Source organism: Monashia sp. NPDC004114 (assembly GCF_053603855.1).
Genome location: NZ_JBSGGK010000006.1, coordinates 57,672 through 260,160, shown reverse-complemented (window position 1 = coordinate 260,160; position 202,489 = coordinate 57,672). Strand labels below are relative to the sequence as shown.

The following is a 202,489-nucleotide window of genomic DNA, read 5'->3' as shown; positions in this document are numbered from 1 at the left end:
ACGAGGGCCACGACCTGGCCGGGCTGGTGCACCACTCCGACCGCGGCGTTCAGTACCTGTCGATCCGCTACACCGAACGCCTCGACGAGGCCGGCATCATCGCCTCGGTTGGGTCCAAGGGCGACTCCTATGACAACGCCGCCGCGGAGGCCCTCAACCGGCTGTTCAAGACCGAGCTGATCCACCGAGCCGGCCCATGGCGGTCCCTGGAGCATGTCGAGTTCGAGGTCCTCAAATGGGTCGACTGGTACAACCGCGAACGACTCCACTCCTGGTGCCACGACATCCCGCCCATCGAGCACGAGACCAACTACTACGCTGCCAACACCGCTGCCCCGGCACCCGCCGAGGAAGCACACCTGACTCTCCACTGAACCCGGGGCGATTCACTACACGTGGCTAGGCCAACCCATCGCCGACCAGACCGGCACCAGTAGCGTGGCCTTCGTGACCTGCGACCCGCACGGCACCGGCCAGCTCGCGATCACCGACGCCAACCAGGTCGTCGGGGTCCGCCGGCTCAACCCCTTCGGGGAGACCCGCGGGCCCGGCGGCCTGACGGGCACCACAGGGACCTGGCCTGATGCTCATGGCTTCATCGACAAGCCGGTCAACCCCACCACCGGGTTCAGCCACATCGGGGCGCGGGACTACGACCCCGGCCTCGGGCGGTTCCTGTCCACCGACCCGGTCATGGACCCCGACGACCCCTCCGGGTGGAACCCCTACAGCTACGCCTCAGGCAACCCTGTAGACAATTGGGACCCGTCTGGCCTGATGCGCGTCGCCGACGATCTCGGCCCCTCCTATGTCCCGCCGCCGGTCCACCACACCCAGGCCGCGTCGACGTCGCACCGGTACGTGCCCGCGGCACACCACGGGTTCCGGTACGAGTTCGAACAGGAGCGGCACGAGATGCTCGCCCTGCGTGCCAGAGGGCGCACCCTTCAGGCCGATCGCCGGGTGGAGCGTCCCGCCGAACCGCATGAGAGCACATTCGAACGCATCCATGGCGGCGGCGAAGCGTCACACGTCGCCACCGACTACGTAATCGCTCAATCCGCCAAGGGAATTGAAAAGACGGACGAAGCCGCTGCAGAGATTCTCCGCGGCTCACAGAAGAGCGATGGTCTCATCACGGGCCTGGACGTCGCCAAGAAGTGCTTACTAGGAGTTAGCGGAGTACTTGCTGCGGCTGATAGTTGGCAGCACGACTCGGAGCACGATGGGACATCCGAGCAGATCGACAACACCACCAAGCTCCGACACGCGTTGGTGATCGGCGGATTCAACACCGCCTTTACGGCCGGCGGCGCCGCTCTCGGCGAAGGCGCGGGAGGCGTCTGCGGAGGAATCGGCGATCTGATCTGCGGCCCAGTGCTCGGCGTGATTGGCGGATATTTTGGGGGTGTAGGCGGCAGCGCCGTTGGCGAGAAGGTAAACGGGTTTATCGACTCTATCGTGGTCGGGCCGACTGATCCGGAGGATTATACATGGGTCCCAGCGATCTAGGGAGTGGCGCGGCAGGCTCTCCTGTGCAGTCGTACTATTGGGCCCACGGACGTGAATCCCTCATCGGACGCATTAGCCCCTTGGGTCTCGGCGCGGGCGGAATGATGTTCATCACGGCCGGAATGGCGTTGTCTCCGAGAATTGCGGATCGCCTCCCCGAGGCGCCTCTTGTGGCGTTGAGCGCGACATTCTTGATACTCGCGATGCTCGACATTGGCCTCGCCGTGCTTGTTGGGGCGCGCCCGCCGGGCTCGATTCCATCGCGGAAGCTCGGCGGTTCAGTCACCTTCGGATGTGACCGGCAGAGGCTGGTCTCAACCGTCGTGGGTCTGATTGGGCTTTCCACATTGGGTGCCGCGCTCGTCAGCACCGGCAAAGTTTCGAGCTGGTTCGGCATCTTCGTTCCCGTGTGTGCCGCCGGCGCCGTCTGGGCCTGCTACCTGGTCGCGCGAAGCAAAACACTGACGGTCCGCATTGACGATGACGGGGTGCATGACGACTCGTTTCCCTTCCGGCGGCGTCTGGCAGCGTGGGGGGACATCACATCGGTTGGTATATCCGCGACGACACCGGCAAGCGCCCAAGTTGTTCTGCATGTGAATCTCGAGGCCGAGCATAACCGCGAATCAAGGTTTCGTCGCCGAGATGACCGCCACCTGCACGTCTCAACCTCGTTTCTGACCGTGTCAGCTTCAGAGTTACGTGATGCGATCCTGTCCGATCCGGCATTTCACGTCACTCGTGCTGACGAGCGTGGACACTAGTGGTCTGGCCGTCGAGCGCGAGTGTTTGGGCTGCAGACTGGGCAGCCGCGACGACATTCGCCGTGCCCGGCGCCGGCTGGATGGCAGGCGCGACGCCCGGGCTTGTGGCCGCCGCGCGTGAAGGTGCCGCGGTCGGCTCGGCTGTGCCGGCGGTTGGGCAGCCGTCGCCGCGGGAGGAACGCAAGGCTCGAGAGCTTGAAGTTGAGGCGCAGCGGCAGAGGCACGATGGCTAGGCGTCACGTCCATCAGCCCGGGTCCGATTGCGGATCTGTTGCCGTGATTGGGCGGGTATGTTGACGCGGGATGTCTGTGAATGGCCGGGATTCAAAGTCGGACCCGCCGATGGAGGCGGGCACCAGCTGATCTTCGTTCCGAGATTTACATGGCGAACCGGCGCTGGAACGTTCTTCCTTGCAATGCGTTGGCCTTACGCTTGTTGCGATCTCGGCTCGAGAGATTCCGAAAGTTGGAGGCTTCGTGCGCTCTTATTGGGAGTTCTCGCCGTCCTGCTTTCACTTATGGCACTGCCGTTAGCCGTCTTCAAGCTGGGACAGTTGGTCCTCTCACCTCGTGGTGTGATAACCAGGACGCGACGCGATGTGGTGACATCGGAGTGGTCAACGATCCAGTCCGCTGACTTCAAGAACTCCAGGGCCCTGCTTCACTGCCGTGATAGCAGGATCCAGCCTGTTGCAATTAGCGGGCTGCCAGACCATTCATATGTGGGCTTGATCGAGAGCTTTTTGGTTTCGAAGCCAACATTCGACAGGACGGAGCTTGAGGCCTTGGCCAGCCAGGTGAGCCGCGTTGCTCGGAACCGAACGCTGTGGCGCTATGGTGGCAGAGGGTGGTTGGGGGAGTTTCAGGCATGAGTGTCTGGGGCGCCGACGAGATCCTGATTTGATCATCTTTCGACGAAAGCGCTCCCTAGCAGGTCCTGTCGAGGACATATACACTGGAATAGACAGCGACCAACACAATCCTGGATCGTGTCGGGTGGTTCGCGGCACCATTGTTCCTTGCGGGATTGTCTGTCTCATCGGCGTCGCTTTTCTGTGGGTAGTGGTACTGTCCGCGATGGACGGTGCCGCCGCATGAGCGGGACCAGCCATCGCCGCGGCAGGAGCGCAAGGCCCGGCGTCTAGCTGAGCCAACGGAGGCCAGGAGTGAGCAGCGCCAACGAGGAAGACAGCGTCGGATTGATGATCTTTCGACGCAACCGGACGTGGCAGGACATGATTAGAAAATACACAATCGAAGTCGATGGTCACGATGTCGGTCGAATCCCCAGTGGAGGGACTTTATCCGTGGCGGTCTCCCCTGGAATTCACGCATGCAGGGCCAAGATAAGCTGGACGGGAAGCCCTGTGATATCTGTAAAGGTGTTGCAAGGGCGCCCAGCCGTCGTGTGGGTGACGCCGGGACGCACGGGCTCGCTCGAAAACGCGGCGTCGGAAGACCAATATCTGGCAATATCCGTTGAGGAGTCCGGCGGCGACTAAGGTTACGAACTGTTTCCGGTTTCGATGATGCGGTCGGAATGGTTCGGTAGAGCTTTGATCTGGAGGATATGAATCATCGATGAGTGCATCAAGAACGAACGGCGGGACGTCAGGAATTGCGAGTCGCACGAGAACCATTTTCGGGCTTTGGAGTCATTCCTGGGTGATCTACCCTGGTGCAGTGCTGCTGTTCGCCGGGTACGCCTTGGCGCACTGGGTAGATCAACGTCACTCGATCATGTGGACGATCGTCTCATTCGTCGCGGTGCTTGGTGTGATCATTGATGTTATCTGGTGTTATGTGCTGCCACATGACGGCCGGCCGCCGGATCGGTAGCCAACGAGGTGAATGTTCCAGAGGCTTCGCACCCCAGGAGTCGCCCGTAGGTGGTGTCCGGGCTGCCGCGGCGACACTGGGTCCCGCTGCAGAACCGCCTGCCAGGGGTGATGCCCCTCGCCGGGCAGCGGTCGCAATGTGGGTCGGAGCAGCGCCCGAAAGGAGCCCGACCATGTCCAACCTCCCGCGCACGTCGTTGCCGATCCCGGACCCCGAGGTGACGTCGCCGCCCGTCCTCGATGCCAAGGACCCGGCCGCGACCTATCCGCCGATCGAGCCGATGTACCCGCCCCCGGGGGCTCCCAACGTGCTGGTGGTCCTCATCGACGACTGTGGCTTCGGCGCCTCGAGCGCCTTCGGCGGGCCGATCCGCACCCCGACCTTCGACCGGCTGGCCGCGGCAGGGCTGCGGTACACGCGTTTTCACACGACGGCCTTGTGCTCGCCGACACGGGCGGCGCTGCTGTCCGGCCGGAACCACCACACGGTCGGGATGGGTGGCGTCACCGAGATCGCGACCTCGGCGCCCGGATACAACTCGCTGCGCCCCAAGAACTGCGCACCGCTTGCCGAGACGCTCAAGCTGAACGGCTACTCGACCGCCCAGTTCGGCAAGTGCCATGAGGTCCCCGTCTGGCAGACCAGCCCGATGGGCCCGTTCGACAACTGGCCCTCCGGTGGCGGCGGGTTCGAGCACTTCTACGGGTTCATCGGCGGCGAGACCAACCAGTACGCGCCGGCGATCTACCGCGACACCGTCCCGGTCGAACCAGACCGCACTCCGGAGGAGGGCTACCACTTCACGGACGACATGACCGACCACGCCATCGACTGGGTGCGCCAGCAGAAGGCGCTCATGCCGGACCGGCCGTTCTTCGTCTACTACGCACCCGGTGCGACCCATGCTCCGCACCATGTCCCGACCGAGTGGTCCGACCGGTACCGCGGTGAGTTCGACGCCGGGTGGGACGTCCTGCGCGAGCAGACGCTGAGCCGGCAGAAGGAGCTCGGAGTCGTCCCCGCGGATGCGGAGCTGACCGCCAGGCCGGACGAGATCCCGGCCTGGGACGACATGCCCGACGACCTCAAGCCGGTGCTCGCCCGCCAGATGGAGGTGTATGCCGGCTTCCTCGAGCACACGGACCACCACGTCGGGCGCCTCATCGACGCCATCGACGAGCTCGGCGTCCTCGAGGACACGCTCGTCTATGCGATCGTCGGCGACAACGGGGCCTCGGCGGAGGGCACGCCCGAAGGGTGCTTCAACGAGCTCATCGTCCTCAACGGCGCCAACGCGCTGCAGACCACCGAGTTCATGGCCTCGCGGATCGACGACTTCGGCACCCCGGCGGCATACAACCACTATGCGGTCGGCTGGGCCCACGCGATGGACACGCCGTACCAGTGGACCAAACAGGTCGCGTCGCACTGGGGCGGCACCCGCAACGGCACGATCGTCCACTGGCCGCGAGGCATCGAGGCCAAGGGTGAGCTGCGGCACCAGTTCCACCACGTCATCGACGTCGCGCCCACCATCCTGGAGGCCGCCGGTCTGCCTGAGCCGACGTTCGTGCACGGCATCCAGCAGCGCCCTTACGAAGGGGTCAGCATGGGCTACACCTTCGACGCCGCGAAGGCAGAGGACCGGCACCGCACGCAGTACTTCGAGATGTTCTGCAACCGCGGCATCTACCACGAGGGATGGACCGCGGTGACGCGGCACTCGACCCCGTGGGTCATGGAGGCGCTGCCGTCGTTCGCCGAGGACCAGTGGGAGCTCTACGGTCCGGACGACTGGACGCAGGCTCGCGACCTGGCGGCCGAGCACCCCGACCAGCTCGCGCGGCTGCAGTCGATGTTCCTGCTAGAGGCCGCCAAGTACAACGTGTTCCCGCTCGATGACCGCCGCGTCGAACGCTTCGACCCGGGCATGGCCGGCCGTCCGTCCTTGATCGCCGGCAAGAGCCAGGTGCTGTTCGGCGGGATGGGCCGCCTCACCGAGAACTCCGTCCTCAACATCAAGAACCGATCGCATGCGGTAACGGCCGACGTGACGATCCCGGGCGACGGAGCCAGGGGAGTGGTCGTCGCCCAAGGAGGATCGTTCGGTGGCTGGAGCGTGTACCTCCACGAGGGCGTACTCGCCTACTGCTACAACCTATTCGGCATTCGGCTGTTCAAGGTCTACGGCGAGGAGCCCGTCCCGGAGGGCACGCACCAGCTCCGCGTCGAGTTCGCTTACGACGGAGGCGGCCTGGGCAAGGGCGGCTCGGTCGGGCTTTTTGTCGACGGCCGGAGGACGGGCGGCGGCCGGGTCGAGGCCACGGTCCCGATGGTCTTCTCCGCGGACGAGACCATGGACGTCAGCAGCGACAGCGCCACGCCCGTCAGCGACGACTACGACCTTCGGACCGGGATCTTCACCGGACGCGTCCACCGGGTCCAGATCGACGTCGACGAGAACGCCGAGGACCCCGACCACCTCATCAGCCCCGAAGATCGGATGCGAATCGCGTTGACCCGGCAGTAGCGTGGGTCTTCGACGGGGGCTCGCCGCGGACGTGTTAGCAGATGTAGCGAATTGGGGTTGGCGACATGTCGTTGGCCATGCGTATCGAAGTGCTCCCCGCCCGACTGGGAGACTGCCTGCTCATCGAGTGCCTGCGGCCCGATGGCCGACCGTGGCGAATGCTCGTGGACGGCGGTCCGCCGGACACCTGGCCGCTTCTCGAGGCGCGCCTGAGACGGCTTCCCCAGGACGACCACACCATCGACGTCGCCCTCGTCACGCACATCGACAGCGACCACATCGGGGGCATGCTCCCCCTGCTGTCGAGCGACCTCGCCGGTGACATCAGGGACTTCTGGTTCAACGGCCGCACGCATCTTCCCGGCGCAGACGGCACAGCTCGCAGCATCGAACAAGGCGAGGGGGTGGTCGCCGACCTGCTCGGCAAACCTGGCCCGGGGGCGGGCAGGGCCAGTCGCGCCGCGCTGCCGTGGAACGTCGCCTTCGGGGGTGGGCCCATCGACCTGGGGACGGAGAAGGGCTTCCCGAGGGTCAACGTGCCGGACGGACCCACGATCTCGGTCGTGTCTCCTACGACCGAGCGGCTCCGCGCCTTGAGCGCGAAGTGGGCCCAGGCGCTCCAGGACGCGCGACGTGCAAGCCGGCCCCTTCCGACCCCCGACGTCCTCGAACCCTTGGACGACCTCGTACGCATTGCCGCCCGCAAGACAGCCCGGGACACGTCAGTCCCCAACGGCAGCAGCATCGGCCTCATCGTGGAGCATCGCGGGGTGACAGCGGTGCTCGCGGGGGACTCCTACGGCACCGTGCTCGCGACCGGCCTCGCCGCCGCTGCGAAGGCCCGGGGCAAGGAGAGGCTCGACGTCGACGTGTTCAAGCTGCCGCACCACGGGAGCGAGGCCAATGTGCTTCGCGCCCTCGTCGCTGCGGCTCCGGCCAAGAACTACATCGTCTCGAGCAACGGCGACGTCTTCCACCACCCCGACGACGCGGCCGTGGCCAGAGTCGTCACCGGCGCTCCACCTGGCGCGACGCTCTGGTTCAACTACAAGAACGACCGGACTGCGCGCTGGGGCGACCCCGACCTGATGAGCCGCTATGGCCACTCGGTCGCCTACCCAGACCCGGCGGACCCGGCTGCAGGTGTCGTCCTGGAGCTGCCCGCAGGGTCGTCAGACACCTAGCAAGCCGAGGGTGAACGGCCGGGTCGGTCGTGAGGCTTTGCCGGGCGCGCTCGTCTGCCGCCACTGTGAACCCGTGGAGCATCGCTCACAGCCCGCGGGCGCGGAAAGCGGCTTGGGTGCGGTCGCGCACCTGGAGCTTCGCGAGCACGTGCGAGACGTGGTTCTGGACCGTCTTGACGCTGATGTCGAGCTCGCGGGCGATCTCGGTGTTGCTGCGGCCCTGGGCCAGCAGCGCGAGGACCTCGGCCTCGCGCTCGGTGAGGTCGGGGTGGGCCGGGCCGCGCCGGCTCAGGAACTGTTGGGCGGCGCGGGCTCCCACGACGGCTCCGCCGGATGCGACCGTGCGGATCGCCGCCACCACTTCCTCCTGGGCGGCGCCCTTGAGGACGTACCCGCTCGCGCCCACCTGGAGCGACGCGGTCACCGCGTCCGGGTCCTCGACCATCGTGAGCACGAGCACGGCGGGGCGCCGCTGGAGGCGCACGAGCCGTCGGATCGCCTCGAGCCCAGGGAGTCCCGGCATATTGAAGTCGATCACCACCACGTCGGGGGTGAGGGCCGCTGCGAGCTGGATGGCAGTGTCCCCGTCTCCGGCGAGACCGACGACCTCGGTGTCATCGACCGTCGCGAGCAGCCCCGCCAGCCCGTCGCGGAAGAGCGGATGGTCGTCTACGACGAGGACGCGGATCACGGCACGGCCGCCATCGCTCGCACAGGCGCGGGCAGGCGCACCGAGACCGTCGTCCCGGACCCCGGCACGGCGACGATCGCGAACGTTCCACCAATCTCCTCCGCCCGTTCGCGCATGCCCGGCAGGCCGATTCCGCCTTCCCGGGGGACCAGCACGCCGGTGCCGTCGTCGCTCACCTCGAGGTCGACCGACCCGTCGGCGTGGCGGAGCCGGAGGCACACGTGCTCTGCGCGCGCGTGACGCACCGCGTTCGCCAGCGCCTCCTGCACGATCCGGTATGCCGCAACCTCGGTTGCCGCCGGAAGCCGCGGCAGCTCGTCGGTATCGATCTGCACCAGCAGGTCGGCTCCGGCGACGAGCCCGTCCGTGAGCTGCCGGACGGCCTCGACGAGCCCGAGCTCGTCCAGGGCGGGAGGGCGCAGCCCCTCGACGATCCGGCGCACGTCGACCACAGTCGCCTGGATGCCGGACCGCAACGCGACAAGGGCGGCATCCGCTTCCGGCGACCCGCCGTCCGGGGTGCCCAGCCGGTTGCGCGTCGTGTCAACGCGCAGGCTAAGGCTTGCCAGTGCCGGGCCGAGCCCGTCATGAAGGTCCCGCCGCAGCCGCCGTCGCTCCTCCTCGCGGGCGCTCACGAGCCTCTCCTGGGACGCCCTGACCGCGTCGAGGAGCCCCTGCGCATGGGCGACCGTCCCCAGCTGCCTGGCGAGGTCGACGAGGAGATGGCGGTCGCTCTGCCGCAACGGTCTTCGCGCCCAGGCGAGATTCCCGACCACCGCGCCGTAGGACGTCATCGGCAGCCGGTCGAGGTCGCTGGTGGCGGTGCCGTATGCCGCAAGGGTCCGGCCGTCGGGATCGGTGATCTCCACGTAGGGCAGCCCGAGTCCGGAGCCGACCTCCTCGACCAGGGAGGCGAGCAGGGCCGGCACGTCTGTCGCGTCCCCAAGGCGTCGTGCTGTCGCCGCGAGGACGTCACCAGGCCTCGACCACTGGCCGTAGACGACTCGGTTCGACGCTGCCTGGAGTGCGTCGCGCATGGGTGCGAAGCTCACGGCGACCACGCCGGCCGCCACCCACGGGAGCCACGCGGCGCCGCTGCTCTGCAGGATGGATCCGACGCCCGCGATGACCACCGCATACAGGCCGGCGACCGCCACCCAGAGGGTGCCGTAGGCCAGCGAGCGGTTGACCAGCAGCGGGATGTCGTAGAGGTGGTGCTGCAGCACGGCCAGGCCCAGCGCGACCGGCACGGGCAGGCTGGTGATGCCGAAGATCAGCGGTGTCGCCGCGTCGCCGAAGCTCAGGACCAGCCCGGCGACCGGGCACAGGAACGCGATCCCGAAAACGGCCGTCTGTTGGCGCCCGAGGGGGTTTCCTCCGCGGTACTGCTGCACGAGGCACGAGACCGCGAGGCCGATCGCGGCGATGCCGCACAACAGGGTGAGCGCACCGAACGCCTCCATGCCAGGCGCGACGGAGTGTGGCAGCCCCACCGGGTTGTCGATGTGGCCCACCCGGAGGTCGCTGAGCGTCGGCGAGAGGATGCCCGCGAGCGAGAACAGGGCGACCGTCGTGGCAGCCACGACTCGGGCCGTGCGCCGGAGCCGGGTCGAGTGGGCCGGCCAGCCGTCGGGGAAGACCAACGGAAGCCATGCCACCGCGACCAGCCAGGGCAACCCCCGAAGAAACGTCCCGGCGACCGACATCAGTGCGGCGAAGGTGCTTGCCGGATCGCGTTGCAGCGCCTGATAGGACGCGGCGACCAGCGCCTGCCCGACGCCCCACACCGGCACGATGAGGACCGCGAGCCAGCCGACGACGTGGCGCGGGTGGTGCCAGATGATGAGCAGGCCCACGACGGCATACGCCGCGATGGCGCAGGCTACTGCGAGCTCACCCCAGCGTGCGGGCCCCGGCTCAGCCAGCGCGACGGCGACGGCTTCGCTGACGGCCCCGAGGAGGACCGCCAGCGCCGCCAAGGATCGTGACACGGGATCAGGATGCTGCATCCGCGCTATGCGGCACCCGCGATTCGCGAGGTTCACCGGAACCCCTCAGGCACAGGACGCCGAGGCCCACCCACCAGATCAGCCACACCATCGAGGTGGCGTTCTGCGCGAACGGGGTGACCACGAGTCCGACGGCACCGAAGCCGACACCACCCCAGCCGACCCACCGCCGATGCATACGCTCGGCAAGAGCGGCCACGCCCAGGGCCAGGGCCATCGCGCACGTCGTGGCGACCTGAAGGTAGAAGGCGAAGGTGCGCACGTCCATGACCATCGATGCCGCACCCGCGTCGCCGCCGTGCTGGAGCCCGTACATCGCAGCCGCACCGGGAGCGAAACCCACCGCAAGCGTCGAGGCCACGTATGCCGTGCCGAACGCCAGGAACGACCCGGATGCGACCCGGCCCACCTCCGTCCGACGGCTGAACAGCCGGGCGAGGATCACCAGTGCCGGAACGAGCACGAGGAAGGACAGCGCCTCGACGTAGCCGCCGGCGAAGGCACGGGTGGCGTCGGCGCCGCCGATGATGCGCACGAAGTCGGCCACCGGTGTGCCTTGCTCGGTCGCGGCCTCCTGGCTGAAGCCTGCGAACATGAGCACGACATGGGCCACGGCGAGCCCTCCCGCCGTCCGCCACAGGACGCGGGGGCGGATGCCGGTGAGTGGGGTGAGAGTGGGTGTGGGCGTGATCTCGGCGCTCATGGAAACCTCCGTCGGTCGAGCGCGACTGCTGACGACCTGAGGTTCCCCGATCTCACCCCCTGGCGAATCGGGCCGCCTCCCAAGGCATCCGGGAACTTCTCCCGGCCGTCCGGATCTCCACTGCAGGCTCGCCAGGCGTCACCGCTCACCGCGGGTCGGCTCAGCGATCTCCGAGCCTTGCGGCCCGGCCCCAGCACCCCGCCGCGTCAGCGGGGGCCCTCCTCCCACGTGGAGTCGCGGTGGAAGTACGAGATCGAGTTCGTCGCCGCTGCGATCGGGGGCCAGGCTGTGGCACCGTTGGTCTCCGTGGGCCTGGCGGACGATGTCGACCTCGGTGCAGTGCCCGACGGCTCGCCCGGCCGCCACGGATCACTGGGCTGCCACGGCGGCTCGGTCGGGCGCCACGGATCACTGGGCTGCCACGGCGGCTCGGTCGGGCGCCACGGCGCTTCCGTGGCTGCGGTCGGCGCGGGCCCCGCGGGCGGCTGGCCTGCTGCGGACCCGTACGTGCCGGGCGTGGGCCGCGGGGCCTCCCGAGTGGCTGGAGGCGCCGGCGGTGCGGCCCGGGGTGCGGGCGGTGGTGCGCTCGGCGCGGCGGCCGCCGAGGTGCCCTCGGCCATCGCCGCGAGCTGGTCGAGCTCGTCGTTGAGAGCCGCAAGCACCGACTTGAGCTGGGTGTGGGCCACGCGAGCGTAGGTCCGCACGTAGGCAAGCTGCTGGGCGTCCACTGCGCCACCACCGCCCCCGGCCTGCTCGGCGCGCGCACCCTCGGCGGTCGCCACCTGCTGAGCGGCCGTCTGGGCGCGCTGGAGGATCTGCCGGTACTGCTCGCGGGCCGACTTCTCGAGGTCGCGGGCGTAGGACTGGGCCTCGGCGACGGCCTCGTCCGCCGCTCGCTGTGCCTTGGCGAGCAGCTCGACTGCGCGGAGGCTCACCTCCGCGTACTTGTCTTCCTGGGACGTCGTGACGTTGTTCGCACCGTCGTTCACGGCAACCCTCCTATCTTGTGGGCCGACCGACGGCCGTCGCCTCGACCGGCGGTTCCGAGGTGATGGCGAACTCCTCGAAGGAGATGGACTCGGGAGCCTTCGGGCTCGCCATGAGGGCCGCCGTCGTGTGCGACACCATGAGCGGCGACCCGCAGACGAGCGCGTCATACGCTCCGGGCATCGTCACCGAGGCTGCCACGTCTCCGACGAGACCGCGAGCGCCGGGGTAGGTCGGATCGTCCGACACCGCCTCGGTCGCCGAGAACCAGGGGTACTGGGCAAAGTGCCGCAGGCGGTCGCTGGCATACAGGCTCCACGCGAAGCGGGCGCCATGGACGAGGTGCACCCGACGGGTCGTCTGCCCCGCGAGCCACGCCCGCTCGATGTCCTCGAGGAGGGCAAGGAACGGCGCGATCCCGGTGCCTCCGCCGACCATGAGCAGGTCCTGCTCGGCCGCGGCGTCGATCGTGAGAGCCGTGCCGACCGGGGCGCCGAGGCGGATCCGGTCGCCCGCGCGTGCGGATGCCACGAACGGCCGGCTGACCAGGCCGCCGGGCACGAGGCCGACGTGGAACTCCATCCAGCCGTCGCCTCGCGGGGCGTTCGCCGGGGTGAAGTAGCGCCATACCCGCGGCGCCTGCGGGATGGTGACGGCCAGCGACTGCCCGGACTCGTACGGGACGGGGGTGTCCGGCCGGACCCGCACGATGGCGATCTCCCGGCTCACCCGGGTCGCCTCGATGATCTCTGCGTCCCACCACGCGGGCTGCGTGTCCTCGACCGCCTCGGCCGCCCCGACCATCGTCGTGGCGACGACGCCGTAGGCGTCGGCCCAGTCGCGGGCCACGTCCGCCGACCACGCGTCGCCGAGGAAGTGCTTCAGGGTCCACAGGAGCGAGGCACCGACGGCGTCGTAGTGCTCGGCGATGACGCTGAACCGGCGATGGTCGCGACCGAGCTGCTCGACGTACGGCACGACCTCGCCCAGCTGGTCGACGTTGCTGACGATGCGGCCGAGCGCGCCGACGAGGCGGTCGCGCTGGGCGTCCATCGTCAGCGGGAACATGTCCCGCAGCTCCGGGTGCGTGACGAACAGGTGCGAGTAGAAGTACAGCGCTACGTCGTCACCGTGCAGGGTGACCTCGTGCCAGGTCGACTTGAGTCGATCTGTGTCCATGTGGTCAGGGTGCGGTCACGATGGAGTCGCGCACCTGTCCGAGCGCAGCCCCCACGCGGCCCTGGATGTCGTCCGGCACGCCGGCGTCGTCGAGGGTGGACATGAGGTGGGAGCCGACGCGGTCGTAGTCGCCATGAGTGATGCCGAGCGGCGCGTGTGCCTCGTCGAGCGCACGGCCGTCGTACCCGTTCGGGCCACCGAGGATGGTCGTGATCATGAGCACCTGGTGGCGCTTGAGGGTCGGGAGCGACACATCGTCGAAGTAGTGGCTGACCTGGTCGTCCGCGGTGAGCCGGCGGTAGAACTCGTCAACCACCGCGCTGACGGCGGGGCCGCCGCCGATCCGCTCATAGTCACTGGCCATGTCGTTGCCTCCAATGCGTTCGATGTAGCCGGGCACTGGGCGCCACTAAACCACAATCCGCCCGAACAACGCAGGTCGGAGAATCTGGACCAAAGGTTGCGGATTCGCCAACACTGTGATCGGTGCGTGCGCGCGTATGCTGTCCCGCCGGCCGGGCGGCATACGGTGCCCGCGCAGCGCTACCGCCTCAGACCACAGCGCGGCACTCACGGGGCGAGTGTCGGCAGTGGTCAGGCATCGAGCAGGGGGAACCCCGCGAGGATCTGCTGCAGGTGCATCACCTGGCGCGGCAGGAACTTCTGCCCAGCAGGTGCGAGAAGGGAGCCAGGCTCACGAGCATTCGCCGCCCAGGGTCGTGATCCGAGCCGGCGCCTTGCCACTGAGGCCACACCAGGCGCAGATGTGTGCCACCCGAGAGGTCGTCCACGAAGACAACCTAGGAGGGCGCGCGGCTCGTGCACCAGACGTCGGAGCCGCTTGTCGGCTGCTGTCGCCGGCGGCCCCAGGGCAGACTTTCGTCATGTCACCCGCACCGCTCGACATCTCTGAAGAAGACTTCACGGCGCTGATGGATCGTGTGGGCGAGGAGGCGGTTCGCTACCTCCGCCATCTCGACGCCGTACCGATCCGACCGGAGACCAACGGGCCGGACAGCCTCGCGCTCTTCGGCGGACCCGCCCCCGAGCAGGGCATCGGGCCGGCCGCGCTCGACGCGCTGGGCGACGTGGTCCGGCACAGCCGGGCCGGGAACGCGCGCTTCTTCGGCTACGTGATGGGCTCAGGGGAGCCGGTGGCCGCGCTGGGAGACTTCTTCGCCTCGGTCATCAACCAGAACGTGACGGGCTGGCGCTCCGGGCCCGCGACGGCCGTGGTCGAACGGAGTGTGGTCGGGTGGCTGGCCGACGCGCTCGGCTGCTCGGGCTTCTCGGGAACGCTGACCAGTGGTGGCTCCTTGGCCAACCTGATGGGCCTGGCCATGGCCCGTGAGGCCAAGTCCCCGGCCAACGCGAGCGGAGCGACTGGCGGCGTCGTCTACGCCTCGAGCGAGGTGCACATGTCGATCGGCAAGGCGGTCGGCCTGCTCGGCCTGGGCCGCGACAACCTGCGGCTCCTGCCCTGTGACGCGAACCTGCGCCTGGACCCGGCCACGCTGGGCCGCGCCATCTCGACGGACCGGGCTGCCGGGCGGACGCCGATCGCCGTGGTCGCCAACGCCGGCACAGTCGTCACGGGTGCGGTCGACCCGCTGGCAGACATCGTCGCGGTCGCGCACGCCGAGGACGTGTGGGTGCATGCGGACGGTGCGTACGGCGCCCCGGCGGCGATGGTCGAGCCGGAGCTGTTCGAGGGACTCGGTGACGTCGACTCGTTCTCTCTGGACGCCCACAAGTGGCTCTACCAGCCGCTCGACTGCAGCGTGCTGTTCTTCCGGGACCCGTCAGCGGCGCAGCGCGCATTCGCGCTCACCGACGACTACGCCGCCTCGCTCAGCGTCGACCCGGTCGAGGGACAGGTCTTCTTCGAGGAGACGCTGGAGCTCTCTCGACGGGCGCGGGCCCTGAAGCTGTGGCTGTCGCTGCGCTACCACGGCCTGGCGGCCTTCCGAGAGTCCATCGCCGGCAACATCAGGCAGGCCCGCCGGCTGGCAGCCCTGGTCGATGCAGAGCCGGCGCTCGAGCGCGCCGCCGAGGTGCCCCTGTCGGCGGTCTGCTTCCGGTGGACGGGCGGGGACCCATCGAAGCTGGACGCGGCGAACGCGGCGATCCTTGACCGCGTCAACCGACGGGGCCGGGTGTACCTGTCCAACGCCACCGTCCGCGGACACTTCGTGCTTCGCGCCTGCGTCACCAACCACCGCACCACGGACGAGGACATCGACGCCGTCGTGCACGAGGTGCTCGCGGCCGCCTCTCCGGCATCCGTCTGATGCTCATCCTCAGGTCGAAGGAGTTGGACTGGACATCTGGCCGCTTGTTGCCATTCCGCCGTGGGCGGGCGGCAGGAGCGGGACCATGGACGCATGCCCCGTCCCTGGACGGTGGTGCGTCGCCTACCTCTGACGAGCGCCCTCGTCGTCGCCATTCTGGCGCTCTCGGTCGTGACCCGGACTCTCTGGAACCCGCTCCTCGACCAGCCTTTCCATGCCTCGGTGGCCTACGGCCTGCCAGCCTTCGAGGAGGGCAGGTGGTGGACCGTCATCACAGGGGCGTTCTTCGCGACGCAACCGCTCAGGTACATACCGATTCTATTGGGGCTCATGGCTTTCGGCGGTTTCGCCGAGTGGCGCCTCGGGACGGGCCGGTATGCCGTGGCGTTGGTGACCTGTCACGTCGTGGCCGTCGTGGGCGCCACCGGTCTGCTGTGGCTGACGCGGGACCACGGCTATCTCTGGACGACCACGCTCGGGCGAGCCGTGGACGCCGGGCCCTCTGCCGGCTTTCTCGGGGCGGCCGCCGCGGCCTCGGTCACCCTGCTGCCGCCATGGCGGGGCCGGCTGCGAATGCTGCTCGTGGCGTACGTGGTGCTGTTCGTCATCTACATGGGCTCGCTCGCGGATGTCGGGCACGTCATCGGCGTCGCCTGGGGCCTGGCCTTGGGGCCGCTGCTCTATGGCAGGGCACCGTCTCTGACGTTCCGCCAGCTGACCCGCCGCGACTACCGGCTGCTCGCGTCGGGACTGTTCGTCCTCGCCGCGATCGAGGGCCTCATCCAGCCCTTCACCACGGCGAACGGCCCGTTCGACACGACCCTGTCGGCGGCCGCACGGGCGGAGGAGCTGGCGCACCGCGACCTGCTCGCCGGCACGATCATGGCGGTGATCTGGCTCTGGCTGGCCCGGTCGCTGTACAAGGGACGGCGGCGGGCCTGGCGCTGGGCGATCGCGGTGCTCGTCGTCGTCATGGGGATCCAGGTGGCGAACCTCGCCTACATGTTCGTCGTCGGTGAGCCGGGGAAGGTCCCGATTGCCTGGGACCTGTTCGGCAACGCGATCGGCCTCGCGGTGCTCCTTGTCGGCCGTCGCGCCTTCCGCAACCCGTCACCCCGCCGGGCTCGCCGCACGACCGGGAACCTCGTCGCACCAGCGGACGACGACCAGCGCGCTCGAGCCGCGGACCAGCTGCGCAAGTACGGCACGGTCAACCGGCTCGCGTGGATGACGACGTGGCCGGAGAACCGGTGGTTCGAGTCGCGCACGGTGCCTGGTTTCGTCGCCTACCGGGTCCACGCCGGGGTGGCGATCGGGCTGTGCGACCCGGTCGCGGCGACGGCCACAGACCGGTCGGCGCTGCTCGGCGACTACGCCGACACCGTCCATGCCCAGGGGCTCGTGCCATGCCTGTTCACGGTGACGTCCGAGGCGTCGGCCCAGGCGAAGGCGCGCAGCTGGCACTGCCTCCAGGTGGCCGAGGAGGCGTGGATCGACCTGCCGACGCTCGACTTCGTGGGCAAGGCGTGGCAGGACGTCCGGACCGCGCTGAACCAGGCCGGCAAGCTCGGCGTGCGGTTCCGGCTCGGACCTCTTGCCGACATGCCCCGCGGGATCCAGATGCAGGTCAAGGCGATCTCGTCCGAGTGGGTCGAGGACAAGGGCCTGCCGGAGATGGGCTTCACCCTCGGCGGTGTCGACGAGGCGCTGGACCCGGATGTCCTCGCGGGCCTGGCCATCGACGAGGACGGGACCGTCCACGGCGTCACGTCCTGGATGCCCGTCCACCCGGGCGGGGGCGCCGACCCGGTGGGCTGGACGCTCGATGTCATGCGCCGGCTGCCCGGAGGCTTCCGCTACACCATGGAGTACCTCATCGCCTCCGCGTGCATGGACTTCAAGCAGCAAGGATGCGCCGTCGTCTCCCTGTCTGGAGCACCACTCGCCCGGACCGCGCCAACGGTGGGCGACGAGGGCCTCGACCGGGGGACGCTCGACACCTTCCTGGACCGGCTCGGCGCGTCGCTGGAGCCGTACTACGGCTTCCGGTCGCTGCACGCGTTCAAGGCGAAGTTCCAGCCCCGTCCCGAGCCCTTGTTCCTCGTCTTCCCGGACGAGGCCGCGCTTCCGCGCATCGGGCTGGCGCTGAGCCGGGCGTACCTGCCCGAGGCGAGCGTCCGTGACCTGGTCGCCCTCGCCCGGTCGGGGCACGGCTGAGGCGCAGGTCTGCTCCGGGCAGCCTCAGGCCGGAACGCCGTTGCGGGGGGCATGCGGCCGCGTGAAGGCACGCACGATCTCCGAGCACGCGAGCGCGCCGACCACGGTGCAGCCCATGACGAAGGCCATCGCGATGTTGCGGGCGCGAGGCGCCAGTGTCTGCAGGGTCATCTCGACCTCCTCTCGCGTTCCCCGATCTCCGGTGGCCGGCCGCTGGCCATGGCCACACTTCCTGCTTGACAGAGTCGCGAAGCCCACCGGCGATACTCACCCCCAGCAGGTTGGTCACGGTTCAGGCCGTGACCTCCGAGATCGCCGCGAGGACGAGCTTGCGGACGTCGTTGGCGCTGGGCATGGTCAACGCGCGCTGCGCCAGCTTGGCGCATCGGTCGACATTGAGCTCTCGGACCGCCGCTTTGACTCTCGGAACGGCCGGAGGCGCCACGCTGAGCTCCCGAACGCCGAGGCCGGCCAGCACCGGGATCGCCAGATCGTCCGATGCGGCCTCGCCGCACACGGCGACGTCGATGCGCCCGGCCGCCGCGCGACACACGTGGTCGACCAGGTGCAGCACCCCTGGGTCGAGCGCGTCCGAGAGAGCTGCGACGCCGCTGTTTCCCCGCTCGGCCGCGAGCGTGTACTGGGTCAGGTCGTTGGTGCCGATGCTGACGAAGTCCACATGGGGCAGGAACGTCTCGATCTTCAGGGCGGCCGAGGGGACCTCGATCATCGTGCCCAGTCGCAGGCCGGCCGGGAGGCCGGACGGTCCCGCAGCGTCGGCGAGCACCTGACGTGCCTCGACGACCTCGTCGAGCGTCGACACCATGGGGATCATGATGCTCGTGGGGTAGCGACGCGCCGTATGACACATCGCCACCAGCTGGTCGCGAAGAAGGTCCCGGTGCTCGAGGCTGAGGCGTATGCCGCGCCGGCCGAGGAACGGGTTGGCCTCGTCGGCCATCGGCAGGTAGGGCAGCGGCTTGTCACCTCCGACGTCGAGCGTTCGCAGCGTGACCCGCCGCCCGCCCATCGCCTCAGCGATCCGGTCGTACTCATCCTGTTGCTCCTCGACGCTCGGTGCGGCAAGTCGGTCGAGGAAGAGGAACTCGGTGCGGACCAGTCCGGCCTCGTCGGCGCCGGCGTCGTGCGCCGCCTGAGCGTCGCCCACCGATCCCAGGTTGGCGGCAACGACGAACCGCACGTCGTCTCGGGAGACCGCCGGCTGGTCCGCGAGGGCCACCTGCTCAGCACGCAAGCGTGCGGCATTCAAGGCACGTCGCTCGAACTCCTCGACCACGCTCGAGGGTGGATCGACGTGCAGCTCACCCGTGCCCCCGTCGAGCACGACGACGGTTTCCTCCGGGACGTCCAGGACCTCGGGCCCGGCAGCAACGACGACCGGAATGTTGCGGGCCCGGGCCAGAATGGCGGCGTGGGAGGTCGGACTCCCCTGAGCGAGAACGACTCCCGTCACGAGCGTCAGATCCAGAGCCGCGGTCTCGGCGGGCGTCAGGTCGTCGGCCACGAGGACACCGGATGCGGTCATGGCGCGGGCGAGACGACCCGTCATCACCCGGAGCACCTGGTCGCTCACGGCGCGGACATCCGCGGCCCGCTCCCGCAGATAAGGGTCGGGAAGGCCCGCCCATTCGCGCTCGACGGCAGCAAGGCTGTCTGCCCATGCCGCAACGGCGCCCATGCCGGCGCTGATGCGAGCCTTGACATCGGCGAGCAGCTCGGCGTCGGACAGGAGCGACAGGTGTGCGTCGAAGATGCCGGCCTGCTCGGCCCCGGCTTCGCGCGCGGTGAGGACCCGGACGTGCTCGATCTCCCGACGAACGGCCGCAACGGACTCGACGATGCGGCGCCACTCTGCCGCCGGCTCGCCGACGGGGTGCGCCTCGACGTCGACCGGGGCGGCGACCAACCGCCGGACAGGTCCGATGGCGATCCCCGGCGACGCGGGGACCGGCCCGGTGCTGCTCGTCACAGCCGAGCCCGGGCGGGACGACTCGATGACCCTCTGGGCCGGCTCGACCACGGCCGCCGACCCGACGGGTTCGTCGAACCGGCGCTTGGCCAGAGCGAGCACGTGCTCGACGGCCTCTTGGGCCTGTGGCCCCGACGCACGGACCTCGACGTCGTGGCCCGACAGGGCCGAGAGCGTCGCCACGCGGCTCAGGCTGCCGGCCGGGACCGGGCCCACGCCGGTAGTGAGGTTGCGGAGCTCGACGGTCGCGTCGAGCGCGCGCACCTCGCTGACCAGGCGGGCTGCAGGTCGTGCGTGCAGCCCGTGGGGGTTGTCGACGCGGAAGACCGCTACGACCTCGTCGAGACCCACGTCGACGACCTCGGGCTCCCCGCCCTCGAATGGTGTCGACAGGTGAGCGGCTTTGCCCATCAAGGCTCCCCGCGCCTCGGCTGCGACCTCTGAACGGCTGGCCCCACCCGCAGCCGCGACGGCTGCGACGATGAGGCCCTCGACGAGAGGAGCGGGGGACAGCGTCACCCGGTCGCGGACGGATGGATCCGGGAGCAGGTCGAGCGCCAGCTCGGCACTCAGCAGGGCACTGCCGAGATCCATGAGGACGACGACGCCGGCGGGCCCGTCGGCGCGCTCGATCGCCTCCATGATGCCGACCGCATCGGTCCCGAACGTCGTGTCGTCCAGTCCCGCGGCGACCTCGACGGTCACCGGGCGGCCGTGGAGCATCTCCGCAGCCAGCGCGACGGCGGCGCGCGCCAGCGCACGGCTGTGCGAGACGACGACGAGTCCGACCCTCCTCTGGTCGTCCGGCGGCGGCGCGTCGGCCGTAGAGCTCTGAGTCATGTCCACTGCGCTCCTCGTTGGTCAGGCATGGGTATGCCGTCGGCGACGTCACCCATCAGGTGGCGGTGTCGGCCGCACCGTCCACGCCGGCCGTCTCGTCCGCCGTGGAGGCGCTGGGTGCGCCCGCCGCGGCCGCGGCGGCCTCGAGCAGCAGAGCCACGCTCGCAGCGCCGGGGTCCTGGTGTCCGACGCTGCGTTCACCGAGATAGCTCGCCCGGCCCTTGCGGGCCAGCATCGGGGTGGTGGCGTCGCGACCGGCCGCTGCGGCATACCGGGCTGCTTCGAGCCCCTGCGCCAGCATGCCGTCGACGGCAAGGGAGCGCTCGAGGGCCTCGACGGCGGGGGCCAGGGCGTCATACATCGTCTTGTCACCGGGTGCGGCCTTGCCGCGGTCGACCACCCCACCGAGCCCGGCTCGAAGTGCGGCCGCGAACGCGTCGCCGGAGACCGTGTCGCCCGACATGGTCTCGCCGGCGGGCCCGAGCGAGGCCCCCATGCGCATGAACATCGTCCCGAACAACGGCCCGCTCGCTCCACCGACCGTGGAGACCAACGTCATCCCGACCTTGGACAGCAGCGCGGAGGCGTTCGGCGGCGGGTTGTCGTCCAGCGCGGCCACGGCGGCCTTCATACCTCGGTCCATGTTCGACCCGTGGTCGGCATCGCCGATCGCCGCGTCGAGCTCGGTGAGGTGGTCCCGGTTCTCCGCGATCAGCTGGGCGAACCTGCGCACCCAGTCCTCGAAGACCGCCGTGGTCACGTCGTCGCTCATGCTCAGATGCCCCATCTCAACGCCGGAGTGTTCACAGGAGCGTCCCAGAGGGAGAGCAGCTCGTCATCGACCCGAAGCAGGGTCACGGAGACGCCCGCCATGTCGAGTGAGGTGATGTAGGAGCCCACGAGCGACCTCGCGACGGGCAGGCCGTGCTGGTCGAGGAGCTGCTGGATCTCGTTGTACATCACATAGAGCTCGATGAGCGGAGTGCCGCCCAGGCCGTTGACGAAGGCGATGACCGGCTCGCCCTTGGCGAACGGCAGGTCCGCGACGATGGGCTCGACCAGCATCGAGGCGATCTCACGCGCGGGCGCGAGCGGGACCCGCTCCCGACCGGGCTCGCCGTGGATCCCGACACCGAGCTCCATCTCGTCCTCGCCGAGGTCGAATGTCGGGTGTCCCACTGCGGGCACGGTGCACGACGTCAGGGCCAGGCCCATGCTGCGACCGTTCGCGTTGACGGAACGGGCGATCCGGGCCACCTCCTCGAGGTCTCGCCCCTGCTCGGCGGCGGCCCCGGCGATCTTCTCGACCAGAACCGTCACGCCGACCCCGCGGCGTCCCGCCGTCCAGGTGCTGTCCTGGACCGCGACGTCGTCGTCGGTCACCACCGACACGACGCGGGCACCGGTCTCCGCGGCCGCCATCTCGGCAGCCATCTCGAAGTTCATCACGTCGCCCGTGTAGTTCTTGACCACGTGCAGGATGCCGGCGCCGCCGTCGACCAGCTTCGTGGCGGCCAGGATCTGCCCGGGCACCGGCGAGGTGAACACGTCGCCGGCACAGGCCGCGTCGAGCATCCCGAGACCGACGAACCCACCGTGGAGCGGTTCGTGCCCCGAGCCGCCGCCCGAGATGAGTCCGACCTTGCCCGGCTTCGGGGCTCCGCCCCGGTAGATGACCTTGTTCTCATGGTCGACCCGCAGCTCCGGATGAGCCGCCTCGACCCCGCGCAGGGCCTCCAGTACGACGTCGCTGGGGTCGTTGATCAGCTTCTTCATGGTCAGTCCCTTTCGGTGTGCAGTGGTGAGGGACCGTCAGACACTGCTCGGTTGGCGAGCGTCAGACAGCTGGGGCTCTGGGTCTGCCAGGTCCGGTCCCGCAGCGGGAGCAGACCGGTCGGCGGGCGTGCGGGCCAGCAGGCCGTACACCAGCGCGGCGGCGACCCCGGCGAGGATCTCTGCCGCGAGGTAGACAGGCAGCTGCGACCACTTCACCGTGCCGCCCGCGAGCTGCTGGACGAACATGGGACCAACGGTACGAGCCGGGTTGATGGATGCGCCCGTCGTGGGAGCAACGGGAATGATGGCCGCGAAGACAACCAGGCCGATCGCCACCCCGGCGAACCCGGCGGCGGCCTTGCGGTGGATGACGCCGAAGATCGTGAACACCAGGATGAAGGTGCCGACGAACTCCGCGGTGAAGGCCTGGACCCAGCTGATGTCGCCGTAGGAGGCGACCCCGAGGCCCACCTCGCTGGCCTTGTGGCCGAGGACGCCGATGATCGCCCCAGCGCCGATCACGGCGCCGACGACCTGTGCGCCGATGTAGGCCGGCACCTGCGACCAGGGGAACTTGCCGGAGACGGCAAGACCGATGGTCACGGCCGGGTTGATGTGGTTGCCGCCGACGTGCCCCAAGGCGTACACCGTGGCGATCACCACGGTGCCGAACGCCAGGGAGATCACGCCGAGGTCGGCCATGGTGAACGGCGCATTGCCGTTGACGATCAAGGTGGCGGGGACGGACCCCACCCCGATGAACACCAGGAACGCGGTCCCGATGACTTCAGCGCCCAGGCGCTGGAGGAAGTTGGTCTCGTCAAGCATCGCCCTTGCCCCTTTGCAAGTTGTACGAATGATGTTCGACATTGTCGAACGTGATTTGGAGGCTACACCTGTGATTCACTGGGAGGCAAGGGTCTTCGTGAACGGACCGCAGCAGAGGGACAAAAGTGATCCAATCGGTCGACCGCGCCATTCGCGTCCTCAGCGCGCTTCAGGGCGCGCGCCGCCTGAGCCTGTCCGAGCTGGCAGCGCGGCTCGAGCTTGCGCCCTCGACGACGCACGGCATCGTCCGAAGCCTCGTCGAGCACGGCATGGTCGTGCAGGAGCGGGGTTCCAGCCGCTACCAGCTTGGGCCTGCGGTCCTGCGGCTGGGCAACGTCTACCTCGACACCCTCGAGCTGCGATCCCGGGCGATTCCCTGGGCCGAGGACCTCGCCCGCCGGACGGGTCTCGCGGTGCGCACCGGTGTGCTCCTCGTCGACGACGTCGTGATCATCCACCATGAGCCGCGCCCTGACGGGAGCAGGCAGATGCCCGAGGTCGGCATCGTCATCCCCGCCCACGCCAGCGCCCTCGGCAAGGCCATGCTCGCGTTCCTGCCCGACGATGAGAAGCGGGTGCTCGCCTCCGCTGAGCTACGCAGCATGACCGGGGAGACCATCACCTCACCCGTTGGGCTCCGGGCTCAGCTCGACGAGATCCGGGTGAGCGGGTTCGCCGTGGAGCAGGACGAGGCGGTGATCGGCGAGAGCTCGATCGGGAGCCCGATCTTCGACTCCTACGGGGAGGCTGTCGGGGCCATCGGTGTCGTGATCCCGTCCGACGGAGACGTTGCTGGCCACAGCGCACGTGACCTCGTCCGGGAGGCCGCGAGGTCGGTCTCGCGGGAGCTCGGTGCAGACGTCTGGCCTCCGCGGGCGCCTTCCGGCGCGTAGTCACACGTCGTCGAGGGGCGCTCTGGTCAGCTCGAACCAGGCGGCGCTGTTCGGTGGCAGCTTCTCTCCCGTCTCGGGGTCGCTCGCGAGCAGGAGCTGACCGTCGACAGGAGTGCGCACGAGGCGCGACGAGCAGTTGACGACGCACGCGAAACCATCGCCGCGAGCGAACGCCAGCACACCTGGTTCCGCTGGCAGCCAACGGAACTCGCTGAAGGACGGCGCTGCCAGTCGGCGTCGCAAGGCGATTGCCTCGCGGTAGAGCTGAAGCATCGACTCATCCGACCCGAGCTGATTGTCGACGGAGTAGTACTCGAACCACGCCGGCTGCGGCAGCCATGGTGCGCGGCCGCCCGCAGTGGGATCGGCCGGCGAGAAGCCGAAGGAGTCGGCAGGAGACGAGGTCCAGGGCAGCGGCACCCGGCACCCGTCTCGGCCACGTCGGGCTCCACCCGTGCGATGGAACATCGGGTCGGTGAGCACGTCGTCGGGCAGGTCGGTGACCTCGGGCAGCCCGAGCTCCTCGCCCTGGTAGAGGAACGTCGATCCCGGCATAGCCAGCATGAGCAGGGCTGCGGCGCGGGCCCGCGCGGTGCCGAGGTCGACGTCGCCGGCGTCACCGCCCGGCGCACCACCGGCATACCGGGTCACCACCCGGGGCATGTCGTGGTTGTTGAGCACCCAGGCGACCGGAGACCCGTGCGCAGACACGGCTCGCAGGCCGCGCTCGATCGAGTCGCGCAGGTCCCCGACGTCCCACGGGGTGCGGAGGAAGTCGAAGAAGAAGCTCTGGTGCAGCTCATCAGGCCGCTGGTAGTCCGCGAGCTGCGCGGCATCGAGCACCCCGACCTCGCCGATGAGCACCCGCTCGCGCCCCGTCGTGTCGGTGTACTCCTCCGCGATCTGGCGCCACCGCCGCCAGACGTCGTGGACCTCGGGCTGGTTCCACGCGTACGGGTTGACCGGGTCACCCGTGAGCTCGTCCATCGGGGCCAGGTCGTGGTCAGGCAGGCCTTTGCCCTTGTGCAGACCGTGGGCCACATCGATCCGGAGCCCGTCGACACCGCGGTCGAACCAGAAGCGGATCACCTCGTCGAAGTAGTCGTTGACGTCCGGGTGGATCCAGTTGAAGTCGGCCTGCTCGGGCGCGAAGGTGTGCAGGTACCACTGTCCTTCGGTGCCATCCGGCTCGGTGGCGCGCTGCCATGCCGGCCCGCCGAAGATGGAGCACCAGTTGTTCGGCGGGAGCTCCCCGTGCCCACCTCGGCCGTCGGCGAAGTGGAACCGTTGCCGCTCGCGGCTGCCGGGGCCGGCTGCGACCGCGGCGGTGAACCACGGGTGATCGACCGAGCAGTGGTTGGGGACCATGTCGGTGATGACCTTGAGGTCCAGGCGGTGGGCGTCGCGAAGGAGGGCGTCGAAGCCCTCGAGGGTGCCGAGCTCGGGGTTCACGTTCATGTAGTCGGCCACGTCGTACCCGTGGTCGTGCTGCGGCGAGGGGTAGAAGGGACTGATCCAGATCGCGTCGACTCCCAGCTCACGCAGGTAGGGCAGCCTGCTGCGAACGCCGTCCAGGTCTCCGACGCCGTCACCGTCGGAGTCCTGGAAGCTGCGCACATACACCTGGTAGGTGACCGCCTGGCGCCACCAGCCGCGGTCCGGGCCCGGAGCCTGCGCACGCACCGGCGCACCGACGACGCCCGACGGGCTAAGCGTGATGCGTGAGGTGGAGTACATGGCAGGCCCTAGGAGGACTCGAGGTGTTCGCTTGCATGCCAGAGTCCTCAGCCACGCGTCCACGTACATCCGGGAAAGTACGCATCCCGGTACCTATTCCCCCCTGGTTGCTCTCAGGGAGATGTCGTCGCGGCGATCAGGGTGCCGGTGCGGCGTGAGACCCCTGGCCGCCATCGTCGGGCCACGCGCCGCAACATTGCTCTACTCGGCCGACGAGATACGCGTCGACACCGGCGCGCTGGGGCCGATCTGGGCACGTCAGGGACCACATGTGGACGTCATAAGACAACATCCGTACCCTTGACATCAGACGGCTCCTAGGGAGTCGGATAGCCAGGCCGGAACTTCCCGATGCAATGCGGGCGTCCGGCCTGACGCATGTGCGGGGTCAGAGGGCCCCAAGGTCGACGTGTTCCACCGCCAGGGTCAGGTAGATCTCGTTGAGCCCGACCCGATGATCGCCCGCCGCGCCAGCGACTGCGTCCGGCCCAGTGGTCGCCCGCGGGGCCGTATGCCGCTGCGATGGTGGTGCATCGTGAGGAACCTTTCGGGAGAGGGCAGCTCGGTACCACCGCTCGCCATCCAGTCGAGAGCGCTCCGACGGCCGCGGGCGACGAGCTCGGCAGCGTGGGTGAAGTCGGTGGCAGGAACCGCGAGCGGGCACAGCGGCGGCAGGACCCTCAGCTTCGCCCGGTCCGCCAGGGCCGCGACCTCGGCGACCAGCCGTTGCTCGAGCAACAGGCTCAGGGCGTGGGTGGCCAGGCCGATCGCCGATGTCGGCGGGTGCGCCAGCGCGCATGGTGAGCCGGAGGGCAGGAGGTAGATCTCCGTGGCGCCGAGGTCGACGGCGTGGTTGACACCGGAGCGGTCGGCGAGAGCACCGTCCATGAGGAGGCGTCCGCCTATTGCCACCGGCGGGAAGACGCCCGGGATGGCCGTGCTCGCCAGGAGCCCGGTCGTGACCTGCCCGTCGCTGACGAGCACGGAGCGCCCGCTGAGCACGTCGGCTGCCACGAAGTGGACCGGGATCTTCGCCTCGGCCAGGTCGGCGAAGCCGGTGTGTCTCGTGACGAGGTCGCGGAGGCGGTCCTCGGAGGCGACCGCGGCCTGACGTCCGAGCAGGCCGCCGACGACCCGGCGGAGCCCGACGTGGAACACGTCGGACCGGTGCAGTCCGACCCAGACCTCCGCAAGCTCGTCGAGGGACTCCGCCGACATGCCGTGACCGCCGACCCAGGCAGCGTTCATCGCCCCCGCCGATGTGCCCACGAGCAGGTCCGGCCGGATGTGGTGGTGGGCCAGCGCGTGGAGCATCCCGACCTGGACCGCGCCGAGGCTGCCCCCTCCGGAGAGAACGAATGCGGTGGTCGCTGTGCTCATGCCCAGTTTGCCGCGGCTCGACAGCGTTTCTTACCGCGGAGTCGACCAGCGAAGTTCCCCCGTCTCGCTCGGCTCACGCGACGTGGGGTGTTCACCGGGTCGAGTGAGCGCTCCGTCGCACTGGTTCCTCCCGCCCCTCTGGACTCGTATCCGACCTCGCCGGGGACGGGCAAGCGCCACTCAGGCGCCGACCGCCTCGCGCACCTGGTCGAGCATGGCCTGTTCGCCTTCGCTGACCTGTTTCGCGCCGAAGCCCATGAAGCCGCCGTCCTTGGCGGCGTCGGCCGCGGCCTGGGCTGTAGCGAGCAGCCAGCGCGCGAAGGCGGCCGCCTCGTCGGGGGTGGCCTTCGCCACGACGACTGTCATGACGCCTCGGAGCTCGTCGAGCACCTGGGAGCCGGGTGCGGCCCCGCCGGTTGGTTTCCAGCTTTTCAGCGGGTTCTGCCTGTCCTGGGTCATCGCCTGGATCTCCAAGGCGACCTCGGCAAGCAGCTGCTCGCGGGTGGGCGGGTTGGTGGCCGACTTGATCGTGGCCATCGTCTCCTTGCCCATCTCGAACGGCCCTCCGGGGTCGGCCAGCGAGATGGCCATACCGGCCACGAACGGTGCCCGCACTACGCGTGTCCAGTCTTCCGCGGGGAAGTCGCTCTTGGTCGTCACGGTATGCCGTCCTTCCAGTTCGAGGGTGCCGTCACCGTCCGAGGTTGCCCGGCCTGTCCTGCCAGTCTCTCCGGGGGCCGGACGCGTGTCACCCGCCTGCGGTGGCTCGCGCATGAACTTCTCACCCGTGCTGAAGGACGCGCCACAGGGTCTCGAGGTGGTCGGCCATGTCGATGGACGGGTCGAGCATCCACTGGGTCTGAAGGCCATCGGCCGCAGCGAGCAGAATCGTGGCCGCGCTCGTCGCGTCCAGCGCATCGGACAGCTCGCCACGAGCCTGAGCCGCCTGGATCTCGGTCGCGAGGGCGGCTCGAAGCGACGCGTACCGCTCCACGAAGAAGCCGTGCGCCGCGTGCTCCGGATGCGTCGCCTCGGTGGAGAGCTGGGCGTACAGCTGGACCAGGCCAGGCACCGTCGCGTTGTGGCGCACCACCTCGATGAGCCCGCTGACCATGGCCCCGCGGCCATCCGGCATACGTTCGCGGTCGACCTCGTCGCGCTTGCGCAGGATCTCGGCGAACAGCTCCTCCTTGGAGGAGAAGTAGTGCAGCAGGCCCGCCTGGCTCAGCCCGACCGCGTCGGCGAGGTCCCGCACCGATGTCCGCTGGTAGCCGTTGCGGGCGATGACGTCGAGGGCAGCGGTGAGGATCTCTTCGCGCTTCGCGATGCCCTTGGCGTACGAGCCCCGTGGGGTCCTGCCGCTCATGGCAGTGAATCGTACGGATCCTCTTGTCAGATGAAAACCGAGCGCCGTATGGTTTTGGGAGCCCGTCGCGCGACTGCGACCCGAAAGGACGACGATGACCGACCTCGTGCCCTCGATCCACACCTCCGCGCCCGAGGAGGTGGTCGCTGCACTGACGCTCGAGGAGAAGGCGTCGCTGACCAGTGGCGCGAGCTTCTGGTTCACGAAATCGCTTGAACGCGTGGGGATTCCGGAGGTAATGCTGACCGACGGGCCACACGGTGTGCGCAAGCAGCGAGTGGGCGGGGACCAGGTCTCGCTGGCCGACAGTGTCCCGGCCACGTGCTTCCCGCCGGCCGTGGGGCTCGGCTCGACGTTCGACCCGGAGCTGCTCGAGCGGGTCGGTGCGGCGCTGGGTGACGAAGCAGTGGCCGAGGAGGTCGGCGTGCTGCTCGGCCCGGGGATCAACATCAAGCGGTCTCCGCTCTGTGGTCGCAACTTCGAGTACTTCTCGGAGGACCCCTTCGTCTCCGGCGTGCTCGGCGCCGCCCTCGTGCGCGGTCTGCAGAGCCGCGGCGTCGGCGCTTCGGTCAAGCATTTCGCAGCGAACAACCAGGAGACCGACCGGATGCGCGTGTCGGCCGACGTCGACGAGCGACCGCTGCGGGAGATCTACCTTCGTGGCTTCCAGCGCGTCGTGACCGAGGCTCGCCCCTGGACGGTGATGTGCTCGTACAACCGCATCAACGGCACGTACGCATCCGAGAACCCGTGGCTGCTCACGGAGGTGCTGCGCGACGAGTGGGGCTACGAGGGCCTGGTGATGTCCGACTGGGGAGCAGTGAACGACCGGGTCGCCGGCCTCGCGGCAGGCCTGGACCTGGAGATGCCGTCCAGCGGTGGACGTACCGATGCCGAGATCGTGGGCGCGGTACGTGCCGGCGAGCTCGACGAGTCGGTCCTCGACCGGGCTGCGGTCCGCGTCGTCGACCTCGTGCAGAAGGCGCTGACCCGCGATGGCCGCCTCGCGACAGCCGAATCGTCCACGCGGTCAACGAGTTCCGGCTCCGGCGACGACTGGGACATGGACCGGCATCACGCGCTCGCCCGTGAGGCGGCCGGTCGAAGCGTCGTCCTTCTCAAGAACGACGGCGACCTGCTGCCCCTGTCGCCGTCGCAGAGCGTGGCGGTGATCGGCGCCTTCGCGACCGAGCCGCGTTACCAGGGCGCCGGCAGCTCGCTGATCAACCCGACGCGGCTCGACCGAGCCCTCGACGGGCTGACCGGGTATGCCGGCGAGGCCCAGGTCGGGTACGCCGCCGGCTTCGTGCTGGGTGGCCTGTCGGAGTCGCGGTCGTCCGAGGCGTTGGTCGAGGAGGCCGTCGCACTGGCTGCTTCCAAGGACGTGGCCGTGGTGTTCCTGGGACTGCCGGCGGAGCTGGAGTCCGAGGGCTACGACCGCGACGACATCGACCTGCCCGCAGACCAGATCACCCTGCTGTCTGCGGTGGTCGAGGCGAACCCACGCACCGTCGTCGTGCTGTCCAACGGCGGTGTCCTACGGCTCGGCGAGGTCGCCGACCGGGCTGCGGCCGTGCTCGAGGGATGGCTGCTCGGCCAGGCCGGCGGCAGTGCCGTGGCCGACGTCCTCTACGGCACGGTCAACCCGTCGGCGCGCCTCACCGAGACGGTGCCGCATCGCCTCCAGGACTCACCGGCATACCTCGCCTTCCCCGGCGAACACGGTCACGTCCGCTACGGCGAGGGCATCTTCGTCGGCTACCGCTGGTACGACGCCCGGGACGTCGACGTGCAGTATCCCTTCGGCCACGGCCTGTCGTACACGACGTTCGACTACTCGTCGCTGTCGGTCCGCCAGACCGACGCGGAGCTCACCGTTCGCCTCACCCTCACCAACTCGGGCACCCGCGACGGGCGCGAGGTGGTGCAGGTTTACGTCGGGCTGCCCGATTCCACCGTGACGCGAGCGCCCAAGGAGCTCAAGGGATTTGCCTCCGTAGACGTCCCTGCGGGTGAGAGCCGCGAGGTGCAGGTGCACGTGCCGCGCGCAGACCTCGCGTACTGGAACACCCAGGTGGGCGCGTGGGTCGTCGAGGGCGGCGCGTATGCCGTGCACGTCGGTGCGTCGAGCCGTGACCTTCGCCTGCACGGCAGCGTCGAGGTGGTCGGCGACCGCATCGCGGTCCCACTGACCGTGGACTCGTCGGTCGCGGAGATCCTTGCCGACCCGCAGGCGGCCGAGGTCGTGCGGGCAGCGCTCACGGGCGGTGGCACGACGGGGGAGACCGGGCAGCCTGGTCCTGCATTCCTGCTGGACGACCCCGAGATGCGCCCGCTGCTGGACAACGCCCCCATCGGACGGATCGCGGGGTTCCCCGGCAGCCCATCGACTCCCGCCGAGGTGGGCGCGGTGCTGCGCGACCTCAACTCCGCTCGCGGCATCGGCTGACACTGGGCCTCGGAGTCGCCGGAGAGGGTCCAGCGCCCAGCGGCGTCCGTCGAGTCTGCTCTCAGCACCCTGTGCCATGCTCGATGAGTATGAGTAGCGACGAGCAGCACCACGACAAGGACACGCGCGACGAGAGCTCCGAGGCCCTGCTGCACTGGGCCAGCGAGGACCTGGAACGACCCGCCGGCGAAGAGGACGAGCGCGCAGAGCGGCAGGCCGAGGCCGACGAGAAGCGCAAGGTAGGCCCGGAGGCGGACGACCCCTGGGTCGAGTGAGCGACGCGGGGACTACAGCGGCGCGCTCGACTCACGCCGCACCAGGTTCGGACGGATCACGTGCCGCGCGATGCGCTCGCCTGTCGTGATGCGCTCGGCCAGCATCCGAAAGCCGACCCTGCCCAGCTCCACGAAGTCCATCCAGACCGAGGTCAGTGGCGGCGCGAAATGCCGCGCGTCGGGCATGTCGTCCACCCCGACGATCGAGTAGTCGGCGGGGGCGACGAGGCCGCGACGCCGGAGCGCGCCCATGAAGCCCAGGGCCATCTGGTCGTTGCCGCTGAACACGGCCGTGAAGTCCCGGGGATCCACGCCGGCGCCGACATCGGCACCGGACTGTGCGGACCAGTCCCCCCGGAGCACCGGGAGCGGGGCGGCTCCGCCCTCTTCGAGGGCCTGCCGGTAGCCGCGCTCGCGCTCGTGCGCCTCGTTGACGTGCTCGGGTCCGGCGATGTGCAGGATGCGCGTGTGGCCCAGCTCGAGCAGGTGGCGCGTGGCAAGAAGCCCCGCCTCGTAGGAGTCGACGGTCGCCGAGTCCGCCTTCGGCCACGCACGTCCGGAGAGGATGACCACGGGAACGGTCTCCCAGACGCGTTCGAGCATGTCCTCGATGCCGAGGTACGGCGAGGAGATGAGCAGGCCGTCTACCCGTGCCGACAGGAAGCGGTCCAGCGCCTGGTGGATCTCGGCAGGAGCGTCAGGATCTGAGGGGTCGAACTCGACCTGGCTGGTGAACAACGCGTAGCCCGCGTCGTGCGCGGCTTCGTTGAGGCCCTGGACGATCGACCACGTGCCGTACACCGAGGGGCCGGTCGTGAGGACCCCGATGGTCTGCGTCGAGTTGACCCGCAGGTTCCGTGCCGAGCCGTTGAACTGGTAGTTGAGCTCGTTGATCGCGGCCTCGATGCGCTCGCGGGTCTCCGCACCGACGTAGCCCTTCCCGGTGAAGTACCGCGACACGGTCTGGGCCGAGACCCCGGCCACGCGCCCGACGTCCACCATCTTTGGGCGCGGCTGTGGCTGTCGCGCCGCTGACTTGGACATGTAGCTCCTCTTCCGTGCTCCGACCGTACGGACCACACCCAGTCTCACCCATGGGGCGGGGTGAATATCTAGTCGTTATCGATCCGTTACTCAGGACATCTGTGATGCGCGATAGGTGATCGATAACCTATCAAGTCAGAAGGCACACCGAACATCAAGGGAGATGGACATGCAGGACCTGCTGGCCCACGCCGGCGTCGCCACCAGGGCCAAGCTCTGGCACGAGGTCGAGCTCACCTTCCAGGCTGCGGAAGACCTCGAGAACCCGTACCTCGAGGGCGAGCTCGCCGCGACGTTCGTGCACGAGGACGGACTGGCCCTGCGCCGGCCGGCCTTCTGGGACGGTGGCCGCACCTGGCGCGTCAGGTTCGCGCCTCCACAAGAGGGTGCGTGGAGCTGGACACTCGAGTCGTCCGGGTCGATGCAGGCGCTCGCATCACAGTCGGGAGTCGTGGAGTGCGCGGGCCAGGCCGGCCCTGAAGGCACGGCATTCCTGCGCCATGGGTTCTGGCGGATGTCCAGCGGCGGCCGTTCACTGACTCACGCTGACGGCACCGCCGCTCTGCTCGTGGCCGACACTGCCTGGGCGCTGCCGTGGCGAGCGACCCGGCCGCAGGTCGAGCTCTACGCCGACGACCGCGCTGCCAAGGGTTTCAACGCTGCGCTGCTGATGACCGTGCAACCGGACATGAGAGCCGTGGGTCCGCGTGACCGCACCGCCGACGAGGGCTTCGACGTCGGCTTCGAGGACCTGGCCGACGGACGGCTGACCCGGTTGAACCCGGACTACTTCCAGACCCTGGACGGGTTGGTGGGCACGCTGGCCGCACGGGGAATCGCCGCGGTCCTCCAGCCGGTGTTCCACGGGTTCGGCTGGAAGGGCCTGGGCGTCGCCGGGACCGTCGTCCCGTCGCAGGACTACGCCCGCTACTGCCGTTACCTCGTCGCCCGTTACGGCGCCCGCCCGGTCATCTACCTGGTCGGCGCCGACGGAACGGGTCTGGCGCCCCAGCCCGAAGCCGGCGGCAGGGAGGTCGAGGCGTGGGACTGCTACGAGCAGCCCACCGGACTGCACTACGCACCGCACGCCGTGGCCGATGCCCATCAGGATGCCGCGTGGCTGGACTTCCAGTGGTGCCAGACCGGCCACGGCGGCGAGCACATCCCCGAGCGAGTGGCCGACATGGCCCGCAACCGTCCCGTCCGCGCCGTGGCCAACGGCGAACCGACCTACGAGCGAACCGGAGGAGCCGGCCACGCCGAAGGGTGGTGGCAGGGCCATGAGGCGTGGGCCAACCTGTTCGCCGGCGGCACCATGGGCGTCGTCTACGGCGCGGCGAGCCTGTGGCAGTGGAGGTTGCACCAGGACGAACCGGGCCATGCCCCGTACTTCCTCGACCCCGACTCCGGCTGGCGCGAGGCCCTGGACTTCCGCGGCTCGGTCTACGTCGGCCTCGTCGGACGAGTCCTCGACGGGCTGCCCGTCACGGACATGGTCCCGGACTGGACCCTCGCCATCTGCCCCCGCGTCCTGCGAGCCCCCAGCGGACACGTCCTTGCCTACCAGGAGCACGGCGGAGCCCTCCGCATCACCGATCCCGACGTTCCGCTCGAGTACCGCGTCGTGGATCCCTTGACGGGCGACACGGTCCGTTCCGGACACCGCGCGTCGGCGACCGATCCGATCCCGGATCCCGGCGGAGCGCCGCGGATCTACATCAGCCTCCCGGCAGCCGCCGGCGCGGCCCAACCCGCGTGACAGCCGAGCCCGGCGGCACGTAACACCAACCAGCGACGCTCGACGTCGAGCGCGTGAAGGGAGACTCAAGTGCGAATCAAGGCAATCACCGTGGTGGCCGTCGCAGGGGCACTGGCCTTGGCTGCGTGCAGCGGACGTTCCTCGGGCGGAAGCGAATCCGGCGGCGGGGCCACCACCATCAACTGGTGGATGGTCACGCAGAACGACACCGCCACGGCCAAGCTCAAGCAGACCATCAGCGACTTCGAGAAGAAGAACCCGGACATCAAGGTCAACGTCACCTACAAGGCCGTCGACCCACTCAAGGACGCCCTACGGACCTCGGCCGGCACCAGCGCCGGTCCGGACCTCTACTACATGTGGGCCGGCCCGGGCCTCGGTGGCGAGTTCGTCAAGAACAACGTCAGCCTTGACCTGACCACGTACTACCAGCAGTACGGCTGGAAGGACCGGTTCACCCCGGCCACCCTGACCAACTACAGCCAGTACGGCGGGTACCACGGAGTGCCGTGGACACAGCGCGGGGAGGTCGTCTACTACAACAAGGCGCTCTTCCAGAAGGCGGGCATCACCGACCCACCGACCACCTTCGACGAGATGCTCGCCGACGCCCAGAAGCTGAAGGCCGCAGGCATCACGCCGATCACCTTCGGCGGCAAGGACAACTGGCACGTCATGCGCCTTCTCGACAGCCTGATCGAGGCCAACTGCGGCGCCGACAAGGGCGACCAGCTCAACCATCGCGAGACCTCGTGGGCCAACGAGCCGTGCGTCACCAAGTCCTTCACCGACCTCAAGAACTGGGCCCAGTACTTCCAGACCGGCTGGGTCAGTGCGGCTCAGGGCGATGCGGCGAACCTCTTCTTCGCCGGCAAGTCGGCCATGCAGATCGAGGGCGACTGGTTCACCCAGAACATCGTCGACAACGGCGGCAAGATCGCCGACGTCAGCACGTTCATGATCCCGACCGGCACCGGCCGGCTGTACGGGTTCTCCGAAGGCATGTACGTCACCAAGGCGAGCAAGCACCCAGACCAGGCAGCCAAGTTCGCCGACTACCTGACCTCCAGCGATGTCCAGTCCTCGTTCGGGTCCGCGTTCGCCGCGTTGTCGGTCAACAAGGAGGTCAAGCCCAACTCTGACCAGCCGATCGACAAGGACTTCCAGAACTACTTCGGCCAGGCCAAGGGCTACTTCCTCAACAACGACCAGAACTTCCCGACCAACGTCACCACGGAGTACTGGCGCATCCAGAACGGCGTCGCCCAGGGAACCATCGACCCCGCGTCCGCAGGTGCTGAGTTCCAGAAGTTCATCGACGCCAACAAGTAAGCCAGCACCGCCGCATGCCTCCGCCCGGCCCGGTTTCTCGCCATGGCCGGGCCGGGCGGGGGAGTGCGCGATCGTGAAAGCGAGACAACGATGTCCACGCAAGCCTCACTGACGGCTGTGGCCCAGCCCACGGCCAAGCCACGAAGGTCCGGTCGGCCAGTGACCTCCACCTCCGTGCTGAAGTCGTCGCCCTTTCTCATCCCCGCACTCCTGCTGTACGGCGTCTTCCTGCTCTTTCCGATCGTCTCGGCGATCTACCTCAGCTTCTTCAAGTGGGACGGTTTCCCCACGACCGACAAGGTCTTCGTCGGGGTGCAGAACTACGTCGCGCTGTTCACCTCAGACCCGGTGTTCTTCACCGCGCTGAAGAACTCCGCGCTGTGGGTCGTCGCCTCTCTCATCCTGCCGACCGGACTGGCGCTGTTGCTCGCGGTGACCCTGAACCGCAAGCTCTTGGGGCGGAACCTCTTCCGCTCCGTCTTCTACGTGCCGGCGGTCCTTGCCTCGATCGCGGTGGCCACCATGTGGCGCTGGATCTACAACCCGCTCTACGGACCCATCAACAGCGTGCTGACCTCCATCGGGCTCGGCGACTGGGCCCAGGACTGGCTCGGACAGCCGTCCACCGCCCTGTACTCGGTCTTCATCGCGTACCTGTGGCAGTCAACCGGGTTCGCCATGGTGCTGTTCCTCGCCGGTCTACAGACCGTGCCGCAAGACCTGCTCGAGGCCGCCTCCCTCGACGGCGCCACGGCATGGCAGAAGTTCCGCCACGTGACGCTGCCGGCGCTGCGCCCGACCACCGCGGTGGTCATCGTGCTGACGATCATCAACTCGCTCAAGGTCTTCGACCTCATCGTCGGCATGACCGGAGGCGGCCCGGTGCAGTCCACGCAGGTGCTCGCACTGTGGTCGTACCAACAGTCCTTCCAGAACCACGACTTCGGACGCGGCAACGCCCTCGCGGTCATCCTGCTACTCATCAGCCTGATCCTCGTCGTCCCCTACCTGATCCGCGCGATCGGAGATGACCGCTCATGACCGCCAACGCAACACTTACCGCCGCCACGCGGCCGGCCACCGTCCGAGTCACCCCGGCACACCGTCGCAGCGTCGACTTCCCGATGATCGGACTCTGGATCGCCCTTGTCATCTCGTGCGTCATCTGGGCTCTGCCGTTCTTCTTCATGATCCTGACGTCGCTGAAGAGCCAGGCAGAGATCAGCAGCTCCTCCATCTGGTCACTGCCGACCGAGTGGAAGTGGTCCAACTATCCCGATGCTGCCGACAAGGGCAACCTCTGGGTCGTGGGCAAGAACAGCCTCTACATCGCCCTCATCAAGGTCCCCGTCGGCCTGTTCGTCTCTGCCATGGCCGCGTTCGCCATCTCGAGGCTGCGGTTCCGTGGCGCGACCGCGGTCCTTCTGGTCGTCGCGCTCGGCTCGATGGTGCCCATCCAGATCGCCCTGGCTCCGATGTTCACCACCATGGACTATCTCGGCCTGCTCAACTCGCCGACCGGGATCATCCTGCCGTACCTCGCCTTCGGGATCCCCTTCCAGACGTTCTTCCTCTACGGGTTCTTCAAGGGCATCCCGCGCGAGCTCGACGAGTCTGCCCGGATCGACGGCGCCGGCAACTTCCGCCTCTTCTTCCGCGTGATCCTGCCGCTGGCCCGACCCGCGCTCGCCGCCCTGTTCATCCTCGACTTCGTCGCCACCTGGAACGAGTTCGCCATGGCCCTGACCCTGTTGCAGGACGCCGACTCGCAGACGGTCCCGCTGTCGCTGCAGAACTTCTCGACACAGTTCACCAACTCTTACGGACAGCTCAACGCATACATCGTCATGGCCATCCTGCCGGTGCTGATCGTGTACCTGATGTTCCAGCGCTTCTTCACCAGCGGCGCGCTGTCCGGCGCCGTCAAGGGCTGACGCCCTCACAGCCGGCCTTCGCCGAGCCGCCCAGACCTGCGGGCCGTATGCCGCTGACCCGCGCCCGGCTGGAAGGTGAGCTCGGGCGCGGGGGGCGAGCCAACGGCATACGGTGAGTTGACGAGAAGGATTGGGAGTCAGAGGCCTTCGGCGAAGCCGACTCGCCACGTCGGGTACCTGAGCGTCCAGTCGAGCTCGCGCTTGGCCTTGGCGTTGGACGACCCACGCGCGTTGGTCATCGTGTTGACGCCGTGCTCGCCGATGAGCATCCTGGCGAGCCAGGCCGGGACGTGGCGTGGCGGTTCGGCGCCGAGCTCGCGGGCGAGTGCAGGGAGCCAGTCGGACACCGGGGCGGGCTCGTCGTCGACGATGTTGTAGAGGCCGCGGTCGCCATGGTCGACGGCGGCGACGGTCGCGGATGCAGCGTCGACGACGTGGATGAAGGACCAGAGCCCTGCGCCGCTGCCGACGATCGGGAGCCGTCGCCGAGTGACGAGCTCGAGCATCTCGGAGTCCTCGCCTCGGGCGATACCGGTCCCGGGGCCGTAGAAGCCGCCGTAGCGCAGCACGATCCCGTCGAGGTCCGGCGTGGCGGGGACCGTGTCCTCCAGCCAGCGGATGGCCTGGAGTGTCTCGCGCGCCTCACGGCCTGGGTGCGGGTCGAGCGGGGTCGACTCGTCGGCGAGGCCGCCGCTTCCGGACGGACCGGTCCGCTCGTTGGTCCAGCCGGTGAAGCTCTGGGCGATGAACCGGCTGACACCGTTGCGGCGCGCGGCCTCGAGCAGGTGCCGCGTGGCCTCGGTGCGGAGGCGGTTGGTCATCGCGAAGTCGCGGTCGAAGTGCTTGGGGTTCAGGCCGCCTTTGAGCGCGGTCAGCTGGTGGATGATGACGTCCGGTTTGGCCTCCTCGACTGCGCGCAGGACGGAGTCGCGGTCCAGTCCGTCCATGACGACGGGGGTCGCGCCGGCCCGCTCGATCGCGGCGGCGTGGGTGTCGCTGCGCGTGGTGCCGTGGACGGCATGGCCGGCGGCGACGAGCGCGGGGGTCAGGGTGTGGCCGATGGCGCCGCTGGCGCCGGCGAGCAGGACTCGCATGATGGGCTCCTTCGTGGGGCGGGCTTTCCTTGTGGAAGGCCTCATTGCCCCTCCGACGAGATGGGCGTTCGATCTGTGACAGCAGCCGTGCCAGGGTGGTCACGTGACGCTCATCGCCACCTCCCACGACGACCTCCGGCCGCTGATGTTCTCGGTCGCCTACCGCATGCTCGGGAGTGTGGCGGAGGCCGAGGACGTGGTGCAGGAGGCGTTCGTCCGGATGACGCAGGCTGAGAGCGGCGGCGCCAGCCCTGACAACCTCGACGCCTGGGCGACGACCATCACGACCCGGCTCGCGATCGACACCCTCCGTTCCGCCCGGGTGCGGCGCGAGTCGTACGTCGGGCCATGGCTGCCGGAGCCGTTGGTGGCCGGGGGCGGGCCCGACCCCGCAGAGATGGTCGAGCTGGATGACACCGTCTCGACGGCGATGCTCGTCCTGCTGGAGACGCTCACTCCGCACGAGCGCGCGGTGTTCATCCTTCGCGAGGCGCTCGGGTACGACTACGCAGCGGTCGCCGAGATCGTCGAGCAGTCCGAGGCGGCGTGCCGCCAGCACTTCTCGCGGGCGCGGCGACACGTGGAGGCTGGGCGGCCGCGGTTCGAGGCCTCACCGCAGCGGCGGGACGAGCTGGCGGCCGCGTTCCTCGAGGCGGTGCGCGGCGGCGGACTCGACGAGCTCGAGGCTCTGCTGGCCGAGGACGTGACCTTCTGGGGAGACGGCGGTGGCAAGGCGCCGGCGATCCAGAAGCCGATGGTCGGTGCGGTCGCGGTGGCGCGGTTCCTGCTCGGCCTGGCTCGACGCGGCGACCCGCTCGGCGTGCGCCTGGAGCCCACACACGCCAACGGCCAGCCGGCGCTGATCACCCGTGGCCCGGACGGAGAGCTCTTCGGCGTCATGACGATCGATGTAGGCGCTGACGGCCGGATCACCGGGCTGCGCAACCAGATCAACCCCGACAAGCTCCGGCATCTTGGTGCGGTCGGCGACCTCAACGCCCTGATGCGCGCCGACTGATCGGCGGGACCCGCGCACTCCTCGCGTACCGCCCCCGCAGGCATCACCTGCCAGGAGCCCTATGTCGTGAGGCCGTCGTGGCTCCACCGTGGCGTGGGACCGGGATCGCCGAGGTCGGTACCGGACGGTGACTGAGACACGTCCTGCGCGATCTGCGTGCCCCAGCGGAAGTAGTCCATCAGCGTCGTCGCCAGCTCGGGTCTACCCGGCAGCACCGAGTCGATCGCTTCGGACATGAGCTGCAGCCAGCGCTCACGATGCTCGTCGCGGATGGCCAGCCCGAGGTGGCTGCGCAACAGCGCCTGATGGCCTCCGAGCCTCGCCGTGTAATCCTCCGGGCCGCCGAACACCTCCGCCAGCCACACCGCGACGTGGTCGACGTGGGTGCGCGTGAAGTGGACGAATACCGGCGCAAGGAGCTCGTCTGCCAGCACGCGGTCGTAGAAGTCCGCGCTCAGCGTGCGCAGCCCGTCCACCCCGCCGACATCGTCGTAGAGAGAGCCCATGGAGACATCGTCGGATGCGAACCTCCGGAGGTGCAACGGATTCTGCCAGCAGTGAACGACGGGCAGCTCGACCACCCGCGAGCAGGAAGCCCGCCGGCGCACGGGCAGGTGTCGATCGGCGGGGTCGGCGTTCGTATAGGAGGTGAAGGGGCCGGCTGGCCGGCCGGCGCCCCGGCGAAGTGAGGAGAGGTCGATGTCCGAGCCGAAGGTCCTGCTGACCGGTCTGGGATTTCCCGAGTCACCGCGGTGGCACGAGGGTCGTCTGTGGTTCTGCAACTGGATCGACCGCCAGGTGGTGGCCGCCGGCCTGGACGGCCGGGCCGAGGTCATCGCGACGCTGGATCCCGACAGCCGCTCGATGGGCTACTCGATCGACTGGCTGCCCGACGGGAGGCTGCTGGTCACTGGCGACAAGCTCCGGCGCCGGGAGCCCGACGGGTCGATCGTGGTCCTCGCCGACCAGCCCGCGAACGAGATCGTGGTGGACGGACGCGGCAACGTCTACCTCAACGGCGCGGACTTCGACTTCGTCGGCGGAGCGCCGCCCGTGCCCGGCTACATCAAGCTCGCGACCCCGGACGGCCGGATCCGCCAGGTCGCAGACGACATCCAGTTCCCCAACGGCATGGTGGTCACCCCGGATGACCGGACGCTGATCATCGCCGAGTCGTTCGCCGGTCGGCTGACCGCGTTCGACATCGACGCCGACGGAGGGCTGTCCAACCGTCGCGTCTTCGCCGACGGACTCGGCCCTGACGGCATCTGCCTGGACACCGAAGGAGCGGTCTGGGTCGGCACCGCCGACTACGCAGTGGTCCGCGTCGCGCCTGGCGGCGAGGTCCTGCAGCGCGTCGAGCTGCCGGAGAACCGGGCCTCGTTCGCGCTGATGCTCGGAGGTCCGGACCGGCGCACCCTTTTCATCCTGACGGCCGAATGGCGGCCGGCCGACGGCCCCGTCGCGAACCTCGATCGGCTGGCCAACGGGCCTCGCACCGGGCAGGTCCTCACCGTCCCGGTCGACGTGCCCGGCGCCGGACGCCCCTGACGCAGGCGTTGGTTGCACGACGCGACGGGGCTACGTTCGTGCTGTGACCACGGACATGGAGACCGTCGAGGTCAGCGGCGCAGACATCGATGCCGCTGTCGAGCAGGTGTACCAGCCGCCCCCCGGACCATCCCGCTGAGGCCGCTCGCGCCATGGACTCTCAGCACGGATCCGGCAACGCAAGGTAAGAGGATGACCATCCAGGACGCGCGCTATCTCGACCCGTCGGCGACGATCGGCCAGAGGGTCGCCGATCTGCTGGACCGGATGACGGTCGAGGAGAAGGTCGGCCAGATGATGCAGCTGGACGCCCGCGGCGATCTCGACGAACTGGTCCTGCGGATGCACGCCGGGTCGATCCTGCACACCTCACCCGAGCGGGTGATCCGAGCGCACGACCTCACTGAGCAGACTCGGCTGAGGATCCCGTTGCTGGTCGGCGAGGACTGCATCCACGGGCACTCCTTCTGGGAAGGGGCGACCATCTTCCCGACCCAGCTCGGGATGGCGGCGTCGTGGGACGCCGGACTGCTGGAACAAGTGGCGCGCGCCACCGCGGCCGAGGCCGCGGCCACGGGCGTGCACTGGACGTTCTCGCCGGTGCTCTGCATCGCGCGCGACCTGCGCTGGGGCAGAGTGGGCGAGACCTTCGGCGAGGACCCGTTCCTCATCGGCGAGCTCGCCTCCGCCATGGTGCGCGGCTATCAAGGCGCGGGGCTGTCCGACCCCACGGCCATCCTCGCGACGGCAAAGCACTTCGCCGGCTACTCCGAGACCCAGGGCGGCCGGGACGCGAGCGAGGCAGACATCTCTCGGCGGAAGCTCCTTTCCTGGTTCCTTCCGCCCTTCGAACGCGTGGCCCGCGAGGGCTGCCGCACCTTCATGCTCGGCTACCAGACCATCGACGGCACTCCGATCACGGTCAACGACTGGCTGCTGAACGATGTGCTCCGCGGCGAGTGGGGATACTCGGGAACCCTCGTCACCGACTGGGACAACGTCGGGCGGATGGTGTGGGAGCAACGGGTCCAGCCCGACTACGCTCACGCGTCCGCGGCCGCGGTGAGAGCCGGGAACGACATGGTGATGACGACTCCGGGCTTCTTCGACGGCGCGCAGGAGGCCATTCGGACGGGGCTGCTCGCCGAGGACGACCTCGACGCCGCCGTGTCGCGGATCCTCACCGTGAAGTTCGAGCTGGGGCTGTTCGAGGACCCGCGCCGACCCGACCTGGAGCGCATCCAGCTCGCTGTCGGCACCGACGAGCACCGGGCGCTCAACCTCGAGATCGCGAGACGGTCGCTCGTACTGCTTCGCAACGACGGCGTGCTGCCGCTCGAGGGTGGGCTCGCCTCGGATGGCACGGGACGCGCCGACGCGGCCGGCCGCGCCTCGAAGCGGGTGGCGCTCGTCGGACCGCTGGCCGACGACGCTCAGACCCAGCTTGGCGACTGGGCGGGCGGCTCGGGCCAGGCGGGATGGCTCGACGGGCAGCCGAGGGGGATGATCACGACGGTGCTCGACGGGCTGCGCGAACACCTCCCGCGCGGGTGGACGCTGACCCATGCGCCGGGTGCCCGAGTCCTCGACCTGGTGCCGGACCCTGAGGGCGAGTTCTTCCCCGACGGCCAGCCCCGGCCACCGATCGTCGAGCCGGCCGAGCCCGACCCGGCGATGCTCGCCGATGCCGTCGCCCAGGCCCGTCGGGCGGACTATGTCGTGGTTGTGGTGGGGGACCGGATCGAGCTGGTGGGTGAGGGCCGCTCGACGGCGACGCTCGAGCTCGTCGGAGGCCAGCGTGACCTCCTCGAGGCGCTGGCGGCGACCGGCACGCCGATCATCGTGGTCCTGCTCGCGTCCAAGCCCCTCGTCTTGCCGCCCGCGGCACTGCACGCGTCGGCGTTGCTCTGGGTTGCCAACCCCGGGATGGAGGGCGGTCGGGCGATCGCCGAGCTGTTGCTCGGCCTCATCCAGCCGAGCGGGCGCCTGCCCATCTCGTTCGCACGACACGTCGGCCAGCAGCCCACCTACTACAACCAGATACGCGGCCAGCACGGCGACCGGTACGCCGATCTCACCCAACAGCCGGCCTTCGCGTTCGGCGAGGGGCTCTCCTACACCCACGTCGAGTACGAGGACCTGCAGGTCGGCGAGAACGTGGTGGCCCCCGACGACACCGTTCGCGCCGCGGTGACGGTGCGGAACACAGGCACGCGTCCCGTCCGGGAGACCGTCCAGGTCTACGTCAGCGACCAGGTCACGTCGGCGAGCTGGGCAGACCAGGAGCTCAAGGCGTTCCGACAGGTCGAGCTCGAGCCGGGGGAGTCCCGAAGAGTCGAGATCGACGTCGCGCTCCGCGACCTGACGATCGTCGACGCTTCGGCCCGTCGGGTCGTGGAGCCCGGCGAGTTCGAGCTTCGCGTCGGTGGTTCCAGCCGACGGGAGCGCCAGCAGTGCGCCCGCTTCGTGGTCGAGGGCACGTGAGCCGACCCAATCGGTCGGCTCAGAGCCGTGACCGTCATGGGGTCTGGCGCGGTTGAGCTGTGGCGTCCGCCATAGCGCCGTATGCCGCGTCGCCAGCCAGGCGGCCACCGCGACGAACGCGAGCAGCGCCGTGCCGACGACGAGCGGGATCTCCGGGACCTGGTGAAGCACGAGCAGCGCGCCGACCACTGCACCACCGAACATCGAGACAACCGCCAGGAGGCGACGTGCGATCGGCGCCCTGCGGGCGCCTGTGCGGAGGTCTGCGGCCAGCCCGGTGAGCGTCATGGTCAGGACGGTGGTCGTGAGGTCCGGGACGGCCACGCTTCGCCGACGAGGAATCCGGCGAGGCCGAGCGAAGAGGCACGGAGGGAGAATCCGGGTGCGCCCACGACGGCGAACCCCACGAACACGACGTTGCCGGTCATGTTTGCGACGAACACGCGCCCCAGGGCGAGGATGCTGACCGCGTCGACGATGCCGGTGAACACGGTCAGGGCGACCAGCAGGAGCGGGAGCGGCCCGTGTGCCCGGTCCGCGACGAGCGAGTTGTGTACGAGCCTGCGGGTCACGGGATTTCATCGGGCGTTCACTCTGATGGGCCGGCGGGGAGCAGGCGCGTCCGCAGAGCGCGGCTGATCTCGCCTGCCGCGACGAGCTGGTCGGGGGTGAGGACATCGATGAAGAGCTCCCGCACCGCACGCAGGTGCGGCGCGGAGGCGCGTCGGAATGCCGCCGCCCCCGCGTCCTCGAGCACCACCTCGGCACCGCGGCTGTCGGTCGCGCAGTCCTCGCGACGGACGAGGCCGCGCCGCTCCATGCGGCCCAGGTGGTGGGAGAGGCGGCTGCGCTCCCAGCCGACCGCTGTGGCCAGGTCGGATGATCGCAGCCGGCGGCCAGACGCCTCGCTCAGTGCGAGCAGCACGGCGTAGTCACCTGGGGACAGCTCTGACTCGCTCTGCAGGCGTCGCACGAGCTCGGCTCGCACGGCCTCTGTCGACTCGATGAAGTCACGCCAGATCTGCAGCTCGTCCGCGGTGAGCCCCCGACGCGTGGACCGGCCGGCCATCGCCACCTCCTTGATTGACACGTCAATCATATCCGAGCATACTGACGAAGAACTATTGACACGTCAATCACTCCGGCCGACCGCCGTCGGGACGACCCGAGGAGGAACCCATGACCGACATCGAGTTCGGACTCGACACCTTCGGTGACGTGCCGGAGGACGACACCGGCGCACTCGCCACGTATGCGGCAGCGATCCGGCAGACCGTCGACGAGGCGGTGCTGGCCGACGAGCTGGGTGTCGACGTGTTCCTGGTGGGAGAGCACCATCGGCCGGAGTTCGCGATCTCGAGCCCGGAGACCGTGCTGGCCGGGATCGCAACGCGGACGTCTCGGATCCGGCTGGGCTCGGGCGTGACGGTGCTGAGCTCGGACGACCCCGTGCGGGTGTTCCAGCGCTTCGCCACGGTCGACGCCCTGTCCAACGGGCGGGCCGAGGTCATCCTCGGCCGGGGGTCGTTCACCGAGTCGTTCCCGTTGTTCGGCTTCGACCTGACCGACTACGACGTCCTGTTCGAGGAGAAGATCGAGCTGTTCGCCGAGCTTCTCAAGGAGAAGCCGGTGACCTGGTCGGGGACCAAGCGCTCCGCGCTCGTCGAGGCCGACGTCTTCCCCAAGACCGAGTCCGGGCACCTGAGCACCTGGGTGGGTGTCGGAGGCTCGCCCCAGTCCGTCGTGCGCACGGCGCAGTACGGGTTCCCCCTCATGCTCGCGATCATCGGTGGCGCTCCCGAGCGTTTCGCCCCCTACCTCGAGCTGTACCGGCGGGCCGCAGAGCAGTTCGGCACCAGCGCCCATCCAGTCGGCATGCACTCGCCGGGGTTCATCGCCGACACGGACGAGGAGGCCAGAGAGCTGGTCTGGCCCCGTTACCAGGTGATCCGCGACCGCATCGGAGCGCTGCGCGGCTGGCCGCCCATCCGGCGCGCCGAGTACGACGCGGAGATCGCACACGGGTCGATGTACATCGGCTCCCCGGAGACCGTCGCGAGGAAGATGGCGCGCGCCATCGCGGCCCTCGGGGTCGGCCGCTTCGACCTCATCTATTCGACGGGGACGATCCCGGCCCGCGCGAGAATGCGCGCAGTCGAGCTCTACGGCACCCAGGTCATCCCGAGGGTCCGCGAGCTGCTCGCCGAGCAGTCCCCGGTTGTCCCGGCAGCGGGGCCTCGGCGATGAGGAGTCCCTCGCCGACCCTCGGGATCCTGGGCGCTGGAAAGGTCGGAACCGTGCTGGCCCGCCTCGCACTCGCTGCCGGCTACCGGGTCCTGATCGCCGGCTCCGGGGACCCTGCGCGAATCGCGCTCACCGTCGAGGTCCTCGCTCCCGGTGCCGCCGCGACCACCGCTGAGGCCGCGGCCGGCGACGCAGACGTCGTGATCCTGGCCCTGCCACTCGGCAAGTACCACACGGTCCCCGCCGACGCGTTGAGCGGCAAGGTCGTGATCGATGCCATGAACTACTGGTGGGAGGTCGACGGCACCCGCGACGATCTCAACGACCCGACGACGTCGAGCAGCGAGACCGTGCAGGACTTCCTGCCTGCAGCCCACATCGTCAAGGCCTTCAACCACATGGGCTACCACGACCTCGAGGACGAGGCCCGGCCGCCGGGAGCACCACACCGCAAGGCGATCGCCATCACGGGAGACGACCCCGACGACCTCGCCGTCGTCGAGGGCATCGTCGACGACCTCGGCTTCGACCCCGTCGTCGCGGGCCCCCTGGCGGACGGCATCCGGCTGGAACCCGGCGCTGAGGCCTTCGGTGCCAACCTGGGCGCCGAGCAGCTGCGCGCCGTCCTCGGGCGGTTTGCCGACTCTGAGCGCGGCCGGCATGTCGCCCAGGCGCGTGCCGCCTGACTCGGGCAGAGGTGCCAGGTCGCTGCATGGGACGTGCTGCATCGAGGGACCGGTCACCTCGACCCGGAGACGCGCAGGGCGTCCCGGGCAGTGCGGACCGCTCCGGTGAGGGTCTCCAGGTCGAACGCGCCGTGGTGGCGCTGTCCGTTGATGAAGAACGTGGGTGTGCCGGCGACACCGGACAGGTCGGCCGACTCGACGTCGCGGGCGACCCGAGTCTCGTGACGGCGACGACGGAGGTCGGTCTCGAAACGAGCGGTGTCCAGCCCGAGCTCGTCGGCGTAGCGGAGCAGGTCGGCAAACCTGAGGTGCTCCTGGCGGGCGAGCAGGAGGTCGTGCATCGGCCAGAACGCGCCCTGAGCTGCTGCCGCCTCGGAGGCCTCGGCGGCGAGCTGGGCCTGCGGGTGGACATCGGTCAGGGGCAGGTGTCGCCACACGTACCGGATGTCGGTGTCGTCCGCGAGCAGCTCACGGACCGCCGGTTCGGCCTGGCCGCAGTGAGGGCATTGGAAGTCGCCGAACTCGATGACGGTGATAGGTGCCTTGACGGGTCCGCGGACGTGGTCGTGCTCGACGTCGACCTCGGGGACGAGGTCCTGGATGAGGGTCAGGTCACCGACGAGTGCCCGGGCCCGCGCCTCGTCGGGTAGCCTCCCGATCAGCCGGTAGACGACCCAGGTGATGGCCGCGGCGAGGGCGGCGGCAGTGAGCGCACCGAGCTTGGCCTCGGCCAGATGGGTGTCGTGGAAGGCGCGGCTGGCCACCAGCAGGGCGACCGTGAACCCGATGCCCGCGATCGTGCCGCTGCCGAGGACGACACCCCAGCCGACCGGTGGACGGATACGGCCACGGCTGAGGACCGTGACGGCCTTGCTCGCCGCGACGATGGCGACGGGCTTGCCCACGACGTAGCCGACGATGACGCCGATGGTGACCGGTGCGGCATACGCCTGGCCGAGAAAGCCGGGGTCGAGGGTGATGCCGGCGTTGGCCAACGCGAACAAGGGCACGATGAGGTAGCTGGTCCACGGGTGGTAGAAGGCCTGCAGCCGCGCGTTGGGTGAGAGGGTGGCCAGCAGCCCGGTCCGGGCGGACCGGGCGAGCTCGATCGTCGGTTCCTCACGGAAGCGACGCACGAGCCCGGTGGCGTCCTCGAGGTCTCCGCGACTGGGGGTGTATGCCGGGCAGGCCAGCCCGATGACCAGACCCGCCACGATCGGGTCGATGCCAGAGGTACGCAGCGAGAGCCACAACGCGACCCAGATCAACACGTAGACCCAGATCTGCTGGACGCGGAGCCGGACGGCATACAGCAGCAGTGCGAACACGGCCGCGGCGACCAGCAGTGGCGGCCAGTGAATGCTGCCGCTGTAGGCGATCGCGATGACCACCAGTGCGGCCAGATCGTCGACGACGAGGATGGTCACCAGGAACACGCGGGCCCGCTCCGGGGCGTGGGTGCCGAGCAGGGCGAGCATGCCCAGGGCCAGTGCGGTGTCGGTGGACATGGCGACACCCCAGCCGTTCGTGGTGCCGTGACCGGCGTTGATGGCGAGGTAGATGCCGATGGGGACCGCCATGCCGGTCAAGCCCGCGACGAGCGGGAGGACGAACCGGCGACGCTCGCGCAGATCGCCGAGGTCGAACTCTCGGCGAGCCTCAAGACCGACGACGAGGAAGAAGAACGTCATCAGGCCGTTGTTGAGCCAGCCGCGCAGGTCCTCGTCGATGGCGTGGTCCCCGAGGGTGATCGAGAGCCGCGTCGTCCAGAACGACTCGTAGGTCTCCTGGCTGAGGTTGGCCCACACCAAGGCGAGGGCGATGGCGGCGGCGAGCACGCCGGCACTGCCTGACTCGGTGAGCAGGAAGTCGCGCAGCGGCGCGCCGCGGCCGCTGCGGGGCCGGAGCGTCATGGCCCTCCACAGCGTGGACTTGGACGGTTCGGACACGGTTGTACACCTCGCCGAGGTGCCGGGACCTGCCGAGACCTCTCGCTCACTCTCGCAGATCAGCCGGGCCTCCCGGCCGCTAGGGGGCCATCACCGTGGACCTCGCCGGGTTCGATCACTGTTCGCGAGCGGGCCGCTACCACGCGACCCCGCGGGGTGAACTTGCTTTCCATGTCGACTGCGTCGGCCTCAGGTGCACCCAAGATTCAGTCGGCGAAAGGAATAGAAAATGTCTCAGGCGGAGTAAGTCGCAACATTTCCGCACGTTGGACGGGAATGCGTCACGTTTCCAACAATTGGCGGCCAAAGGGACGACTGTGAAGAAGAGAAGGAGCGCGGCGCCCACGTTTGTATGGCGCTCCCGACAATGATGCGAGTACATTTCGAGCGTCGTGAAAGGAGACGGTCATGGGCTTTGTCGGTCGAGCACTGAGCGTCGGAGCTGCACTCGTCGCGGTGGTCGCCACCGCCGGGACGGCCCACGCGACGCCGGGCAAGAGCCCGCAGTGGACGCTCCAGCTGGTGGGCACCTGCAATGGTGTCCCGGCAGTCGTCATCGATCCGCCCGGGCCGGGGCCGACCGGCTTCAGCCTCAACGACGGCCGGATGGGCGTTGGGAGGTTGTTCGAGGGCGTCAACACGGCGACGGGCGAGATCGCTTTCGCGGATGAGTACGGAGTGGCGCTCGAACACGCCAACCAGCCGATCACGACGTGTGAGTTCCCGATCCCACCCGCGCTGTCGCCCGACGGCACGGCCAACTGGGTCTTCCGGGTGACCGGCTTCTTCCGCTGAGCGGGAGAGACTCCCCTGGCAAGAGCGGCTCGTCAGCGGGGAAGGCTTCGACTGATGCCTTGCGTGGCGACCTGAAGCGCGAGGAGCCCGAGGTCCCACAGGCGGCGGCCAACGACACGCCCGTGAGGTCCCCATTTCACTGAGTGAAGGCGTAGCGTCGCGGTGGGTGAGGCGGCGCGTCACTCTGGAGGTGCACTGCACCCGTGGTCGGCACCCGCATCACGCCGACCGACCAGTGACCCATCGTCGCAAGGAAGCCGATGACAGCGCGCGTCACCTCGACCCAGGTGGGGATCGTCGGAGGCGGACCGGCGGGCCTGATGCTCTCGCATCTGCTCGCCCTGGAGGGCATCGAGTCGGTCGTCGTCGACAACAGGTCCCGGCTCGAGATCGAGAACACCGTGCGCGCTGGGATCCTGGAGCGCGACAGCGTTCGGCTGCTTGTCGAGTCCGGTGCATCGGAGAACGTGCTGGCCGAGGGACAGGAGCATCGGGGCATCGAGCTCGGGTTCGGCGGGACCTTGCATCGGATCGACTTCCAGTCCTTGGTCGGCGCCTCCGTCTGGCTCTACCCGCAGACATCGGTCTTCATGGACCTCGCGGCCGCTCGCGAGGCCGCCGGTGCTGACGTGCGTTTCGGTGTGAGCGACACGGCGGTCGATGAGCTCACCACCGAGCGGCCGGTCATCCGCTTCACGGACCATGACGGGATGCCGAGCGAGATCCACTGCCGCTACCTCGTGGGCGCCGACGGCTCGCACAGCACCTGTCGGCAACAGATCCCCGAGGCGCAGGCGCGCCAGTACTTCCAGGAGTATCCGTTCGCCTGGTTCGGCATCCTCTGCGAGGCGCCCAAGAGCGCGCCCGAGCTGATCTACAACCACGCCGAGCGGGGTTTTGCCCTAATCAGCCAGCGGACCGAGTCGATGCAGCGCATGTACTTCCAGTGCGATCCCGACGAGGACGTCACGTCGTGGTCCGACGACCGGATCTGGTCCGAGCTCCAGGCCAGGGTCGGCGCCAACGGCCACGCGCTGGTGGAAGGCCCGATCACGGACCGCGCCGTGCTGCGGTTCCGAAGCTTCGTGCACGAGCCGATGAGGTACGGCAGCCTGCTGCTCGCGGGCGACGCGGCGCATACCGTGCCGCCTACGGGAGCCAAAGGACTCAACCTCGCGCTCGCGGACGTGCGTGTCCTCGCGGACTGCCTCGAGCGTGCCTTGCGCAAGGACGACGTGGACGCGCTCGACGACTACACCGACAGGGCGCTGGCCCGCGTGTGGAAAGCGCAGCACTTCTCGTTCTGGATGACCCGGATGCTGCATCGACTGCCGGAGTCCACGGACTTCGACGGCCGGCGTCAGCTCGCCGAGCTGCAGTCGCTGGTCGACTCCGCGGCGGGTCGCACCTTCCTCGCCGAGGGCTACACCGGCTGGCCCCTCACATGAGCGGCCGGGGCCGGACCAGGCGGCGCAAGCAGGCCAGGGCGAGGAGATCGACATGAGTGAGACGGTGACTGAGGGTCGTGAGGCACTGGCTGACCGCGACAGCCAGGCGGGGGTCAACGCCGAGATGGCGGCGGCGCGCGCGCAGGACGACTCCGTGGGCATCGCCCGCGTCCAGCCGCGACTGGACTTCCCGGCATACCGCGGCTCCTTGCTTCGGCACCCGACCAAGGACCTGCGCCACGCCGACCCGGAAGCGATCGAGCTGGCCGCGCCCTGCTTCGGGCACCGGGACGTCGACCCGCTGGAGGCAGACCTGACCGTCCAGCACGGCGGACAGCCGATCGGCGAGCGGATCCGGATCACCGGTCGGGTCCTCGATGGCGACGGCCGACCGATCCGGGGCCAGCTCGTCGAGATCTGGCAGGCCAACGCCGCCGGCCGCTATGTCCACAAGCGCGACCAGCACCCCGCGCCGATCGACCCGAACTTCACGGGCGCCGGCCGCACGATCACGGGCGACGACGGCTCCTACTCCTTCGTCACGATCAAGCCTGGCCCCTATCCCTGGCGCAACCACCGCAACGCCTGGCGCCCTGCCCACGTCCACTTCTCCCTGTTCGGCACCGAGTTCACGCAGCGCCTCGTCACGCAGATGTACTTCCCGGGCGACCCGCTCTTCCCGCTCGACCCGATCTACCAGTCGATCACCAACCAAGCGGCCCGCGACCGGCTCGTCGCGGCATACGCCCACGACGTGTCCGAGCACGAGTGGCTGCTGGGCTACCGCTGGGACATCGTGCTCACCGGGTCCCACGCGACCCCCTTGGAGGGCGAGCATGCCTGAGGCACAAGAGAACCCGACGTATGCCGTTGCCCACCATCTCGCGCCGACGCCCGGTCAGACGGTGGGCCCGTTCTACCACTTCGCGCTGCCGTACGACGGGGGCGAGCATCTCGTCCCGCCAGGGTCACGCGGCTCGGTCCGGCTGCACGGCACGGTCTTCGACGGCGAGGGCGCACCTGTGCCCGACGCACTGCTCGAGATCTGGCAGGCCGATGCGGATGGGCGGATCGTGCGGGAACCCGGCTCACTGCGGCGTGACCCAGGCGTCTTCACCGGGTTCGGGCGCACCGCGACCTGGCGTGACGGTGGCTACTCGTTCACGACCGTCGAGCCGGGCCCCACGTCCGAGGGCGCGGCGCCGTTCATCGCGATGACGGTCTTCGCCCGCGGGCTGCTGAACCGGCTCTTCACCCGTGTCTACCTGCCCGAGCCGTCGCCCGCCCTCGACGCGGACCCGCTGCTCGCCGCCCTCGACGACGAGGAGCGGGCCACGCTCGTCGCGAGACGTGAGCCGGACGGGTCGCTGCGGTTCGACGTGCACCTGCAGGGTGCGGGGGAAACGGTGTTCGTCCGCTATCCGAGGCACGATCCATGACTGGGCTGCTCGAGCCGGGCGCGGCCCGGTCAACGGGCCTCACGGACGACCGGGCGGCACTCCAGGCCATGCTCGACGTCGAGGCGGCCTGGGTGCGCGTCCAGCGTCGCCTCGGGCTGGTGTCCGAGGACATCGTGTCCGTCGTGACCGCCGCCGCGGTCGCCGACCACCACGACCTCGCGTCGATCGCGCTGCAGGCCGAGGCGGGCGGCAACCCGGTCATCCCGCTGGTCGACTCGCTGCGCGAGCAGGTCCGGCACGGTGCGGGCTCGCCCGACGTCGCAGGTCGGATCCACCAGGGCCTGACGAGCCAGGATGTCGTCGACTCGGCCCTCATGCTCGTCGCGTCCCGCGTGGTCGGGCAGCTCGACGGTCACCTGTCCGGCGCCGCCGAAGCGACCGCCCGACTGGCGGTCGAGCACCGTGACACTCTCATGATGGCCCGCACTCTCGGCCAGCCGGCCCTGCCAACGACGTTCGGGCTCAAGGCCGCTGGCTGGCTCGGGGCGTTCGACGACGTGCTCGACGAGCTCTCCTCGGCCCGTCGCTCGCTGCCGGTCCAGTGCGGGGGAGCGGCGGGCACGCTCGCAGCGGTCGAGGCGCTCGCGCCGGGCCGTTCGGTCGAGGCCGCGGCGCTGCTCGCGGAGGAGCTCGGTCTCGCGGACCTGGGCCGACCATGGCACACCGACCGCGCGCCGGTCACCCGACTCGGAGACACCCTCGTGCGGGCGGCCGACGCGATGGGCAAGGTCGCGAGCGACGTGGTCACCCTGTCGAGGGCCGAGATCGCCGAGCTGCACGAGCCCTCCATGGAAGGCCGGGGTGGGTCGTCCACCCTGCCGCAGAAGCGCAACCCGGTCCTGTCGGTGCTCGTCCGCGCCGTGGCCATCGAAGCACCGCACCTCGGTGCGACCCTCCACAGCGCCGCCGCGCTCGCGGTCGACGAACGGCCCGACGGCGCCTGGCACGCCGAGTGGGGTCCCTTGCTCCGCCTCATGCGCCGCGTCGTGGTCGCGGCCGCACAGACCGAGGAACTGCTGGGCGGACTCGCCGTCGACTCCGAGGCCATGCGGCGCAACGTCGACGCGGTCGGGCCGAGCCTCGTCAGCGAGCGGCTCCTGCACGAGGTCTCCTTGCTCCCGCAGGGCGCATCGGCCATCAACGCGCTGCGGCCCGCACTGGCCGGCAGCGCCAAGGCGCGACACCTCACGCCGATCCTGCGTGCATACCTGCCCCCGGACGTCCTGTCCGACGAGACCATCGTCGAGCTGCTCGACCCCGCCCGCTACCTCGGGGCCGCGGGCACCCTCGTGGACCGTGCCGTGGCCCGGCACCAAGCGGCATACCCAGCGCGGAGCAACGACGGGAGGAGCGCGTGACGATTCCGATCACCCTCACCAGCCTGCGGGCCCCCGAGCGACAGCGCGGTGTGCTCGTCGTCGGCCCCTCCCTCGGCACAGCAGTGACGCCACTGTGGTCCGCCTGCGCGCGCTTGCTCCCAGCGGACCTCGCGGTCGTCGGCTGGGACCTCCCCGGACACGGTGCCAGCGCTCCCTACGACGAGCCGTTCTCGGTGCAGGACCTGGCCGACGCCGTCATCGCCGCGGCCACGGCGCTGCGCGCCGCCGTTGCCGGGCCGACCGTGTATGCCGGCGTGTCCCTCGGAGGGGCCGTTGGGCTCACGCTCGCGATCGACCACGGACAGGACCTCGCCGGGGTGGCCGTCATCGCCTCCGGGGCCAAGATCGGCGAGCCCGAGGGCTGGCACGAGCGCGCCGACCTGGTCCGTCGCGCCGGGACGCCAGTCATGGTCGAGGGGTCGGCGAAGCGATGGCTCGCTCCCGGCTCGATCGAGCGGGACCCCGCCACCGCGACGGCCCTGCTCGCGTCGTTGCAGGACGCCGACCGGCTCAGCTACGCCCGCTGCTGCGAGGCACTTGCCGCCTTCGACGTGCGCGCCGAGCTGGGCCGCATCGAGATCCCCGTCCTCGCCATCGCGGGTGCGCAGGACCAGGCCGCACCGGTCGCGCTGTCCGAAGCCGTCGCGGCCGGCACCGGCGGCGCCCTGCGGGTCATCCCCGACGCTGCCCACTTGCCGCCCGCGGAGCAACCGGCAGCCACGGCGCGCGAGCTCGCCGCGTTCCTCTCCGGCACGATCCGGGGGGTGCGGGCATCATGAGCGACGACGGCCCGTCTCACAGCTCGTCCCACAGCTCGTCCCACAGCTCGTCGCGCAGCGCGGCCGACGCGCACGCTGAGGGCATGGTCGTGCGGCGCGAGGTGCTCTCCGATGCCCACGTCGACCGGGCGGAAGCACGCACGTCGTCCTTCACCGAGCCCTTCCAGGACCTCATCACCCGCTACGCATGGGGTGAGATCTGGACCCGCCCCGGCCTCGACCGCCGCATGCGCAGCGCCATCACCCTGACTGCGCTCATCGCCCGCGACCACTGGGACGAGTTCGCCCTGCACGTCCGCGCCGCCCGTCGCAATGGCCTCACCGTCGAGGAGATCCAGGAGGTCCTGCTCCAGGCGGCCATCTACCTCGGAGTCCCAGCCGCCAACCATGCCTTTGCGATCGCCGAGCAGGAGATCGCCCACTTCGACGAAGAAGAGGGGTCCGCGCGGAATGAGCAGTCCGCGGACAGCCAGCAGAGGGAGCCAGATGATCGACATCACTGACAGCGCGGTCGACGCCGTGGCGGACATCCCCGACGGGGCGACCGTGCTGGTCGGCGGGTTCGGCACGGCTGGACAGCCGGTCGAGCTCATCGAGGCGCTGGTGCACAGCGGCGCTCGTGACCTGACGGTCGTGAGCAACAACGCCGGCAACGGCGACGTCGGCCTCGCCGCACTGATCCAGGCCGGGCGGGTGCGCAAGATCATCTGCTCGTTTCCGCGCCAGAGCGACAGTCACCACTTCGACGCGAAGTACCGCGCCGGGCAGATCGAGCTCGAGCTGGTCCCGCAGGGCAACCTCGCCGAGCGGATCCGCGCGGCGGGCGCGGGGATCGGCGCTTTCTTCACCCCGACCGGCTACGGCACCCCGCTGGCCGAGGGCAAGGAGGTCCGCGAGATCGACGGGCGGCACTATGTGCTCGAGCTGCCGATCCGCGGCGACATCGCGCTCATCAAGGCGCACCGGGCCGACCGGGCCGGCAACCTGACCTACCGCAAGACCGCCCGCAACTTCGGCCCGATCATGGCCGCCGCGGCGGCCACGACGATCGTGCAGGTCCACGAGGTCGTCCCCCTCGGCGGGATCGACCCGGAGGTCGTGGTGACCCCCGGCATCTATGTCGACCGGGTCGTGGTCGTGCCGGCCGCTGCCAGGCCTGGGCTGGAGGCGGGACAGTGAGCGGCCAGCCGGGACACTCGACGTTCATGGAAGGCCCCGAGAGGCTCGGCGCGGACGCTCTGGCCGCGCTCGTGGCCGCCGACATCCCGCACGGTGCCTATGTGAACCTCGGCATCGGGCAGCCGGCCCTGGTGGCGAACCATCTCGCGCCCGAGCGTGGCGTCACGCTCCACACCGAGAACGGCATGCTCGGCATGGGGCCCGAGGCGCACGGCGCCCAGGTCGACCTCGACCTCATCAACGCCGGCAAGATCCCGGTCACCGAGCTTCCGGGCGCGTCGTACTTCCACCACGCCGACTCGTTCGCGATCATGCGCGGCGGTCACCTCGACATCTGCGTGCTGGGCGCCTACCAGGTGTCGGCGCGAGGCGACCTGGCCAACTGGCACACCGGCGAGCCGGACGCCATCCCAGCGGTCGGCGGGGCGATGGACCTGGCCATCGGAGCGAAGGACACGTTCGTCATGATGAACCTGCTCACCCGCGACGGGCGCAGCAAGCTCGTGACCGACTGCACCTACCCGCTCACCGGCGTCGGGTGCGTCAGCCGCGTCTACACCGACCTGGCGGTCTTTCTCATCGACCACCGGGGCTCCGGTGGGACGGTGCTCGTGCGCGAGACCCACGGGATCACGTTCGGCGAGCTCCAGAAGCTGGTGCCGATCCCGCTGCGCACCTGATCCCGTTCGTCGGACTGGACGGGCCACTCAGGGTCCTGCTCGGGCGTCCAGGGACAGAATTGATCCAGCTATGAGCAAGGAGTGAGCACGATGACCATCATCGGGACCGACTGGCACGACAAGATCTTCCTGGGCGGATGGGTTCACGGCTCCGGCGAGCCGATCACCGTCACGTCGCCGGGATCGGGGGAGGCGCTCGGCGTCGTCGGATCCGCGACGGCCGACGATGTCGCCCGTGCTGCCACGGAGGCGGCCGCTGCCCAGCGGGACTGGGCCGCCCGGCCGCCGTCGGAGCGGGCCGCGGTCCTTCGTCGCGCTGGTGACCTCTGGGGGCAGCACGCGGAAGAGGTCCAGTCGTGGATCATCAGGGAAAGCGGTTCGATCCCGCCCAAGGCGGGGCTGGAGACCCAGATCGCGTCGGACGAGTGCTACGAGGCGGCGGCTCTGCCAACTCATCCGGCCGGTGAGGTGCTGGCGACGAACCAGCCGCGCTGGAGCCTGGCCCGCCGCCGTCCGGTCGGCGTCGTCACGGTCATCGCCCCCTTCAACTTCCCGCTGATCCTGTCGATCCGCTCCGTCGCGCCGGCTCTCGCACTGGGCAACGCGGTGCTGCTCAAGCCGGACCCGCGCACGACCGTCTGCGGGGGCGTGTCCCTGGTGCAGATCTTCCGCGAGGCCGGCCTTCCCGATGGACTGCTGGCCCTGGTGCCGGGTGGACGCGAGACCGGCGAGGCAGCGATCGCCGCGCACGAGGTGCGCGTGGTGTCGTTCACCGGCTCGACGGCTGCAGGGCGGGCCGTCGGTGCCCTCGGCGCGCAGCATCTCAAGCGCACGCACCTCGAGCTGGGCGGCAACAACGCTCTGATCGTGCTGCCTGGAGCGGATCTGACCAAGGCCGTCTCCGCGGGTGCCTTCGGCTCCTTCATGCACCAGGGGCAGATCTGCATGACCAGTGGCCGGCACCTCGTCCACGAGAGCCTGCACGACGACTACGTCGATGCTCTCGCCACGACCGCCGAGCATCTCCCGGTCGGCGATCCGGCGGTGGAGCAGGTCGCGCTCGGCCCGGTCATCGACCACGGACAGCTGAAGAAGATCGACACGCTGGTTCAGGACTCAGTCGGTCAGGGGGCCAAGCTCGCCGCGGGTGGCACCTACGAGGGCCTGTTCTACCGCCCGACGGTGCTCGCTCAGATGACCGAGGCAATGCCGGCCTGGCGAGAGGAGATCTTCGGCCCGGTCGCGCCTGTGCGCCCGTTCTCGTCCGTCGACGAGGTCGTCGCCCTCGCGTCCGACAGCCAGTACGGCCTGTCGCTTGGCATCCTCGGGGACGTCGGTGAGGCGATGAAGCTCGCGGATGCGATCCCGAGCGGCATCGTTCACATCAACGAGCAGACGGTGGACGACGAGGCAAACGCACCCTTCGGCGGCGTTGCGGCGTCCGGCACCGGGTCCCGCTTCGGCGGTGCTCGGGCGAACCTCGACGCGTTCACCGATACTCAGTGGCTCACGGTCCGGCCCGACATCGCTCCGTATCCGTTCTGACCGAGCTCGCAGGGCAAGCGACGCCGATGCAGGGACGAGCCGTCCACCTCCCTGACATCGGTCCGGCATCGGGCCGCTGACACCCGCGGGCTCCGCGCCCGTATGCCGTCCGAGGTGTTCGGGGCCTGGCTCGGCTCGGGCTGCGGTGGGCAGCCGAGGTGGGGTGCGGCATACACCTGCCGGATCGCGGATGGTGCGGGGCGGCGGAGTCACCGTGTGCGGTGTCGGCAGCCGGGCATTGAAACGTATCTACCAATGTGCGCGAGCGACGTTAGGAGCGTCGCGCAGCGATGTCAACGGTGCGTGGGGCGCAGGCCGACCACGGCCAAACCGCAATGCCTCTGGATCTGCTGGGTCGATCGCGTTGTCAACCAACCATTGATGAAGACTCCATGAAACGTGTCAGCCGCCGCCGCTTCGAGGCTTCTGGGCAACCTCTTGACGATCGTCCGCCGGCCACGTTAGCGTCGCCATGCTTGAAACCTTTCAACGAGGCAAGGTGCTCATGAACGGACCACAGGGACCCGTCACTCTGGAACGACGTCAGGCATCCAGGTCCTTCGGCCCTGCCGCCCGGAGCGCCGGCGCGATGGTCGTCGACCCGCTGCGGCTCCGGGGCCTTTCCTCAGAGCACCGCCTCCAGACGGCGCGACCCACGTCGTCGATCTCCACGTGCGCCAACGGGTTCAGCCGGGCGCGCGTTCTCGGCGTCGACCGGACACACCTCCCGGCGCGGCCGCCTGCCGCCCTGCGCGCCAGCACGATCCGTCGCCGTGAACCGCACGACCTCGACTGTCGCGCGGCCAGAGCTCGCACCGTCATCCCCTGACCCAGCCCCAACCATCCGGAAGGAACCCCGTGTCCCGACCCCTGCCTTCGTCCGGGCCCAGTCGCCGGTCCCTGCTCGCCGCTACCGCCGCATCGTTCGGCGCCGCCGCTGTCGTCGCCCCCGCGGCCGCATCCGCGGCGGCATCCACATCGACATCCGGATCCGCCGACGCCGGCCCGGCGGGCTTCCCCGACGCGCTGCGCCAGTCGTTCAAGCACCCCGGAACCGGCACCGCCGCCGGATTCCGCTGGTGGTGGCCGCACGGCCTCGTCGACCCAGCCGAGATCGAGCGCGAGGTGGACGAGGTAGCACAAGCGGGCTTCGGCGTGCTCGAGGTCGCCGACGTCACCCACAGCCTGCGGGCGCGCAACATCGAGGTCGACGTCGCGACGCACGGCTGGGGCACCGCCCCGTGGGTCGCCGGCGTCAAGGCCGCGCTCGCCCGTGCTGCCCAGCGCGGCGTCCGCGTCGATCTCACCGTCGGCCCGTCCTGGCCGGCAGCCGTCCCGACCATCACGCCCGACGACGACGCCGCCTGCACCGAGCTGGTGCACGGTCAAGCGACAGTCGCCGCCGGCGCGTCGTACGACGCCGCGCTGCCTTCGCCCGTCGTCGCTGCGGCGTCGTCGGTGACCAGGTCCGAGCTGGTCACCGTGCAGGCGTACCGGATCACCGGCTACGTCAAGGACCGCAACGGCGTCGTCACCAGCACGATCCTCGACCCGGCGTCGTACACGGACCTCGCGGACGCCGTGACCGGCGAGCATCTCACGTGGACCGCCCCGCCCGAGCCCGCCGACGGCACCTGGCAGCTGCTGGCCACGTGGCGGCGCGGATCCGGCCAGGAGCCCGAGGCCGGGCCGCACACCTCGCCTCGTGCGTACGTCGTCGACCACTTCAGCCGGCGCGGTGCCCAGGCCGTGATCGACCTCTGGCAGACCCGGGTGCTCGACGGCGAGCTGAGGGGGCTGCTCCGTGCCGCCGGCGGCTACTTCTTCGAGGACTCTCTCGAGATCGAGACCAAGGCGACCATCTGGACCGCCGACCTCCTCGACGACTTCCAGGCGAAGCACGGCTATGACCTGCGACCCTGGCTGCCGTTCGTCCTGGAGAAGAGCGAGAAGTACCAGTTCTCGCTGCCCGCGGCGGACCCGACCACGGCCGACAACCTGCGCACCAACGAGATCCGGGACGACTACAACCAGGTCCTGTCCGACCTCTACCGCGACCAGCACCTGCGCCCGATGCAGGACTTCGCGCGAACCCTGGGCATGGGGATCCGGATCCAGCCCTACGGCCTGGAGACCGACACCATGCAGCATTCGGCAGTGGTCGACGTCCCGGAGACCGAGTCGCTCGGCTTCAAGAACCTCGACGACTACAGGGTGATGGCCGCCGGCCGCGACCTGGCCGGCCACACCGTCCTCTCGTGCGAGGCGATCTGCTACAACGGAGCGGCCTACAACACCACCTGGGGCGCCAACAGCGTCAGCCCCACCGCGCAGAACCAGGCGCTGTTCACGATCAACAGCATCTTCGTCGCCGGAGTGAACCACCTGCAGGTGCACGGCTTTCCCTACTCGCAGGCGCCTCAGGTCACCTGGCCGGGCTTCGCCGCCTTCTCGCCCTACTACAACAACGCCATCGGGTTCGGCGAGGCGTGGGGCCCCCGCACCCCGCAGTGGCAGCACGTCCCCGGCATCGCGGCATACCTCGCCCGGACCCAGCTGGTGCTGCAGACCGGCGCCCCGAAGTACGACGTGGCCTTCTGGCGGCACAAGGGCTGGGCCTCCACCGGCATCGGCCCGCAGTGGATCACGAACAACGGCACCAAGCTCGGCTGGTCGCACTCGTTCGTCAGCGCGTCGCTCCTCGCGCTCGACGGCGTGGATGTTGCAGGCGGACGGCTGGCGCCGGACGGCCCGTCCTACAAGGCGGTCGTCGTCGGTCCCGACTCGCTGCGCAGCAACGCCGTGACGATGGACATCGATGGTGCCCAGCGGCTCCTCGCGCTCGGACGCAAAGGCCTACCCATCGTGCTCATCGGCGACTGGTCCCAGGTGACGCCGATCGGACACGAGGATGCTGCCGCGACCGCAACGGTGCGCTCTCTGATGGCGGCGATCGCCGCACTGTCCACGACTCGCACCGTCCCCGAGGCCGAGGTCGGTACGGCGCTCGCCGCGCTCGGCGTGGTCCGTGACGTCGAGCACACCGACTCGACCATCATGCACGTGCGGCGAGTCACCGGCGGCATCGACCTCTACTACCTCGCCAACGCACGGCACGCTGAGAACCGGCGGCTCAACCCGGTGGCGCAGGACGTGTGGCTGACCGCCACCGACGGCGCCTCCGTGCCGTGGCTGCTGGACGCCTGGACGGGCGAGGTGACTCGGATCGCCGCGTTCGAGCGGTCCGGCGACCGGGTCCGCGTGCGGGTCGACCTCGTGCCCGGGCAGTCGACGATCGTTGCGCTGGCCCAGCCTGGCGCCGGCGTCGCCCGGTCGGTGCTGCCGGTCGCGACCGCCGGGCAGACCGTCGTGCCGCGGGGCGCCAACGCTGCCCTGCGGACGACGGCCGCCGGCACCTTCGACCTGACGAGACCCGACGGTCGCACGACCAGGGTCGTCGTTGACCGGGTGCGCGAGCCCGTCATCCCGGCCTCGTGGGGCCTGGAGCTGGAGGACTGGAAGCCGGCGAACCCGACCGACCCGGAGGACCTCAGCACCAGCAAGGACGTCGTGACCCGCGACCTCGCCACGCTGCAGTCGTGGTCGAAGGTCACCGGCTTGGAGGACGTCTCGGGCATCGGGCGCTACCGCACGACGGTCGACCTCGGCGCCGACTGGACCGACAACGACGGCGCCTATCTGGAGCTCGGCGAGGTCAACGACACCTTCCGGGTGCGGGTCAACGGTCTTCTGCTGCCGCCACTCGACCCGATGGACTCGGTGGTCGACCTCGGCCGAAACCTGGTCGCCGGCATCAACGTCATCGAGGTCGAGGTCGCCTCGACCCTGCTCAACCGGCTGCGCGTGGTCACGCCGGCGGTCTACGGCGCGGCCGCGCGCCAGAGCTACGGCCTGGTTGGACCGGTCCGTCTCGTCCCGTATGTCGAGCAGGTGGTACCCGCCTGATCGTTCGGCGCGACAGGTCGGCACCCCGTCCGGCAAGCGGGTGATCAGGCAGGAGACAAGGCGTCGCTCGCGCGCGGTCACCCGCGGGCAGCTCGGTATCGCAAAACATGCAAATCATGACGAATAGAGCAGCAGTCGCTTCAGAGTGAAGGAGTTGCCATCGTGCAATCAGGACGAGCATCACGACCGGCCGACGGGAGGAGGACGGTGCTGCATCGATGGTCTGTTCCGGTCGCCGTTGCCTCCGTGGTCGCGGCCGGCACCATCGCCAGCAGCGCTCCCGCGCTCGCGGCGAGCACCCCGACCGCCGCGACCGCCGCTACCGCCGCGACCGCCTCGACCGTCACCGTGGGCGGCCTGCGAGTCGACAACCGCACCGACCAGCCGCTGGGCGTCGACGACCCGAACCCGATCTTCAGCTGGCAGCTGTCCGGCAGCGGCGCCGCGGCGCGGCAGACCGCCCACGAGGTGCGCGCGACCGACGCGTCGGGCCGGGAGCTGTGGGACTCGGGACGGGTCGTGGGCTCGGCGCAGCAGCTGACCTACGCGGGCCCGGCGCTCGCCCCGCGCGCCGCCGTCTCCTGGCAGGTCCGCGTGTGGGACGGCAACGGTGACATCTCACGATGGAGCGCGCCGTCCAGGTTCGAGATGGGCCTGTTGCAGCCCTCCGACTGGGGCGCGGCCAAATGGATCCAGCTCCCGCCCCCGCCTCTGAACCGCGGAGTGGTGATCGACGTCGGCGAGCAGGACGCCCGCTACGTGCGGCTCGACGTGACCAAGCTCGGCCTGCCGCTCTACGAGTCGTCCTACGGGACGGTGTCGCGGATCCAGCTCGCGGAGATGGAGGTGCTCGCCGACGACGGCACGAACGTGGCGCTGGGAGCGAGCGTCTCGGCATACGACCAGTTCTCGTCGCAGGGCTGGGGGACCAAGCTGCTGACCGACGGCAAGATCATCAGCCCCGGCTACATGAGCCGCCAGTCGGCAACCCAGGACGTCAACCCGTCCAAGTGGGTGCAGGTGGACCTCAAGACGGTCCAGCACTTCAACAAGATCGTGCTCTATCCGCGCAGCGACTCGCGCACGCCGGACGGGCAGATCCCGAACTTCCCGGTCGACTTCACGATCCGCGCCTCCGCGACCTCGTCCACGCCGACGACGGTGATCAAGACGGTTACCGATGAGCCGAACCCGCAAGGCCCCGACCTCAACAACCCGCTGCCGATCTTCGCGCGCTCCTTCACCGCGGCCAGGACGGTCAGCAAGGCACGCCTCTACGTCGCCGGCCTCGGCGCCTACGAGGCGACCGTCAACGGAAAGCCGGTCACCGACACGGTCCTCAACCCGGGTGTCACCAACCCGCTGCGCTCGGCCGAGTACGGCACCTATGACGTGACGAGCCTCGTGCGCGACGGCGACAACACGGTCGGTGTGGCGCTGGGCAACGGCCAGACGAACGTCAACCCGCAGGCCAACGCAGCCGCCGGCCGCAGCGACGTGTACACGAAGTTCAACTCGACGCCGGTCCCGACGGGCACGCTTGCCGGTTCGGTCGCCGCGGGCGACACGACCGTGCAGCTCTCGAACGTGCTCGGGTATGCCGTCGGCGACACCGTCAACGTCGACACCGGTGACGGTGGGAGCCGGCTCGAGTCACGCAAGGTGACGGCCGTGGGCGCCAACACCCTCACCGTCTCGGTCGCGTTCGACCAGAGCCACGCGTCCGGTGCCTCGGTGCTCGGTTCCGGCGCGTCCACAAAGGGTGAGATGGCCGTCTCACCGCGCCTGATCGCGCGCCTGGAGCTGACCTACGACGATGGCTCCGTCGACACGATCGTCACCAACCCGCAATGGCGGACCAAGGCCGGCCCGACGATCACCGACAACTGGTACGCGGGCACCGACTTCGACGCGCGCGCGGTCCAGGCAGGCTGGGACGAGCCGGGCGCGGACCTCTCGGACAGCAAGGGCTGGGAGGACTCGTCGATCACCTCGCCGCCATCGCTCGACACGAAGCTCGTGTGGCGCGAGGCCCCGCCGGTCCGCGTGCAGGACACCTTCAACGCGGTCGCCACCAAGCACCCGGGCACCGACTCGTGGTCGTTCGACCTCGGCCAGAACTTCGCCGGTATGCCGCGCCTCCACATCCCCGGGGGCACCGTCCCGGCGGGCACGGTCATCAAGATCACGCCGGGGGAGGGCTGGAGCGGCAACGGCACCGTCAGCACCGCCTCCGCCGGGTCGCCGACCGGCATCTTCGACACCTACACGACCTCGGGTGACCCCGCCGGTGAGACGTTCACGCCACAGTTCATGTACCACGGCTTCCAGTACGTCCAGGTCAGCGGGCTGCCCGCGGACTTCACGCCGGACGTGGACACGATCGTCGGTCTGCAGACCAACGCTGATGTCCCGACAGGTGGTTCGATCTCCACGGACAACGACCTGATCAACACCATCCACCGGATGTCGGAGTACTCGATCCGCTCCAACATGCAGTCGATCTTCACCGACTGCCCGCACCGCGAGAAGCTCGGGTGGCTGGCGGACATGATCCAGTCGATGGGGGCGATCCACTCCAACTTCGACGTCTCCGCGTTCCTGCGTGGGATGGAGCGCCAGATGCTCGAGTCCCAGCAGCCGGGCGGCCTCGTCCCAGGCACTGCACCGGAGTTCCCGAACTTCGGCGGCGGCTACCGCGACGACGTGAACTGGGGCGGAGCGTTCATCATCACGCCCTACTTCCTGTGGCAGAACTACGGCGACACCCGCACGATGAGCCAGTACTACGGCGCGATGCAGAACTACCTCGCCTACGTGCGTGCGCAGATCACGCCCGACGGGCTGCTGACGAGTGGGCTCGGCGACTGGATCGCGGGTGACACGACGACGCCGAAGAACGCGACCGGGACCTACGGCCTGTACGTGATCGCTCAGGACCTGGCGGACATCGCGGACGAGCTCGGCAAACCCGGTGACGCGGCCGACTACCGCGCGCTGGCGCAGAGCCTGGCCAACGCCTTCAACGCCGCCTTCTTCAACCCGCAGACGAAGACCTACACGTCGTCTGGCCCTGCCGGGACGACCGGTTCGCAAGCGCTCGACGCCCTGCCGCTGGCGATGGGCATCGTGCCCGACGGCGCGAAGCAGTCGGTGCTCGACGACCTTGTCGCGCGCATCTACGCCTACCACCCGAACGGCGGCGGCCCGCACATCAGCGGCGGCGAGGTCTCGCTGCAGCCGATCTACGAGGTGCTGATGAACGAAGGCCGTGGCGAGGCCCTGTGGGACGTGCTCCAGGAGACCACTGCGCCGAGCTACGCGTACTTCGTGAACCAGGGCCTGACGACGATCCCGGAGTCGTGGAACCTCGCCGGATCGCAGAACCACATGATCCTGCTCCAGATCGACGAGTGGTTCAGCGCGGGGCTGGCCGGGATCCGGCAGGCGCCGGGCTCGGTGGGCTTCGACCGGCTGATCATCAAGCCGCAGGTGGTGGGGACCCTGACGCACGTGTCGGGCAGCCGTGAGACCCCGCACGGCACGGTGTCGAGCACGTGGACCAGGGGCGCGAAGGGTCTCTCGACGATGCGTGTGTCGATCCCCGCGGGCACGACCGCCACGGTGTACGTGCCATCGGCGGCCGATGAGTCGTTCGTCCCCGTGGGCGGCGAGGTCACGTCGGCGGGACGCGTGGCCGGGTACCAGGTGTTCTCGGTCGGGCCGGGCGACGTGACGTTCCGCATGGGTGCGTGAGCGGGGCCTCGACCGACAACGCTGGTCACGCCGACGTCACCCGGCTCGCTCGTCCTGCGGGACGAGCGAGCCGGGTGACGAAAGGGGTGCAGAGTGCGGATCCACGTCCCTCCGACGTATCACCGGGGCCGCATCTCGCATCCTCTCCATTGAGTGGTATGCCGCCGCTCGAGAGGGGAGTTCGCCATGCCCGACGACGGAGCTCGCACACGCACCAGCCCTGAGCCCAGCATCGACAACGGTGAGGTGGTGTTGCGCGGGACCCCCATCACGGTGTCGGCGCGATCCAAGCTGGCAGAGGGCGAGCATCGCTCCGTCAGCGTGCTCGGCCACCGCGCCAGGGCGTCGCTCGCCGAAGACTCGAAGTCCGTTGTCATCGACACCAGCACGCTGCCCGCCGGCCGCCACGTGCTGCACACTGACGGACTCGTCCTCGGCAGGGGCGCGCGACTATCAAGCCTGGACGTGGAGTTCGTCATCGTCGACTCCAACGCGCCTATCCCCGAGGGCTATTCGCTCCTTCACGCCACACGCCTCCGCATCGGCGAGCTGGACGTCGAGCCCCTCTCGATGGACAGCGTCCCTGACGGGCCGTACATCGACGTGTTCAAGGCGGAGGACCGCCGACGTCGCCGACGCACCCCCGTCGACCTCGCCTTCGACGATCGCGGCAGTGAGGTCGATGTGAACGAAGCCCTCCTCCAGCTCGCTCGGCGGCGGCGCGAGGCCTTCGGGCGCGTGCACCCAGCACTGCACGAGCTGCTGACTCAGCAGGACCTCGTCCCCGTCGCGGTGTGGCTTGCCACCGACGACGATCCTGAGCGGGTCGAGAAGTCCACGAAACGGGCGACCCTCCGGCGACCCCGACCCGAGCTGGCGACGGAGCGTCGCTGGCGAGCCGCGGTCGAGCGGGTGCGCCCCACCCTCGAGGACCTTGGACTCGAGGTCCAGCGCGTAGACGAGCGCGCTCCGGTCATCTTCGGCGTGATGCGGTCTCACGCCGTCCGCGAGCTCGCCGACAACGAAGCCGTTGCTGCGGTGTTCCTCCACAGCGAAGAGGGCATCCTCGACCTGACCGACTCCATCGCGATCGCCAACTCCGACGACGCCCACAGCGCCGGCTTCGACGGCACCGGGGTCAACGTCGCTGTGTACGAGGACGGTCCGGACGACACCACCAACCTCGCGATCACCGCGAGGTACACGACGACCCCGGCGACCACACAGCACTCCCGGCACACGCACGCCATCGTCAAGAACATCGAACCGAACCGTCCGCACGGCCATGCGCCGGACTGCAACCTCCACTCCGCGAACAGCACCGACCTGGCCGCAGTCCGCTGGGCCGCCCAGGACCGCGGCTGCACGGTGATCAGCCAGAGCTTCCACCGAGACGCCGAACAGACCTCCTCCGGGCTGTCCTTCGACGACGTCTACAAGGACTGGCTTGCCCTGCAGTGGCCGTACCCGACCATCTGCGAGGCCGCGGGTAACGGCCCCGACAGCGAGTTCGTCAATCACAAGGGCTACAACCGCGTCACCGTCGCGAACCACAATGACACCGCCTCGGGGATGGCCTCCGACACCTGCTTCCGCAACCCGTCGTCCTCGCACGGGGACCGCGAGCTCCCGGAGATCGCCGCCAACGGCACGAACGTGACGACTGTGGGGCTGACCTTCTCCGGCACGAGCATGGCTGCCCCCGCGGTGGCCGGCGCGGTCGCGTGCATGCAGGAGGCGAACGGAACGCTGAAGTCATGGCCGGAGGGATGCCGGGCGATTCTGCTCGCGTCCGCCTGGCGCAACCCCGCCGGTGGCACCTGGCGATCCGACCTCATCGCCGGCGTGGACGGGTTGGACGGCTCCGGAGCGCTCGACACCAAGGCGGCAACGGACATCGCCCGGAGCCGGTCCTCGCGCAACGGCCCGGCAAGGCGCCGTGGTTGGGATGTGGGGACATCGCGGTCGTCGGACTACGGCACGGACCGGTTCTCCACGTACTCGTACCGGGTTGCCGTGCCGAGAACGACTCTGTGGCCTCACGTCAAGGTCGCGCTGGCTTGGGACTCTCACGTCACGTCGTTCGACTTCTTGGGCATTCACCTGCCGCTGTCGTCGACGTTGACCGTCGACCTCGACCTACACGTTCGCGACTCTCGCGGGAACCAGGTGGCCGTCAGCAACTCGTTCGACAACAGCTACGAGATCGCCGAGTTCGTCGCCACGCCGGGGGAGACCTATGACGTGAAGATCCGACGGTGGTCAGGCACCGACGACGTCTGGTACGGCGTCGCGTGGACGGTCACGGGTCTCGACATCCTGGTCGGACGCGTCCTCAACGGTGGCACAGTCCTGCGCCGAGCCTGAGCGCCCTGCTATCGCTCCCACTCGATACGGGTGGCCCCATCGTGGCCGTGGATGGCGAGCACATCCTCGATCTCGTCCCACACAGCGACCGAGGTGGGCCGGCCCGGCACACACCAGCGAAGCGCGACCCTGCCGTCGCCGAACTCGACCCCCTCGGCCACGAGGCCGGTTCCGGAAATGCCGGAGGGGTCGGCATCACGGACCATCTGGAAGGTGCGCATGCGCTCCTTCCTACTCCTGAGGCGGCTCGGCTGGAGGTGGAATCGGCTCACCCGACCGTGAGGTGGCGGGGCCGACACCCGGGGTGCTGTCTTCTGGATCGTCGCTCGCACGGTCGCTCGGGGGTGTCGCGGCCTGACCACCGGACTGTCCGAACGGACAGGAGTCCCATTCCCTGTTGCGCGGTTGAACGGATTCAAGCAGCATGAGGTCACGCCGCGACGAAGGGGCGGGTGAACAGGTGTGAGCAGCGTGAGCAGCCCGATGCCGGGCGGGCATCCCCATGCGCGGATCAGCGACGTCGCGCGCCGTGCCGGCGTGTCCGTCGGCACTGTCTCCAACGTCCTCAACCGCCCGCAGATCGTGGCGGAGGCGACCCGGCAGCTCGTCCATGCCGCCATCGAGCAGCTCGGCTTCGTGCCGAACGCCTCAGCCCGGCAGCTGCGAGCCGGCGCCTCCCGCACGGCCGGAGTGCTCGTCCTCGACATCGCCAACCCGTTCTTCACGGAGGTGGCGCGGGGCATCGAGGACCGGCTCATCGAGGACGGTCTGACGATGCTGCTCAGCAGCTCGGACGGTGACTCGGCTCGTGAGCGGCTGATCCTCGACACCTTTGCCCAACAACGGCTGCGCGGTGTCCTGCTGACCCCGTCGCAGCGGACGGTGGACAACCTCGAGCGACTGACTGACCAGGGCACCGAGGTCGTCTTTCTCGACCACCGTCCTCGGGTCAAGGACTTCGCCTCCGTGGTGACCGACGACGCCGCCGGCGGCCGCACCGCCGTCGCGCACCTGCTCTCGCTGGGCCATCGCCGGATCGGGTTCGTCAACGGACCCCTCTCGCTGCAGCAGTGCCGCGCCCGGCGGGTCGGCGCGCGTCGCGCCATCCGGGCCGCGGACGGCGCAGCCGAGCTCGTCGAGCTGCAGGTCGACACGCTCGATGCCTCCGGAGGCGAGCTGGGCATGGCGCGGCTGCTCGCCGAACGCCCCGACGTCACCGGGGTCTTCTGCGTCAACGACCTCGTCGCGCTCGGCGCGATGCGGCACGCGCGCAACCGCGGGCTGGACGTCCCCGACGAGCTCTCCGTGATCGGCTACGACGACGTCTCCTTCGCCAGCGAGCTCGCTGTCCCGCTGAGCTCGGTGCGCCAGCCGACCTACCAGCTTGGCTGGTCCGCCGCCGACCTCCTGCTCAGCTCGACCGCGCCGCGCCACGTCGTGTTCCAGCCCGAGCTCGTGGTGCGCCGGTCGACCGGGCCGGCCTCGGACTCGGCCAAGCGGCCGGAACGACGACCCGGAACGGTGGGAGGCGGCGCCCCCGAGTAGGGCGCCGGACATGTCCGCCGTGTGCCCTGGACCGCCCTCCGTGGCTCCCTCCGTGACTCCTTCCCCACCCCGGCCCGGTGGGGGACCGGGTCCTGCCCACGAGGTGCGACCCGTCCACCCGGGCAGCGGTGCCCAGGGAGCCCAGGTGACCTCGAAACCGCTGCTCAGCCGCCAGGACCTGACCCTGCTGGCTCTCACCGCCGGCGGGCTGCGGCTCGACCTCGTTGCCCGAAAGCTCGGGGTGTCGGAGCGGACCCTTCGGCGCCGGATGAGGCGGGTCTGCGACCGCATCGGCGTCATCTCACCCATCGAGGCAGTGGTCTGGGCCGTGCGGCGAGGCCTCATCTGACCGGTGTGACCGGTTCCGGACACTTTCGTTCCCAGGCCGGGTCGGCGCCCCTTACATTTCGCTGAATGAATCGATTCATTCAAGGAGGAATGACGTGAGATCCCGACCAGTACCGCGTCTCGTGGCCGTCGTGGCCGCGATCGGCTGCGCGGTGATGACGCCTTCTGTGGCCCGGGCGGACACGCTCGCGCCCACCGCGACCGTCACCGCCGCAACAGCTGCCACGAGCGTCACCGCCCTTCGGACCAACGCGCTCGTCGACCCGCTCGGCATCCCCGGCACCGCCCCGTCCCTCAGCTGGCAGCTCGGTTCCTCGCGACGCGGAGTGAGCCAGACGGCATACGAGATCCGGGTCGGCCGGACGGCAGGTGGCTCCGACGTCTGGTCCAGCGGCCGCGTCACCTCGAGCGACTCGGTCAACGTGGCCTACGCGGGCCCGGCCTTGGAGTCGCACACGCGCTACTACTGGTCGGTCCGCGTGTGGGACGACACCGGGGCTGCCTCCGACTGGAGCAGCACGGCGACGTTCGAGACCGGCCTGAACACCGCCGAGTGGACCGCCGACTGGGTCAGTGCCGTCGGCGCGAACCGCTACGGCCCGGAATGGACCAACTACACCATCGACTTCACAGCCTCGAAGATCTCCGGCGCCCTGGGCGTCTACTTCCGCGGTCGTGACACCGAGCACGCGTACATGTGGCAGATCAGCGAGGCGTCCAAGGCCCTTCGCCCACACGTCAAGAACGGCGGCTACAGCGTCCTGTCCGCCACCCCGTTCCCGGCCGGTTTCAGCTTCGCCGACTCCCACCGCTACACCATCGCCGTCTCGGGCAGCACGATCACCACGAGCGTCGACGGCGTGGTGCTCGACCGGCGCGACGACCGGACGTTCGCCGGCCCCGGCATCATGGGCTTCCGCACGAGTGGCGCCGAGACCGGGCTGGTCCGGAACGTCACCGTGACCGGCGCCGACGGGAAGGTGCTCGCCCAGACGTCCTTCCTCAGCGGTGACCGGACGTTCACCGCGGGGACGGTCACGCCCGGTGGCCTCCAGGTCCAGGGCGACGCGGGGGAGGCCTGGCTCGCGATCGGCAACGAGGTCCCGCTGCTGCGGAAGTCGTTCGACGTGGCCGACAAGCCGATCAGGAGCGCGCGGATCTACGCCTCCGCGCGTGGCCTGTACTCCTTGCAGCTCAACGGTGCCCGGGTCGGGGACCGTGAGATGGCTCCAGGTATGACGGACTACTCGAAGCGAATCGCCTACCAGACGTACGACGTCACCTCCCAGCTGAAGGCCGGCACGAACGCCGTGGGCGCCGAGCTGGCCAACGGCTGGTATGCCGGGAAGGTCGCGATGTTCGGCACCGGGGTCTGGGGCGACCGCACGTCCCTGCTTGCTCAGCTGCGCATCGAGTACGCCGACGGCACCACGCAGACGATCGGCACCGACAGCACGTGGCGCACGACGCCCGGTCCGCGGACGTCTGCCGACCTGCTCGACGGCGAGTCCTACGACGCGCGCCGGGCCGCCTCGGTCGGCGACTGGAGCAACCCGACCTATGACGCGTCGGCATGGAGCGGCGTGACCGTGGTCCCCTCGGCCACGAGCCTCCTGGAGCCCCAGACCGACCAGCCGGTCCGGGTGACCCAGCAGCTCGCCGCGCACCGGATCGCCTCGCCCTCGGCCGACACCTACATCTACGACCTCGGTCAGAACATGGTCGGTCGTGCCAAGGTCACCCTCGACGGAGCTCCGGGCACCACCGCGCGGCTACGGTTCGCAGAGGTCCTCAACAAGGACGGGTCGATCTACACCGCCAACCTGCGCAGTGCCAAGGCGACCGACTACTACACGTTCGGCGCCGACGGCTCGGGAACGTACGAGTCGCGGTTCACCTTCCACGGCTTCCGGTACATCGAGGTCACCGGCGTCAGCGAGGCACCGGCCGACTCCGACATCGTCGGTGTCGTGCTCGGCACGGACGGTCCGCTGGTCAACGACTTCGAGACATCCTCGGCCCTCGTCAACCAGCTGAACAGCAACATCGAGTGGGGCATGCGCGGCAACTTCCTGTCGATCCCCACCGACACCCCGGCCCGTGACGAGCGTATGGGCTGGACCGGCGACATCGACGTGTTCGCGCGGACCGCCGTCTACAACATGGACTCCCAGGCCTTCCTGTCCAAGTGGCTCAAGGACCTTCGGGACACCCAGAACGCCGCGGGCGCGTTCCCCGGCGTCGCTCCGGTCATCCCCGGCCGGTTCGACGGCGGCTACGGTGCGGCCGGGTGGGCTGACGCCGGAGTCCACGTCCCATGGACGCTCTGGCAGGCCTACGGCGACACGAAGGTCATCGGTGACAACTACGACGCGATGAAGCGCTACGTCGACTATCTGGACCGCGACTCCACCAACCACATCCGGTCCACCGGTGGGTACCTCGACTGGCTCAACCTCGACGACAACACCCCGGCAGACGTCCTCGACACGGCCTTCGTCGCACGCAGCACCCGCGAGTTCGCCGAGATGGCCGAGGCCGTCGGCAAGAAGGACGACGCCGCCGCGTACCGCGCCCGCCTCGCCGACATCACCCAGGCCTACCAGGCCGCCTTCATCGGCGCCGACGGCACGGTCAAGGGGAACAGCCAGACGGCATACATCCTCACGATCAACAACGGGCTCGTCCCCGCAGACCGCAAGGCCCTGGTGGCCGCGAAGTTCGTCGCCTCCATCGAGCGCCGTGACTGGCACCTGTCGACCGGGTTCCTCGGGGTGGACGGGCTCCTGCCCGCGCTCACCGCGATCGGTCGTACCGACGTCGCCTACCAGCTCCTGCAGAACACCGACTACCCGTCGTGGGGCTACGAGATCGGCAAGGGCGCCACGACCGTCTGGGAGCGGTGGAACTCGATCATGCCGGACGGCAGCTTCGGTCCGGTCGAGATGAACTCGTTCAACCACTACGCCTACGGCGCGGTCGGCGAGTGGATGTACCGCACGCTCGCGGGAGTCTCTGCGCTCGATCCCGGGTATCAGCGATCCGTCGTCGCTCCCCAGCCGGGTGGCGGCATCGACTGGGCCCGGATGAGCCATGAGACGCCCTACGGCACGATCGCCTCGTCGTGGCGCACGGGGTCCGACGGCCTGACGATGGACGTCACCGTGCCCGCGAACACGACCTCCGAGGTGCATGTCCCGGCGCCGAGCCGCTGGGCCGTGCTCGAGGGAGGGACGCCCGGGGCCGACGCCGAGGGCCTGACCTTCCTCCGGATGGACAACGGGGCCGCCGTCTTCAAGGCCGGCTCCGGCACGTACCACTTCTCCGTGGACGACGTGCTGGGATCGATCGGAGACGCTCGCGCAGCCGTGACGGGCTTCTCGGCACCGGCATCGATCGCGGCCGGAACGGCCAACCACCTCGCCGCACAGTGGAGCAAGCTCGACCGTGAGGTCGGGGCGACGTGGACCGCCCGTCTCGCCGCCGACCCCGACACGGCATCCGTGCTGCACCGGGCGCTCTCGACGGCGGCGGACCTTCGTCGCTGGGTCGAGACGAAGCGGAAGACCGGCGACCTGACGGACGCGGAGGCCAAGGCCGTCCTCGACGTCCTGGCCACCGTCACCTCCCGGCTGTCGTCTGCCTCGGGTCGCCTCGTCGGGGCTGTCGTCAGCCTCCTGCCACCGGACGGGACCCTGGTCCAGGGTGGCACCGGCATCGTCAAGGTCGTGGTCGACAACCGCGGCACCGACACGATCCGCGGCATCGACGCGAACCTCACGTCACCGGCGGGCTGGACCGTCCAGCCTCAGGCCGGCCCCACGGAGGTCGCGCCAGGCCAGAAGCTCACGCTCGGGTTCACCGTCGCGGTCGCGCCGGACAGCACGCCGGGTCCTGTCGAGCTCGCCGCCACGGTGAGCTACCGGTTCCACGAGTCCGTCGCGACACTGCCCGTCAGCGCCACGGTGACCGTTGCCCCAGCCGTCGTCGTCGACTCCGTCAGCGGACCGGCGACCGCGACCGGACCGGGACAGCCGGCGGTCATCACCGCCGTCGTGCGCAACCAGGGAGCGACCACGCGGAGCGGCCAGCTCGCGCTGACACTGCCGGACGGCTGGACGGCGCCTGCAGCACAGGCGTTCACGGTTGCGGCCGGGAGCACGGCCACGGTCATGGCGACCGTAGCGGTACCCCTCGACTTGACAACGGGGGCGGTTCCGGTGACGGCGTCCGTCGGCGCCACCGACCTCGAGCGCGCCACCGGCTCGCTCAGGGTCGTCGTGCCGACGCCACCCGCGAGCTTCACCGACCACGTCGACCTCGGCGTCGCCGCCAGCGAGACCGCTCACCGGCTCACGGCGTCGGAGCACTCCGGCACCAACGTCGAGGCGGGTCTCACCCGGCGGTACACGCACTCGTCGTACCCCGGCGGGTGGTTCGAGATGGACGTGACCGTTCCGACCGACGGGCCGTTCGCGCTCCGCATGATCGAGACGTACGACCAGTCGCAGACGAAGACCTACGACGTCCTCGTCAACGGCCAGGTGGTGCACCAGCGCCGCTACTCGTTCTCGACGAACGGACAGGCCAGCCTGGCGTACCAGTTCGTCGTCGACCGTCCTGACCTGGTGAAGGGCTCCGTCGTGCGAGTCCGCTTCCAGGACGTGGACGGCGACTACGACCCGTCCATCGCCGACCTCTGGGCGGTCCCGAGCAGCTGAGCCTTCAACCCCCACCTGGGCCCGGCGGCATACGAGCACCGTATGCCGCCGGGCCTGCTCACGTCCGGTGGCGGGGTAGAGGGGCGGCGGGCGTGCGGAGGCTCAACGCAGCTCTTGGGCGAGCCCGATGAGAATGCCTTCAGGTCCGCGGACATAGCAGAGCCGGTAGACGTCTTCGTACTGGACGACCTCACTGCTGATGAGCTGTGCACCGTGCTCCCGGAGCCGAAGGAGCGTCTCGTCGATGTCGTCCACCGCGAACATGACGCGAAGGTAGCCCAGAGCGTTCACCGGGGCGTTCCGGTGGTCGGCGACCACCTGCGGCGCGAGAAAGCGCGAGAGCTCGAGCCGGCCATGTCCGTCCGGTGTGCGCATCATCGCGATCTCGACGCGTTGGTCGCCGAGGCCCGTGACGCGCCCCGCCCACTCGCCCTCCACCATGCCTTGCCCTTCGAGCTCGAGGCCGAGCTCACGAAAGAACTCGACTGCCACTGCGAGGTCTTCGACGACGATGCCGATGTTGTCCAGCCTGAGAGCCATCTGGCCAGCCTAGAGAAACCATCGGAGCCCGCGACGTTTGCACGTCACGGCGAGCCAGGCTCGACAGCGCCCCGCGACCGAGTCGCCGACGGGGAAGGCTTGATGCCTCTCCGCTCGCGTGCATCGGTGCCGTAGGTCAGCGCACTCCGAGCATCTTGGTCGTTCCGGCGATGCCGGCGCCCACGAACGACACCCTGACGTCACTGCCGGTCACCGTGGCCGGCGCGACCGTGAGGCCGGCGCGAGGCGCCATGTCCATGGTGCAGGCCGCTGCCGCGGGCGCGGCGAACATGAGAGTCAGCGTCCCGGCGCTCTTGGTGGTGACTGACTCCAAGGTGGGCACGCAGGTCGACGATCCCCAGGTCAGGAACGCGAAGCTGCCCTGAGGGACGTCCGAGGCTGCTGGCGAGGTCTCGACCCATCCGGCGCTCGGGGTGTTCTGGCCAGCCGAGGCCGGCGACGCAGAGAGCGCGCTGAGCGTGACGGAGCCCGCGAGCGCGCCGGTCCCGACGATCTGGACAGCCTTGGTCACATCCACGCCGGAGGGCAACGCGACGTAGGACGCCCGCGGCGCGAAGTCCGAGGTGCACGGCGTCGTGGCCGCCGGCTCCGTGAACGCGACGGTGACGGTCTGACCACTCGCCGTGATGTCACCGGCCTGGGGGACGCAGGTGGAGCTGCCCATGCTCACGACAGCGGCGCCATGACCGGCATCGAGCCAGGCTGCACCCGCGGGCGCGGGCCCCGCTGCCGATGTCGAGGTGGAGGTGGATGGTGCGACGGATTCGGACTGTGTGACCGATGCCGATCCCGGCGACGACGACCCGCAGCCCGCCAGCACGAGGAGCGCCACAGGAATGACGGCCAGTGCGCCGCCCGAGGCGCGTCGAGATCGTGGCATTCGAGTCTCCTTTCCCCGCTCGCCACCATATAGTCCGAAGATTTCGACAGTTTGAGGATTCGTGAAAGCGGCACCCGGATCGCCGCACGTCAGCAGGGTGTCAGCCGGAGCCGACGGAGTCGACGACCTCGTCCGTGCGGAGCCGGCGGACGCGAGTCGTGCCCGGGTGACCGTCGACAAAGCCGATCCGCACCTCGAAGCTTGGGCCCGACGGCCCGACGAGGCGAACCTCCCACTCGCTGCCGAGGTGCTGCTCGGCACTGACCGACAAGGTGGGACCCAGAGCGTCAGGGAAGATGTCGGCCAGTCGTCGCCTGGCCGTCGCCATGGCCTCGTCGTGGCCGAGGACATGCGTGGGGGCGTCCGCGGTCTCGGTCATCACGGTCCGGAAGGCGGCCGCGACCGCCGCCTCGAGTGCCTGCTGCTCGTGGCTGCGCTCGGTGGGGTCGGTCTCGTCAGCGTGGGGGAGCGGCCTCGGGAGGGACAGGGAGACGGCCACGGTGCTGGTCCTGTGGTCCCCGAGCTGGTGCTCGCGGCCGATCCGTACGGTGCCTCCTCGTGCGGGATCCGTCAGCGCGACGACGGGGGACAGCGCGGACAGGTACGTCGCGTCATCGGCGGCCTCGGTCGGGGCGGCGAGGTGGAGGTCGAGGACGAAGACCTCTTCCGGTCCGCCCTTCCCGCCGAAGACGACTGCGACGTGGACGTTGTCGACGAGCGTGAGGTCGGTGAGGGGCGGCGGCGGCATGGGACAAGCGTCTTCCCTGCTGCGGGGGCGGTCAACGCCGGTGTGCACCCTCAAGTTCGCGACGTCCGTAAAGGCACTCGTCGCGGGCCTCACCTCAGTCGTGATCCGGTGCGACCCGTTCAACATCGTTTTCGGCGCCGCGGCGCACATCTTCGTGGCGGGACACTTGCGGGAGCCGGATCTCGAACCGGCACCCTGGACCTGAGTTCCGGACGCTGACCGTCCCGCCATGACCCTCGACGATCGCCTCGACGATGGCGAGCCCGAGGCCGGCGCCGGCGGCATCGCCGGGTGTCCGTGCCGACGAAGCCCGATAGCCCGGCTCGAAGACCCGCGGCAGGACGTCCTCGGGTATGCCGCCGCACGCATCCGCCACGTTGATGCACACGCAGTCGTCGGCCGAAACCCCCACCACGACAGCGGATCCCGGCGGTGTGTAACGCACCGCGTTGGACACCAGGTTGTCGACGGCGCGGGTCAGCTCGCGCGGGTCGACGAGGGCTGTCGTGGCCCCGTTGGCGGGTGCGGCCTCGGCGATGGATGCGCTCACGTCCACCAAGGCGGCGGCGGCCACCGGTCGAGCAGCCGCCACGACGTCGGACACCAGGTCCGACACGTCGACGATCTCGCGGTGCCGCGCGACGTCACCCGCGGTGATCCGCGACAGGTCGAGAAGGTCGCCGACCATGCCGTCGAGGCGTTCGACCTCGCGGCGCAGCTGCGCATATGCGGCCGCAGGATCAGCCGTGACGCCGTCCTCGAGTGCCTCGGTCACGGCGCGCATCGCCGCAAGGGGACTTCGGAGGTCGTGCGACACCCAGGCCACCAGCTCGCGCCGACGCTCCTCGACGAGCTGGTCGCGCAGCCGCATCTCCTCGGCGCGCGCGATGGCCCGGCCGAGGGCCTGCACGTGCCTGGCCATGACCCATCCGGCGGCCACCGCGACGGGGATCGTCGCGAGGAGCCCGAGCAGGACAAGCTCGGAGTCGTGCTCGGAAAGGAGCATCGCCCGGGCGCTGGCCCAGATGCCGGCCGCCACCGCGAGGACGACCACGAGCGGCGCGGCGAAGGCCGCCGCCAGCGCCGCGTGGATGGTGGGACGTCGTGTCGCGAACTGGACGAGCCATGCCCCGAGCGCCCCGACGACGGTTGCCACCCCGGCCGACAGCAGGACCGCCTGGACTCCCTGGCCGTCCATCAGGAGGGCGCCTCGTGCGTGGCCGGGTCCCACCGGTAGCCCACCCCGAAGACCGTGACGAGACGGCGCGGCTGCGCGGGGTCGGCCTCGACCTTCTCCCGGACCCGCCGAACGTGCACGGTCACGGTCGACTCGTCGCCGTAGTCCCACCCCCACACGTTCCTCATCAGGTCGGATCGCGTGAACACCCGTCCCGGGTGAGCGACGAACCACGCCAGCAGGTCGAATTCCCTTGTCGTCAGGGTTAGCTCGCGAGCGCCCAGGAAGACTCGGTGCCCACGCACGTCGATCCGTAGGTCGCCGTCGACGAGGTCGAGCGCCGGAATCTCCGGCCCGGCCGCGTCGCCTGTCGACGTAACCGGGCCTCCGGTGCCGGCGGTTTCGGCTTCGGCCGTGGCGCTCACACGCCGGAGGATCGACCGGGCACGCAACACGAGCTCGCGCGGGCTGAAGGGCTTCGTGACGTAGTCGTCGGCGCCAAGCTCCAGGCCGAGTATCCGGTCGTGCTCTTGTCCCCGGGCCGTGAGCATGATGACCGGCAGGCCGGGGTGGATGGCCCGTAGCCGCCGGCACACCTCCAACCCGTCGAGGCCGGGCAGCATGAGGTCGAGGAGGACAAGATCGGGTCGGCGCGCGGTTGCCACCGCGACCGCGACCAGACCGTCGGCGACGACCTCGACGCCGAGTCCGGCCCGTTCGAGATATGCCGCCACGACGCCCGACACGGTCACGTCGTCGTCGACGACGAGCACCTGTTGCACGTGCTCAGGATAGGTCTCATCGGTCGCCAGGCCGGGGGAGAGTGCCATCCCCAGCAGCGACGTCACGAGCCCGTAAGAACCCGGTAGGTGGCCCGTCATGGAGCGAGGCGCTCGGGCGACCTCATCGACACGGGCGTCGTCAAGCGGTTCGTGTGCACTGTGAACCCAGTGCCTCAGGGCGGGCGGAACGTTTGACGCTCCGGGACGCGGGTGGTTGAGCGTCAGCAAGGCGATGATGAGCTCCGCGGCAGTCGGCGTGGGCGACCAGACAGAGATCGAGATTCATGCCGTGGGGCTCGGCTAGATCGGACAGGCAACGGCGACGGGTGACGATGCTTTGACGACGCGGTGACGACATATCGCCACACTTGCACCGCAGTCGATGTCATGCGCCACACCGACACATGCTCCAAACGGTTGCACAGCCGAACGAGGAGGCAGCTCATGGCCGTCGCACGACGTCCCTCGAGGACGTCGTGTGCTTCTGATTCGTATCTGGCGTCGGCCCCGGCGGGTCCTTCACGGGATGCGCACGATGCACCTGCCCGGACTGCCGCAGACATCGCCGCGGCTGGAGCGGTGAGAAGCCTGCCTCAAGACGTCTTTCGAAGAATTGTTCGATCAAGCCCTGCGCACGACATCTCCCGGCTCCGGGTCTACGCAGGGCAGCGCAAGGCAGTCTCCACCGGGTCCGAGGTTCCGTCCATCGTGCACGATGTGCTGTCTTCTGCTGGTCAGCCACTCGACGCGGCCACCCGCGTCCTCATGGAACCGAAGCTTGGGCAGCACCACATCGGCATTCACCCCTCGGGGCACCATATTGCCCGGTACGGCATGAGGGCCAGTCGTTCGACGGACCCCGACGAGCGGGAAGCCGATCACATTTCAGAACAGATCTCACCGGCGCATGGGGCGGGGGCGCCAGCAGATTCGGGCCCTGACCTTGGGCAGGGACCGGAACCTCGGGCGACCCACGACTTCAGCAAGGTCCGGGTCCATGCGGACACAACAGCGGCGTATGCCGCCCGGGCACTGGACGCGGCAGCGTTCACGGTGGGGGAGCACATCGTGTTCGGCGCGAACCAATATGATCCGTCGACGATTGCCGGCCGCTCGCTCCTTGCTCATGAGCTGGCTCATACGGTTCAGCAACGGGGGGTCGAGCGCCCGATCGCTCAACGGCGGCTGATCGCCACAGGAAGTCAGGCAGATGTCGACAGCTTCATTGATCTGGTCGCCCCTGCGATCGGGCAGGACCTGAAGCGGGATCCTCTGACGAACGAAATTCAGGCTATCGCGTCGAGAGTGGTCCCAGCGACCTCACCCGCCCTGGAGGGAATACTGACAACCATCATGAACGACAGGGTGCAAGATGCCGAGGTCAATTTCGGCACACACCAGGTCGGTGTGTCTGTCGGCGCCTTTCCAACCCCTTCTGACCTGACGGGGAGCAGGGTGCAGCGCATAGACATGGATGACGTCCTTGCCATCGAGGGTGGAGCGCCGGGAAACGGCATCGCCAAGCTGGCACATGAGATCTCCGAGAACTATCACGCGCATGCCGCCGTTCCGGCCCCTGGAGTAGATCTGTTCACGGATGCCCATGAGGCGGGCCTGCAGGCGGAGAGCTCGGTCGCGGAGTCGCTCGTGGGTCCGGGGCGCCGTGTGGCGGCGGCCGGCCTGACGGTGGGGGACGTGGAGACACGAATCCACGACTTCGAGAACTACTACCTGATGTTCGACCGCACTCGTCATGCCGGAGGTGACTTCACGATCTCGAACGTGAGACGCGTCGCGAAGAATGTTGCGTCGGTAGATGTGATAGACCACTTCGTGATCGACTCCGACGCGCTTCCCGCGGCCGGGGGCGCCGCGATTGCAGGCGTCGCTGCTGCTCTCGCGATTGACACGCTCTCGACCGTCCTTGTCGAGGGTTTTACGGACTCGACAGGCACCGCCGCTCACAATCTCGACCTATCTCGTCGTCGCGCAGAACACGCACGCGACGGGCTCGTGGCCGCCGGAGTGGACAGTGGACGTATCCACATCGAAGGACGAGGCGCGACAAGATTTGTCGCATCGAACACTGCAGAGGTGGATCGAGTGCGGAATCGTCGCGTGGTGATCACCGTGACGCGTCCGGCACCGTAAGGGAAAGCTGATGGAAGGCGACTTGCTTGTTGACGCCACCGTTGAGACGCGTGGCCCGCAAGCGCCCGACGCCGGGGACGAGTACATGGTGTCTGTGACGCGATATCGTGTCGTCAAGACCCTGGAAGGCACCTACTCAAGTCCGATGATCTTGGTCGGGCATGCGCGGGCCGACATGAGTTCGCCTGCGTTCATCGTCGGCGCGCGCCATCGCCTCAGTCTGACGCGACAGTTCCCAAGACACTCGAGCCTCCTCAACCAGTTTGCCGATGAGGCATCGGCCCTTGGGGTCTTCTTCTGCACGTCCTTTGAGGTTCTCGGATAGACGTGACGCCGTACCACCGGACTTGTGCTCGGCCGTCCCTCAGAAAGGCCGGGCTCGCAGGCGGCGCGGGCGCACGATGAGGTATGCGGTGAGCCCTACCGTCACCGATGCCACGAGGGCTCCGGCGAGGATCCACGCCCCAGCGGTCGGGCCGCTGGGCGGCTGAGGGGGAGCCGTGGAGGCCGGGGCCCGGACGACTTCAGCCGCAGCGGCATACCCGCCAGAGCTGGGCGGCTGGGCCGCGGGCGCTGGCGCGGCTCTCGCCCCTGGGGGGAGCATCGGCTCCGCCTGGTCGGCGCGTTCTCCCGCCGCCGGCGGGGCGGCACCGACCGTGAGGGCGACCTGGCCCACCGGGTCGCCACCCACGACGGCGACGATCGACCACGCCCCGGCCCGCGTCGACGCCGGCACGGTGACGGGGACCTCGAAGTGTCCGCTGGGTGGGTCGTCGACACGACCGACCTGGGTCATCCGTCCCGCCGAGTCGACAAGCAGCAGGTGGACGTCGCTCGTCACTGGCAGGTCCCCCCGCACCATGACCGTGCCACCGGGCCAGGTGGCGTGCGGCTCGACGAGCAGCGCCTCCTCTCCGGCGTGGGCCGAGGCGGTGGGCGCCGTGAGCACGGGCAGGGCGAGGGCCGCCGCCGCGATTGCGGCGACGACCGCCCCCCACGCGCGAAAGCGCATCAGTACCAGCACCTTCCGCCCTTCAGGGCACCACGACTGGACAGGCCGTCGCACCGGACGTCATGCAGTGGCTCCGTCCGACGATCTCCGGGCTCACCGGTGAGCTGGCCGTGATGTGGTCGGCGACGACCTGGTCCATGATGTTCTGGGTGGTCGCGCGGCTCGCGAAGTTCGGGTAGCCGTCCCCACCAGACGCCATGAAGTCGTTCTCGGCGATCTTGTACGTGCTCGCCGCGGTGAGGTCGACAGGAGCCCCGGAGCACGAGCCGTCGGCGGCCTGCCGCACTGCACCCGTGACGCGTGATCCGATCGCCGCCGAGATGTCGTACGTGAAGCACAGACCAGAGACCTGCGGGTAGCGACCGTCGATCGCCGGCATCCGGGAGATGCCGTTCTCGAGCATCGACTTCAGCTCGGCGCCGTTGACGGAGAGGGTCACGACGACGTTGCCGAACGGCAGGACCGTGAGCACCTGCCCGCGACTGATCGGGAACGGAGGTGGCGAGTACGCCGGGCAGAAGTCCGACGGGTTGTCGACCGTCGGGCACGTGAGCGCGTCCCGCAGGCCGCCCGAGTTCGTGATGGCGAACTCGACTCCGATCGACGAGTACGTCTTGCGCATGGCGTCGCTTACGACGTTGCCGACGAGCGACTCACACGTCCGGCCGGCGGACTGACCGCAGGCGTCCGCGCGCGGTATGAAGCGCGTCGACGACCCGATCACACCGGCGAGGATCGGCTGGAGCTGCGCATTGAGGCTGTCGATGCGGGCCTGGATGGTCGGGTCCGGCGTGACACCGATGTCCCAGGGCTTGTGGAAGTCGGCCGTCTCGTAGACCGGTGCCTTCGTCGCCGGGTCGACGACGATCCGCACGCGGGTGAAGCGGATACCCTTGCTCCTGTTCTCCGTGACGAGCACGCCGTTGGCCCGGGTGCTGACCACCTGGAAGTCCGTGTGGTCGCCGATGACGACGTCGACGCCGGACACGTTGTCGGCGAGGTCCAGGAGCGGACCGGTCGGGTTGACCAGCGTGCCGGCCGTCGCGCCGAGGTGGCCCATCGCGACGATGGTCCGCAGGCCGGTCGACCTGAGGCGCGCGGCCTCGGCGTTGACCGCCGCGAGCGAGTCTGCGACGTGGAACGGGTCGAAGGCGGTCGGCGACACCAGGGTTGGGGCGTCGTCGTTGGTGAACCCGACGATGCCGACCTTGGCTCCGGCGAAGCTGAAGACCTGCGACGGCTTCCACTCGGCGGGTGTCCTGCCGTTGGCGTCGACCACGTTGGCCGACAGGAACGGGTACTTCGCCAGGGGGATCAGCGTGTTGCGCAGGTAGGCCGAGCCCTTGTCGAAGTTGTGGTTGCCGAGGCCGTCCGCCGAGACGCCCATGTCGTTCATCGTCTCGATCGTCGGGGTGTCGCCGAAGAAGGCGCTGATCGGCGGCGTCGCCCCGACCGAGTCTCCGGCTGCGACGAGCAGCGACCCGTCGGCGGCCTCGCCGGTGCTCCGGTACCAGTCGAACCACGTCTTGAGGAATGCCGAGCCGCCGATGGTGAACGCGGGCGTCGCGGGCGTGCCGACCGGTGTGGTTGTGTTGTCGGGCACCTCGGCAAGTGGGATGAGCTGGCCGTGGAAGTCGCTGATGTCAAGGATCGTGGCCGTCTTGAGGTTCGGCGTCGTCGTGAGGTCGAGGCGGATCTTGCCCCGCGCCTGCTGCGGCCCGGGGATCCGCATGAGGAACGCAAGCGTCGGCGCGATGTCGACGGCTCGCATCCCCGCGACCGGTGCCTGCTTACGGATGCCGGGACCCGCGGCCACGAAGGTCGCGTGCATGTTGATGTTGTGGGGCAGGTCGACCAGGTCGGGCAGGTAGCCGTGCTGGCCGAAGAAGTTCGACAGCGCGATGGTCTGGCCCGGGGTCGCCGCGTCGAACTGGTAGGGCGGGGCGGCCACGACGACGACGTCACCGCTGCGGCTGGGGTGCAGCGAGTCGCTGCCGTCGACATTGCGCAGCTCCTCCTTCTTGAAGATCTTGAGGATCACCGGATCGCCGGGGTTGTCCTTGTCGGTGAGGTGCTGGAACGCGTCGATCACCTGGGTCCGCACCTGCTCGTACGTCGTCCCCTGGGGGAGCGTCTGGTTGATGTAGATCTGCGCGGTGCCACCGGCCCAGCAGGCCTTCGCCAGGTTCGTCGTGGCGGCCGCGCGGCAGTTGGTCGGCTGCTCAGGAGACTGCAGGCCGGCGTCGGAGAGCACCTTGCCGGCGTTCACGGCATACCACTGGGGTCCGAACCCGTGGTCCGACGCGGCGATCGTCGTCGGCGACCCACCCATGAGCGAGCGCGCGAGCCCGAGCTTGGCGTCGGCCTCGTGGTAGGCGCTGCGGATGTACCCCTCCCGCTGCGCCACCCGGCCGTCTGGTATGCCGTTGTAGTCGGTGTCGTCGAAGACCGGGTTGGGCCCGCCATCGGGAGCCGTCGGCGTGACGAGCGCCATGAACTGGTGGCTGAACTCGTCCGTGACGGGGTAGCCGACGAGCGCGAGGTCGGTGTTGGGCTGGAGGGTGCCGAGGATGAACCGCAGCACGGCGTCGCCGTAGGCCTTCTCGAGGTCGCGCCCCTGCTGCACGTAGGTGTCCTCGTCGATGACCCGAGCCTCGAGCGGGGCGAAGTCGGCTGCGATGGCTGTCGGCAGGTTGTCGGCGATGTACTTCTCGAGGGGGTCCTCGCCGCTGCCACCGGCCGGCAGAGCCGCACACGCGGCGGTGGAGCAGGTCGCGATGACGCGCTCGACCGACGTGAAGTAGAGCTTGAAGCTCGACAGGTCAGGCGAGAGCGAGATGAGCTTGGTGTAGAAGCCAGCCGTCTGGCCGTTGCGGACCCCGATGAGCCCGTTCGCGCCGGTGAGCTTGACCTCCTTGAAGTCACCGACGCCGAGGTTGGTGGCTGCCTGCGAGCCGTCCTTGAGGGCCGAGGCACGCACGAGCAGGGCCCGGTCGTACGCCGAGATGCCGTCCGCCACAGAGTCGTAGACGTAGATGTCGTAGAGACGGGTCGGGTTCTGCGCGGCGAACGTCGTCGCCACCGTCAGCTGGGTCTCCTGCGGCGGCGCGACCGGGTCGCCGGCCGGGACGTTCGACCACCCGCTCGCTCCGGCGAACCCTGCCACCTGGTAGCTGATCCCGAAGGCCGCGGCACCCGACTGCTCCCCTGGGACAAGCGGCGAGGCAAGCACGCCTCGCGTCGAGAAGAAGTTGGTGAAGTCGACGGTGGGGCCGGCGATCCCAGCCTGCGCACCACCGACCCACTCGATCTGCGCGACCTTCTTGCCGGCCCGCTCGGCCGCCGCGGCGATGTGGTCGGCCTGAAGGGTTCCTGGCGCGGAGAAGGCGGTGCGGTTGTTGAACACCTCGCCCGGCCGGTAGTAGGTGTTGTTGGTCGAACCGTGCTCGGACGGGTAGGTGCCCGTCGCGATGGTGTGCCAGCCGACTCCGGTGTTGGGCGGGAAGGCCTGGACCATGCCGTTCTCGCCCCGCACGCCACTGGCCATCATCGCGGCATATGTCGGCATGGCCCCCTGCGCGGCATACCTCTCCATGAGGTCGGGTCGCATGCCGTCCGACGCATAGAGCACGGCCTTGGTGGTCTGAGCCGGAGGACTGGCTGCCGCGGGTGCTGCCGCTTTGGCGACGTCAGGCGCGGTCTGCGCGAGAGCGCCCTGCGCTCCGGCGACCAGAACGGCCGAGATCGTCACGAACGTCAAGATTCGAGCGCGCGCACGGAACACCAGTGCCTCCAAGTGCAACGGGCCCGCGTCCGGGCCCCCGGAAACGTGACCTGTCGACGCTATTCCCGCGCGGGCCGGTAAGTGAGCGTTTCCCGAAAGTCCGCTGGGAGAAGCATCCGAGGTATGCCGTCGCGACCCGCCGCGCGCCCGGTCGGCTGGGTGTCGAAGACCGCCACTCGACGCTGTCGATCCTGCTCGACGCCGTTGGTGTTCCTCGTCACCCGGATCGGCATCGACTCCACAGCAAGGGGGCAGCGCTTGGCCTGTTGCTGTGGGTGGGCTTCCCGCTCGTCATGGTGGCCACCATCGTGGCCGCTTGGCGCTGACGCGCTCGTCAAATGCCACGCTCCCGCTGGCGTCTATTTCCTATCTCCATGTGAATGTATGCCGCAGGCCGGGGTTTCGCCTCTTTCACGAAGCAGTTCACCTGTTACCTTTGATAGGGCGTGGTAAAATCGGAATCTACATCGATTTGTCTTTTCCCAAGCCACGACCAAGCGGGTGCGACAATGTTTGCTCCGAAAGTCGCTACATCGCAGACGAGGGCCGCCGCAGATTCCGCCATGGTGCAGGAGGTGCTGCGTTCGCCCGGCACACCTTTCGATGCCCAATCGCGATCGTACTTCGAGCGGCGTTTCGGTCACGACTTCAGCCGCGTGCGCATTCATAGCGACGATCGCGCCGTGGCCTCCACCGATGCCCTCGGCGCGAGCGCGTACGCATGGGGATCTCATATCGTGCTCGCGGGCGACCACCTGCAGCACGATCGGCAGCTCATCGCTCATGAGCTCGCGCACGTCGTGCAGCACCAGGACCGGTCGGCACCAGCGCCGTCGAGGATCTCACGGCCCGACGAGCGTGCTGAGTCCCAGGCCGAGGCCGCCGCAGGTGAGGTTGCTCGTGGTGCGTCGCTGGCCGGGGCGAACTGGGCCGCGAACCAGCCAGGGACGGTCTACTGCCAGCGGCGTTCACGGCCGCCCGCGCCCGACCCCAACCTGCTCAACGCCCCGCCGCCAGCGGCGGCAACGATGTCGCGCACCGAGTTCGAGCAGGCGATGCGCAGGTTCGGGGTGACCCGTATCGCCACCGGCACGGAAGCGGAGCAGACCTCCCTCTCGACTCCGCAAGGTGGTGCTCCCCCCGGCGGCATCACTCTGCCCAACTGGCAGTCATGGGACCCAGGAACGAGCTCACCGGTGTACCGCTCCATCGTCGACAGCTTCGAGGACTTCGAGGCACGCGTGGGCGGATATCCCGCGGTAACGGAGATCCTGTTCTTCAAGGTCGACTACCACGTCAACGCAGCGGGCATCGGGGTCCCGGACCCTGACACGGGCGCATCGTTCGGCGCGGGACAACTGATCGTCTATGACTCGTCGGTGACCGCGAGGCGTGGACTGCCGACGGGCCGCAGCACGGCCGCCGCCAACTATCCCCCGGTCGTCATCGGCCTCTCAGCCCCGGGCCAGGTCAGCGGTGCACCAGTCCCCTTGCCGACGCGGGAGCAGAACATTCGCCGTATCTTCACCCACGAGCTCGGTCACGGCCTGGCCGAGGCCGCCATGGCTGCTGACCCCGCGACCTTCACCGCGTACCGCCGGGAGATCGGCTGGACGGCGACCTCGGCGGCGCAGCTCTTCGATATCGGTGTCCCCGCCGTTCAGACGGCCATTGCGAGCGGAACCCCACCGCCGGCACAGTACGAGATCACCGGTCAGAACTGGAACTCATCGCTGTGGATCGAGCAGCCACTCACCTCCTATATGGTCTCCGGCGGACCGAGTGAAGACTTCGCCGAGGCCGCGATGGCCTACGTCGAAGAGCCGAACCTGCTCGCCGCACGCTCGCCAAGACGCTTTCGGTTCCTCGACCGAAATAGGGCGGCGTGGCTGCCGAGGCTCGTGCAAAGGCCTCCCATCGGGGACTTCTTCACCACGGATCGGATTCGCGCCACAGCGTGAGCCTCGCTCGGCTCCTACGGTTGTCCGAGGTCCGGACGAGGCGTCCAGCACCCCGGTCCCTGCCTCGCCACCGTGGCGCGCGGCCCACCACCCGGACGGGTTCCGCTAGACTGTCTCCCCGTCACGTTTGAGTGCTCGTGTTCGCACGCTCGCAAGGACGACCAGCGAGCGCAGTTTCTTCAGGTTCTGGAGTGGGTGCGTCCCCTGATGACTCGGGGCCAACCGACCGGTCGGTCCCACCTCAACCTGAAGGAGCCAGTCATGGCACAAGGTACTGTCAAGTGGTTCAACTCCGAGAAGGGGTTCGGCTTCATCGCCCCGACCGAGGGTCCGGACGTCTTCGTCCACTACTCCGAGATCACCGGCGGTGGCTACCGCAGCCTCGAGGAGAACCAGACCGTCGAGTTCGACATCGAGCAGGGTCCCAAGGGGCCGCAGGCGATGCGGGTTCGCGTCATCTGATCTCGACACTCTGAGCATCTCGGCAGACCACATCCGCCGATGCCGACCGAGGCCGGTCCCAGGCTGGGACCGGCCTTCGTCGTGTCTGCGACGGTCGACTAGAGACGGGTGAGCCGGTCGTACGGGCTCTTGACCCGGATCAGCGCTGACTCGAACCGTAGCGTGACCGTCGACTCGCTCTGCCCGACGACGACGCCGAGGCCGTGCTTGATGTGGGTGACCCGGTCCCCGATCTCGAAGGTCTCGGCTTCCGTCGCCACGGCGGCTGGGAAGGGGCTGGTGGCGAGGTGGCGTCGGCTGGAGGATCCGTATGTTGGCACCCCTCAGTATGCGCCATCGTCCGGCTTGTCCAGATCACGAAGCGATGACGAGTAGGGCCGTCCGACGGCATACACGGATCGACGCGTGAGCTCCTCGGGGTCGGTGTACGCGATCTCCTGGAGCAGGATCCGGGCCGACTCCACACGGGCCGCGCCGAACGGCTCGAAGATCCGGGTTGTCACCTCGTTGATCCGGTCCCGCGCGCGGGTGTACCGGGAGACGCCGGCGTCCGTCAGCGAGACCGTATCGGCGTGCAGCTCGACGAGCCCGGAGCTGCTCATGTGCGCCAGCAGGTCGAGCGCGGCCGAGGAGTCCAGCCCGTTGCCGGCCAGCAGCCCGGTCACGACCTCGGTGCGCATCGTGCCGCGAAGCCCGAGTGCGTTGAGGGTGAACCATTCCAGCATGGGCAGCCGCTCGTCCTCGAGGACTGCCGAGAGGGGAGCGCTCAGGGTGCGCTGGGCGAGCGCGAGTGCGGTTCCGAACGGCAGTTCCGGCGCGGGTGTCGGTGGATTCGCCGTGGCGTCTGTCGATGTCATGATGCCCTCCTGTGTTAGACAGTTACCTGTCCACCGTAAGAAAATGACAGGAGCCTGTCAATCATGTCAGTCCGCGACAACCCGACGCCGCTCGTCGGTCTCCTTCTGCGCCTCGCGGCCCAGCAGTGGGGCGCAGACATGGATGCCGCCCTGCGTGATCGTGGCGTCTCGGGCCTCACCCCGGCGCACGCCAACGTCATCCCCTTCGTGCCCCCGGAGGGCATCCAGGTGGGGGAGCTGGCCCGCCTGGCCAAGGTGCGCAAGCAGTCCATGGCTCAGTCGGTCGACCTGCTCGTCGCCTCGGACTATGTCACCCGGCGTCCCGACCCCGACGACGGACGGGCCAGCCTCGTCTTCCTCACCGACAAGGGCCGCTCGCTCGGACCGGTCTCTCTCGACGCCGGCCGCCGGGTCGAGCAGGACTGGGCGGCCGTCGTGGGTCGCGACGACCTCGAGCGCGTGCGCCGGACTCTCATGCTCCTGCTCGGGATCGAGCACGGCGCGCACTGACACCAGCGCAATGAGACCAGCGCAATGAGACCAGCGCAATGACACCAGCGCAATGACACCAGCGCAATCCCTGCCCCGTAAAGGGGGAGTCTCTCATCAAACTCCTGCGAATAGATGCACTCGAGGAGGAGAGTGGACGGATCAAGTCTTGGGCCGTATGAGTTCCGGCACAGGGGTGAGGAACTGATGAACTCTTCCGAACAGCCTCCAGCGGATCACGCAAACACGGCTGGGCAAAGCCCTTCCGATGATCCGGCAGCGCGGCTCGAGCAGGAGCTGCGATCTCGCGGGATCGTTCCGGCCCAGGCACCGTCCGGTGAGGCAGAGGCCGAGCCGGAGGAAGAACCCGAGCCCGACGCTGCCCAGCCCGACTCGGACGGAGAGCGAGACCCGAAGGACCAGTCCCCTCAGGGGGACTCATACACCTGACGGTGTTTGTACCGCTCTCCGGACACCGCTCACGACACACGCTTTGAGTTCCCGTGTGACGTGAAGGACCGTCAAGAGCGAAAAGGGGGACCACGATGAGAGGTAGCGGGACCGAAGGAGCCAACGCGGCGGTCGTCGAGGATCCGGCCGCTGACCGGCCGCAGAGACCGCCGGGCGGAAAGCCGATGTCCCGGCTCCTGGAGCTGCTTCAGAGTCACGAGATGGGCCGGGTGGCCGAGCAGGTAGTGCGTCAGGCCGTCGCCGAGCCCGAGGCAGATGCCGCGGTCGCCCAAGCCAGGGAGCTCGGCCTCTTGGCGCCGGCCCAGGACAAGCCCGCCAAAGGCCGTCGCAGCTCCGGCAAGGCAAGCCAGGCGGCAGCCGACGCCAAGGGCAGATCCCAGGGGGAGGCGTCCGAGACCTCGATGGACTTGGAGGCGGCCGCGCCACAGGTCGCAGAGACGTATGCCGCGGTGGCCGAGGACCTCACTGGTCCACCGACCACGTCGGGCCCGCAGTGGCGTTCGATCGGCCCATGGACCGTCACCAATGGCCAGACCTACGGGTCGAGCAGGGTCAACGTCTCGGGCCGCATCTCCGCCTTGGCGGTCGACCCCTCGTCCCCGGCGCACGTCCTCGCCGGTGCAGCCAACGGCGGCGTATGGGAAAGCCGGGATCGAGGGGCGTCGTGGAGCCCGCGCACGGACTTCCAGGCCACCCTGACCGTCGGGGCCATCGCGTTCGACCCGGTGGCCCCGACCACGGTGTACTGCGGCACCGGCGAAGGTGACTGGTGGTCCTTCCTCGGAAACGGAGTCCTTCAGTCGTCCGACGGCGGTGCCAGCTGGTCACCGCGGTGCACCGCACCTTTCGTCGGGCAGGGCTTCTTCCGCCTCGTGGTCGACCCGGCGAACCGACAGCGGCTGTATGCCGGCACTACGGGCGGGCTGTACGTGTCGGCCGACTCAGGCGCGACGTGGACCCAGCGCCGCAGCATGCGGACGTGGGCGATCGCCGTGCGGTCCGGGGAGACCTTGGCCGCATGCGGCGACGGACTGTTCCGCTCGACCGACAACGGCACCGGATGGACAGCCGTGACCCTGCCGGGCGCCCCGGCATCGTTCAGCCGCCTGGCGGTGGCCATGGCGCCCTCCAACCCGCCGGTCGCGTACGCGTTCGGGACGGGCGCGCCCCTCATCCCCCAGCCGGGCGGCGGCACCGTACCGACGGCATACCTGTGGCGCCGCTCAGCGGCCGGCGCCTGGACGGCCGTCGCCACGCCACCGGGCCTCAGCACGGGCCAGTCCTGGTACGACTGGTATGTCGCCGTGGCACCGGACAACGACAGCCAGGTCTACTGCGGCGCGATCGAGATCCACCGGGGCGACCTGGCGGGTGGGACCTGGACGTGGCGGACCATCAGCAACAAAGGCGCGACCGGCGACTCCATCCATCCCGACCAGCACTCCATCGCATTCGAACCCGGGGCGCCGGCGACGGTGTACGCCGGATGTGATGGCGGCCTGTTCAGATCGCAGGACCGCGGAACCACGTGGCAGAGCTGCAACAACGGGCTCGTCGTGAGCGAGTACGAGTACATCGCCCACGACTGGGGATCGGCTCGCTGGCTGATCGGTGGCACCCAGGACAACGGCACCAACCGATGGACCGGCCCCAGTACGTGGGAGCATGTCGACGACGCGGACGGCGGCGACGTCGCGGTGAACCGGCAGGTGCCCGCCACGGTGGTTCACAGCAGACAATGGGGCGCCTTGCTGCGGTCAACGTCTCGCGGCGACTGGAACAGCTGGGGCGCGATCACCCCGGCTCGTCCCGCCGGGGAAGACGTCGGTCTGTTCTACCCACCGGTGGAGTCGAGCGCCACGACCGGCAGCACCGTTGCGATCGGCATGAACGCGCTCTACGTGTCCAGGGACAACGGGAGCACCTGGGTGCGGCTCGGCTACCCCAGCGCGGGGACCGCGTCCGCCATGTACATCCCCGACCCGGAAACCGTCTTGGTCGGGCTCACCGACGGGCGGATCCTTCGGTCCCGGTTCAGTTCCGGGGCCTGGTCCGCGCTCAGCGCACTCACCACGCCTCGCGCCGGTGCGTGGGTCAGCGACATCTACGCGGAGGTCGGTGGGTCAGGCCGGATCATCTCGGCGAGCAGCACGATGGGCGGCGGCCGCGTCTTCGTCTCCAACGACGGGGGCAGCACGTGGACCGATCGGAGCGCCGGACTGCCGGCCCTGGCGATCAACGCGATCGCCGTCGACGACGGCGACCGAGGCCGGATCTGGGTGGCCGCCGACCTGGGCGTCTACCAGAGCCGTGACACCGGGGCGTCCTGGAGTGCGTTCGCCGACTCTCTGCCCAACGCCTTCGTTGGTGACCTCGCATTTCACCCGCACGCGCGGGTGCTGCGAGCGGGCCTGCGCAACCGCGGCGTCTGGGAGATTCCCGTCGACGGGTGGATGACACAGCCCATCTGCCGGGTCCAGTTCACCGGCCGTCTCGACGCGAATGCGACCGGCCGGTGGTTCACGTTCAGGTGGCCCGCCACATGGCACGTCGTCTGGACGGTCATGCCCACCTCCGTCGCACCGGGCGCGCCGCAGGTCTCCTGGCAGGTCCAGGTCGAAAGGGCGGACGCCGAATACGTGACCTACTGGATCACGGTCAAGAACCTCACCGCGCAACCCATCACTTTCGAAGGCCGCTACGCCATCCTGAGCCGCTACTAGGAGCCAACGATGTGGACCAACGTTCAATTCACCGGAACCCTGCCGGCCGGGGCGAGCCAAAGGTGGTTCACCTTCGGGTGGCCGGCCTCGTGGCACGTCGTCTGGTACATGATGCCGACGACCGTGCGCAACGGCGCGCCGGAGATCGACTGGGACGTGGCGGTCGAGCGCGCCGACGCCAACAGCTGCACGTACTGGATCACCGTGAAGAACCTCGCTTCGGTGCCAGTCACCTTCGAAGGCCGCTACGCGGTCCTGAACTAGGAGGGGAGCGATGAAAGTAACCATCACGATCGACGAGGGCGAGTCTCCCGACCGGCGCGCGGGAGACGAGGGACGCAGGGGCGGTGACACCCAAGCTGGCATGGCGTTCACCGGGGCACCCGGGGACTCAGGCGACGTGGCGGCGGTCCCGGCCGACCTGGCGGCTCGGGCAGCGGCGATCGGCGCCCTGTCGGCAGGGCCGGCCCCGTCGGCCGACGCCGTCACTGCGGCGCGCGGTGCGGCCGCCGGTGCGCCCGGCTTCCCTCCGTCTCAGGTGGGAGCCCCGAGACCGAATGGCGACAACACGCCGACGAGTGCATCAGCGGACGACATCTCCGCCGGTGCGGCTCCGGGCGACAGCTCGCACACGAGCGGTGTCGGCTCATGAGTCGGGCACGCGTCGAGCTGGTCACCGCGTTGATCTTCGGCGCCGCCGCCATCGCCACCCTGGTCTGGCCGACCTGGATCGAGGAGGTCACCCCGTTCGAGCCCGACGAGGGTAGCGGCGAGGCGGAGTGGTGGGTCGTCGCCACCCTCGGCCTGGTCGCACTGGTCGCACTCATCATGTCGATCACCCATTTCAGGGCGCAGCGACGCCTTCGCTCGGCGCGGGCTGAGGGCTGACCTGGGACTGGGACGCACACGAACCTCGGGCTCCGTAGCGGCGCCAAGCCGGTCGACCACTCAACGAGACGAAGCGAGCGCCCTTCCTCGAAGCTCGTCCCTCGTCTTCTTCAGCTGTTGCAGCCGGCAGCTCAGATCACTGTCGACGAGGATGCCCAGACGTGCGGTCTGGATTGCCTCAGCCAGGGCCAGGGCACGGTCCACGCGCGCAGTGTCCGTCTCGGTGGGGGACAGCTCGGCGTTCCGAAGGCCGATGGCGGCCAAGGACAGGAGCACGTCGGCATCGGAGGTGATGAGGGACGCGACCTCCTGCGAGAAGTCCGGGGCGGCGGGGTCGATGTCGAGCAGGAACTTGAAACGGGAGGTCCTCACCAGCCGGCCCTCGATGTCGAGCAGCAGGCGCGCGTAGTGGTCACGCGTGCCGGGATCGGTCCACTGGTCGAAGGCGTCGGCCACGGCGCGACCGAGGACGTGCAGCGTGTCGCGCAGGGGCCGGTCGTGCTTGCGGACCTCGGCCAGCTGCTGCCGATGCTCGAGCACGACGTTCTCGCCGACCTCGATGGCGCGTTCGATCTGTTCGAACGGCTGGCCCGGGCTGGTGGCGGACGCCAGCCAGTGGTGCAGGGGAGAGGCCAGTCCGTTGGAGCGTGCGCGGAGTGTGACGAGATCGCCGGCGGTCACGTCCACGCCGAGCCTGGCGAACGCCTTGTGCCAGGCCGTCAGCTGCGCAGCGGCGGCCCGATCGGCCGTGTCCTCGTCGACAGGGCGTAGGTTCAGGATGGCCAGCGACATGGTCGAGGAGATTCTGTCCAGGCACTGCAGCCATTCCCCTGCAGGCCATGTATCAGCCGTCTCGAACAGCCGGAGGCAGTCGTGGATGGTCTGCTGCGACAGGCCGGGCAGGTCCCGGTAGGCGTCGAACTCCATTGCCGGTCCGCGCCGCAACGCGGTGAACAACATGTCAGCGTAGAGACACCGAACGGTCAGGGTCTCCTCGTGGTCCGCTCCGAACAGCTCGGTGGCCAGGTCCACCAAGCCCAGCGCGCGCTTGCGGCATTCGACGGAGATGTCGGGCGGGATGGTCGCCTGCATGCTGCGAAGAGCACGGATGAGGTTCGCCAGCGAGCGGATGGTCGCAGACCGCACGGTTGTCGAGCTGCGCAGCAGCTCGAACTTCGATGGGACTCGCGGCACGAGGCGCTGCCAGTGGCTGGGCAGCCCCAGGTCGAGCTGCTCGGACCCGTGGTTTCGGGGTGCTTCGAACGGCAGGATGTCGTTGAAGAGACGCAGGTTTGCATCGATGTATGCCGCGAGCACCGGGGTGCGGTTGACGACGACGTCGAGGTGGCGTCGACCGCGCGAACCGGCCGAGATCCGGGCGAAGCCGGTGTCGGCCACGGCGTTGGCGATATGGGAGAGCAGCCGGTTGGTGGTCTCCTCCACGAGCAGACTGCTGCTCATGAGGCCGTCGGCTGTGTTCACCGCTACGGGCGAGACAACCTTCTCCATCAAGCCGTCCACGATGTTCAACGAGGCTGTGTCGGCCCACGATTCCCCGACCATCGCGGGCTGCGCGGTCTCAGGTTTCGAGGCGAACTCGATCGTTCGCCCGCTGGTCTGAGGCGGTTGCTGGGCCGGGGCATCCACCAAGGGCGTCCACTGCACGCTCGCCGCCCTCTGGATGGCCCGGGCCTGGTACGCGGCCATGGCCAAGGCGGGCTGGGCGACGAACGCATCGAGCTGCAGCGAGGCCCAGATGCAGATGCGACTGGCATGGGCCAGCGGTTGCCCGTCGTCTGCCAGCCCGGTGATCTCGAGAACCTCCTTCATCGGGCCCATCAACGAGCCGAACAGCTTGTTCGATCCCGTCAGCACGATCGCCGACTTCACGTCTGGTCCGAACTTGCTCAGGGTGGCTGAGGCGATCTTTGTCCCATCGAGAGGCGCCCAGCCAGGCGGCGACCCCCTGCCGATGTCGACGATGGTCAGCTCGTTGTAGTCGCACAACCATGGAGCGTCGGCGACCTGGGCATGAGGCACCGGCACGCCGAACAGGGCCGCGACGTTGCGGGCCAGCTTGGCCGTCGTCGCGTCGCGTGAGGTCTCGACCGTCGGGTAGTCCGGGACCGCCACGCGCAGACCCCGGGACCAGGGTGATTCATGCTTGGTCACGCCTCGAAAGCGTAGCAGCGCTAGATCGATCCTGCACGCTTGTCGAGAAGATTGCTGCAGCATGAAATATTTAGCGAAGCCTATTGCAGTTGCATTGGAAGTGAAGGATCATGAGAGTGTGAACTCACTCGCCGCCTCCTCCGTTCCTCGGTAGTCGCCGACCGGACCTGGCGACCACGCCCTCTAGCCGGAGGTTGCTCGCGAACTGTCATCGGAAACTGAAGGGGTGGGTGCGATGACGTATAGGGGATACGCAAGCTGGGCGGAATACGAGGCTGCACTCGACGCGCGTGAGGCCGCGCTGACTGCCCGCCTCGATGCGTACGCGACAGAGAGTGCACGCGCGGAATCGGCAAAGAGACCGGATTCAGCCGACGCTGCAGGACCTGCCGCAGAAGACGACTGAGCCAGGCGTCGCCGCTGCTGGGGCATCATGGCTCAGTGCTTCTGCCACCTGGCTCGGGGACCGATGTGGCCCATCAGATACAGGGCGGGCGTATGGTCGCGCCATGAGCCAGACCGCCCTGGTCACGGGCACCTCGACCGGTATGGGCCTGCACACGGCCATCGAGCTCGCGCGGCGGGGGTTCACTGTCGTCGCGACGATGCGCGACACCTCGCGGCGCGATGCCCTCGACGCCGCTGCGTCCGAAGGGGGCGTTGCTCTCGACGTCAGGTCGCTCGACGTCACCGACCACGACGCCGCCCGCGCGTGCGTCGAGAGCGTCCTCGACGACCATGGCCGCATCGACGTCCTCCTCAACAACGCCGGCCGCGGCGCCGTAGGGACGGCCGAGCAGCTGTCGATGGACGAGGTCCGCGCGCAGCTCGCGGTCAACTACCTCGGCCCGGTCGCGATGACCAAGCTCGTCCTACCTTCCATGCGCGAGCACGGTTCTGGCCGCGTCCTGACGGTGACCAGCGTTGGCGGGGCCGTCGGTCAGCCCTTCGCCGACGCCTACTGCGGGGCGAAGTTCGCCGTGGAAGGGTTCATGCAGTCGCTGGCGCCTGTGGCCCTGGCCCACGGGGTCCGCGTGTCGGTGGTCGAGCCGGCCGCCGTGGCCAGCGACTTCGTCGCGAACGTCGCCCGCCCCGAGGTGTTCGACGACGCATACTCCGCCCAGCTGTCGGCCTACATAGACCGTACGACTGCAGCGTTCGCCGCGGCCCAGTCGTCACAGGACGCGGCACGGGCGATCGCCGACGCCGCGACCGCGGGGGAGTACCGCTTCCGGTGGCAGACCTCCGAGCAGGCCTCGGCATTCGTCGGCGCCTCGCTCGCTGACCTGGACGGGATGCGGGTTCTCGGCGTGACCCGGGCCTGGATCGGGGTCACCGGGGCTTGACCGATCCCGCGGACTCGGCGACCGAAAGCCGAGGTCCTGCAGCGGCGAGAATCATCGTCGAGACGCCCTGGACGTCGAACCCGTCGACGGCGACCGACACGCATCTCACGGACTTCAAGGTGGACAGCAAGGTGGACGAAGTGACTCCGCAGGGAGGAATCCCGACGGTGACGCACCGACCGGGGAGCGCCAAGCCGGCCAAGACGATCGGCAACTCGAACCCGCTCCTGGACTACCAGTACGGCGCCGACCCGTTCGCCATGACCTACGACGGACGCGTGTACGTGTACATGACCTCGGACGGATCTCAGTACGACGCGAACGGGAACGTCGTCCAGACGTACGAGCACGACGACAGCGGCAACATCACGGACAACACGTACCGCCAGATCCGCACCCTGACCATCATCTCGTCTGCCGACCTGGTGAACTGGACGAACGAGGGACAGGTCAAGGTCGCAGGCTCTGCCGGCGCCGCAACGTGGGCCTCCAGCTCCTGGGCTCCCAGCGCGGCGCACAAGACGATCAACGGCACGGAGAAGTTCTTCCTGTACTTCGCCAACAGCGACGGTGGCATCGGTGTGCTCACGTCGGACTCGCCGGTCGGGCCCTGGACGGACCCGATCGGCAGGGCCCTCGTCAGCTGGTCGACTCCGGGCGTCGCGGGAGTCGTATGGCTCTTCGACCCCGCCGTCCTCATCGACGACGACGGCGCGGCATACCTCTACTTCGGCGGAGGCCTGCCGACCGGTCAGGTCGACCACCCCAAGACGTCCCGTGTCGTCAGGCTCGGTGACGACATGGTCAGCACGATCGGTTCGGCCGCGACGATCGACGCGCCCGGGCTGTTCGAGGACTCGGGGATCAACAAGATCAACGGGAAGTACTACTACAGCTACTGTTCCAACTTCAGCCATTCCTCGGTCATCGACGGCCACCCGATGAAGACCGGCACCATCACCTACATGGTGTCCGACAACCCCATGGGGCCGTTCACGTATGCCGGGCAGATCCTCGACAACCCGGGCACGTTCTTCGGGGTCGGGGGCAACAACCACCACGCGATGTTCGAGCTCGGTGGCCAGCTGTACATCGCCTACCACACATCGACGCTGCAGTCGGCGCTCGTCGCCGGTGGGTCGCTGGACAACGCACACGGCTACCGTTCGACGCACATCGACACGGTGACGATCAACCCTGACGGCACCATCGCGCCGATCACCGCCACCTACGAAGGCGTGAGCCAGCTCCGGACAGTCGACCCGCGCCAGCGGATCGAGGCCGTGACGATCGCCTGGGACTCCGGGATCCAGGACGCCTACGACGGTTCGTCCGGTGTGCGCGTGCTGCCGGTCGGGTCCGACACGAGCGGTCCGCAGAAGCTGACCAACATCCACAACGGCGAGTGGACGTCTGTCGCCCAGGTCGACTTCGGCAGCGACCAGGACGCTGGCGCCACCGCCCTGTCCGCCGACGTGCTTGCGAAGGTCGGCGGGCAGGTCGAGGTCCGCCTCGACGACCCGGATCCCTCCGTCGCGGCGAACCTCGTGGGCACTCTGACCATCCCGGCCCCCAGTGCGGGGGAGTGGACGACCGTGCGGACCAACCTGACCCGGACGGTCACCGGCGTGCACCACGTGTTCTTCGTCTACAAGGGCACCGCAACGAGCGAGCTGTTCGACGTCCTCGCATGGCAGTTCGGCTTCGACCAAGCGGGGCCGGTCGTTGCGGCGACGACCGATCGGGTGAGCGCAGATGGCGACGCAGGTGGTTCACCGGTGCGGGTCGGGGCAGGCAGCGGCGCCGGTCGATGACAGTCTTGCCTGTGGATCAGAGGCCTCTCCAGCGCGCTGCCCAGGCCTGGTAGCCGCCGGTGAGGTCGGTGGCCCGGTGCAGGCCGAGCTCGCGCAGGCTGGCCGCAGCGAGGCTGGAGCTGTAGCCCTCGTCGCACACCACGATGTAGCGCACGGTTGCATCCACGGCGAGAGGGAGGCGAGAGGGGCTGGTGGGGTCCAGGCGCCACTCCAGGACGTTGCGGTCGACCACGATCGCGTCCGGTAGTTCGCCATCCCGGCTGCGCTGCTCGGCCGCGCGGATGTCGATGACGACCGCACCGGCGGCGACCTCGGCTGCCAGGTCCTCGGGCTGCACACGATCGAGTGCTGCTCGCGCGCGTGCGAGCAGCACGTCTATCGCTGGCTGTTCGGCCATGGCAACCTCCTACCGAACCGTGGCTGGTCTGGACGAACTGGCGAGTCCGACGCGGTGCTCACTGCGTTGTCCGGCGCACTGGCGGCTTTCGCGCTGCAGCCGATGGTGGCCGCCATATCCGGTAGGTCGCCTGCCGCGGATTCCGCCATTACTGCGATATGTCTGGAATGCCGACCAATTCGCCTGTTGTTGACAACTGAGGCCGAGCGTACCCTCGTTTCGAGGAACACATTATCGGTGAGGTGGGTCGGATGATTGCTCCCCCGGAGGCCAGAGTGATCAAGGCCGGCAGGCTTGGACCACAACATCGCCACGGGTTGTCCCGGCGGCAGCTGCTGACAGCAGGCGGAGCCGCGGTGCTCGGCACTCCGCTTCTGCGCGCGGGACCCGCGTACGCAGCCCGCACTCCGGGGACACCCCGTCCCATCCCAGGCGGATTCGAGATCGAAGGCACCTTGTTCCACGTGGTGTTTGCCGGCGCGGGCGAGCCGAACACGATCACCGACTTCAACGGATTTGCCGGCGTTGCTGAGGTTGACGGCCACGGCACGGGAGCCGACGCAGGCCGCTCTTTCGATGTGGACATCCGATTCTTTGACGGCGAGTACGTCGCGACCGACGGAAAACGCTACAACGCCCATTTCGGCTTTGTTTGAGTAGATATCTACGAGGGGTCGGTCGACCCCACATTCGAAACCCAGATCCACGACTTCAACCCTGGTATCGCGGCTAATGGCCTGTTCTGGACCGTGCTCATCCCCGCGAACAGCGTGACCGTCTCTCCAGGAAGCGGCGCGGCCACATTCACGCTCACCGGGTTCCACGTGCCCGACTTCGGCACCATCCCCAACTCCCTGTTCGGGAGCCCGATCGGCACCGGCGTCCTCGATCTGACCATGACCTGGTCCGGAGGTGGCGAGGTCACCCGCGTGCGCGACGTCGAGAACGGATTCGTGGGCAAGAAAGTGACCGGCATGTCCCACACCGAGTTCACCGTCGACTTCGGCTCCGGGAGATACACCGCCGCAAGCGAGGACCAGGTGAGCTTGGTATCGGAGGTGTGGAAGGAGCGTAACGGCGTCTTCTTCTCGTAGGCGGCCGCGGCCGGTGAGCCGATAGAACTCGCAACGCCAGCCCGGGCGGCAGCTGCAGCACCGGGGTCACATCATCGTGTGCGGCTGTGCTTGGGCGCGCCCGCCCGGGATTCGTACCCGGGCGGGCGACGCTTCGGGACTCTCAGGCTTCGCTGGCCGGCACCATGTTGACCGTGCACACGAAGCGCTTGACGACGCCCGTGTCGACCAGGTCTCCGGCCGCCATCGCAGCCATCACCTCGTCTGTCGCGTCCAGCACGCCGTCGCCGTCGAGGTCACCCGAGGCCAAGGCGGCGGCATACCCGTTCGGGAGGCTGACCGCGTGGACCGCCCACCGTCCGCCGTTGAAGTCGGGGTACCCGGGTGCCGACGTGATCACGCTCAGCTGCGCTCCGCCGAAGCTGTAGATCGTGTCGTAGCTGTGCTCGGGCGCTCCAGTGCCTGAAAGGTCCGTCGGTGTCCCCACGGTGCGGTAGAGGACGTGGTTGAAGTACAAGGCCGGACCCGACACACCCGCTGAGGCCGCGCCGGCGCTGAGCGCGACGGCGGCGCATGCGGTTCCGAGAGCAGCCGCGATGGTTGCGCCAGATCTGCGGATTCGCTTGGCGTACATGGAATTCACCTCCGTTGGCCGGTCGGTCGACCGGGCTTCCTCGATTCAACGAGGTGTGCACGGGCCAACGCCATGACGTGAGGCTTACCGGGTCCTTACGAGCAGGTGACGTCGCCACCAGGATTGGGGGTCGCGCTGCGTGAGGGACTCCGTGCGGACCCATCCTGCCGTTCACGCCGCGCACGCCTGCCTCAGGCTGGAGTCCGGTTGACGGAAGCCGGAGCCGATGCTGGAGTGGGCCATGAGCCGAGTCGGGGAACCTGTCATCGCCATCCGCACCGCGGTCCCGGCAGACCTGTCCGAGCTCCAGCGGATCTACCGGTCCGCTTCGTTGTCGAACGCCGGAGACGCTCCGCTTTTGCTGGCCCGCCCCGAGTTCCTCCACTTCGCTGGCGAGGGCGTCCCCGAGGGCCGCACGCGCGTAGCGGAGGCCGACCTCGAAGGGGTGGAAAGGATCGTTGGATTCGCGACGGTGACCGTGGAAGCCGGAGCCGTCGGCGAGCCCGAGCTGGTCGACCTGTTCGTCGACCCGCAGTGGCATCGACGAGGTGTTGCGCGGCGGCTCATCGAGGACGCCGTGCAGACCGTGCGCACGGCTGGTGGCCGGCGGTTGTGGGTTACCGGCAACCCCCACGCGTCTGGCTTCTACGCCGCCGTCGGGTTCGTCGGCGACGAACCCGTCGCCACCGAGCTCGGCCCGGGCCTGCGTCTGCACCTCGACGCGGGCTGATGCGACGCACCAGACGGCGCACATGCTGACCCGGATCGGATGCACGCCGGGACGCTCGGTGACCACCCCGCCGGCGCGCCCGGAGCCGACGGGCTACGAGTGCGTCCCGTCGTCGCACGGCGCTCACCGAGTGCTCACCGAGTGCTCACCGAGCGCTCACCGAGCGCTCAGCCAGTGGGGCGCAGCTCGGGGCTGGTGGGGGCGGACGGGGTGTGGCTGCCACGGAGCAGGCCGAGGGCGCCCACCGGGAAGATGAGAATCGACAGAACGCCGGCGGCTACGAGCGCCGCGGCGTTGACCGGGGAGACGAGCCCGGTGTCGACACCAATCATGGACGCGGTGACCAGGAATGGCAGCGACGTCGCCTGGAGCAGACCGGCAGCCGCGGTCTCGCGCCCGGACAGCCGGCCGCGGAATACCAGGGCGGGGAGGCCGCGCGCGAGGAGCAGCGCGGCAAGGAAGACCGGAGTCCGGGCCAGCGCCGCCGGGTCGGCGACCAGCCCGGCGACGTCGAGCCTCATGCCGCTGGCGATGAAGAAGACCGGGATCACGAACCCGTTGCCGATGGCCTCCAGCTTGGTGCGGAACTGGGGATGGGTGCTGGTGTCTCGGTCGATCGCACCGACCACCGCGCCTGCCAGCAGCGCCCCGAGGATGGTCTCGAGTCCGAACCGTTCGGCGAGCACGACGAACCCGAGCAGCAGCACGACCGCCGCGCGGACCCGTATCTCGGCGGTCGTGTCCTGCAACCTCAGCACGAGGTCACCGAGCGGTCGCCACCGCTCGGTGAACACCAGCCCGGCGGCGACGAGGATAACGACGCCGGCGAACGAGACGAGCAGCACCACCCGCGCACCGACGCTCGAGGTTCCCTCGGAGAAGAGCAGGGTGAGGAGCAGAATCGCCGCGACGTCCGCCAGCGTCGCCGCCGCGATCGTGAGCCGACCGAGAGTCGAGTCGAGCCGGCCGGCATCCTTGAGCACGGGGACGACGAGGCCGAGGGAGGTGGCCGAGAGTGCGATGGCGATCAGCAGCGGCCCCTGCACCCAGCCGGCCGCGGTCACCACAAGACCGATGCCGCCGCCCAGCGCCAGGCTGAGCAGGTAGCCCAACGCCGCGAGGCGCAGCACCGTGCCGCGCAGCACGCGCACGTCGAGCTCGAGGCCGACCATGAACAGCAGGAAGGCCAGGCCGATCACGGCCATCACCTGCACGGCCAGGTCCGCCTCGGCAACGCCCAGGACCGCGGGCCCGAGCACGACCCCGGCCACGATCTCCATGACGACGGCCGGTACCCGCACCCTGGGAATCACGCTCACCAGCAGCGGCGCGGCGAGCGCGACCACGGCGACGATGAGCAGGTTCTCGAATCCGATGGCCGGCATCGGTGGCTCCCTCCTGACGCGTGTGTTCAGGAGTCGGTGCACGCAGGGGTGGCCGGCGTTACGGCACCGCGGGACCTGGGTTGTCGCGCCAGTCGGCGAAGGCGTCCAACAGCCGCTGCCGTCCCGGTGCGGACAAGGCCTCCTCCGGCAGCGAACCGAGCAGCTTGATCGTCAGCCGGAACTGGGCCAGGTAGTGGTCGCACCCGGGGCACAGCCGCAGGTGCTCCTCGAACGCCGCCCGCTGCGCGGCGGGCAGCGCGTCCTCGAGGTAGGCCGTCACCAGCTCCACGAGCTCCTGACAGGTCATCGGGCCACCTCCCCGGAGGGCGCCTCCACGCCGGCGAAGTAGCGCTCCAGGTGCGCGCGGACCACGGCCCGGCCCCGGTGCAGCAGGACACGCTGGTTGCTGGCGGTGATTCCCAGCATGCGGCATACCTCGTTGGAGGTGTGTCCCTGCAGGTCCCGCAGGACCACCACGACGCGCTGCCGGTCGGGAAGGTCGCCCAGTGCGACCCCCACGACATCATGGACCTCCCGGGTCAGCGCCACCTGCTCGGGCCAGTCGTGAGGGAACTGCCGCCAGCCACCCGGTGCCCAGTCCTGCGGTCCCTGGAACCGTGACGGGTCGACCGTCGGCCCCTCATCCTCGGCGGCGAGGCTGGCGAACGGGATGGTGCGGTGCTCGCGCACACCGTGACGCTTGGCCTGGTTGACCAGGATCCGGTAGACCCAGGTGCGCAGCGACGCGTCCCCGCGGAACCCGTCCAGCCCGTGCAGCACGGCAAGCCACGTCTCCTGAACCACTTCCTCGGCCGCACCAGCGGAGGCCACGTGTGCCCGCGCGAGGCGCAGCATCCACCCCGACCACCCGTCGACCACCGTGGCGAACGCCTGTTCGTCGCCCGCCTTCAGGCAGGCCACGAGACTGAGGTCGTCGGGCGACCCGACGCGCGCCGTGGTCCCCGCCATGGGCCGAACGTACCGAACCGGGCCACGAAGGGGCCATCGTCGTGACGCACCGCGATCGGTGCAGTCACCAGCACGGGTGACAAACGATGGCGTCAGCGGTACTCCGGGTTCTCGAAGTCGTAGTGCATGCCGGCCTCCCACTCAGTCCGTAGGTTGCCGTATGCCGGTATGCCGCCGGCCTGCCTCAGCAGCGTTGCCATGTGCATCAGGTTCCAGGTCATAAAGGTCGTGTTGCGGTTGGTGAAGTCGTTCGCCGGACCACCGCTGCCCGGGTCGAGGTACGACGGGCCAGGTCCAGCCTCACCGATCCAGCCGGCATCCGCCTGCGGCGGGATCGTGTAGCCGATGTGCTGCAGCGAGTACAGGATGTTCATCGCGCAGTGCTTGATGCCGTCCTCGTTGCCGGTGATGAGACACCCGCCGACCCGGCCGTAGTACGTGTACTGCCCCTTCTCGTTCATGTCCCCGGACCCCGCGTACAACCGCTCGATGATCCGTTTGGTCATGCTGGAGTTGTCGCCGAGCCAGATCGGGCCGGCGATGACGAGGATGTCACTGGCCATGACCCGGCGGTAGATCTCCGGCCACTCGTCCGTGTCCCAGCCGTGCTCGGTCATGTCGACGTAGACCCCGGTGGCGATGTCGTGGTCGACAGCCCGCAGCACCTCGACCTCGACGCCGTGCTTGGCCATGATCGCGGCGCTGACGTCGACCAGCCCCTGCGTGTGGCTCTGCGCCGGTGACTTCTTCAACGTGCAGTTCACGTACATCGCCCGCAGCCCCGAGAAGTCGTAGCTGGTGTCAGACATTGTTGCTCCTTCGTCCTGCAGCTCTCGTGCGGCCGGCGCAGCTCGCGCGGGTGCGCACTCGGTGGACTGTTCCGACGAGGCACAGTTCCGCGGGAGGGGCACGCCGTTACGCGGCGCGTCCGGGAGCGCTGCGAAGCAAAGGGGTTCCAGGACACGGCAGACCACACCTGCAGGCAGCGCGAGCCCAGAATCGGTGGTTCGGCTGCGCCATCGCTACAGCACGGTGTAGCTCGGAATGAGGGTCATCGCCGGCTGAAACGCGTACCGGTGAGGCGCCGGGCGCGCCAACCTGCGCCGCCGTGATTGTCGAGGGGCAGACTGCCTACCCAGTGATCTGTCGCGATTCGAGGACGCGAAGCCCGCTGCCCCAGATGATCGGCGCATGGACAAGTCCATTCATCCCGACGGGCCGTCGCCGGACTACCTCAGGCTCGTGAGCACCCCGGTTCGCGAAATGGCTGGGATCATGCGGAGTGGCGAAGTACCCGACGTCCAAGCGATCTCGGGCTGGGAGTGGCGCGGCACGAACATACCGGCCGCCTCGGCGCGACTGCTCGGAATTCGCCGCTTCATCAAGGGTTTCCACGCTGTCGATGACCAGTTCGCGGGATACAACGTCTCGGTGGCCGGGAGCGTCATGGAGTCGCCGTGGCTGGAGCGGCGGCAGCGTGATGGTCGACGCGAATGGGCACGTTTCGCCGTCGCGCGGGTGGACGCGACCACCACGGATACCCCGCACAGCAACGCCCTGCTCCTCGACTACGGCGCGGTCGATGCGCCCGAGCCGGGGCTTGCTCGGCGATTGCGGGACTACGTGGTGCGGGTGTCGCCCGGCTCGGACGATCTCCTGCTCGGTCATGCCTTCATTACGCTGGGCAACCAGCGTGTCCCCGTCGGCTGGTTCGCCCTCGAACGGCTCCAACCGATTACCGGTCACTAACGGGTGGGGCGCGTGTGGTGCTCACAGCGGTCATGGAGGCCTCGGACACGTAGCGGCGCCCGGTCACGGCCCACTCGTCGTGGGTCTCGCCCAGGACGGCGCCCGCGAGGCGGAGCGGTTCGACCACGGGTATGCGGCGTGCGGAGGAGATGGCGTTCAACCACAGGTCTGTGCGTGGGGCCATCCCCGGGGGCGGTCGGGGCTGGCCGCGTTCTGTGTCCGTCAGGGCGTTCCTACCGTTGCTGTCATGGACACCGACCGCACGTATGCCGACTCGCGCGCCACCTCGGAACAGAGCTGGAACCGGCTCACGAGGACGCTCGGCGTCCTAGGACTGGTCACCGTCCCGCTGCTGTTCGCCCCGACTATCGCGATCTCCACCCTCGGAGAGCCTGACTTCAGCGGGCCTCCGGGAGACGTCACCGCCTTCCTCGACGCCGTCAGCCAGACCTCCTGGGCACCGGCAGCCACGGCGCTCCAGATCCTCGGCTCCTTGGCCCTGCTCTGGTGGGCGGTCGGGTTCGCCGTGTTGTTGCGACGCCACGAGGGCGAGCCGGCGTGGCGCTCGACGGTGGCACTCGCATCCATCGTGATCTTCGCGGCATACGTCGTCCTTGAGCCTTTCTGGGCAGCTGCAAGCGCACGCGGGTCGGTGAGCCGTGAGCTCGCGGTCTTCGCCTTCGACGCGGGCAACATCGGGTTCGCGAACTCGTGGCTGGCGCTGGGGAGCTTCGCAGTGGCGTGCGGGTGGGTGGTCCTCTCGGCGCGAGCGCTGCCCCGGTGGCTCGGCTGGCTCGCCGTCGCCTCCGGCGTCGGCTTCGTCCTGGCCCGGCTTGACTGGACGAGCGGCGCGTGGTTTCTGCCCTACGCGGCCTTCTGGGTGTGGGTCGTCGCCGTCTGCGTCGTGCTGCTGCGGCGCGGCGCGAGCGAGACCGCGCACCCGCTGGCCCGGGCCTGACGGACATACCAACCACGCAGGGCCGCGGTGCCTCCCCGCACAGCCGTGTCGGCGGCCGCGACATGCTATGTCCGTCGGGACGGGTCCCTGCAGGTCGAGACCGGGAGCGCCGAGCACGACGGCCGGATCGTCGCGGACATCATCGCCAAGTGGGCACCCACACGGACCCTTCAACCTCCACCTGACCGGGCCCGCGGGAGGGACTTACCGAGGGAACACCCACCATGCCGACGGTCCGGGCGGTCTTGGCATCCTCGAGATCGATGCGATCGAGTGCTTGCGTGATCGAGGTGCTCCAGGGCTGGGCGTCGGGTCGCTCGTCAACTTCGCGGCGCTGGTTGGAACAGCTCGATGAGGTTCCCGTCGGGATCTGCCAGCAGGATCTGGCGGCCCCCCGGGCCGGACACGACCTCGGTGCGGAAGCTGAGCCCGGCCGCACGGAGCCGGTCGATCTCGGCATCCAGGTCCTCGAGGATCAGATGGATGCGGTTGCGACCGGGGAGGTTGAGATCCTCGGGGGTGGCGCGGGCGCCGGAGCTCGACGGTCCGGACAGCAGGACCCGCAGGGGCCCGCGTACGACGTCGGCGAAGGCCGGGGCGGCACTCATGTTCACCTCGAAGCCGAGGTGTCTCGTGTAGAAGTCGATGGCTGACTGGACGTCCTCGACGATGTAGCGGACGCTGGCGTACCGGTTGGCCGACATCATGGATCAACCTCCTGGTTTCGGCGAGGGTCCCGCGAACGTGGCAGTCCGCGGGCATCCATCCACCGTGCCACAGCCCATACTTGGTGACTATCGCGTGGCTCGATGCGGGCCGATGACGTATGCCGGGCCCTGCCGTCAGCTTCGTGGCGCCAACGGGTCGAACCCCGAACCGTCGTGCGGCTGCACCACGTCTCGCTCAGGTGGGACAGACCGCGGAACCTCGACAATCGACTTGCCACACAATCGACCGTTTGCTTGCAGTTTCGACCATAATGTCGTTTCGTCCCCTGCTCGAGGGGGCACGCGAGCCCGGAGGTGCCAATGTTCGCTCGGTCAGCATCCACCACACGCCGCGCCCGGACACCGCTTCGGCTGGGCGTCGGGCTGACCGTGGTACTGGTCGCGGCGTTCGGTCCCCCCGCGGCCGCGGCCGGTGATCATCAAAATTCCGGTGACGCGCCGTACCGCGGCAAGGTGGTCTCGCTGCTGCAGCACATGACGCTGGAGCAGAAGGTCGGCCAGTTGTTTGTCATCGAGGTGGCCGGTCGTGATGCCAACGCGGTGAGCGCCACGGCGAAAGCCACCAACCAGCGCCTGTTCGGCGTCGACACCCCGGCCCAGGCGATCGCGAAGTACCAGCCCGGTGGGGTCATCTACTACACGACGCGCAACAACGACGACAACATCGGCGACCCGGCGCAGGTGGCCACCCTGTCCAACGGCCTGCAGACCGCCTCGCTGGCGCAGCCCGCGCACATCCCGCTGCAGATCTCGGTCGACCAGGAGGGTGGTGCGCTCGTCGCCCGCTTCGGCGCCCCAGCGACCCAGATGCCGGGCAACATGGCGCTCGGCGCCGGGCGTTCGGCCGCCGACGCACGGCGCTCGGCGGAGGTCATCGGCACCGAGCTGGCAGCCGTCGGCGTGACGCAGGACTACGCGCCCGTCTCCGACGTCAACATCAACCCGAACAACCCCGTCATCGGGATCCGCTCCATCGGCGGCGACCCCGGCCTCGTCTCCGACCTCGCGTCGGCACAGGTCGGTGGCTACCACTCAGGCGGGATCTCAGCGGTCGCGAAGCACTTCCCTGGCCACGGCGACACCGGCGTGGACAGCCACTTCGGGCTTCCGCAGGTCACGCACTCCCTGGAGCAGTTCGAGGCGATCGACCTGCCGCCGTTCAGGGCCGACATCGCCGCCGGAGTCGACACGATCATGACCGCCCACGTCGTCTTCCCCGCCGTGGACCCGTCCGGAGCCCCGGCGACGATGAGCCACAAGATCCTCACCGGCGTGCTTCGCGACGAGCTCGGCTTCGACGGACTGATCGTCACCGACGCACTCGACATGGCGGGTGCTACGGCGACGTACCCGCCGAACGTGGCACCGGTCCAGGCGATCCTCGCCGGGGCAGACCAGCTGCTCGTCCCGCCGCAGATGGACGTGGCGTACGCCGCCGTGCTCGACGCGGTCCGCAGCGGCGAGATCAGCCAGGGGCGGCTCGACGAGTCGGTCTACCGGATCCTGCTGCACAAGTTCCAGCGCGGCATCGTCGGCGACCCGCTCGTCGACACTGCGGCGGCGCCGCAGATCATGGGCGCCCCCGGTCACCTGGCCGACGCGCAGGCGATCACCGACCGCACCACGACCCTGGTCAAGAACGACGCCGGCCTGCTGCCCCTGGCTGCCGGCCCGCGCCGCGTGCTGGTCGCCGGCTGGGGCGTGGGCACGACCCAGACGATGGCGACGGCGCTCACCGCACGCGGCGCGACGACCCAGGTCCGCGAGTCCGGCACCACGCCGTCGGCCACCGCCATCGCCAACGCGGTCGCGGCCGCGCAGAGCTCGGACCTCGTCGTCGTGTCGACCAACAACGCGTACGCGATCGACACGACCACGGGGCAACCGACCGCGGCTGCGGCGGCGCAGACCCGTCTGGTGCGAGCGCTGCTGGCGACCGGGAAGCCGGTGGTGGTCGCGGCCATGCGCAATCCGTACGACGTTGCGTCGTTCCCCGAGGCGCCGACCGTGCTCGACACCTTCGGCTACACCGCCGACCAGATCGAGTCGCTGGTGCGTGTGCTCTTCGGCGAGGTGAATCCTGCCGGCCGGCTGCCGGTCTCGATCCCCCGCGCGGACGGCACCGGCGAGCTGTACCCGTTCGGCCACGGCCTGGGCTACTGACGGGGGTCGGTCCCGGTCTCGGAGGTATAGCAGCGGGACTGTCCGCGGCATCCCGGACCGGTGGCCGGTCCCCAACGGGATGCTCATTGGCTTGCGGTGAGACGACGTCTGAGGTTGCGAAACTGGCGGGTCTGCATGGCGAAATGCATGGGTTCGCCGAGGAGAAATGCAAACGGACGAGTGATCCACGGTGGGCCGCCCAGGTTGCGCGACCGAGCGATCAGGCGTGTTCCTTCCTCGGCGGGTCGCCTCCCATCTGAGCCAGCCACCGCCAGACGCTCTCGGGGGGTGCCGGAAGGGTCGTGGCCATCGCGGCCCAATCGTCGGGATCCGGGATGAGCTCATCGGTGAGGTCAGCGCCCATGGGCAAGTCGTCGACTGGCACGGGCGTGCTGCGATCTTGGCAGGATGGCGTCAGGTCGTGGTCGTCCCGGACTCCACGCTGGGATGGGCCGCGTGAAGGCTCTCGACATCGCCGGGCCCGTGCCTTCAGCTCGGCGCTGGTGCCTCGAACTGGTCAGCGACGTGTTCGGCGAACCGTTTGACGGCGTCCCATTCGGTGTAGACGTAGTCCCGGGAGAGGTCGAGCCCGAGGTGGCCCGGCTTGTCCCGGGCGATCTTCTTCATCATGTGCCGCTTGATGTATCCGTACTGCGTGTAGAGCAAGGCACCGCCGAAAAACGCGACCTTGTCGGGGTGCCAGCCGGTCTCTTCTTCGAACTGGTCGACGTACCCCTCCGCCTCCTGCCGGTCGCCGAAGGCGGCAAGGCTCACCGAGAAGAACGCCGAGGGAAGCCGTGCCAGAGTGTCCAGATTCTTCTGGACGAAGCGCACCACGTGTCGGTCGTGCTTGCCCATGTGTATCGAGGCGCCGACGACGACGCCGTCGTAGCCGTCCGGGATCGTGTCGGCCAGGCTCTTCACGTCGAGGCGATCTGCCTCGTGGCCCCGCTCGCGCAGGATGTGGGCGATCACCTCGGCGATCCGGGCCGTCTGGCCCTCGGTTGTTCCGTATGGGATGAGGACTCTGGACACTGTGGTCTCCCTTCGGCGTTCTCAGGTTTGAGATGCAGCTCCGCCTGTTCGCACACGGCAACTCGGCACCCTCCAATGAGACTCACGCCCTGAGCTTTCGCAGTGAAGGGGCGAAGGTCACATCACCTCCTCTCGTGCCACTGCCTTTGCTGGCATGGGCGGTTCGGCCGCAGAGATGGAACGGCCCGCAGGTGGCCGCCGTGGCATTGGCGGTTCTTTTCGCTGGGCTCGTTAGGCCCGCGCCAGGTCCGGTCGTGGTGGCCTGCCTCGTGGCAGGCTCAGCAGCCGTCACAGGCATCGGGCGGCCGCAGCTCGCGGATCTTCGCGGGTTGGGGCGTGTCGCCTACTGGCCGCTGGATCTCCTCGTGCTGGCGGCTTTCGGCGGGGCACTCTGGTACGGCTGGACGATGGTGGTCGCGGCCCGCGATGGCGCGTTGGATGACAACACCAATGGTCTGATGCACCTGCCGATGCAAGCGGGTTTTGGCCTCGCTATCGCCGCCTCCGCAGCGGCTGCGTCCTGGGCCTTGGTGGCTCGGAGCCCGGGCTGGACCGTTGCCTTCATCCCGGCGGCCCTCTCTGCATCGTGGTTCGGCGTCGTGGCCCGGGCCTACCCGGAGCATCTCGGCAGCATCGGCGAACTAGGAGGCAGTCTCGCGATTGGCTGGGGTCTGCTTCTGATGGTGACGGCATGCGTTACCGGCCTGCTGACCCGCGAGCACAAATAGGTGCACCTCCCGGCGTGGGGTGCCCACAGCTTTGGGCGAGGCGCATGGGAGCCGGGACTCTCGGCCTCGGGTCACGTCCGTCACAAGTGCGGGGGCTGCCTTGTCTTACCTGTTGACGGGCGGCTCTGGATGCCGTCGGAAACAGAGAGGCATGCGATGAGGATCGTGGTGATCGGCGGTACGGGCCTGATCGGGTCGAAGCTGGTGGCGAAGCTCAGTGAGCACGGACACGACGCGGTGGCGGCGGCCCCGAACACCGGAGTCAACACGTTGACGGGGGAGGGGCTCGCTGAGGTGCTGCAAGGGACCGAGGTCGTCGTCGACGTGGCGAACTCGCCGTCGTTCGAGGCCCAGGCGGTGATGGACTTCTTCCGTACCTCGACCGGGAACCTGCTCGCTGCCGAGGCAGCTGCCGGTGTGCGGCACCACGTGGGGCTGTCGATCGTGGGGACCGAGAGGATGCCGGAGAACCACTACTTCGCGGCCAAGATCGCGCAGGAGGAGCTGATCCGCCAGTCGGGTGTCCCGTTCTCGCTGGTGCACGCGACGCAGTTCTACGAGTTCGTGCCAGCGATCGCGGACGATGCCACCGTAGGCACAACCGTGCACATCGCACCCACGGCGTGGCAGCCGATCGCCGGGGAGGACGTGGCCACGAACCTGGGCCGCATCGCCGTCGGGGAGCCGCTCAACGGGAGCATCGACATCGCGGGTCCGGAGCAGTTCCAGATGGACGAGTTCTTCCGTAAGGCTCTTGCCGCTCGCTACGATCCGCGCGACGTCGTGACCGATCGACACGCCAGGTACTTCGGCTCGGAGCTGTCCGAACGGTCCCTGGTCCCGATCGGCGACGCCATCCTCGGTGAGGTCCGTTATGACGACTGGGCCGCACGAGCCACACCCGGAAAGTGACTGCGAGTCATGAGCGACTACGAGTTCCTGCACAACCTCGAGGTGGAGGTCGAGACGCGCCTCGAGCTCGTCGGGCCGACCGAGCCGTCCGTGTATGCGGCCCTGCCGTCCGCCGAGTGGCAGATCGACCCGACCGATGTGGAACGTGAGGTCGTAGGTTTGAGAAGCCTGATCGGGGCGATCGAGTCGTTGGAGTCGGACATCGCAGCGACCGGCCTCGACCAAGGTGTCTGACGACCTGGACGAGGCTGCCGCGACGTTCGATGCGGTCCGCCCCCGGCTGATAGGGATCGCGTACCGCATGCTGGGCAGTCACAGCGAGGCCGAGGACCTCGTGCAGGACGTGTGGATCCGGTGGCAGGCGGCGGATCGCGGTTCCGTCGTCAGCCCCGTGGCCTACCTCTCGACGGCGGTGACCCGGTTGGCGATCAACGAGCTCAAGACGGCGCGAGCGCGGCGCGAGACGTACATCGGTCCATGGCTGCCCGAGCCGGTCGATACCAGTGCCGACCCGTACCTAGGCGCCGAGCGTGGCGAGGCCCTGAGTTTTGCCGTCCTGCTGGTCATGGAGAAGCTCACGCCTACTGAGCGTGCGGCATACATCCTGCGCGAGGCGTTCGACTACCCGTACAACGAGCTTGCCGGCATCCTGCAGACCACAGAGCCTGCGGTCCGCCAGCTCGTCAGCAGGGCGCGCAGGCGGCTGGCCGCCGAACAGCGCCGGGAGATCAGTGCGACCCAGCAGCGGGAGCTGCTCGAGGCGTTCGTCACCGCAGCCCGCTCTGGTGACCTCGCAGCGTTGGAGCGGCTGCTGGCCAAGGACGCCATCAGCTACTCCGACGGTGGTGGCGCCGTGCGCGCCTCGCGGTTCCCCGTCGTCGGCGCGCCGCGGGTGGCGAAGTTCCACCGGGCCTTCGCCCCGCGGTTCTGGGTGGGCGTCGAGGTGCGCTGGGGCACGGCGAACGGTCAGCCGGTCGCCGTGCTGCACCATGACGGCGACGTCTTCGCGGCGCTCACGGTCACCGTCTCGACCGAGGGAATCGACCAGGTGCTATGGATGATGAACCCCGTCAAGATCACCGCGATGACCGCCTGACCTTCAGCCACAGGGAGCAGACGTGCATGGTGGAGCGGCCGACTCGGCAGGCGGCATACGCGACGAGGATCTGGTCGTCCTCACCTTCGCCGCGGCGTGCGAGGCCGGCAGCGTTTCGGCGCTTCGCGACCTGCTGGCGACAAACGCGAGCGTCGTCACCGACACCGGCCGCTCGGCCGACGCTGCCGTGCAGCCGCGGCACGGCGCGGACGAGTGCGCACGGTTCGTGGTGGACCTGCTGAGCCAACATGCCGGCGCGACTCTCACGCTCGAGGCGGTGAACGGCCGGACCGGCGTTGGCGTGCGCAGGTTGGGCCAGCTTGTCGCGATGGTGACCCTCGGCGTCGTGGCGACAAGGGTTGTCCACGTCTGGATCGTGCTGAATCCCGACAAGCTTCGGCACTGGCAGCACGGCTGATCGGAGCAGGCTCAGCGGGTGCGGGTGAACCACACCGTGATCAGGGTGGCCCTTCATCTTTCATGACTCAAGAGGGCGTCGCGGCAGGAGGTGAGCATCGACTGAAGGTCGGCGCGCTGAGCTGGGCTCAGCCCTGCGGTCATGCGTTGGGCGATCGCGGCAATCTCCGCGTGCGCCTGGGAGACCACGCCGAGCGCACGGGCGGTTGGGACGGTCGCACGTTCACGGCGAGGACCGGGCTTGTCTGACCGCTCGACCAGGCCGCGCTTCTCGAGTCCCTGAAGAAGGACGTTCATGGACTGGCGCGACACGAAGGTGCGGCGGGCCAGATCGGAGCTGGTGATGCCCGGATCGTCTCGCAGGTTCTGAAGGCACGCGTACTGCGGAACGTTGAGCCCCAGGGGCCGCAGGGCCTCATCCATCCGTTGATGTAACACCGCCTGCGTCTCCTTGACCAACACGCCCAACTCCTCCGGCACCGTGCGGCGCACCTGTTCGTTCATGTCAACAGTTTGACATATCGGCCAAGCCAGTGTCAGACTGTTGACACTGCCCTACTAGAGAGACATTGAGGCGATCCCCATGAACAGCACAACGACCGGCCCCGATTTCGTGTCATTCCAGGTCCGCGACCTTGCCGCCGCAGCGGCGTTCTACGAGAACACGGTTGGGCTCAACCGGCTGCCGGCCCCGAATCCGGAGGTGGCGGTGTTCTCCGCAGACGGTGTGTCGTTCGCAGTGCGCAAACCGTTCCCGGGCGTCGACCTCGATGCCGTCGGCCAGCTCGGGGCAGGCGTCGGCGTGTGGTTCCGCGCCGACGACGTGGTCGGTCTGCACCAGCGGTTGATCGAGCAGGACGTGGCCATTTCCCAGGACCTGTTCGAAGGGCCGTTCGGCACTCAGTTCTCGTTCCGCGATCTCGACGGGTACGCGGTCACCATCCACTCCAAGGCCTGAACGCTCCCGATGGGTTGACGGACCACGGCCGCCGGCCGCGGGCGGCAGGCCTGCCGGCGCGTCCGGTCAAGCCGCGGCTGCGGCCGGACTGCTCGTGGTTGTGTTGTTCGAACCCGCGGGCTCGAGCGCGGCGGCGAGGATTTCCTTGACGTCGGAGACCAGGCTCACGGTCACCGCCTCCAGGACCTCCTTCGGGACGTCGTCGAGGTCGGGCTCGTTGCGCTTGGGCAGGAACACCTCGGTCAAGCCGGCCCGTTGCGCGGCGAGCAGCTTCTGCTTCACGCCGCCGATGGGCAGGACCCGTCCCGTCAGGGAGATCTCACCGGTCATGCCGACCTCGGCCCGCACCAGTCGGCCGGTCAGGAGCGAGACCAGGGCGGTTGTCATCGTTACGCCCGCAGATGGCCCGTCCTTGGGGACCGCGCCGGCCGGGAAGTGCACGTGTACCGGTCGGTCCAGCTGCGCCGGGTCTATGCCGAGCTCGTCGGCGTGGGCGCGGACCCACGACAACGCGATCTGCGCGGACTCTTTCATGACGTCCCCGAGCTGCCCGGTGAGGGTGAGGTTCTGCCTGTCGCCGGGGACCGAGGTGGCCTCGACGAAGAGAACATCGCCGCCCATTCCCGTGACCGCCAGCCCGGACGCGACACCGGGAACCGAGGTGCGTTCCCGCGACTCGGGGGTGAACCTGGGTCGGCCGATGAGGTCTTTGAGGTCGTCCAGGTCGATGGCCACCGGGGTGTTCCTGAGTGAGGCCTTCCGGAATGCCTTGGCCAGCAGCCGCTCCATCTGTCTCACACCGGCTTCGCGGGTGTGGTTCGCGGCAATCTCCCGCAGCGCGTCGTCGGTGATGGTGAGCTCGTCCGGGGTCAGCGCGGCGCGCTCGAGCTGGCGGGGCACCAGGAAGTCACGCGCAATGGCGACCTTGTCCTCCTCGGTGTACCCGTCGATGGTCACCAGCTCCATCCGGTCCAGCAGAGCCGGTGGGATGGTCTCGAGCACGTTCGCGGTCGCGATGAACAGCACGTCGGACAAGTCGAGGTCGAGCTCGAGATAGTGGTCGCGGAACGTGTGGTTCTGCGCCGGGTCGAGCACCTCGAGCAGCGCCGCGGCCGGGTCGCCCCGGTAGTCCGAGCCGACCTTGTCGACCTCGTCGAGGAGCACGACCGGGTTCATCGACCCGGCCTCCTTGATGGCCCGCACGATACGGCCGGGGAGCGCACCGACGTAGGTGCGGCGGTGGCCGCGGATCTCGGCTTCGTCACGAACGCCACCCAAGGCGACCCGGACGAACCTACGCCCCAGGGCTCGGGCGACCGACTCACCCAACGATGTCTTTCCGACGCCTGGAGGGCCGGCCAGCAGCACGACGGCGCCCGAGCCACGGCCGCCGACGACCGACAGGCCACGCTCGGCGCGGCGGGCCCGGACCGCGAGGTACTCCACGATCCGCTCCTTGACCTCGTTCAGCCCGTGGTGGTCCTCGTCGAGCACCGCGCGGGCCGCATTGATGTCGGCAATATCCTCGGTCGTCACGCTCCACGGCAGGTCCAGGACCGTGTCGAGCCAGGTGCGGATCCAGCCCGCCTCGGGGTTCTGGTCGCTGGAGCGTTCCAGCTTGTCGACCTCCCGCAGCGCCGCCTCACGGACAGCCTCAGGCAGGTCGGCGGACTCCACCCGCGCCCGATAGTCGTCCGAGCCGTCCGGCTCGCCCTCACCGAGCTCCTTGCGGATCGCGGCGAGCTGCTGACGGAGCAGAAACTCGCGCTGGTTCTTCTCCAGTGACTCCCGGACATCGGACTCGATCTGGTCGTTGACCTCGGACTCTGCCAGGTAGGTCTTCGTCCACTCGATGAGCAACGGGAGCCGCGCTGCCACGTCGGGCGTCTCGAGCAGCTGGTGCTTGCGCTCGGTCGACAGGTACGGCGCCCAGCCGGCAGTGTCGGCGAGCAGGTCGGGGTCGGTGATGGCGTTGATCGAGTCGATGATCTGCCAGGCCTCGCGCTTCTGCAGCAGCTCGACGACGAGCTTCTTGTAGTCGCCCGCCAGAGCGCGCAGCTCGTCGGTCACAGGTGTCGGGTCGACCGGTTCGGCCTCGACCCACAGGGCGGCGCCGGGGCCGGTCACGCCGACGCGGATGAGCGCACGTGAGCCAGTTCGCAACACCGCGGCTGGTGCGCCGCCGCGGAACGTGCCGACCTTCTCGACCTGCGCGACCACGCCGTATGAGGGGTAGGCGCCGTCGAGGCGGGGTGCTACGAGGAGTTCGGGGGTGCCGCCGTTGGCGGCGGACTGTGCCGCGTCGACCGCTGCGCGCGCTCCCTCGGTGAGCTCGATCGGCACGACCATTCCCGGCAACAGCACCACGTCGTCGAGGAACAGCACCGGAAGTTGTTTCGAGGTCATCAGAGTCCTTGTCACAAGTTGAGTTGTTCTCACTCAACCCTGGGACCTGGCCTGTTGTTCCCGGTGGCACCGTTCGGCCGATGGCACGGCATCTGGGCACCCCGCTGGGTCAGTGGGACGGGGCACCCGGTCGCCTGGGCCGTGTCATTCGCTGCGTGGCTCAGCACGTCTCGTCATCGAGTCGGCCCAGGATCTGGCGGGCTGCGTCGCGCAGGGCGTGCTGCGCGCCCGTGTCGAGGGCGTCGAAGACGAGGCCGCGTACGCGTTCGACGTGCCCCGGCGCCGCCTGGACGAGGTAGTCGTAGCCGGCGTCGGTGAGGATCGCGTTGGTGAACCGGCCGTCGCTCGGATCGGGCTCGCGGCGCACCAGGCCGCGTTTCTCGAGACGGGCCATCAGGTGAGAGAGCCGAGAGAGCTCGGAGTTGGCCAGGACCGCGAGCCGGCTCATCCGGATCGTGCGGTCCGGCTGGTCGGACAGGCCGGCCAGGACGTAGTACTCGACGAAGCCCAGGTCCGAGTCGCACTGCAGCTGACTGCTCAGGGCCGCCGGCAGCCTGGCAAGCAGCAGGTTCAACGCCTGCCAGGTCTCCAGCTCGTCGGAGGTCAGCCAGCGCGCTTTGCGCGTCGACGGCCCCTGGCTTCCACCCATGCGCCCAGTGTAGGGCCCCGCCGCCCGTGACTTGAACATTCATGTGATCTGGTGGACCATGGCTGTTACATGAAGATTCAAGTCAAATCTGAAGGAGGAGCCCGGTGAGGGATCTGAAGATCGCCGTCATCCTCGGCAGCACCCGCCCTGGTCGCAATGGCAAGGCGGTGGCCGACTGGGTGATCGAGCAGGCCCGGGGCCGTTCCCGCGCGACCTACGAGCTGGTCGACCTGCTGGACTACCCGCTGCCGCACCTGGACGAGCCGCTGCCCGCGGCGATGGGCCGCTACCAGCACGAACACACCAAGCAGTGGGCGGCGACCGTCGCCCAGTTCGACGGGTTCGTGTTCGTCACACCGGAGTACAACCACTCCACCAGCGGTGTGCTGAAGAACGCCATCGACTACCTGCAGGCCGAGTGGCACAACAAGGCAGCCGCCCTGGTCGGGTATGGCGCCGTCGGTGCCGCCCGCGCGGTCGAGCACCTGCGCGGTGTGCTCAGCGAGGTCCAGATCGCGCATGTCCGGCAGGCGATGGCGTTCTCGTTCTTCACCGACTTCGAGAACTTCTCGGTCTTCACGCCGGCCGACCTGCACAAACAGTACGTCGGAGTGATGTTCGACCAGCTCGAGGCGTGGGCCGGCGCGCTCAAGCCCTTGCGCGCAAACCAGGAGGCCGCGGCGTGAACGCCGTCGTCTGGTCACCGTGCTGCTGGCCCGCGTCTTCCTTGCCGCGGGAGTCATGAAGCTCACCGGGGCGCAGTCCGAGCTCGTCCGGGCCGGGCAAGGTAGGGCGCGCGACCTCGCGTCAGGCCGGGGCGACGTCGTCACCGGATGACGCCGGGGCGAAGATGGGCGCATGACTGAAGGCACGCCGGCGGCCACGGACCACGGGCCGAACGGTCTGCCGCCCTACCTCACCGCGACCGCCGCAGAGCTCGCGGCCGAGCGGGTCGCCGGGGCTGACGAGGACGTCCACTTCACCGAACGCCTCGCAGCGGAGGTCATCAGCCGCCTCTCGCGGCCGGGTGACCGTGTCCTCGACCCGTTCGCCGGGTTCGGCACGACCCTCGCAGTCGCCCACCGCCTCGGCAGGTTGGCGGTCGGTGTCGAGCTGCTGCCCGAGCGGGTCGAGCTCGTCCGGTCGCGGGTCCCCGAAGCGACCATCATCGAGGGCGACGTGCGGGGCCTGCACCGGCTCGTCACCGAGCCGGTCGACCTCTGCCTCACCTCGCCGCCCTACCTCACCGCCAACGACCACCCGCACGACCCACTGACCGCCTACACCCGGATCGGCGGGGACTACGGCACCTACCTTCGGGACCTGGCCGCGATCGTCCGGGACGTCCGCAACCTCTTCCGGCCGGGCGGCCACCTCGTCCTCAACGTCGCCAACATCCGCCACGCCGGCTACACGACGACCCTCGCGTGGGACGTCGCGAGAACCGTGAACCGGGTGCTGCCCTTCCTTGGCGAGACCATCGTCTGCTGGGACACGCTCCCGCACGACCTCACCGGCGACTACCTGCTCACGTTCGGTGGCGAAGGGTGAGCCGCGCGCGGGAGCCGGCCCAGCGGCATACCGGATAGGTCGTATGCCGCTAGGCCAAAGCGGACGGTAATGCGGCCCTGGGACGCCGAAAACCGTAGAGCTACAAGCACTCTCGGGCCATGGCGAGGCTGTGACCAGCACTGATGAAAGCGCGGCCAAGGACTCGAACCCCGAACCCAGTGCGTCTCGGGCTGCGTCGAGCGTTGCTGCCCGTCACTGCCCGCAAAGGTCAATTGACGTGCAGGTATGCCGTTCTGCGTGGACTCCTCCCTTGCCTGCCTGTTTCCGTCCAAAGGCGGGAGGTTACGCGGGCGCAGGATCCGTCCGAGCCTGTCCATCGACTGCCCGAGCGACACCGTCACGCGATGCCCGCAGCGCGCGTGTGACCTGGCGTCGTGCAGGACCGCTCGGGCTCCACCGCAGCCGGACCCGAGCTCTCGGTAATTCGCCAGTAACGGCGCCCACCTAGCCTCGCCGGCGAGATCGAAACCGTGCCCGAAGCCACACCGGGACCACCGCGGGGCAGATCCCTGCTCGCATCGTCCACCGAAGGAAGAACACCCCCATGCATCTGTTCAGTAGCGCCCGGCGCCGGACGGTGCCGTGGGCGGCCGCAGCGGCCGTCGCGGTGCTTGCCGGGTCGGCGCCAGCCGCCACGGCCCTCGCCACCGCCGAGACCGGCGGAGCCCACGTCGATCCCACCGTCACACAGCTCACCGATGCCGGCCGAAGCTCGACCTTCTTCGTCGTGCTCAAGCAGAAGGCCGACCTGTCGGGTGCCAAGGCCGGCCACGGCCATGCGGAGAAGGCGACCGCGGCATACGCCGCGCTGCGCGCCAACGCCGCATCGAGCCAAAGGTCACTGCGGTCCTACCTGGACAAGGAGAAGGTCGGGTACCAGTCGTACTGGATCGCCAACGCGCTGGAGGTCACCTCCGCCGACCCCGGCCTCGTCGACGCCCTGGCGGCTCGGCCGGACGTCGCGAGCATCGTCTCCGAGCACCACTACGCATTGGACGGGGTCGAGGCCACCGCGGCACCCGCGGCTGCCGCCGCACCCGCGGCAGGCCTCGCGGCCGTGACCCCCGAGTGGGGTGTCGCCGACATCAAGGCGGACCAGGTCTGGTCCCAGTACGGCACCACCGGCGAGGGCATCGTCATCGCCAACGTCGACTCCGGCGTGCAGTACAACCACCCGGCTCTCGTGGGGACCTACCGCGGCAACCTCGGCAACGGCGCCTTCTCCAACGACTACAACTGGTTCGACCCGACCGGCCAGTGCGCGACCTCCGGTGGCTTCCCGTGCGACAACAACGGCCACGGCACGCACACCATGGGCACCATGGTCGGCCAGGGCGGCATCGGCGTCGCGCCGGGCGCCAGGTGGATCGCGGCCAAGGGCTGCGAGGCAGCGAGCTGCTCCGACAGCTCGCTGCTCAAGTCGGGCCAGTGGATCCTGGCTCCGACCGACCACAACGGCCAGAACCCGCGCCCGGACCTGGCGCCGGACATCGTCAACAACTCCTGGGGCGGCGGCGACACGACCTTCTACCAGGACATCGTCGAGGCGTGGAACGCGGCCGGGATCTTCGAGGCCTTCGCCGCCGGCAACGACGGTGACGGCCATACCTGCTCCACCGCGCACGCTCCCGGCTCCCAGGCTCCGTCGTACGGCGTCGGCGCCTACGACCAGAACGGTGTGATCGCGTCGTTCTCGGGCTTTGGTCCCTCGCTCGTCGACGGGTCGATGAAGCCGAACATCTCGGCGCCGGGCGTCAACGTCCGCTCTGCGTTCCCGAACAACACCTACCGCAACCTCAACGGCACGTCGATGGCGACGCCGCACGTCGCGGGCGCCGTGGCGCTCCTGTGGTCCGAGGCCCCGTCGCTGATCGGCAACATCGACGCCACGCGTGCGCTGCTCAACCGGGCCGCACGCAACGTGGATGACACGCACTGCGGCGGCACCGCGGATGTCAACAACGTCTGGGGTGAGGGCAAGCTCGACATCCTCGCGGCCGTCGACGCAGCGCCGCACACCGCAGCCGTCATCACCGGACACGTGGCCGACAAGGTGTCGGGCGCCGCAGCCGCCAACATCGCGGTGACTGCGTCGGGCGAGACCACCACTCGGACGGTCACCACGGCCGCCGACGGGTCCTACCGTCTGGTCCTCCCGGCCGGCACCTACTCGTTCTTCCTGAGCGGCTACGGCTACGCGAACCTCGACGAGTCCGGGTATGCCGTCGTGACGGGTGGCGACACCACGAAGGACTTCGGGCTCGACCCGGTTGCCCACCACAGCGTCACCGGGACGGTGCTCGACGTCACCGGCAAGCCGCTGGCCAAGGCCGCCGTCTCGATTGCGGGCACGCCGCTTCCCGAGGTGGCCACCGACACGCAGGGCAGGTTCACCTTCCCCGACGTCGCCGAGGGGTCGTTCACCCTCAACGCGCGTCCCGCCGCTCCGGTGCTCTGCAACGGCGTGTATGCCGGTGCCCTGACGGTCGACGGTGACGAGAGCACCACGGCCCAGGTGCCGAACCGCACTGATGCCGGCGGCACTGTCAGCTGCGCCCCGGCCACGTACTCCTGGGTCAACGGGTCGTCCAAGGTCTCCATCAGCGGAGACGAGGACGCCGCGACGGTCGCCCTGCCGTTCCCCGTGAAGTACTACGGCGTCTCGTACACCAGCGCGTCGGTCACCACGAACGGTCTGGTCAACTTCCTCCAGCCGCGCCTCGGCGACTACTCGAACACGGCGCTTCCTGCCGCAGCCCAGCCGAACGGCATTCTCGCGGTTCTCTGGGACGACCTTGTCCTCGACAAGAAGTCGAGCGTCCAGACGACCACGAGCGGCACCGTCGGTTCCCGCCGCTTCGCGATCGTGTGGAACAACGCGGCGTTTGCGGCCGACACGTCCGTCCGCGTCTCCTTCGAGGCCGTGTTCGACGAGGCAACCGGCGCGATCACCTTGCAGTACAAGGACATCGCGGGGAACGCGCTGGAGCTGGGCGGTTCGGCGACCGTCGGCATGGAGAACCAGGCCGGCAGCGACGCCCTCCAGTACTCCTTCAACCAGACCGTCCTGACCGACGGCTCGGCAATCCGCTTCTCGCAGAAGGCAACCTCATGAACAAGACCAGAACCACCGGCCTGGCCTGCGCCCTCGTCGCCGCGGGGCTCGCGTTCGGCCTGTCCCCGTCGGCGGCCACCGCCGACGACGGCGACCTGCTTGTCCTGACCGACACCCAGACCCAGGAGCTCGCAGCCCGCCTGCAGCTCGACCCGTACGGCGACCTCGCCGACCGGACCTACGACCCGCAGGGCGCCTCGCCGACCAACGGCGCGGACACCATGGCCGGCACCGACACAGCCACCACGGGTGCTGACACGGGCACGGACACGGGCACGGGCACGGGCACGACGACCGGCGATGGAAGCAGCCAGGCGTCCCTCGATGCGGTCCCTGCCCTCAAGGCCAACGTGCGCGGCGCGGTCGAGGGCGCGCAGGGCATGGCCGTCACCGTTCCGGTGGCCGACCCCGCGGGTGACTACTTCACCCTCCACGCCCTCGGCAACATCTCGCGGCGCACCCCGGACGGGAAGCTGGCGTGGGAGCGGACCAACACCTCCTTCTACCAGGAGTGGAACCTCCCGGTCGCCTCGCCGCGCTTCTCGCCGGAGCCCTACCCGGCCCGAATCGTCATGGGCTTCAACGCCGTCGGGCCCTTCACTCCGGCGTCCGACAACGGCTACGCGACCGGCGACCTGACTGGCGACGGGGTGCCGGACGTGGTGTTCACGGCCGACGTCGGCACCTTCCCGTTCCGCCCGTTCGTCAAGGCCGGCTACCCGCTGCCCACCGGCACCTTCGTCACGGTGCTTGACGGTGCCACGGGCAAGACGCTCTGGAGCAACGTGTACCCCGGCGTCTACAACATCACCGTCGTCGGCAAGACCCTGGTGATGGCCGACAGCCCGACGTTCAACCTGAACGCCCCCGCCACCTCGAAGGTGACCCTCACCGGCGTCCGCTTCGACTACGCGAACGGCGCCCTCACCCCGTCGAGCACGTGGACCTACGACACCGGCAAGACCAAGGCGAACACCGCCGGGTGGGCGAGCCTGAAGCCACTGGGCGGCGGCCTGCTCGCCGCGTCGTGGAACGTCCGGAGGACCACTGCGGCCCCCGTGCCCGAGGGTCACACACTGGTGCTCGACACCGCAGACGGGAGCGTGAGGTGGCAGAGCGCCAACCGGCTGTACTCGCGCCAGCTCCAGCTCGACTCGTCCCGCGGACGCCTGGTCGCCATGGAGCAGTCCGACCCGAACGAGGGCGTGCGGTACGAGATCGCGGCCTACTCCATCGCCGACGGCACCCGCACCGTGTTCGACTCCCGGATCAACGCGCTGCCGATCGACCTCGAGGTCGGTGACGTGCAGGGGGACACCAAGCCGGAGTACGCGGTCAGCGAGGACACGCTCGACCCGAGCCTGTTCGTCAACGCGAACACCATCCGCGCCCTCGACGGCAGCACCGCCTCGGTGCTGTGGTCGCGCACGGTCAAACGGGACCCCGACTGGAGCAGGGACGGCGCGACCGCGTGGGGCCTGACCGCGGTGAACAGCACCATCGTCGCGGACTACACGGACGACAGGTCGGCGTCCGGCGCCGACAACCGCAGCGTGACCCGATACGCGCGGCTGGCGGCCCTAGCCGGCAACAACGGCGCGGTGAAGTGGGAGCAGCGCGGGGTCGTGGCGTCCCAGGCCTGGGCCCAGGCGTACCTGAAGGACAACGGGTGGCGGCTGCGCACGGTCGACACCGACCAGAACATCCGTACCTACAACCTGGGCAGCGGCAAGCAGGAGTCCGTGACGCCGCTCCAGAGCGTCCTCTCCTCCGGTGTGGTCATCGACGTCAACGGCGACGGCACGAAGGACGTCGTCGCGGGCGGCCAGTCGCACGGGGTCTACGCCTACGACGGAGCCTCGCTGCTCGCCGGTTCGCCGAAGCTGCTGTGGCAGGCCACGGCCCCGGGCCAGATCCACAAGATCGTCAAGGCCGACGTCAACGGCGACGGCCGCGAGGACCTCGTCGTCGCCGCCGACACGGCCGTGGTGGCCCTTGACTCCCGCACCGGGAAGGCGCTGGCGACGATCGACGGCCTCGGACAGTACGTCTGGACCGTGGCGGCGGCGGACCTCGACGGCGACGGCAGGGCCGAGATCGTCGTGCCGACCGACAAGGTGCGCGTCTACGGTGTCGACGGCAAGAAGCGATGGGAGTATGCCGCCCCGGCAGCCGCCGGCAGCGTGATCTTCGGCGAGGCCACCGTCGCCGACGGGCAGGTCTACGCCGAGTACACCAACCGCGTGGGGAACCCTACCCAGCCGCGCCCCGCAGGCGGCGTCGCCCTCAAGGCCGACGGCACCGTCGCCTGGACCGTCGACCCGGCACCCGAGGGAGCCCCGGGCCCGGTGGTCGGGATCCCGATGCGCGGCGCGACCTTCGCGTCGCCGGCGATCCCCTACGCGGACGGGCACGCAGTGGTCTACACGTGGTTCGTCCAGAACGCGGCGACCAAGGTCGTGACCACCTACGTCGAGATCCGTGACGGGCGCACCGGCCAGGTGCTCCACACCGGCACCGCGGGTGGCCCGTGGACGCTCGGCAGCTGGTTCACCGGCCCGGAAGGCCTGTACATGGGCAGCACGGCGTCGATCCGCCTATACGGCGCCAACGGCGCCGACTTCAGGGCCTCGACGACGGCCCAGATGGAGAACGCGGCGTTCGCCACGGGCCCCAACGGTGTCCGGTACCTGCTCACCAGCGGGGCGGCGTTCTTCCAGCTGTTCGACCCCGCGATCGTGACGTCGTCGACGAGCATCCCCCCGGCATACGGCAGGAACCTCGGCGGCAACCGCGAGATGGTGGTGGGCGACCTCGACGGGGACGGCAAGGACGAGCTTGTTTCGCTGAACTTCGACGATTCGGGCACCGACCGCATGGCCGGCCTCGAGGGTGGGGGCTACTCGGTCCCCTACACGGCGATCCGCTCGCTGACCGTGTTCACCCTGGACCCGTCCTGACCGGTCCCACGACCTGAGGGGGCGCGCACCCGCCTTCCGACGCCACGGCGCCGGGGGGCGGGTGCGTTGCCGGGGGTCTACTGTTCGCCCATGACGAGGGCGCGACCGGACAGGGGTGCCCTCGGCATACGTCCGCCGCTGCTCCGGCTGCAGCTCCTCGGCGGCTTCCGGGCCGTCCGCGACTCCGGCCCGCCGCTCGCCGAGCGGTGGACGCGGCCGAGCGCCCAGGCGCTGGTCAAGATGCTCGCGGTCGCGCCCGACCACCAGCTCCATCGCGAGGAGGCCATGGCGGCCTGCTGGCCGGAGGCCGACCCCGAGTCGGGCATCCGGAGCCTTCGGGTGGCCCTGCACGCCGCGCGTCGGGCGCTCGAGCCGGAGCTCGCTGCGCGAGCGCCGTCGGCCTACCTGACAACCGACGGGGCCATGCTCCGGCTGGAGCCCGACACCGTCTGGATCGACACCGACCACGCCGAGCGTCTCGCCCGGGCGGCACTCCAGACGGGCAGCACCGCCGACCTGGCCGAAGCCCTCGATGCGTTCACCGGGGAGCTGCTGCCGGAGGACCGGTATGCCGTGTGGGCCAGTGCCTGCCGCGACCGGCTCGTCGTCCTCGTGGAACGTCTCAGACTCGCCCTGGCGGACGCCCTGCTCGGCGACGTGCTCCCCGACGAGGCGGCCGCCGTCGCGCGTGACGTGCTCGCCGACAACCCGACCGACGAGCGCGCCCACCAGCTGCTGATGCGCGCGTACCTGGAGCAGGGGCTGCGCCGTCAGGCCATCCGCCAGTACCACGCGTGCCGCGACGTCCTCGACTCCGAGCTGGGCATCCGTCCGGGTCCCGACACCGAGCGCCTGCACGCGCTGGTGCTCGAGTCGCCCGGTGGCGGCTCGGTCCGGGCATCGGAGGACGATCTCGTGCCGCCGCCGGCGCTGCGCCAGCCACCCGCGTCGCCACTTCGCGGCCGCGACGAGGCGGTGACTGCGATGCTCGACGTCGCCGCTCCGCGGGTCCGTCTGGTCGGCGGTGAGGCCGGTCTCGGCAAGACGAGGCTCGTCACCGAGGCGGCCCGACTTCGGGCCGGAGCAGGCACTGCGGTCCTGTGGGGTGCCGGCCACGACGCCGAGGGGCACACGCCGTACGGCGCGTTCGTGGAGGCGCTCGACGGGTGGCTCGCGGACCGCCCGTCGGTGGAGCGGGCCCGGATTGGAGGCGAGTACCCGGAGCTGGCGGCGGTTCTGCCGACCCTCGGCTACGCGGGCGCCGACGCCGCGCGCAGCCCGGAGGACGAGCGGCAGCGGTTGTTCCGGGCGGCCGCCGGCTTCCTGGCGGACCTGTCGAATGCGGTGCCGGTCCACGTCGTCCTCGACGACATGCACGGTGCCGACCTCGGCTCCTTCCAGCTGTTGAGCCATCTGGCGCGACGCGCGGCTGCGGGGGACCATCCCGCGTGGACGTTCGCCGTCGCCTACCGCGACGACGAGCTCGCCGAGTCGGACCCACGCCGGATGGTGCTCGAGTCACTGCTCCGCGACGGTCTCGCGGGCCGTGTCGCCATCGGGCGGTTGAGTCGCCAGGACTGCGAGGCCCTCGCCGCGGACGTACGGGCGCTCCCGACGGACGGCGTCCCCGACGAGGTGTGGGAGCTCTCCCTGGGGAACCCGCTCTTCGCGACGGAGCTCGCCCGGCGCAGCGACGAGCCCGACGGCGACCCGCACACCCCGCCCGGCGTTCGGCAGCTCGTGTCGGCGCGGCTCGCCCGGCTGGCCCCCGCGACGCGCCGGATCGTCGAGGTCGCTGCGGTGGCCGGAGGCGACGCCGCCCTGTCCGAGGTGCTCGAGGTCGCTGCGGAAGGGCTGCACCCGGCGCTGTCGGTGGCCGAGGCGACGGCCGCCGCAGACGACGCCGTGTCGGGCACGGTCCTCGCCGAGCGAGACGTGGTCATCGACGGCAGGCCCGTCGCGGGCCTCGTCTTCGACCACCCACTCGTACGGATGACGTGCTACGAGCAGATCTCGGTCGCCCGCAAGCGTCTGCTCCACGCCGCGTACGCCGACGCCGTCCTGCGCCGGCGCCCGGATGCCGTGGACACCCTCGCCGCGCACCTGGCGCGGGCCGACGATCCGCGCGCCACGGCATACCTGCGCCAAGCGGCGGAGCGTGCTGCCGCGTTGTGCGCCAACGATGCCGCGGACCACTACTACTCCGAGCTGACGGATCGGCTGGACACCGCGGCCGTCGAGGCGGCGTGGGCACGCATCGACCACAGCGACGTGCTCCAGCGGATGGGACGGTACGAGGAGGCCGCTCGCGTGCTGCGCGAGGCGGCGGAGGATCTTCGGCGCCGCGGTGACGAGGACGGCGTGGTGCTGGCCACGGCGCGCCTCGCGGATGTGCTGATCCGGTCGGGGGTCGTCGACGACGCGGCCACCGTGCTCGCGGCCGATCAGCCGACCGACGCGACCTCGGCCCTGGCCGCAACGGTGCACCACCTGAGCGGTGCGCTGCTGTGCCTCGTGGTCGGTCGGTACGCACAGGGTGTGGAGGCCGCCCGCCTCGCGCGCGCCCACGCAGAACGGGTCGCCGGGCCGAAGCGACGCGGTCTTGTCGCGAGGGCCCTGCAGTACCAGGCCGCGTCCCTCGCGCTCGACGGGCGGTTCGGCGAGGCGGGGCCGGTCGCCAACGAGGCCCTTCCTCACGCCGAGGCATTCGGGGACCCGCTGGTGCTCGCGTCGGTGCTGTCCGTGCAGCGCGAGCAGTCGCGACGGTCCGGTCGGCTGCGTGAGGCGCTGGAGACCGGTCACCGGGCACTCGAGCTGGCGGAGCATTCGGGTGACCCGGTCGGCGTCGCGTTCGAGCAGGCCAACCTTGCCGAGCTCCACCTGCTGCTCGACGAGGCCGAGGCGGCCGAGACGCTGGCTCGGAGCGCCGTGGACTCGTCGCGGTCGGGGCCGGACCTGTCTACCGCGTACGCGCAGGTGGCGCTCGCGCGAGTACGCATGCGCACTGGCTCGGGCGACCCCGGCGAGCTGCTGGACGCGGCCCTCGAGGTGGCCTCGACCCGGAAGGACAAGCAGGCCGAACGCGAGGCGCGGGTCGCAAAGGCGGAGTGGCTGGTCCGCGCGTCGCTTCCCGACGAAGCGCTGGCCGTGCTCGGCGACGTGCCGGGCCTGGCCACCGGGGCGATCGGTGCATGGGCGCACCTCGCGGCGGGCCGGGCCGAGGTCGCGGCCACCACCGCGCGTGCCGTGATCGTCGACGCCCAAGCCGTGGGGGAGTGCCTCACGGAGGTGGAAGCGCGGACCGCGCACGCGGCCGCTCTTGGCGCGCTCGGTCTGGCCGACCAGGCAGCGGACGAGTTCGCCGCGGCATACGATCTCGCGTCACGTATGCCGTTCCCCGCGGGACTGCGGCGGATCGAGCAGGCATGGGCGACCGGCAGGCTCGAGCCGGCTCCACAAGCGAATGAGTGAGGCGCTTCAGATGGTGCGATCCGGTCAAGTTCGGCACAAAGTCGTGTTCATCGAGAGCTCGGCTCAGAGGGCCTGGGCTATCTCAGGTCTGACCAGGCAGTCGCCGACGTTTGTGCCTCCGCGCACAGGCTGACGGTAGGCGTGCCCTGGGCGCCGAAAGCCCGAGAGCGACAACAACCTGTCGAGGACTGGCTCGCTATGGGGCACGACCCGGTCGGCCAATCCCGCCGTGCCCCAGGCACGTTCCCCGATCGCGGTCCATTCTTGGCGACACTACGACACCTGCCGCGGACAGCCCGGGTGGCCGCCCGGCTCAAGCGGCATGTGAGCGAGCCTGGTCACGGCCCTGCTTCAAATGTCGCGACCAGCTGGTCGTGAAGCTCAGGGTCGGCCAGAACCACAACTTCGTCTCCTACCTGCAGCTGTGTGTCGCCGCGGACCGTCACGAGGACCCTGTCGCGCACCACGATGCTCACCCACATGTCCCCGATCTCGTCCACGATGTCGGCGATCGTCCTGCCAGCTGCTCGCGTCCCGGGCCCGACCCGCAGTCGGTGAACGCCGTCGGGCTCGGCCCGAAGACGCACACCCAGAGCCCACGGCTCGGGCTCGATCATGCGCGTTGGGAGACGGAGCCGGCGCACCATGGTGGGCACCAGGCTGCCCTGGACGAGAACCGAGAACACGACGACCACAACGACGATGCCGTAAAGCCGTTCAGCTTGCGGGACATGGGCGGCGCGCAGCAGCTCGCCTAGGAGGATCGGAACCGCACCCTTCAGACCGGCGAGCATGATGAACACCAGTTCGTTCGACCGTAGTTTCGCCGGGATGAGGCAGACCCCGACAACGCCGGGCCGGATCAGCACCGCAAGACCTGCCCCCAACACGAGGCCCGGTGCCCAGACGTCAACCGACGTCAGGACGCTGAGGTCGACCGTGAGCCCCAGCACGAGGAAGGCAACAATCTCCCCGAGGCTTGCCAGGGCGGAGTGGAAGCGTTGGATCTCGTGCTTGTACGGCGCGCCCGGGTCCCCGATGACGATGCCGGCCACGAACACGGCGAGGAACCCGGAGCCGTGGGCCACGGTGCCGACCCCGTAGATGAGCATCGCGACGAAGGTGGTGCGCAGGGGATAAAGGGCCTCGTTGGGCAGTGGCACTCGACGCATGAACCACAACAGGGCCCGACCCCCGATGACCCCCACAGCAAGGCCCACGGCCATCTGAAGGAGAAACTGCACGGCCACCTGACCTACCGAGGCCCAGGTCAGAGCACCTGCCGCAAGCAGACTGGTCATGAGCGCGATGCCGACCGGGTCGTTGGCGCCCGACTCGCCCTCCAGGATCGTGCCGCTGCGTCCCCGGATCTCCCGCCTGCCCAGGACCGAGAAGACAACCGCGGGATCGGTCGGCGCCACCGCCGTCGCGACGAGTAGCGCGACGTACCAGTCCATTCCGAAGGCGACGTGCAGCAGGGCCGCGCCGGCTCCTGCGGTCAGGAACGTGCCTGCCACTCCAACCACGCCGATGGGGCGGGCTGCGGCCCGCAAGCGCCGCAAGCCGATGTGCATGCCGCCCTCGAACAGGATGAGCACCAAGGCGATCGTGACGACCTCTGCGACCACGACCACATCCGAGATCGCCAGGAAAGGAGCCAAGGCGGCAACGACAGCCGCACCCGCCAGCATCAGAAGCGGAGCAGGAATCCGGATCCGTTCGGTGACCCGGTTCATCAGCACGGCGACGAGCGCGGCCACGCTCGCCAGCAGGACTTCGAGTGCGAAGCGCTCAGTCTCGGTCAACGGACTCCTGGCGTGGGCATGAGGGTCGGGTCAGAAACCGCCGACCAGCCTTCCCGGCACACCGAGTCAACTCTAGCTCCGACACGCTGGTGGAATCACGCACCAGGCCCGCTTCGAAGGAGCATGAGTCAGAGACCCGCTGGGGTCGCGCCTTCGGCGGCCGATCGCCGCGAGCCGACGACAGCTCAGGAGACCATGGAGATCAACCATTGCATCAGGAGTCCGAACACTGCCGTTGCCGCAACGGCCAGCATCAGCAAGTCCCACCCGGTCACGGTGTGCCCAGCGGGCAGGTGCCACTTCATCCTGCGAGCATAGGCACCGCGACGCCGGCCGGTTCCTGCATCGCCGTGGGTACGTGTCATGTCCCCGAACTAGAAGGGCTCGGCGGGGCGAAGGCCGGCAGACGTGACGCGGTCGTCGCCGTTTCCCGGTGGTTGGGTCGATGATGCAACGACAGGCCCTGGAATGCCGACCGTGCAAGGAGGCGCTGATGAGGCGCGAAGCCGCGATGGAGTACCTCCGTGGGGCGCTGTGGGCGATGCCGACGTTGGCGGTGGTCCTCGCCCTCATCTTGGGCTCGGCGCTTTCGAGCATCACGATCGACGCGAGCTCTGGCCTCGCGAGGCTGGTCTTCCAAGGCACGGCGGACGACGCCCGCACCCTACTGATCGGGATCGCCAGCACGATGGTCACTGTCATCGCTCTGGTGCTCGGCCTGACCGTCGTCGCGCTGCAGCTGGCCTCGACCCAGTTCAGTCCCCGGCTCCTGCGCAACTTCCTGCGTGACCTTGTCAACCAGGTGACCCTGAGCAGCTTCGTGGCGACCTTCGCGTACAGCACAGCGGGGCTTTACACGGTCGGGATCTCGAGCGGGCAGCGGACGACCGACTACCCGCGCCTCGCCGTGAGCGGCGCACTGTTGCTCTTCTTCGTGAGCATGATCATGCTCGTCTTCTTCGTGCACCACCTCGCACACTCGATCCAGATCGACCAGGTGATGGTCGACGTCGAGGAGGACACGCTGCACGTGGTGCGCGACTCGATGGCGCGGGGCGATGACACGATGCGTCAGCCCGGCGTCCCGTCGTCTGGGGTCCCGTTGCTGGCGCAGGAGTCCGGCTATGTGCAGACAATCCACCTCGAGACGCTGGTGGAGGTTGCGGCCGAGCATGAGGCCTTCGTCGCGCTGGTGCCGATGATCGGCGAGCACGTCATCGTCGGAACTCCGTTGGCGTGGGCCTGGAGCTTAGCCGCCGGGGCTCCCGAGCTGAGCACGGACGCGATCCGAGAACTGGGGGTCGGCCTCGCCCAGGGCGTGCGGCTCGGGTTCGAGCGCACGGCCGAGCAGGACGTCGCCTTCGGTGTGCGCCAGCTAGCCGACATCGCATCCAAGGCGCTGTCGCCGGCGGTCAACGACCCGTACACGGCGGTCCAGGCGGTCGACCACCTCTCGGTGATACTCGCCGCTCTGGCGACGCGGCCGTTGGGAAGCGAGAGCCTGGCCGACGTCAAGGGCACGGTTCGGGTCCATGTTCTGGGTCGGGACTGGGCGTACTTCATCGACCTCGGGCTGGGTCAGGTGCGCAGGTTCGGACACTCCGAGCCGCGTGTGGTGCTCGCTCTGCTTCGCGTGGCGCGAGACCTGGGAACCTTGTGCACGGGGCCACGGCTCGGCTCGTTGCGAGACTTCGTCCGTGTGCTGCTCGACGACGTCAAGCGGGACGTCGCTCAGCCGGCGGACCGGGACCCCCTCGTCGAACGAGGCGACCGCCTGCTCGCCGAGCTGGGCCGCTGACCCGGAGCCGGCGTCTCGTCGAGAGGACGCTTCCAGACAGCGCACCGGCTGGCCGGCGCCATGGGCCAGACGCGAGGTGCCGGCAGCATCGCCCGCCCCTTCGCGAGGCTCCCGAGCATCGAACCTGAACCTTCGCGATCCGAGTCACACCGCGAGTCACCACCCGCCACCGCTCGGTGAAGGCGGACAGGCAGCATCGGTGCGGGATGGTTGCTGCCCGATGGTGCCCGTCGTCGCCCCGTTGCTAGGCACAAGCGGACGGCAGCGTGATCGACGAGCTGATCGCGAGTGAGGACATGGCCGAGGGGCTGGCCGCCTTCACTCAGAAGCGAGTCCCCGGTGACCGCACCCGCTGACCACACGGCATAGGGGGCGGCGGACGCCGACGGCAGGCCTACGGCATACGGACCGAGGACGGACCGACGATGACGACCCCACCCGACGATGGCCACCCGACGTTGTCGATCCGGGTCCGCGCCGTTCGTGTAGTTGGTGACCGACCCATCCCGTGAGGAGTAGCACCATGAACACTTTCGTGAGCGTCCTCATCGCCACCGTCGCCGCCTTCGTCGCCAGCTTCTCGTGGTACGCGGCTCAGGGCCGCCGGCTCGCGGCGCTCTCGCCTGCCTACGCCACGGGGAGCCGGCCTTCCGCGGCAGAGGTGGCGCTCGAGCTGCTCCGCACCCTCGGCGTCGTCGTCGCCGTGACCATTCTCGTCCTACGGCTCGGCATCGACTCCGCCGCGGGCGGCGCAGCGCTCGGCCTGCTGCTGTGGGTCGGCTTCCCGTTCGTCATCCTCAGCGGCTCCGTGTTGCACGAGAACGTGCCTTGGCGACTTGCCGCGATCCACGCCGCGGACTGGCTCGCCAAGCTCGTCATCGTGGCCACGATCGTCGCCGCCCGCCGCTGACGCAGGACCCAAGCCGCGCCATCGGGTCACCGGATCAGTGGCCAGCCGCTTCATGCGCGGTGTCATCGAGAAGCGCGAAGCCGGTCCCGTCCTGGCACTCGGTCCGGCGTGGACGTGTGACCCGTTGCGCGCCGGCGCTGATGTCGAGGTTGTTCTCCAGCCTGAGGGGCCTCAACGAGTGGACCTCGCACCGGACGTTCCTTACGCCCCTCCCGGACCAGCGTCCGATCCGCATCGCCGAGATGATCCGCTCGCTCCAGGAGGGGCGCAAGGAACGTCCGTGAACGGTCTGCCCGGACTGTTCAGGCGGCCGCGGTCGAGTCCATCCGAGTGCTCGTCGTCTGACCTCGCGAGAGTCACTTCGGCGTCGAGACGGTGCCGTAGCCGACCGGTGTGGCGGTGGTGAAGGTCAGGCTTTTCGACGGACATCCTTGCTGCGGCAGTGTGATCACCGTGGGCGCGTCGGCGGTGCCGCCCGTCCGAAGAGCCTGGACGCTGCTCGCCTTGCACCCCAGGGCAGACTTGCCCGCACTGTTGAGAGTGAGCGTGACCAGACTGACGTTCGCACTGTCCGGGGGTTTCGGGTTAGGCGCGAGGGCAAGGCAGATGACCCCCGAGGCGATGAACACGACGGCGAACCCAGCAGCCCATTGCGCCGCCAGATATCGTCTGCGCACCTCGTCCGAGGCGGCCAGCAGGTAGGCCTGCTCGCGAACTGCGAGCCGGCGAGCCACCTGCTGCCTCCAGGTGTCGACGCGTCCCGCGCTTGCGGTCGCCCGCGCCTCCGCCGCCACGGCCTCGCGCTCTTTGAGCGAGGCAGTGTGGCGCGCCTCGGCCGCGCGACGTCCCTGTGCCCCGTCGTCCGGCGACGCCTTCGCCAGCGCCTCGGACTCCTCGGCGATCGCGGCCAGGCCCTGCGCCTCCACCTTCAGCTCAGTCGCTGCTTCAGCCCGGGTTTCGGAACGCTCCTCGGCGTCGATCAGGCTCTTACGCGCGCCCTCCAGCTCGTTGTCGAGCTGGATCCAGTCGGGGATGGTCACCGCCGGCAGGCGGGAGAGCTGGACCTTCTCTCGCACCTTGCTCTCCTCCAGGCCCACCGGCGCGACGACTCGCGCGAACCCGAGCACCCCGATCAGGGCGCCGGTCGCCGCGAGGATCACGCCGATGCCCAGCAGCCACCCGTTGAAGCCGGCGTCGCCGGGACTGCGGAGGACCGCGCCGAGGACCGCCAGCGACGGGATGGCACCGAGCGCCAAGGCCAGCCAGCGCGAGGCGGTCCTCGTGCCCTCGGCCGCGTGGAGCGCGTCGTCGACGACGGTCGCGGCCTCGCTCGTCGAGGCGGTCGAGCTCGTGTCGTCAGCCATCGACTACTCCTCGGGCGCTCGACAGGGTAGGACGCCGGTCGTCCCGTCGAGGCCGCGCTCGCCGGCCTTGGGGATTCCGCGAAGGCGTACAGGAGTGATCCGACCAGGCGGCCGGACGACATCCACCAGCAGTTGCAGCATGTCGTCGCTCCGTCCCCGGTCGAGCCCCTTTCCCGAAAAGGGTACTGAAGCACCCGTTTCACATGGTGCGAATCGGTCTTGGCCTTGTGATCCACTTACTCGCGAGGGCGTCGAGTTGACGCAGCGCGAACGCAGGGGTCCGGGCCATGGTCATCGAGGTGGCCTCGGCCTTGGACCAAGTGACCGCGGAGACCCGGCCCTATGTTCTCGGACGGTCATCGCCTCGTCGATGACGAAGTCCACTCCGATCACGTCCGCAAACACGGCGTCCTTCTGGGCACGGAGAACGTCTCGACCGTCTCGTCGATCGTGGCGAGGGAGGCGATGATCACCAAGCCGCTCTGCAGCCAGCGACCCGCCATCCACGTGAGATGGAACCCAAACCGGCAAGACGGCCTGTTGGTTGAGACATCTATTCTTGTCTCATGAGCAAGCCGCAGCGGGCAGGGCGACCGTCACGGATTTCGCAGAAACAGCGGCGCGGACACGTCCCCGGCCGGTCGGACTAGAGCAATATCCCGGGGGCCGTTGGCACGTTCACCCGCTGCAAAGGACCATCTAACTGGACGACCGCTCCTGTCTCGCGAGGTTGACCAACCGTGAGGCACCATCGGGGGCCAGCGCGTCACCCCTGACGCCCGGCGCCAGAGACGACATCGACAAGTACGGGCGGCTGCTGCGCTACGTCGACGTCAACGGCGTCGATGCGGGCCTGCGCCAGATCAAGCAGGGGTATGCCGTTGCCCGCTACGACTCCCGCGACGGCTACGGCGAGCACACCCGCGAGGCCGCCTACATCCGCGCCGACGCCGCCAGCCCATCGGCCAGGTGCACGGCCGAGGCGCCGGGCGGCTCCGGCAGCGGAACCGGCTCGGCATCCGCACCGGCCATCCAGTGGCCGCTGGCCGGGGACAAGTACCCGTGTCCGCAGGCGCGGCCGGTCAAGGGCAACGAGTCGTCGATGATCGCGCACGAGCCGGGCGACCGGTACTACCTGATCACCAGCCCGGAGCAGTGCTTCGCCACCATGAGCGACGCGATCGCCGCCAGTTTCCGACGCGCAAAGGTCTGAACGGCGAAGGCGTCAACGATCCGGGCGCGGCACCCGCCGGAAGCTGCCTTCAGCCAAGAACGTCCACCCCCGACCGGACGCAGCACCCTTGATCAGGAGATGGCGATCGTCCGCGGCGCCGAGTATCCGACCGCGTTGAGCCAGGTGCCACTGCGAGCGATCCGCATCTCGTAGGTCCCGCGCGCGGAGAACGTCGTCGAGAATGATGAGACACCCGAGGAGGGCGCCGCGATCGTCTTGACGGTCCGCCAGGTCGTCGTGCCACGGACGCGTGTCTGGAGCGAGACCGTCGCGCCGGACTGGTACGGGTAGCTGGACGCTTTGATGGTCACCGTGCGGGAGCGGTACGCCGTCGTCGGCGCGCTCGTCACGAAAGCAGCGGCGACCGAGGTCACGGGCGTTGTGCCGCTCGCCCAGGTGACTCCGGGTGCCGGCGTCCCGTACGAGACTCGGAGGTGGCCGTTGGCGCGGCTGGTGTACGACAGGGCGGCCACGCCGCCGGTCGTCGTCTTCGCCGAGGCGACCGTCACCCAGCTGGTCGCACCCGCCTTGCGGAACTGAAGGTTAAGCGCGACACCGGCGGGCGACGCCACCGGGCCGGACCCGCGGTCATCCGTGAGCCGGATGGTGACGTTCTGTGTGGAGCCGTAGCGCGTGGCCGGTGCACTGATCGCCGACACCCGGCGGTACGCGTACACCGGGAACGACCCGGTCGCGGTCTCCCAGTACCAGTCACCGGCATCGGCTGTCACCGTGTACTGAGCGGTCCCGGCGGCTCGCGGCGTGAACGAGGCGCTGCCCGTTCCATGCGGGCTGCCGCACGGGACGCACCAGCTCCCGAGCGTCCGGTAGTCCGTCGGGTCCTTCAGCTCCCCATCGATGGACTTGATGACCCGGCCTGCCGGTGCGTCGGCGGTCGCGGTCACCGTGGTCTGACGTCCGACGAAGGCCACCTGCGGCGTGACGCGGATGCCGAGCGTGACCACGTCGTAGGACGTGGTGGCCGGGCTGCCGACCTGCACCGCCAGCGACGTCGACACGAGCATCCGGGCAGAGACCGTGTGGTGCCCGGCGGGCGCGGCGTCCAGGCCCACCAGCCGCGTCGCGGAAACGTCAGAGGACGTCAGCGTCGTCGGCCACCACTGCGTGTCGTCGCCGGGGTTGACCACGACCCCGTCGCGGGAGACCTCGACGTACCCCACCTGCCTGGCCAGCGGCCCGCGCAGCGTCACATTCATGGTGTGTCCCTTGCCCAGCAGCTCGGGCTCGGGGTTCTCTTCGAGCGTCATGGGGGGTGCGTGCCGCACCACGACCTCGCCCTCGGGCCACGGCCCGGGCGCGTACCAGCCCTCTGCGCTGCGGCCGCGGGTGACGAGGTAGTACGTGCCTTCCGGGTAGCTCGAGAAGTCGTAGGTTGTCGAGGTCGTGTAGCCAGACGGCGTCGACGTCCACTCGAGCACCCGCCGGTCCAGCACCGTGGCGTAGTCGGGCCACGCGGCGGGCGACATCGGTACTAGCCTGGCCTCCACCGTCTCGCCCGGCAGCGGTGTCCCGCCCTGGGGTTGGACCGTGCTGCGCTCGGTGTTGACGACGAAGGTCACCGTCGAGTCCACGACGAGCGAGCTGTACCCGGACGTGTTGGGCGTCGCGGTGGTCTGGCGCAAGACCGTATGCCGGAGGGCCGGGAGCTCGTAGTAGACGTACGTGCTCGCCTGCTCGAGGCCAGCCGCGGTCGTCCACGAGTATCCGAGGGAGGAGCCGATGCCCGTGGATGGCTGAGCGAAGTCGCCACCCGGCGCCACCGGCACGTCGACGCGGCAGGGGCTGGCGCACTCGGGGCTCGTGATCTTGCGGGTGACCAGGGCTCGGTCATAGCCGACGGTGAGGGTGGTCTCGTCCTGCGCTCCGAGGTCGACGTCGAAGGTCGCGGTGAACCCACCGCCCACGGTGGACCCGGGCGTCGGTGATACGAGCGTGACGTCGGCGGCACCAGTCCCGCCGACGAGAGCCGTCGCCGCGGGAGCGGCGGAGAGGACTGGCAGGCCAGAAAGGGACAGGGCGACCAGCGCGACGAGCGCGGCGCGCACCGAGGTGCGTGGCATGGGACGAGAGACCTCCGACGGGGACGTTCCCGGTCGGAACGCACAGGCGGGATCGTACGTGATGCAAAGCCCCATCCCGACATGTTCTGACAGATCGCCCTAGTAGCGATCCGGCCTTGCTCGACGGGCGGTGGCCGTCACGCCGGTGCGGCGAGCATTGGCTACGCCTCATGGCTGTCGGTTGACGTGTTGATCACGCAGACGCGGGGCCTATGTGAACGCTCGTGCCACCTCGGGTCAGGTGCGCAGGCGGGCCGTGTGCGTTGCCAGCCAACGCGTCAATGCCGCATGGAATGTGACATCCCGGTAGACGACGCCTGTGAGGTCATCCCTGGTGGGCGGCTACTCGTCCGACTCGCTGGCGGAGGTGTTGCTCGCCGCTGCGGATCGGGTCCAGTCGACGAACCCGTGGGCCATCTGATCCACGAACACGGCGACGCAGGCACCGACCGCGAACAAGGACCCGATGACAAAGAAGAACGTCCGAAAGTCAGTCAGGCCCGAGGCGCCGAAGAGGATCGCCAAGCCGTATCCAATGAGCAGAAAAAGGAAGGCGTAGGTGAAGCCGTATCTCATGTGTCGGTTGTTCACGGCCTCCATGCCCTCCCGAGGGGTGTCCTCGTAGATTCGTCTGCGGTGCACGAAGTAGCCACCAACGAGGACAACGACCAGACCCCCGACGACGCCGGCGAGCGAGTTCGACAGCGTGTCCCACCAGAACGTCTCCGGCATCTCTCCCATGTCCGGAGTGTGCCCTGCCGGGGCACCTGGCGCGATGACTTCCGCCCTGATCTGAGCCCGCGACGCTAACCCCTCCCGCTGCGCACCCTGCGCGGCATGGGTGGATCTCCTTCAACAGTCCCGTTCCGCAGCGTCCAGGTGTGCCCCTGCATGGTCGCGCCCCTCAACGAGCTCGTCAGGTTGACCGGCTCCGCATTCAAGGTGTCCCAGATCCCCGGGTTCGGCTCCTACCAGGACGGCTCGTCCGAGGCCGACGGCGCATGCCCGCGGAGTACGTCGACACCCGTGTCCGGGCCGTCCGCCACTTGGGTGGGAGTGCACGTCGACGTCGAGTCTCCGGGCTCACAGACGGCCCAGCGACAGTTGGCCGACGAGACATGCCGGCGAGGTAGGCCGCGTTGCCCGTTGGGCGGCGCGACCAAGTTGGCGTGTCTCAATCGCTAAGACGTAAAGACGACACTGCTCGGCTGTCTCGGCGTGCGCCCGAGGCGGGGACGTGCGGGTCGCCGCCCGCACGATGCGGGGCAGGGACGGCTTCTTCGCTGAATTGCTCGCCACGTCGCCGGCGGACACCGGTTCCCGACGGGCAGCCCGCTACCTCGGATGCCGAACCACCTTCCGCGGGCCGTGCGACGCTTGACGTTGCGGGACTGGTGGTCGATGGCCACGGCTGGCGCTCGGTTCGAACCGGAACCTTCGCGCTACGAGTCAGACCTCTCGTTGCTTCCCGTGGCCACCGGCTGCACCTCATGGCTCGCGTCAGTGCCCGGTCGTTGGTTCGCGTTGGTGCTCATCGTCGCGCTGCTGCGTGGCAAAGGCGGACGGTAATGCGGCCCTGGACGCCGAAAGCCCGAGAGTGACGAGCACTCTCGGGCACGGACGAGGCTGTGACCAGCACTGATGAGTGCGCCGCCAGGGACTCGAACCCCGAACCCAGTGAGTCTCGGAGCACATCAAGCGTCACTGCCCGTCCGTGCCCGCAAAGGGCACTTGACGTGCCGGTATGCCGCTCTTCATGTTCTCGTCGTGTCGCGTCTTCCCTGCTCGTTTCTCGTCCAAAGGCGGACGGTTACGCGGCCCTTTGGGATGCGTGAAAGGATTGCGGAAAGGCCCGCCACTGATCGGAGCGGCGGGTGCTTCGGTCGAGGCGGCGACCCGAGCCCGACTGCCACCTGACGGCGCGCATCAGGATCCGGCCACGCTACTGCCGGGCCATCGCGACCCGTAGTCGCTCGTCGGCGAAGACCAGGCGGTCGGCGTCGTCCTCGACCTCTGCGAGGTCGAGCTGTACCCACTCGATCTTGCCGTTGAAGCGGCTGCCGTGTGGGGTGTAGTCCGGTGAGACCGGTGAGGCCGTGTCCGAGCCCACGTCGCAGGTCTCGTCGCCCGAGAAGATGATCGGGACCGTGGCCTCCACCCGCCCGTCTCCGATCCGGTCTCCGTCCACGTAGAGCGTCACGGTGCCGCCCTTGCCCAGGCCGCCGCCGTCGTAGGTGAACTCCATGCGCAACTGGTGGTCTCCGGCAGGAATCTGCGTGCCGGCCTCGATGGTGAAGCGGTGCAGGCCCAGGAAGTTGTAGTGGTAGGTCGGCTTCCCGGACTTCACGTAGAGGCTCCAGCCGCCGAACGCGCCGCCCTGGGAGATGACCACGCCCTCGGCCCCACCTTCTGGGATCTGGAGCTGGGCGGTCACCGAATGGGACTTGTTCTTGATGTTGAGCACGCAGTTCTCACCAAGCCGGCTCATCCCGCCGAACAGCAGCTGGGTGTTTCCTCGCACGAGCGTGGGTCGCCCGACCAGATCGGAGTTGAAGCGCTCGACTCGACGGTCATCAAGGGGCAGCACGTTGTACTTGCGGGCCTCCTGCAGGAACAGCTGCTGCAGCTCGGCCAGCTTTTCCGGCATCTCGGCCGCCAGGTCGTTGGTCTGGCTCCAGTCGGCCGACGTGTCATACAGCTCCCACACGTCGTCCTCGAAGCTGGGCAGCTCACCGGTCAGCACCCACGGGGTCGAGTGCCGGGTCACTGCCGCCCAGCCCTCGTGGTAGATGCCGCGGTTGCAGAACATCTCGAAGTACTGCGTCGTATGCCGGTCCGGTGCCTGCTCGTCATCGAACGCGTAGACCATGCTGACGCCCTCGTAGGGCTTCTGCTGCACCCCTTCGACGGTCTTCGGCTCCGGGATGCCGGCCGCCTCGAGAACCGTCGGCGCGATGTCGATCACGTGATGGAACTGCTGGCGCACCTCGCCCCGCGAGCGGACCCCGCCCGGCCAGTGCACGATCGTGCCGTTGCGAGTGCCTCCCCAGTGCGACGCGACCTGCTTGGTCCACTGGTACGGCGTATCCATGGCGTGCGCCCAGCCGACGGCGTAGTGGTTGTACGCCTCTGGGCCGCCGAACTTCTCGAGCTGGGCCGCCATGAACTCGGGCGTCTCCAGGTGAGCGGCCCCGTTGAAGACGAACAGCTCGCTGAACGTTCCCTGGACCGTTCCCTCGGCGCTCGCGCCGTTGTCACCGATGATGTAGAACACGAGCGTGTCCTGCAGGACGCCGAGGTCCTCGAGCGTGTCGATCAGTCGCCCGATGTGATGGTCGGTGTGCTCGAGGAACCCGGCATACACCTCCATCTGCCGCGCGAGAACCGGCTTCAGCTCCTCGGGCATGTCCGCCCAGGCCGGGATCTCCTCATGCCGGGCCGTGAGCCGGGTCTCGGGCGGCACGACCCCGAGCTCCTTTTGGCGCGCCAGGATTTCTTCGCGCAGCACGTCCCAACCCTGGTCGAACCGGCCCCGGTACTTCTGCGACCACTCCGGCGGCACCTGGTGCGGCGCGTGGGCCGCGCCTGGAGCGAAGTAGACGAAGAACGGCTTGTCCGGCGCCAGCGCCTTCTGCTGGCGGATCCACGACCGGGCCCGATCGGTCATGTCCTCGGTGAAGTGGTATCCCTCCTCGGGGGTCTTCGGGGGCTCGATCGGTGTCGTCCCCTCGTACAGCGCCGGGTAGTACTGGTTCGTCTCCGCCGCCACGAAGCCATAGAAGTACTCGAACCCGCCGCCCCCGGTCGGCCACGCGTCGAACGGGCCGACGGGACTGGTCTCCCACACCGGCACCTCGTGACACTTGCCGAACTGCGCCGTCGAATAGCCGTTCAGCTTCAGGGCTTGTGCCAGCGGTGCGCACGTGTTGGGGCGGACCGAGTTGTACCCCGGCGCCGAGGTCGCGATCTCCGTGATCCCGCCCATCCCCACCGTGTGGTGGTTGCGCCCTGTCAGCAGCGCCTGACGCGTCGGCGAGCACAGCGCCGTCGTGTGAAACCGGTTGAGCTTCAGCCCATTCTGAGCCAGCCGTTCCGCGGTCGGCATCGCGCAGGGGCCACCGAACGCGCTGGAGGCGCCGAAGCCGACATCGTCGAGCAGGATGACCAGAACATTGGGCGCGCCCGGAGGCGGTCGCAACGGCTCGATCGCCTCGAACTGTGCCGCCGGATCCCTCGCGTCCTCGTACACGGGCCCGGCATACGGCCGGTGCGGGATCGGAAGGTCATCACGAATCAGCTCTTGCGCCATCTCGGCCTCCTGGTCGCCTGAGACGATCACGGCAATTCTGTTGCTCGGCGCCAGGCCCCTGCAACACCGGGCACTAACCCCGATGTCCAAACCGCGCTCGTGGCAGCCGTTCCGCCCGTGGCCGAAGAGCCGTTGACAGGCCCCGCGGGCGGCAGTTCCCTGACTGAACAGGCCGCTGGTCCAAGAGTGTGCGAAGCGGAATCCAGCAGGAAGGTAGTCAGATGGCTTCCAGGAGCGACTCATCGGAGCTGGGAAGTACGGCGTACGAGCTCTTCATCGCGGCGCTGTCGGTGTTGTCGCTGGTCAACCTGGTGTTGGTCATCGTGATGACGCACTCGGCCGCGCGCGACGTCGTGCTCACCATGGATCTGTTGCTGAGCGTCATCTTCCTCGTCGACTTCCTGGTCCGGCTCAAACGCTCACCGGAGCGGGCGCACTACTTCCTCGGTGGATTCGGTTGGGCAGACCTGCTGGCCAGTCTTCCGCTGCCCGAAGCCAAGCTGCTGCGCATCTTCCGCCTCGTTCGCGTCGGGCGCCTGATCCGACGGCAAGGACTGGGCAGCCTGAGGCGCAGCCTGGGACAGGATCTGGCCGGGTCCGCCCTGTTCACGTTGCTGTTGGTCGCGATCCTTGTCCTAGAGTTCGGCAGCCTGCTGATGGTCCGACTCGAGAGCGACCAACCCGGGGCCAATCTGACCAACGCGGGCGACGCGCTGTGGTACGTCCTGGTCACCATGTCGACCGTGGGATACGGCGACCACTACCCCATCACCAAAGCCGGGCGAATCCTCGGCGCCATCATCATCGTCCTGGGCGTCGGCATCTTCGGAACCCTTACCGGCTATCTCGCCAACCAGTTCCTGAGTCCTCGACGGCGGCGTGCAGCCGAACAACCCGCGACAACCTTGTCCGAGGCACGTGCTCAGATCGGTCAGCTCAAAGAGCTACTCGTCCAGCAGCAAAGAGCACTCAACCAGCTCGAGGCGGCGCTCGCATTGGCCGATGGCAGCACGGGGAGACCCGGGCCTAACCCGCCACCGGCGTAAGCCCCACGAACAACATTTGACGACCGGCTCACGACGAGCCGGGCGATACTGCGATCGGCGCATACCCCGATGACATGGGCGACGAACAGCCCGACAGCGAGTCCGGGTCGCAGCGGACGTCGAGCGCGGCGCTGCTCAGCGATCGTGGGCACACGCCGGCTTGTTAAGCAACCCCTTGCACGCGGCATCTCCGCTCAGCACCTCCGCACTGGGGCCGCGACTGGCGGGCAGAGCTAGGCACGGCGCGGCCCACGGCACCGGCAACATCTGCCGTTGGCCCGAGCTTGGTTGGGCCAGTAGACAGTGCGCATGGTTTCGCATGAGCTTGTGGTCGGGGATGCGACACTCCGCGGCCGAGCCGGTCGCTGGCAGATCGGCATCGACGACGGACGCATCACCGCCGTAACAGAAGACTCCCTCACCGGCACTGAGGAGATCGACGCGGCTGGCGGACTGGCCACCGAGAGTTTCGTCAACGGCCACATGCACCTGGACAAGGTCTACACCCTGGACCGAGTCGGAGACGCTGCGTTGACGGCGTACACCTCTGGCGGGATGGGGTCCGCGCTCCACTCGATCGAGCTCGCCTCGGCCGTGAAGGCCTACTACGACCGGGCCTGGATCGAGCCGAACGCACGCCGTGCAGTCCTGCAGGCCGTGCAGTACGGCGTACGCCACGTGCTTGCCTTCGCCGACGTCGACACCAGGGCCAGGCTCGAGGGCATCATCCCGCTCATGGCGCTGCGTGAGGAGTTCCGGGGCGCGGTGGACCTGCAGGTCGTGGCGTTTCCGCAGGACGGGCTGCTCTGCGACCCGGGCGCCGAGGACCTGGTGCGCGAGGCCGTCGAACTGGGTGCGGACGTGGTCGGCGGGATTCCCTGGATCGAGCACACCGACGGTCAGGCGCGCGAGCACGTACGGCGGATGTGCGCGCTCGCCGCGGCGCACGGCCGCCGCGTCGCCATGCTCGTCGACGACGCCGGGGACGCGACCCTGCGCACCACCGAGATGCTCGCCGAGGCGATTATCGAGCACGGGCTCCAGGGCCGGGGGGTTGCGAACCACGCTCGAGCGGTTGGTCTGTACGGTCGCCCCAGCCTCGAACGGCTGGCCGGCCTGGTGAAGCGTGCAGGGCTGGGATTCGTCAGCGACCCGCACACGGGCCCGCTGCACCTGCCGGTTCGCGAGCTGACCGCGACGGGCGTGCCAGTCGCGCTGGGCCAGGACGACATCGAAGACGCCTACTACCCCTTCGGACGGCACAACATGGCCGAGGTCGCCTTCCTCGCAGCGCACGCACTGGAGGCGGTCGACAGCTCGGGGATCGACCTGGTCTACGACGCCGTCACCACGACCGCGGCGGACGTCCTCGGAGTGGTCGGCCACCGACTGTCCGAGGGCGGCAACGCCGATCTGGTCATCCACCACCACCGGACACTGCGGGAGGTCGTGGGCCACCACGACGCGCCGGCGCACGTGATCGCCTCTGGCCGCCTGGTCGCGTCCTCCACGTCCTCAACGACCTTCCGACTCGACGGAGGAGTGCACTGACCATCGACGGCCAGGCACAAGGGCGAGACGCGTGCTGGCGAGCGCCGAACGTCGAACCCCGAACCTGCACGTTACGAGTCAGACCGCTCGTTGCTGCCCGTCGGTGCCCGGCTGTACCTGATGGCGCGCGTCAGTGCGCGGTGGTTGGTTTGCGTTGGTGCTCGTCGTCGCCCCGTCGCGGGGCAAAAGTGGACGATAAAGCGGACCCTGACAGCCAAATGCCCGAGAGTGACGAGCACTCTCGGGCATCAACGAGGCTGTGACCAGCACTGATGAGTGCGCCGCCAGGGACTCGAACCCCGAACCCAGTGATTCGTGCGTACCGATATGTGCCCGAGCGTGATTCGTGCGAAATCCGTTGCGTACCAGCGGATCTAGGTGCGCCGAACCTAGCGTCGTCTGCCAACGGTTGAGAGCTCATGCCGTCCAAAAGCATGGGGTTTGGCATGGCAGGGGCCGCGCCAGGCGTGTCGCTCATTCGCGCGATGCAGCAGAAGCGGGCGGTCAGATCTGCCGGAACCGAAGAGTCTCAGGCCCCAGTTGGGACAACAGCTCTGGGTGTCGTTCCATCGCAGCCTCGACAAATTCGGCCACCAGGGCGGGCCCGAGTCTGAACCCCTTGGTTGTGCGGATCTTCTCAAGGGCGGCCGCCGCACGATCGACGACAGGATCCCTCGGGTCGGTGGCATGGCGGTTTCCGAGCCAGTCCGCGAACGCGCTCATGGCTTGGAAGACGCCCAGCTCCCCGCCCTCATCGAGAAGCAACGCGCGGAAGGCCGCTTCGAACTCGGGAACGTCCTGACGAACCTTGAGAATTTCGGGCGACGTAGAGGCCAGGCTCTCGTCATGCGGGTCCGTTTGCACGCCCTGAGTTTGACACCTTGAGCGTCGCTGTCCGTGGGATCGGTCGCTCGGGCGAGCGCCCACTGATCGGCTGACTGACTGCGGTTGACGCGCCCGCCGCGCACGCTTGTCGCGGCAAGGGAGAGGCACCGAACCGATAGCGGAGCACAAGAGCCTGACGGAGTGGCCGGGTCAACGGTGGCCGTAGGCCATCACGTGTGACGCGTAGCGCCGTTGACGCGGTCCGGAGTCGGGCGGATGCTCAAGCGTCGGGTCGGCGGCTCGGAGGTCAGGCGCCTCGGGAGGGATCCCGGCGTGGCCCCCGGGTATCCCGGCTGGCGTGGCCGGTTGGCGGTGGGGGTGCGCGCAGGCGCGCCAGCGCCGGAGCGCGGGGGTCCCTGCCGTTGGCCGGCGATGAGCCAGCCGGTCGGCGCGGCGGAGCCGCGCCCTTGATCTCATAGAGCCCTGCTCAGCAGCACATCATCTGCCGGGGTGTCCTGTGCCAGGGCGGCTCGGTGCGCGGGAGCATCGCCCTGATCGGCACCTCAGCCGTGGTCTGACCAAAGGGGCAGGAGGCCCTGATGATGATCGTTGGCGGGCTAGATCTGCACAGGAAGGAGATCACGTTCGCCGTGGTGGTTATGGTGAAGGGCGCCTGTCGGCGCGGCCCGGTTCCACGGCGGAACTCGTTCCGGTGGTTGCTTGACGCCTGGCCGTGGGAAGGCGTGTATCTGGTGGTATGGAGGGAGCACGGACTGACGCGTTGTTGTCGAGGAATGCCAGCGCCCGGAAACTCTTGAAGTCCGTGTTTACCAAAACTTGGACGATCCTTAACTACTCTTTACTGTGCTCAAGCCTGTCAGCCCTCTGATCGTGATGTATGTTGTGCCTGCCCTATACGCGGTTCGGGCCCAGAGCGATCGGCACTTGAATGTCCGTCGAGCCTCTTTCTTTCGCGTTGTGGCCCTCCTTGACGCCGCGGGTAACGCACCGTTTCTATTGATGGGGGAAGAGATGAAGGATCGACATTCTCTAGCTGCCGCAGCAATTCTTGCTGTGGTGATGCTCGCCGCGACGGCCACTGCGAGCTCAGCGTCGCAAACTTCTCAGGCTTCAAGCCAACTGAGTGTTCCCAACTCGTCCCAGGTCGTAGTCACCGACGAGGGAGACATTCGAGACGCTGATGGCCGAGTAGTCGGAGGATGGAAGGAGATATCTCCCGCAGCGGGAGAATCAGCCACGGCCACGATGAGTGCCGACTCGTACACCAAAGTGTATGTTGGCGATGGCGTTTGGGAATATGGCGTCTATTACGACAGCGCAGATCGCAAGCACTGTTGGTCGAAGTACTACAACATTTACTACTACCACTCTGCGACGGCGCAGATGAATACGACCCTCAAGGTGTACGCTTATCAATTTGAATACGCTGACGCCCACCTGACCGTCGCCGGCGCCTTCGCGCAAACCTGCAAAGTCTATTGGTCCAACTACCACTGATCCACGAGGCGCGAGCGCCTGACTGGCCGGATCCCGGTCGGACTGCGGCGCTGCGGCAGGAGCACATGCTTGCCACGCCGGGGGCCTTGCTGAGCACATCTGGAGTCCAGGCTGACGACCGATGGCATCCGCGCTCCGGTTAGTGGAGCTAGGATCATTGGCTGGACAAGGGAGCTACTTGGTGGGTGGTCAAGAGCGCAATGGTCGGGCACGCTCGACATTGAGCTGGACTGGCGTCCTTCTCATCTCGGGCGTGCTCGGCATACTCTCCATCCTTGCCGGCGCACTCGGTTCACCGTATGGCGGCCATGCGCTCAACCCTGGTCGGGGTGTGTTGTGGGTCGAGTACCTGAGTGCCTGGCTAGGAGCTGTTTGGGCTTGGGTTGGCCTGAGTTTCGTTATTGGTTGGTTCGCCCCTAATGCCTGGGCGGCTGCTATACGAGGTACAGCCGGGCTCATCGTGGCGATAGGGATCTACTACGCGACTAAGGGGGCTGTTGGAGTCACGGGCGGGATTGAATTACAGGCAATACGCGGATGGGCGGGGCCAGCGTTCGTGGCGGGCCCGACTGCCTCACTGGTGGCATACCAAGCGCGAAGGGCAGCATGGTGGTCGCTACCGTTGGCTCTCGGATTCCCGATGCTGATGGTGATTGAGGCCCATCTCCGTCCGACGGGGCCTGACTATCTCCGGCCTATGTCTCAGTACGTTGTTTATGGCATGGCGGCGGTGATTGCGATCATCCTGCTGTTCAGGACCTGGCGACGGTATGGGCTGACGAAAAAAGCCGGAAACTCGTAAGTCTGGGCTGGTGGGACACTGATTGCGAAGATTCATGCCCGCATCAAGGAAAAGCAATGAATGCGAATGATTCCAGATCGGGTTCGGACGATGATCGTCCGACCGAGTCTTGGCGGTTCGGGGCAGGGTCCGGGACATATCGCTTTAGTGCGGAAGACATGGCTGCTATCGGTGGACTGCGAAGGGGGACCGCGATGTTGATTGGAGTCGGTGGCCCGGTAACTGGTTCGCGAATGCTGCTTTGGCGTCCGCAGGTCAGCATCGGTCGCGGGCCAGAGTGCCTGGTTTGGCTTCCGCATCGAACGGTATCCCGCGTTCACGCCACCTTGGTCCGGCGCGACTTCGCTTACGAACTCATCGATGCAGGTTCGTTGAACAGTACGTTCATCAACCGAGAGCGTATAGATCGGACCGTCCTGAGTAATGGCGATGAGATACAGATTGGCGCCTGCCGATTCATCTATTTCGAGGGATCAGTTGAATGACGGAGGCGCGCTCAGCGTTGGGCAACCCGGTCGGCAAACGCAGCGGCGCTGTCAGTTCCGACCACTAGTGCCGTCGTGAGAGGTGAGAGGAGTGTGGATCTGCCCCTTCTTACCTGTCCTGTGACTGCTCCTGGGACTAGAGGTTGTCCCGGCTCGCTAATTGTGATGTATCTGGGAATTGTCTGACAAGAGTCTGGACGTGCACTGCTTGCCGGGCGCGCCCTGCACGCTTGCGGTCCCTGGACGCCTCTCCCCTCAGCAGCCGCGAGCGATGGCACACGGTGTCAGGCCTGGCGCGTCGTCGACCCGACCCGGCCACTTGAGTATGCGCTGGCCTCCATTCCTAGGGATCGCTAACCCACGGACCGCGCCCGAGGTGCGCATCGTGGTGGCAAATCATGTTCAGCTCCACAACCTCCAAGACGTCGCTCTAGGCGTGTCTTCTGTTTGCCCTATGGTGGGTCCATGCGTGGGGCGGGTGACGCACTGTCGGTGGGAGAGCGGATTGCCTTCTACCGACGTCGTCGTGGGCTCACGCAGGCGGTCTTGGCTGGCTTGGTCGGCCGGTCCGAGGACTGGCTGAGCAAGATCGAGCGCGGCGACCGCCCGGTGCGACGTCTGGACGTGCTGGCCGATGTGGCCAAGGCGTTGCGCGTCAGTGTGGGCGACCTGCTGGGGCAGCCGGCTCTCCTCGAGGACGATGCGCAGCGTGACGACAACGTGCCAGCGGTTCGTGATGCACTGATGGCGCCTCGTCGGTTGTCCCGGGTGCTGTTCGCGGACAAGAAGGCTCAGCAGGTCGATGCCGAAGCCACAGCGAGGCTCGCGGAGAACTGCTGGGCGGATTTCCAGGCCGGGCGCATTGGCAGGGTCGTCACGGCCTTGCCGACGCTGATCTCGGCCGCCCAGGCACTGGAGGACCTGGCCTCGCCGTCCTCTCGTGAGGGTTGGGCGGTGTCGGCGCGGGTGCATCACCTCGTCGCGTCGACGATGTCCAAGATCGGTGAGGCTGACTTGGCTTGGATCGCGGCTGAGCGTGCGATGCAGGCCGCCGACCAGTCCGACAATCCGTTGGTGCTGGCGTCCGCAGCACGGTCAGGGACGCATGCGCTGCAGTCAGTCGGTCGGTACGACGACGCGATGCAGCTCGGCCAGACGGCCGCCGCGTGGTTGTCTCGTCAGGTCAACGATGGCGACGAGGAGGCGCTGAGCCTGCTCGGCATGCTCTTCCTACGCTCAGCCTCCGCCGCCGCACGCCAGCAGGACCGCAGCGAGACGCGGGGACTGCTTGCCCAGGCGCACCAAGCCGCAGACCTCCTCGGTCGTGACGCGAACCATTGGCAGACAGGCTTTGGGCCGACGAACGTACGGATTCACGAGTTGTCCACGGCGTTGGATCTCGGGGACGTCTTGGAGGTCGTCGAGCACGGCCCGGAAGTCCCGCTTGACGATTTGCCCGTCGAGCGGGCGGCGGCGCACCAGATCGACGTGGCGCGTGCGCTCAGTTATGTCGCGCGTGATGACGAGGCGATGGCGTCTCTGCTCGATGCCGAGGCCAAGGCCCCGCAGTTGGTCCGCCACAGCGCCGCGGTGAGGGAGACCGTTAGGACGATGTACCGACGCACGACGGCAACCTCGGCTAGGGCAGAACCTATGCGCGCTCTGGCCCTTCGCTGTCGGGCGGTCGAATGAGTGCCATCGCACTGGTGGCCGGCGCTGCAGGGGGAGTTGAATCGATCGCTCAGTCGATCGTCAGGCCGCTGGTCGAACGTGGGCACACCGTGGGTGTGACGCTGACACCGACGGCGGCGACGTGGCTGCAATCGGCCAACCTGATCGACGAGCTCGAAGGTCTGACCGGCCTACCCGTCCGCTCAGAACCGCGGCTGCCCTCGGAGGCAAGTCCGCACCCCAGGCCCGACGTGTTTGTCGCGGCTCCGCTTTCGGCGAGCAGCGTTGCGAAACTCGCCCTGGGCATTGCTGACAACCAAGCGCTCACGTCGCTGTGCGAGAACGTGGCCACCACACCGATGGTGGTGTTCCCACGCGTCAACGCTGCGCACGCGCGTCAGCCTGCCTGGTCGGCACACCTCGCGGCGCTGCGATCCGTTGGGGTGAGGCTGGTTTACGGCGAGGACGTTTGGCCCTTGGCCGAGCCACGCGCAGCTGCGCCCAGTCGCTCCCTCCCGTGGGCAGCGATCATCGCCGCCGCGGAGGCGCTTCTCTAGAAGGCCACATAGGTACCCGGACAGTTTGTCCGGGTGATCCCTTGCGCCCGGACTTCAGATGGTTTCACGGCCCGACCAGTGGCCTGCGAAACCAGACGGAAGGCAGGGCAATGTCGTTCTACACGGTAGACAGCAAGCGTCAGTCGATGCGGTCGACGGGGATCGTCAACGAGGTCAAGGAGTGGGAGGAGAGGGACGGCCGCCGGCGTCCGAGTGAGACGCAGGCGCGGGACGAAGCGACCGGGATGCTGCTGTGGCAGATCGAGGTCGTCTACCGGCAGACGTCGTTCGGGCGTGACTCGATGACCACGTCGACCGTCGAGGTCGGATGCCCGCACCGCCCGGTACTGGGGGAGTTCGCGCCGGTCGAGTTCGTCGACCTGACCGTCGAGGTCCGGGTGAACAAGGCCGGTGGCTTGTCTGAGATGTGGCGGGCCGACCGGCTGCTCGACGAGGGCAAGCCCGCCGCCGGTCAGCCGTCGGGTCAGGGCTCAAAGGCGGCTTGACATGACGTCGTCAACAGCGCGCACGTCGATGAGGCCATCGGCGCGGCTGCGTGGGGTTCGGGGGTCGGCTTCGGTCGGCTCCCGCGCCCTGCGCTCGTCAGAGACGGTGGCCCTCCTGCTGCTCGCCATCGCGCGAGGGTGGGGCAGGTGGGCCCGTCGTCACGGCTGGTGGGTGTTCTGGTGCGTCCTACTCGGCCTGTTCGCAGCGATCGTCCTCCACCAGGTCACAGCGAGCCGGGTGCTGCTCGGGGTCGGCACGCTGCCGGGCGTGGTGGTGGCGGTGTGGGAGCACCGGTGGCCGGTGGGGTACGAACGCTGGCTCGCCGGACCGTGCCGCCGGTTCGGGTGGCGCTGGTGGGCTCGCCGCACGTGGCCCACCCTCGCGCGGGAGTGTGGGCTGTCCGTGCAGCGGAACGTGCGGCGCCGCACCTGGGCTATCGCGCGGCGCAACGGGCGGGTGCAGCTCTCGTCGACCGGCACGGTGTCGGAGTGGGTCCCGCCGCGGCTGATGGACGTCGTGGCGACGGGCGACACTCTCACCCTGCGGATCAGGGCGCGGATGGGTCAGACGGTCGAGGACCTTGAGAAGGCCGCCCCGGCGTTCGCCACCGCCGCGTCCGCGGTCTCGTACCGGGTCAAGCAGTGGACACCATCGGTTCTCGACGTCGCCCTGGTCATGCGCGAAGCGCTGGGCGGCACCGCCGAGGCACGTCTGCCGGCACCGCTGGGGCACGACCTGTCCGTCGACACGGTCACCCTCGGCCGACGCCAGGACGGCACCCCGTGGGCGCTACAGGTGAGGGGCAGGCACACCCTCGTCGTCGGCTGCTCCGGCTCGGGCAAGGGCTCGATGCTGTGGGGGGTCTGCGGCGGCCTGGCCCCCGCGGTGCGGGCTGACCTGGTCCGGCTGTGGGGGCTCGACCTCAAGCGCGGGGTCGAGGTCATGATGGGCCGGCACCTGTTCACCACCGTCGCGGTCACCCCGACCGAGGCCATCGCCACCCTGCGGCGGCTGCTCGCGGTGGTCGAGGATCGGGGACGGGCGATGGCCGGCGTCTCCCGGCTCCACCAGCCCCGGCCGGGGGACCCGCTGCACGTGCTGGTCATCGACGAGCTCGCCGCCCTCACCGCCTACAGCGACAGCGACACGAAGCGCGAGGCGTCACGGCTGCTGGCCGAGATCCTCACCCAAGGCCGCGCCCTCGGCGTCGTCGTCTTTGCGTGCGTGCAGGACCCGCGCAAGGAGGTCGTCGGGATGCGGGGTCTGTTCACCCAGACCATCGCCCTGCGTGTCCGCTCCGCGGACGAGACCCGGATGGTCCTCGGCGACGGTACCGCCGCGCTCGCCCCAGCGCACCGGCTCTCGCCCGCGGCCCCGGGGTCGGCGTGGGTCCTCGAGGAAGACGGCACCCTCGACCGGGTCCGGGCCGACTACTGGCCCGACCACCTCGTCCGGCAGGCCGCCGCCACTTACCCAACCCTCGTCGTCGATGACGCCTTCCCGTCCGAATCCGATTCTCCCGTAGACGAATCCACCACGGCGCCCGATGACTCGCCTATCCGTGAGTCGTCGCGGGAAGCGTTGTCATCGCTCGGCTCGGTGTCGCGGATGCCGACCGGGCGCAAGCCACGGGCACCGCGCAAGCCCCGCACTCGTGCCCCGCGGGAGCCCTCGGCCTCATCGATGGCTGGGGGTGACTCGTGATGGCCCGCCTGACCCGGAAGCAGCGGTGGGCCGCGCTCGAACAGGTCTGGTACCGGGCCGCCGAAGCCAGCACCGCTCCCGGTCGAGGCCTGGGCGGGATCGCATGGCAGGCCCTCTCCGCCTGCGGCACCCGGACCGACCTGCCGTGGACCGCTGACTCGGACCGGCTCGGACCGTGGGACGTCGAGGCGATGCGCGCGGTGTGTGCGTCCTGCCCGGTGCTCGCGGAGTGCGGCGACTTCGCGACCCGGACGCATGTCACCGCGGGATGGTGGGCCGGGACACACCGTGACCCCGCCTACGTGCCCCCTCCGCGTCCGGGCTGGGTCAAGGCTCCCGGCACCACCGACGACCGGCCCGCGTGGCAGGGAGTCCTCCCGCTCGGGGGTGCCGCATGACTGCGACAAGCGCCCAGCGTCGCCTCCCTCCCGCTGGGTACCAGGGCGTCACGACCGACATGGCCGTGGCCGCGGCCGAGGGTGCCGGGGTGTGCGTCCGGCCGCTGCTGCGCAAGGTCACCGACCGCGCCACCGGCGACGTCACCACCGTGCCGATCGCCTGTGGTTCCACCCGGGAGAAGGTCTGCCCGTCATGCGCGGACAAGGCCCGACGCCTGCGCATGCACCAGTGCCGCGAGGGCTGGCACCTGACCGAAGACCCACCCCGCCACGCCGACCTGGACAGCGGCCCGGGCGACGACCCCGACGACGAGGAGCAGCTCAAGAACGGGCCCGACGATGACGAGCCGGGGGAGGGTGCACGGCGGGTGCGCTCGACCCGGCACCTGCCCGGCTTCCCCCACCTGCCCACTATCCCGGTAGAGGACCGCACCATCGGCCAGGCGTTCACCGACGACAAGACCGGCCGCACCTACCGACCCTCGATGTTCCTCACCTTCACCCTCCCCTCCTACGGCAAGGTCATCCCCGGCACCGGCGTCCCGGTCAACCCGGCAACCTACGACTACCGGCGCGCGGCCCTGGACGCGCTGCTGTTCCCGCGGCTGGTCGACCGGCTCTGGCAGAACCTGCGCCGCTGCGCCGGCTACCAGGTGCAGTACTTCGCGGCCGTCGAGGCCCAACGCCGGCTCGCCCCGCACCTGCACGCCGCCGTCCGCGGCGCCATCCCGAGAGCGACGATCAAGGCCGTCGCCCGCGCCACCTACGCCGCGATCTGGTGGCCCACGATCGACCAGGTCGTCTACCAGGGGGACTACCTGCCCGGCTGGCACCCCGACCTCGGCGGCTACCTCGACCCCGACACCGGCGAAGTCCTCCCCACCTGGGAGCAGGCCCTCGACCAGCTCGTCGACGAGGACGGCCAGGCGGAGCCGATGCACGTCCTGACCTTCGGCAAACAGGTCGACATCAAAGGACTGCTCGGCGGCACCCCCGACAGCGACCGCGCGGTCCGGTACCTGTGCAAGTACCTGACCAAGTCCATCGCCGACACCTACGCACAGCCCGTCGCCCTGGTCGACGACGAGGAGCACGGCGGCGCCGCGGGCGGCTATGAGCGGCATATCGACCGGTTGCACCGCGAGGTCCGCTGGCTGCCCTGCTCACCGGCGTGCGCGAACTGGCTCCGCTACGGCATCCAGCCCAAGGACCCCGGGCCCGGCCTGATCCCCGGGCAGTGCCCGTCCAAGGCGCACGACCGGGACAACCTCGGCCTCGGCGGCCGCCGCGTCCTGGTCTCCCGGCACTGGTCCGGCAAGACCCTCACCCAACACAGGGCCGACCGGGCCGCTGTGGTCCGCGCCGTGCTCGAAGAGGCGGGCATCGACGCGCCCGAGGCCGACCGGCTCGCCGCCGACGTCCTGCACGATGACGGGCTGCCGCGGTTCGTGTGGGAGGACGTGCCCGTCCGCGAACGCGACTACACCAGCGTCATCGCCGCCTCCCTACGCCAGGCGCAACGCTGGCGCACCCAGTACGAGGACGCCAAACGCTTTGTAGCGCAGCGAGGTTCACCACCCAGTGAGCCTGTGGAAAGTCATTCGGCAAGGACAGAAGCGCTCGCGCCCGGCGCGGCCTAGGGGATCGGAGAAGCCATGACAGACCAGAGCCAAACGCCAGGAACGGAGCAGTCCCGGCCTGCCGCACTGTGGTCGATCGACGACCTCGCGGCATTCCTCGGGGTGCCGGTCGGGACCATCTACCAGTGGCGGACGAAGGGGTATGGACCCGTCGGCGTTCGTGTGGGCCGCTTTGTGCGGTTCCGCCCCGCGGACGTCCACGCCTGGGTCGACGCGCTGGCTGAGGAGGTCGCGTAGTCATGGCTCGTCCTCCGTTGCCGCTGGGTGGCTGGGGCAAGATCCGCACGTATGCATCGGGTGAGGGGAAGTCCAGGCGGTGGCGGGCCGTCACGAAGTACCGGGACTTCGATGGGGTGACAAGGCAGGTGGAGCGCACCGGTCGGTCGGCCGCCGCGGCGGAAACGGCGCTGAAGGCGGCCCTGACGACGTCGAGGCGGACGGGTAGGTCTGCAGAGTTGACGGCCGCGGATCGGTTCGAGAAGGCGGCCCAGCTGTGGCTCTCTGACGTTCGCGGCCTGGCCGAGGCAGGCAAGCGGTCGCCTGGCACGCTGGAGGCATACGAGGGTCACCTCAACCGGCATGTGCTCCCAGCGTTCCGGGGGGTGCGTCTGGGTGAGATCACCGTGCCGCTGATTGATCGGTTCCTCGTCACCTTGCGCCGGAAGGTCGGGTGGTCGACGGCGAAGAGCTGTCGATCTGTTCTGTCTGGCGTTCTCGGCCTTGCGGTGCGATACGGGGTCCTGGCATCGAACCCGATCCGGGACGCGATGCGGGTCGAGGGCAGGCCGACCCGATCGCCGCGGGCCCTGACTCGGGACGAGCGACGAGCCCTGTTCACGGCATTGGCGGCTGACCCTGTGGCACAACGCCTGGACCTGCTCGCCCTAACGCGGTTCCTGCTGGCCACGGGTCAACGGATTGGCGAGTGCCTGGCGGTCGCATGGCTGGACGTCGACCTCGACGCTGCTCAGGTGGAGGTGAACCACACCGTCGTCCGGGTCGCCGGGCACGGCCTCATTCGGAAAGACACGAAGTCGAGCGCGGGGGAGCGGACGCTCATCCTGCCGTCGTGGGCAGTCGCGGACCTGCGCGTGCGGCACGCGAGAGGCGTGAGTCTGGAGGCGCCGGTGTTCCCCGACACCCGGGGTGGACTACGGGACCCGAGCAACACCCGTCGCGCTCTCCGCCGGGCGCTGGACCGGGCCGGCTTCGACTGGGTGACCTCGCACAACTTCCGGAAGACCACCGCGACGGTGTTGGACGATGCGGGCCTGTCGGCGCGGCTGATCGCGGATCAGCTCGGGCATGCGCGGCCGTCCATGACGCAGGACGTCTACATGGGCCGGCGGGCTGTCGACGCGCGCGCGGCGGACGCGCTGGAGGACGCGGTCGACTTCTGAGGTCGACGGGGTTTTGTATGGGTAAAGCATGGCGAAGGCCCCGGAGACTGTGCCTCCGGGGCCTCGTTTCGTGCTCACGAGAGTGCGCCGCCAGGGACTCGAACCCCGAACCCAGTGAGTCTCGGACCGCGTTTAGCGTCGTTGCCCGTCAGTGTCCGTAAAGGGCACTTGACGTGCACGTATGTCGCTCTGCGTGTACTCGTCGTGTCGCGTCCTCTCTGATCAGTTCTCGTTCAAAAGCGGACGGTTACGCGGCCGCGAGAGTCGTCCGTTGCTGTCCAACGAGCGGCACCCTCGAATCTGCCGGGCACACAGGCCCTCAGGTCCCGGCTGGTCAGGTCGCTGCTGGTCGGTAACCGTGCGCCGCCCCTGTGAGCTGGAACCAGACGGCGCTGTTCGGTGGCAGTTTCTCGCCGGCTTCGGCGTGGCTGGCGTGCAGGACCTGGCCGTCGACCGGGGCGCGGACCAGGCGGTCCGTGCAGTTGACGATGCAGGCGAAGCTGTCGCCGCGGGTGAATGCGAGCACGCCGGGTTCGGTGGGCAGCCAATGGAACTCGCCCGATGACAGGTCGGCGAGGCAGCGGCGCAAGGCGATGGCCACACGGTAGAGGTGCAGGGTCGACTCCTCGGAGGTGAGCTGGTCGGCGACGCAGTGGTACGCAAACCACTCGGGCTGCGGAAGCCACGGCGCGGCCGTGGTCCCGGTCGTGGTCCCTGTCGTGGTCCCGGTCGTCGTCCCGGTCGTGGCCGAGCCGGCGTAGGGGACGGGGGAGAAGCCGAACGAGTCGCCGGGGGTGGTGGTCCAGGGCAGCGGGACGCGGCAGCCGTCGCGCCCGCGCCGGCCCCCGCCGGTGCGGTGGTACATCGGGTCGGTCAGGACGTGGTCGGGCAGGTCGGTGACCTCGGGCAGGCCGAGCTCCTCGCCCTGGTAGAGGAAGGTCGAGCCGGGCAGGGCCAGCATGAGCAGGGCGGCGGCGCGGGCGCGGGCGGTGCCCAGGTCGATGTCGCCGGTGTCGGCGCCGGGGGCGCCGCCGGCGTACCGGGTGACCGAGCGGGGCATGTCGTGGTTGTTGAGCACCCACGCGACCGGGGAGCCGTGGGCGGACACGGTGCGCAGGCCGCGCTCGATGGAGTCGTGCAGCTGCTCCGCGTCCCAGGGCGTGCGTAGGAAGTCGAAGTAGAAGCTCTGGTGCAGCTCGTCGGGTCGCTGGTAGGCCGCGAGCCGCTCTGCGTCCAGGACCCCGACCTCGCCGATGAGCACCCGTTCGGCGCCGGTTTCCGCGGTGTACTCCTGCGCGATCTGGCGCCAGCGTCGCCAGACGTCGTGGACCTCGGGCTGGTCCCATGCGTGCGGGTTGACCGGGTCGCCGGTGATCTCGTCCATCAGGGCCAGGTCGTCATCGGGCAGGCCCTCGGCCTTGTGCAGCCCGTGCGCGACGTCGATCCGCAGGCCGTCGACGCCGCGGTCGAACCAGAACCGCAGCACCCGCTCGAAGTGGGCGGCGACTTGCGGGTGGCGCCAGTTGAAGTCGGCCTGCTCGGGGGCGAAGGTGTGCAGGTACCACTGGCCCGGGGTGCCGTCCGGCTCGGTGACCCGCCGCCACGCCGGACCGCCGAAGATGGAGCACCAGTTGTTCGGCGGCAGCTCGCCGTGCTCGCCCCGGCCGTCGGCGAAGTGGAACCGGTCCCGCTCCGGGCTGCCCGGGCCGGCCGCGAGGGCGGCGTCGAACCAGGGGTGCTCGGTCGAGCAGTGGTTCGGCACGATGTCGATCAGGACCTTGATGCCGAGCCGGTGCGCGTCGGCCAGGAGGGCGGCGAAGCACTCGATCGTGCCCAGCTGCGGGTCCACACCGGTGTAGTCGGCCACGTCGTAGCCATGGTCGTGCTGCGGTGACGGGTAGAACGGGCTGAGCCAGATGGCGTCGACACCCAGGTCGCGCAGGTAGCGCAGCCGGCCGCGCACACCCTGCAGGTCCCCGACCCCGTCGCCGTCGGAGTCCGCGAAGGAGCGGACGTACACCTGGTAGGTGACCGCGTGCCGCCACCATACGCGGTCCGTGCCCGGGGCCTGCGCCCGGACCGGGGCCTGGAAGTGCGCCCCGACGGCTTCGCAGGACGGGCTGTTCGTGATGCGTGAGGTGGTGTACATGGCAGGCCCCGGGAGGACTCGAAGTTTCGCTTGCACCCAAGGGTCCTGAGCGGGCGGCGCACGCACACCGGGACAACTACGTATCCCGGTACCTAGGTATCTCGCCTACGTAGCGGTCATCGGTGTTGGGGCGTGGAGCGACGGGCAATGTATTCGCACGACAGCGTCCCGGTGTGTGGCCAAGCTCGAGCAGCGCGCCATACACGACGGCGCTGTCCAGGCGGAGGAGTTCGCGCAGCATTGGGTGCGCCGGCTCCATCGCTTTAGTGAGCATGAATCGCCCGCCCTGGGGCCGCCGGCGAAGCCCCGGCGATCGGCAAGTGCGACATCAACGTGGCGGTTCTCGGCACGATCTGTGCTGGCCGGGTCGGTCGCTGTGAAGTGCGCTGGCCGTGGCGAAACGTGGCGATTCAACCTGTTGAGCGACCCGGATCTTGGTGCTGGCGAACACCTTGACACCAACCTCTGGGCATCACCCACTCCTTTTGCGCCACGAGGCCGGCGGTAGCTCCGGTGGTCTGCCACGGCGAGCGAAGCAACGCCCTTCTGGACCGGAGTGTTGCGCCTGCAGTTCGTTGTACATGACGGGTGGAGCCGAGGATCTTGTTCGGCGGTCCTGGTCGAGGTCGGTCGCGACCCGACGGGCACAGCCATGTCGGCGGTCCCGCCACGCTCGCCGGGTTCAAGGAAGCCGCCCGTCACCGCGTGGCGGTGACGGGCGGCCTGCGCCGGCCGGGTCCGTATGCCGTGGAGCTGGCTGCGGCGTGGGGGCGGCGCGGCGCTAGACGACGAGGTTGATGAGCAGCACGAAGGCGAGGCCGGTGACGGACAGGACGGTCTCCATGAGGGACCAGGTCTTGACGGTCTGGCCGACGTTCATGCCGAAGTACTCCTTGACGAGCCAGAACCCCGCGTCGTTGACGTGGGAGAAGAACAGCGAGCCGGCGCCGATGGCCAGGACCATGAGCGAGACCTGGGTTGCCGGCATCCCCGCGGCCAGGGGCGCAAGGATGCCGGAGGCGGTGACGGTGGCGACCGTGGCGGAGCCGGTCGCGAGCCGGATCAGGACCGCGACGAGCCAGGCCAGCAGCAGCACGGAGATGCCGCTGGTGCTGATCCAGTCGGCCAGCAGCTGGGCGATGCCGGTGTCGACGAGGGTCTGCTTGAAGCCGCCTCCGGCGGCGACGATGAGGATGATGCCGGCGATCGGGGCGAGCGAGCTCTCGAGCGAGGTGGAGACCTGCTTGATCCCCATGCCGGCGCCGCTGCCGAGGGTGAACATGGCGAGGATGACGGCGATGAGCAGGGCGATCAGCGGGGTGCCGAGGAAGTCGAGGACCTGGCGGGCCGGAGTCCCCGTGCCGAGGAAGATGTCCGCCAGGGCCTTGCCGAGCATGAGCACCACGGGCGTCAGAACGGTGAACATCGTGGTGCCGAATGACGGGCGGCGGCCGCTCTCGGGACCGTGCGCCTCGAAGAGGTCCGGTGCGGGCACGTCGACCCAGCGTGAGGCCAGGCGTCCGAACCAGGGCCCGGCGATGGCGATCACGGGGATGGCGATGATGACGCCGAGGGCCAGGGTGATGCCCAGGTCGGCCTTGAGGGCGTCGATGGCCACGAGCGGCCCGGGGTGCGGGGGAACGAGCCCGTGCATGGCGGAGAGACCGGCCAGGGCCGGGATGCCGACCCGGACGATCGACAGGCCGGAGCGGCGCGCCACGAGGAAGATCACCGGCATCAGCAGCACGAGGCCGATCTCGAAGAACATCGGCAGGCCGATGATGGCGCCGACGCCGGCCATCGCCCAGGGCAGGGTTCTGGTGGTGCTGCGGCCGATGATGGTGTCGACGATCTCGTCGGCGCCGCCGGAGTCGGCCAGCAGCTTGCCGAACATGGCCCCGAGCGCGATAAGGATGCCGACTCCGGCGGCCGTGGTGCCGAAGCCCTTGGTGAAGCTGTCCACGACGTCAGCCATGGCGATGCCGGCCAGGGCGCCGACGGTGAGCGAGCCGAGGGTGAGGGCCAGGAACGGGTGCACCTTGAAGCGCACGATGAGCAGGACCAGGACGCCGATCCCGAGCAGTGCGGCGGCGATGAGCCGGCCGGCCGGGATGTCGGGCGGCGCGTCTGCGGCGTGGGCAAGGGCGGGGCCGGCGGTCTGGAGCAGCGGGAGCAGGGCAGTCATGGCAGCGGCGTCGCTTTCGGGGCGAGGAGGGACAGGGACTGCTGGACGAGCTCGTCGACGGGCTGGTCGACCTCGAGGACGGCGCCGTGCTCGTCGGGCTCGAGTGGCTCGAGGGTGGCGAACTGGGAGGTGACCAGGGCGGCCGGCATGAAGTGTCCGGGGCGGCCGGCGACCCGGGCCGCGATGACCGCGGGGTCGCCGTGCAGGTGGATGAAGAAGACCCCAGGGGCGGGCGCGACGAGGATGTCCCGGTAGGCGCGCTTGAGGGCCGAGCAGCTGGCCACGCCCCCGGTCTGGTCGTGTCCGGCCAGCCAGGCGGCGATGGTCGCGAGCCACGGCCCGCGGTCCTCGTCGGTCAGGGGTATGCCGGCCGACATCCTGTCGATGTTCGCCTGCGGGTGGAAGTCGTCCGCGTCCGCGAAAGGGACGCGCAGGCGCTGGGCCAGAGCGGCGCCGACCGTGGTCTTGCCCGAGCCGGAGACGCCCATGACGACGACCAGGGGTGGCGGGTGCGGCGGGTGGTGGTGCTGATGTGTGTTCATGGTCAGGACTCCTTCGTCCGGCTCGAACCTCGTCGTCGAAGCCGTGGGACCAAGAGTGACGCAACAAGGCTTACTTATCAAGACACTGTGACCGATAAAACAGATTTAAAGCGTTCAGCGGTTCAACTTGGCCGATCTATGAGAGCCTGACTTCATGCGGGGATACGAGGGGACCAGCGTCCGTCCGGCCCTGCATGCGAGCGTCCTGGACGACCTCGGGCAACAGATCGTCTGGGGGAAGCTGAAGCCGCACGACGTGCTTCGAATCGACCAGCTCGACGAGCAGTACGGCGTTTCGCGTTCGGTGGTCCGCGAGGCGGTCCGAGTTCTGGACTCGATGGGACTGGTCGAGGCTCGCAAGCGCGTCGGGGTCACGGTGTTGCCGCGCTCGCATTGGAACGTCTTCGACCCCCGGGTCATCCGATGGCGCCTCGACGGCCCGGGCCGGGAGCAGCAGCTGCTCTCGCTCGGCGAGCTGCGGCGCGGGTTCGAGCCCGTGGCCGCCGAGCTGGCCGCGACCCACGCCACACCCGAGCAGTGCGGCACGATGGTCGGGGCGGTCATGCAGATGGCGGTACATGCCAAGTCCGGTGACCTCGAGGCATATCTTGTGGCAGACCAGCTCTTCCACGCCACCCTCCTCGAAGCATCCGGCAACGAGATGCTCGCCGCACTGCACAACGTCGTGGCCGAGGTCCTCGCCGGACGAACCCACCACGACCTCATGCCATCAACCCCGAACCCCGCCGCCGTACGCATGCACGGCGACGTCGCCCAAGCCATCCAGAGCGGCGACGCGGCTGCGGCAGCCGCCGCGATGCACGAGATCATCACCGAGGCCAGCGACGCCGTCCGCCAGGCAGACTCCTCAACAGCCGACTGAGTCGCTCGCAGTCCTCTCAGCCAGAGCCGAGCCCCGGGAAACACGTCCTTCTTCGCCGAATGCCGGTCTGTCGCGCTGCATTGGTGACGCCCTTACCATTGGGTGGACTCGGCGAAGAGGCCGACACGTTCGTTGCTGAAGGGAGCGGCCATGACGCTCATCGCGCTCGAAGGTCACCTTCGGCCCCTTCGGCCTTCGCCGTTCGAACGCATGATGAGCGACGGAGAGCTCGCCGACCTGGACGTGGTGCTGGGTGCGGCCATGGACCTGGTGCGGAACGAGTCCGGTGTGCCGCTCGGCCAGATTCAGGATTTCGCAGCCGCAACGGAAGCGCTCAACAGCGCATGGGCGATCGTGAAGCAGGCGCTCGAGGGCGGTGCGGCGGACCGCGACCATGGGTTCGGTGACTTGCTTGCGCTGGTCGACCGCCTGCGTGGGCTCGACGTCGTCGTTCGTGACGCCGAGGTGCGCCGCCGGAGTGAGATCAGCCAGTCGGTGGGCGCGTCGCTGAGTCGGCTCCAGTCGGCCGAGTCATTGCCACATCTGATCAGCCTGGTCCCTGAGGTCATCTGCAACCTCGGGTTCGACCGCGCCATCATGTCGACCATCGTCGACGCCCAGTGGGTCACGCAGTCGTCGCACGTCGTCGGCGATGAGGAATGGGCTGCGATCATCACCCAAGTCGGACAGGAGACGCCAGCGCCCTTGCGGGGCGCCGGCATACCGGAGTCCGAGGCCGTCCGACGACGCGCGCCCCTACTGGTTCTTGACGTCCAGGGCGCCACGAGAGTGCATCGGCCGATGGCAGAGGCATCCCTGTCACGAAGTTATGTCGTCGCTCCAGTCGTGCTGCAGTCAAAGGTCATTGGTCTCGTGCACGGTGATCGGGTCTTCCATCGCGGCGACATCGACTCGTTCGACCAAGACATGTTGGCGATGTTCGCCGACGGCCTCAGCCTGGCGTTCGAGCGGGCCTCGATGGAGGCGCGTCTGCACAGCATCCGCTCAAGCCTTCGCCAGCTGGCCGGCGATGCAGGGGCTCCCGACGAGCTGGGGCTCCCCTTGGGGGATCCGTTCACCTTCATCGCAGCCACCCACGGTTCGGCCCACGCCCCCGGGCCGCCGGGTTCTCGGTCGTCCATCGACGTCCTCATTGAGCAACTGACTCGGCGAGAGCTCCAGATCGTGCGGCACCTGGCCAATGGCGAGACCAACTCGCAGATTGCTTCGAGGTTGGTGCTCGCGGAGGACACAGTGAAGACGCACGTTAAGCACATCCTTCGCAAGCTTGGCGCCTCCAATCGTGCGGAGGCGGTGTCGAAGTGGCTGCTGGCCAACTCGGGCCAGCGGTAGCCAGGTAACTAACGGGACGGGCGCCGCCTTCTCCGTGACGGCACTCGGACGTCGATCAGACGTGTGTCAGACGTGGGTCAGCGCTTCCTTCAGCGAGGTCCTGGGGTCACGTAGGACCTCGATAGGCATCTGCCGGCCGCTTGCGATCAGCCGCTTGGCGGCTGCGAATCCGGCCGGGTCGTTGACGACCTCCGCGCAGCGGGTCCGGCCGTCGCCGGCAATATGCAGCACCATGAACGTCGTCTGTTGGAACGGGTCTCCGCGAACCACGAGCTCGTCGCCGTGATCGAGAACGCCAGCTACCTGCAGCTTCAGCTCGTACTGGTCGGACCAGAACCAGGGCAGCGCCTCGTATGGCCGGGGCCGCCCAAGGATCGTGGAGGCAACGACCTTGGCCTGTTCGGTCGCGTTGGGGACCGACTCCAGGCGCCGTGGCGAACCGGTCACGAAATCCGGGAAGCGAGCGACGTCCCCGACCGCGTAAACCCCTGGTGCCGACGTGTTCATGTGCGTGTCGACGACGATGCCGTCCTGCACGTCGAGGCCGGCGGCCTCCGCCAGCTCGGTACGGGGCACGAGCCCGATCCCGACGACCACAAAATCGGCTGGCAGCCGCCGGCCGGTCGTCAGGCGGACCGCCGTCACCGCGCCGGACTCATCGTGGTCGAAGCCTTCGATGGAGGAGGCAGTAAGCACCTCGACGCCGTGGTCGCCGTGCTGGCGGCTGTAGAAGTCAGCGATGACCGGTGAAGCCACGCGGGCCAGCAGCCGGGGTGCCACCTCGACGACAACGACCTCGACGCCGAGAATGCGGGCAACGGCCGCGAACTCGAGGCCGATGTACCCGCCGCCGATGACGACCGCCCGGCGAGCGGGCGAGATGCGGTCGCGGAGGGCGTCCGCGTCGGCCTTGGTGCGCATGTAGAAGACATTGGTGGCCGAGGCCAGATCGGGAAGTGTGCGCGCCCGCCCGCCGGTGGCCAGCACGAGATGGTCGTACGAGAGCGTCTGCCCGTCTCCAAGGGTGATCGTGCGCCGGTAGGGATCGAAGGACACCACGCCTGTGGACAGGCGCACGTCGATGTCGTGCTTCTCGTACATCTCGCCACGCCGCAGGAGCAGGTCGTCCGCAGAAGAGGCGCCCTTGAGGTACGCCTTGGACAGCGGCGGTCGGGAATACGGATAGAGAGGCTCCTCGCCGATCATCGTGATCGCACCCGGGTAGCTGCCTTGGCGTAGCGTCGCGACGACCTCGGCGCCGGCCTGACCCGCGCCCACGACCACAACGTGACCATCAGGCCGTTGGCCCGTCATCACTGGTCCTCGGGGAGCTGTAGGACGATGCCGTTGGTGGCGGCATTGCACGGGATCTGGCACGCCAGCCGGCTGCGCTGGGCGCGTTCGGTGGCCGTGGCCTCGAGCAGCGAGTCCTCCTCGGGGCTGAGTGCCGGCAGGACGTCGCCCCAGTCTCCCTGGACGAACACGTGGCAGGTGGCGCACGACAGCTCGCCACCGCATTCTCCGATGATGCCCGGGACGAAGTTGTCCAGAGCAGCGTTCATGGCGTTGCCGTCGTCGGACGCGGCGACCTCGTGCCGGGTCCCGTCGGGTGCAAGGAATACCACCTGCGACATTGCATCCTCCTTGTGCCGATGCCCAGTTGCTGGCATCACGTGGATGACTGGAAACGCTAGGCATCGGGACGGGCGCGATCATCACTCCCTGGTGGTCACTCCACCCCCCAACGGGTGTCATCTGACCTCGACCACCCCTGGTGCGGTACGTCCGCGCCCTTCCGCCCCCGCCGTGGTGCCCCGAAGCCGTCCGACCTGACTCGGCGCTTCTGACACCACCGCTCATGACACCCCTGGGGGTGATCTCAACCCCAGCGGGTGATCGAACGCATCCCTAGGGGAGATGTTCGAGCAGTCCCGTCTTCGTAGCGTCTTTACACCCGATCACGACACACGAATAAGGACCAACGTCATGACACAACTCAAGGGAGCAAATGTCGTCGTCACAGGCGGTGGTGCTGGCGTAGGCCGCGCGCTCGCCCTCGAAGCGGCGCGGCGCGGAGCCAACGTGGTGATCGCGTCCGACACCGATGCCAGTGAGTCCGTCGACATGATCACCGCCGCCGGCGGGAGCGCCAGCTGGGTTGACTGCGACATCTCCGTCTACCGGGCCATGGTCGACCTCGCTGCCCACGTGCGGACGTCCTTCGGCGGCGTCAACGTGCTGGTCAACAATGCCGGCTCTTCCGCCGAGCCTGGGGCCGGTATTGAAACGGCCGATCCTCAGCTCGCCGAACGGCTCTTCCAGGTCAATGTTCTCGGCGTGTTCAACGGGATCCGTGCGTTTGCCGCTGACCTTCGCGGCGCCGCCGAGCGCGGGGAACCGGCATACATCCTCAACGTCGGCTCCGAACACTCACTGGGCGTCCCGCCGCACGTGATGCCGATCAGCCCCTACACGGTCAGCAAGTACGCAACGCTCGGCTTCACCGACGTCGCACGCCGCGACTTCGCCGGTTCGGGCGTCGGCGTGACCATGCTCGCCCCCGGCTGGGTGCTCACGGAGCTGGTCCAGACGATCATCGACTCCGACGCGGGCCTTCACGACGCCATCGCGCCGTACGCCCAGACCGGCGAGCTGGTTGCCACCGCCGCCTTCGACGGCATGCTGGCCGGCCACTACATCGTCGCGACCAACCCCGCGTCGCGTGAGTTCGCGATGCAGCATGCGCGCGACGTCATGGCAGAGGTGCAGCGGCTTCCTCTCACCGAGGACGACGAGCACACCCACGACGGCACCGGCGACCCGGCGAAGTGCCCGGTCGACCACTCGCTCTTCGGCAGCGCCACTTCCTCCCGCTGACTCTCACGCCCACCAAGGAGACAACGATGTCCACCACCATCGAGACAGACCTCGCCCTACCCGACTTCAGCGACCCGGCGACGTTCGCGGAGCGCGTTCCGCACGCGGCGTTCGACAAGGTCCGGGCCCTGCCGGGCCTGTACTGGCAGCCGTCGGGCTATGGCACGTTCAACGGCGGGTTCTGGATGGCCACGCGCTTCAACGACATCACCGCTCTGGAGCGCCGGTCCAAGGAGATCACCGTCAAGTACGGCTTCAACTTTCCGGTTCCCGGGGTCGAGGAGCCGGCCGAGGAGACCGCGATGTGGGCCGCGCTCCTGATGCGCATGGACCCGCCCGTGCACAGCCGGGTGCGCCGGGCCGCTGCTGCCTCCTTCGGTCCGCGCGTCGTCGCCAACTTCGACCATTGGGTCCGGGACGTCGTCAACGAGGTCCTGGATGACGCCCTGGTGGACGACGAGTTCGACTGGGTCGAGAAGGTCGCCAAGTTCGTCCCCTCGCGCGTCATTGCACAGATCCTCGGCGTCCCGCGCGGGCGGCGCGAGGACATCGTCAACTGGGTCGACGCCATCTTCCACGTCGCGCAGTACGACGACGCCGGCACCCGGATGCTGGTCATCGCCCAGGAGATCTTCGCCTACATCGGCGAGCTCCAGCAGGAGAAGCTGAAGGACCCCAAGGAGGACGTCACCACCGTGATGGCGCAGTACGCGGAGCGGGGCGAGATCACTCAGGAGGAGTTCACGTTCTTCATCTTCCTGTGCATCGTGGCGGGCTACGAGACCACGCACACCCTGATCGGGCAGATGATGCGGATGATCGTCGAGGACGCCGCTGTCGAGAGCGCCGCGGCTGAGTTCGTCGGCAAGGACGAGTCGGGCCCGCTGGTCGACGAGTTCCTCCGGCACATCACCCCCGCCATGAACATGGCCCGCATCGCGCTGGAGGACATGGAGGTCGCCGGGACGCAGGTCCGCAAGGGCGACGTGATCCAGATGCAGTTCGTCGCCGCCAACCGCGATCCCGAGATCTTCGCCGACCCGCACGCGTTCGACCCGTCGCGGACCGAGAAGAAGACGCTCGCCTTCGGCTCCGGGCCGCACGGCTGCCTGGGCAGCGCACTGGCGAAGCTAGAGGCCCGCATCCTTCTCGAGGAGCTCTTCAAGCGCCACGTCCGCTTCGAGCTCAACGGCGCGCCACGCCGTGGCAACAGCACCTGGATCAACCAGCTCTTCGAGCTTCCCGTGCGGGTGAAGCGATGACTGCCGCCACGCACGTGTCGACCCGGTTCCCCGAACTCGATCCCGACGCTCGCTTCGACCTGTTCATCGATGGTGCCGGGGCTACGTCCTCCGGGACGGACACCTTCCGATGTTTCGACCCGTACGAGGAGTCCGAGTGGGGAGTCCTGCCGATCGGCACGGCGGATGACGTCAATCGGGCCGTTCGAGCCGCCCGGGCGGCGTTCCCCGGCTGGGCGAGCACGCCTGTCGCGGCGCGGGCTGAGGTGCTTCGGGTCTTCGCCAACCTCATCCGCGAGAACGTGGAGGAGCTCGCTCGGCTCCAGGTCCACGAGAACGGCAAGACGATCACAGAGATGCGCGGCGTGACCTCGATGTTGCCGGCGCTCGCAGACTACGTCGGTCAGCTTGCCATCAATGACCACGGGGCGGCACTCCAGCCAACGCTTCCCGGGCACGATGCGTGGACCCGACCCGAACCGATCGGTGTCATTGCCGCGATCGCGCCGTGGAACAACCCGCTCCTGCTGCTCGCCTGGAAGCTGTTCCCGGCCATCGCGGCAGGAAACACGGTCGTCGTCAAGCCGTCCGAGGTCACTCCGGTCTCGACGCTTCGCCTGGCGCAGCTGGCCCACCAGGCCGGCATCCCGGCGGGTGTCATCAACGTGGTGACCGGCGCCGCGGACACCGGCGCGGCGCTGGTGCGCCACCCCGACATCGACAAGGTCGCGTTCACCGGGTCGACCCGCGCCGGGATCCAGATCGCGAAGGCCGCGGCAGAGCGCGTCCTTCGCACCACGCTCGAGCTCGGCGGCAAGGGTCCGCAGATCGTCTTCCCCGAAGCCGACCTGGCGCGGGCCGTCCCGAGCCTGGTCGGCGGCCTGATCGCCGGCACTGGGCAGGCCTGCAACGCGGGGTCGCGGCTGCTGGTGCACGAGGACGTGTACGACCAGGTGCTCGCGGGGGTCCGTGCCGCGATCGACAAGGTCGTGATCGGTGACCCTCTTGACCCGTCCGTCCAGATCGGGCCGCTCGCTTCTCGCGCGCACTACGAGAAGGTGACCGGCTACCTCTCTATCGCCGACCAGGAGCAGTCGACGACTCTGCTCCACGGCGGTCGCGCCGGTGCCACGCTGGGCGGAGGCCACACCGGCCTCTTCGTCGAGCCGACCATCTATGCGACGCCCGAGAGCACCTCACGACTGCGCTGCGAAGAGATATTCGGCCCCATCGGCTCCCTCATCTCCTTCAGCACCGAGGACGAGGCGGTCGCCATCGCGAACGAGTCGGAATACGGCCTTGTCTCGGGCTTGTGGTCCCAGGACGTCGACCGGGTCGCGCGGGTGTCGAAGCGCCTGCGCACCGGCGTCGTGTGGGTCAACACCTGGCGCGCCTTCGGTCTCAACGTGCCTTTCGGTGGCTACAAGCTGAGCGGCGTCGGTCGGGAGCTCGGCCCGGACATGATCCGCGAGTACACCGAGACCAAGGCCATCTGGCTCGGGCACGGACCGGTCTCGTGAGCACCAACGACAACGATCGAGGTAGTGCAATGACAGTGCTGGACGAGCGCCGAGAAGACGTGGGGATTCCGGTGGGGCGTTGCTCCACCTGTGGCGTGGAGACGGTGCCCACGCCCGAGTTCTGCCCAGGCTGCCTCAGCGAGGACGTCGTGGAAGAGCAGCACGAGGGCGTCGGTGTCGTCTACGCGGCGACCGCGGTGCGCCGCGGCCCCAAGGGTGTCGACCTCCCTTACGGCCTTGCCTTCGTCGACCTCAGCGACTCACTTCGGGTCATGGCGCGCTACGCGTGCGGAGACGCTCCGTTGCCGCCGCAGACGAGCGTCGCCGTCACACAGACCGGTGCTGCCGGATCCGTGCCGGTCCTGACCGCGTCCGTGATCGCGCAGGAAGGAGCAGGAGCATGACCGACACCATGCTCGCCGGCGCATACGCCGTTCCGTTCGTCAAGGCCGGGGACAACATCGCCGTCATGGGCGCGCGAGCCGTCCGCGGGCTGCTGCAGCAGACGGGCGCCGACCGCGCGGACATCGACGTCGCCGTCGCCGGGACGGCCCTCGGCGGAACCCTCGTGGGCCAGCGGATCCTCAAGCGTCTGAGCATGACCGGCATCCCGGTCATCAACGTGGAGAACGCGTGTGCCACCGGGGCGACGGCCGTGCACGTCGCGACCCAGCTCGTCGCAAGCGGGAAGGCCCGCGCGGTGATTGCCGTCGGTGCCGAGCAGCTCTCCGCCCTCGGCGGCGGAACGCTGCCGCTCGACGAGACCGACATCGAGGCGGTGCAGGGATCCGTGATGCCAGCGGTGTATGCCATGCGCGCCAGCCGGTATCTGTGGCAGTACGGCGTCACACCTGAACAGATGGCGCAGGTGACGGTCAAGAACCGCCGCAACGGTGCGCTCAACCCGATCGCCCGCTTCCAGGAGCCGGTCACGCTGGACCAGGTCGTCTCATCCCCGATGATCTGTGACCCCTTGACCCTCCTGCAGTGTTCCTCGAACGTCGACGGAGCTGCCGCTGCCCTCGTCTGCTCGCGGGAGTATGCCGCCGAGCTCGTGTCGCCGGCGGTCGAGATTCGTGCGTCCGTGGTGCTGTCGGGTGCATACACGAACAGTCCGCGAGACATGTTGACACCCGACATCTCCGCGCGTGCCGTCGCACGGGCCTACGAGCAGGCCGGCATCACCGCCAAGGACGTGGATGTTGCCGAGGTGCACGATGCCTTCACCATCGCCGAGCTCCTGTACTACGAGACGCTGGGTTTCTGTGCGCCGGGTGAGGGCGCGAAGTTCCTCGCCGACGGGGGTCCGCTTGTCGGAGGGCGGGTCTCCGTGAACCCCAGCGGTGGCCTGATCGCCCGCGGTCACCCAGTGGCCGCGACAGGCATCGCCCAGATGGTGGAGGCGTACCAGCAGCTGACCGGCACGGCAGGCGAGCGCCAGCAGCCCGACACGCGGGTCGCCGTGACCCATGTGACCGGTGGCGGGATCGCAGGCGTCGACAACGGCGCGTGCGGCGTGCACGTGTTCGCGAGCTGAGGAGCGATGATGGGTGCACGAGCAGTGGTACGGGGCAACGGTCCGCTCGCTGCCGCGACCGCGGCGGAACTGGCGACCGCCGGCTTCAGTGTCGGTGATACCGGTGAGACCGGGCCGGTGCAGGTCCTGGTCGTCACCGAGGCGTCCGACACCGTCCAGGTCCTCGACATCGTCCGTCGACACCAGGCGGACCTCGCGGCTTCCGGACTCGGGCGCGTGGTTCTGGTCGGCAGCCGCGACTGGCTCGGGTGGCCGGGGCGCGCCGAGCAGGCGGCGGCTGCTGCTGCCCTCGTCGGCCTCACTCGAAGCCTTGCCCTCGAACTGAGCGCGCAGGGCACGACCGTCAACCTGGTGTGTCCGCCGGGACCGTCGACGCACATCGCCGAGGACCCGTGGGCCGAGCCACCTGCTCCGCTCACCGGTCCGGTCAGTGATGACGACGTGGCCTTCGCCATCGGTTTCGCGGCCGACGAGCGCTCCGGCTACTTCACCGGCCAGGTCCTTCACGTCTCGGGCGGGCTCAGCCTGCTGAGCTCGCTCACTGCCTGATCCACGGAAGGAACTGCCATGTCCATCGGCACATCCAGCCCGCTTGCGCGGAACGCCGTCGTCACCGGAGCGGCCAGCGGCATCGGGCTCGCGATCGCCACCCGGCTCGCCCACGACGGCGCCCGTGTCATCGTCAACGACATATCCCTCGAGGCCGCCGAGCGGGCCGCGCACGGGATTCGCTCTGCTGGCGGCGCGGCTGTCGCCGTCGCCGGCGATGTCAGCAGGTCAGCAGACGTAAACGGCCTCGTCGAGCGTGCGGTCCAGGAGTTCGGGGGCCTCGACATCATGGTCAACAACGCGGGCATCGAGGGCGACGCCGCGCTGCGCAAGCTCGAACCGGATTTCTGGGACCGGGTGATCGACATCAACCTGGACGGGGTCTACAACGGATGCCGCGCGGCGGCCGCCGTCATGGAGGGGCGCGGTCGCATCGTCAACATCGCATCCCGCGCCTGGCTCGGCTGGTGGGGACAGGCGGCGTATGCCGCGAGCAAGGGCGGCGTGGTCAGCCTGACGCGCGCACTCGCTGTCGAGCTCTCCGCCAAGGGCATCACGGTCAACTGCGTCGCTCCCGGACTGATCGACAGCCCCATGCTGCGCCAGGTGCCCCAGAACGTCTACGACAACGTCCTGGCCGCACAGCCGAGCGGTCAGGTCGGGACCGCGGAGGACGTGGCACACCTGGTGCGCTTTCTGGTCGACGACCGTGCCAGTGCGGTGACTGGCCAGATCCTCTACTCCTGCGGCGGCAAGAGCCTCTTCGCGATGCCCGCCCGTCGCCAGCGGAGTGCGTCGTGACTGCCGACCCGCTACTGGTCGACCAGCAGGGCGCCACGCTCGTGCTCACCCTGAACCGGCCCGAGGCCATGAACGCGATCGACCCGGACATGGCGGTGGCACTACGCGCGGCATGGAGGCGAGCATCCGACGACGACGAGATCAGGGTCGTCATCCTGACCGGTGCAGGAGAACGGGCGTTCTGTGCCGGCGCCGACCTGAAGCGCACACCGCCGCCACCCCGAAGCTTCGCCCAGACGCACCTGAACCGAGAGGTCACGGTCACCGCGGTCACGCCGCCCGCTGACTTCGTCAAGCCTGTCGTCGCGGCGGTGAACGGCATCGCCGTCGGGGGAGGTTTCGAACTGGTCCTCGCCACCGACATCCAGATCGCCGCCACATCCGCCCGGTTCGGCCTCACCGAGGCGCGTATCGGCTCCCTGCCCGGAGCCGGCGGGACGCAGCGTCTGGCCCGGCGTGTCCCCATGGGTATCGCCCAGCGGTGGCTGCTCACCGGCGAGGTGTTCGGCGCGGACACGGCCCTGCGCTACGGCTTGGTGTCGGAGCTGGTGGACGGCGACCAGCTTCTGCCCCGCGCCGTGGAGATCGCGGAGTCCGTCGCTGCCAACGCACCCTTGGCGGTGCGGGCCGGGAAGCGTGCGCTGTACGCAGCGCAGGACCAGTCGCTGGCCCAAGGGCTCGAGTACGAGCAGCTGCTCTGGGGCGTGCTCCGCGACACCGAAGACCGACTCGAGGGCCGAGCCGCGTTCGCGGAGAAGCGGCCTCCTCGGTACGAGGGACGGTGAGAACCGTGACAACGCAGCAGGCTGAGCTGAGCCGCGCAGGTTTCACCTCCAGCCAGCGGCTGGCAGCTGACCTGTGGGCGCAGTTGGACGGTCCGCCCCAGGCACTGACCGACATCACGTTCGTCGGTCCTGGTGAGCTGTCCTCGCCGTTTCCTGTTGTCGACCTTGCGGCAGCGTCCTTCGCCCTGTGCGGCGCGGCCGTTGCCGAGCTCTACGCGGCGGCTCGCAAGCCACGCCCGCCGGTCACGATCGACCGCCGACAGGCGGCGGTCTGGTTCGACTTTCCGCTCGCTCCGAGCCGCCCGCTGGCCGGTGCCGGTCGGCACGGGGTCCACTCGAAGTGGATGGCCGAGTTCCCGACCGCGGACGGTCGCTGGCTCCGAGTCCAGGCCACCTTCCCGACATTGCGGGCGCGGATGTTGGAGGCGCTGGACTGCGCCGACACTGTGGAGGCGATCGCGAGCGCGGTCGCGGCACTGCCTGGGGAGGTCGTCGAGGAACGCCTGATCGCGGCTGGTGCGGCGGCGTCGCTCGCACGCTCGCGGGGCGAATGGGCCCAGCACCCCGCCGGTCGCGCCGTCCTGACCGATCCGCAGGCCCCGGCGTCCTTCACCGAGGGCTGCCCCGATGAATGGCTACCCACTCCAGGCAGGCCGCTCATCGGGATCCGTGTCCTCGACCTCACTCGTGTCGTTGCTGGGCCGGTCGGCACCCGATTCCTTGCCTCGCTCGGCGCGGAGGTCCTTCGAATCGATCACCCGGATGGCGATGAGTTCAAGGTCTGGGGGGTCAATGACCTCGCTCTCGGCAAACGGTGGGCCACCCTCGACTGGAAGACCTCAGAAGGCGCCGGCAGGCTCCGCGACCTCATCGCGTCTGCTGACGTCATCGTGACCAGCCACCGTGCCGACGTTCTCGAACGCATCGGCCTCGCCGCTGAGGAACGGGCCGCGCTGAGGCCCGGGCTCGTCGACGTGGCGATGAACGCCTACGGCTGGACCGGGCCGTGGCGCAACCGTCGCGGCTTCGACACGCTTGTGCAGTACGCCACGGGAATCGCGCACCGAGTCTCGGAGTGGGCATCGGAAGACCCGGAGGCCCGGCTTCCGTTGAACGCACTCGGACATCTCGTCGACGCCAGCCGACCGCGACACCTTCCAGTCGAAGCACTCGACTTCAGCACCGGATACCAGGTCGCAGCAGCAGCCATACTCGGGCTCGCGCGCCGAGTACGGGAGAAGCGGGGATCACTGACCCGGCTCTCGCTGGCCCGAACCTCTCACCTGCTGAGCGAAGCAGCGACGCAAGCTGGTCCCGGCTTCTCGCTGCCCTGGGCGGATGAGGAGCTCGAGCCGGACGTGTTCGACCTGGCTGGAACCCCAACGCGGCGGCTGGCCGCACCGCTCCGGATCGATGGCGTGCCGCTGCGGTGGGACCACCCGGCCGAGATGCCGGGCTCGTCATCGCCGCGCTGGTCCGTTCGTCGGGCGGGAGACCAGTGATGAAGAGCCCGTCGATCAGTGCACCGCTGCGCGACCTGACGGTCGTCGAGTACGGCGACGACCTCGCGGCTGCATACTGCGGCAAGCACTTTGCGGATCTTGGCGCCAAAGTCCTTCTGGCCAGCGGAAACCACCTTGCCGACGAGACTGCGTCGCTGCGGGCATACGCCGACGCTGCAAAGTGCCCGCTGGGGGTGCCGCCGGAACGCATCGACGTGGCCATCATTCCCCTCGGCACCCAGGGCAACGAGGCTCGCGTGACGGTCCACATCAGCGACTTCGGCGAGTCCGGACCGCAGGCCACCTGGCGTGGCAGCGACTTCCTCGCACAGGCCTCGAGTGGGCTGATGAGCCTTGTCGGAGATCCGGACCGGCCCCCTCTCGCGCTCGGCGGCCATCAGATCGATGACGCGGCCGGGTGGATGGCCTTCACCGGTGCGCAGATCGCACTGACGGCGATCGAGCTCGGCAACGCGCCAGGGCCGCAGCATGTTCGCGTCAGCCGCCTCGAGGCCGCGGCCTACATCGAGTGGAAGGGCCGCGTCTACGTGCAGGCTGGTAACGAGCTCATCCGTGGTGAGCGCTCTGGCCCGGTGGTGATCCGGTGCAGCGACGGCTACTTCGGCTTCTACTACCGGGCTGCCGACTGGGATCGCGTGGCGGCCGTCCTCGATGATGCCGCGCTTGGCAGCCCGCCGTTCGACTCCCATCCCAGCCGACTGCAGCACCCCGCCCAGCTGGTGGATCGGCTGGAAACCATCGCAGCAAGGCGCACCCAAGGTGAGCTCTACCGGACTCTTCAGGCTGTTGGGGTGCCGGCAGGGCCGGTGATGACGGCCGAGCAGCTGATCGACTCCGAGCAGTACCACACACGGAACTTCCTGGTCCCGATCGAGATCGAGGGTGCGGACGCCCTCCAGCCCGCGGCGCCGGTGACCTTCAACGGTCAGCGGCCAGGACGCCGAGGAGAAGGATCGTGACCGGGACGGCACTGCGCGGCCTGCGCGTCCTGGACCTCGGGATCATCACAGCCGGTGCGGCCACCTCCCAGGTCCTCGCCGACTTCGGAGCCGATGTCATCAAGATCGAGTCCACCACCTACCTGGACCCGTTCCGGAACTGGTCGCAGATCGCAGGCGGTGGATCGTCCGATGTGAATGCGAGTCCGCCCTTCGCCTCGGCGAACCGCGGCAAGCGCAGCGTGTCCATCGATCTGAAGAACGACGCGGGCCGCAAGGTCTTTCTAGAGCTCGTCGCTGTCAGCGACATCGTGGTGGAGAACTTCCGGCGCGGCGTTCTCGAGCGCCTCGGGATCGGGTTCGAGACGCTGCGGCACGCGAACCCGCGCATCGTGCTGATCTCGCTCAGCTCTCAGGGCGGCGACGGCCCCGAGTCCGGATATGTGTCCTTCGGATCGACCCTCGAAGCGATCGGAGGGTCGATGGCCCTGACCGGGTACGGCGACGGCAGCCCGCCGGTCTGGACGGGCAACAACGTGAACTACCCCGACCAGCTGGTCTCGGTCTCGTCGCCCGGACTGGTCCTCGCCGCGCTGCGCGCCAGGAACTCAACTGGACAAGCAATTCATGTCGACGCACCGCAGCGGGAGGCGGTCACGGCGGGCATCGGCGAGACAGTCGTCGAGTATTCACTCACCGGCAAAGTCGGTCAGCCACGGGGCAACCGCCACGAGCGGCACGCCCCACAGGGCGTCTATCCGGCAGGCTCCGACGACGAGTGGATCGCGATCAGTGTGCAAGACGACCTCCAATGGATGTCGCTGTGCCGGGTTCTCAACCTCGGCTTGGCCTACGAGGAGCTGTTCGGCAGCGGCACCCGTTACGGGCGTCATGACGCTATCGACGCGGCCATCGCAGCGGCGACCAGACGTCGACCGGCGGAGGCACTCGCCCACGAGCTTCAAAGGAACGGCGTGCCCGCAGCGCCCGTGCTTCGACCGAGAGATGTGCTCGACCATCCCCAGCTGCGCGCCCTGAAGTTCCCTGTCGCCGTCCCCCAGGAACAGATCGTGCAGCGGGGCTACGTCGCCCGGCTGGACACGGTTCCAGGGGCGGTGCATCGACGCGCTCCGCGGCTCGGCGAGCACACGCGTGAGGTGCTCTCCGAGGTACTCGGGCTGAGCGACGAGCAGCTCGCCGAACTGCAGGCGGAAGGGGCGATCCATGCCGACTCCGACGAAGCAGGGTGACCACGATGCGGACCCGTCTGAAGGAGGTGTGCTCATGAGCGCGCAGATCGACCCAGATCCCGATGCGATCGCCGGCGGCGAGATAGTCGGAGTCCCGAGCCTGAGCCAAGGTGTTCGCGCGCTCGCCGGGGTGTTCAAGCCGCGACCTGCCGTCGCTGCAGAGCTGAAGCAGCTTCCCAACGGCGTTCTTCGCATCCTCAACGGGCAGTCCCAGGTCGTACCCAGCTCAGATCGCCGGTTCAGTGATCCGGGCTGGGACACCAACCCCTTGTTCCGTCGGCTTGTTCAGGCCTACCTGGCCGGGGGAGCCGGCGTGCAGCGGCTACTTGACGACCTTGAGACCGCCGAGGCGGATCCTCGAAAGATCGAGCAAGCACGCTTCGCCGCAGAAATTGCGATCGCCGCGCTGTCGCCCAGCAACCTGATTCTGACCAACCCGGTCGGCCTGAAACACGCCTTCGATACGGCCGGGGGAAGCCTTGCTCGAGGTGCCGCGAACTTCATCCACGACATGCGACACAACGGCTGGTTCCCGTCCACCGTTGACAGGACCACGTTCGAAGTAGGCCGTGACCTCGCGGTCTCCCCGGGCGCAGTGGTCGCCCGAGACGACATGGCCGAGCTCATCCAGTACTCGCCCTCGACGGCCAAGGTGAAGTCCCGTCCACTCCTCGTGATTCCACCGCCGATCGGACGCTACTACTTCCTTGATCTGAGGCCAGGGCGCAGTTTCGTCGAGTTCGCGACGAGTCAAGGACTCCAGGTCTTCCTTATCTCTTGGCGCAACCCAGGCCCTGCTCAGGGCGACTGGGGTTTGGATGACTACGCAGTGCGCGTGTCCACGGTCCTGGACACCGTGCTGGAGATCACCGGCCAGACCAGTGCGAACCTCATCGGGTTCTGCGCGGGTGGATTGATCACCACCGCCCTCTTGAACCACATGGCCGCCTCCGGGGACGACCGTGTGCACTCGATGTCGTACGGTGTGACGTTGCTCGACTTCGAGCGCCGGGCGCCGCTCTCGGCATTCAAGGAAAACCGTCTGCTCGATTTCGTGAAAGGCCGCTCCGGCCGGCGAGGCGTCATCACCAGCCATGAGATGGGTGCCGCCTTCACTCTCATGCGACCCAACGACCTGGTCTTCAACTACGTCGTGAACAACTACGTCCTCGGCAACAAGCCGCCGGCGTTCGACATCCTGGCCTGGAACGCAGACGGTACGAACCTTCCGTCAAAGCTGCACGCCGACTTCCTTTCCATCTTCCGGGACAACGGCCTGGTGACCGGAAAAGGACTAACGGTCCTCAATAGTGCTGTGGACCTCGCCAGGATCACGGTCCCGGTCTTCGTCACCGGTGCCCTCACCGATCATCTGACGCCGTGGAAAGGCTGCTACCAGACGACGCAGCTGGTGGGGGGCGAGACGACCTTCGTCCTGAGCTACTCCGGGCATATTGCGAGTCTCGTGAACCCCCCGGGCAATCCCAAAGCGCGCTACTGGACAGGTGGGGAGCCCGGTCCCGACCCGGACGCGTGGCGCGTCTCCGCGACAGAGCACCAGGGCAGCTGGTGGGAAGCCTGGGCCGACTGGATCGAGCCGCACACGGGCGTGTCGAAGACCGCGCCCAAGGTGATCGGGTCTCCCGCGAACCCTGCTCTCGAGCCCACCCCGGGACGCTACGTCAGAGCACGACCGGCCAGCTGACCCGCTCGGAGCGCGCGGCGCTCCGCAACCCGCGACCGACCCACCGGGCCCACGAGAGGAACGGTTCATGCTCTACCACGCCTATGAGATTCAGCGGGCAGCGCTCGAGCTCTACCGGCGCGGGCTGCGCCTGCAGACCGAGGGCCTGCGCTCGCTCCCGTCGCCCTTGGCAAGAACTCTGCCAGTGAGGGCGGGCCTGGCAACAGCGGACCTGATCGAAGCACTTCGGATCACCCATAGCCGGCCCGACTTCGACGTGAGATCACCTACGAACGACGACGACCAAACCCAACGAACCATCGAGGAGGAGCCGGTCGTCTCTACGCCTTTCGCGACCCTGCTCCGCTTCACCTGGAGTGATCGAGCCTCGCAGGCCCGACCCAAGGTCCTCATCGTGCCGGGCCTTGCCGGTCACTTCGCGACGCTGGTCCGCCCGACCGTGAGCGCCATGACTGCCGACCACGAGGTCTACGTCGTCGACTGGCACAACGCTCGCGATGTTCCGCGCGATGCCGGACCCTTCGGACTGGACGAGTTCATCGAGCAGCTCATCGAGTTCATCCGCGAGATCGGGCCGGGCGTCCACCTCATGGCCATCTGTCAGCCCGCCGTCGCATGCATTGTGGCTGCGTCAGTGCTCGAGGCCGAAGAAGACCCAGCGACGCCAAGCAGCCTCATCCTGCTCGCCGGACCGGTCGACACCAGCGTCAACCCCGGCCGTCTAGGCCGGTTCTCGCAGCGGCCATCGATGGCCGTGCTCGAGCGCATGGCTCTGCATCGGGTCCCCGCACCCTTCGCAGGTCAAGGCAGGAAGGTCTACCCGGGCTTCATGCAGCTGGGCGGTTTCCTGGGGATGGATCCGCTTCGGCACGCAGCGAAGTTCCGCGACCTCTACCTAGACCAAACGCGCGGTGAGGTGGACAGGGCGAGGAAGACCATCGCCTTCTACCGCGAGTACTTCGCGGTCCTGGATATCGCCGGAGAGTTCTACCTCGACACCGTGCAGCGCGTCTTCCGCGACAACGATCTTGCGAACGGCCACTTCGAGTGGCGCGGGCGCAAGGTCGATCCGGCCCGGATCACGTCGTCGCTGTTCACGATCGAGGGCGCGATGGACGAGCTGTGCACGCCTGGGCAGACCGAGGCCGCACACCGGCTCTGTAGCGGTATCCCCGCCGAGCGTCACCGTCATCTCCTGCAACCAGGCGTTGGTCACTACGGCGTGTTCGCAGGTTCGACGTTCGAGGATTCGATCTATCCGGCTATCCGCGAGTTCATCCATGACACAAGCGTGCTCGTGAACCAACCGCCTCCCTCGATGCCCTGACGGCATACGGATGAGCACCAGGCCTCGATGACCCCACACCAGACAACAACCGGAGGGCAAGTGAACGACACCATGGGTCTGCGGGCCCGCCAGCACGGCCTCGGCGACCTGACCAGGAGATCTGCGGCTCGGTTCCCCCACAAGCTGGCCATCCAGGACGGCGCGGTGCGGCTGACTTTCGCCGATCTCGATGGACTCGTCAACCGGACGTGCCACACCCTGCTGGACCGGGGCCTTCGCAAGGGGGATCGCTGCGCCATCCTCTCCCACAACAACTGGCAGTTCGCAGTCCTCTCGTTCGCGACTGCCCGACTGGGCCTCGTACTGGTGCCCATCAACTTCATGCTCACCGCAGTGGACGTTGCGTACATCCTCGACCACAGTGGCGCTGACGTGGTCGTCGTCGAGGACGTTCTGACGGGGGTCGCCGAGGCCGCGATCGCTTCGCGTGCTGGCTCGACAAGACTGCGGGCTGCGATCGGTTCGCCGGTTGCCGGATGGGAGCCGTTCGACGACTGGACAGCCCACGGCGACGACTCGCCGGTTGACGTCTTCGTGGACGACGACGACCCGATCCGCCTGATGTACACCAGCGGAACCGAGTCACGCCCGAAGGGGGTGCTGCTCACCAGCCGCTCCCTCTTGTGGCAGTACGCAACCTGTGTGATCGACGGAGGCATGGAGTCCGACGACGTAGAGCTACATTCGCTACCGCTCTACCACTGCGCCCAGCTGGACTGCTTCCTCGGCCCCGACGTGTACCTCGGGGCTTCGAGCATCATCACGAGCACGCCCGAGCCGGGCAACCTGCTCCGACTGATCGAACAACACCGGGTCACCAAGTTCTTCGCACCACCGACTGTCTGGATCTCCCTGCTGCGCTCGCCCGAGTTCGAGCGGACGGACCTCAGCTCCCTCCGCAAGGGCTACTACGGAGCATCAGCCATGCCTGCTGAGATCCTTCGCGAGCTCGCCGAACGGCTACCCGGGATCCGTCTGTGGAACTTCTATGGGCAGACTGAGATGTCGCCCCTGGCCACGATCCTCAAGCCGCACGAACAGCTCGCGTATGCGGGTGCGGCCGGCCGTCCCGCGATCAATGTCGAGACCATGATCGTCGACGCCGAGGCCAGGCCGCTCCCTGCCGGCAAGGTGGGGGAGATCGTGCATCGCGGCCCGCATGCCATGCAGGGCTACTACAACGACCCTGACAGGACCGGCGAGGCCTTCCGTGGTGGATGGTTCCACTCCGGCGATCTCGGTGTCTTCGATGAGGACGGTGTGCTGCGTGTGGTCGATCGGGTCAAAGACATGATCAAGACCGGCGGCGAGAACGTTGCCAGTCGCGAGGTCGAGGAGGTCATCTACACGTTGGAGGGCGTGGCCGAGGTCGCCGTCTTCGGCGTCCCGGACCCGCTGTGGATCGAGGCTGTGGCTGCCGCTGTCGTGCCGAAGCCCGGCGCACACCTGTCACCAGAGAGCCTGATTGGACGCGCTCGGGAACAGCTGGCGGGGTTCAAGACTCCCAAGCGGGTCCTGATCGTCGACGCGCTGCCCAAGAACCCCAGCGGCAAGATCCTCAAGAGAGAGCTTCGCGAGAGGTTTGCACGTGAGTTTCCTGGCGAGTAGGTCGCCTTCGGGCGCGCAGACCGGCCCACGCCCGAGGAATGCCGCTGAAGCTGCTGTGCTCGCGGCATGACCGACGAGCTGAGCGAGCTGAGGGTTCTCGGGCAGCAGGTGCGAGTTTCGGTCCGACCCGGGAACGGTTCGACCAGACCTCTGTTGTTGTGCAACGGGATCGGCGCGAGTCTCGAGCTCCTGCAACCGTTCGTCGATGCTCTCGACCCTGCGATCGAGGCCGTCCGTTTTGATGTTCCTGGCGTAGGCGGGTCGCCGATGCCGCCCGTCCCCTACACCTTCGGCACCCTCGCCTATTGGCTGGGAAAGGTCGTCGACCGCCTCGGATACCGAGAGACAGACGTCCTGGGGATTTCCTGGGGCGGGGGACTGGCGCAGCAGTTCGCCTGGCAGAACCCACGCAGGTGTCGTCGACTTGTGCTGGTGAGCACCGCAACTGGACTGACCATGGTTCCAGCCCCACCGCGTGTTCTTCTGAAGATGATGACGCCGCGCCGCCATCTCGACCCTGACTACGCTGCCTCGGTCGCGCACGAGATCTATGGGGGCCGGTTGCGCAACGAGCCGCCGTTAGTCAAGCGTCTGCTCTTCGACGGATCGCCCGTCGGTCCCGGTCGCGGTTACCTGCTTCAGATGTTGGCCTGCCTCGGATGGGCAACCCTGCCGCTTCTGCCGATGATTCGCCAACCGACGTTGCTCCTCGCGGGGGAGGACGACCCGCTCATCCCTTTGCAGAACGCGTTCATCATGAGGCGTCTCATGCCGAACGCAACTCTGCACACGTACAACGACGGACATCTCGGACTGGTCACCGAGGCCGAAGAGCTTGCACCAGTCGTTGCGCAGTTCCTGCAGTCCGGCCCCTGATGGGCCGCGCAGCCGTATCGGAGAGCTAGTGCTCCCTGGCTCCCCTGCGGCGCGGTCCCGCGACTCGCGGCCTCAATCGCGACCACGCACCTGAGCACGTCCTCGATCGACGGCGTCAACGTGTGGATGGAGCACCTCATCGATGATCAAGGCTGCTTCGATCGCGACTGTGTCAGACGCCAGCGAACGTCCGAGACGCTCCTCGGCCTGGGCGATGCGGTAGGCGACCGTCTTGTGGTGAATGTGGAGCTCCGCTGCAGCCTTGGCTCGATTCTGTCCGTGCCGCAGAACCGAACGGACCGTAGCCCGCAGGCGTGCGCTGGTGTCGTCGCGATCCAACAGGGTGCCCAGGCGGTCCTCGCAGAGGTGTGTGGCGGACGACGGGTCGGCGCAAAGCAGCGCCGCCAGCTCGACATCTCGATGCCTGATGATCGTGGCGACCAGGTCGTCTGCGAGCCGGCCCAGCGCGAGCGCCGCCGCAGCCTGTTCGTGGCTGCGAACAAAGCCTTCCTGGCCACGTAGCGGCTCGCCCATCCCGATCAACACACCGTCGACTGTCATCGAGGCGATCCGGTCGAGAGCCTCTGCCGTGGGGTTGCCCATCCACCTCAGCCAAGCGCTCCACGCGCCGTCCTCGCCGGACGTTACCAGCGCCGCCGCTGCACCCGCGGCGCGGATGACTCGCTGCAACTCCGGACGGGCCGACGTTGCGGGCCAGAGGGGAATTCCGACGATGGCGACGTGGACGTCGTTGATTGCATGGCCCAAGGAATGTGATTCCCGTACGGGATCTGCGTACTTCCCCGAGAAGGCCAAGGGTGTGGCCTCCGGTTCTGTCGGGCTATTCCGATCGGTGTCGCTCGGGGACGCCTTCGCGTGCGCCAGGACCTCGATGCACGCGCGGTCGACAAAGGTGAAGAGATGGGCGGAGGAGGCCTCGAGAATCTCGAGCGCCTCTGCTGGCTCGCAACGAGACCGTACTTCGGCACTCCACAGACGCCAGACCTGATCGTGGCCCACTCGGTAGCCGCGCATCAGGTCTGTGGCTGAGCCTCCCGCTCGAAGGATGGCGTTGAGCAATTCCACCGTGGCGTGAGGCGGCTCCATGCTGCTGGCGGTAATGCCGAAACCCAAGGTCGCGAGGAATGCCCCTGTGTTCTGACGGGTGCTCTGCTGGACCAGCTCGACCTCTTCGCCGGAGCTGTTCGGAGTCAGTTGGGGCACCTCGCGCAGTAGATGCTCGGTCACCTCATCGGCGATCTGGTCGGTCCGTGGCAGAAGGTCCCTGGCAATCGCCCCCATCTTCTCGGTGGTGGTTGCGTCCATCGCTCGTCCTGTCTCGATGGGATAAGGATCCTCCGCAATCAGGATAGCCGGACCTAGGTGGGCCGGTAACGCCTTTACTCTTTCGCCGTCCGGAGCACCCGGCGCCCCTGAACGCTTGCCGTTCGGTCATGGTCGACCTCCGGCCGCCTGACCAGACTCGAAACGTCAGTCCGTCACGAAGAGAAAGTCCGCGCATGAACGACATTGGCAATGGCGCCAGCGCCCCGTCACGATCCTCAGATGTCCCCGCCTCACCGTCTGACGTGAACTCCGAGTGGTTCACTACCGTGCTCCGGCAGTCGGGAGTTCTGGACGAGAACACATCCGTCGCCTCCATCACCAGCGCGGCCGTCGGGGCAGGCCTGATCTGCGAGAGCATTCGCTACGAACTTACGTACGCGGGGCCCGCTGAGAAGGCTCCGGGCAGCGTCGTGTGCAAGTTCCCGTCTCCGGAACCCGCCTATCGGGAAATGGCGTTGGGCGAGGCCTTGTACCAGCGCGAGACCACGTTCTACGGCGACCTTGCACGTGGCCTCAACGTGCGTGCTCCAGAATGCACCCACCTTGCGCTCGACGGATCAGGGAACTTCGTACTCGTCCTCGAGGATCTGGGCCCGGCCGAGGTGGGAGACCACATCGCGGGCTGTACGCTCGCTCAGGCTCAGGCCATCGTCGACGCGGCCGTGGGGCTTCACGCGCCCCGGTGGGCCGACGATTCCCTGGAGCAGGCCGACTGGAATGTTCGCGGCACGTGGATTCCGCACGTTGCGGAGTCGTATCCAGCGCTGTTCGAGAAGTACGCAGGCGAATTCGGTCCACATGTGGGCGAAGCGGTCCTCGACATCGGGCGTCGATTCGCTCCGGCCATCGGGCAGTGGTTCGCTGAGCAGCCCAAGCCGTGGACGGTCACACACGGTGACTACCGACTCGACAACATGCTCTTCGACATCTGCGGCGGAGCGGAGGCGGTCGGCATTGTCGACTGGCAGACCCTCCTGCCGGCGCCAGGCCCCGTCGACATCGCATACATGATCGGCGGTTGCCTCCCGACCCAGCTCCGCCGAGACCACGAGGAGTCCCTCGTGCGTCGGTACCACGCCGGACTGCTGGACAATGGTGTGACGGGCTATTCGTTCGACGATTGCTGGGCGGCATACCGGCACAGCGCCTTCCTCGGCTATTTCATGGCGACGTACCCCGCGGCGCTCGTCCAGCGTACGGAGCGCGGAGACGAGATGTTCCGCACCTGGGTCGAGAGGGTCAGTGCGCAGATCTACGACCTCGATGCCCTCGGCCTGCTTCCGCATGCCTGAGCCATTGCCACGTAGGAGCGCACGATGCTGATTCCGTTCGACGACTACCCGATCCATCAAACCTCCGAGCCGCTCGCGCACGCGGGCGCTGGCCACCCGAACCAGTACGACCGCTTCTGGTTCAATGGCTACAACGAGGACTTCTACTTCGCACTAGCGCTGGGCATCTACCCGAACCGCGGAGTGATCGACGCGGCCTTCAGTGTCGTCGCTGATGGGGTCCAGCGCTCGGTCTTCGCCTCGGGACGACTGCCCCTCGACCGTACTGCGACGCGGATCGGTCCGATCACCGTAGAGGTCGTCGAACCCCTTCGAGTCAGCCGAATCACTGTCGACGCGCCGGAGCAGGGGTTGTCCGCGGTGCTCACCGCCCACGCCCGCACGCCGGCCATCGAGGAGGAGCGCACTCAGCGCAACGAGGGAACCCGTCGCGCCTGGGATGCGACCCGGGCGACCCAGATGGTGCGATGGAGCGGCACTCTCTCTAGCAGGGGCACCTGCATTGACCTCGATGGCAAGACGGTCTACGGAACCAAGGATCGGTCCTGGGGCGTTCGACCGGTCGGCTCGACCTGGTCGGGCGCTCCGGAGCCGGGTGCCGACCAACTGTTCTTCATGTGGGCGCCGATCAACTTCGACGATGTCGCGCTTCACTACATGGTCCATGAGGACGCCGCGGGGCGGTCATGGGCGCAAACGGCGGCCATCCTGCCGATCATCGACACCCAGGGGTCGGTGTGCGACCAGTCGAGAATCGAGCACGTGGCTGAGGTGAAACACCATCTGCAGTGGGCGCCGGGCTTACGGCGCGCCGACGCCGCCAGCCTCGAACTGATCGGACGGTCGGGAGAGCCGTCGACCGTCGAGCTCGAACCCGTTCTTCGGTTCCGGATGAAGGGTGTTGGCTATTTTCACCCGGAATGGGCCCACGGGGTCTGGCGCGACGAGCTGGCTGTCGGGGGCGAGGAAACGCCCATCGCCGATCTCGACGTTCTCCGACCCGACTGCATTCACATCCAGCAAGTTGTGCGGGCGACCTGGGGGGACAAGAAGGGCATGGGTGTGCTCGAGCAGATTGTGTTCGGCCCATATGCGCCCGGTGGATTCACCTCTGCATTGGATGGCGCGGGATCGGGGCCGGCGATCAGCTGAGTCGATCCTGGGCCTCCCCTCCCGATCCGAAGGTCGAGCGCTTTGATGATCGGCTGGTCTCTGGGCGTCAGCCGACGATGTCGGGGTGGTGGGCCCACGCGGTAGCGCTCAGACGTTGAGGACCTGCCGCGCCAGGGCACTGATGATCGCCTCGGCAGATGCGCGCGAGCTGACGCCCGGTGTTCGCGCGAGGTCGTTTGACACGGTGAGCGCAGCCAAGACCACGATGCGAGAGGCGGCCGGTTGCAGCTCCGGGTGCAGCTGGCGGTGGAGGTGCACCCACTCATCGACGAAGTCACGCTGTGCCTGGATGAGCACTGACGCCTCTTCGGAAGGTAGGTTGCGGACCTCGCTGATGAGTACGTCGACGAGATCGGGGTGGGCCAGGGCATACCTGGTGTACGACGCGACCAGCCCACGCAGGGCCGTCTTCGGATCCTGCGCCGCGGCGAGCGTGTCATCGAGACTCAGCTGGACGTACCCGTTGGCCCGGTGCACGCCGCTCGACAGCATGTCGAGCTTGCTGGGGAAGTGGTTGTAGAGGCTAGAGGCGGCCATGCCGACCGAAGCCGCGACGTCCTCCATGCTGACGCTGGCGTAGCTGCGTTCGGCGAAGAGCCGCAGCGCTGCGCGCAGCACCTGCTCGCGCTTGGATGCCCGGGTCAGGCCGGAGCGCTCGGCGGGCCTTCGGGGCGCGTCGGGTCCGGGGAGGTCAGCTTTCACGACTCGTTCGGCGAGGTCGGCCACCAGCACGTCGTATGCCGGCCGAGGCAGCTGCACTCGGTGGAAGGAGGGGCTGAGGACCACCGCGAGAACTGCTGCGGACACCGCGTCTGCGTTCACCGGCCTCAGCGCGGGATAGACCGCGGTCAGGGCGTCGCCGAAGCGGGCCTGAGCCTCGCGCATGCGCGCCCTTGCCTCGTCGTGTGACTCGGGCGGCAGGTGACGGGCTTCGCGTTGCCACAGCACACCGATGGTCCTGTGGTCGAGCGCGAACGTCGCCACGGCGAGGAGCAGGTCGGGGGAGTCGGCCTGGGAGGTGAGCAGCTCGATGAACCGGTCCGCGACGTCGGCGATGACATCGGCGAGCAGCTGCTCCTTGCCGCTGACGTGACGGTAGAGCGCAGAGGGGCCTACCTCGACCGCTTCGGCTACCTGGCCGATGCTGACGTGCTCGAAGCCGTGTTCGGCGAACAGGTTCGTGGCCGCAGCCAGGATCAGAGCGCGTCGGTTGGCGGGCCGCCTCGCCCGGGTCGGTCGTTGGACCACCGTCACTGCTCGCCCCCTGGAGTTGGCTCATGTGTCAGCCGAGGTCCAGTGACCTGCCGACGATCTCCTTCATGATCTCGCTGGTGCCGCCATAGATTCGGGTGATCCGGGCGTCGACGAACGCTCGGGTTATGGGGTATTCGAGCATGTAGCCGTAGCCGCCGTGGAGCTGGACGCAGGCGTCGACGACCCGGCCCTGCAGCTCGGTGGCCCACAGCTTGGCCTTGGCCGCGTCGACCGCCGACAGCCGGCCGGCGTTCAGCTCGAGGATGCAGCGGTCGACGTACTGCTGGGTGATCTCCACCTCGGTGACGAGCTCCGCGAGCCGGAACCGGGTGGCCTGCAGGGCCCCGATGGGCTTGCCGAATGCCTTGCGCTCGCGGACGTAGTCCATGGTCCAGCGCAGAGCGGCGCTGGCATGTGCGATGCCGTATGCCGCGATGGAAAGCCGCTCCTGAGGGAGGTTGTGGGTGAGACCGAAGAAACCGGTTCCCTCCTCACCGAGCAGGTTTGCGACGGGGACTCGGGCGTCGAGGAAGGACAGCTCGGCGGTGTCCTGGATGTGCATGCCGACCTTCTCGAGGTTGCGGCCGCGTTCGAAGCCGGGGGTGTCCCGCTCGACGACGATGAGGCTCAGGCCCCGGTGCGGGTGGTCGCTCGTGCGGACCGCGGTGATCACCAGATCGGCGTTGATGCCGTTGGTGATGAAGGTCTTGGCGCCGTTGAGGACGTAGTGGTCGCCGTCGCGCACCGCCCTGGTCCGGATGCCGGAGAGGTCCGATCCGGTCCCGGGCTCGGTCATCGCGATCGCAGTGATCAGCTCGCCGCTGGCCACGCGCGGAAGCCATCGCACCTTCTGCTCGTCGTTGGTGAGCTCCAGCAGGTAGGGCATGCAGACGTCGGCCTGGAGCACCGGCCCGAGCATCGCCGGCCCGACCGCGGCGTTCGTAGCCTCTTCCTGCAGGACCGCGTTGAATCGGAAGTCGTTCACGCCCGCGCCGCCGTACTCCTCGGGAACCGCCGCGAAGGCGCCGAGCTGTGCGGCGCCGGTGAACAGGCTCCGGGGCACGATCCCGGCCCGGTCCCACTCGTCATAGTGGGGCACCACCTGCTTGGCCAAGAACGCGCGCACGCTGCCTCGGTACGCGTCGTGCTCCGAGTCGAAGATGTTGCGTTCCATCGGTGGGCTCAGATCTTGAAGCCGCCGCCGCAGACCAGGGTCTGCGCGCTGACGTAGTCGGACTCGGGGATGCAGAACAGGTAGACCGCCCCGGCCGCCTCGGCCGGGGTGCCACCCCGGCCGAGCGGGATCATGGCTTCCATCGCCTGCAGCAGCTGGGGATTCACCCCGACCTTGATCTCGCGGCCCTTCACGTCGATCGTGCTGTCCTTGTCGGCGGGCGCCTCCGTGAGCCGCGTCTTGATCAGGCCGAACGCGACGGTATTGACGGTGACGTTGTAGCGGCCCCACTCCTTGGCCAGAGTTTTGGTGAGTCCGGTGACGCCGGCCTTGGCGGCGGCGTAGTTGGCCTGCCCGGCGTTGCCGCCGAGTCCGGCGATGGACGAAATGTTGACGACCTTGCGGCAGGGCACCGGCTCGCCGGCAGCCTTGGCCCGCTTGACCGCGTCCGCAATGACGGGTTGGGCGGCGCGCAAGATCCGAAACGGAGCCTTGAGGTGGACGTCGAGGATCGCGTCCCACTGCTCGTCGGTCATCTTCTGGACGACCGAGTCCCAGGTGTAGCCGGCGTTGTTGACGATGATGTCGATGCCGCCGAACGTGTCCACCGCGGTCTGCACGAAGCGCTGCGCGAAGTCCTCGTCCGTGACGCTGCCAGGGCAGGCGACGGCTTGGCCGCCGAGTGCCTCGATCTCGGCGACGGTTTCCTTCGCGGGTGCGTCATCGAGGTCGTTGACCACGACCGCAGCTCCGTCACCGGCGAGCTTGAGCGCGATCTCGCGGCCGATGCCGCGGCCGGATCCGGTGACCAGCGCTACCTTTCCGTCGAGCTTCCCCATGATGTGGTCCTTGTCGTTTCGCGTAGAACGCCGTGGATTTCGCGTGGTACGTAGAGTCGTCGGTCAGTCGAGGGTGACGACGGCGTCACCGACCAGGGTGGTGGTGCCGTCGGCGAGGGTCACCGCGAGCTCCAAGGTTGCCTGCCCGTCGTCGATGGCTACGACCTTGCCGGTGCAGGTGGGCTCGCCGTGGACGGGGGTCATGGCGGCGAACCGCACGGAGTAGGTCTTGATCCGCTCCTGCGGGACCCAACGGGTGAGAAGGCGTCCGAGGTAGGCCATCGACAGCATCCCGTGCGCGAACACGTCGTCGAAGCCTGCGGAGCGAGCCACGTCGAGGTCGATGTGGATCGGGTTGTGGTCGCCGCTGGCGCCCGCGAACAGCGCGAGGGTGGTGCGGGAGATCGGCTCGAGCTCCAGCACTGGGAGCTGCGTGCCGACCGTGATGTCAGCGACGTTCACTGGGCCACCTCCGGGTTGCGTACGACGATCACGGATCGCATCTCGGCGACGGCTTCCCCGGCGCGGGTGATGTTGGTCTGCTTCACGACGAACTCCAGCGCGCCGCCGCGCTTGACGTACACGTCCACGATCGCGTCGGTCAGCGTGAGCACGTCGCCGGCGTACGCCGGCCGGTGGTAGGTAAAGGACTGCTCACCGTGCAGGACGTACCGCAGGTCGACCCCGAGGTGGTCTAGGTAGCCGAATGGGTCAGGTGCCTCCAGCCCCAGGCTGAAGAAGAACGTCGGGGGGACCGGGAGGTCCGGGTGGCCGGCAGCACGGGCTACGGCGACGTCGAGGTGGACGGGATCGGTCTCGCCGATCGCCTTGGCGAAGAAGCGGAGTCGGCCGCGTTCGACCTCGACCACGAGCGGGTCGAACTCGAGCGCCAGAGCCGCGCCGGGATCGATTGCCATCGCTCAGCCCACCTTCTCGTACAGCGTCACGACGGCGGCCCCGCCGAGCCCGATGTTGTGCTGGAGAGCCAGGGAGACGTCCTCGACCTGCCGGTGACCGGCTTCGCCCCTCAGCTGCCACGTGAGCTCGGCGCACTGCGCGAGCCCGGTGGCCCCCAGCGGGTGGCCCTTGGACAGCAGCCCGCCGGAGGGGTTGGTGACGACCCGGCCGCCGTAGGTGTTGTCGCCGTCGGCGATGAACTTCTCGGCGGTGCCCTCGGGTGTGAGGCCCAATGCCTCGTAGCTGAGGAGCTCGTTCGCGGTGAAGCAGTCGTGCAGCTCGACGACCCGGATGTCCTGAGGGTCGACGCCGGCCGCCTCGTAGACCTGTGCCGCCGCGCTCTTGGCCATGTCGTAGCCGACGAGGCGGGGCAGGTCGCCGTCGAAGCTGGACGGGGTGTCGGTGGTCATCGCCTGCGCGGCGATCGCGACCTCGGTGCGCAGCCCATGCCGGCGAGCGAAGTCCTCGCTGGTAACCACGGCGGCCGCGGCGCCGCAGGTTGGCGGGCAGCACTGCAGCCGGGTAAGCGGCCCGAAGATCTGGGGGGAGGCCAGCACCTCCTCGACTGTGACCGGGTCGCGGAACACGGCATACGGGTTGTGCGCCGCATGTCTGCGGGACTTGACCGCGATCTGCGCGAACGTCTCGGGCTTGGTGCCGTACCGGTCGGCGTAGGCCGCGCCGGCGCCACCGAACAGCTGAGCAGCGAACGGTGACTCGCTGTGGCCTTGGGCGCGCTCGGCAACCTCCATGAAGTCCACGAAGGGACTTGGCCGGTCGGCCCATTTCATCGCTAGCGCGCCGCGCTCCATCTGCTCGAAGCCGAACGCGAGGACGCAGTCCGCCGCGCCGCTGGCTACAGCCTGGCGGGCCAACCAGAGCGCTGACGACCCTGTCGAGCAGTTGTTGTTCACGTTGATGACGGGGATGCCGGTCATCCCCACGCCGTACAGCGCCTTCTGACCGCTCGTGGAGTCGCCGTACACGTAGCCGGCATACGCCTGCTGTACGTGCTCCAGCCTCACACCCGCGTCGGCGAGCGCCGCTCGGATCGCCTCACCGGCCATCGCGTCGTAGGGCTGGGTCTTGCTCGGCGTGGCGAAGGGCACCATGCCCACGCCAGCGACCTGTACCTTGGTCATACCTGTCCTCCAGAAGCGAATGTTTCTTCACTTAGCTTTACGCAGATCGTTATCTCACAACAGGATCCGGCGGATCGTGTGATAGAGGCCACACGTCGGGACATTCACAATTTCGCCTGAACCTACATCCAGGTGGGCGAGGAACACGACAGCGCGGCGCCTTCATCGGAGCGGGTTCACCCCTACCGACTCGACGCGGCCACGAACCGCGCGACCAGTTGCTGGGCCTCGGAGCCGCCCAGCCTCTCGGAGATGGTCTGCGCTTCGACCCGGCCTGTCGTCTCGCGGTCGGTCTCCCAGGAACGGCGCAGGAGTGAGCGTGTCTGGCCGAATGCCCGCCATGGTCCCCGTGCCAAGGCTGCCGCGACTTCGTGAGCGCGTGCTTGCGCGTTGTCCACGACTTCGGTGACCAGGCCCCACGCGAGTGCCTGCTCGGCGGCGAGGGGAGCGTCGCTGAGCGCGAACTGGAGGGCGCGTTGCTGGCCGATCGCGCGGGGGAGCAGGTACGAGACGCCGCAGTCTGGGGTCAGGCCGACGCTGGGGTATGCAAAGACGAACTTCGTGTCGGCCGCGGAGACGATGTAGTCGCAGCTGAGCATCAGCGCGAGTCCGGCACCGGCGACGGCGCCGTGCACCGCGGCGACGACCGGCTTGTCGAGGTCGGCGAGCGCGCGGGCGGCCGCGTCGGCCTCGAGCGCGAGTGTCTCGACGCAGTGGATGGGTTCAGCGGCGGCCGCCATGGCGGCAAGGTCCCCGCCGGCGCAGAAGCGTTTTCCCGCTCCGGTCAGGAGGACGGCGTATGCCGCCTCGGCGTGGCCCGCGCTTTCCACCGCTTCGCGCAGCGCACGGGCCGTGGTGAGGTCGACCGCGTTCGCGGCCTCGGGACGGTTGAGCTCCACGTGGGCGACACCGTCGCCGGTAATGCGGTACGTGACAGGGTCGGTCATATCAGAACCACGCTTCTCATCTACCCCATGCGCCGGTGCCGAAGGTCTCGCGGACTGCGTCCCCATCCTCGTCGAGCACGGGTGCGTACGGCGCCGCGGCCGCAGGTGTCGCACTGAACTTCAGTGGCTGCCCGGCCACCGTGACGCCGGTCGGCCTGCCGTCACGGTCCTGCATCTCGACGAGCATGTTGCGGCGTGCGACGTGTTCGTCGGTCATGATGTCGGCGATCGTGCTCACTGGCCCGATCGGCACGGTCCCGCCCAGCTCCGCGACGATCGTCGTGCGATCCCGCTGGGTTGTCCAGGCCTCGAGGTGACCGCGGAGCTCGTCACGGTTCGCCACCCTGGCGACGTTGGTTGCGAAACGAGGGTCGTCGACCAGGTCGTCCAGGCCGAGCGCCGCACAGAGCTGGCGCCAACGCGGCTGCGTCGGGGCCGCGATGCTGACCCATCCGTCCCGAGCGCGCAGGACGTCGAACGGGCACAGCAAGGGGTGTTTGTTGCCCTCGGGACCTGGCACCTCTCCGGTCATGGAGTGCTGGTAGACGAGCCGCTCGCACAGTGACAGCACGGCGTCGTACATCGCGACGTCGACATGCTGTCCCTGCCCGGTCGCGCGGGCCGCGAGCACCCCGCTGACGATCCCGAGGCTGAGCATGAGCCCTGGGAAGATGTCCGCTACCCCGGGCCCCATCTTGATGGGAGTGCCGTCCTCGGTCCCGGTGATGCTCATGGGGCCGGCCATCGCCTGGATGACGACGTCCATCGCCGGCCAGTTGGCGTACGGGCTGTCGCCGAACGCTGGGTCGCCGAATCCACGGAGGGTTGCGTAGACGAGTGCTGGGTTGCGCTCCCTCAGATGTTCGTAGCTCAGCCCGAGGCGCTCCATCACCCCGGCGCTGAAGTTCTCGACCAGAACGTCGGCTTCGGAGGTCAGGTTGAGCAGGATGTCGACATCGGCGGCGCGCTTGAGGTCGAGCACCACGCTCCGCTTGCCCCTGTTGATCGACTGGAAGTACCCGCTTGGCAGCTGCGGCGCGTCGGCCACGAAGGGTCCAACCGCGCGGGAGAGGTCGCCGTGCGTGGACTCGATCTTGAGGACATCAGCACCCAGGTCAGCCAGCATCATGGTGCAGTAGGGCCCGGCCAGGGCATGAGTGAGGTCGACCACGCGCAGGCCGGCCAGCGGCCCTTGCCCGTTCATAGCGCGACCGTCACGCACTTGAGCTGCGTGTAGTGGTGCAACGCCTCGACGCCCTTCTCCCGCCCGTATCCGCTCTCCTTGTAACCGCCGAACGGTGTCTCGATGGCGGCCGCGAGCCAGGTGTTGACGTAGACCTGCCCGGCTTCGAGGGCGTCGCTGACGCGGAGAGCCCGGGAGATGTCCCGCGTCCAGACTCCGGCGGCGAGGCCGTATGCCGAGTCGTTCGCGATCGAGATGGCGGCCTCCTCGTCCTCGAACGGGATCACCGACAGGACCGGTCCGAAGATCTCCTCGCGCGCGATCCGCATGGAGTTGTCGACGCTGGTGAAGACCGTCACGGGAGCGTGCCCGGGTCTGCCATCTCCAGCACCGACACCTCCGGTTGCGGCGACGGCGCCTTCGTCGGCCCCGATGCTCAGGTAGTCGGCCACTTTCTGCTGTTGGGCAGGGGTCGTGAGGGGCCCGAAGGCACGGGTCGGGTCGGCGATGCGGGCCTCGACGACGGCAACGATTCGCTCGACCAGCGCGTCGTGGATGTCGGCCTGCACCAGCAGGCGCGTGCCTGCGCTGCACACCTGCCCGGTGTTCAGGGTGAAGGACGTGACCGTCGTCTCGGCAGCTGCATCGAGGTCGGCATCGGCGAAGACGATGTTGGCCGACTTGCCGCCGAGCTCAAGAGTGAGCGGCAGGATCCGGTCAGCCGCGATCCGCCCGATCGCACGGCCCGCCCGGGGCGAGCCGGTGAAGGCGAGCTTGCGCACTCGCCCATCACGGACGAGCGCCTCGCCCGCCTCGTCACCGGTCCCGGTCACCACGTTCAGCACGCCCGCCGGGAAGCCGACCTCGGCACTGAGCCGGGCCAGCTCCAGCGCGGTCGCTGAGGTGAACTCTGACGGCTTGATGACGACCGTGTTGCCCACCGCGAGCGCTGGCGCCGCTGCTCGAGCGACCTGGTTCAGGGGCGCGTTCCAGGGGGTGATGATGCCGATGACGCCGAACGGCTCGCGCCGGGTGAAGCAGTGGTGTCCCGGCCCGAGGTCGATCGTCTCGCCGTGCACTGCGTTGACGAGCCCGCCGTAGAACTCGAAGTAGGCGGCTGCACCGGCGATCTCCATGGGGGACTGCCATCTGGGCTTGCCGGTCTCACGGCTCTCCAGCTCTGCGAGGCGACCGCTGTGCTCGGTGACGGCCCGACTGAGTGCCATGAGCAGGCGGCCACGTTCGATGGGGCGCATGCGACGCCACGCGGATGCCGCTGCGGCCGCCGCGTCGACCGCCCGTACCACGTCTCGCTCGTCGCTCCGGGCGATGTGGGTCACCAGCGATCCGTCGGCAGGGTCGGTCGAGGCGATGGTCGCGCCTCCGGCTGCCGGGATGTCGCGTCCGTCGATCCAGTTTCCGTAGGTCATGCGAGGAGCTCCTTACCCTCGATCACGCCGATGCAGGGGCCGTGAAGGACGTCGTGCGCCGCATTCCGAGGCGGCGGCCCTTCTCCGCCATGACCATCGCGAGCTTGCGACTCGCCTCGTCGATCATCTCGTCACCGAGCATCGCGGCGCCCAGCGAGCCGCCGGCCGGAGAGGTGTAGAAGGCGTAGGCATCCAGGATCAGCTCGGCCTTGTCGTAGTCGCTTTGGGGTGGCGAGAAGACCGTGTTCGCCGCCTGGACCTGGCCTGGGTGCAGCACCCACTTGCCGTCGTACCCGAAGCCGGCGGCGCGGGCTGCGGCGGCGGCGTATCCCTCGACGTCTTTGATCAGTGCGTAGGGACCGTCGATCGCCTGAAGGCCGTACTTACGTGCGGTGACAGCGATCTGCAGGAGTACGCCGTCGAACGGGTCGAAGCCGCCGGCTCCGGGGGACGCGATGGTCAGGGCGGGGAACTGCATGGCGGCCATGAAGTCGCCGGGACCGAAGATGAGTGTCTCGGTGCGGGGCGTCGCTGAAGCGATCGCGTCGATCTGCGACAGTCCCGATGGGCCCTCGATCTGTGCTTCGATGCCGATGCTGTTCGGTGCAAGGCCCTCGGATGACTCGAGCTGGTCGAGCGTGATGCTGAGCCACTGGATGTGGGCCACCTCTTCGACCTTGGGCAGCATGATGCAGTCGAGGTTCGACCCGGCGCCTCGCACCACTGCGGCGACGTCGTCGAAGGCCCATGGCGTGGTGCAGTCGTTGACTCGAACGACTCGGGTCTTGCCGCTCCAGTCGCCGTGGTTCAGGGCCTGCACGATGTTCCGGCGCGCGTCGACCTTCGCGTCAGGTGCGACGGAGTCCTCGAGGTCCAGAAAGACTTCGTCTGCTTCCAGGCCCTGGGCCTTGGACAGCATCTTCGGGCTGCTTCCGGGCACGGCCAGGCAGGACCGGCGCGGGCGGTACGTGCGTTTCATGAGACGGTGCTTTCTTCGGTCTGGTTTGGACGGAGACGGTGAGGTCGACGGGGCGCGCGGCGCAGCAGGCGCACGGTACGGTCGACCCGGCATACGACCTCCCCACGCTGGTTGAGGCCCGTATGCCGGAACGTGACGTCGTCGCTGCTCGAGTCGGCTCCGGGTGCAACGGCGATGACCACGCTGTGGGCGGCAATCGTGTCGCCGGCGACGACCGGCCTGGCGAAGCTGATCCCGGTGAGTCCGATCTCGGCGACGAGGCGCTCGGTCGTGTCCTCCTGCGCGATCCCGACGACCAGCGACAGCGTCTGGCCGCCGAAGTTGATGCGCTCACCGAACGGGGTGTTGGCCATGAGGTGGTCGCTGAAGTGCCCGGGGGCGGAGTTCATGACCAGCGGTGTCAGCAGCGCGAGGTCGATCTCGCCCACAGTCTTCGACCGTGTATGCCGGAAGGCGAAGCCGACGGGGTAGTCCTCTGCGTACCCGTCGACGGGGTCGATGACCTCGTCGAGCGGACCCTTGCGGACCTGGTTGCTGCGTCGGTAGCGGATCACCTCGGCGCCGGCCTGGTTGCGGCCTATGGTTTCCCAGGTCACGATGCCGATCTCGGGTCGCGAGGTGGACTCGCGAGCCTCGATGACGGTGCTCTGTGCCTGAAGGGTGTCGCCCGGGAAGACAGGGGCTCCGAACAGCACGTCGTCCCCGCCGAGGAAGGGCCCGCCGATCTCGCTGAGATCCTCCACGCTTAGCCCGAAGACAATGCTGAAGACCAGCATGGGGTTGATCTGCTCACCGGGAAGTCCGCGTTCCTGTGCCTCGGTCCGGTCGAGGTAGCGACGTCCGAAGCCGAGCGTGGCCGTCGTGAACAGTGCGTTGTCGGACTCAAGTACGGTGCGGCGCCATCGGTGAAGGAACACGCGGCCGGGCACGTGCTCCTCGAAGGTGTGACCGCGCCTCATCACGGGCCCCGTGTTGTCCGCCGATCCGGCTTGCTGCGTCGCGGTCATGACGACTTCCCCAGCAGCCGGTCCGAGATGAGCTGTAGCTGGATCTCGGAAGTGCCCTCGAAGATGCGGGTGAGCCGTGCGTCGCGCCAGTACCGCTCGGCGGCGAACTCGCTGGTGTAGCCGGCCCCTCCGTGGATCTGGAGTCCCTCGCTGCAGACTCGTTCGGCCATCTCGCTGGCGTGGTACTTCACCATCGAGGCTTCCAGGTCGGCGCGGCCGCCGTTGTCGATCGTGGTGCATACGTGGTACATCAGCTGCCGGCTGGCCTCGATCTGTGTTGCCATGTCGGCGAGCTTGAAGCGGATGGCCTGGTTGGCGGCGATCGGGCGTCCGAACTGGTGCCGGACCTGCGCGTAGGCCAGGGCGTCCTCCAGCGCGCCGCGGGCCAGGCCGATGCTTCGCGCCGCCGTGTGTGCGCGAGCCACGTCGAGCTTGGTCATGGCGGCGTAGAAGCCGCGGCCCTCCTCGCCGATCAGGGCATCGGCCGGCAGCCGTAGCCCGTCGAAGGCAAGCTCCCAGGTCTTCCAGCCGCGGTACCCGATCTTGCGCATCGGCGTGCCCGTCATGCCGGCCGGGAAGGATCCGCGTTCCTTGTCCACACGGAACGCGCTGATGCCGACGTGTCTGCGCTCGGGATCGACCTCGCGGGTGCGTGCGAACAACACCAGGAAGTCTGCCTGGTCGGCGTAGGTGCACCACATCTTGTTTCCGGTGATGACCCACTCGTCACCATCGCGTCGCGCCCGGGTGGAGATGTTGGCGACGTCCGAGCCGGCCTCGGCCTCCGAGAGGGCGAACGCGCACAGATACTCGCCGGCGGCCACCCGGGGCAGCAGCTCGCGCTGCTGCGCCGGGGTGAAACCGTCGATGAGGCCGTTGCCGCGGGCCATCAGGCTGGCCACGCTCATCCAGCCGCGGGCGAGCTCCTCGGCGACCAGACAGTATTCGAACACGCCGAGCCCCAGGCCCCCGTACTCCTCCGGCACCAGGATGGAGAAGAAACCAAGCCCGGCCATCTTGTCCCGCAGCTCCGCCGGGATCTGACCGTCGATGGGGTCCAGCTCGTTGGCGACGGGCAGCACCTCGCGGCGGGTGAACTCCCGTGCCAGGTGCTGGAGTTCGAGCCGTTCGGGGGTGAGGTAGTGGGCGGTCATCGGGGATCCAGGGCCGCGGCCTCCTGCAGCACGGGCAGGATGATCTGCTTGAACGCCTCCGGGTGCTCCGACATCGGGAAGTGGCCGAGCCCGGGCATCGGGACGAAGTGTGATCCGGCGACCTCGTTGGCAAGCGCCTCGCCTGCCATCGGCGGAGCGGACCAGTCGTACTCCCCGCTGAGCACCCACACCCCGAGCTTCGAGGTATCGATCGTCTTGGCGGTATCGGTCAGGTCATGCTCGACCATGTAGTACTCGAGGTCGCCCTTGAAGACCGGCGGCGCGCCCTGGCTGTAGACCCAGACGGTCTCGCGGACGTACTTCTCCGGGCTGGACGGCGAGCACAGCGTGTGCATCAGGGCCGGCTTGGTGTCGTTGCTGATCTCCGGGTGGTAGAGCCACGGCAGGATGCGCTCCATGCCGTGCGAGTGCAGCGCCGCCTCGATGCCGATGACCGCGCGGTAGCGGTGCGGATGGCTGAGCGCAAGATCCGCCGCAAGGTGGCCACCCATCGAGCAGCCGACGTACACCGGCTGCTCGATGTCCAGGGCGTCAAGGAGCGCGAGGTGGAAAGCCAGGAGGAAGTCCTGGGTCAACGAGTACTCCCGGGCCCACCACTCCACGCCGACCGGCGGCAGGGACTTGCCGTGGTAGGGCAGATCCGGCGCGATCAGCTGGAACTGTCCGGTGACGTCCGGGTCCTCCAAGAGGTGTCGCCACTGTCGGTTGTCGCACCCCGCGGTGTGCTGGAGCACGACAGGCGTTCCACTGCCTGCGGTCTCGACGTAGACCCGGTACTCGTCGCCTTCCACGGTCAGATACACGTAGCGGCCGGCGATATCGGCGAACCTGCTCATGCCGCCACCGCCTTGGTCACCAGAGCCGAGAGCACTTCGCGGGTCCGCCGGATGGCTGGGTAGTAGGCCATGATCTGCCGCATGTCGCCCTCGATCCGGAAACCGTGGTAGAGCATCGCGGCGTAGTAGTCCTGGTAGAAGGGCGGAGGCGTCGCTGCCAGCAGGTTCGCCCACTGCTCGTCGGTCCCTGCGAGCTGGAAGTCCCAGGTGTCGAACGGCGTCGCGAGCGAGTCCACGCTCGTCACCACGCCGTCACGCAGCGTGACCAGAAGGCTCTGCGAGTCGGTCGTCAGCCGGAACTGGGTCGTCCAGTAGCGAGCCTGGAGCGCAAACTCCGGGTCGCCGTTAAGCGCCTCGCGGAGGCCATCCACGGGGATCTTCATCATTGAGTCCTTCCGTCATGTGTTCCACATAGCGGCACACGTTCCACTATGATGAACACATGGTGATCCGAATGAGGCAGGCGTGTCAACGGTCATCTTGGGATCCGCCGCTGGCGCAGGGGCGGATCGGCCGTACCATGCCCGCGTGTGGGGCGTTATCGGCCGCGAGACGAGGGGTGCGACATGGCTGACTCGATGAGCAGCCTGACCCGAGGTCTGCACGTGCTCGAGATCGTGGCGGCCGAGCAGCCGATCGGCGTCTCCCGCCTTGCGCGCATCATGGAAGCGCCCAAGTCGACGATCCATCGAACGATCAAAAGCCTCGTACACGAAGGCTGGCTCGAACCGTCCTGGGAGAGTCCTGTCGAGTGGGTGCTGGCACCAAAAGTCCGCGCCGTCGGACATCAGGCACGCGGTAAGCCAAGCCTGTTGCAGGCCGCCCTTCCCGTCCTCAACTGGCTCGGCGAGGAGACGCAGGAGACCATCCACTTCGGCGTGCCGCGAGCGGACCGGGAGGTCGTCCTGCTCGAACGTGTGGACTCGCCGCGGGCGGTGCGCACCTACATCGACATCGGGACGGCCATCCCGCTGCACGCTTCGTCGGCAGGCAAGGCCGTCATGGCTACCTGGACCGGGGATCGTGTGCGCGCCTACCTCGATCGCGGCCTGGCCCAGATCACGAACACCACGATCACCGAGCCGCGCGCCTTCCTCGAGGAACTGGAACGCGTTCGCGCGACTGGATACGCCACGAACTACGCCGAAAACCGCGGCGAGGTCTTCGCGGTCGGCGCGGTGGCCGCTGCGTCCCCCGATGGCGTGGCAGCTGCTGCGGTCGCGATCTCGATGCCCGACTCGCGCTACGACGCCGATCGCGTCGGCGAATGGGGTGGCCTGCTCCTGGATGCCCGTCGGCGGATCGAGTCGGCTCTGAACCGTGCCCCAGGGCCCGGCTGACAGTCGGGGACGCTCACCCGAACGTCGGCTCAGCATCACCTGACCGGGACATGGTTGAGAAGCTCACCTCCGCGGCACCCGTAGTGCACGACGTGACAGCCTGGGCCGATGTACAAGACACGCGAGTGACCGTCGTAAACGCCATCTCCGCTGGGAGCCGTGGCGGGTTTGCTGTTTCCTCACTTCCGAGCCTCGCAGCGCCTCCCGTACCCGGATCACTCAAGCGTCGGGTGCAGAGACGATCCAGCTGGCAATCTGGGCGCGCGACCGGAAGTCGAGCTTGCGAAGGACGTTTTCGACGTGTGCCTCGGCGGTCCGCGGGGAGATGACGAGTCGGTGGGCGATCTCCTGGTTGGACAGTCCTTCGGCCACGAGCCGTGCAACCTCTTGCTCCCGGCGGGTCAGCAGCGAGCTGGTGTGCCGCCTGGTGTCGCGATGCTCCGATTGCTCAACGAGGAGGGTGCCCAGCGTGTCCTCCAGGGTAGCGGCGGCCCCGCCGCGCACCTCCTCCTCGTACGCAGAGTCGCCCAGGGCCGCCCTGGCAGCGGCCTCACACTCGGCCCGCTTCCCGGTGAAGAACTCGGAGCCGAACAGGTCCATCCCGAAGGTCGACCAAAGCCCCGATGCAGCGCCCACGAGCCGGGCGGCGCGGCCCGGATCACCTCTCGCCGCGAGCACCCAGGCGAGAACGTCGATCGCCAGCGCGAGGCCGAGCACATCGCGGAACGGCCGCTTCATCGCGATGCTGCGCAGGAGGAGCTCCGCGGCCTCGTCATAAGCTCCCGCATGGAAGCTGACAACCGCGCGGCCCCATACGGCGTACGAGAGGATCCACTGCTCGCCGTGCCGTTCGCACGCGGCTTCGAGCTCCTTGAACTCCGGGGCCGCGACCGCGAGCTCGCCCAGCAGGGCGTGCATCGCGGCGTGGTTCATGACCAGCAGGAGTCGCCAGGCCTCCGGGGCGCCGGCCTCGGCGTAGATCGTCTGTGCGCGGGCAAACCACGCGTCAGCCTCCGAGACCTCGTTGCGGAACCATGCAGCGAGGGCTTGGGGGTGCGTCGCGAATCCGACCAGAACCGGCACGCCCAGGTCCAGGGCCAGCTTCTCGCCCTCGACCGCCGCGGCACGCCCTCGCTCGGTGTCGCCCTGGAGGGTAGCGACAAAGGCCACGGTCCCAAGTGCGAGGGCGCGCTCGGCAGTGGGCCGGGCGTCCGCGACGAGGAGCCTCTCCAGCCAGAGACGACCCTCGGACAGATAGTCGGTGGCGAACCAGTGGAACCAGAGCGATCCGGCCAGCTGCAGACCCGTGCGGGCATGTGCGGCGTGCGATGCACAGAAGTCCAGCGCGGACCGGATGTTCGCCTGCTCGAGCCGGAGATCCCCGGTCCACTCCAGCTGACGCGGACCGAACCACCCAGCAGCCGCCTCGGCAAGCAGCCTGGAGGTCCACGCACAGTGGGCGGCGCGGATCTCCTCCTTCTCCCCGGCCTCGGCAAGGCGCTCCTCGCCGAAGGCCCGGATCGCCTCCAGCATCCGGAAGCGCATCCGGCCGCCGCGCTGCTCGGTGGTGACGACTGACTTCTCAACCAGCCCCAGCAGCGCGTCCATGACCTGGTCCGGCGGCAAGCCGGGGCCAGAACACACCCTCTCGGCTGCATCGAGGCTGAAGCTACCGGTGAACACCGAAGCCCGCCGCCAGAGCAGCTGTTCCGCAGGGGTGCACAGGTCGTGGCTCCAGGTCACCGCCGCGAGCAGGGTCTGGTGCCGCGGAACGCTGACCGGACTGGTGCCCTTGAGCACATGGAACCGGTCGTCCACTCGCCGCAGCAGCTCGTCGACGGTCATCACCTTGAGCCGGGCGGCCGCCAGCTCGATGGCGAGCGGCCAGCCCTCCAGTTTCGAGCACAACTGGACGACCGCCTGCTGGTTGGACGCGTCTACCTCGAACTCACCCAATGCCGACCGGGCGCGCGAGGCGAAGAGCTCCACGGCCGCGAAGCCCGCCAGGTCCGCGGCCGCCGCGACGCCGTCCTGGTCGGGTACGGCGAGTGGCTCGATGCGATACGTCGCTTCGCCCTGCACCCCGAGCGGCTGGATGCTAGTGGCCAGCACCTGGGCTCCAGGGACCTCCCGGAGCACTGCCCCGACCAGAGAGGCCACCTCAGCCTGGAGGTGCTCGCAGTTATCCATGACCAGCAGGAGCCGCCGTCCCCGTAGATGGTCGATGAGCACCACCCGCGGATCGCGGGCCGA

170 protein-coding genes and 1 pseudogene (1 of these 171 running past the window's edge) are annotated in these 202,489 nt (G+C 68.7%); 100 read left to right on the top strand and 71 right to left on the bottom strand.

Annotated features, from left to right (window positions below):
• From ACWEOW_RS10590 to ACWEOW_RS10565, 6 genes are all read left to right on the top strand, one after another.
• Window positions 1–374: integrase core domain-containing protein (locus ACWEOW_RS10590; protein ID WP_452269155.1), on the top strand; the 374-nt coding region annotated here is incomplete at its 5' end.
• A 73-nt stretch (window positions 375–447) separates the two neighbouring features.
• A complete protein-coding gene (locus ACWEOW_RS10585; RefSeq protein WP_452269154.1) occupies window positions 448–1,512 on the top strand; it encodes an RHS repeat-associated core domain-containing protein in 1,065 nt (354 codons plus the stop codon).
• A 23-nt stretch (window positions 1,513–1,535) separates the two neighbouring features.
• Entirely contained in the window at window positions 1,536–2,276 is a 741-nt protein-coding gene (locus ACWEOW_RS10580; RefSeq protein WP_452269153.1) for a hypothetical protein, read from the top strand.
• Window positions 2,277–3,959: 1,683 nt separating this feature from the next.
• Entirely contained in the window at window positions 3,960–4,115 is a 156-nt protein-coding gene (locus ACWEOW_RS10575) for a hypothetical protein (RefSeq protein ID WP_452269152.1), read from the top strand.
• Window positions 4,116–4,287: 172 nt separating this feature from the next.
• Complete coding sequence (locus tag ACWEOW_RS10570; RefSeq protein ID WP_452269151.1) at window positions 4,288–6,645, top strand: arylsulfatase; 2,358 nt, start codon at window positions 4,288–4,290, stop codon at window positions 6,643–6,645.
• Window positions 6,646–6,722: 77 nt separating this feature from the next.
• A complete protein-coding gene (locus tag ACWEOW_RS10565) occupies window positions 6,723–7,829 on the top strand; it encodes an MBL fold metallo-hydrolase (protein ID WP_452269150.1) in 1,107 nt (368 codons plus the stop codon).
• An 85-nt stretch (window positions 7,830–7,914) separates the two neighbouring features.
• On the opposite strand, the gene ACWEOW_RS10560 is transcribed toward ACWEOW_RS10565, so the two are convergent.
• The 6 genes from ACWEOW_RS10560 to ACWEOW_RS10535 all read right to left on the bottom strand — a co-directional run bounded on the left by ACWEOW_RS10560 (window position 7,915) and on the right by ACWEOW_RS10535 (window position 13,762).
• Window positions 7,915–8,520, bottom strand: a complete 606-nt coding sequence (locus tag ACWEOW_RS10560) for a response regulator (protein WP_452269149.1) — start codon at window positions 8,518–8,520, stop codon at window positions 7,915–7,917.
• Window positions 8,517–10,511: a sensor histidine kinase gene (locus ACWEOW_RS10555; RefSeq protein WP_452269148.1), complete on the bottom strand. Its 1,995-nt coding sequence runs from the start codon at window positions 10,509–10,511 to the stop codon at window positions 8,517–8,519. Before ACWEOW_RS10555 ends, ACWEOW_RS10560 begins: the two co-directional genes overlap by 4 nt.
• A gap of 4 nt (window positions 10,512–10,515) precedes the next feature.
• Window positions 10,516–11,232, bottom strand: coding sequence for a hypothetical protein (locus ACWEOW_RS10550; protein ID WP_452269147.1), 717 nt, complete (start codon window positions 11,230–11,232; stop codon window positions 10,516–10,518).
• A 206-nt stretch (window positions 11,233–11,438) separates the two neighbouring features.
• Window positions 11,439–12,221, bottom strand: coding sequence for a hypothetical protein (locus ACWEOW_RS10545; RefSeq protein ID WP_452269146.1), 783 nt, complete (start codon window positions 12,219–12,221; stop codon window positions 11,439–11,441).
• 10 nt (window positions 12,222–12,231) lie between these two features.
• Entirely contained in the window at window positions 12,232–13,398 is a 1,167-nt protein-coding gene (locus tag ACWEOW_RS10540) for a globin domain-containing protein (protein WP_452269145.1), read from the bottom strand.
• Window positions 13,399–13,402: 4 nt separating this feature from the next.
• On the bottom strand, window positions 13,403–13,762 hold the full coding sequence (locus tag ACWEOW_RS10535; RefSeq protein WP_452269144.1) for a group I truncated hemoglobin: 360 nt from the start codon (window positions 13,760–13,762) through the stop codon (window positions 13,403–13,405).
• Window positions 13,763–14,282: 520 nt separating this feature from the next.
• Here ACWEOW_RS10535 and ACWEOW_RS10530 point away from each other — a divergent pair.
• Window positions 14,283–15,689 carry a pyridoxal phosphate-dependent decarboxylase family protein gene (locus ACWEOW_RS10530; RefSeq protein ID WP_452269143.1) on the top strand — a complete coding sequence of 469 codons (1,407 nt, stop codon included), beginning with the start codon at window positions 14,283–14,285 and terminating at the stop codon, window positions 15,687–15,689.
• Window positions 15,690–15,782: 93 nt separating this feature from the next.
• Window positions 15,783–17,906 carry a bifunctional lysylphosphatidylglycerol flippase/synthetase MprF gene (locus tag ACWEOW_RS10525; RefSeq protein WP_452269142.1) on the top strand — a complete coding sequence of 708 codons (2,124 nt, stop codon included), beginning with the start codon at window positions 15,783–15,785 and terminating at the stop codon, window positions 17,904–17,906.
• 24 nt (window positions 17,907–17,930) lie between these two features.
• Here ACWEOW_RS10525 and ACWEOW_RS10520 read toward each other — a convergent pair whose 3' ends face one another.
• The 5 genes from ACWEOW_RS10520 to ACWEOW_RS10500 form a co-directional block, all read right to left on the bottom strand.
• Complete coding sequence (locus tag ACWEOW_RS10520) at window positions 17,931–18,077, bottom strand: hypothetical protein (protein ID WP_452269141.1); 147 nt, start codon at window positions 18,075–18,077, stop codon at window positions 17,931–17,933.
• Between the two features lie 121 nt (window positions 18,078–18,198).
• Window positions 18,199–20,736, bottom strand: coding sequence for a phosphoenolpyruvate--protein phosphotransferase (ptsP, locus tag ACWEOW_RS10515; RefSeq protein WP_452269140.1), 2,538 nt, complete (start codon window positions 20,734–20,736; stop codon window positions 18,199–18,201).
• A gap of 55 nt (window positions 20,737–20,791) precedes the next feature.
• The gene (dhaL, locus tag ACWEOW_RS10510) at window positions 20,792–21,508 is read right to left on the bottom strand and encodes a dihydroxyacetone kinase subunit DhaL (protein ID WP_452269139.1); all 717 of its coding nucleotides are present in this window, start codon (window positions 21,506–21,508) and stop codon (window positions 20,792–20,794) included.
• A gap of 2 nt (window positions 21,509–21,510) precedes the next feature.
• Entirely contained in the window at window positions 21,511–22,512 is a 1,002-nt protein-coding gene (dhaK, locus tag ACWEOW_RS10505) for a dihydroxyacetone kinase subunit DhaK (protein ID WP_452269138.1), read from the bottom strand.
• A gap of 36 nt (window positions 22,513–22,548) precedes the next feature.
• Complete coding sequence (locus ACWEOW_RS10500; protein WP_452269137.1) at window positions 22,549–23,340, bottom strand: MIP/aquaporin family protein; 792 nt, start codon at window positions 23,338–23,340, stop codon at window positions 22,549–22,551.
• A gap of 125 nt (window positions 23,341–23,465) precedes the next feature.
• On the opposite strand from ACWEOW_RS10500, the gene ACWEOW_RS10495 reads away from it, so the two are divergent.
• On the top strand, window positions 23,466–24,233 hold the full coding sequence (locus ACWEOW_RS10495; RefSeq protein WP_452269136.1) for an IclR family transcriptional regulator: 768 nt from the start codon (window positions 23,466–23,468) through the stop codon (window positions 24,231–24,233).
• Here the strand turns inward: ACWEOW_RS10495 and ACWEOW_RS10490 are convergent, their stop codons facing one another.
• From ACWEOW_RS10490 to ACWEOW_RS10475, 4 genes are all read right to left on the bottom strand, one after another.
• The gene (locus tag ACWEOW_RS10490; protein WP_452269135.1) at window positions 24,234–25,970 is read right to left on the bottom strand and encodes a glycoside hydrolase family 13 protein; all 1,737 of its coding nucleotides are present in this window, start codon (window positions 25,968–25,970) and stop codon (window positions 24,234–24,236) included.
• A gap of 426 nt (window positions 25,971–26,396) precedes the next feature.
• Window positions 26,397–27,350, bottom strand: a complete 954-nt coding sequence (locus tag ACWEOW_RS10485) for a patatin-like phospholipase family protein (RefSeq protein WP_452269134.1) — start codon at window positions 27,348–27,350, stop codon at window positions 26,397–26,399.
• A gap of 180 nt (window positions 27,351–27,530) precedes the next feature.
• Window positions 27,531–28,010: a hypothetical protein gene (locus tag ACWEOW_RS10480; RefSeq protein WP_452269133.1), complete on the bottom strand. Its 480-nt coding sequence runs from the start codon at window positions 28,008–28,010 to the stop codon at window positions 27,531–27,533.
• A gap of 121 nt (window positions 28,011–28,131) precedes the next feature.
• Window positions 28,132–28,716 (bottom strand): TetR family transcriptional regulator, encoded by a 585-nt coding sequence (locus ACWEOW_RS10475; RefSeq protein ID WP_452269132.1) that lies wholly within the window; start codon window positions 28,714–28,716, stop codon window positions 28,132–28,134.
• A 94-nt stretch (window positions 28,717–28,810) separates the two neighbouring features.
• On the opposite strand from ACWEOW_RS10475, the gene ACWEOW_RS10470 reads away from it, so the two are divergent.
• The gene (locus tag ACWEOW_RS10470; RefSeq protein WP_452269131.1) at window positions 28,811–31,165 is read left to right on the top strand and encodes a glycoside hydrolase family 3 C-terminal domain-containing protein; all 2,355 of its coding nucleotides are present in this window, start codon (window positions 28,811–28,813) and stop codon (window positions 31,163–31,165) included.
• Between the two features lie 89 nt (window positions 31,166–31,254).
• On the top strand, window positions 31,255–31,440 hold the full coding sequence (locus tag ACWEOW_RS10465) for a hypothetical protein (protein ID WP_452269130.1): 186 nt from the start codon (window positions 31,255–31,257) through the stop codon (window positions 31,438–31,440).
• 12 nt (window positions 31,441–31,452) lie between these two features.
• Here the strand turns inward: ACWEOW_RS10465 and ACWEOW_RS10460 are convergent, their stop codons facing one another.
• The gene (locus tag ACWEOW_RS10460) at window positions 31,453–32,484 is read right to left on the bottom strand and encodes a LacI family DNA-binding transcriptional regulator (protein WP_452269129.1); all 1,032 of its coding nucleotides are present in this window, start codon (window positions 32,482–32,484) and stop codon (window positions 31,453–31,455) included.
• A 169-nt stretch (window positions 32,485–32,653) separates the two neighbouring features.
• Between ACWEOW_RS10460 and ACWEOW_RS10455 the strand changes: the two genes are divergently transcribed.
• From ACWEOW_RS10455 to ACWEOW_RS10440, 4 genes are all read left to right on the top strand, one after another.
• Window positions 32,654–34,243 (top strand): apiosidase-like domain-containing protein, encoded by a 1,590-nt coding sequence (locus tag ACWEOW_RS10455; protein WP_452269128.1) that lies wholly within the window; start codon window positions 32,654–32,656, stop codon window positions 34,241–34,243.
• Between the two features lie 69 nt (window positions 34,244–34,312).
• Window positions 34,313–35,575, top strand: coding sequence for an ABC transporter substrate-binding protein (locus tag ACWEOW_RS10450; RefSeq protein WP_452269127.1), 1,263 nt, complete (start codon window positions 34,313–34,315; stop codon window positions 35,573–35,575).
• 159 nt (window positions 35,576–35,734) lie between these two features.
• On the top strand, window positions 35,735–36,616 hold the full coding sequence (locus ACWEOW_RS10445; protein ID WP_452269126.1) for a carbohydrate ABC transporter permease: 882 nt from the start codon (window positions 35,735–35,737) through the stop codon (window positions 36,614–36,616).
• Window positions 36,613–37,509, top strand: coding sequence for a carbohydrate ABC transporter permease (locus ACWEOW_RS10440; RefSeq protein WP_452269125.1), 897 nt, complete (start codon window positions 36,613–36,615; stop codon window positions 37,507–37,509). The genes ACWEOW_RS10445 and ACWEOW_RS10440 overlap by 4 nt, the downstream gene beginning before the upstream one ends.
• 137 nt (window positions 37,510–37,646) lie before the next feature.
• Here ACWEOW_RS10440 and ACWEOW_RS10435 read toward each other — a convergent pair whose 3' ends face one another.
• On the bottom strand, window positions 37,647–38,603 hold the full coding sequence (locus ACWEOW_RS10435) for an NAD-dependent epimerase/dehydratase family protein (RefSeq protein ID WP_452269124.1): 957 nt from the start codon (window positions 38,601–38,603) through the stop codon (window positions 37,647–37,649).
• Between the two features lie 103 nt (window positions 38,604–38,706).
• Between ACWEOW_RS10435 and ACWEOW_RS10430 the strand changes: the two genes are divergently transcribed.
• Window positions 38,707–39,621, top strand: coding sequence for an RNA polymerase sigma-70 factor (locus tag ACWEOW_RS10430; protein WP_452269123.1), 915 nt, complete (start codon window positions 38,707–38,709; stop codon window positions 39,619–39,621).
• A 59-nt stretch (window positions 39,622–39,680) separates the two neighbouring features.
• Here the strand turns inward: ACWEOW_RS10430 and ACWEOW_RS10425 are convergent, their stop codons facing one another.
• Window positions 39,681–40,202 carry a group II truncated hemoglobin gene (locus tag ACWEOW_RS10425; protein WP_452269122.1) on the bottom strand — a complete coding sequence of 174 codons (522 nt, stop codon included), beginning with the start codon at window positions 40,200–40,202 and terminating at the stop codon, window positions 39,681–39,683.
• 118 nt (window positions 40,203–40,320) lie between these two features.
• On the opposite strand from ACWEOW_RS10425, the gene ACWEOW_RS10420 reads away from it, so the two are divergent.
• Entirely contained in the window at window positions 40,321–41,172 is an 852-nt protein-coding gene (locus ACWEOW_RS10420; protein ID WP_452269121.1) for an SMP-30/gluconolactonase/LRE family protein, read from the top strand.
• Window positions 41,173–41,364: 192 nt separating this feature from the next.
• Window positions 41,365–43,656, top strand: coding sequence for an exo-beta-d-1,3/1,6-glucosidase (locus tag ACWEOW_RS10415; protein WP_452269120.1), 2,292 nt, complete (start codon window positions 41,365–41,367; stop codon window positions 43,654–43,656).
• Window positions 43,657–43,821: 165 nt separating this feature from the next.
• Here ACWEOW_RS10415 and ACWEOW_RS10410 read toward each other — a convergent pair.
• The 3 genes and pseudogenes from ACWEOW_RS10410 to ACWEOW_RS10400 form a co-directional block, all read right to left on the bottom strand.
• Window positions 43,822–43,944: pseudogene (locus ACWEOW_RS10410) on the bottom strand (hypothetical protein); the annotation flags it as partial.
• Window positions 43,945–43,946: 2 nt separating this feature from the next.
• Window positions 43,947–44,228, bottom strand: a complete 282-nt coding sequence (locus tag ACWEOW_RS10405; protein WP_452269119.1) for a DUF1275 family protein — start codon at window positions 44,226–44,228, stop codon at window positions 43,947–43,949.
• A gap of 17 nt (window positions 44,229–44,245) precedes the next feature.
• A complete protein-coding gene (locus tag ACWEOW_RS10400) occupies window positions 44,246–44,755 on the bottom strand; it encodes a MarR family winged helix-turn-helix transcriptional regulator (RefSeq protein WP_452269118.1) in 510 nt (169 codons plus the stop codon).
• Between the two features lie 80 nt (window positions 44,756–44,835).
• Here ACWEOW_RS10400 and ACWEOW_RS10395 point away from each other — a divergent pair, with 80 nt between their 5' ends.
• Both ACWEOW_RS10395 and ACWEOW_RS10390 read left to right on the top strand, forming a co-directional pair.
• Window positions 44,836–45,903, top strand: coding sequence for an LLM class flavin-dependent oxidoreductase (locus ACWEOW_RS10395; RefSeq protein WP_452269117.1), 1,068 nt, complete (start codon window positions 44,836–44,838; stop codon window positions 45,901–45,903).
• Window positions 45,900–46,586: an NADPH-dependent F420 reductase gene (locus tag ACWEOW_RS10390; protein ID WP_452269116.1), complete on the top strand. Its 687-nt coding sequence runs from the start codon at window positions 45,900–45,902 to the stop codon at window positions 46,584–46,586. The genes ACWEOW_RS10395 and ACWEOW_RS10390 overlap by 4 nt, the downstream gene beginning before the upstream one ends.
• Before the next feature lie 53 nt (window positions 46,587–46,639).
• On the opposite strand, the gene ACWEOW_RS10385 is transcribed toward ACWEOW_RS10390, so the two are convergent.
• Window positions 46,640–48,535, bottom strand: coding sequence for a Na+/H+ antiporter NhaA (locus tag ACWEOW_RS10385; RefSeq protein WP_452269115.1), 1,896 nt, complete (start codon window positions 48,533–48,535; stop codon window positions 46,640–46,642).
• 408 nt (window positions 48,536–48,943) lie between these two features.
• On the opposite strand from ACWEOW_RS10385, the gene ACWEOW_RS10380 reads away from it, so the two are divergent.
• The 13 genes from ACWEOW_RS10380 (at window position 48,944) to ACWEOW_RS10320 (ending at window position 67,889) form a co-directional block, all read left to right on the top strand.
• Complete coding sequence (locus ACWEOW_RS10380) at window positions 48,944–49,330, top strand: hypothetical protein (protein ID WP_452269114.1); 387 nt, start codon at window positions 48,944–48,946, stop codon at window positions 49,328–49,330.
• Between the two features lie 260 nt (window positions 49,331–49,590).
• Complete coding sequence (locus tag ACWEOW_RS10375; RefSeq protein WP_452269113.1) at window positions 49,591–50,778, top strand: 4-hydroxybenzoate 3-monooxygenase; 1,188 nt, start codon at window positions 49,591–49,593, stop codon at window positions 50,776–50,778.
• 52 nt (window positions 50,779–50,830) lie between these two features.
• On the top strand, window positions 50,831–51,622 hold the full coding sequence (pcaH, locus tag ACWEOW_RS10370) for a protocatechuate 3,4-dioxygenase subunit beta (protein ID WP_452269112.1): 792 nt from the start codon (window positions 50,831–50,833) through the stop codon (window positions 51,620–51,622).
• Window positions 51,615–52,217 carry a protocatechuate 3,4-dioxygenase subunit alpha gene (pcaG, locus tag ACWEOW_RS10365; RefSeq protein WP_452269111.1) on the top strand — a complete coding sequence of 201 codons (603 nt, stop codon included), beginning with the start codon at window positions 51,615–51,617 and terminating at the stop codon, window positions 52,215–52,217. Before pcaH ends, pcaG begins: the two co-directional genes overlap by 8 nt.
• A complete protein-coding gene (locus ACWEOW_RS10360; protein WP_452269110.1) occupies window positions 52,214–53,596 on the top strand; it encodes a lyase family protein in 1,383 nt (460 codons plus the stop codon). Before pcaG ends, ACWEOW_RS10360 begins: the two co-directional genes overlap by 4 nt.
• Window positions 53,593–54,396, top strand: a complete 804-nt coding sequence (locus ACWEOW_RS10355; protein ID WP_452269109.1) for an alpha/beta fold hydrolase — start codon at window positions 53,593–53,595, stop codon at window positions 54,394–54,396. Before ACWEOW_RS10360 ends, ACWEOW_RS10355 begins: the two co-directional genes overlap by 4 nt.
• Window positions 54,393–54,899, top strand: a complete 507-nt coding sequence (pcaC, locus tag ACWEOW_RS10350) for a 4-carboxymuconolactone decarboxylase (protein ID WP_452269108.1) — start codon at window positions 54,393–54,395, stop codon at window positions 54,897–54,899. The genes ACWEOW_RS10355 and pcaC overlap by 4 nt, the downstream gene beginning before the upstream one ends.
• Complete coding sequence (locus ACWEOW_RS10345) at window positions 54,883–55,575, top strand: 3-oxoacid CoA-transferase subunit A (RefSeq protein ID WP_452269107.1); 693 nt, start codon at window positions 54,883–54,885, stop codon at window positions 55,573–55,575. Before pcaC ends, ACWEOW_RS10345 begins: the two co-directional genes overlap by 17 nt.
• 26 nt (window positions 55,576–55,601) lie before the next feature.
• The gene (locus ACWEOW_RS10340; RefSeq protein WP_452269106.1) at window positions 55,602–56,255 is read left to right on the top strand and encodes a 3-oxoacid CoA-transferase subunit B; all 654 of its coding nucleotides are present in this window, start codon (window positions 55,602–55,604) and stop codon (window positions 56,253–56,255) included.
• 90 nt (window positions 56,256–56,345) lie between these two features.
• The gene (locus ACWEOW_RS10335) at window positions 56,346–57,800 is read left to right on the top strand and encodes a benzaldehyde dehydrogenase (RefSeq protein ID WP_452269105.1); all 1,455 of its coding nucleotides are present in this window, start codon (window positions 56,346–56,348) and stop codon (window positions 57,798–57,800) included.
• Between the two features lie 858 nt (window positions 57,801–58,658).
• Window positions 58,659–61,766 carry a glycosyl hydrolase gene (locus ACWEOW_RS10330; RefSeq protein WP_452269104.1) on the top strand — a complete coding sequence of 1,036 codons (3,108 nt, stop codon included), beginning with the start codon at window positions 58,659–58,661 and terminating at the stop codon, window positions 61,764–61,766.
• A 207-nt stretch (window positions 61,767–61,973) separates the two neighbouring features.
• Complete coding sequence (locus ACWEOW_RS10325; protein WP_452269103.1) at window positions 61,974–65,522, top strand: family 78 glycoside hydrolase catalytic domain; 3,549 nt, start codon at window positions 61,974–61,976, stop codon at window positions 65,520–65,522.
• Window positions 65,523–65,708: 186 nt separating this feature from the next.
• Window positions 65,709–67,889: a S8 family serine peptidase gene (locus ACWEOW_RS10320; RefSeq protein WP_452269102.1), complete on the top strand. Its 2,181-nt coding sequence runs from the start codon at window positions 65,709–65,711 to the stop codon at window positions 67,887–67,889.
• An 8-nt stretch (window positions 67,890–67,897) separates the two neighbouring features.
• On the opposite strand, the gene ACWEOW_RS10315 is transcribed toward ACWEOW_RS10320, so the two are convergent.
• Window positions 67,898–68,110, bottom strand: coding sequence for a hypothetical protein (locus ACWEOW_RS10315; protein WP_452269101.1), 213 nt, complete (start codon window positions 68,108–68,110; stop codon window positions 67,898–67,900).
• 250 nt (window positions 68,111–68,360) lie between these two features.
• Between ACWEOW_RS10315 and ACWEOW_RS10310 the strand changes: the two genes are divergently transcribed.
• The 3 genes from ACWEOW_RS10310 to ACWEOW_RS10300 all read left to right on the top strand — a co-directional run bounded on the left by ACWEOW_RS10310 (window position 68,361) and on the right by ACWEOW_RS10300 (window position 74,503).
• Entirely contained in the window at window positions 68,361–69,434 is a 1,074-nt protein-coding gene (locus ACWEOW_RS10310) for a LacI family DNA-binding transcriptional regulator (protein WP_452269100.1), read from the top strand.
• Window positions 69,435–69,579: 145 nt separating this feature from the next.
• The gene (locus ACWEOW_RS10305) at window positions 69,580–69,783 is read left to right on the top strand and encodes a LuxR C-terminal-related transcriptional regulator (RefSeq protein ID WP_452269099.1); all 204 of its coding nucleotides are present in this window, start codon (window positions 69,580–69,582) and stop codon (window positions 69,781–69,783) included.
• Between the two features lie 94 nt (window positions 69,784–69,877).
• Window positions 69,878–74,503: a family 78 glycoside hydrolase catalytic domain gene (locus tag ACWEOW_RS10300; RefSeq protein ID WP_452269098.1), complete on the top strand. Its 4,626-nt coding sequence runs from the start codon at window positions 69,878–69,880 to the stop codon at window positions 74,501–74,503.
• 102 nt (window positions 74,504–74,605) lie between these two features.
• Here ACWEOW_RS10300 and ACWEOW_RS10295 read toward each other — a convergent pair whose 3' ends face one another.
• The 5 genes from ACWEOW_RS10295 to ACWEOW_RS10275 all read right to left on the bottom strand — a co-directional run bounded on the left by ACWEOW_RS10295 (window position 74,606) and on the right by ACWEOW_RS10275 (window position 78,651).
• Window positions 74,606–75,043, bottom strand: a complete 438-nt coding sequence (locus ACWEOW_RS10295; RefSeq protein ID WP_452269097.1) for a VOC family protein — start codon at window positions 75,041–75,043, stop codon at window positions 74,606–74,608.
• Window positions 75,044–75,179: 136 nt separating this feature from the next.
• Window positions 75,180–75,944: a hypothetical protein gene (locus tag ACWEOW_RS10290; protein ID WP_452269096.1), complete on the bottom strand. Its 765-nt coding sequence runs from the start codon at window positions 75,942–75,944 to the stop codon at window positions 75,180–75,182.
• Between the two features lie 100 nt (window positions 75,945–76,044).
• Window positions 76,045–76,692 carry a hypothetical protein gene (locus ACWEOW_RS10285; protein WP_452269095.1) on the bottom strand — a complete coding sequence of 216 codons (648 nt, stop codon included), beginning with the start codon at window positions 76,690–76,692 and terminating at the stop codon, window positions 76,045–76,047.
• Window positions 76,693–76,786: 94 nt separating this feature from the next.
• Window positions 76,787–77,890, bottom strand: coding sequence for a sensor histidine kinase (locus tag ACWEOW_RS10280; protein WP_452269094.1), 1,104 nt, complete (start codon window positions 77,888–77,890; stop codon window positions 76,787–76,789).
• Window positions 77,890–78,651 (bottom strand): response regulator, encoded by a 762-nt coding sequence (locus ACWEOW_RS10275; protein WP_452269158.1) that lies wholly within the window; start codon window positions 78,649–78,651, stop codon window positions 77,890–77,892. Before ACWEOW_RS10275 ends, ACWEOW_RS10280 begins: the two co-directional genes overlap by 1 nt.
• A gap of 708 nt (window positions 78,652–79,359) precedes the next feature.
• Here ACWEOW_RS10275 and ACWEOW_RS10270 point away from each other — a divergent pair.
• The gene (locus ACWEOW_RS10270; protein WP_452269093.1) at window positions 79,360–80,802 is read left to right on the top strand and encodes an eCIS core domain-containing protein; all 1,443 of its coding nucleotides are present in this window, start codon (window positions 79,360–79,362) and stop codon (window positions 80,800–80,802) included.
• Between the two features lie 10 nt (window positions 80,803–80,812).
• Window positions 80,813–81,127, top strand: coding sequence for a hypothetical protein (locus tag ACWEOW_RS10265; protein WP_452269092.1), 315 nt, complete (start codon window positions 80,813–80,815; stop codon window positions 81,125–81,127).
• 39 nt (window positions 81,128–81,166) lie between these two features.
• Here ACWEOW_RS10265 and ACWEOW_RS10260 read toward each other — a convergent pair whose 3' ends face one another.
• A complete protein-coding gene (locus tag ACWEOW_RS10260; protein WP_452269091.1) occupies window positions 81,167–81,814 on the bottom strand; it encodes a hypothetical protein in 648 nt (215 codons plus the stop codon).
• A gap of 22 nt (window positions 81,815–81,836) precedes the next feature.
• Entirely contained in the window at window positions 81,837–85,565 is a 3,729-nt protein-coding gene (locus ACWEOW_RS10255; protein ID WP_452269090.1) for an alkaline phosphatase family protein, read from the bottom strand.
• 542 nt (window positions 85,566–86,107) lie between these two features.
• Here ACWEOW_RS10255 and ACWEOW_RS10250 point away from each other — a divergent pair.
• On the top strand, window positions 86,108–87,559 hold the full coding sequence (locus ACWEOW_RS10250; protein ID WP_452269089.1) for an eCIS core domain-containing protein: 1,452 nt from the start codon (window positions 86,108–86,110) through the stop codon (window positions 87,557–87,559).
• Window positions 87,560–87,820: 261 nt separating this feature from the next.
• Window positions 87,821–88,021, top strand: coding sequence for a cold-shock protein (locus ACWEOW_RS10245; protein ID WP_452269088.1), 201 nt, complete (start codon window positions 87,821–87,823; stop codon window positions 88,019–88,021).
• A gap of 98 nt (window positions 88,022–88,119) precedes the next feature.
• On the opposite strand, the gene ACWEOW_RS10240 is transcribed toward ACWEOW_RS10245, so the two are convergent.
• Together ACWEOW_RS10240 and ACWEOW_RS10235 are read right to left on the bottom strand one after the other, a co-directional pair.
• Window positions 88,120–88,281, bottom strand: a complete 162-nt coding sequence (locus tag ACWEOW_RS10240) for a hypothetical protein (RefSeq protein ID WP_452269087.1) — start codon at window positions 88,279–88,281, stop codon at window positions 88,120–88,122.
• Between the two features lie 63 nt (window positions 88,282–88,344).
• The gene (locus tag ACWEOW_RS10235) at window positions 88,345–88,878 is read right to left on the bottom strand and encodes a MarR family winged helix-turn-helix transcriptional regulator (protein ID WP_452269086.1); all 534 of its coding nucleotides are present in this window, start codon (window positions 88,876–88,878) and stop codon (window positions 88,345–88,347) included.
• 63 nt (window positions 88,879–88,941) lie between these two features.
• Between ACWEOW_RS10235 and ACWEOW_RS10230 the strand changes: the two genes are divergently transcribed.
• The 5 genes from ACWEOW_RS10230 to ACWEOW_RS10210 all read left to right on the top strand — a co-directional run bounded on the left by ACWEOW_RS10230 (window position 88,942) and on the right by ACWEOW_RS10210 (window position 93,449).
• Window positions 88,942–89,388, top strand: coding sequence for a MarR family winged helix-turn-helix transcriptional regulator (locus tag ACWEOW_RS10230; protein WP_452269085.1), 447 nt, complete (start codon window positions 88,942–88,944; stop codon window positions 89,386–89,388).
• 524 nt (window positions 89,389–89,912) lie between these two features.
• Window positions 89,913–92,561: a hypothetical protein gene (locus tag ACWEOW_RS10225; protein WP_452269084.1), complete on the top strand. Its 2,649-nt coding sequence runs from the start codon at window positions 89,913–89,915 to the stop codon at window positions 92,559–92,561.
• Window positions 92,562–92,570: 9 nt separating this feature from the next.
• Complete coding sequence (locus tag ACWEOW_RS10220) at window positions 92,571–92,825, top strand: hypothetical protein (protein WP_452269083.1); 255 nt, start codon at window positions 92,571–92,573, stop codon at window positions 92,823–92,825.
• A 10-nt stretch (window positions 92,826–92,835) separates the two neighbouring features.
• The gene (locus ACWEOW_RS10215) at window positions 92,836–93,213 is read left to right on the top strand and encodes a hypothetical protein (RefSeq protein ID WP_452269082.1); all 378 of its coding nucleotides are present in this window, start codon (window positions 92,836–92,838) and stop codon (window positions 93,211–93,213) included.
• Window positions 93,210–93,449, top strand: a complete 240-nt coding sequence (locus ACWEOW_RS10210) for a hypothetical protein (RefSeq protein WP_452269081.1) — start codon at window positions 93,210–93,212, stop codon at window positions 93,447–93,449. The genes ACWEOW_RS10215 and ACWEOW_RS10210 overlap by 4 nt, the downstream gene beginning before the upstream one ends.
• A 60-nt stretch (window positions 93,450–93,509) precedes the next feature.
• Here ACWEOW_RS10210 and ACWEOW_RS10205 read toward each other — a convergent pair whose 3' ends face one another.
• Window positions 93,510–95,621, bottom strand: a complete 2,112-nt coding sequence (locus tag ACWEOW_RS10205) for a hypothetical protein (RefSeq protein WP_452269080.1) — start codon at window positions 95,619–95,621, stop codon at window positions 93,510–93,512.
• Between the two features lie 509 nt (window positions 95,622–96,130).
• Between ACWEOW_RS10205 and ACWEOW_RS10200 the strand changes: the two genes are divergently transcribed.
• Window positions 96,131–96,967, top strand: coding sequence for an SDR family NAD(P)-dependent oxidoreductase (locus ACWEOW_RS10200; protein ID WP_452269079.1), 837 nt, complete (start codon window positions 96,131–96,133; stop codon window positions 96,965–96,967).
• A 140-nt stretch (window positions 96,968–97,107) separates the two neighbouring features.
• On the top strand, window positions 97,108–98,781 hold the full coding sequence (locus ACWEOW_RS10195; RefSeq protein WP_452269078.1) for a glycoside hydrolase family 43 protein: 1,674 nt from the start codon (window positions 97,108–97,110) through the stop codon (window positions 98,779–98,781).
• A 16-nt stretch (window positions 98,782–98,797) separates the two neighbouring features.
• Here the strand turns inward: ACWEOW_RS10195 and ACWEOW_RS10190 are convergent, their stop codons facing one another.
• Window positions 98,798–99,178: a rhodanese-like domain-containing protein gene (locus ACWEOW_RS10190; RefSeq protein WP_452269077.1), complete on the bottom strand. Its 381-nt coding sequence runs from the start codon at window positions 99,176–99,178 to the stop codon at window positions 98,798–98,800.
• Window positions 99,179–99,429: 251 nt separating this feature from the next.
• Here ACWEOW_RS10190 and ACWEOW_RS10185 point away from each other — a divergent pair, with 251 nt between their 5' ends.
• Together ACWEOW_RS10185 and ACWEOW_RS10180 are read left to right on the top strand one after the other, a co-directional pair.
• Complete coding sequence (locus ACWEOW_RS10185) at window positions 99,430–99,834, top strand: hypothetical protein (RefSeq protein WP_452269076.1); 405 nt, start codon at window positions 99,430–99,432, stop codon at window positions 99,832–99,834.
• A 93-nt stretch (window positions 99,835–99,927) separates the two neighbouring features.
• On the top strand, window positions 99,928–100,272 hold the full coding sequence (locus tag ACWEOW_RS10180) for a hypothetical protein (protein ID WP_452269075.1): 345 nt from the start codon (window positions 99,928–99,930) through the stop codon (window positions 100,270–100,272).
• Window positions 100,273–100,414: 142 nt separating this feature from the next.
• Here ACWEOW_RS10180 and ACWEOW_RS10175 read toward each other — a convergent pair whose 3' ends face one another.
• The gene (locus ACWEOW_RS10175; RefSeq protein ID WP_452269074.1) at window positions 100,415–100,885 is read right to left on the bottom strand and encodes a hypothetical protein; all 471 of its coding nucleotides are present in this window, start codon (window positions 100,883–100,885) and stop codon (window positions 100,415–100,417) included.
• Between the two features lie 241 nt (window positions 100,886–101,126).
• Between ACWEOW_RS10175 and ACWEOW_RS10170 the strand changes: the two genes are divergently transcribed.
• Window positions 101,127–101,615, top strand: coding sequence for a GNAT family N-acetyltransferase (locus ACWEOW_RS10170; RefSeq protein WP_452269073.1), 489 nt, complete (start codon window positions 101,127–101,129; stop codon window positions 101,613–101,615).
• A gap of 167 nt (window positions 101,616–101,782) precedes the next feature.
• Here ACWEOW_RS10170 and ACWEOW_RS10165 read toward each other — a convergent pair whose 3' ends face one another.
• The 4 genes from ACWEOW_RS10165 to ACWEOW_RS10150 form a co-directional block, all read right to left on the bottom strand.
• Window positions 101,783–103,000: a cation:proton antiporter gene (locus ACWEOW_RS10165; RefSeq protein ID WP_452269072.1), complete on the bottom strand. Its 1,218-nt coding sequence runs from the start codon at window positions 102,998–103,000 to the stop codon at window positions 101,783–101,785.
• Window positions 103,001–103,058: 58 nt separating this feature from the next.
• The gene (locus ACWEOW_RS10160) at window positions 103,059–103,307 is read right to left on the bottom strand and encodes an anti-sigma factor family protein (protein WP_452269071.1); all 249 of its coding nucleotides are present in this window, start codon (window positions 103,305–103,307) and stop codon (window positions 103,059–103,061) included.
• A complete protein-coding gene (locus ACWEOW_RS10155) occupies window positions 103,304–103,969 on the bottom strand; it encodes an RNA polymerase sigma factor (RefSeq protein WP_452269070.1) in 666 nt (221 codons plus the stop codon). Before ACWEOW_RS10155 ends, ACWEOW_RS10160 begins: the two co-directional genes overlap by 4 nt.
• A gap of 92 nt (window positions 103,970–104,061) precedes the next feature.
• Complete coding sequence (locus tag ACWEOW_RS10150; protein WP_452269069.1) at window positions 104,062–104,778, bottom strand: flavodoxin family protein; 717 nt, start codon at window positions 104,776–104,778, stop codon at window positions 104,062–104,064.
• Window positions 104,779–105,160: 382 nt separating this feature from the next.
• Between ACWEOW_RS10150 and ACWEOW_RS10145 the strand changes: the two genes are divergently transcribed.
• Both ACWEOW_RS10145 and ACWEOW_RS10140 read left to right on the top strand, forming a co-directional pair.
• Window positions 105,161–105,718 carry a hypothetical protein gene (locus tag ACWEOW_RS10145; RefSeq protein ID WP_452269068.1) on the top strand — a complete coding sequence of 186 codons (558 nt, stop codon included), beginning with the start codon at window positions 105,161–105,163 and terminating at the stop codon, window positions 105,716–105,718.
• 247 nt (window positions 105,719–105,965) lie between these two features.
• A complete protein-coding gene (locus ACWEOW_RS10140) occupies window positions 105,966–106,676 on the top strand; it encodes a hypothetical protein (RefSeq protein WP_452269067.1) in 711 nt (236 codons plus the stop codon).
• A 320-nt stretch (window positions 106,677–106,996) separates the two neighbouring features.
• On the opposite strand, the gene ACWEOW_RS10135 is transcribed toward ACWEOW_RS10140, so the two are convergent.
• A complete protein-coding gene (locus ACWEOW_RS10135; RefSeq protein ID WP_452269066.1) occupies window positions 106,997–107,383 on the bottom strand; it encodes a VOC family protein in 387 nt (128 codons plus the stop codon).
• A gap of 321 nt (window positions 107,384–107,704) precedes the next feature.
• Here ACWEOW_RS10135 and ACWEOW_RS10130 point away from each other — a divergent pair, with 321 nt between their 5' ends.
• On the top strand, window positions 107,705–109,567 hold the full coding sequence (locus ACWEOW_RS10130) for a glycoside hydrolase family 3 protein (RefSeq protein ID WP_452269065.1): 1,863 nt from the start codon (window positions 107,705–107,707) through the stop codon (window positions 109,565–109,567).
• 489 nt (window positions 109,568–110,056) lie between these two features.
• Here the strand turns inward: ACWEOW_RS10130 and ACWEOW_RS10125 are convergent, their stop codons facing one another.
• A complete protein-coding gene (locus tag ACWEOW_RS10125) occupies window positions 110,057–110,602 on the bottom strand; it encodes a flavodoxin domain-containing protein (RefSeq protein WP_452269064.1) in 546 nt (181 codons plus the stop codon).
• Window positions 110,603–110,871: 269 nt separating this feature from the next.
• On the opposite strand from ACWEOW_RS10125, the gene ACWEOW_RS10120 reads away from it, so the two are divergent.
• From ACWEOW_RS10120 to ACWEOW_RS10100, 5 genes are all read left to right on the top strand, one after another.
• Entirely contained in the window at window positions 110,872–111,330 is a 459-nt protein-coding gene (locus tag ACWEOW_RS10120; RefSeq protein WP_452269063.1) for a hypothetical protein, read from the top strand.
• A 156-nt stretch (window positions 111,331–111,486) separates the two neighbouring features.
• Complete coding sequence (locus tag ACWEOW_RS10115; protein ID WP_452269062.1) at window positions 111,487–112,242, top strand: SDR family oxidoreductase; 756 nt, start codon at window positions 111,487–111,489, stop codon at window positions 112,240–112,242.
• A 9-nt stretch (window positions 112,243–112,251) separates the two neighbouring features.
• A complete protein-coding gene (locus ACWEOW_RS10110; RefSeq protein ID WP_452269061.1) occupies window positions 112,252–112,476 on the top strand; it encodes a hypothetical protein in 225 nt (74 codons plus the stop codon).
• Entirely contained in the window at window positions 112,469–113,338 is an 870-nt protein-coding gene (locus tag ACWEOW_RS10105) for an RNA polymerase sigma-70 factor (protein WP_452269060.1), read from the top strand. Before ACWEOW_RS10110 ends, ACWEOW_RS10105 begins: the two co-directional genes overlap by 8 nt.
• A 22-nt stretch (window positions 113,339–113,360) precedes the next feature.
• Window positions 113,361–113,756: a hypothetical protein gene (locus ACWEOW_RS10100; protein WP_452269059.1), complete on the top strand. Its 396-nt coding sequence runs from the start codon at window positions 113,361–113,363 to the stop codon at window positions 113,754–113,756.
• Window positions 113,757–113,809: 53 nt separating this feature from the next.
• Here ACWEOW_RS10100 and ACWEOW_RS10095 read toward each other — a convergent pair whose 3' ends face one another.
• Complete coding sequence (locus ACWEOW_RS10095; protein WP_452269058.1) at window positions 113,810–114,259, bottom strand: MarR family winged helix-turn-helix transcriptional regulator; 450 nt, start codon at window positions 114,257–114,259, stop codon at window positions 113,810–113,812.
• Window positions 114,260–114,338: 79 nt separating this feature from the next.
• Between ACWEOW_RS10095 and ACWEOW_RS10090 the strand changes: the two genes are divergently transcribed.
• On the top strand, window positions 114,339–114,713 hold the full coding sequence (locus ACWEOW_RS10090; protein ID WP_452269057.1) for a VOC family protein: 375 nt from the start codon (window positions 114,339–114,341) through the stop codon (window positions 114,711–114,713).
• Window positions 114,714–114,779: 66 nt separating this feature from the next.
• On the opposite strand, the gene lon is transcribed toward ACWEOW_RS10090, so the two are convergent.
• A complete protein-coding gene (lon, locus tag ACWEOW_RS10085; protein ID WP_452269056.1) occupies window positions 114,780–117,119 on the bottom strand; it encodes an endopeptidase La in 2,340 nt (779 codons plus the stop codon).
• A 160-nt stretch (window positions 117,120–117,279) separates the two neighbouring features.
• On the bottom strand, window positions 117,280–117,768 hold the full coding sequence (locus ACWEOW_RS10080; RefSeq protein ID WP_452269055.1) for a MarR family winged helix-turn-helix transcriptional regulator: 489 nt from the start codon (window positions 117,766–117,768) through the stop codon (window positions 117,280–117,282).
• Between the two features lie 104 nt (window positions 117,769–117,872).
• Between ACWEOW_RS10080 and ACWEOW_RS10075 the strand changes: the two genes are divergently transcribed.
• The 6 genes from ACWEOW_RS10075 (at window position 117,873) to ACWEOW_RS10050 (ending at window position 128,886) form a co-directional block, all read left to right on the top strand.
• Window positions 117,873–118,454 carry an NADPH-dependent FMN reductase gene (locus ACWEOW_RS10075; RefSeq protein ID WP_452269054.1) on the top strand — a complete coding sequence of 194 codons (582 nt, stop codon included), beginning with the start codon at window positions 117,873–117,875 and terminating at the stop codon, window positions 118,452–118,454.
• A 19-nt stretch (window positions 118,455–118,473) separates the two neighbouring features.
• Window positions 118,474–118,605 (top strand): hypothetical protein, encoded by a 132-nt coding sequence (locus ACWEOW_RS10070; protein ID WP_452269053.1) that lies wholly within the window; start codon window positions 118,474–118,476, stop codon window positions 118,603–118,605.
• Window positions 118,606–118,626: 21 nt separating this feature from the next.
• Window positions 118,627–119,319 (top strand): DNA methyltransferase, encoded by a 693-nt coding sequence (locus ACWEOW_RS10065; RefSeq protein ID WP_452269052.1) that lies wholly within the window; start codon window positions 118,627–118,629, stop codon window positions 119,317–119,319.
• A 565-nt stretch (window positions 119,320–119,884) separates the two neighbouring features.
• Window positions 119,885–122,455: a S8 family serine peptidase gene (locus ACWEOW_RS10060; RefSeq protein ID WP_452269051.1), complete on the top strand. Its 2,571-nt coding sequence runs from the start codon at window positions 119,885–119,887 to the stop codon at window positions 122,453–122,455.
• Window positions 122,452–125,415 carry an FG-GAP repeat domain-containing protein gene (locus tag ACWEOW_RS10055; RefSeq protein ID WP_452269050.1) on the top strand — a complete coding sequence of 988 codons (2,964 nt, stop codon included), beginning with the start codon at window positions 122,452–122,454 and terminating at the stop codon, window positions 125,413–125,415. The genes ACWEOW_RS10060 and ACWEOW_RS10055 overlap by 4 nt, the downstream gene beginning before the upstream one ends.
• Before the next feature lie 90 nt (window positions 125,416–125,505).
• Window positions 125,506–128,886 carry an ATP-binding protein gene (locus ACWEOW_RS10050; protein ID WP_452269049.1) on the top strand — a complete coding sequence of 1,127 codons (3,381 nt, stop codon included), beginning with the start codon at window positions 125,506–125,508 and terminating at the stop codon, window positions 128,884–128,886.
• Window positions 128,887–129,224: 338 nt separating this feature from the next.
• On the opposite strand, the gene ACWEOW_RS10045 is transcribed toward ACWEOW_RS10050, so the two are convergent.
• Window positions 129,225–130,691, bottom strand: coding sequence for a cation:proton antiporter domain-containing protein (locus ACWEOW_RS10045; RefSeq protein WP_452269048.1), 1,467 nt, complete (start codon window positions 130,689–130,691; stop codon window positions 129,225–129,227).
• A 493-nt stretch (window positions 130,692–131,184) separates the two neighbouring features.
• Here ACWEOW_RS10045 and ACWEOW_RS10040 point away from each other — a divergent pair, with 493 nt between their 5' ends.
• Entirely contained in the window at window positions 131,185–132,489 is a 1,305-nt protein-coding gene (locus ACWEOW_RS10040; RefSeq protein WP_452269047.1) for a DUF2254 domain-containing protein, read from the top strand.
• Window positions 132,490–133,012: 523 nt separating this feature from the next.
• The gene (locus tag ACWEOW_RS10035; RefSeq protein ID WP_452269046.1) at window positions 133,013–133,399 is read left to right on the top strand and encodes a DUF1761 domain-containing protein; all 387 of its coding nucleotides are present in this window, start codon (window positions 133,013–133,015) and stop codon (window positions 133,397–133,399) included.
• Window positions 133,400–133,755: 356 nt separating this feature from the next.
• Here the strand turns inward: ACWEOW_RS10035 and ACWEOW_RS10030 are convergent, their stop codons facing one another.
• Window positions 133,756–134,763, bottom strand: coding sequence for a hypothetical protein (locus ACWEOW_RS10030; RefSeq protein ID WP_452269045.1), 1,008 nt, complete (start codon window positions 134,761–134,763; stop codon window positions 133,756–133,758).
• 730 nt (window positions 134,764–135,493) lie between these two features.
• On the opposite strand from ACWEOW_RS10030, the gene ACWEOW_RS10025 reads away from it, so the two are divergent.
• Window positions 135,494–135,976, top strand: coding sequence for a thermonuclease family protein (locus ACWEOW_RS10025; protein WP_452269044.1), 483 nt, complete (start codon window positions 135,494–135,496; stop codon window positions 135,974–135,976).
• Window positions 135,977–136,068: 92 nt separating this feature from the next.
• Here ACWEOW_RS10025 and ACWEOW_RS10020 read toward each other — a convergent pair whose 3' ends face one another.
• The 3 genes from ACWEOW_RS10020 to ACWEOW_RS10010 form a co-directional block, all read right to left on the bottom strand.
• On the bottom strand, window positions 136,069–138,078 hold the full coding sequence (locus ACWEOW_RS10020; RefSeq protein ID WP_452269043.1) for a hypothetical protein: 2,010 nt from the start codon (window positions 138,076–138,078) through the stop codon (window positions 136,069–136,071).
• A 342-nt stretch (window positions 138,079–138,420) separates the two neighbouring features.
• Complete coding sequence (locus tag ACWEOW_RS10015; protein ID WP_452269042.1) at window positions 138,421–138,819, bottom strand: hypothetical protein; 399 nt, start codon at window positions 138,817–138,819, stop codon at window positions 138,421–138,423.
• 1,201 nt (window positions 138,820–140,020) lie between these two features.
• Window positions 140,021–142,387 (bottom strand): arylsulfatase, encoded by a 2,367-nt coding sequence (locus tag ACWEOW_RS10010; RefSeq protein WP_452269157.1) that lies wholly within the window; start codon window positions 142,385–142,387, stop codon window positions 140,021–140,023.
• A 221-nt stretch (window positions 142,388–142,608) separates the two neighbouring features.
• Between ACWEOW_RS10010 and ACWEOW_RS10005 the strand changes: the two genes are divergently transcribed.
• Together ACWEOW_RS10005 and ACWEOW_RS10000 are read left to right on the top strand one after the other, a co-directional pair.
• Window positions 142,609–143,433 (top strand): ion transporter, encoded by an 825-nt coding sequence (locus ACWEOW_RS10005; protein ID WP_452269041.1) that lies wholly within the window; start codon window positions 142,609–142,611, stop codon window positions 143,431–143,433.
• A gap of 309 nt (window positions 143,434–143,742) precedes the next feature.
• Window positions 143,743–144,984, top strand: coding sequence for an amidohydrolase family protein (locus ACWEOW_RS10000; RefSeq protein ID WP_452269040.1), 1,242 nt, complete (start codon window positions 143,743–143,745; stop codon window positions 144,982–144,984).
• A gap of 504 nt (window positions 144,985–145,488) precedes the next feature.
• Here the strand turns inward: ACWEOW_RS10000 and ACWEOW_RS09995 are convergent.
• Window positions 145,489–145,848, bottom strand: a complete 360-nt coding sequence (locus ACWEOW_RS09995) for a hypothetical protein (RefSeq protein ID WP_452269039.1) — start codon at window positions 145,846–145,848, stop codon at window positions 145,489–145,491.
• A gap of 825 nt (window positions 145,849–146,673) precedes the next feature.
• Here ACWEOW_RS09995 and ACWEOW_RS09990 point away from each other — a divergent pair.
• The 10 genes from ACWEOW_RS09990 to ACWEOW_RS09945 all read left to right on the top strand — a co-directional run bounded on the left by ACWEOW_RS09990 (window position 146,674) and on the right by ACWEOW_RS09945 (window position 156,491).
• Window positions 146,674–147,327: a lactococcin 972 family bacteriocin gene (locus ACWEOW_RS09990; protein WP_452269038.1), complete on the top strand. Its 654-nt coding sequence runs from the start codon at window positions 146,674–146,676 to the stop codon at window positions 147,325–147,327.
• Between the two features lie 858 nt (window positions 147,328–148,185).
• Window positions 148,186–148,614 carry an FHA domain-containing protein gene (locus ACWEOW_RS09985; protein WP_452269037.1) on the top strand — a complete coding sequence of 143 codons (429 nt, stop codon included), beginning with the start codon at window positions 148,186–148,188 and terminating at the stop codon, window positions 148,612–148,614.
• A 465-nt stretch (window positions 148,615–149,079) separates the two neighbouring features.
• On the top strand, window positions 149,080–150,306 hold the full coding sequence (locus ACWEOW_RS09980; protein WP_452269036.1) for a helix-turn-helix domain-containing protein: 1,227 nt from the start codon (window positions 149,080–149,082) through the stop codon (window positions 150,304–150,306).
• Window positions 150,303–150,842 carry a flavoprotein gene (locus tag ACWEOW_RS09975; protein ID WP_452269035.1) on the top strand — a complete coding sequence of 180 codons (540 nt, stop codon included), beginning with the start codon at window positions 150,303–150,305 and terminating at the stop codon, window positions 150,840–150,842. Before ACWEOW_RS09980 ends, ACWEOW_RS09975 begins: the two co-directional genes overlap by 4 nt.
• A 110-nt stretch (window positions 150,843–150,952) precedes the next feature.
• Window positions 150,953–151,348, top strand: a complete 396-nt coding sequence (locus ACWEOW_RS09970; protein WP_452269034.1) for a hypothetical protein — start codon at window positions 150,953–150,955, stop codon at window positions 151,346–151,348.
• Window position 151,349: 1 nt separating this feature from the next.
• Complete coding sequence (locus ACWEOW_RS09965; RefSeq protein ID WP_452269033.1) at window positions 151,350–153,053, top strand: FtsK/SpoIIIE domain-containing protein; 1,704 nt, start codon at window positions 151,350–151,352, stop codon at window positions 153,051–153,053.
• Window positions 153,053–153,451 carry a WhiB family transcriptional regulator gene (locus ACWEOW_RS09960; protein ID WP_452269032.1) on the top strand — a complete coding sequence of 133 codons (399 nt, stop codon included), beginning with the start codon at window positions 153,053–153,055 and terminating at the stop codon, window positions 153,449–153,451. The genes ACWEOW_RS09965 and ACWEOW_RS09960 overlap by 1 nt, the downstream gene beginning before the upstream one ends.
• Entirely contained in the window at window positions 153,448–155,091 is a 1,644-nt protein-coding gene (locus ACWEOW_RS09955) for a replication initiator (protein ID WP_452269031.1), read from the top strand. The genes ACWEOW_RS09960 and ACWEOW_RS09955 overlap by 4 nt, the downstream gene beginning before the upstream one ends.
• Before the next feature lie 15 nt (window positions 155,092–155,106).
• A complete protein-coding gene (locus tag ACWEOW_RS09950) occupies window positions 155,107–155,328 on the top strand; it encodes a helix-turn-helix transcriptional regulator (protein WP_452269030.1) in 222 nt (73 codons plus the stop codon).
• A gap of 2 nt (window positions 155,329–155,330) precedes the next feature.
• Window positions 155,331–156,491, top strand: a complete 1,161-nt coding sequence (locus ACWEOW_RS09945) for a site-specific integrase (RefSeq protein WP_452269029.1) — start codon at window positions 155,331–155,333, stop codon at window positions 156,489–156,491.
• 334 nt (window positions 156,492–156,825) lie between these two features.
• On the opposite strand, the gene ACWEOW_RS09940 is transcribed toward ACWEOW_RS09945, so the two are convergent.
• The 3 genes from ACWEOW_RS09940 to ACWEOW_RS09930 all read right to left on the bottom strand — a co-directional run bounded on the left by ACWEOW_RS09940 (window position 156,826) and on the right by ACWEOW_RS09930 (window position 161,367).
• Window positions 156,826–158,640 (bottom strand): glycoside hydrolase family 13 protein, encoded by a 1,815-nt coding sequence (locus ACWEOW_RS09940; RefSeq protein WP_452269028.1) that lies wholly within the window; start codon window positions 158,638–158,640, stop codon window positions 156,826–156,828.
• A 781-nt stretch (window positions 158,641–159,421) separates the two neighbouring features.
• Window positions 159,422–160,825 (bottom strand): GntT/GntP/DsdX family permease, encoded by a 1,404-nt coding sequence (locus tag ACWEOW_RS09935; protein ID WP_452269027.1) that lies wholly within the window; start codon window positions 160,823–160,825, stop codon window positions 159,422–159,424.
• The gene (locus tag ACWEOW_RS09930; protein WP_452269026.1) at window positions 160,822–161,367 is read right to left on the bottom strand and encodes a gluconokinase; all 546 of its coding nucleotides are present in this window, start codon (window positions 161,365–161,367) and stop codon (window positions 160,822–160,824) included. Before ACWEOW_RS09930 ends, ACWEOW_RS09935 begins: the two co-directional genes overlap by 4 nt.
• Window positions 161,368–161,521: 154 nt before the next feature.
• Between ACWEOW_RS09930 and ACWEOW_RS09925 the strand changes: the two genes are divergently transcribed.
• Window positions 161,522–162,250 carry a FadR/GntR family transcriptional regulator gene (locus ACWEOW_RS09925; RefSeq protein WP_452269025.1) on the top strand — a complete coding sequence of 243 codons (729 nt, stop codon included), beginning with the start codon at window positions 161,522–161,524 and terminating at the stop codon, window positions 162,248–162,250.
• Between the two features lie 288 nt (window positions 162,251–162,538).
• Window positions 162,539–163,603, top strand: coding sequence for a response regulator transcription factor (locus tag ACWEOW_RS09920; protein WP_452269024.1), 1,065 nt, complete (start codon window positions 162,539–162,541; stop codon window positions 163,601–163,603).
• Between the two features lie 66 nt (window positions 163,604–163,669).
• Here the strand turns inward: ACWEOW_RS09920 and ACWEOW_RS09915 are convergent, their stop codons facing one another.
• Together ACWEOW_RS09915 and ACWEOW_RS09910 are read right to left on the bottom strand one after the other, a co-directional pair.
• On the bottom strand, window positions 163,670–164,881 hold the full coding sequence (locus tag ACWEOW_RS09915; protein ID WP_452269023.1) for an NAD(P)/FAD-dependent oxidoreductase: 1,212 nt from the start codon (window positions 164,879–164,881) through the stop codon (window positions 163,670–163,672).
• 35 nt (window positions 164,882–164,916) lie between these two features.
• On the bottom strand, window positions 164,917–165,237 hold the full coding sequence (locus tag ACWEOW_RS09910; protein WP_452269022.1) for a 2Fe-2S iron-sulfur cluster-binding protein: 321 nt from the start codon (window positions 165,235–165,237) through the stop codon (window positions 164,917–164,919).
• Window positions 165,238–165,589: 352 nt separating this feature from the next.
• Between ACWEOW_RS09910 and ACWEOW_RS09905 the strand changes: the two genes are divergently transcribed.
• The 15 genes from ACWEOW_RS09905 to phaZ (ACWEOW_RS09835) all read left to right on the top strand — a co-directional run bounded on the left by ACWEOW_RS09905 (window position 165,590) and on the right by phaZ (ACWEOW_RS09835) (window position 182,161).
• On the top strand, window positions 165,590–166,480 hold the full coding sequence (locus ACWEOW_RS09905; protein WP_452269021.1) for an SDR family oxidoreductase: 891 nt from the start codon (window positions 165,590–165,592) through the stop codon (window positions 166,478–166,480).
• Window positions 166,481–166,506: 26 nt separating this feature from the next.
• The gene (locus ACWEOW_RS09900) at window positions 166,507–167,742 is read left to right on the top strand and encodes a cytochrome P450 (protein ID WP_452269020.1); all 1,236 of its coding nucleotides are present in this window, start codon (window positions 166,507–166,509) and stop codon (window positions 167,740–167,742) included.
• Window positions 167,739–169,241, top strand: coding sequence for an aldehyde dehydrogenase family protein (locus ACWEOW_RS09895; protein ID WP_452269019.1), 1,503 nt, complete (start codon window positions 167,739–167,741; stop codon window positions 169,239–169,241). Before ACWEOW_RS09900 ends, ACWEOW_RS09895 begins: the two co-directional genes overlap by 4 nt.
• 95 nt (window positions 169,242–169,336) lie before the next feature.
• Entirely contained in the window at window positions 169,337–169,645 is a 309-nt protein-coding gene (locus ACWEOW_RS09890) for an OB-fold domain-containing protein (protein WP_452269018.1), read from the top strand.
• Window positions 169,642–170,778, top strand: coding sequence for a thiolase family protein (locus ACWEOW_RS09885; RefSeq protein ID WP_452269017.1), 1,137 nt, complete (start codon window positions 169,642–169,644; stop codon window positions 170,776–170,778). The genes ACWEOW_RS09890 and ACWEOW_RS09885 overlap by 4 nt, the downstream gene beginning before the upstream one ends.
• Before the next feature lie 9 nt (window positions 170,779–170,787).
• Entirely contained in the window at window positions 170,788–171,327 is a 540-nt protein-coding gene (locus tag ACWEOW_RS09880) for an SDR family oxidoreductase (RefSeq protein WP_452269016.1), read from the top strand.
• 18 nt (window positions 171,328–171,345) lie between these two features.
• On the top strand, window positions 171,346–172,128 hold the full coding sequence (locus ACWEOW_RS09875) for an SDR family oxidoreductase (protein WP_452269015.1): 783 nt from the start codon (window positions 171,346–171,348) through the stop codon (window positions 172,126–172,128).
• Window positions 172,125–172,913, top strand: coding sequence for an enoyl-CoA hydratase/isomerase family protein (locus ACWEOW_RS09870; protein ID WP_452269014.1), 789 nt, complete (start codon window positions 172,125–172,127; stop codon window positions 172,911–172,913). The genes ACWEOW_RS09875 and ACWEOW_RS09870 overlap by 4 nt, the downstream gene beginning before the upstream one ends.
• Before the next feature lie 5 nt (window positions 172,914–172,918).
• A complete protein-coding gene (locus ACWEOW_RS09865; protein ID WP_452269013.1) occupies window positions 172,919–174,415 on the top strand; it encodes a CoA transferase in 1,497 nt (498 codons plus the stop codon).
• Window positions 174,415–175,395 carry a CoA transferase gene (locus ACWEOW_RS09860; protein ID WP_452269012.1) on the top strand — a complete coding sequence of 327 codons (981 nt, stop codon included), beginning with the start codon at window positions 174,415–174,417 and terminating at the stop codon, window positions 175,393–175,395. The genes ACWEOW_RS09865 and ACWEOW_RS09860 overlap by 1 nt, the downstream gene beginning before the upstream one ends.
• Window positions 175,392–176,624 (top strand): CaiB/BaiF CoA transferase family protein, encoded by a 1,233-nt coding sequence (locus ACWEOW_RS09855; protein ID WP_452269011.1) that lies wholly within the window; start codon window positions 175,392–175,394, stop codon window positions 176,622–176,624. Before ACWEOW_RS09860 ends, ACWEOW_RS09855 begins: the two co-directional genes overlap by 4 nt.
• A gap of 34 nt (window positions 176,625–176,658) precedes the next feature.
• Window positions 176,659–178,329: a PHA/PHB synthase family protein gene (locus tag ACWEOW_RS09850; protein ID WP_452269010.1), complete on the top strand. Its 1,671-nt coding sequence runs from the start codon at window positions 176,659–176,661 to the stop codon at window positions 178,327–178,329.
• 67 nt (window positions 178,330–178,396) lie between these two features.
• On the top strand, window positions 178,397–179,656 hold the full coding sequence (gene phaZ / locus ACWEOW_RS09845; RefSeq protein WP_452269009.1) for a polyhydroxyalkanoate depolymerase: 1,260 nt from the start codon (window positions 178,397–178,399) through the stop codon (window positions 179,654–179,656).
• 60 nt (window positions 179,657–179,716) lie between these two features.
• A complete protein-coding gene (locus ACWEOW_RS09840) occupies window positions 179,717–181,285 on the top strand; it encodes a fatty acyl-CoA synthetase (protein WP_452269008.1) in 1,569 nt (522 codons plus the stop codon).
• 66 nt (window positions 181,286–181,351) lie between these two features.
• Window positions 181,352–182,161: a poly(3-hydroxyalkanoate) depolymerase gene (phaZ, locus tag ACWEOW_RS09835; protein WP_452269007.1), complete on the top strand. Its 810-nt coding sequence runs from the start codon at window positions 181,352–181,354 to the stop codon at window positions 182,159–182,161.
• 72 nt (window positions 182,162–182,233) lie between these two features.
• On the opposite strand, the gene ACWEOW_RS09830 is transcribed toward phaZ (ACWEOW_RS09835), so the two are convergent.
• The gene (locus ACWEOW_RS09830; RefSeq protein WP_452269006.1) at window positions 182,234–183,487 is read right to left on the bottom strand and encodes a PucR family transcriptional regulator; all 1,254 of its coding nucleotides are present in this window, start codon (window positions 183,485–183,487) and stop codon (window positions 182,234–182,236) included.
• Between the two features lie 128 nt (window positions 183,488–183,615).
• Between ACWEOW_RS09830 and ACWEOW_RS09825 the strand changes: the two genes are divergently transcribed.
• Window positions 183,616–184,800, top strand: a complete 1,185-nt coding sequence (locus ACWEOW_RS09825; RefSeq protein WP_452269005.1) for a phosphotransferase — start codon at window positions 183,616–183,618, stop codon at window positions 184,798–184,800.
• A gap of 24 nt (window positions 184,801–184,824) precedes the next feature.
• Window positions 184,825–185,952 (top strand): hypothetical protein, encoded by a 1,128-nt coding sequence (locus tag ACWEOW_RS09820; protein ID WP_452269004.1) that lies wholly within the window; start codon window positions 184,825–184,827, stop codon window positions 185,950–185,952.
• A 108-nt stretch (window positions 185,953–186,060) separates the two neighbouring features.
• Here the strand turns inward: ACWEOW_RS09820 and ACWEOW_RS09815 are convergent, their stop codons facing one another.
• The 14 genes from ACWEOW_RS09815 to ACWEOW_RS09750 all read right to left on the bottom strand — a co-directional run bounded on the left by ACWEOW_RS09815 (window position 186,061) and on the right by ACWEOW_RS09750 (window position 199,279).
• Window positions 186,061–187,221 (bottom strand): TetR/AcrR family transcriptional regulator, encoded by a 1,161-nt coding sequence (locus ACWEOW_RS09815; RefSeq protein ID WP_452269003.1) that lies wholly within the window; start codon window positions 187,219–187,221, stop codon window positions 186,061–186,063.
• Window positions 187,222–187,255: 34 nt separating this feature from the next.
• Window positions 187,256–188,401: an acyl-CoA dehydrogenase family protein gene (locus ACWEOW_RS09810; RefSeq protein ID WP_452269002.1), complete on the bottom strand. Its 1,146-nt coding sequence runs from the start codon at window positions 188,399–188,401 to the stop codon at window positions 187,256–187,258.
• A gap of 8 nt (window positions 188,402–188,409) precedes the next feature.
• Window positions 188,410–189,240, bottom strand: a complete 831-nt coding sequence (locus tag ACWEOW_RS09805; protein WP_452269001.1) for an SDR family NAD(P)-dependent oxidoreductase — start codon at window positions 189,238–189,240, stop codon at window positions 188,410–188,412.
• Between the two features lie 63 nt (window positions 189,241–189,303).
• Window positions 189,304–189,702 carry a MaoC/PaaZ C-terminal domain-containing protein gene (locus ACWEOW_RS09800; RefSeq protein WP_452269000.1) on the bottom strand — a complete coding sequence of 133 codons (399 nt, stop codon included), beginning with the start codon at window positions 189,700–189,702 and terminating at the stop codon, window positions 189,304–189,306.
• Window positions 189,699–190,157 (bottom strand): MaoC family dehydratase N-terminal domain-containing protein, encoded by a 459-nt coding sequence (locus ACWEOW_RS09795; protein WP_452268999.1) that lies wholly within the window; start codon window positions 190,155–190,157, stop codon window positions 189,699–189,701. Before ACWEOW_RS09795 ends, ACWEOW_RS09800 begins: the two co-directional genes overlap by 4 nt.
• Window positions 190,158–190,160: 3 nt before the next feature.
• The gene (locus tag ACWEOW_RS09790; protein ID WP_452268998.1) at window positions 190,161–191,339 is read right to left on the bottom strand and encodes a lipid-transfer protein; all 1,179 of its coding nucleotides are present in this window, start codon (window positions 191,337–191,339) and stop codon (window positions 190,161–190,163) included.
• Window positions 191,340–191,521: 182 nt separating this feature from the next.
• On the bottom strand, window positions 191,522–192,286 hold the full coding sequence (locus tag ACWEOW_RS09785) for an enoyl-CoA hydratase/isomerase family protein (protein ID WP_452268997.1): 765 nt from the start codon (window positions 192,284–192,286) through the stop codon (window positions 191,522–191,524).
• 16 nt (window positions 192,287–192,302) lie between these two features.
• Entirely contained in the window at window positions 192,303–193,490 is a 1,188-nt protein-coding gene (locus tag ACWEOW_RS09780) for a CaiB/BaiF CoA transferase family protein (RefSeq protein WP_452268996.1), read from the bottom strand.
• On the bottom strand, window positions 193,487–194,899 hold the full coding sequence (locus ACWEOW_RS09775) for an aldehyde dehydrogenase family protein (RefSeq protein WP_452268995.1): 1,413 nt from the start codon (window positions 194,897–194,899) through the stop codon (window positions 193,487–193,489). The genes ACWEOW_RS09780 and ACWEOW_RS09775 overlap by 4 nt, the downstream gene beginning before the upstream one ends.
• A gap of 22 nt (window positions 194,900–194,921) precedes the next feature.
• Window positions 194,922–195,878: an HpcH/HpaI aldolase/citrate lyase family protein gene (locus ACWEOW_RS09770; RefSeq protein WP_452268994.1), complete on the bottom strand. Its 957-nt coding sequence runs from the start codon at window positions 195,876–195,878 to the stop codon at window positions 194,922–194,924.
• A complete protein-coding gene (locus tag ACWEOW_RS09765) occupies window positions 195,875–196,885 on the bottom strand; it encodes a MaoC family dehydratase (RefSeq protein ID WP_452268993.1) in 1,011 nt (336 codons plus the stop codon). The genes ACWEOW_RS09770 and ACWEOW_RS09765 overlap by 4 nt, the downstream gene beginning before the upstream one ends.
• The gene (locus tag ACWEOW_RS09760) at window positions 196,882–198,039 is read right to left on the bottom strand and encodes an acyl-CoA dehydrogenase family protein (protein ID WP_452268992.1); all 1,158 of its coding nucleotides are present in this window, start codon (window positions 198,037–198,039) and stop codon (window positions 196,882–196,884) included. Before ACWEOW_RS09760 ends, ACWEOW_RS09765 begins: the two co-directional genes overlap by 4 nt.
• Complete coding sequence (locus ACWEOW_RS09755; protein ID WP_452268991.1) at window positions 198,036–198,896, bottom strand: alpha/beta fold hydrolase; 861 nt, start codon at window positions 198,894–198,896, stop codon at window positions 198,036–198,038. The genes ACWEOW_RS09760 and ACWEOW_RS09755 overlap by 4 nt, the downstream gene beginning before the upstream one ends.
• Entirely contained in the window at window positions 198,893–199,279 is a 387-nt protein-coding gene (locus ACWEOW_RS09750) for a hypothetical protein (RefSeq protein ID WP_452268990.1), read from the bottom strand. The genes ACWEOW_RS09755 and ACWEOW_RS09750 overlap by 4 nt, the downstream gene beginning before the upstream one ends.
• A gap of 183 nt (window positions 199,280–199,462) precedes the next feature.
• Here ACWEOW_RS09750 and ACWEOW_RS09745 point away from each other — a divergent pair, with 183 nt between their 5' ends.
• Window positions 199,463–200,236 (top strand): IclR family transcriptional regulator, encoded by a 774-nt coding sequence (locus ACWEOW_RS09745; protein ID WP_452268989.1) that lies wholly within the window; start codon window positions 199,463–199,465, stop codon window positions 200,234–200,236.
• Window positions 200,237–200,455: 219 nt separating this feature from the next.
• On the opposite strand, the gene ACWEOW_RS09740 is transcribed toward ACWEOW_RS09745, so the two are convergent.
• A protein-coding gene (locus ACWEOW_RS09740; RefSeq protein WP_452268988.1) for an ATP-binding protein crosses the window boundary here: on the bottom strand, window positions 200,456–202,489 show its 3' portion. 288 nt of this gene lie beyond the right edge of the window; only the last 2,034 of its 2,322 coding nucleotides appear in the window; the start codon falls outside the window, past its right edge; its stop codon occupies window positions 200,456–200,458.

Excerpts from the sequence above, each read along its gene's own strand:
- dhaK (WP_452269138.1), bottom strand. The coding sequence starts at position 22,512 with ATGAAGAAGCTGATCAACGACCCCAGCGACGTCGTACTGGAGGCCCTG.
- ACWEOW_RS10200 (WP_452269079.1), top strand. The coding sequence starts at position 96,131 with ATGAGCCAGACCGCCCTGGTCACGGGCACCTCGACCGGTATGGGCCTG.
- ACWEOW_RS10215 (WP_452269082.1), top strand. The coding sequence starts at position 92,836 with ATGAAAGTAACCATCACGATCGACGAGGGCGAGTCTCCCGACCGGCGC.
- ACWEOW_RS10160 (WP_452269071.1), bottom strand. The coding sequence starts at position 103,307 with ATGACCTGTCAGGAGCTCGTGGAGCTGGTGACGGCCTACCTCGAGGAC.
- ACWEOW_RS10440 (WP_452269125.1), top strand. The coding sequence starts at position 36,613 with ATGACCGCCAACGCAACACTTACCGCCGCCACGCGGCCGGCCACCGTC.
- ACWEOW_RS09795 (WP_452268999.1), bottom strand. The coding sequence starts at position 190,157 with ATGGCAATCGATCCCGGCGCGGCTCTGGCGCTCGAGTTCGACCCGCTC.
- ACWEOW_RS09875 (WP_452269015.1), top strand. The coding sequence starts at position 171,346 with ATGTCCATCGGCACATCCAGCCCGCTTGCGCGGAACGCCGTCGTCACC.
- ACWEOW_RS10465 (WP_452269130.1), top strand. The coding sequence starts at position 31,255 with ATGAGTAGCGACGAGCAGCACCACGACAAGGACACGCGCGACGAGAGC.
- ACWEOW_RS10040 (WP_452269047.1), top strand. The coding sequence starts at position 131,185 with ATGAGGCGCGAAGCCGCGATGGAGTACCTCCGTGGGGCGCTGTGGGCG.
- ACWEOW_RS10080 (WP_452269055.1), bottom strand. The coding sequence starts at position 117,768 with ATGGGTGGAAGCCAGGGGCCGTCGACGCGCAAAGCGCGCTGGCTGACC.
- ACWEOW_RS09825 (WP_452269005.1), top strand. The coding sequence starts at position 183,616 with ATGGTCGACCTCCGGCCGCCTGACCAGACTCGAAACGTCAGTCCGTCA.
- ACWEOW_RS09820 (WP_452269004.1), top strand. The coding sequence starts at position 184,825 with ATGCTGATTCCGTTCGACGACTACCCGATCCATCAAACCTCCGAGCCG.
- ACWEOW_RS09970 (WP_452269034.1), top strand. The coding sequence starts at position 150,953 with ATGTCGTTCTACACGGTAGACAGCAAGCGTCAGTCGATGCGGTCGACG.
- ACWEOW_RS09925 (WP_452269025.1), top strand. The coding sequence starts at position 161,522 with ATGCGGGGATACGAGGGGACCAGCGTCCGTCCGGCCCTGCATGCGAGC.
- ACWEOW_RS09960 (WP_452269032.1), top strand. The coding sequence starts at position 153,053 with ATGGCCCGCCTGACCCGGAAGCAGCGGTGGGCCGCGCTCGAACAGGTC.
- ACWEOW_RS09745 (WP_452268989.1), top strand. The coding sequence starts at position 199,463 with ATGGCTGACTCGATGAGCAGCCTGACCCGAGGTCTGCACGTGCTCGAG.
- phaZ (WP_452269007.1), top strand. The coding sequence starts at position 181,352 with ATGACCGACGAGCTGAGCGAGCTGAGGGTTCTCGGGCAGCAGGTGCGA.
- ACWEOW_RS09790 (WP_452268998.1), bottom strand. The coding sequence starts at position 191,339 with ATGACCAAGGTACAGGTCGCTGGCGTGGGCATGGTGCCCTTCGCCACG.
- ACWEOW_RS09805 (WP_452269001.1), bottom strand. The coding sequence starts at position 189,240 with ATGGGGAAGCTCGACGGAAAGGTAGCGCTGGTCACCGGATCCGGCCGC.
- ACWEOW_RS10090 (WP_452269057.1), top strand. The coding sequence starts at position 114,339 with ATGAACAGCACAACGACCGGCCCCGATTTCGTGTCATTCCAGGTCCGC.
- ACWEOW_RS10235 (WP_452269086.1), bottom strand. The coding sequence starts at position 88,878 with ATGACATCGACAGACGCCACGGCGAATCCACCGACACCCGCGCCGGAA.
- ACWEOW_RS09905 (WP_452269021.1), top strand. The coding sequence starts at position 165,590 with ATGACACAACTCAAGGGAGCAAATGTCGTCGTCACAGGCGGTGGTGCT.
- ACWEOW_RS10190 (WP_452269077.1), bottom strand. The coding sequence starts at position 99,178 with ATGGCCGAACAGCCAGCGATAGACGTGCTGCTCGCACGCGCGCGAGCA.
- ACWEOW_RS10460 (WP_452269129.1), bottom strand. The coding sequence starts at position 32,484 with ATGTCCAAGTCAGCGGCGCGACAGCCACAGCCGCGCCCAAAGATGGTG.
- ACWEOW_RS10380 (WP_452269114.1), top strand. The coding sequence starts at position 48,944 with ATGGGCTTTGTCGGTCGAGCACTGAGCGTCGGAGCTGCACTCGTCGCG.
- ACWEOW_RS10220 (WP_452269083.1), top strand. The coding sequence starts at position 92,571 with ATGTGGACCAACGTTCAATTCACCGGAACCCTGCCGGCCGGGGCGAGC.
- ACWEOW_RS10015 (WP_452269042.1), bottom strand. The coding sequence starts at position 138,819 with ATGGGAGAGATGCCGGAGACGTTCTGGTGGGACACGCTGTCGAACTCG.
- ACWEOW_RS10295 (WP_452269097.1), bottom strand. The coding sequence starts at position 75,043 with ATGGCTCTCAGGCTGGACAACATCGGCATCGTCGTCGAAGACCTCGCA.
- ACWEOW_RS10285 (WP_452269095.1), bottom strand. The coding sequence starts at position 76,692 with ATGCCGCCGCCGCCCCTCACCGACCTCACGCTCGTCGACAACGTCCAC.
- ACWEOW_RS10280 (WP_452269094.1), bottom strand. The coding sequence starts at position 77,890 with ATGGACGGCCAGGGAGTCCAGGCGGTCCTGCTGTCGGCCGGGGTGGCA.
- ACWEOW_RS10520 (WP_452269141.1), bottom strand. The coding sequence starts at position 18,077 with ATGACCCTGCAGACACTGGCGCCTCGCGCCCGCAACATCGCGATGGCC.
- ACWEOW_RS10490 (WP_452269135.1), bottom strand. The coding sequence starts at position 25,970 with ATGTACTCCACCTCACGCATCACGCTTAGCCCGTCGGGCGTCGTCGGT.
- ACWEOW_RS10420 (WP_452269121.1), top strand. The coding sequence starts at position 40,321 with ATGTCCGAGCCGAAGGTCCTGCTGACCGGTCTGGGATTTCCCGAGTCA.
- ACWEOW_RS10395 (WP_452269117.1), top strand. The coding sequence starts at position 44,836 with ATGACCGACATCGAGTTCGGACTCGACACCTTCGGTGACGTGCCGGAG.
- ACWEOW_RS10455 (WP_452269128.1), top strand. The coding sequence starts at position 32,654 with ATGCAGGACCTGCTGGCCCACGCCGGCGTCGCCACCAGGGCCAAGCTC.
- ACWEOW_RS10175 (WP_452269074.1), bottom strand. The coding sequence starts at position 100,885 with ATGTACGCCAAGCGAATCCGCAGATCTGGCGCAACCATCGCGGCTGCT.
- ACWEOW_RS10565 (WP_452269150.1), top strand. The coding sequence starts at position 6,723 with ATGCGTATCGAAGTGCTCCCCGCCCGACTGGGAGACTGCCTGCTCATC.
- ACWEOW_RS10540 (WP_452269145.1), bottom strand. The coding sequence starts at position 13,398 with ATGGACACAGATCGACTCAAGTCGACCTGGCACGAGGTCACCCTGCAC.
- ACWEOW_RS10535 (WP_452269144.1), bottom strand. The coding sequence starts at position 13,762 with ATGGCCAGTGACTATGAGCGGATCGGCGGCGGCCCCGCCGTCAGCGCG.
- ACWEOW_RS09975 (WP_452269035.1), top strand. The coding sequence starts at position 150,303 with ATGAGTGCCATCGCACTGGTGGCCGGCGCTGCAGGGGGAGTTGAATCG.
- ACWEOW_RS10055 (WP_452269050.1), top strand. The coding sequence starts at position 122,452 with ATGAACAAGACCAGAACCACCGGCCTGGCCTGCGCCCTCGTCGCCGCG.
- ACWEOW_RS10225 (WP_452269084.1), top strand. The coding sequence starts at position 89,913 with ATGAGAGGTAGCGGGACCGAAGGAGCCAACGCGGCGGTCGTCGAGGAT.
- ACWEOW_RS10470 (WP_452269131.1), top strand. The coding sequence starts at position 28,811 with ATGACCGACCTCGTGCCCTCGATCCACACCTCCGCGCCCGAGGAGGTG.
- ACWEOW_RS10035 (WP_452269046.1), top strand. The coding sequence starts at position 133,013 with ATGAACACTTTCGTGAGCGTCCTCATCGCCACCGTCGCCGCCTTCGTC.
- ACWEOW_RS10145 (WP_452269068.1), top strand. The coding sequence starts at position 105,161 with ATGGACAAGTCCATTCATCCCGACGGGCCGTCGCCGGACTACCTCAGG.
- ACWEOW_RS09955 (WP_452269031.1), top strand. The coding sequence starts at position 153,448 with ATGACTGCGACAAGCGCCCAGCGTCGCCTCCCTCCCGCTGGGTACCAG.
- ACWEOW_RS10475 (WP_452269132.1), bottom strand. The coding sequence starts at position 28,716 with ATGAGCGGCAGGACCCCACGGGGCTCGTACGCCAAGGGCATCGCGAAG.
- ACWEOW_RS09780 (WP_452268996.1), bottom strand. The coding sequence starts at position 193,490 with ATGAACGGGCAAGGGCCGCTGGCCGGCCTGCGCGTGGTCGACCTCACT.
- ACWEOW_RS10360 (WP_452269110.1), top strand. The coding sequence starts at position 52,214 with ATGACTGGGCTGCTCGAGCCGGGCGCGGCCCGGTCAACGGGCCTCACG.
- ACWEOW_RS10345 (WP_452269107.1), top strand. The coding sequence starts at position 54,883 with ATGATCGACATCACTGACAGCGCGGTCGACGCCGTGGCGGACATCCCC.
- pcaG (WP_452269111.1), top strand. The coding sequence starts at position 51,615 with ATGCCTGAGGCACAAGAGAACCCGACGTATGCCGTTGCCCACCATCTC.
- ACWEOW_RS09755 (WP_452268991.1), bottom strand. The coding sequence starts at position 198,896 with ATGAGCAGGTTCGCCGATATCGCCGGCCGCTACGTGTATCTGACCGTG.
- ACWEOW_RS09940 (WP_452269028.1), bottom strand. The coding sequence starts at position 158,640 with ATGTACACCACCTCACGCATCACGAACAGCCCGTCCTGCGAAGCCGTC.
- ACWEOW_RS10005 (WP_452269041.1), top strand. The coding sequence starts at position 142,609 with ATGGCTTCCAGGAGCGACTCATCGGAGCTGGGAAGTACGGCGTACGAG.
- ACWEOW_RS10030 (WP_452269045.1), bottom strand. The coding sequence starts at position 134,763 with ATGGCTGACGACACGAGCTCGACCGCCTCGACGAGCGAGGCCGCGACC.
- ACWEOW_RS10150 (WP_452269069.1), bottom strand. The coding sequence starts at position 104,778 with ATGTCTGACACCAGCTACGACTTCTCGGGGCTGCGGGCGATGTACGTG.
- ACWEOW_RS10155 (WP_452269070.1), bottom strand. The coding sequence starts at position 103,969 with ATGGCGGGGACCACGGCGCGCGTCGGGTCGCCCGACGACCTCAGTCTC.
- ACWEOW_RS10375 (WP_452269113.1), top strand. The coding sequence starts at position 49,591 with ATGACAGCGCGCGTCACCTCGACCCAGGTGGGGATCGTCGGAGGCGGA.
- ACWEOW_RS10185 (WP_452269076.1), top strand. The coding sequence starts at position 99,430 with ATGATTGCTCCCCCGGAGGCCAGAGTGATCAAGGCCGGCAGGCTTGGA.
- ACWEOW_RS10165 (WP_452269072.1), bottom strand. The coding sequence starts at position 103,000 with ATGCCGGCCATCGGATTCGAGAACCTGCTCATCGTCGCCGTGGTCGCG.
- ACWEOW_RS09985 (WP_452269037.1), top strand. The coding sequence starts at position 148,186 with ATGAATGCGAATGATTCCAGATCGGGTTCGGACGATGATCGTCCGACC.
- ACWEOW_RS10485 (WP_452269134.1), bottom strand. The coding sequence starts at position 27,350 with ATGAGCACAGCGACCACCGCATTCGTTCTCTCCGGAGGGGGCAGCCTC.
- dhaL (WP_452269139.1), bottom strand. The coding sequence starts at position 21,508 with ATGAGCGACGACGTGACCACGGCGGTCTTCGAGGACTGGGTGCGCAGG.
- ACWEOW_RS10140 (WP_452269067.1), top strand. The coding sequence starts at position 105,966 with ATGGACACCGACCGCACGTATGCCGACTCGCGCGCCACCTCGGAACAG.
- ACWEOW_RS09770 (WP_452268994.1), bottom strand. The coding sequence starts at position 195,878 with ATGAAACGCACGTACCGCCCGCGCCGGTCCTGCCTGGCCGTGCCCGGA.
- ACWEOW_RS10010 (WP_452269157.1), bottom strand. The coding sequence starts at position 142,387 with ATGGCGCAAGAGCTGATTCGTGATGACCTTCCGATCCCGCACCGGCCG.
- ACWEOW_RS09885 (WP_452269017.1), top strand. The coding sequence starts at position 169,642 with ATGACCGACACCATGCTCGCCGGCGCATACGCCGTTCCGTTCGTCAAG.
- ACWEOW_RS10130 (WP_452269065.1), top strand. The coding sequence starts at position 107,705 with ATGTTCGCTCGGTCAGCATCCACCACACGCCGCGCCCGGACACCGCTT.
- ACWEOW_RS10415 (WP_452269120.1), top strand. The coding sequence starts at position 41,365 with ATGACCATCCAGGACGCGCGCTATCTCGACCCGTCGGCGACGATCGGC.
- ACWEOW_RS10050 (WP_452269049.1), top strand. The coding sequence starts at position 125,506 with ATGACGAGGGCGCGACCGGACAGGGGTGCCCTCGGCATACGTCCGCCG.
- ACWEOW_RS10060 (WP_452269051.1), top strand. The coding sequence starts at position 119,885 with ATGCATCTGTTCAGTAGCGCCCGGCGCCGGACGGTGCCGTGGGCGGCC.
- ACWEOW_RS10230 (WP_452269085.1), top strand. The coding sequence starts at position 88,942 with ATGTCAGTCCGCGACAACCCGACGCCGCTCGTCGGTCTCCTTCTGCGC.
- ACWEOW_RS09880 (WP_452269016.1), top strand. The coding sequence starts at position 170,788 with ATGGGTGCACGAGCAGTGGTACGGGGCAACGGTCCGCTCGCTGCCGCG.
- ACWEOW_RS10210 (WP_452269081.1), top strand. The coding sequence starts at position 93,210 with ATGAGTCGGGCACGCGTCGAGCTGGTCACCGCGTTGATCTTCGGCGCC.
- ACWEOW_RS10020 (WP_452269043.1), bottom strand. The coding sequence starts at position 138,078 with ATGCCACGCACCTCGGTGCGCGCCGCGCTCGTCGCGCTGGTCGCCCTG.
- pcaC (WP_452269108.1), top strand. The coding sequence starts at position 54,393 with ATGAGCGACGACGGCCCGTCTCACAGCTCGTCCCACAGCTCGTCCCAC.
- ACWEOW_RS10550 (WP_452269147.1), bottom strand. The coding sequence starts at position 11,232 with ATGAGCGCCGAGATCACGCCCACACCCACTCTCACCCCACTCACCGGC.
- ACWEOW_RS10110 (WP_452269061.1), top strand. The coding sequence starts at position 112,252 with ATGAGCGACTACGAGTTCCTGCACAACCTCGAGGTGGAGGTCGAGACG.
- phaZ (WP_452269009.1), top strand. The coding sequence starts at position 178,397 with ATGCTCTACCACGCCTATGAGATTCAGCGGGCAGCGCTCGAGCTCTAC.
- ACWEOW_RS10095 (WP_452269058.1), bottom strand. The coding sequence starts at position 114,259 with ATGAACGAACAGGTGCGCCGCACGGTGCCGGAGGAGTTGGGCGTGTTG.
- ACWEOW_RS10115 (WP_452269062.1), top strand. The coding sequence starts at position 111,487 with ATGAGGATCGTGGTGATCGGCGGTACGGGCCTGATCGGGTCGAAGCTG.
- ACWEOW_RS09850 (WP_452269010.1), top strand. The coding sequence starts at position 176,659 with ATGAGCGCGCAGATCGACCCAGATCCCGATGCGATCGCCGGCGGCGAG.
- ACWEOW_RS10320 (WP_452269102.1), top strand. The coding sequence starts at position 65,709 with ATGCCCGACGACGGAGCTCGCACACGCACCAGCCCTGAGCCCAGCATC.
- ACWEOW_RS10245 (WP_452269088.1), top strand. The coding sequence starts at position 87,821 with ATGGCACAAGGTACTGTCAAGTGGTTCAACTCCGAGAAGGGGTTCGGC.
- ACWEOW_RS09945 (WP_452269029.1), top strand. The coding sequence starts at position 155,331 with ATGGCTCGTCCTCCGTTGCCGCTGGGTGGCTGGGGCAAGATCCGCACG.
- ACWEOW_RS09950 (WP_452269030.1), top strand. The coding sequence starts at position 155,107 with ATGACAGACCAGAGCCAAACGCCAGGAACGGAGCAGTCCCGGCCTGCC.
- ACWEOW_RS10500 (WP_452269137.1), bottom strand. The coding sequence starts at position 23,340 with ATGCTTGACGAGACCAACTTCCTCCAGCGCCTGGGCGCTGAAGTCATC.
- ACWEOW_RS10340 (WP_452269106.1), top strand. The coding sequence starts at position 55,602 with ATGGAAGGCCCCGAGAGGCTCGGCGCGGACGCTCTGGCCGCGCTCGTG.
- ACWEOW_RS10390 (WP_452269116.1), top strand. The coding sequence starts at position 45,900 with ATGAGGAGTCCCTCGCCGACCCTCGGGATCCTGGGCGCTGGAAAGGTC.
- ACWEOW_RS09830 (WP_452269006.1), bottom strand. The coding sequence starts at position 183,487 with ATGGACGCAACCACCACCGAGAAGATGGGGGCGATTGCCAGGGACCTT.
- ACWEOW_RS09765 (WP_452268993.1), bottom strand. The coding sequence starts at position 196,885 with ATGACCGCGACGCAGCAAGCCGGATCGGCGGACAACACGGGGCCCGTG.
- ACWEOW_RS10530 (WP_452269143.1), top strand. The coding sequence starts at position 14,283 with ATGTCACCCGCACCGCTCGACATCTCTGAAGAAGACTTCACGGCGCTG.
- ACWEOW_RS10250 (WP_452269089.1), top strand. The coding sequence starts at position 86,108 with ATGTTTGCTCCGAAAGTCGCTACATCGCAGACGAGGGCCGCCGCAGAT.
- ACWEOW_RS10435 (WP_452269124.1), bottom strand. The coding sequence starts at position 38,603 with ATGCGAGTCCTGCTCGCCGGCGCCAGCGGCGCCATCGGCCACACCCTG.
- ACWEOW_RS09935 (WP_452269027.1), bottom strand. The coding sequence starts at position 160,825 with ATGACTGCCCTGCTCCCGCTGCTCCAGACCGCCGGCCCCGCCCTTGCC.
- ACWEOW_RS10065 (WP_452269052.1), top strand. The coding sequence starts at position 118,627 with ATGACTGAAGGCACGCCGGCGGCCACGGACCACGGGCCGAACGGTCTG.
- ACWEOW_RS09760 (WP_452268992.1), bottom strand. The coding sequence starts at position 198,039 with ATGACCGCCCACTACCTCACCCCCGAACGGCTCGAACTCCAGCACCTG.
- lon (WP_452269056.1), bottom strand. The coding sequence starts at position 117,119 with ATGACCTCGAAACAACTTCCGGTGCTGTTCCTCGACGACGTGGTGCTG.
- ACWEOW_RS10260 (WP_452269091.1), bottom strand. The coding sequence starts at position 81,814 with ATGCGCTTTCGCGCGTGGGGGGCGGTCGTCGCCGCAATCGCGGCGGCG.
- ACWEOW_RS10170 (WP_452269073.1), top strand. The coding sequence starts at position 101,127 with ATGAGCCGAGTCGGGGAACCTGTCATCGCCATCCGCACCGCGGTCCCG.
- pcaH (WP_452269112.1), top strand. The coding sequence starts at position 50,831 with ATGAGTGAGACGGTGACTGAGGGTCGTGAGGCACTGGCTGACCGCGAC.
- ACWEOW_RS09910 (WP_452269022.1), bottom strand. The coding sequence starts at position 165,237 with ATGTCGCAGGTGGTATTCCTTGCACCCGACGGGACCCGGCACGAGGTC.
- ACWEOW_RS10290 (WP_452269096.1), bottom strand. The coding sequence starts at position 75,944 with ATGCCACGATCTCGACGCGCCTCGGGCGGCGCACTGGCCGTCATTCCT.
- ACWEOW_RS10000 (WP_452269040.1), top strand. The coding sequence starts at position 143,743 with ATGGTTTCGCATGAGCTTGTGGTCGGGGATGCGACACTCCGCGGCCGA.
- ACWEOW_RS09860 (WP_452269012.1), top strand. The coding sequence starts at position 174,415 with ATGAAGAGCCCGTCGATCAGTGCACCGCTGCGCGACCTGACGGTCGTC.
- ACWEOW_RS09775 (WP_452268995.1), bottom strand. The coding sequence starts at position 194,899 with ATGACCTACGGAAACTGGATCGACGGACGCGACATCCCGGCAGCCGGA.
- ACWEOW_RS09930 (WP_452269026.1), bottom strand. The coding sequence starts at position 161,367 with ATGAACACACATCAGCACCACCACCCGCCGCACCCGCCACCCCTGGTC.
- ACWEOW_RS09980 (WP_452269036.1), top strand. The coding sequence starts at position 149,080 with ATGCGTGGGGCGGGTGACGCACTGTCGGTGGGAGAGCGGATTGCCTTC.
- ACWEOW_RS09750 (WP_452268990.1), bottom strand. The coding sequence starts at position 199,279 with ATGAAGATCCCCGTGGATGGCCTCCGCGAGGCGCTTAACGGCGACCCG.
- ACWEOW_RS10570 (WP_452269151.1), top strand. The coding sequence starts at position 4,288 with ATGTCCAACCTCCCGCGCACGTCGTTGCCGATCCCGGACCCCGAGGTG.
- ACWEOW_RS09785 (WP_452268997.1), bottom strand. The coding sequence starts at position 192,286 with ATGACCGACCCTGTCACGTACCGCATTACCGGCGACGGTGTCGCCCAC.
- ptsP (WP_452269140.1), bottom strand. The coding sequence starts at position 20,736 with ATGACTCAGAGCTCTACGGCCGACGCGCCGCCGCCGGACGACCAGAGG.
- ACWEOW_RS10135 (WP_452269066.1), bottom strand. The coding sequence starts at position 107,383 with ATGATGTCGGCCAACCGGTACGCCAGCGTCCGCTACATCGTCGAGGAC.
- ACWEOW_RS09895 (WP_452269019.1), top strand. The coding sequence starts at position 167,739 with ATGACTGCCGCCACGCACGTGTCGACCCGGTTCCCCGAACTCGATCCC.
- ACWEOW_RS10335 (WP_452269105.1), top strand. The coding sequence starts at position 56,346 with ATGACCATCATCGGGACCGACTGGCACGACAAGATCTTCCTGGGCGGA.
- ACWEOW_RS09900 (WP_452269020.1), top strand. The coding sequence starts at position 166,507 with ATGTCCACCACCATCGAGACAGACCTCGCCCTACCCGACTTCAGCGAC.
- ACWEOW_RS09965 (WP_452269033.1), top strand. The coding sequence starts at position 151,350 with ATGACGTCGTCAACAGCGCGCACGTCGATGAGGCCATCGGCGCGGCTG.
- ACWEOW_RS10265 (WP_452269092.1), top strand. The coding sequence starts at position 80,813 with ATGGAAGGCGACTTGCTTGTTGACGCCACCGTTGAGACGCGTGGCCCG.
- ACWEOW_RS09810 (WP_452269002.1), bottom strand. The coding sequence starts at position 188,401 with ATGGAACGCAACATCTTCGACTCGGAGCACGACGCGTACCGAGGCAGC.
- ACWEOW_RS10400 (WP_452269118.1), bottom strand. The coding sequence starts at position 44,755 with ATGATTGACGTGTCAATCAAGGAGGTGGCGATGGCCGGCCGGTCCACG.
- ACWEOW_RS10525 (WP_452269142.1), top strand. The coding sequence starts at position 15,783 with ATGCCCCGTCCCTGGACGGTGGTGCGTCGCCTACCTCTGACGAGCGCC.
- ACWEOW_RS10315 (WP_452269101.1), bottom strand. The coding sequence starts at position 68,110 with ATGCGCACCTTCCAGATGGTCCGTGATGCCGACCCCTCCGGCATTTCC.